Genomic DNA, 227,830 nt, shown 5'->3' with positions numbered 1-227,830 from the left:
ATCAGCAGCCGCGATTTCAGATAGGCAAGCCAGGCGGCCATGACGAGATAGTCGGCGGCAAGCTCGATGCGGATGCGGCGCGCGCTTTCGATGAAGGTCAGGTATTGCTCGGCGAGCGCCAGAACCGAGATCCGGGCAAGATCCACCTTCTGGGTGCGCGCCAGATGCAGCAACAGGTCGAGCGGGCCCTCGAACCCGCCAACATCGATCACCAGCACCGCCTCGCCCGCAGCTCGAACCTCGACAGTCGCATTCTCGGGGAAGAAGCTTTCCTGCATGGTCAGCTCCCGGCCCGTAGCAGGGCGTCGAGGCGGCGGGACAATTCGCCGAGATCGGCATCGTCAGCCGAGGGCCTGGCCGCCATCACCCGCTCGCTCCGGATCAGGGCGGCGCCGGAAAGCGCCGGGGCGGCATCGGCAACGGCGCGCATTTCATCCATCCTGCCATTGCAGTGAAGAATGATGTCGATGCCGGCCGCGGCAACCGCGCGGGCGCGTTCGCCGATATCGCCGGCAAGCGCGTTCATCGAGATATCGTCGGAAATGATCAGCCCGTCGAAGCCGATCGACCCGCGCATCACCTGCTCGACAACCTTTGCCGAGGTCGAGGCCGGGTTTTCGGCGTCGATCGCCTCGAACAGCACATGGCAGGTCATTGCCATCAGGATGCCGGTCAGCTCGCGAAACGGCCGGAAGTCGCGTTCAGCCAGCAGAGAAAGCGGCTCCTTGACCACCGGCAGGCCGATATGGGAGTCGGCAAGGCCGCGCCCGTGGCCCGGCATGTGCTTGATCACCGGCAGCACCCCGCCGGCCTTCAGCCCATCGGCCATCGCCTGGGCCAGAACCCGCACCTGCTCCGGTTCGCTGCCGAAAGCCCGGTTGGCGATGAAGCCGCTATCGGGTTCGGGCGGCATGTCGAGAACCGGCGCGCAGTCAACATCGATCCCGACCGACAGAAGGTCAGCCGCGATCAGCCGCCCGCAGGCATAGGCCGCCTCCTTCGCCTCAGAGGGCGAGCCGGCGTAAAGCCTTCCGATCACCGAGGCGGCGGGATAATCGCGCACCAGCGGCGGGCGAAGGCGGCGCACGGTTCCGCCCTCCTGATCGATCAGCACCGGCGCATCGCGGCCGACCGCCGCGCGCAGTTCGCCCGTCAGCGCCCTCATTTGCTCCATGCTTTCGACATTGCGGCCGAACAGGATGAAGCCCCACGGCTGCTCGGCGCGGAAGAAGGCTTTCTCCTCGTCGCTGAGGCGGGCGCCGGCGCAACCGAGAATCATGGCTTTCGGGGCGTTTGTCATGGGCGAATCATAAGAGATCGGGACCAAAGCACGAGTGAAGCCCGTCATTCATGCACAATTTTTTGTCGGCCTGCACGGCAAAAGCGCCGATTTCACGCGCCGCGCGGCATAAATCAGCGCGGCACGAAGCAGCTCCCGCCTTCCGCCTTGTAACGCTCGCACAGCGAAAGCGCTTCCGACAGGCTGGAAGCCGTTATGCGCACGCGATAATAGGTGCCCTTGCCCGCGATCGTCGCGGGGACGATCTCGACCGTTCGCCGCCCGAGCACGGACGGATGCTGGGCGCTGAGCCGCTGATAGGCCTGCTGCGCCTCCTCCACCGAAGGCAGCGATGCAATCTGCATGGCATAGGCCGAACTCGACTGCGTACTCGTCTGCGGCGCCGGCGCGGGGGCCGTCGACGTCGCGGCCGCCGGAGCCGGGCTGGCGGCGGCGACGCGCGCCGGTGCGCCGCCAGGGGGTCGCGGCGTCGGCAGCGGCACGTTGGCGATACCGAAATCTGGAACCGGAGCGTCCGCGGTGGCCGGCTCCGGCGTGGCGTCGTCGGTTTCAGCGGCGCCGTCTGCCGTAGGAGCAGGCTCCGTGACAGCCGGAGGCTCCGTTGCTGCCGCCGGCTCATTCGAGGGAGCGGTGAGTGGCGAGGATGCGGGCGTTGTCGCCTGATTGTTGCCGGCATCGGCATCGGCGGAGGCATTCTCGCCCGTCGAAGGCGGAACCGTGACAAGCTGACCGGTTTCGTCGGGCAGCGCCGTCTCGGTTTCGAGCCCTCTGATACCGGGTGAAGATGAAGGGCTGATCTGGGTCGCGTCCCGTTCGACAAGCGTGCCGTCCGGCCTGACGATCATGGTTCTGACCTTGCGCGGCTCAAGCCCGCCGGCATCGGCGCCGCTGCTCGCTGCGGCATTTGCCAGCGGGTTGGGAGAAACGCTTTGGACATCGGTCGGCTGCTGATCGGAGGCAATCAGGCTGCCCTGGCGCGGCGCTTCGGCCAGCGTTCCGGCAATATCGTTGAAAACGGCGTTGTCCTGATTGGGCACGACCTCGCCGCCCGGATCCTCGGGCGCTTCCTTGACGCTGGAATTATCAGCGGTGATGACCACCGGTTCGCCGCCGGTATCGCCGGTAAAATAGCGCATGCCCGCAAACACGAACAGCACGGCCAGCGCAATCCCGGCAACGCCGATCAGGAGGACGCGTCCTGTCCCGAGAAAGGTCGAAGGCAACAAGCCCGGACGGCGTTCGCGATCGTCAAACTCGTAATAGTCATCATCGGCGGGGTTTTCGAACCCTTCCGCAGCGTCGCGGTAACCGGCCTGCGGCACGGCCTGCCGGGTGGCCGCATCATAGGCTTCGTCTGGCACGGCGCGATAATAATCAAGCTCTTCGGACAGGTCCGGCTGAGCCGGCGTCTCCTGCAGCGGATCGACCAAAGCCGGCTGGCTCGCCAGCACATCGGCAAGTTCCTCGTCGAGATCGAATTCGTAAGGGTCCGCGGAGGCGCGTACGGGCACAACCTCGTCATCGCCCATATGCGGCAGGTCGAGTTCGTCCACCGGCGCGGGCGGCTCTTCGGTGGAAATCAGCGCGGCAGGGTCGAAATCCGCATCATTGGTGTCGCCCGTCGCCACATCATCCAGCGGTCCCGGTCCGCCATCGGCAAGCTCGAGTTCCGACAGTTCAAGCGCAAGCTCGTCGAGATCGAGCGCAAGCTCCTGATCCTCCTGGGCCTGCTGCGGCTCCGCCTCGTATGCCGGCAGCTCCGTCTCGTATGAAGGCACCGGATACACCGGCTCCTCCGCCGGCGGCGTCACATCGGGTTCGGCGGGCTGTTGCGGCTCGTAACCGGCAAGCGGACCACGCATCTCGAAGTGATCGAAATCATCCGGTTCAATGTCTTCGCGGTCTTCATGCGCCGGTTCTGCCGGCAGGTCATCCCAGATCGAGGGAGGCGGCTGGTCGGACGCAGCGGGCCCCTCGAAACGGTCCTCCTGCTCCGGCTGGAACGGCGGTTCGGCCTCGTGGCGCGATGGCGCATCTGACCGTTCGGAATGACCGGAAAAGGAGTCGAATTCGCGCAGCAGTTCATCCGTCAGGTCATCCGCCGTTTCCGGCGGATACGGACCATCCTGTCGGCGCGGAGGCTCTTCATCGCGTGGGCCGATCAGCCGCGCCAGTTCGGCGAAGGGATCGTCCTCGTCAAAGCCGCCATTATTGCCGCGACCCGGCTTGTTCTTGTCTGCCATTTTCAAACCACCGAGGCTGCCATCGGCCTTGAGGCCGACGGGAGAGTGCGGGTGGACCTAACGCATTTCCTGCGGCGCGTCGGTTCCCGTGAGAGCAAGTCCGGAACGCAATACGGCAGCGACAGAAGACACCAGTCCGAGCTTCGCAATCGTCGATTGTCTGTCACTCTCATTAATAAAGCGTAACTCCTGCTTTTCCTTGCCCTTGTTCCAATGGGAATGGAAATGCGACGCCAGGTCATAGAGATAAAACGCCAGCCGATGCGGCTCGCGCATCGTCGCCGCCGATTCAACCACCCGCGGATACTCCGCAAGCTTGGCTACAACTCTAAGTTCTTCCGGCTCATATGTCGCCTGCCTGACGGCATCTTCCAGTGTTTTTTGCGAAATATCCAGCCCCGGGAAGGCTTCTTCAGCCTGCCGAAGCACCGACATGCATCGCGCATGGGCATATTGCACGTAGAAAACCGGGTTGTCCTTGGATTGCTCGGTCACCTTGGCAAAGTCGAAATCGAGCGGTTCGCTGCTCTTGCGGTAAAGCATCATGAACCGCACGGAATCGCGGCCGACCTCGTCAACAACCTCGCGCAGGGTAACGAAATTGCCGGAGCGCTTGGACATCTTGTATTCCTGCCCGTCGCGCATCAGCTTGACGAGCTGGCACAGCAGCACCGTCAACTTCGTCTTGCCGCCGGACACCGCCTTGGCAACGGCCTCGAGCCGCTTCACATAGCCGCCATGATCGGCGCCGAGAATATAGACCATCTCGTCGAAGCCGCGCTCGTACTTGTCGCGGAAATAGGCGACATCGGCGGCGAAATAGGTGTAGCTCCCGTCCGATTTGATCAGCGGCCGGTCGATGTCGTCGCCCACCTCGGTGGAACGGAACAGCGTCTGCTCGCGATCCTCCCAGTCTTCCGGCGCCTGCCCCTTCGGCGGCGGCAGGGTGCCCTTGTAGACGTGGCCCTTGAAGGTGAGATCGTTGATCGCGGAACGGATCGCCGCGGCATCGTCGGCATGAAGCTGACGCTCGGAGAAGAACACCTCATGAGTGACATTGAGGGCGGCGAGATCGGAGCGGATCATCTCCATCATGGCATCGATCGCCCGGTCCTTGACGATCGGCATCCATTCGTCTTCCGGCAGATTATGCAGCGACGGCCCGAATTCCGCCTTCAGCGCTTCGCCGACGGGCACGAGATAATCGCCCGGGTAAAGCCCCTCGGGAATTTCGCCGATTTCCTCCCCCAGCGCCTCGCGGTAACGCAGGAACACGGAGCGGGCAAGCACGTCGACCTGTGCGCCGGCATCGTTGATGTAATATTCCTTGGTCACCGTGAAGCCGGCGTAATCCAGGATATTGGCGAGCGTATCGCCCACCACCGCGCCGCGGCAATGGCCGACATGCATCGGCCCCGTCGGGTTGGCGGAAACGTATTCGACGTTGATCTTTCGGCCCTTGCCTGTGCCGCTGCGGCCGAAATCCTCGCCCTCGCGGATCAGCGCAAGCAGCACGCGCTGCCAGTAGCGCGGCGAAAACCGGATATTGATGAAACCCGGACCGGCGATCGAAAGCTCGGCGATATCCTCATCGCCTTCCATTGCGGCGATGATCTTCTCGGCGAGTTCGCGCGGCTTGAGCTGAAGCGGCTTGGCCAGCACCAGCGCGGCATTGACGGCAATATCGCCATGGCTCGGATCGCGCGGCGGTTCGACCGCGATGCGGGTGAAATCCAGCATATCGCGCTTTTCCGCGATTTCGGCGATCGTCAGCAGCCGTTCGTTCAGTCTCTGTTCGAAATCGGTAAAAAGATTCATGTCAATTTCCATTTGCCGCCGCTGGGCAGGCGCAAAAAAAAGCGCGGTTTTCCGGGCTCCTACCGCAAATCAGGGGTATGGTCAAACAACTGGCGGTGCGTGTTATAGGCATAGGTATCGGTCATTCCGGCAAGGTAGTCGGCAATATGCCGGGCAATCTGCGCCGGTTCCAGCTGTTCGATACCCTCGCTCCAGGAGTGCGCGCCCATCAGCTTCGGATCGGCGACATAGGCGTCGAAAAGATCCGTCACGATCTGAGCCGCGCCCTTGCGGATCACCATGATATCGGGATTGCGGTAGATATGCTGGAACAGCAGCTTCTTGATCTGGCGGTCGATCTCGGCCATCGCCGGGGAGAAGGCGGCAAGCGTGCGGCCGGCATGGCGAACCTCATCGGCCGATTGCGGCGCGGCCAGACGCAGGTTCTCCTGGGCAACGCCGATGACATCCTCGACCATCGCGGTGATCTGGCGGCGCATGATCTCATTGGTGAACCGGCTCGATTCCAGCCCGGGATAGCGGTCGCGCACCTCGTACATCAGGCCGGCAAGGAAGGGCACCTCCTCCAGCATGTCGTAGCTCAGATAACCGGAGCGCAACCCGTCATCGATATCGTGGGTGTTGTAGGCGATGTCGTCCGCGATCGCGGCCACCTGCGCTTCCATGCTGGCATGGGTCGAAAGCCAGAGGTCGTGGCGGGCGCAGTAATCGAGGATCGGCTGCGGAACCGGTCCGTCAATGCCGTTCCCGTCCGCGTCCTGCAGCGGGCCGTTATGCTTGACGAGCCCCTCCAGCGCCTCCCATGTCAGGTTGATGCCGTCGAATTCGGCGTAGCGGCGCTCCAGCTTTGTCACGATTCTCAGCGATTGCGCATTATGGTCGAAGCCGCCATAGGCCGCCATCTTCTCGTGCAGCGCATCCTCGCCGGTATGGCCGAACGGCGTATGGCCAAAATCATGCACCAGCGCCACGCCCTCGGCGAGGTCCTCGTCAAGCCGCAGCGCGCGGGCAAGCGAGCGCGCGACCTGCGCCACCTCGATCGTATGGGTCAGGCGGGTGCGGTAATGATCGCCGTCCTGCCCGATGAAGACCTGGGTCTTGTGCTTCAGCCGGCGGAAAGCGGTGGTGTGGATGATCCGGTCGCGATCGCGCTGAAACGGCGAACGCGTGAGGCTGTCGGGCTCGGGATAAAGCCGGCCGCGGCTTTCCCACGGATTTGAGGCATAGGGCGCGAGCGCCACATCGCCGAAACCCAATGCCGATTTGTCGATTGTCATGCTGGATCCTGTTGCGGAAATTATTCCTGCGCGCGTCCGGCCGGTCATCTGGATGAAGATAGACCGTTGACGGCTGTCATCGCCGTTCTTAACTAAGATCAAAGACCATTGAAAGCGTGGATCGATCCGCGCGCCAAAACACGGGCCCGCCTGCCGGGCCCAGGAGACTGACGATGGACACCAAGAATGTGACGCTTTCAGAGGCGGCCGCCAAGAAGATCGCCGCGATCATCGCAGCCGAAAACGGCAAGAAGGCCTTGCGCGTTGCCGTCGAGGGCGGCGGCTGCTCGGGTTTTTCCTACAAGTTCGATCTCGCCGACGACCCTGAAGCCGATGATGTCGTCATCACCCGCGGCGATGCCAGGGTGCTGATCGACGAGATATCGCTGGTTTACATGGCCGGCTCCGAAATCGACTTCGTCGACAATCTGCTCGGCCAGTCCTTCCAGATCCAGAACCCCAACGCGGTCGCAAGCTGCGGCTGCGGCACCAGTTTCTCGATCTGATTGACGTTGCGGGTCCGCCGCGCTGACTGCTGCGGGTAGCGCTGTTTTCACGCAATGCCTGCCCAACCGGATTGACCGCGCCGGTTCTCCGAAGCGGCCTTGATTTGCTTTACACAGAGGCGTGGAGCACAAATGTCAGTTCACGGGGCGGCGGCTGAAATCGCGGTTTTGAAGCCTTCAGCGACAGCGGTATCCTCAGTTCCTGACCATGCGTTCATGCTGAAGCGACGATTGCAGCGCCTGCGGCTCTGATCATCTCCATCTGGCTATCCGACAATTCCTTTTCGGCAATGCAGCCCTGGTTGCAAGACAGGTATGTAAGCATGATCTCCTCGCCTCCCCCGCGCTCAACGACGCTGACGGTGCCGCCCTTGCTCGGCCGCGCCGCCCTTTCTCCCGGTCGCACGGTCACGCCCATGGCCTGACACATTCTCCCTGATCGTAGGGTTCAAACTTATTTTAATCATCTGATTGACTAAACAAATGTAAGTGATTAGGTTGGGCTTACAGCGTTTGAAGCAGCGCGACAAAGTTCATCGTGGATTGGTAAAGTCGGCCGTCTACCGTCTTTGGCCTTCCAAGGCAGCCGCGTTCGCGATGACCTCCAGGAACACCCCGGCACTTCCCTGCGCCGGGGTGTTCTTTTTTTCCAAGCCCGTAACTGTCCGAAAATCCGCTGAAAACAGATCGTCCGTGCGATCCAGCGCTGCGAAAGCAGCCGGAAGCGCGCAGACTGCGCAGCGTAACCCACAAAGCAGAACGCCCCGGACAATATTTCCGGGGCGCCAAAAAGCCGAGGGCCACAAAAGCGGCCCTCGATCGGGTTCAGGCATCGATCGTCTTGCCCGCCCGCTCCGGGATGACCAGGGAGAGCAGGATGGCCGAAATGCCGGAAAGCGTGATCGGCGTTGCGAACACCTTCTGAATGATGTCAGGCATGTGCTGCATGGACTGCGGCACAAGGGTGACCCCAAGCCCCAGACCGAACGACACCGCCATGATATAGACCTTGCGATGGTCGATCGGCTCGGACGCAAGGATACGGATGCCTGCGACCGCGATCGATCCGAACAGCACCACGGTGGCGCCGCCCAGCACCGGCTTCGGCACCAGCAGGAACGCCCCGCCGATGATCGGGAAAAAGCCGAGCACCACGAGAATGCCTGCAATATAAAGCCCGACATGGCGGCTTGCCACGCCGGTCATCTGAATGACGCCGTTGTTCTGGCTGAAGGTCGTGTTCGGAAAGGTGCAGAACAACGCCGCAATCCCGGAGTTGATGCCGTCAGCCAGCACCCCGCCCTTGATGCGGTTCATATAGAGTTCGCCCTGCACCGGCTCCCCCGAAATAACCGAGTTCGCAGTCAGGTCGCCGGTCGTCTCGATCGCGGTGATCAGATAGACGAACGCGATCGGGATGAACAGGCCGATATCGAAATCGAGGCCGAATTTCAGCGGGACGGGGACGGCAAACAAGGGCTGGGTGCCCAGTGCCGAAAAATTCACCATGCCAAAGAAGATCGAAACGATGAAGCCGACCACCAGGCCCAGCATGATCGCGGCGATCCTGACCATGGGCTGCCTCGAGAACGAGAAGAAGATGATGACAGCGACAACGAGCAGGCCAAGGAAGATATTGATCGGCGCGCCAAGCGCTTCACCGGCGCCGGCGCCGCCGGCAAAATCCGTGAAGCCCGATTTCACGAGGCTGAGGCCGATGACGGTGATGACGATGCCGGTAACCGTGGGCGTGACAACGCGGCCCATCCGGGTGATGAACTGGCTGAGCACGATCTCGACCAGGCAGCCGACGAGGCAGAGCCCGAAGATCATCGCCAGGATGTCCTCCGGCGTGCCCCCCCTGCCCTTGACGGCAAAGCCTGCAGCCAGAATGACGCCGAGAAAGGCGAAGCTGGTGCCCTGGACGCTGAGAAGGCCCGAGCCGACCGGTCCTATGCGCCGGCACTGAATGAAGGTCGCGACGCCCGAAACGAACATAGACATGGCCAGAAGATACGGCATGTGAACGCCGAGCCCCAGAGCGCCGCCGATGATGAGTGTCGGCGTGACGATGCCGATGATGCTCGCCAGAATGTGCTGGACGGCAGCCAGAAACGAGGCGCCCGGCGAAGGCACATCGTTAAGTTTATATATAATGTGATGTTGATCGGTCATAAAACCATCCCCCGCGGCCTTGGCCGCTTGTTATCGCTCGTGCTTACACGGATATCCCAAGCAACATCCGTGCCACAAATGTGTCACAAAGAGTTTCATGCGCGCAAGAAGAGAAAACACTGCTCACTACACGTTACATCTCCCGGCGGAGGCGACATCGGCCCGGAGCGGAACGCCCCGCATGTCAGGCATGAGGCACGAATTCATGCAACGGCAACGCGAACTGCTCATTTCGGTGGCAAATCACGCGAATGCGCGCAGCCGGCGCCGCCGCGCCCTGCCGCCTTACCGCTTCGCCCGCGCTGGCCCATCGACCTCGCCAAAGACATGTTGATTATCGACGATCAGGGGCTTCCGTGCCGGACATTGATCCGGCATGATCGCGCGGCTATAGACCGGGCTGCGGCGACGCAATCGTCGCGAATAACGGCTTCGCTGAAACGTCCCGGCATGGGCGAGACGGTTTCCCACCCCCAATGCGGTCGCGGACACGGATTTTTGATATGAAGATTGCCACCTGGAACATCAACGGCATAAAGGCGCGGCAGGATAATCTGGTTCGGTGGCTGGAGATAGCATCGCCCGATATCGTCTGCCTCCAGGAGATCAAGTCCGTCGATGAGGGCTTCCCGGCGGGCCCCTTTCTTGATCTCGGCTATCATTTGGAGACGCACGGTCAGAAAGGCTTCAACGGCGTCGCCTTGCTGTCGAAAAAGCCGCCGGAAGACGTTCAGCGCGGCTTTCCGGATGGCGAAGACGATGTCCAGTCACGCTATATCGAGGGGGTCTTCAGCGTGCAGGGCGGGGTGATCCGCGTCGCCTCCATCTATCTGCCGAATGGCAATCCCGTCGATACGCCGAAATATCCCTACAAACTCGAATGGATGGAGCGATTGAGAAGGCATGCCAGGCAGCGGCTCAGCCTTGAGGAGCCGCTGGTGCTGGCAGGCGACTACAATGTCATTCCCCGTCCCTGCGATTGCCACGATCCCGCTGTCTGGGCGGGCGACGCCCTGTTCCTGCCACAGACCAGAGAGGCCTTTTCACAATTGCTCGGCCTCGGGCTGCATGATGCCGTCGCCGGCGCCGACGAGGCCGGAGGTCAATATACATTCTGGGATTATCAGGCCGGAGCGTGGCAGAAGAACAATGGCATCCGTATCGACCATATGCTGCTGTCGGCCGAGGCCGCGGACAGGCTGGCGTCAACGACGATAGACAAGACAGTGCGCGGCTGGGAAAGGCCATCCGACCATGTGCCGGTCATCTGCCAATTCGATTACGCCTGGGCGTAAAGCCCTTCAGTCCAAGATGGAGTCGTTTGCGGCAAGGCGTTCGTTGCGGATCAACCCGTGTCGGCTTCAGGGGGAGCTGGCACTCATATTGTGCGCGAGCGCGATCGCACCCCGGCGATCATTCTCATCCACGACCGAAAAGCACTTTTCCTGCAGATCGCGAATCCAGCTGCAATCACCGATCTGGCAGCGATCGGCTGCCATGGTGAGATAGGCGAGGCCAAGAACCGGCTGGCCTTCATTGAAGATCAGATCCCCGAAAACCGCCATAGCGCTAACATTTCCGTTCTTCCTGGCGAGGTTCAGCCATTTCTTCGCGAGGCGGACATTCTTTGCGCCGCCCTCGCCATTCAGGATCATCTGGGCGAGGTGAAACTGCGCGTCGGGATTACCGAAAACGGAAGCAGCCTGAAAATAGAGCTGGCGGGCCTGCGCCAGATCCTTCTCCACCGGCGTATCGGGAATGCCGGACTTGTAGTAGCCGGCGAGCGCCAGAAGCGCGTTGACATAAAATCCGGTATCGGGCGAACCCGGCTCCACATCGTGATTGACGATCTCGGCATAGGCCTTGAATGCCTCATAATCGTTTTCCGGCACGCCATCCCCGAACGCATACATATTCGCGAGCGCCCAGCGCGACCCGGTATGGCCCTTCTCGGCGGCATAACGGTAGGCTTCGACCGCCTTTTGCTTGTCGCCGTTCTTGTAGGCCTTGAAGCCGAAGCGGAAGAGATCGAACCGTCCGGAATCCTTGGGTATGTCGTTGGAGATGTCAAAGGCGGATACCGGCGCGCCGGCCATGACGTACAAGCCCGCCACCACCATACATACGCCCGTCTGTCTCAAAACTGCCTTCATCATCAAACGATTTCACCACGTTATCGAGGGCGCAAAGATCTTCTCGGATAAAACCGCGATCACACGTCCGGTGGACTGATGCGCGCTCTGTCCCCTTTCACATGCCCCGTGTTTGTGGCGGGAAATAGACGCCCATGCCGAGATCGTTTGTACGAGAGAACTGAAACGATTGCTGTGACACAAGAGCCACAGTCAGCGGATTCGTTAGGAAGCGTTAATGTGTTGCGAACAGATCCCCGTCGTACTGGACGACGGCCGTCTGCCAGGTAGTTTCTGCAAGCCACGTCTCAGCAGGACCGCCAGACGAAGGCTTTGGCCACGCTCCTTTCGGCAGAAGATCGCCCCCTCGCCCGCTGCCGCCGCGCGATGCAACCGCTCCGATCACGGCCGGTCTATTGCGGAAGTTGTTTCATCATACTAAACAACGCAGGCCGCTTCGACGACATCGGGAAGCGGATGCAAGTATGCGGCTGAACTTTGCCGGAGCGTCTGCGGAAAGGGTTGACATCACTTTTCCGATCCCGCGCTTCTGCAGAGGACAAGCCAAGCCGAGCTTCGGAGAAAACTTGCTGCGGGCGTGGCGAAACTGGTAGACGCAAGGGACTTAAAATCCCTCGACCGATCGGTCATGCGGGTTCGACCCCCGCCGCCCGCACCATTTTTCACAGACAAATCGCGAGACTCCCGGCCAAGGGCGCGACAGAACCTCGATCCTGTCACGATCCGCCGGAAGCCCACACAGCAAACCCCATGTTGCACGCGCGGAGCGCGCACATCAGCCCCTCGGAGTGGATAAGCGAAACCGGCCTTTCCGACCGGCAGAGCGGCTATCGCGCCGTTCGAACCATTTTTCAGCAGACAAGAAGACCGAGCCGCAAGGTCGGACGTGTCAAACGAAAAAGCCCGACCAAAAGGCCGGGCTCTTCCTGATACAAAAGACGTCTTCTTAGAAGTCGCGCTGCAGACGGAACCAACCGCCCCAGGTATCATCGTTAAAGTAGGAGTCCGGAAGGACAGCATAGTCGAAGTTAACCTTGGCCGACAGTCCCTCTACGATCTCGTAGTCGAACAGAGCGCCGTAGGTGTAGAAGCTCTTGTTGCTTTCGCCAGGAATGACCACCGAAGACCACTGAACAGCGGGGGTGATGGTCAGTTTATCGGTTACGTCAAGAGCGTAACCTGCAGCAAGCTGCCACTCAGCGTAAACATCGGACGAAACAGACGGAGCGAAGGGATAGTCCTCGAAATCGTCATAGGTGTTGGCATATGCGTTCCAGCCGGACGCCCAGCTAGCACCGATGTCCAACGAGCCCGGGCCAACGGCCACAGTCGTCATTGCACGCAGAGCGCCTTCCTCGTTGTAGGTGTCGTAACCGCCATCGAGTTTCATGCCGAGGCCGCCGGCCTGGAAGCCAATGCGGCCGGATACGCCAAGACGTGCGAGATCGGGATCGCCGGTGTAACCAACCTGGCTGGCGGTCAGGGCGTCAAGCGAAAGACCTGCTACAAAGCCGTCACCGGTGAAAACATAACGCACCGAGTTGAATTTGGTCTGACCCGTAAGATCGTCGATTTCGCCAACGAGACCTTCATCCCAATAGCTCTGGAAATAACCGGCCTGGAAGCCGCCGAGAGCAAGGTAGGTCTGGTCAAGACCGAAGGTCGTGGCCGCACCGCCGGCGCTGTTGGCGGTTGCGTTCATCTTGATAACGCCGGTCAGAACGCCGAGTTCGGTGTCCGTCTTGCTGGAGATGTCAAGCTGAGCCTTGGTAAATACATTCCATGTACCAGGCTGGGGATTGGAACCTACCCAGTTCGGGCTGGTCTTGCTGTAACCCTGAACCTGAAAACGGACGTAACCGCCGATGTCGAGGCAGGTTTCGGTGCCCGGGATGTAGAAATAGCCGGCGCCAAAGGCATCGCAGACTTCTACATAGTTAGCTGTTACGGGTTCGATGACCACAACCGGATCGGCCGCGTGTGCACCGGATGCTGCTGCGACTGCTGCAGCGGAGCCGAGGAGAAGGCTCTTCACGTTCATAATGACCTCCAAAAGGTTTTAAAGCGGAATGAGATTTTCGCCTGAGCGATCCCTGCCCCATTCCGGGTTTCAAGAAGATTGGGCCGTCTCGCCCTCGCTTCTGAATGTGAACATACAAGACCGCCGCCCGATCGCAATCATCAATCGTCCGCATTCCCCCCACCGGCTCTTCCTTACCAGCTTGCTGTTGCTGATCGGCAACAAGTTGGGCAGACCGAAGCCTCAAATCTTTACAAAAGGTAAAGAAAACAAGCTTCAAAAGCAGGATTCCGCCCAATCTCATCGCACTGAATAGGAAGAAAACAGTGCACACATTGCCACTTAACCGGGAAAATACGTGGGTCAGCGGAGGAAATGAAACGCCACAAGGACCGCGATCGTCGTAAAACCGAATCGGAACGACGGCCGGTCACGCCGCTGAACAATGGGCTATACGAGTTCGACGTCGACCACGCCCGATACCGCCCGCATAGCGGATGCCACTTCCGGGGAGAGCCTGTATTTCCCGGGAAGTTCCACCTCCACCTCACGCAGCCCTTCGTTCTGGATGACAACGAAGGAGACAATCCCGTCGCCATTGCTGTTCAGATGCCGGGCCAGCGACGACAACGGCGAATCATCCCGTAGGAAGACCCGCATCGCGCTTTGCTGACGGACCGCCTCTTCCTCCAGCGACTGGGCCGTCTGTATCCGCATGCCGATGCCCTCGGGGCGGATGTCGGCCGCCACGGTGATGACAACGGAGGTCCCCGGCTCAAGGAGGTCGCGGTACTGATAAAGCATCTCGGAAAACAACACCGCTTCGAACTGGCCGGTCGCGTCCGAAAGCGTGATGATCCCCATCCGGTTTCCCGTCCGGGTCTTGCGCTCTTGCTTGGCCACAACCGTACCCGCCAGGCGTCCGCGGCCGGCGCCATTCTTCACGGAAAGCGAGAAATCAGCAAAGCTCTGGACCCGCATGCGCGACAGAATATCGGCATAGGCATCAAGCGGATGCGCGGTCTGATAAAAGCCCAGCATCTGGAATTCCCGCATCAGGCGCTCTGAATCCGGCATCGGCGTATAATCCGGCAATGCGATCTGAGGGAGATCCCCGGCGCTGCCAAAAATATCCGTCTGCCCGCTCGTCTTGTCGTCCTGGCTGCGTTGCGCAAGGCCGATGATGCGATCGAGGCCGGCAAGAAGCGCCGCCCGGTCCTTGCCGAAGCAATCAAAGGCGCCGGCGCAGATCAGGCTCTCGAGCACCCTGCGGTTGACGAGTTTCGGATCGATCCGCCGCGCGAAATCCTCCAGGCTGTCGAACGCATCATCTCCTCTTACCGCAACGATGTGTTCGACCGCCGCCTCGCCAACCCCCTTGATTGCCGCGAGTGCATAGAAGATCTGCCCTTCGCCGGGCTCGAAATGTCTGAAGCTCGTTTGCACCGAAGGCGCCACGACCTCGATACCGAGGCGCTGCGCATCATGGCGGAAATCGTTCAGCTTCTCGGTATTGGCCATGTCGAGGGTCATCGAGGCCGCCAGGAACTCGACCGGGTAGTGGGCTTTCAGGAAGGCGGTATGGTAGGAAACGATCGCATAGGCTGCGGCATGCGACTTGTTGAAACCGTAATTGGCGAACTTCGCCAGCAGATCGAAAATTTCATTGGCCCGCTGTTTCTTGACGCCGTTCTCCACCGCGCCATCGACAAAACGAACCCTCTGCTCGTCCATCTGCGCCTTGATCTTCTTGCCCATGGCGCGCCGCAGCAGGTCCGCTTCGCCAAGCGAATAGCCGGCCAGCACCTGGGCCACCTGCATGACCTGCTCCTGATAGATGATCACGCCCTGGGTCTCGGCAAGCAGCGGGTCGATCAGGGGATGGATCGACTCGATCTCCTCTTCGTTATGCTTGCGGGCATTATAGACCGGGATATTTTCCATCGGTCCCGGACGATAGAGCGCCACGAGCGCGATCAGGTCCTCGATGCGGTCGGGCCGCATGCCGATAAGCGCCTTGCGCATGCCGGCGCTTTCCACCTGGAACACGCCGACCGTCTCGCCGCGCGCCAGCATTTCGTAGGACTCCGTGTCATCAAGAGGCACGAGCGAGAGATCGACCGCCACCCCACGGCGGGCGATGAAATCGACGGCGGTTTTCAGCACCGTCAATGTCTTCAGTCCCAGAAAGTCGAACTTTACAAGCCCGGCCTGCTCAACCCATTTCATATTGAATTGCGTGACCGGCATGTCGGAGCGCGGATCGCGATACATCGGCACGAGCTGCGACAGCGAGCGGTCACCAATGACGATGCCGGCCGCATGGGTCGAGGCGTGGCGATAAAGCCCCTCGATCTTCTGGGCGATCGCAAGAAGCCGACCGACGATCGGCTCCTCCTCGGCTGCCTCCTGAAACTTGGGCTCGTCCTCGATCGCCTTGGCGAGCGTCACGGGGTTGGCGGGATTATTGGGAACCAGCTTGCAGATGCGGTCGACCTGGCCATAGGGCATCTCAAGCACACGGCCGACATCGCGCAGCGCCGCGCGGGCCTGCAAAGATCCGAAAGTGATGATCTGGGCGACCTGCGCGCGACCGTATTTCTCCTGCACGTAGCGGATCACTTCCTCGCGCCTGTCCTGGCAGAAATCGATATCGAAGTCCGGCATCGAGACACGCTCGGGGTTGAGGAAGCGCTCGAACAGCAGCGAGAAACGCAGCGGGTCCACATCCGTGATCGTCAGCGCGTAGGCGACCAACGACCCCGCGCCGGAGCCGCGCCCTGGCCCCACCGGGATATCGCGCTCCTTTGACCATTTGATAAAGTCCGCAACGATCAGGAAGTAGCCCGGAAACTTCATGCCTTCGATGACGCCCAGCTCATAGTCGAGGCGTTCGAAATAGTCCTCGCGGGTGTGCCCCGGGCTCAACCCCACATGGGCGATCCTCGCCTCCAGCCCTTCCCGCGCTTGGCGACGAAGCTCCGCAGCCTCCGCACGCTCCGCCTCTTCGGGATCGTCCGACGCACCGGTGAAGCGCGGCAGGATGGGCATCCGGGTATCCAGCACGAAGCTGCATCGGCGCGCGATTTCCACGGTGTTCTCGATCGCTTCGGGCAGGTCGGCAAACAGCGCCGCCATTTCGTCCTGGGATTTCAGGTAGTGATCCGGCGTCAGCCTGAAACGGCGATCGTCGGAGACGATGGCATTGTGCGCCACCGCCATCAGCGCATCATGCGCCTCGAAATCCTCGCGGGCCGGGAAGAACGCCTCGTTGGTCGCCACCAGCGGAAGATCGAGCTCGTAGGCAAGAGCGATGACCCGACGCTCGTGCTGGACATCGAAATTCCCCTGCCGCTGCACCTCTACATAGAGACGGTCACCGAAGGTGGATTTCAGGAATGCCAGCCGCTCGGCGGCCTTCGCCTCAAAGCCGGAAATCACGGCCTCGTCAACCGGCCCGGTCCGCCCGCCGGTGAGCGCGACCAGCCCGTCCGAATGCGCACTGAGCCATGACTTCGTTATATATATGCCGTCATGCCCTTCGCCGCCGAGATAGGCTTCGCTGACAAGATGCATGAGATTGGCGTAGCCGGTCGGATTGGCCGCGAGCAGAACGATCGAAGGTTTTTTCGGCGGCAGATGAGCGCCGCTGCGGCGCTCCCCTTCGCCGCTGTCTTCCATGTCGATCGATAGCTGGCAGCCGATAATGGGCTGGAGCCCCTCCCCCACGGCCTTCTGGGAAAACTCCAGCGCGCAAAAGAGATTGTTGGTATCCGTCACCGCGATTGCGGGCTGCCTGTCGGCCACGGCGAGCTTCATCACCGTTTTCAGCGGCAGGGCGCCCTCAAGCAGCGAATAGGCCGAATGAACGCGCAGATGCACGAAACGAACAACCTGCTCCCTGCTTTCGTCACCGGCCTGCATCTCGAGTTCACTCCTTCATCACCGCCAAATCAAACGCGCCGAGCGATTTTGGCAGGCGAATACATCCGGTGCAATCGCTCGTCACGCAATGCACAGAAACCTATAGCGAACTCACGATCAACGCCATGCTCGCCAGGAACAGGCTGACTGAGAAGAAAGCCGCTATGTCACGCAGAATATCGGTCATGATTGCCTCCGTTTTGCTTATATACCCCTTATGTTCTTTTTTTGTTCCAATTGCAAGTCCTTTTGTTTCTGTCGAAGGCCGTCCGGACTTGGCACAAGCGCTCCAATCCGACCAAATGATTGAAACTGCGACTTATATTCGCCTCCGCCAATCCGGAATAACCGGCGAAACGGCTGGCAAGCGCACCGGATTTCCGGCCACAATAGTCTGCCGGGTCGTTTTTTTGGCGTGTCGGCGCCGTCAGACAGCGGCGCAAGCCGAGCTGGAAAACCTGCGGCTTGCATTGGGTATATATTATACTCATAATACCCGGATGCAGAACAAAACCAAACAGGTCGTCGCCGCGATTGGCCGCTGGGCGGAAGACAGGATCGGCAAGGCATCGCCGGGCGAACGGCTTCCGACCGTTCGCCATCTGATGCGCGAATTCGGAACGGCACAGCGCACCGTGGAGGCGGCGCTGAAGCCGTTTCTCGAAGACGGTCGCCTGATAGCCCGCCCCGGCGCGGGCATCGTCGTGGCCGGCAGGGCCGAGGAAGGCGCGCCGGACTTCTATGCCGCCGACCTTCTGATTCTCTACCGCAATTCCGACAGCCGGCTTGCGCGCGTGACGCTTCAGGAAGTCGCGGCGCGGCTGAAATCCGCCGGCTTCTCGGTTCTGCAGCTCGGATTTTCGAGCGACGCCCAGGCTATCGACGTCCTGGAACGGATCGGCAGGTTCCGCGCCTGCCTCATCCAGGTGAATTTCGAAATCCTGACCGTCGCGTTTCTGGCCGCGCTCCGCAGGCAGGCCGACCATATCGTCATCGACGGCGTTTCGGCGACTGGCATCGATGTCGATGCAATCGGCACCAACTGGCGCGAGGCGCTGTCGATCGCCTTCCGCACGTTCCGGGAAAACGGCCATGAGAAGATCGCGTTCCTGACCTCGGCCCATCATGCCCGCCAGATCGCCATGGCGCGCCGTGAATTCGACCTGCTCGGCAGCTTCCTGCCCGACCCCACACAGCGCTTCCTGATCGAGCTGAACGCGCTGCCCGGCAGCTACCAGATCGACGACATCGCGGCAGCGATCGGGCGGCATGCCGATGCCGACGGGCGGCTTCCGTTTACGGGCCTGATCGCCTGGGGCGTCGTCGAAGGCTTCGTTCTGGAGCGGGCGCTCGCCGAACTCGGCCTTGAGGCGGGAAGAGACCTCAGCGTCGTCATGCTCGGCAGCACGGATTTTCAATCCGAGCATCTCGGCCGGTTCGACGTTGTCGGCAACAGCCACGACGAAAAACTTGTCGTTTTCGAACGCATCATCCGGGAGCGGATCGCCGACAGACCGGGCGAACCGCAAACCTATTACCTGCCGATAACGTATGTGCGCCACGGATCGGTGATCGATCTCCGGAGTGATTGAATACATTCAATATTGTATCCATATATATACTCAAATAGCATCCAATGCCGATAACAAAAACAAGTTCAGAGGCGTTGAATGCTCCACGAGCCGGTCCAGCAAAAAACCACGGGCGTCGCAATCATCGGCGCGGGCGAGCGCGGCATCTATTATGTCGGCTCGCGCATGGCCGAAATCGCAGCCGAGACCGGCTTTCGCATCATCGGCGTGTTCGACCGGCTTGAAGACCGCGCCGGCTATGCCGCCGACCACCTGAACGCGCTTTACGGCAAGGCGGGCGTCCGCCATGCCGTGCGCGTCTTCGACAGCCTCGCGGCCGCCATCGAAGATCCCGCCGTCGATCTCGTGATCGTCACCACCCATACCAATGCCCACAGGGCGCCGGTGGAAGCGGCAATCGCGGCCGGCAAACGCGTCTATCTCGACAAGCCGATCTCGGTGACGCTGGATGACGCTGAAGTCATTCAGACGGCGGAAAAAGCATCCGGGCAGCCGGTGCTGATGGCCTTCACCCGGCGTTATGAGAAGCCCTGGGTCGAGACGGTCAATCTTGCCCATTCGGGCCGCATCGGCGATCCGCAGATGATCCTGCTGCGCTCGGTCATTCCCTACACCCGCTATCTGCAGCTCTGGCACCGCAAGCAGGCGCTGTCGGGCGGCGCGCTCAACGACAAGTGCTCGCATCATTTCGACGTGCTGAACTGGGTGGCGCGCGCCAGACCGGTTTCCGTCACCGCCATCGGTGGCCGCAGCAATGTGTTCCCGCCCGATCCGAACGCGCCGGAACGCTGTTCGGCCTGCGACCGCGACTGTCCCTATCGCCGCCACGAGACGCTGGTCGACCGCTTCGAGGGCGCCGCCGCCGCCGCCAATCCGAGCTGGGGCGAGGCGGCGCTCCCCGAAGACCGCAACGACACCTGCGTCTACCGGCCGGGCGCCGACATCGACGACCACGCCATCGTCACCATCCGCTATGAAAACGGCGTTTCGGCCTGTCTGTTCTTCGCCATTTTCGGGCCCTGGGCCGAGGATCAGGAAACGCTCGAAATCGTCGGATCATCCGGCCGTATCCGGATGGAGCGCCACTCGGGCGAGATCGATATCGTCGAGGATTACGGCCGCAAGCACGGCACGCTGGGCTTTACCAGCCCGGACCGCGCCTCGACCCATTTCGGGGCCGATCTCGAGCTCGTGCGCACGCTGCGCCGCTTCATGGACGGGGAAAACCCGCCGGTCGGCATCGCGGACGGGCTCGCTTCGCTCAGGATCGTGCTGGCGGCGCAGAAATCGATGAAGAACGGCGGCATGCCCGTCGATCCGGAAACCCAGGAGTTTGCGAAATGACGCGCAGATTCCCCGAACGCCTCACACCGCTCGCCAACCGGCTCGGCCTTCAGCCGCTTTTCGGCGACATCCACAATCATTGCGCGCTCTCCTACGGCCATGGCCGGCTGGAGGATGCGCTGGCGCGGGCCGCGCTTCAGCTCGATTTCGTCTCGATCACCGGTCATGCCGCCTGGCCCGATATGCCGGTCGACGTGCCGGAAGTGGCCCATATCGTCGATTTCCACGTCAAGGGTTTCGCCAAGCTCAAGGCCAACTGGAAGGATCATTTCGAGGCGCTGAACGCCTTTGAAGCGCCCGGTCGCCTCGCCGTATTCCCCGGCTACGAGATTCATTCCTCCGAGCATGGCGATTACACCATCGTCTATGGCGACCTCGATGTCGCCGAGCCGGAACTCGCCGACAGCCCGGCAGACCTCAAACGGGCGCTTCGAAACGCGATGGGCGACCGCGCCCTCGCCTTCCCGCACCATATCGGCTACCGCCAGGGCGCGCGCGGCATCAACTGGGAGACGTTCGATCCGGAACTGTCGCCCTTCGTCGAGATGTTCTCGATGCATGGCTGCGCGGAAGAATCTGAATCCGAGCGCTCCTATTTGCATTCCATGGGCCCGGTGAACGGGGCCTCGACGATGCGCGCGGGCCTGAAGCGCGGCGCGGTCTTCGGCGTTGTCGGCAATACCGACCATCATTCCGCATTTCCCGGCTCCTACGGCCATGGCCGCATGGCGGTCTATGGCGAGGGCAACAGCCGGGCAGCGATCTTTGCGGCGATGCGCGCGCGCCGCAGCAATGCGCTCACCGGCGACAACATCCATCTGCTGACGGCAATCGGCGATACCGTCCAGGGCGGCATTACCGCGCCCTCGCCAGAGGCAACGCTGGAGATCGAGGCGGTCGGCGGCGGGTTCATCGACGCTATCAACATTATCCGCAACGGCGAACTGTTCGAGCGGATCTCGCCCGAGCTTCGGCCCGCGCCGATCGACGCCGGGGACGGCGCGACCACCGAAACCATTCTGTTTGTCGAACTCGGCTGGGGTGCCAGAGGCAAGAGCCATGAATGGGCAGGCGAAATCAGCCTCGAAGGCGGCGAGATCACCGGGCTTGAACCCCGGTTTCGCGGCGCGGAGATCGTCTCGCCGCTCGAGGGCGACGACGAGGCGGCGGCATTGCCGACCCTCCGGCTTGCCGATAGCCGCGTCCAGTTTTCCGTCACGGCCGCAGCCAACCCCAACAATGTCACATCGGCGACCCAGGGGTTTGCGATACGGCTGAAGGCCGGCCCCGGGGCCAGGTTGAAGGCGGCGCTTTCGGGCAAGAGGCTCGACATCCCACTCGATCAGCTTTTCGAGGGCGCGGTTTCGGGCAATCTCGGCCCGATCGACAGCCCCGCCTATCGCTTGCACGCCCTGCCCCTGCCCCATCAATGGCAATGGCACGGCAAGGTCGCGCTCGGCGCGTTGACTGAAGGCGAGAACATCTATGTGCGGCTGCGCGAGAAGACCGGGCAGATGGCCTGGACCTCGCCGATTTTCTGCAGAAAGGAGGGGTGACACGAATCAGGCAGGACCGCCGGATCGTGACACCGATCCGGCCTATTCAGGCAATGAAGGCATGGCCGCGAAACGGACGCAAGCCGGATTGCCGAAAGACAGGAAAGCGGCCCAAGGGACCGGCTTTCATACGCGGGAACTTTTTGAAACCGGACCTGACAAAGGCCGGAGGGAGAACAGGCAATGAAGCATTTTGGAAAATTCACGAGTTTGCTGCTCGCTGCAAGCGCCCTGATGTCGGTATCGGTCGGGGCCGTTGAACTCAACATCGTCCACGGCGCGATCGGCAAGGACAACGAGGTTCTGCGCAAGGAGCTCGACCGCTACCAGGAGATGACCGGCGATACGGTCAATATCGTGTCCATGCCGGAATCGACGACCGACCAGTTCGGCCAGTACAAGCTCTGGCTTTCGGCCAAATCGCCGGATATCGACGTCTACCGTATCGACGTCATCGGCGCGCCACAGCTTGCCGACCACTTCGTCGACCTGACGGAGGCGACAGCCGACATTATCGACCAGTTCGTCCCGGCTTCCGTCGAATCGCAGACCGTCGACGGCAAGCTCGTGGCGCTGCCGATGTTCCTCGGCGCGCCGGCGCTCTACTATCGCACGGATCTTCTGGAAAAATACGACCGGCCGGTTCCCGAAACCTGGGAAGAGATGACCGAAACCGCAAAGATCATCATGGATGGCGAGCGGGCCGACGGCAATGGCGACATGTGGGGCTTCGTGTTTCAGGGCGCGCCCTATGAAGGGCTGACCTGTGACGGTCAGGAGTGGATCTACTCCTATGGCGGCGGCCGGATCGTCGAGCTTGACGGCTCGATCGGCGTCAACAACCCCAAGGCCGCCGAAGCGCTGAACATGGCCAAGTCCTGGGTCGGCACGATCGCGCCGCAGGGCGTTCTCAACTACATGGAAGAGGATGCGCGCGGCGTGTTCCAGTCCGGCGATGCCGTGTTCATGCGCAACTGGAACTATGCCTATGCGCTGGCGGACGGGCCGGATTCCCCGGTCAAGGGCAAGTTCGACGTCACCACGCTGCCCGTCGGCGGCGAAGGCGACAGTTCGGCGGCGACGCTCGGCGGCTGGCATCTCGCCGTCTCCAAATATTCGCCCAACCCGGACGAGGCGATCGAACTGGTGAAGTTCCTCAACAACTTCGAAAACCAGAAGGAACGCGCGATCGAGACCTCGCGTCCGCCGACGGTAACGGCCGTCTACGACGATCCGGAAGTGGCCGAGGCGCAGCCCTTCATTCCGCGCTGGAAGCCGGTCGTGCTCAACGCGCTGCCGCGCCCGTCGGCTGCGACCAAGCGCAAGTATAACGAGGTTTCCTCGGAATTCTGGACCGCCGTCCACAACACGCTTGCCGGCGACGGCACCGCCGAGCAGAACCTTGCCAAGCTGGAAGCCAAGCTGAAGCGTCTGCGCGGCAACGGCTGGTAACATAAGGCGGCGCTGCCCGGATGTCGGTGCGGCGCCGCTTTTCTTCGAACGACAGGAAGGGAACGGAACATGGCAGAACCGGTCGAAAAATCGACCCTGTCACATCAGCGCGTCGTGTCGGCATGGGTGTTCCTGGCGCCAATGCTTGCGGTGCTGGCCGTGGTCGCGGTCTATCCGCTGGTCAGAACGATCTATTTCGGCTTTACCGACGCCTCGATCGATTTTCCCGGCCAGGCGCAATGGGTCGGCTTCCGCAACTATCTCGAATATCTCGATTATGGCGACGGGACCGGCGAATTCTACGGGCTGCTCGCCGACCCCGACTGGTGGCGGGCCGTCTGGAACACGCTGCGCTTCACCTTCTTCTCGGTGCTGTTCGAAACCATTTTCGGCATGATCATCGCACTGGTTCTGAATACGCAGTTCCCCGGCCGCTCGCTCGTGCGCGCCGCCGTGCTGATCCCATGGGCGATCCCAACCATCGTCTCGGCCAAGATGTGGGCGTGGATGATGCATGACCAGTTCGGCATTTTGAACGATATCCTGATGAAACTGCACATCATCGCCGAACCGGTGGCCTGGACCGCCAATCCCGATACCGCGCTTCTCGCGGTGCTGATCGTCGATATCTGGAAGACCACGCCGTTCATGGCGCTGCTCATTCTCGCCGGCCTGCAGATGGTGCCGAAGGACATGTACGAGGCGGCGAAGCTCGACGGCATCCATCCGGTGCGGGTGTTCCGCAAGGTCACCCTGCCGCTGATCATGCCGGCCGTGCTGGTGGCGATCGTGTTCCGCGCGCTCGATGCGCTCCGGGTGTTCGACATCGTCTATGTGCTGACGCCCAACAACCCGAATACGGCCACCATGTCGGTGTTCGCGCGCGAAAACCTGTTCGATTTCGATCAGTTCGCCTATGGCTCGGCGGCATCCACCCTGCTGTTCCTGATCATCGCGCTTTTGACGATCGGCTTCATCCGCGCCACCCGCATGAACCTTGGAGGTGAGAGATGACCATTCCCGCTCCCGTCAGGCGCATCGCGTTCTACGCGCTCGTCCTTGTCATCCTCGTCCAGGCGTTGTTTCCCTTCTACTACGCGATCCTGACCTCGCTTGAGAACGGTCAGGCGCTGTTCGAGGTCAATTATCTGCCGAAGGCGGTCACCTTCGACAATTACGAGCACATGCTGAGCGATGGCGTTTTCGGCCACCAGATCTTCAACTCGGTCTTCGTCGCCACCGTGGTCGTCATCTTCTCGCTGTTTCTGGCGGTGACGGCGGCTTTCGCGCTCAGCCGTATCCGGTTCAGGGGGCGCGGGCTGTTGCTGTTCACCATCCTCTCGGTCTCGATGTTTCCGCAGATCGCGGTGCTCTCCGGCCTGTTCGAACTGATCCGCACATTCGGGCTGTTCAATTCCCTCTGGTCGCTGGTGTTCTCCTATATGATCTTCACCCTGCCGTTCACCGTCTGGGTGCTGACCACCTTCATGCGCGACATGCCGATCGAGATCGAGGAAGCCGCGATCATGGACGGCGCCTCCTCCTTCACCATCATCCGGCGCATCTTCCTGCCGCTGATGTGGCCGGCGATGGTGACGACCGGGCTTCTCGCCTTCATCCACGCCTGGAACGAGTTCCTGTTCGCCCTCACCTTCCTGTCCACCGACAGCCAGCGCACCGTGCCGGTGGCGATCGCGATGATTTCGGGCCTTTCGGAATTCGAGGTGCCGTGGGGCAACATCATGGCGGCCTCGGTGATCGTCACCGTTCCGTTGATCGCGCTCGTCCTCGTCTTCCAGCGAAAAATCGTTTCCGGCCTGACCGCCGGCGCCGTGAAAGGATAGTCTCATGGCCTCCATCGAACTCAACAAGATCTGCAAATCCTTCGGCCATGTCGAGGTTCTGAAGGATATCGACCTCAGCCTCGAAAAGGGCGAGTTCGTCGTCTTCGTCGGCCCTTCCGGCTGCGGAAAATCCACGCTTCTGCGCCTGATCGCCGGCCTTGAGGATATTTCCGGCGGTGAGCTGATGATCGACGGCGCGCGCGTCAACAACGTGCTGCCGGCAAAGCGCGGCATCTCGATGGTGTTCCAGTCCTATGCGCTTTATCCGCATATGACGGTCTACGAGAACATGGCCTTCGGCCTCGAACAGGCGAAACTCGACAAGCAGGAGGCCGACAAGCGGATCCGCGAGGCGGCCGAGATGCTGCAGATCACGCCCTATCTCGAACGCAAGCCGCGTCAGCTTTCCGGCGGCCAGCGCCAGCGCGTCGCCATCGGTCGGGCAATCACCCGCCAGCCCCGCATCTTCCTGTTCGACGAGCCGCTTTCCAACCTCGACGCGGCGCTCAGGGTCGATACCCGCATCGAGATCGCCGCGCTCCACAAACGCATGAAAGGCGTCACCATGATCTATGTGACCCATGATCAGGTCGAGGCGATGACGCTTGCCGACCGGATCGTGGTGCTGAATGCCGGGCGGGTGGAACAGGTCGGCACGCCGATGGAGCTCTACATGAAGCCCGCCAGCCGTTTCGTCGCCGAATTCATCGGCTCGCCGCGCATGAACGTGATCGCGGGCGAGATCGCCGAGGCGTTCGGCGCGGCCGCCTGCGGCATCCGCCCGGAACACCTGACGATTTCGCGCGAGGGTGGCCGCTGGCCCGGAAAAGTTATGCTTTCAGAAGAGCTTGGAAGCGATACTTACATTCATGTGGAAACCGAAGATGCCGGCATGCTGAATGTGCGCGCGCCGGGCGCGCAGGACTTTGCCTCGGGCGAACGCGTCTTCGTAACCCCCGACGAGACGGCCCTTCACCGCTTCGACGCAGCCGGTACGGCGATTTAGGAGGCCGGCATGAACAGCAGCTTCAGACCATCCGAACCGCCCCGCCCGATCTGCGTCATCGGCAATGCCAATCTCGACCTCGTCACCGGCAGCATCGACGACTGGCCGGAATGGGGAACCGAGGTTTTTCTCGAAAGGTCCGATTTCCGCATCGGCGGATCGGCGGCCAATACCGCGCTCGTGCTGCAGCGCCTGCGCCATCCCGTTGGCCTCGTCTCGGCGACCGGCAGCGATGCGGCGGCCGCGATGATCACCCATCAGTTCGCCGGTGCGCTCGACCGGATCTCCGCCCGACCCGGCCCGACCTCGATGTCCGTCGGCATATTGCAGACGGGCGGCGAGCGCAGTTTCTTCTCGACCAATGGCCATCTCGACGGACTTGATGCGGCATTCTTTTCGCATGCGCTTGAAGACTGGCCGCTTGAGGGTGCGATCGCGCTCGTTTCAGGCGGATTCGCCCTTCCCGGCCTGATGGCGGAGCATACGGATTTTCTGGAAAGGCTGAGAGCACGCGGCGCGACCATTGCCATCGATCCCGGCTGGCCGGGCGAAGGCTGGAGCGATGCCGCCATCGACAACGCCCGCGCATGGATCGGCCTCGCCGACCATATTCTGTTGAACGACAAGGAAGCGCTCGGGCTTGCCGGCGAGAACGCCGTGCATGCCGCCTGCCGCGCGTTCGCCCCCTATATGCGCCGCGATGCCGCGCTCGTCGTCAAGCGCGGCCCGGAAGGCGCTGCCTGCTACCACACCCGCAATTACCTGGTCGAACATGCCGCGCCCCTTGACGTTATCGACACGGTCGGCGCCGGCGACGCCTTCAATGCCGGCTATCTGAGCGCTGTTGCCGAAGGCGCCTCCGAGCGCGCGGCGTTGCGGCACGGTATCGATGTCGCCACGCGAGTGATCGGCGAGTTTCCCCGCAGCGGCGACGCCATCAGCCCGGAAAGGATCGCCGAGCCATGCGCAATATCCTCCTCCTGATCGCCGACGATCTCGGCCGGATGACCGGTTGCTATGGCGAGCATGCGATTGCGACGCCCAATATCGACCGGCTTGCCGAGACCGGCACGCGCTTCGACATGGCGTTTACCTCGACAGCCTCGTGTTCGGCCAGCCGCTCGGTGATCTATACCGGTCTGCACACCCATGAAACCGGGCAATACGGCCTCAACCACAACCATCACCACTTCATGACCTTCGACCATGTGGAGACCGCGCCCGCACTTCTGAATGTGGCGGGCATGAAGACCGGCATCATCGGCAAGGTCCATGTCGGCCCCGATGCGGTCTATCCCTGGCAGGTGCGCGAGGAAAGCTGGGAACGCGATGTTCGCCACGCGGCGAACCGGGCCTCGGTCTTTTTCGAAAACGCGAAGGCGGAGCAAAAGCCGTTCTTCCTCACCATCGGCTTCATCGATCCGCATCGCGATGAAACCCGCGGCGGGTTTGGCAATGACCGCGACTATCCCGGTGTCGAGGATCGGGTATTCTCTCCGCAAGCCGTCTCCGTGCCGCCCTTCCTCACCGATCTGCCGGAGGTTCGCCAGGAGTTGGCCGAATATTACCGCTCGATCTACCGGCTCGATCAGGGCGTCGGCATGGTTCTCGATGCGCTGGAAAAGGCAGGTCTGGCCGATGACACGCTCGTCGTCTTCCTCTCCGACAACGGCTCGCCCTTCCTCAATTCCAAGACCACGCTTTACGATGCCGGCGTGCGCCTGCCGCTGATCATCCGCAAGCCCGGCGGGAGCAAAGGCGTCGAAAACCCCAATCTGGTGTCCTTCACGGATATCCTGCCGACCTTTCTCGACTGGGCGGGCCATGAAGCCCCGCCCGGTCCACGCAAAGGGCGCTCGCTGCTGCCGATCCTCGAATCCGAAACGCTTGAAGATGACTGGCAGGCGGTGTTCGGCTCGCATACCTTCCACGAGATCACCAATTACTGGCCAACGCGCTTCATGCGAACCACGCGCTACAAATATCACCGCAACGTCGCCTGGCAGCTCGATTTTCCGTTCTCCGGCGACCTCTACGGCTCGCTGACCTGGGAGGGGATCCGCAATCAAAACCCGGCGATGATCGGCAGTCGCTCGGTGAAGAACTATGTCCGCCGCCCGCCCGAGGAACTCTATGACCTTGAGGCCGACCCGCATGAGGTGAAAAACCTCGCCGACAATCCCGCCCACCGCGACCGGCTCGTCGCCATGCGGCGGGCGACCGAGACCTGGCAGCGCGAGACCCGCGATCCCTGGCTCTACCGCGACGGCGTGTCGCTGCGCGCCATCGAGAAGCACCTGGAAAACGGACTTGCCGTGCCCGATCGCTTCGATTTCGACCCGGACAATCCCGGCTCGCGCTAACGCATCTGCGACCTCCGGCCGGACCACCCGCGGAAAGCAGCCACGGCAGAGGGTCCGGACTGCTGACATAGCCTAGCTGCCCAGGAGCCGCGCGACGTGATGCGGGATCACCGTTTCGCATTCACGCCTGGCCCGCTCGGCGCGCAGGATCGAGCGTACAAGGTCGTAGGCGTCGTCCAGGTCGTCGTTGATGACGACATATTCGTAATCGCGCCAGTGTGAAATCTCGCCGGTGGCGTTCTTGAGGCGCACCTCCATCGCCGCCTTGCTGTCTTCCGCTCGCGCCAGCAACCGCGCCCTGAGCGCCTCCATCGACGGCGGCAGCACGAAGATGCCGACGACATCGCCGGGCATCGCCTGCTTCAGTTGCCGGGCGCCCTGCACATCGATATCGAACAGCACGTCGCGGCCGGCGGCAAGCGAACGTTCCACGGCGGCCCTGGGCGTGGCGTAGTAATTGCCATGCACTTCGGCCCATTCCAGAAAGGCCCCCTCATCGCGCTTCCTGATGAAGCTTTCCGGATCCATGAAGAAATAATGCACCCCCTCGCGTTCGCTCGCGCGGATCTGCCGCGTGGTGGCGCTGATCGAAAGATCGATCATCGGGTCCTCGGCCAGAAGCCGCCGCGCGATCGTCGATTTGCCGGCCCCCGAAGGGGCCGCCAGCACCAGCATCACGCCCCGCCGTTTATCCGTTCCGCTCACGTTCATGCTCACTCCAGATTCTGCAATTGTTCGCGAAACTGATCGATCACCGTTTTCAATTCAAGTCCGGCAGCCGTCACCTCCACCGAATTGGACTTGGAACAGATCGTATTGGTTTCGCGATTGAATTCCTGCGCCAGGAAATCGAGCCGGCGCCCGCAGGGCCCGGGCTCGCCGAGCAAGGCCCGCGCGGCCGTCACATGGGCGCGCAGCCGGTCAAGTTCCTCGCGGATGTCGGATTTGGTCGCCAGCAGCACCGCCTCGGCATAAAGCCGGTCGCCCTCAAGCGAGGGGGCTGCTTCCAGCAGACGCTGCACCTGTTCGCAAAGCCGCGCCGCGATCACGGCGGGCTGGCGCGAGCGGTCCGCCTCGATGACGACCGTCAAGGCCTCGATCGCGTCGACCTGCTCGCGCAATACGGCGACGATCTTCTCGCCTTCCTCTGCCCGCATGGCTGCAAGGCGACCGATTGCGAGTTCCAGATCGGACACGATCAGGGCTTCGCGCGATGCCATTGCATCACCCGGCTCGTCCGCCTCGCGCAGTTCGGCAATGCCGCGGACCGCCAGCAGCCCCTCGAGCGACAGGCGCGAATCGTCCAGTCTGGAGGCAAGCCGGTTCTTCAGATCGAGCACGGCCTCAAGCGCGGTCTCGTTGACCACCAGTTCCAGCTTGCTGTCGGCGACACTGACATTGAGCGCGATCTGCACATTGCCGCGCGTCAGCCGGGCGGCCGTGAGCTTTCTGATAGCGCTTTCCAGATGGTCAAAACCCTGCGGCAATCTGAGACGAAGATCGAGCCCCTTGCCGTTGACGGAGCGCAACTCCCATGTCCAGCGGTAGCGGCCCTTCTGGCCCTGGCTGCGGGCAAATCCTGTCATCGATTGCTGCGTCATGATCCCTCGCTGTTGCTCGCGTCGCGGCAGACTACAGGATTAAACACGCAGCCGGAACGCCGCAGACACGCCAGCGCACCGTTTTTAGTTGCCGGAGCGCTCGGCTTCAACCTTGCGCCAGCGCCGGACATTGGCGTTATGCTCATCCAGCGTCTCGGCGAATGCATGGCCGCCGCTGCCGTCGGCAACGAAATACAGGGCGTCGGTCTCGGCCGGATTGGCGACGGCCTCCAGCGCATCGCGTCCGGGATTGGCGATCGGCCCGGGCGGCAGGCCCTTGATACGATAGGTGTTGTAGGGCGTTTCCTTGTCGAGATCGGAGCGGTAGATCGGGCGATCGGACGGCTTGCCCTCGCCGCCGAATATCCCGTAGATCACAGTCGGATCGGACTGAAGCCGCATGCCGCGCTCCAGTCGATTGAGAAAGACAGCCGCCACCAGCGGCCGCTCGTCCGGCACGCCGGTCTCCTTTTCCACGATCGAGGCAAGCGTGAGGAATTCCTCCTTGGTCTCGATCGGCAGATCCTTGTCGCGCTGCAGCCAGATTTCATCGACAAGCGCTTCCTGGCCAGCCCGCATCTGCTCCACGATCCCGGTACGCGGGGTTCCGCGCGCAAACGAAAACGTCTGCGGCATCAGGCTGCCTTCCGGCGGCAGTTCCTCAGGCAGATCGCCCGAAAGATCGGGGTCGGCGGCAAGCTTGTCGAACACCTCGCGAACCGTCAGGCCCTCGGGAAACGAGATGCTGAACAGGATCGATTTTCCGGACTCGAACAGATCGGCGATTTCCTCCATCGAGGCGCCCGCCTCGATCTCGTAGTCGCCGGCCTTCAGCGTCTCGCCGTCGCGCATCCGCGCGGCCGTGACATAGCGGAAAATCCGCGAATCAGAGATGATGCCCTCGCGCTCCAGATCATGCGCGATCGTCGCAAGCCCCGCGCCGCTTCGCACCGTGAACTCCGTGTCGCCGGCAAGCGGTCCCGGGTCGCGGTAGCTCGACATGGCGTAGTAATAGATCGCGATTGCGCCGATGCAGCAGAGCACCAGCAGCGTCATCATGAAATTGAGCAGGATGACGACCGGGCTCCTTGCCTTTTTCGAGCGCGCCCTGGGTTGAGGCACGCGCTCGGGCCTCAGCGCCTGCTTGGCCGATTTCACCGCCGCTGGCCTGCGTTCCGGCGCGGAATTGCGCTCATTATCCTGATCCGAGCCGCTCACCGGACCCCCTTATCGCATGTTCCTCGACGGATTGTCACAAGACAATGGCCGCCTGACCCAAATGAATTGCCGGTTTCGATGTTGTTATCGTTTTTCCGACATTGCCGGCAGGTTGGACGGAAAACCGTCCAATCGGCGCTGTGCCCGCTGGAGCCGTCGAATCATCCCAAACGGGATACGGCGACCCATCGCTGCTCTTCATTAAAAAAACGGCTGCAAAATGTCAGCCGTTTCTTTTCAGCGTCCACAATGGCGACCGCTTCAATCCGCAAAACGCCGCAGCACCAGCGAGGCGTTGGTGCCGCCAAAGCCGAAGGAGTTCGAAAGCGCGATATCGATGTTGCGTTTGCGCGCGACTTTCGGCACCAGGTCGATCGCCGTCTCGCGCTCGGGATTGTCGAGGTTGAGCGTCGGCGGGGCGATATTGTCGCGGATCGCCAGCGTCGAGAAAATCGCCTCGATCGCGCCGGCCGCGCCCAGCAGATGGCCGGTCGCCGACTTGGTCGACGACATCGACACCTTGTCCGCCGCATCGCCCATAAGCCGCTCGACCGCGCCAAGCTCGATCGTGTCGGCCATCGTCGAGGTGCCGTGGGCGTTGATGTAATCGACATCGGACGGCGCGATCCCGGCGCGCTTCAAGGCCGACGTCATGCAGCGGAACGCGCCCTCGCCATCCTCGCTCGGCGCGGTGATGTGAAAGGCATCGCCGCTCATGCCGTAGCCAACGACCTCGGCATAAATCTTCGCGCCGCGCGCCTTGGCATGTTCCAACTCCTCGAGAACGACGATACCGGCGCCCTCGCCCATCACGAAACCGTCGCGATCAACATCATAGGGGCGCGAGGCGCGCTCGGGTTCATCGTTGAAATTGGTGGAGAGCGCCTTGCAGGCGGCAAAACCCGCGAGCGCAATGCGGCATATCGGCGATTCCGTGCCGCCGGCGACCATCACATCGGCATCGCCGAAGCCGATGATCCGGCTGGCATCCCCGATCGCATGCGCGCCCGTGGAGCAGGCCGTGACGACGGAATGGTTGGGGCCGCGCAGCTTGTGGCGGATCGACACCTGACCGGAGGCGAGGTTGATCAGCCGCCCCGGAATGAAGAACGGAGAGACGCGGCGCGGGCCGCGGTCGCGCAGCGTATAGCCGGCTTCGACAATGCCGTTGAGACCGCCGATGCCGGAGCCGATCAGAACGCCGGTCGCGATCTGGTCATCATCGCTTTCAGGGTGCCAGTCGGCATCCGAAAGCGCCATGTCGGCGGCCGCCATGGCATAGGTGATGAACGGATCGACCTTGCGCTGTTCCTTCGGTTCAAGCCACTGATCGGGATTGAAGCTGCCATCGCTGCCATCGCCGAGCGGGATAGAGCAGGCGATCCTGGCCGCAAGGTCTTCCGTTTCGAACGCGGTGACCTTGCTTGCTCCGCTGACGCCGTCAAGCAGACGCGACCAGGTTACCTCGGTCCCGCAGCCGAGCGGTGTGACCATGCCCAGACCGGTGATTACGACACGCCTCATTGGTGGATCGCCCCCATTTTTTTCAAGTTTCTTGTCATCGTGGCCGACGTTTTGAGCCCGACACGCATCAGCCTGAATCGGCCTTCGCCTGACTATAGACGCTCTCGTCACAAGCGCAAAACCGTCAGCAAAACCGTCCTTGATGCGTTTTCACCCCGGAACGCCGGACAAAAAAATGGCCCGTGTAACCGGGCCGTTCGAGGCGGGTTGCAGGTCTGACCCGAACGCCGCCCTGAATTTTCAGTCGATCAGGCCTGAGCCTTTTCGATGAACTTGATGGCATCGCCGACCGTGAGGATCGAATCGGCCGCATCGTCGGGGATTTCCACACCGAACTCTTCTTCGAAGGCCATGACCAGCTCGACAGTATCGAGCGAGTCGGCGCCGAGATCGTCGATGAAGCTTGCGCTTTCGACAACCTTGTCGGCATCCACGCCCAGGTGGTCAACTACAATTTTCTTAACGCGTTCTGCGATATCGCTCATGTCGGTTTCCTCGACCTGTCTCAAGTTCCGCGGCATGCCTGAAACATCCGCTATGTGAAAGCCGCCAGCCTTCCAACAGGGAAGGTGCCGCGGCAGATATGTGAACCAAAGCCCACTTATGACCGAAATCCCGGCCGATGGACCGGGCTTCGCTCACTGGACTGTTCTTGTCAGTCCCGGCCCGCTTACCACGCTTTGTTCTGAGCGCAAAGCCCAAAAAGCACCGTGTCGCCGGTCTCTCCAGCATTTTCAACGGCCCGCGCAAAGCGGGCCGCAAAGTCAGATCATGGCCATACCGCCATTGATATGCAAGGTCTGACCTGTGACATAGCCAGCCTCGTTGGAGGCAAGATAGGTGACCGCGGCCGCAATGTCATCACCGCTGCCCATCCGCTTCATCGGCACGGCGCCAAGGATCGCCTCTTTCTGCTTGTCGTTCAGCTTGTCGGTCATCGCGGTTTCGATGAAACCGGGGGCCACGCAATTGACGGTGACGTTGCGCGGCGCCACTTCCTGCGCCAGCGATTTCGAGAACCCGATCATCCCGGCCTTGGCCGCGCAATAATTGGCCTGGCCCGGATTGCCGGTGACGCCGACGATCGAGGTGATGTTGACGACCCGGCCGAAGCGGCGGCGCATCATCGGATGCATGATGGTGCGGGTCAGCACGAAGGCTGCGGTGAGGTTGACCTCCAGCACGCTTTCCCAATCGGCATCGCTCATCCGCACGAACAGCCCATCCTTGGTGATGCCTGCATTGTTGACCAGGATATCGACGCCCTCGAGCTCGGCCTCGGCCTTTTCGCCGAGCGCCTTGACGGCGGCGCGATCGGAAAGATCGGCGGGAAATACATGGGTGCGTTCGCCAAGCTCTCCGGCCAGCGCCTCGAGCTTTTCAGCACGCGTGCCGTGAAGCGCGACGGTCGCGCCCTGGGCGTGGAGCATACGGGCGATCGCCTCGCCTATGCCGCCGCTGGCACCGGTAACAAGCGCCTTGCGGCCAGTCAGATCCAACATGTCACAACCTCGTCAGATGGAGGCCCGCGCGAGGCGGGCCGTTTCAACACTTCAGCCCTTGATCGCTTTCAGCGCCGCGTCGATATCGCCCGGCGCGCCGATCGCGACGCCGTTGAGCGAGCGCTCGATGCGGCGCGCAAGACCGGTCAGCACCTTGCCGGCGCCGACTTCATAGAGCGTTTCGATTTCATTTGCCGCAAACCAGCTCACCGTCTCGCGCCAGCGCACCCTTCCGGTGACCTGCTCGACCAGCAGTTTCATGATTTCATCGGGATCGGAAACGGGTGCGGCGCGGACATTGGCGATCACCGGCACCACCGGTTCGCCGCGACGCACTTCCGCCAGCGCTTCCTCCATCGCGTCGGCGGCGGGCGCCATCAACGAACAATGGAAGGGTGCGGAGACCGGCAGCAGCAGCGCGCGCTTGGCGCCCTTTTCGGTGGCGAGCGCGACCGCCTTTTCGACAGCCTCTTTTTCGCCGGAGATCACGATCTGGCCGCCGCCATTATCGTTGGCGATCTGGCAGACGCCGGTGGCCGCGGCCGCCGCGCAAAGCGCCTCGACATCCTCGAATTCGAGACCGATGATCGCCGCCATCGCGCCTTTTCCGACCGGTACCGCGCGCTGCATGGCATTGCCGCGAATACGCAAAAGCCTTGCTGTATCGGCAAGCGAGAAGGTGCCGGCGGCGCAGAGCGCCGAATATTCGCCAAGCGAGTGGCCGGCGACATAGGAAATATCGGTCGCAAGATCGAGCCCTTCGGCCTCCATCACCCGCACGGTGGCAAGCGATACCGCCATCAGCGCCGGCTGGGCGTTGGCGGTGAGCTGAAGCTGGTCTTCGGGGCCTTCCCAGATGATGTTCGAGAGCTTTTCGCCGAGCGCATCATCCACTTCCTCGAAGACCAGCCGGGCGGCGGTGAATTCATCCGCCATTGCCTTGCCCATGCCGACAGTCTGGCTTCCCTGTCCGGGAAAGGTGAATGCAACGCTCATCTCGGTCTGCCCCTTCGCCTTGAAACCTCCCGCGCGTCCCTTCATGTCCGGGTCGCAGCGGTTTGCGTTCTCCAATTGACGTTTCACTCGCCCAAGTCAAGGGCGGGCCTACCGCCCCGACCGGAAACCGTGACCGAAAAATCCCCGGACGCGCTTGCGTTCAGAGCGGTTCCGGCTAAATTCCCGAAACCGTTCACGTCAGCCATTTCTTAAGGTAATTTCATGAAAATCAAAAGTTTGGGCCGCACCGGCATCGAGGTTTCGCAAATCTGTCTCGGCACCATGACCTGGGGCAGCCAGAATTCGCTGGAGGAAGCGAGCGCCCAGATGGACTATGCCGTGGAAAACGGCGTCAACTTCTTCGACACCGCCGAGATGTATCCGGTGACCCCGATCGGTCCGGAAACCTATGGCCGCACCGAGGAATTCATCGGCGAATGGCTGAAGGCGCGCGGCAAGCGCGACGATATCGTGCTCGCCAGCAAGGTCGCGGGCCCCGGAAGGCCCTGGGTCCGGAATGGCGGTCCACTGACGCCGCAGGGCATCCGCACCGCGCTGGACCAGAGCCTGAAGCGGCTGAAGACCGACTACATCGACCTCTACCAGGTGCACTGGCCCAATCGCAATCATTTCCATTTCCGCAATTCCTGGTCCTACTCCCCCTTCGGCCAGGACCGGTTCCAGGCCCGCATCGATATCGCCGAGACGCTCGACGCGCTGGATGATCTGGTGAAAGCCGGCAAGATCCGCGCGGTCGGCCTTTCCAACGAAACCTCATGGGGCACGATGAAATATCTCGAACGCGCCGAGACGATGGACCGGGCGCGTATCGCCACCGTGCAGAACGAATACAATCTTCTCTACCGCCACCACGATCTCGACATGGCCGAGCTTGCCCATCATGAAGATGTCGGACTTCTGGCGTTCTCGCCGCTCGCGACCGGGCTTTTGACCGGCAAATATCGCAATGGCAGGGTGCCGGAAGGCTCGCGCGCGACCATCTCGCCCGATCTCGGCGGCCGGATGCAGGAGCATCAGGAGCCCGCCGTCGATGCCTATTGCAAACTCGCCGAAACCCACGGGCTGGACCCGGCGCAGATGGCGCTCGCCTTCGTGCTGTCGCGCCCGTTCGTGACCGCCGCCATCATCGGCGCCACCTCGATGGAACAGCTGAAAACCAACATCGCCGCCGCCGATGTGGCCATGACCGACGACATTCTCGGCGATATCGCAAGGCTGCACCGGGCATTTCCGGCGCCGATCTGAGAAAAGCCGCATAGCCCCCACGACCCTGTCTATTGCTGGGCGTAGCGATGGCATCCGGAAAGCCGTCCTTGCTCCCAATACTCTCTCCCGCCTGCGGGAGAGATGCCCCGAAAGGGGCAGTGAGGGTGAAGCAGCATGTCGGTCCCGTGGGGGTGTCCGTGTGGATAGACTCCCCCCTCACTGTCGCTTTCGCGACATCTCTCCCCTCCGGGGCGAGAAGATTGGGGGGCTGTGCGGTGACGTCAGTGGTCGCCTTCGGGTGCGGGAGCGATCAGCCTCCTCCATAACAATCTCGCCCTCAAAGGGAGAGATTGGTGGCTGCAACGCCGCGCAAACACACTACCCCTTTGCCCGCAGCGTTCCTCACCCACCAATTTCCACCCCGACACATTGTCTCGCGCCCGCAAGCCCCCATATCCCCTCCAAACGCCGGCAACATCCGGCTAGCATGGGGACTTCTATTGGATTTTCTGTTTATCGCGCTCGGGCTGGTCGGGCTTTATTTCGGTGCGGAATGGCTGGTTTCGGGTGCGGTGGCGACGGCGCGGCGGGTGGGGATTTCCCCGCTGGTGGCGTCAATCGTGATCGTCGGCTTCGGCACCTCGCTTCCCGAACTTCTGGTCTCCGTCCGCGCAGCGCTTGCCGGCGCGCCGGGCATCGCGCTTGGCAATGTGGTCGGTTCCAACATCGCCAATATCCTGCTGATCGTCGGCGTTGCCGCGGTGATCTTTCCGATTTCCGGCTGGGACCGGAATGTGCGCCGCGATGCCGCGACCATGACTGCCTCCGCCGTGTTCCTGCTGTTTCTGGTGCAATATGATGTGATCGGACGGGTTGCGGGCCTCGTGCTGCTGGCGCTGCTGGCGCTGTTCCTGTTCAGAACCTACCGCTTCGCCGTTGCCACCGAAACCGGCCCGGAACTGCCCGCCGACGGCGCGATTCCGGTCAGGAAGATGACGGTCCTGATCATCGCGGGGCTCGCCTTGCTGGTCGTCGGCGCCGAACTGCTGATCCGCGGCGCGACCGAGCTTGCCAGCCATTTCGGCATATCCGACGCGGTGGTGGGCCTGACGGTCGTGGCGCTGGGCACCAGCCTGCCGGAACTCGCCACCGCCGTCGTCGCCGCCCTCAAGCGCCATTCCGACGTCGCGATCGGCAATGTCACCGGCTCCTGCATCTTCAACGTGCTCTGCATCATCGGCGCCACCGGGGCGATCGCGCCGCTCCCCGTGCCGCAAGGCTTTGCAAGCTTCGACGTGCCGGTGATGCTGGCGGCGACCGTGTTCTTCGCGCTGATGCTGTTCTTCGCGCCGAAATTTCACAGGGCGACGGGGGTCGTGATGATGGCGGCCTATGGGGGGTATATCTGGACCTTGGTGTAGCGACAGACGCCGGAGCCCGTTGCCGCCGGGAATATTGCAAAACCGGACAATAACAATCATATTAAAACGATGAACAAACGACCAGAACCCAAACTCTTCGAAGTCCTCTCCGCGGAGCAAGTCACCCCGAACATGCGCCGCGTCTCCATTGGCGGTCCTGCCATGGCAGCGTTTCCCGCCGGACAGGATGGCGGCTATGTGAAGCTGATGCTTCCAGGCGCCGATGAAAAGCCCTTGCTGCGGACCTATACGATCCGCAGCCAGAGCGCCGAGGCGCTCGACATCGATTTTGCATTGCACGGAATTGGCGGCGGCGGCGGCCCGGCCGTTTCCTGGGCGCAGGACGTGAACCCCGGCGAAACCATAAGGGTCGGCGGACCGGGACCGGCCAAGACGCTGCCGCCCGGCGCCGACTGGTACCTCGTGCTGGGCGACATGACCGCCCTTCCCGCCATCGCCGTCAATCTTGAGGCGCTGCCCGATGACGCGGTTGGCGATGCCGTGATCGAGATCCAGACCGAGGACGACCGGCAGGACCTTCGCCATCCCGAAGGCGTCCGCCTGCATTGGGTCATCAACCCCGAGCCCGGTCATCAGCCTGAGATGTTCGAGCAGATCGTCCGTTCCCTCGCCTGGCGCAAGGGCCGCGTCTATGCCTGGTCCGCAACGGAATTCGAGGTGATGCGGCGCGTCAGGACCTATCTGAGGGGAGAATGCGGGCTGGGGTCCGATCAACTCTATATTTCCAGCTACTGGAAACAGGGGCTCGGGGAGGATCAGCATCGGGTGGTGAAAAGGGCTGATGCAGAGACTGCGGCGGGGTGAGAGGCGGCGAAATGTGGAATGGGGCTGGCGGCATTATTCCGCTACCCTTGTGATACCGCAGTCTGCGATGTCGCCAGCTCATACACCTAAACATCTTCTGACGCGGTGACGCTGATAGTTTGTGCGGGATGTATCTACAATTTGGCGTTGGGTGCTGACCAAGATAGTATGCTACCAACAGACTTCCATCGCGTGTCACTAATCACAATAAAGAAAGTCAGTAAAGACTATCCGCTATTGCCTTAAAAGGGACTGAAGCGGTCAAACGCCGATCAGCTTTCGAGATCGTTCCTCATGCGCTTGTATGAAGCTTCATCAGAATGATGACGGCCATTCCATCTTAGATGGTTCAGTTTTTATTCAATTTAGACTACATGTAAACGAGACATCTGTGCAATTTTGAGAATAGGAAAATCTGCCCATGCTTCGTGATTTCAACAAGGATCGAGTTACTCTAGTAAAATCAAGCGGTAAGGTCGAGAAAGACGAAATTCCGGCTCTTGTTACGGGCGATCAGGTATTTACAGCCGACAAGACTTTGCCTATTGAGACGGGAGATCATTTTCTTCGAAAACTACCGAGTGGATTGGTAGAAGACTATGAGGTCGTCGATCCAAAGTTCTATAATTTGGGGCAGGATTCTCATTTTCAAATTGATGTCCGCAAGACAGGCGCACCGAAGCAGCAAGCGACTGTAATCCAAGGGATTACGAACAATTTTTCGGGCTCAAACTCACGCGTGAACATCAATTCGATTGATAATTCGATCAATATCTCGAACGACATCCCATCGGAGGCATTATTCAACTTTGTAAATCAAGTTAGACCTGTTGTATCGCAGTTGCCACCGTCGAGTCAGGAGACCATAAACGCTCAGCTCACCAGCATCGAAGAAGAGGCGAAAAAACCAAAATCTTCGAAAATATCAATACTAGTAGCCCTTCAATCGATAAAGACAGTGGCCGAGAGTGCGTCTGGAAACTTAGTAGCTGCTGGAATACTTCACTTGATTGGCAAACTCATTTAGACGTGGGGTCGCGATATGGCTCCAACTCATTCAGACGCGTTGGCTGAACTGTCATTTGAATTCAGATTCACACGATTGTTTTCTCCACCGCTGCTATGAATGGTCGTGACATCACCTAGAAAAATCTGATGAGTTAATTGAGTAACCTTTTCGGTGTCTTGTACATTCAGCTGTTCCGCCGCACCGATCTTTACCTCCGCAGCAGCGGGTATCTTCTTCTCCAATTCGATTGTGAATTCTAGAATTTTTGAGCGCACAGCGTACTGGAGCTCGACCAGGCCAGCCTTAGACAGAATTCCGGTAACACTATTGCATGCCATATTTTCGTATATTTTACCCTGCAACAATAGGATAAGATCTGAAGCGTTAATTTGTAAAACCCCACCTTCGCCTCCACTCAAGAGACTGTCGACCGCTGCGACGCTCTGGCGAATAGAGTATTCATTCCAGCCGTCTCCGCAGTACTTCTCGATCAAGAAAGGCGGAATTGGCGCATTCGTTATACCAGAGCCAAACGCACCAGAAAACGTTGCTTTGTAGGTAACAGTGAGCTTTCGGTATTCAGGTACTTCTACATCCTTTGGGTAACCCTCACCTTCATGTTTCACCCACTCTTCCAAGAGATCACTACCAAGCTTGGACGCCAAAAAGCGAAGCTTTAGGAGCACAGGACCAATTTCGCTGTTTTCTTGCATCAACGATTGCTGAATTTCTCGCAATAAACTCATTTCGACAAAACCAGTTTTCAGACAAACCTTCAGCGACGACATGACGCAACCGGGGCAACTGAGGACAGATAATTTTATCTCAATAACATTTATAGACACCTGTGAAAACAATTGCGACCAGCACACCTGCCGCACAACTCATGAACGAAGCCCCCACCCCTTGCATTCCGCCCGAAAATCCGTATAAGCCGCTCATCCAAAGGTCCGGTCTTCAGGCTGGTGGCTGAACGGAGGGCTGTTTTCGCTGTGGCGGAAATGCCTGGCGCGGTAAAAGCGCCTGCCTCCCGTGTCGCCGCTCTCGACCGTCTCGTCTAACGCTTTTCTTGCCGGGGTTTCCCCTCAGGAGCAGTCGTTGAGGCTTAGCCGCCGAATTCCGGGTCCTGGAAACGCAAGAAAGGCAAGATATCAATGACACTTTACGAACACGTGTTCCTGGCCCGCCAGGACATCACGGCCCAGCAGGTCGACGGTCTCGTCGAGCAGTACAAAGCGCTGCTCGAGGAAAACGGCGGCAAGGTCGGCCGTATCGAGAACTGGGGCCTGAAGTCCCTCACCTACCGCATCCGCAAGAACCGCAAGGCGCATTACGCGCTGATGGACATCGAAGCGCCGGCCGCCGCGATCCACGAGATGGAACGCCAGATGCGCATCAACGAAGACATCCTGCGCTACATGACCGTCAAGGTCGAAGCGCATGAGGAAGGTCCTTCGGCGATGATGCAGAAGCGCGACCGCGACGACCGTCCCCGCCGTGACGGCGGACGCGAAGGCGGCCGTGACAACCGTGGCGGCGACCGCGATCGCGGTGACCGAGGCGACCGTGGCGGTGACCGCGGCGAACGCCGCCCGCGCTTCTAAGAGCTTATGCTCTTAGACTTGTTTTTGCGCAATGTCCGGACGCAAAACCGGTTCCCACTTTTGCTGGAATTGCTCCGGTCGCGAAGTTAAAGGATTATTACAATGGTAGCCATCGCTTCTATCCCGACGCGTCGTCCGTTCAACCGCCGTCGCAAGACCTGCCCGTTCTCCGGCGCCAACGCGCCCAAGATCGATTACAAGGACGTGCGTCTCCTGCAGCGTTACATTTCCGAACGCGGCAAGATCGTGCCTTCGCGCATCACCGCCGTCAGCCAGAAGAAGCAGCGTGAACTGGCCCGCGCCATCAAACGCGCCCGCTTCCTCGGCCTTCTGCCCTACGTCGTTTCGTAAGGTTTTACGGTTTTGGCGGGCGGGGCCGCGGCAACGCCCCTCGTCCGCCGCACTCTCTGCCGTTTCGTCCGTCATGCCGGCCTTGAGCCGGCATCCAGGGCCGCTTGCAGGGAGGTTCAGTAAACTCTTAGCGCAAGGACTTGCGCTTGCTGGATCCCGGATCAAGTCCGGGATGACGGCGGTGAGGGAAGCAACGCAGCAATTGCTCGCGGGCTTTGCCGGCAATTCCCCCTCAAGGGGGGAGAATGAACGGAAGACTGGAATACGGAGGGCGACCTCCGAAACGGCTCCGGCGCGGTGGGCGCGCAGCAGCCGAAAACTTGAACCCAGGTTGGGAAACGTGATTTCCCTAACTGCTTGATTGGCAGGACAGCGAGATGAAGACACTGAACGCAAAGACATTGCTGATCGGCGTGCTTTCCGGCGTCGCGGCCTTCGCGCTGGCCTATGGCGCGGGCGTGACCGTGGTGTTTTCAACGCTGCTTGCGGCAGCTTCCGCGCTTCCCATTCTGATTGCCGGGCTCGGCTATGGCCTGGCGCCCGCGATCATCGGCATCGTCGTTGCCGGCGCGCTCGGCCTCGCGCTCGCCTCGCCGTTCTTCGCGCTCTATACGCTTGCGGTCACGCTGATCCCGGCCGGCTGGCTCAGCCATCTCGGCAACCTCGCCCGTCCGGCCTCCGAGATCGGCGGTCCGGAAGGGCAGACCGCGTGGTATCCGATCGCCGACATCATGATGCATCTGTGCACCGCCGTCACGCTGGCGTTGATCGTCGTCGGCGCGGTCGCGGGCTATGGGCCGGAAACCGCAGGCCAGCTCATCGATGCCTTCAGCGCGGCCCTGACCACCCAGAACCCCGAACTTGCCGCCGATGCGGAAACGATCGCGCAGTTCAAGGGGATGTTCGCCGTGCTGCTGCCGATGGTGCAGGGCGCGACCTCGGTGATCCTGCTGTTCGTCGCCTTTCACTTCGCAAGCCGCATCGCCATCGCATCGGGGCTTTCCACACGCCCGCGCGAGGATGTGGCCCGGTCGCTGCGCATGCACCAGAACGCGCTGTTCGTGTTTCTGGGCGCGCTGGTCGCGACCTTTTTCGGCGGCACGATCGGTCTGATCGGGGCTGCCTGCCTCGGCGCCTTCGGCGGCGGGTTCCTGCTTGCCGGTCTCGCCCGCATGCATCTTGCCGCCCGCGGCAAGAGCTGGGCCGTGCCGGTGATCATTCTCTCCTATCTCTCGCTGATCTTCACCTTCCCGGCCCTGGTGTTCGTGACCATGGGCCTTCTCGACACGCGGCGGGCGATCGCGCTTTCTCCGGGCGCGCCCACCGACGCCAACAATGATGATGATGAAAGGAATTAACCATGGACGTAATCCTGCTTGAACGCATCGCCAAGCTCGGCCAGATGGGCGAAACCGTAAAGGTTCGCGACGGCTATGCCCGTAACTACCTGCTGCCGACCGGCAAGGCGCTGCGCGCCAACGCCGCCAACAAGGCCCGTTTCGAAGCCGAACGCTCGGTCCTCGAAGCCCGCAACCTCGAGCGCAAGAACGAAGCCCAGACGGTTGCCGACGTGCTCGAAGGCAAGTCCTTCATCGCCGTGCGCGCCGCCGGCGAAACCGGCCAGCTTTACGGTTCGGTTGCCGCCCGCGACGTCGTCGAGATCCTCGGCAAGGAGGGCTTCAACGTCTCGCGCAACCAGGTCGTGCTCAACACCCCGATCAAGACCGTCGGCGTCCATCCGGTCCAGCTTCAGCTTCATGCCGAAGTCGAGATTGCGATCGAGCTGAACGTCGCCCGTACGGCAGAAGAAGCCGAGCGCCAGTCCAAGGGTGAAGACCTCACCTCCGCCGACGCGATCTACGGCATCGACGAGGACGCCCTGCGTCCGGAAGACTTCTTCAACCCGGATGCCGATTTCGATCTCGACGACGACGCCGAGGAGGCAACCGAGGCCGAAGCTTCGGAAGAAGCCGGCGAAGACGAAGACGACAAGTAAGGCTTACGCCCGACTGCGTTTTGATGCCCGGTCTTGCGAGACCGGGCATTTTTGTTTCTGACGACGTTCACCTCGAACCGTGTTGAGAAACGAGCAAAAAGCCGGCCTCCCGGCATTCAATCTCCCCCTCAAGGCAGGGCTTGTTGCATATGGCTTCGCCGCACAGCCCGCAAACCTTCTCGCCCCGGAGGGGAGAGATGTCGCGACAGCGACAGTGAGGGGTGAGTCCATCCACACGGAAGCCCTCACGAGTCAGAAATGCTGTTTCACCCTCACTGCCCCTTTCGGGGCATCTCTCCCGCAGGCGGGAGAGAATATTGGGAGCAAGCCGCAAGGCCATATGCGATTCCCCTGCACCAAGGAGGGAGATTGGTCGTGGAGAAGCTCACGCCCGCCACAGCATCCGGGGTTTGCGATAACCCGATGCATTTCGTTTCGGCGGCCGGCGCGGTATAATCCAGGGCAGCATGTCAAGGCATGAATGCGACTCACCGCGCTCTGGCAGGGGTGTTTATTTTTGCAGCCTGTGGAAAGCGGGTACACTGGGGAGCGTTCGCTGCGACCACGGGATTATCTGCGCGACTCAGTGACGATGGTCTATGCTTCGCCAATCCAATCGGGAACCTCCGGAAAGCCAATATGAACGATCTTGCGCCATCCTTCCAAGCCGCAGCACAGCAGCGCGAGGCGCCGAACAACCTGGAAGTCGAACAGGCGCTCCTTGGGGCGATCCTGGTCAATAACAGCGCCTTCTACCGGGTGTCGGACTTTCTGAAGCCGGAGCATTTCTACGAGCCGCTGCACCGCAAGATCTACGAGCTTGCCGGCGATACGATCCGCATGGACAAGATCGCCAACACGATCACGCTCAAGACCCACCTGCCCGCGGCCGTCAAGGTCGGCGACCTGACGGTGGCGCAGTATCTCGCCCGCCTTGCCGCCGAGGCCGTCACCATCATCAACGCCGAGGATTACGGCCGCACGATCTATGATCTCGCGATCCGCCGCCAGCTCATCGAGATCGGCGAGGACGTGGTCAACATCGCCTATGACGCGCCGATCGACATGCCGCCGTCCGAGCAGATCGAGGAAACCGAGCGCAAACTGTTCGCGCTCGCCGAAACCGGGCGCTACGAGGGCGGGTTCCAGAGCTTCGAGAACGCGGTGTCGATCGCCATCGACATGGCCGGCAAGGCATTCGAAAGCGACGGCCACCTCTCCGGCGTCTCCACCGGACTTGCCACGCTCGATGCCAAGATGGGCGGCCTGCAGCGCTCCGACCTGATCATCCTCGCCGGCCGTCCCGGCATGGGCAAGACCTCGCTTGCGACCAACATCGCCTGGAATGTCGCCTCCGCCTATGAGCCCGAAATCCTGCCCGATGGCACGACGGAAGCCAAGCAGGGCGGCATCGTCGCCTTCTATTCGCTGGAAATGTCCGGCGAACAGCTCGCCACCCGTATCATCTCGGAGCAGACCGAGGTGTCCTCCTCGAAAATCCGCCGCGGCGATATCACCGAGGCTGATTTCGACAAGCTGGTCGCCTGTTCGCAGACCATGCAGAAAGTGCCGCTCTATATCGACCAGACCGGCGGCATCTCGATCGCGCAGCTTTCCGCGCGCGCCCGGCGGCTGAAGCGCCAGCGCGGCCTCGATGTGCTGGTGGTCGACTATGTGCAGCTCATGACCGGCTCGAAAAAGTCCGGCGAGAACCGCGTTCAGGAGGTGACCGAGATCACCACCGGGCTGAAGGCGCTGGCCAAGGAACTCAACGTCCCCGTCATCGCGCTCTCCCAGCTCTCCCGTCAGGTCGAAAACCGCGAGGACAAGCGCCCGCAGCTATCCGACCTTCGCGAATCGGGCTCGATCGAGCAGGACGCCGACGTGGTGCTGTTCGTTTACCGCGAGGAATATTACGTCCAGAATCAGGAGCCGCGCGATCCGGACGATCCCGCCTATGACGAGTGGAAGATGAAATTCGACAAGGTGAAGGGCACCGCCGACGTGATCATCGCCAAGCAGCGTCACGGACCGACCGGCACGGCCAACCTCGCCTTCCAGGCGGCCTATACCCGGTTTGCCGATCTGGCGGACCCATCCTATTCAAGTTTTGACGAATAAATCTGTGTTGAACGCGATAATCGCGCTATGCTTGCCGTATCGATGCAACAAACGGCAGTTTCATGACTGAATATTCGAATGAATTCACCGAGGCGGAAATCGGCTTCGATGCCGCCCCTGCCCGGCTGACGGTCGACCTTGCGGCCATCGTCGGCAACTGGCAGACGATGCGCGCGCTTTCCGGCAGGGCGCGCACCGGAGCCGTGGTCAAGGCGGATGGCTACGGGCTCGGCATCGAGGATGTCGGCGAGGCGCTTTATGGCGCGGGCGCGGCCGATTTCTTCGTCGCGGTTCCGGAGGAAGGCGCGACGCTGCGCCGGTTTGCGCCCGACGCCCGCATCTTCGTGCTGTCCGGCATGTGGCCGGGCACGGAGGCGGTGTTTTTCGAAAACGGTCTCGTGCCGGTACTGGCGAGCGAGGAACAGCTCGCCTTCTTCTTTGCCGCGATCGCGGAATATGGCGACTACCCTTGCGCCCTGCAGGTCGACACCGGCTTCAACCGGCTCGGCCTTTCCCATGAGGAAGCGCTGCGTCTTGTCGCAGACGGCGCGAGGCCCGCAAGCTTTTCGCCGGTTCTGGTGCTGTCGCACCTTGCCTGCGGCGATGATCCGGCAGCGCCGATGAACCGGGAGCAGCTCGCAAGGTTCCGCACCATCGCCAATGCTTTCGAGGGGGTCGAGGCGAGCCTTTCCGCCTCCGCCGGAATTCTGCTCGGCGCGGATTATCATTTCGATCTGACGCGGCCGGGGATTGCGCTTTACGGCGGTGATTCGGCGCCGGGCGCCGCCAAACGGCTGCAGCCGGCGGCCATAGCCGAAGCCCGGATCATCCAGACCCGGTTCGCGCTGAAGGGCGACAATGTCAGTTATGGCGCGACCCAGCAACTTGCCCGCGACAGCCGGCTCGCCATTGTTTCTGCGGGCTATGCCGATGGCTATCTTCGCGCCAAATCGGGCGCCGGCGTGCCGCTGCGCGAGGCCGTTCCCTCCGGCGGCGTCGGCTTTGTCGCCGGGCACAAGGTGCCAATTCTTGGCCGCATCACCATGGATATGACAATTTTCGACATTACCGATCTGCCGGAAGACGCCGTCCGGGCGGGCGATTACGTCGAACTGTTCGGAACCAATGTCGCGCTCGACGATGCGGCGGCGGCGGCGGGGACGATCGGATATGAATTGCTGACATCCCTTGGCTTGCGCTACAACCGCCGTTATATCCAGCCGGACTGAAACCGCCGAAAAAGAGAAACCTTGGCAAAAGCGAAAACCCAGTTCATCTGCCAGAATTGCGGCTCGGTTACCCCGCGCTGGTCCGGACGCTGCGATGCCTGCGGCGCGTGGAACACGATTGTCGAGGAAAACCCGACCGCCGGTATCGGCGGCGGCCCCGCCCGCTCCCCGAAAAAGGGCCGCCCGGTGGCGCTTGTCCCGCTCGATGGCGAAAGCGAGGAAGCGCCGCGCGTCCAGAGCCTGATTTCCGAACTCGACCGGGTCACCGGCGGCGGCTTCGTGCGCGGCTCGGCGGTGCTGGTCGGCGGTGATCCCGGCATCGGCAAATCGACGCTGCTGATGCAGGCGGCCGCGGCCCTGTCGCGCCAGAACCAGCGGGTGATCTATGTCTCCGGCGAGGAAGCAATCGCCCAGGTCCGGCTCCGGGCAAAACGGCTGGGGGCCGCCGATACAAAGGTGATGCTCGCCGCCGAAACCAATGTCGAGGACATTCTGGCAACGCTTGCCGAGGGGCCTCGCCCCGATCTCGTGATCATCGATTCGATCCAGACGCTCTGGTCGGATCAGGCGGAAGCCGCGCCCGGCACGGTGACGCAGGTGCGCATCGGCGTACAGGCGATGATTCGCCACGCCAAGCAGACCGGGGCCGCGATCGTGCTTGTCGGCCACGTCACCAAGGATGGACAGATCGCGGGGCCGCGCGTGGTCGAGCACATGGTCGACGCCGTGCTCTATTTCGAGGGCGAGCGCGGCCACCATTACCGCATCCTGCGCACCGTCAAGAATCGCTTCGGCGCGACCGATGAGATCGGCGTGTTCGAAATGGGCGACAAGGGCCTGCGCGAGGTCGCCAATCCGTCCGAGCTTTTTCTCGGCGAACGCAACGAGAAGGCGCCGGGAGCCGCCGTCTTCGCCGGCATCGAGGGCACCCGCCCGGTGCTGGTGGAAATCCAGGCGCTGGTGGCGCCGACCTCGCTCGGCACGCCGCGACGCGCGGTCGTCGGCTGGGATTCGGCCCGGCTTTCGATGATCCTTGCGGTGCTCGAGGCCCATTGCGGCGTCAGGCTCGGCAATCACGACGTCTATCTCAACGTCGCCGGCGGCTACCGCGTCAGCGAACCGGCCGCCGATGTCGCGGTGGCGGCAGCGCTGATTTCGTCGCTGGCCGGTCTTGCCCTGCCCGCCGATTCTGTTTATTTCGGCGAAATCAGCCTGTCCGGCGCGATCAGACCCGTCGCCCACGCCGTACAACGGCTGAAAGAGGCCGCCAAACTCGGTTTTTCCCGCGCAGTTCTTCCAGCCGGCACGGTTGAAATTGCAACGGTCACGGGAAACGGGTTAAAAGGATTCGAGACTCTACCTGAGCTTGTGGCAGAGATAGCGGGCGGCAAACTGTTAGAGCGTACGGATGATGACGGCGACTTCTAGGGTCTCCGGCGTCGAACCAACCAGCATCCGGCCGCAGCCATGGCCGAAAGACGAGCGGAGCAATGAATGCCGGTGACCCTGTTTGATCTGATCGTCGTTTTGGTTGTCCTGTTTTCCGCGCTGCTCGCCATGGTCAGGGGATTTTCACGCGAAGTCCTGGCGCTGCTGGCCTGGGGCCTGTCCGCGCTGATCGCCTATCTCGGTTATCCCTACCTCGCACCTTCGCTTCAAAATCTGCTCAGTGATTCGCGTCTGGCGATGGCCGCCGCCTTCGCAATTATTTTTCTGGTGGCCCTTCTGCTTCTTTCGCTGGTTACAACGCGATTTGCCGACTATATTATCGACAGTCGCGCCGGCGTGCTCGACCGTTCGCTTGGTTTCGTTTTCGGAGTGCTGCGCGGAATTCTGATCCTCGCGGTCGCCGTCGCCTTCTGGAACTGGCTCGTCGGCGATGCGCAGAGCCCGGACTGGATCAAAAACGCCAAGTCCAAGCCGGTCCTGGATATCCTCGCCGACAAGCTCGAGGCCCTTCTGCCGGGCGGCGGAGAGATCGAGACCTATCTCGCGCCAGCGAACGATCGCGTGGTGGCTAAAATCGATGGTAAGACGATCGTGATCCTGCAGCCCGATGTACAGGCTTCGACCAGCACTATATAAGTCGAAACGAATTTATTGCGGACCTCCCTGCCCCGCCATATCCGGACCAGATGATGAAAACCAGTTTTGACGTGAGCGACGATTTCAGCATTGATGACGATACGCTGCATGAGGAATGCGGCGTATTCGGCATTCTGGGCCACCCCGATGCCGCGGCACTCACCGCCCTCGGCCTTCATGCGCTGCAGCACCGCGGACAGGAAGCGGCGGGCATCGTATCCTATGACGGCCAGCAGTTCCGCTCCGAACGCCATCTCGGCCTCGTCGGCGACCACTTCACCGATCCCGCCATGCTCGAAAGCCTGAGCGGTTCGATGGCGATGGGCCATGTGCGCTATTCGACCACCGGCGGAACCGTGCTGCGCAACGTCCAGCCGCTTTTCGCCGAACTCGGCGTCGGCGGCATCGCGATCGCCCATAACGGCAATTTCACCAACGGACTGTCGATGCGGCGCAAGCTGATCTCCGACGGCGCGATCTGTCAGTCGACCTCCGATACCGAAGTGGTGCTGCACCTGATTGCCCGCTCGCGCGCGAAAACCTCATCCGACCGTTTCATCGATGCGATCAGCCAGATGGAGGGCGGCTATTCGATGATCGCGATGACCCGCACCAAGCTGATCGCCGCGCGCGACCCGACCGGCATCCGCCCGCTGGTGATGGGCGAACTCGACGGCAAGCCGATATTCTGCTCGGAGACCTGCGCGCTCGACATTATCGGCGCCAAATTCGTGCGCGATATCGAAAACGGCGAAGTGGTGATCTGCGAAGTCCAGCCCGACGGCACGATCTCGATCGATTCCCGCAAGCCGGCGCTGAAGCAGCCGGAGCGGCTCTGCCTGTTCGAATATGTCTATTTCGCCCGTCCCGATTCGATCGTCGGCGGCCGCAACGTCTATCAGACCCGCAAGAATATGGGCTTCAACCTGGCCAAGGAAGCGCCGGTCGAGGCCGATGTCGTGGTGCCGGTTCCCGATGGCGGCACGCCGGCTGCGATCGGCTACGCCCAGGAAAGCGGCATTCCGTTCGAGCTCGGCATCATCCGCAATCACTATGTCGGACGCACCTTCATCGAGCCGACCCAGCAGATCCGCGCCTTCGGGGTCAAGCTGAAGCATTCGGCCAACAAGGCGGTGATTGCCGGCAGCCGCGTGGTGCTGATCGACGATTCGATCGTGCGCGGCACCACCTCGGTCAAGATTGTCCAGATGCTGCGCGAGGCGGGCGCCAAGGAAGTCCATATCCGCGTGGCCAGCCCGATGATCTACTATTCGGACTATTACGGCATCGACACGCCCGACCGCGACAAGCTGCTGGCGAACAATCACGAGACGCTTGCCGACATGTGCCGCTTCATCGGCGCGGATTCGCTTCAGTTCCTGTCGCTCGACGGGCTGTACATGGCTGTCGGCGGCCAGAAGCGCAACAATGCGCTGCCGCAATTCACTGACCATCAATTCACCGGCGATTACCCGACCCGCCTGCTCGACAAGGAGCATGAGGGCGAGTTTTCGAAAATCGAGCTTCTGGCCGGCAACGGCTGAAAACACCTCCGGAGCATATCATGTCCAAACCACTTGAAGGGCGGTTGGCCGTCGTCACCGGCGCCTCCCGCGGGATCGGCTATTTCACGGCGCTTGCGCTGGCAAGCGAAGGCGCGCATGTGATTGCCTGCGCGCGCACCGTCGGCGGACTGGAAGAACTGGACGACGCGATCCAGGCCGAAGGCAGCGGTTCGGCCACGCTGGTGCCGATGGATCTGGCCGATATGGGCGCGATCGACCGGCTCGGCGGTTCGATCTTCACGCGCTGGGGCAAGCTTGACATCATGGTGGCCAATGCCGGCGTGCTCGGCGTCGTCTCGCCGCTTGCCCATGTCGAAGCGAAGGTGTTCGAGCAGGTCATGGCCGTCAATGTGACCGCGACCTGGCGGCTGATCCGCTCGCTGGAGCCGTTGCTGAAACAATCGGATGCCGCACGCGCGGTGCTGCTTTCCTCCGGCGTCGCCCATACATGTCGCCCTTTCTGGGGCCCCTATGCCGCTTCGAAGGCGGCCGTCGAGGCCTTAGCGCGTACATGGGCCGGTGAAACCGCCCATACCACGATCAAGGTCAACAGCGTCGATCCGGGCCGCACCCGCACCGCGATGCGGGCCCAGGCCGCTCCGGGCGAAGATCCGATGACGCTGCCGCATCCAAGCGAGGTGGCGGCAAAAATCGTGGCGTTGACGCGACCGGATTTCACCGAAAGCGGCAAGCTCTATTCCGTCCGCGAGGACCGGTTCAAGGACTATCAACTGCCGCAATGAACCGGAGACAAGGCGATGCGCAAATGGCTGAACGAGCCGGCTGAGTGGACTGACGATGCCGCGTCGCTGACGCTCGTCACCGAAAAGGCCACCGATTTCTGGCGCGAGACGTTTTACGGTTTCACCCGCGACAGCGGCCATGCCTGTCTGGAACCAGTAACCGGCGATTTTTCCGCGAGCCTCACCGTTCAGGCCGATTATCAGGCGCTTTACGACCAGGCCGGGATCATGTTGCGGGTCGACGAGACCAGCTGGATCAAGGCGGGTATCGAGTTCACGGACGGACTGATGCATTTTTCGACGGTCGTCACCCGTAATGTCTCCGACTGGTCCGTGATCCCGCTTCCTGAGGCGACGCCCGAGACGCCGGTCTCGATCCGCCTCACCCGGCATGGCGATGCCGTTCGCGTCCAGTTTCATCTCGGCGACGAAAGATGGCAGATGGCCCGGCTCTGCCCCTTCCCCGTCGCTGATGCAATGGTCGGAATGACCGCATGCACGCCGGAACGCGCCGGTCTCAATGTGCGATTCAGCGCGTTTCAGATCGGACCGCCGATTTCACGGCAGCTTCACGATTGATCAGATCCGCCGGATGCGCCAGTTCAGGATAACCGCGACCGCAACCAGGATGGCGGCGGCGGCTGAGACGGCGCCGAAACCCGCAGCCGCATAAAGCGCGCCCATCAGAAGCGGACCGCAGAAGACGGCAATGTAGGTCGCGGTGATATTGAAGCCGATCAGCATGCCGCGCGCCGCGGGATTGCGCTCAGCCAACCGCAGAACGGTCAGGCTCAGTCCGAAATGATTGACGAAGCCCAGAAGCAACGTCGCCAGCAGCGCGGTCCAGTAAGCCTGCGTCGCGGCTGTCAGCATCAGGTAGATCACGCACGAACCCGCCAGGAAGTATGGAAACACGCGCCCCGGGCCGAGGCGATCCACATGCCGGGCAGCCAATCCGCCCACGCCGAAGCCGACGCCGTAGGTCAAAGCCGCCATGCTGGCCGCCGAAGCGCTGATGCCCAGCGTCTCGCGCATATGATGTCCGAGCAGCGCATAGGTGCCGTAGAAGGAGCTCATGAAGCAGAGACAGGTGACAAGCAGGCTCTTCACGCCTTCTATGTGCAACACCTCAAGTCGCGCCGGTCCCGCCGAACTGGCTACGGAGGCCGGTTGTGACGGGCGAAACATCGCAAAGGCGAGAGCCAGCAGCACAGCGACGCCGCACAGCACGGCGTAGGCAATGCGCCAGTCCAGCATATCGCTGAGCAGCGCCGAGATCGGAACGCCGCCGATGAGCGAAATGGACCAGCCCGAAAGCACGATCCCAAGAAACCGCGCGCCTTCGCCTGCCGGCGCGATCCGCACCGCTTCCGAATAGATTGCCGGCAGCAGAATACCGGTCGCAACGCCCACCAGCGCCTGCCCGGCGGCCAGCCCTTGCCAGACCGGCGTGATCGCCGATCCCAGAAAGCCGAGCGCCATCACGACAAATGCGGCCGAAAATATCAGTCGCGCATCGAAGCGATCGATCAAGCGCGAGAGAAAAAAAGCCGACAGGCCGGTCGCCCCGCCAAAGGCGGATATCGCCCAGGCTATCGGAACGGCATCGGTGTTCAGCGATTCCGCAACATCGCTCAGGATCGGGCTGAGGATGAACGAATTCGCCCCGATCAGGAATATGCCGATGACCAGCGCGGCGAGCCGCAACCGGAATGTGAGGGGGGTTGGCAAGGAAAGACCTGTCGAAAGTGATTCACGGGCTGTCATTATGGCCCGTTCAGGTCACCGCGCAAGCCGCAGCCTGGCACTGGAGACAGGCCCCGCTCGGGTGCATCCGCCGCGATCTTCCCCGCCAACATAGCATTTCGCGATCAGACGCCATCACCTGTCGCCCGCAAAGAATCCGGAAATCAGCCGTCCAGGCCTCGTTGGAGACCGGACGGCAGTCCGGTCTCCAACCGCGTCGTAGCCATCGGGCTCCGGCTAAAACTTGTAGCCGAGCCCGGCCTTCAGCAGGCTTTGGCTTGCCTTCAGGCTGAAATCCGGGTCCCAAGCGTAGCTGTGATCGACTGACGGATAATAGGAGTAGCGGTACTCCAGCCGACCGAACAGGTGATCGGTGAAAGCCTGCTCGATACCCGCCCCGGCCGTCCAGCCCAACCTGACCTTTTGACCGGTGTCGAGGGAATAGGTCAGCGCACTGCCGGTCACGCTGCCCGTGGCGACCTCGCCGCCGGCCGTCGCATAGATCAGCGTCCGGTCGAGGGCGTAGCCGAGCCTGCCCCTGAGCGAACCACCCCAGCCAAAGTCGAAGTCGCCGGTCGCGGTTTCGGGTACGCCGGCAATGATGACCTGGAGGTTCTGGCCGCTGGCGCCGGCGGCATAGTCGAACTCGCCCTCCATGCCGACAACGATATTGTTGTCAAACTGATAGTTGGCCCCGAAGAACCCGCCGGCCAGCCAGTTGTCGAGCTGGAGGTCCTTGTCCACCAGACGCCAGGTGTCGACATCGGTATCGGTCCAGTGATAGCCGGCCAGCGCACCGAGGTAGAACCCGGTCCATGTGAAGCTGGCCTGCTCGACCATAATGATGTCGTTTGCTGCAGGCGGCGGCATAAACACTATGTCCGCGGCCTGACTTGCTGCGGCCGGCAGGAACGCCGCCGCGCAGATCGTCAGTTTGTTGATCATTCTTTACCCCCGTTTGATTCGAAATCATAATTGCAGAAAAATCATAGCACGATAAAGTTTAAGTCAAATTTATATTTAAATATGAACTCATTTATACTTATAAAATATGCATGTAATTGTAATTTAAGGTAATTTAACATTATATATATTACTAAATTTAACATTACTTATTGCTTACTTTCATTCCGGCTTTCGAATCACGCTCCGGGCTTGACGCCTGCCCCGCCACCCGGCATAACGCCTCACATGAACACGGCCCCTTGCACGATTTGCATCATTATTCGCTAGCGCTTCGCTGGCCGGCCGTTCTTGTCCTGAAAATCCATCCCAGACAGACGACCCGGCTTCGGGGCGCGGCTCAGATCGGCATTACTGATTTCGGGAGACACGAAATGGGCGAAGCCCTCAGGCTCTATAATACGCTGACCCGCACGAAGGAGGATTTCCGGCCGATCGATCCGGACAATGTGAGGATGTATGTCTGCGGGCCGACGGTCTATGATTTCGCCCATATCGGCAACGCCCGACCGGTGATCGTGTTCGACGTGCTCTACCGGCTGCTGCGCCATCTCTACGGCGACGACCATGTCACCTATGTGCGCAACATCACCGACGTCGACGACAAGATCAACGCGCGCGCCAAACGCGACTATCCCGACCTGCCGCTGAACGACGCGATCCGCGCCGTCACCGAAAAGACCGCCGACCAGTTCCACAAGGATATAGCAGCCCTCGGCGTGCTGCCGCCCACGGTCGAGCCCCGCGCCACCGATCATATCGACGGCATGGTGGCGATGATCCAGACGCTGCTCGACAAGGACAATGCCTATGTCGCGCAGGGCCGTGACGGCCGCGAGGTTCTGTTCGATGTACATTCAATGCCCGATTACGGAAAACTCTCGAAACGCAATCTCGATGATCAGCAGGCGGGTGCCCGCATTGCCGTTGAAGCGCACAAGAAGAACCCCGCTGATTTTGTCCTGTGGAAGGAAAGTGACCCGAATGAACCGGGCTGGGACGGCGTTTTTGCCTATCTGGGCGAGGATGTCGCGATCCATGGCCGCCCCGGCTGGCATATCGAATGCTCGGTGATGTCGGACAAGCATCTGTGGGAAGATATTCAGGACCGATTGTCGGTGGAAGCTCAAAAAAAGCCACACCAGTTCGACATCCACGGCGGCGGCCTCGACCTGATCTTCCCCCACCACGAAAACGAGATCGCCCAGTCCTGCTCAGCCCACGGCAACCACGTGATGGCCAATGTCTGGATGCATAACGGCTTCGTGCAGGTCGAGGGGCGGAAGATGTCGAAGTCGGAGGGGAACTTCGTTACCATCCATGAGTTGCTGGAAACCGAAAAATTCGGCGGACGCAAATGGCCGGGCGAGGTGCTTCGGCTTGCAATGCTGATGACGCATTACCGCGAGCCGATCGATTTTTCGGTGAAGCGGCTGGAGGAAGCGGAAAACCGACTTCGCAAATGGAGAAAAAAGCAATCATCCGCTATATCGTTTGATCCGAACTACCCCGAATTGCCAGTCGCGTTCAAAAACGCGCTAATGAATGACCTCGATATAAATGCGGCGTTGATGGTGATTGATCAACTTTGCGCAGAACAAACCGCTGAAGGGACAGGTCTTAAGATAGCGCAATGCCTTTATTTTCTTAAAATCGCGGATCCGTTGGATGACCTATCTACTGCTGTAGAAAAGCTGGGGCACGCTGAAGAATTCAAGTACCGCTACTATTTCGCCAACCAATGTAAGACACTGGAAGAACTTGAAACTTTCAATGCAATCTGGTCGCGTGTGAACGTCAATAATTCAATCGAAATTAGGAATAAATACTTATCAGACAAAAACTGGGCCGAGGCCGACCGCATCCGCGATGAACTCGCCGCTCAGGGAATCCAGCTAAAGGATTCAAAAGACAAGGAAACCGGCGAACGGATCACCACCTGGGAGGTGAAGCGGTGAGCACTGTCGCTGGCCTCTTGCCCTCATCGATCTCGATGCACCTTATCGGCGCGTCATCCTCGGGCTTGACCCGAGGATCCATACAGCGTTTTCCGAGTGGCCTGGATGCTCGGGTCAAGCCCGAGCATGACACCTTGAGGTATGGAAGCACCTCTCCAAAAACCATACCCGTCTCGACGCTTAATCTCGGAGGCCGACCATGAGCGCCTTCTCCGGCGGATGCCAGTGCGGGGCGGTGCGCTACCGCGTCGAGGGCGCGCTTTCATCGCCGCATCTGTGCCATTGCCGCATGTGCCAGAAGGCGGCGGGGAATTATTTCATGCCGCTGGCGGGCGCGGACAACAGCGCCTTTTCGCTGACGCGCGGCGCGCCGCGCTGGTTCTTTTCGTCGGAATTCGTCAAGCGCGGCTTTTGCGGGAACTGCGGCACCCCGCTGTTCTTCATGACGGAGGGCGGCGACCACATTTCGGTGACGCTCGGCAGTCTCGATGATCCGTCTCTGATTCCCCCGGCAACGCAGGATGGCGTCGAGGGGCGCGTGAGGTTTTTCGCCGCCCTGCCCCATCTTCCCGAGCGGCTGACCGACCGTTCCGACCTACCCGGCGGAACCGAAGGCGTTGCCGGAAGCAGCCGCCAGCATCCCGATCACGACACCAACCAATGGCCGGAGACAGACCAGCATGAACGATAGCAGGGTTTTCAGCGGCGGCTGCCAGTGCGGCGCGGTCAGGTTTCGCGCCAGCCATCTCGGCCGGCCGTCGATCTGTCATTGCCGGATGTGCCAGAAGGCTTTCGGCAATTTGTTCGGCGCGCTGGTGACCGCCGATATCGCGCATCTCGAATGGACGCGGGGCAAGCCGAAAATGTTCCGATCCTCCAAAAAAGTGCTGCGCGGATTTTGCGGAGAGTGCGGTACGCCGCTGACCTATCAGTTTTCGGGTGGCATCGAGCTTGCGATCGGCGCATTTGACGAGCCGGAGCATTTCGAGCCGCAAATCCAGGTCAATCACGACCGCCGCCTGCCCTGGATCGACACGCTGTTCGAAAAGCCCGGCCGCCCGCAGACGCTGGAGGAAAGCGAGATCGTCTCGCGCCAGCACCCCGATCACGACACCGACCAATGGCCGCCAGAAGACGATGCATAAAAAGGCCGCAAAGGCCCGAAGGGATGGAGACCCGACAATGTCAGACCGCGAACGCATCTACCTGTTCGACACCACCTTGCGCGATGGCCAGCAAACGCCGGGCGTCGATTTCTCGGTCGAGGACAAGATCGCCATCGCCAATATGCTCGACCATTTCGGCATCGATTATGTCGAGGGCGGTTATCCGGGCGCCAACCCCACCGACACCGCCTTCTTTGCCAAAAGCCGCACCGGCAGGGCAAAGCTGACGGCCTTCGGCATGACCAAGCGGGCCGGCGTCTCGGCGTCCAACGATCCGGGCCTTGCAGCCCTCATCGATGCTGCGGGCGATGCGGTCTGTCTGGTCGCCAAGAGCTGGGACTACCACGTCAAGGTGGCGCTCGGCATCTCCAACGACGACAATCTCGCATGCATCGCGGACAGCATCTCCGCCGTGGCCGCGTCCGGCAAGGAGGCGCTGCTCGATTGCGAACACTTTTTCGACGGCTACAAGGCCAACCCCGCCTATGCGCTCGCCTGCGCCAGGACCGCCTACGAGGCCGGCGCGCGCTGGGTGGTGCTGTGCGACACCAATGGCGGCACCCAGCCCGACGAGATCGCCGAAATCATCGCCGATGTGATCGCAAACGGCATTCCGGGCGAAAACCTCGGCATCCATGCGCATAACGATACCGGACAGGCGGTCGCCAACTCGCTTGCCGCCGTGCGCGCCGGGGTGCGCCAGGTGCAGGGCACGCTGAACGGCATCGGCGAGCGCTGCGGCAATGCCAACATCATCACGCTCGCCGCCACGCTGGCGCTGAAGGCGCGCTACAATAGCCGTTTCGAGCTCGGCATCGACGCCGCGCGGCTGACCGAGATCTCCGCGCTTTCCCACGGCTTCGACGAGCTTTTGAACCGCGCGCCAGACCCGCAGCTTCCCTATGTCGGCGCCTCGGCCTTTGCCACCAAGGCCGGCATTCACGCCTCCGCGCTTCTGAAAGACCCGCGCACCTACGAGCATATCGATCCATCGGCCGTCGGCAACAGCCGGCGGGTGATGGTCTCGGACCAGGGCGGCAAATCGAATTTCATCAACGAACTCAACCGGCTCGGAATTTCCGTTGCCAAAGACGATCCGCGCCTCGACAAGCTGATCACGATCGTCAAGGAACGCGAGGCCATGGGCTATGCCTATGAGGCCGCCGATGCCAGTTTCGAGCTTCTGGCGCTGAGCGAGCTCGGAAGCGTGCCGCATTTCTTCCGCGTCGACAGTTTCCGGGTGATGGTCGAGCGGCGCTTCGACAGCCACGGCCGGGTGAAAACCGTGTCGGAAGCCGTGGTCAAGCTCGAAATCGACGGCCGCCGGGTGATGTCCGTCTCGGAAGGCGACGGTCCGGTCAACGCCCTCGACAAGGCGTTCCGCAAGGACCTCGGCAAGTTCCAGGGCGAAATCGCCGATCTCAAGCTTGCCGATTACAAGGTGCGTATCCTCAATGGCGGCACGGAGGCGATAACCCGCGTGCTGATCGAAAGCATCGACGATGACGGCGTCCGGTGGTGGACGGTCGGCGTTTCCGAAAACATCATCGACGCCTCGTTCCAGGCGCTGATGGATTCGATCACCTTCAAGCTGATGAAAAACCGCAAGCTCGCCGGGCGCGCGGCCGCAGAATAGGCCTCGGTTCAATTCAATTGATGACCAGATCGCAAGTTTCGTGTGGCCGCGGCCATGGCGAAGGTCTATGGCGTCATGGCAAAAGACGTTAAGGAAACACCATGTCTGCCGAAATCACTGCTGCCCATGAAGCACCGGCGCCGCAGGGCGATACCACGAAGGGCTTCGTCCTTGCCTTCATCGTCTTCATGCTGTGGGGTGTGCTGCCGCTTTACATGAAGCTCGTCACCGACCTTCCGACAGGCGAAATTCTGGCTCACCGGATCGTCTGGTCGCTGCCGTTTGCCGGCGCCATGGTCGCCTATTCCGGCCAGTCGCGCACCGTCACCGGCGTGTTGCGACGTCCGAAGATGATGGCGCTGGTGGTTCTGTGCAGCCTTTTCATCACCCTCAACTGGGGCACCTATATCTACGCGGTCAGCAGCGCCCAGACGGTGGACGCCGCCCTCGGCTATTTCATCAATCCGCTGTTTTCGATCGCGCTTGCGGCGCTGATCCTTCGGGAAAAACTCGGTCGCGGGCAGATGGTCGCGGTCGCGCTCGCCTTCGGGGCGGTGGTCCTTCTGACCGTGGAGCTTGGCCGTCTTCCGCTGGTCGCGCTGCTGCTGCCGCTCAGTTTCGGGCTCTATGCCTTCCTGCACAAGGTGATGCCGGTCGAGGGCACCACGGCGTTCACGCTGGAGGCGCTGGTGCTGAGCGGCCCGGCGCTCGGCTATATCATCTATCTGGAAGCGACAGGCGCCGGCCATTTCCTGAATTCGCCGGTGACGGCGCTGCTGCTTGTCGGCTGCGGCGCGGTCACCGCCATCCCGCTGCTGATCTATGCGAACGCGACCAAATTGCTGCGTCTGTCGACGATCGGCATCATGCAGTATATCGCGCCGAGCGTGATCTTCCTGATCGCCGTGCTTATCTTCCGCGAGCCGCTCGAGCCGGTGAAACTCGTCGCCTTCGGGCTGATCTGGGTGGCGCTCGTGATCTATACCGCGCCGATGGTCAGACGACGACGCAAGGCACCCGCGGCGGCAGAATAGCCGCGCTACATCTTGCCGATGATCCGGGGGTTGCCGTCATCGTCGTCGCCACTCTCCGCCCAGCCGGCCTCGATCGCCGGGATCATGTCGGCGACGCTTCCGATCAGTCGCGGGCGCACCTGATGGCTGGTGTGCAGGAAGCCCTCCTTCAGCATATGATCGAGCAGTTCGACCATCGGCTGCCAGAAACCGCCGATGTCGCCAAGGATCATCGGCTTGGTATGGCGGCCAAGCTGCGCCCAGGTCATGATCTCGACGATTTCCTCAAGCGTGCCGATCCCGCCGGGAAGCGCGACGAAGGCGTCCGCCTGTTCGAACATGGTATGCTTGCGCACATGCATGTCCGGCGTGATCACAAGTTCGTCGAGGGCCTCGAGCTGGTCGCGGGTGGCCTCCATGTCGACGAGGAATTCCGGGATGATGCCGAGCACATGGCCGTTGTTTTCCAGCACGCCCTCGGCGACCGCGCCCATGATGCCCTTGGTGCCGCCGCCATAGACGAGGCCGTAGCCGGCGATTGCGATGGCGGCGCCAAGCGCCTTGCCGGCGCGCATATATTCCGGCGCCACGCCCGGCCGCGAGCCGCAATAGACGCAGATTCTGCGAATCGGTTCATCTTTCTTTTTCATGCCGCCAATCAATCCCATTGGGCCCGGACAGGTCAAGTTCATTGCAAAACGAACACAATCCTGCGTTTACCCTGTTCACGCTTTGCTCGCACAGCCAATGAACTCTTGTATATATACGGCACTATGGCTAGCGTTTTCAGAAGATTGACGTCGCCGCCCCTCTGGAGCACTGAATGAAAAGCAACCGGTCCGGTATCATCATCGCCGTTATCCTGCTCATCCTCATCGCGGCGGGCCTCTATTATTTTATGCGCGACGATGGTGCCGAGACCAGCAGTACTGACGGCGGCGCATCTCAGGCCGAGCAGAGCGAGCCCGGAGATGCATCCGGGCAAAGCATGGACAGCCCGAGCATTGATGGCGACACGGGCGAGGATCGGCAGCAGGCGGGCCTGCGCATACCGACGTTCGACGTGCTGCGCGTCGAACCCGATGGCACCGCCGTCATCGCAGGCGCCGCCGAGCCGCTCGGCGTTCTCGACGTCAAGGAAGGCGAGACGGTGGTCGCTTCCTCCGAAGTGGGCAGTTCCGGCGATTTCGTCGCCATCATCGATACCCCGCTGAAACCCGGCGATCATCTGATCTATCTCGACGTCACCATGCCCGACGGCCGCACCGCCCGTTCGATGCAGACCGCGACGATCTCGATACCGGAAACCCCGGATGGCGATCTGCTCGCGCTGATCACCGAACCCGGCAAGGCTTCAGAGATCGTCGCCGCGCCCGATGGCGACGAGGACGCGCCCGAAGGCTCCGTGATAGCGCGCGTCAACAACAAGGACGCTTCCGGTCAGGACAGCGGTGGACAACCTTCTGCACAGCAGAATGCCAATGGCGACAGCTCCGGCGATACGGCCGCTGCAGACGAGCGCGCGACGGACGGGAGCTCCGCCGAGGACAATTCCGCAGGGCAAACAGCTTCAACGAAGGGCGATCGCGGAACGGCGGACGCCGGCAGGCAGGACGAGACCGAGCTTTCGCCGGTGACGGTTGAAACCGATGCCGAGAAGACAGAGCAGAACGGCGGCGGCGCGGTCACGGCCCTTGTCAGCATCAAGGCCGTCGAGATCGAAGGCAACCGCCTGTTCGTGGCCGGAGAAGGCGCACCGGAGGCCACCATTCGCGGCTATATCGACGACGCGCTCATCGGCGACGCCAAGGTCAATGTCGAAGGCAATTATGTTCTGGACGCCGAGATCGACGTTTCGGTTGGCCTGCACACCATCCGCGTCGATATGCTCGATGATCAAGGAAAGGTGATCGCCCGTGCCGTCGTGCCCTTCGACCGCCCGCCCGGCGATCAGGTCGCGGCAGTCTCCAGCACGCCGGCAACGGCGGGCGAGCAACAGGACGGCACGCAGACCTTCACCCAGCCCCAGCTTGAAAGCAGCGACAATGCCGTCATCATCCGCCGCGGCGACAATCTGTGGCGGATATCGCGGCGCGTGTATGGACGCGGCGTACGCTACACCACGATCTATCTCGCCAACGAACCCCAGATCGTCAACCCGAACCTGATCCTGCCCGGCCAGGTATTCTCCCTGCCGAAGGAACCGCTGCCGATCGGGGAAGCGGAAACCATCCACCGCCGCCTGCTGGACGGCATGCCGATCGGACCGGAATACCATCTGCCGGCGGGTGACCGCTGAGCGGCAGATGCGTTTCCGGTAACGTCAAAGCCGGGTTTCGGGGCGCTCCCGCATCGGTTTGAAACCGGCCGGACCGGCCGGTGATTTTCCGAAAACGGCGGGGCGACGGTGAAATTCGTTTCGCCCCATTGCCATTGCAATCCCCTCGCGGCGACCTTATGTCGCGATAAAACGGCACCCCACGGGGCGCCTTTCATCTTTGATACTTCTCTTATTTCGGCTCGGCCGTCCGGCTTTGAGCGCGGGGACAAGCATGGCAGATCGCGGGAAAACCGTTTCAGCGGATTCATCCAATCCGCTACATACGATCATCAACCTCTGGCCGTATATCTGGCCATCCAGCCGTCCGGACCTGAAGCGCAGGGTGGTGCTGGCCACCATCGCGCTGGTGATCGCCAAGCTCATTCTCCTGCTGGTCCCCTACACCTTCAAATGGGCGACCAACGCGCTGACCGGCGAATTGGAGATAAATACCGTGCTGCCGGCCATCCTGTTCGGAGCGGTCACGCTGGTGCTGTTCTACAATCTCGCGCGCATCGGCCAGCTCGGCTTCAACCAGTTGCGCGATGCGCTGTTTGCCAGCGTCGGCCAGTATGCGGTGCGCCGCCTCGCTCACCGGGTTTTCGTGCACATGCACCAGCTCGCCCTGCGCTTTCATCTCTCGCGCAAGACCGGCGGGCTGTCGCGCATCATCGAACGCGGCACCAAGGGCATCGAGACGATCGTACGCTTTACGATCCTCGCCACGCTGCCGACCGTGCTCGAATTCGTGCTGGTGGCGATCATCTTCTGGTGGGGTTACGGCTTCGATTATCTGGCGATCACCGCCGTCACCGTGGTGCTCTATGTCTGGTTCACGATCAAGGCCAGCGACTGGCGCATCGCCATCCGCCGCGAAATGAACGACAGCGACAACGACGCCAATACCAAGGCCGTCGATTCACTTCTGAACTACGAAACCGTCAAATATTTCGGCAACGAGAAGATGGAGGCGCGTCGCTTCGACACTTCCATGGCGGTTTACGAGAACGCGGCGACCCGCATCTGGACCTCGCTCGGCTGGCTCAATTTCGGCCAGGGCATCATCTTCGGCATCGGCATGACCATCATGATGGTGCTGTCGGCGATCGCCGTCAAGAACGGCACCCAGACCATCGGCGATTTCGTGTTCGTCAACGCGATGCTGATCCAGCTTGCTATCCCGCTCAATTTCATCGGTTCGGTCTACCGCGAAATCCGCCAGGGCCTGACCGATATCGAGCAGATGTTCGATATTCTCGAGGTCGACCTCGAAATCACCGACAAGCCCGATGCCGAGGACCTGCAGATCCGGCAGGGCGCGATCGCCTTCAAGGACGTGCATTTTTCCTATGACCCCGCCCGCCCGATCCTCAAGGGCGTATCCTTCGAGGTGCCGGCCGGCAAGACGGTCGCGATCGTCGGCCCGACCGGCGCCGGCAAGTCGACGATCTCTCGCCTGCTGTTCCGCTTCTACGACGTCAACGAAGGCGCGATCACAATCGACGGACAGGATCTGCGCGAAGTGCGCCAGGCAAGCCTGCGCGACGCGATCGGCATGGTGCCGCAGGATACGGTGCTGTTCAACGACACCATCGCCTACAACATCCGCTATGGCCGCACCTCGGCGACCGAGGAAGAGGTCAACGCCGCAGCCGAACTCGCCCAGGTCGGCGATTTCATCCGGCAATTGCCTGAGGGCTACGAAACCCAGGTCGGCGAGCGCGGCCTGAAGCTGTCGGGCGGCGAGAAGCAGCGCGTGGCGATCGCCCGCACCATCCTCAAGGCCCCGCCGATCCTGGTGCTCGACGAGGCTACCTCCGCGCTCGACACCCATACCGAGCGCGAGATCCAGGCCGCCCTCGACATCGTTTCCAAGAACCGCACCACGCTGGTCATCGCCCACCGACTTTCCACCGTGATCGGCGCCGACGAGATCATCGTGCTCAGACGCGGCGAGATCGCCGAACGCGGCACCCATGACGCCCTGATCGCCGAAAACGGGCTTTACGCCCAGATGTGGGAGCGTCAGCGCGAGGCGACCCTTGCCGAGGAGCACCTGCGCAAAGTACGCGAGAGCGACGATATGGGCGTGATCATGCGGCTCGATCCCGCCAACTGAGGTCCAGACCCGAAAAGCAGTGGACGGCCATATTTCCAAGGCCGCGCCCAGTCTGTATTGTCGCCTTTCAAAACCCGGGCAATCAAGCGAGGAACCATGACCATTATCGATTCGATCCGGCAGTCGATGGCGCCGATCCACAAGGAAGGTTACCGCTTTGTCGCGATCTTTCTGGTGGCGACCCTGATCCTTGGATGGATTGCCCAGCCGCTGTTCTGGATCGGGCTCATCGCCACGCTCTGGTGCGCCTATTTCTTCCGCGATCCCGACCGGGTCGTGCCCCAGGACGATGATATCGTCATCAGCCCGGCCGATGGCCGCGTCTCCTCGATCAGCGAGGAAATACCGCCGGCCGAAATGGGCCTCGGCGCGGAGCCGATGCTGCGCATCTGCGTGTTCATGAACGTTTTCAACTGCCATGTGAACCGCGCGCCGATGGCCGGCCGCATCACCGGCATTCACTATCGGCCCGGCAAGTTCCTCAACGCCGAACTCGACAAGGCCAGCGAAGACAATGAGCGCAATGGCCTGGTGCTCGATACCGCCCATGGCCCGATCGGCGTGGTGCAGATCGCGGGCCTCGTCGCCCGTCGGATCGTCTGCTTTTCCGAAACCGGCGACGCCATCGATGCCGGCGAGCGCTTCGGCCTGATTCGCTTCGGCTCAAGGCTCGACGTCTATCTGCCGACAACCGCCACCCCGCGCGTCGCCGTCGGGCAGATTGCGACGGCGGGCGAAACCGTGCTGGCGGCCTTCGGCGGCTTCGCGCTTCCGGTCGTCGGACGGAGCATCTGATGGCCGAGCAGAACGGCGTTCCCGCGGCGCGGCCCAAACCCGGCACGGACAAATCCGGCCGGGGGCCGCGCCTGAGAGAAATACCGCTCCGCCTGATCATTCCCAATCTGGTGACCGTGCTTGCGCTTTGCGCCGGGCTTTCCGGCGTCCGGCTCGCGATCGTCGGCCAGTTTCCCCAGGCCGTGGCGATGCTGCTGGTCGCGGCGTTCCTGGATGGCATCGACGGCCGGCTGGCACGGCTTCTGAAGGCCACCTCGAAATTCGGCGAGCAGATGGATTCGCTCGCCGACGTGGTCAATTTCGGCATCGCGCCGGCGCTCGTATCCTACATCTATTTGCTGAAGGACGGAGGCACGCTCGGCTGGATCGCCGCCCTGCTTTACGCCATTGCCGCAGCACTGCGCCTTGCCCGCTTCAACGTGATGGCGGACCGCAAGCGCAAGGCCAGCTGGCAGGGGGAATATTTCGTCGGCGTCCCTGCCCCGCTTGGCGCCATCATCATGCTTCTGCCGGTCTATCTCGGCTTTCTCGGCATGCAACGCGGTTCCAGCGTGGCGCTCGCCTCTTCCGCTTATACCGTGCTCATCGGCTTCCTGCTGATCAGCCGCCTGCCGGTATGGTCCGGCAAGAGCCTCGGCTTCACCGTCCGGCGCGATTTCGCGCTGCCGATGATGCTGCTCGCCGTCCTCTCGGTCGCGCTGCTCGTCGCCTACACCTGGCATGTCATGGTTGTCGGCTCCGCGCTTTATCTCGCGAGCCTGCCGCTCGGCGCGCGCGCCTGGCACCGCAAATACGGCACGCTGGTGATGGAGGACGATGCCGAGGAGGAGGACGACAGCCAGCCGCGCAAGAACCGGCTGGATCTGGATATCTGAGGTTTTTGCTCGCCATACCTTGATCTTGGAATGTTTTTTTTCGAAACCGAGCCGCTTCCTTCTGCGCCAATTTCACCCGAAAGCTTTCCCGCCATCAATCTCTCCCCCTGAGGGAGAGATGCCCCGACAGGGGCAGAGAGGGGTGAACCCTCTCCGAGAGCGCGGAGCAAGCGGCTTATGCCCTATACCCCTCTCTGTCGCTTTCGCGACATCTCCTCCTCAAGGGGGGGAGATTGTGGGCTGCACGTTCGACAAATTGCCGAAAGTCCGAGACTGACTTTAAGTCTGCGAGCCCCCGCCTCAAAACAAATCCATCTGCCCCGGCCCATCATCCTCCGGCGCTGCCTCCAGTGCCGGGCCGACCGGTTCGATCAGGTCCGCGCCGAGATTGCGAGCGTTGCTGACGGCTTTTGAGACCGGCAGCGCCTCGAAGAAATCGGCGGCTGGCGGTCTCAGCAGATCGGCGACGTCGCGCGGTTCGTTATGTCGGCAATCGAGCCAGCGTTCAAAATCCTCCGGCGCGATCACAACCGGCGAGCGCTCGTGGATCCTGGCGATAACCCCGCTTGAAGCTGTCGTCAGGATCGCGCCGGTATCGATCTCCGTGCCGTCGGCGCCCAGCCATGGCGACATCAGGCCGGCAAAGGCGATCAGCCCGCCATGACGCGGCCGGATCCAGTATGGCTGCGCGCCGCCTTTTTCTCCGGTCCTGCGCCATTCGAAAAAGCCGGAGGCCGGGACCAGCGTACGGAAATGGCGCATCGAGCCGCGAAAGGCCGGTTTTTCCGCGGCCGTTTCGCTGCGCGCATTGAACAACAGGGAAAACGCGCCGGCGTCCTTCACCCAGGCGGGGATCAGCCCCCAGCGCACCAGCAGCGCATTGCGCCCTTCCCCGCCGCCGGTCAGTTCGGAAGCGCTCACGACCATGAGGATCGGTTGCGACGGCGCGATATTGTAGCGCGGCGGGAACGGGTCGATCGCCGATATGTCGAAAGCCTCGCCCACCTGCCCGGGGGTTGCTATAAGGCCGAAACGTCCACACATTGCAGCTTGAAACTCATCCTGAAAACGGAAGGCGCACCTTCCTCAATACATCCATTCGGTATCACCGCCCGTATATAGCATGACAGAAACGCCAAAACCCGCCTCCTCGGTGATCATCCGCCGGAAAGACACGTTCCTGCTGGTGCGCCGCGCCAATCCTCCGGCCAGGGCCATGTATGCCTTTCCCGGCGGCAAGGCGGAAGCTGGTGAAACGGCCGAACAGGCGGCAATTCGGGAACTACAGGAAGAAACAGGCCTAACCGCAGAAAATATCAGTCTTTTTTCTGTTTACGATCTTATCGACAGGAATAAAACAGGCGCGGTGTCGAGCTTTTACCGGCTCAGCGTGTTTGTGGCCGAGGTCGATGACCGCGCCATTGCGGCGGCCGCTGATGATGCCGACGATCTCGGCTGGTTCACGCTTTCCGATATCGCCCGGCTGAACGTTCCCGCCAGTGTACGCGAATGCGCCGAAGCGCTCGACCGGGAGCGCCGCGACGGTGTGGCGAAAGAATCACATTAGCGCCGGGAAATAGGCGTCAACGCGCTGCAATTAACCGGAAATTCACTTTTTCGAACGGCCGCGCTGACACAAGGCCGAAAAAATTGATAGCATGAACAACGAAGAAGAAGCCTACAAGGATATGCGATGAAGCCGAACGCCAACGAGATCGACGACATGATCGTGCGCGAGAAGATGCAGGTGGCTCTCGAATATCAGAACGAAGCCTGGGCCGATGGCGTCGCCGACGGCATCGAGCCGGAGATCATCGCGGACGCCGCGCTCGCGCTTGCCATGCGCGAAACCGTTCGGATGATCGGTGAGGAAGGCGCCGAGGCCATGCTCGAATCGCTGCGTGAACGCATGCTTGCCGGCGAGTTTTCACCCGAACGAATCCTGCAGTAATTTCCCCTTTTCCTTCGACCCGTACCTTCGGCCCGCATATTCGGCCCGCACCTTCGGCATTGACGAATCCGCTGTAGCGCGTGACAACACGGGAATTGCCCGGTTGACCGGAGCGTTTCGAGGTCGCGACGACCTTGCGGCTCGCTCGCTGGGCCCGACATCTTGAAATGGCCCCGGCCCAAAGCCGCCGGTACGCCAGAGGAAACGATCATGGCTGAGATCCACCTTCCGGAACGGGCCGTCATCACGCTTGGCGGCGATGACGCCGAACATTTCCTGCAAAACCTGATCACCACCGATCTCGACCGCATCGGGCCCGCCGAGGCCTGGCCGGGCGCGCTCTTGACCCCGCAGGGCAAGGTGATGTTCGAGTTTCTGATAAGCCGGACCGAAGCGGGTTTTGCGATCGAAACCCACGCCGAGGATGCCGCAAACCTGACGCAGCGGCTGACGCTCTACAAATTGCGGGCCAAGGTCACAATCGCGACCGAAGAAACCGACGGCGTGACGGTTTATACCGGCGATGCGCCCGAAGCCGCCGTGACCGACATGCGTTTCGCGCCGGCCGGCCTGGCCGTGAAGCGCCTGCCCGGCCGCCATGGCGAGGCCGATGCCGGAGCCTATATCGCGCTCCGGATCGAGGCCGGCGTGCCGGAGATGCATGCCGACTACGCCGCGCAGGATGCGTTTCCGCATGATCTGCTGTTCGACAGGAACGGCGCCATCTCCTTCAAGAAGGGCTGCTATGTCGGCCAGGAGGTGGTCTCGCGGATGCAGCATCGCGGCACGGCGCGACGCAGGCTGGTCGCGGTTCATGGCGCGGCAGCATTGCCAGGCGCCGGCACGACAGTCCATGCGGATGGAAAACCCGCTGGCGAACTCGGCTCGGTTGCCGGCGACACGGCCATGGCGATCCTGAGGATCGACCGGGCGGCATCGGCCGAAAGCCTCACCGCCGGCGATGTCGCGCTCACCGTCGCCCCTTATGCCTGGAGCGGCATCACGCTTGCGGGCGCGGAGGCGGAATAGGTCATGCCGCCGAAAGCCGACAGCCGCGCCTGGCAGCGCATGCTTTCGGGCCGCAGGCTCGATCTGCTGGACCCCTCGCCGCTCGATGTCGAGATTTCCGATATCGCCCACGGACTTGCGCGGGTCGCGCGCTGGAACGGCCAGACGCTTGGCGAACACGCCTATTCGGTCGCCCAGCATTCGCTGGTGGTCGAGGTCGTGTTTACGCATCTCAACCGCGCAAACCCGGATGATTGTCAGGCGGCGCTGCTCCATGACGCGCCCGAATATGTGATCGGCGACATGATCTCGCCCTTCAAAGCCGTGGTCGGCGGCGGCTACAAGGCGGTGGAAAAGCGGCTGGAGGCGGCCGTGCACCTCCGGTTCGGCCTGCCGTCCCACCCCCGCCCGGCGCTGAAGGCGAAGATCAAGGCGGCCGACCGGATCGCCGCCTATTTCGAATCGGTAAGCCTTGCCGGCTTTTCGATCGACGAGGCCAGACGCTTCTTCGGCGAGCCGAACGGCGTCTCCATCGACATGCTGCCGATCGAGCCGATGCCGACGGCGCTTGCCCAGCAGCGCTTTCTCGACCGGTTCGGCGAGATCGAGGCGACGCGCGCCGCGCCGCGCCCAAAAGGAAAGAAAACGGGGACATGAGCGCCGCGATCATCGTATCGCCGCTGGAGCGTATCGGCGAGATGGCGGCGCGTCACGGCTGCCGGCAGATGATCTCGCTGATGGCCGAAAACCATGATTTCGCCCGCCCCGGGATGATCGACCGTCATCTCGTATTGCGCATGAACGATATCGCGTTTGCCGGCGCGGGCGATCTGGTGGCGCCGGGACGGGACCATGTCGATCAGATTATCGATTTTTCCCGGCGCTGGGCGGCTGACGGTCCGCTGCTGGTCCATTGCTGGATGGGCGTCTCCCGTTCGCCCGCAGCAGCCATGATTGCAGCTCTTGCTGTGGCGCCCGAGATCGATGACGGACGGCTTGCCGAGGCACTGAGGGCTGCCTCGCCCTCCGCCACGCCGAACAGGCGGCTGGTGGCGCTTGGCGATGCGGCGCTTGCGCGCGGCGGCCGGTTTGCGGCGGCCGTCAGGACCATCGGCCGCGGTCGCGATTGCCGGCTCAACGCGCCTTTCAGACTTGATCTCGATGGTCTTGCCATGGCCCCGTTGCGTGATAGGTAAAGGAACCGTAACATTGGCCCCGCCTCTCTCCGAAATGACAGAAGGACCAATTGATGGATTCCATAGAGAAACAAGCCGCCGATCTGCTGAACGCGTCGAGTGATTTTGCCGAAGCGATGATGGCTCTGGTCGTCACCTACGCATTCTCGGTGCTCGGCGCCATCATATTGCTGATCGTCGGCTGGATCTGCGCGGCAATCGCCCAGCGTTCGGTCAAAACGGCATTCATGAAATTCGACAATGTCGACAAGACCTTGGCCGGTTTCTTTGGCGCGATCGCGCGCTACGGCGTTCTCACCATCGTCATCGTCATGGCGCTCGGCCAGTTCGGTGTGCAGACCGCATCGATCCTCGCCGCTCTCGGCGCCGCCGGCCTCGCCATCGGTCTGGCCTTGCAGGGCACGCTGCAGAACATCGCCGCCGGAATCATGCTTCTGGTGCTGCGTCCGTTCAAGGTCGGCGAATATATCTCCACCGGCTCGATCGACGGCACGGTGGAGGAAGTCGGGCTGTTCGCGACCGAGCTCAAGACCTTCGACGGGCTGTATCGGCTCGCGCCGAACTCGACGCTCTGGAACGTCTCGATCACCAATTATTCCCGCGTCACCCAGCGCATGCACGAACTCGCCATCGGCATCGGCTATGAGGACGATCTCCGGCAGGCGATCGACATCATGCTCGATCTGGCGAAGAACAACGAGAATGTGCTCTCCGATCCCGAACCCTACGCCTTCGTCAAGGAACTCGGTGATAGCGCCGTGGTCGTGGCCATGCGCTACTGGGTCCCCGGCCCGCTGTGGTGGAAGACCACCCATGTGATGACCCGCGACGCCAAGCTTGCCTTCGACGATGCCGGCATCTCGATACCGTTCCCGCAGGTCACCCTGTCGACGCTTGACGATGACGGTCTCCCGGTAAAGCCGGAAAAGCCCGACACGGCGGAAAAATCAGATAAGGCAACCAAGGCCGGCGCGAAGAAGCAGGCCGAATGATCGGAGACCGGCGTTGAAAGTCGCGGAACTCAACATCTACCCCATGAAAAGCGCGCGCGGCATCGCCCTCGATGCCGCGCGTTGCGGTGCGTCGGGCCTTGAAGGCGATCGCATCGCGCTGCTTGTCGATCCGGCCGGCCGCTTCATCACCCAGCGCGATCTGCCGGTGCTGGCGCGGCTGACAGTGCGTCCGGGTACGAGTGGGCTTCTGCTCTCGATGGAGGACAAGGGCGAGATCGAAACCGGGGCTTCTCCCGACCGGCGGCTCGAGGTCGCCGTCTGGAGAGATAGCGTCAATGCGGCGGCAAGTACCGGCGATGCCGATGCCGTGCTTTCGGACTGGTTCGAACGTCCGGTCCGCCTCGCTTTCTTCGACGAAGCATCGCATCGGATCGCGAGCCGCGACTGGGTCGGCGATGAAACGCCGATGTCCTTCGCCGATGGATTTCAGGTGCTGGTCACCACCACCGGCTCGCTTGCCGCGCTCAACGCCGATCTGAAGGCCCATGGCGCGGAAGAAGTCGGCATGGAGCGGTTCCGGCCCAATATCGTGATCGAGAACGACGAGGCCTGGGCCGAGGACGGCTGGGCGGGCATCGAGATCGGCGGCATCGCCTTCGACTTCGTCAAACCCTGCACCCGCTGCATCATGACGACCCAGGACCAGACCACCGGCTCACGCGAAGGCGCCAACCCGCTGCCGGCACTCGGTCGCCTGCGCATGTCCGCCGACCGCCGTGTGCCGGGCCCGCTGTTCGGCTGGAATGCCGTGCCGCGCGGCGAAGGCCTGCTGCGTGTCGGTGATCCGGTCACGATAACCCGCAGCGCCACGGAGCGCTGGCCGCTGAAGAAGCGGGCGTGAACACGACGTCAGGCTGAGCCGCCTGACGTCAGTCAGTATGCCACAGTGCGTTCAGGCCTTTCCGCCGAGGAAGAACAGCTTTTCGAAAGCGAACATGTTTTCGAAGCGGCAATATTCGGGGACGCCCAGTTCGAACGTCTTCGGCATCCGCTCAAGCGCCTCGGCAAGCAGCGCCATCAGTTGCGCCTTGTCCGCGGCATCCGGGCGGCGCATCAGATAGCCGATGCTGAGGTGGAATTCGTAGCTGTCATGCTGAGGCGCCCTGATCTTCAGCAGATCGGAAAGGCGATCCCTGAGGTCCCGAAGCCTTGCGTTTTCCGTAGGCGTTGCCGGCTCCAGACTGAGCGCTATCCCTTCGTTCAGCGGCTGCCAGCCGGCGACCGTGATCCTGAGCGGCGGATCGATCCGCGGGTCGAACCCGGCCAGCTTGCTTTCAAAGAGCGCATGGCAATCGGCAAGCCCGGCGGCGGCGGAAAGATCGGATGGCCACCGGCCGGGCGCCCTGATCTCGTCGCACACGCCTTCGAAAACCGTCATATGCCAGCTCGAAGCCGGCAACAGCGAATAGAGCGGCTCGAGCGGTGAACTGTCCAGCGTCTGCCACAGCGCGGCAAGCGGACCGCGCAACGCGCTGTCTGTCGGAAGATGGCAGAGGATGGTATTGCCGGGAAAGCGCCGGACCGTGCCGTCGGCATGGAACTTGCTGCCGACGCCGGCCGGCAGCGAAGCGTCAGCCGGCGGCTGACGCTCCTCGTTGTTGCTGGTTTCATTCATGAATATGCACTCTTTGCATTACTGGCCGAGAACGACCTTTTCCAGAAACTGTCTGGTGATGTCGTCGGTGGTGGCCGCACTCAGCCAGTCACGCGAATAGGCGCGCTGCTCCGGCGGCACACCGCCCGGGACGCCCTTGGCCGAGGCATTGACGGGCGAAGATCCCATTTCGGCGGCGAACATGTCCTGAGTTTCTGCCGAGGTCAGCCAGTCGACGAAGACGAGGCCAGCCGCCTTGTGCGGCGCATTTGCCGGAACGCCGACCGCGTTGCCGCCGCCAAGCATGCCGAATTCGGGAATGTAGAACTGCATCCGCTTGTCGATCTCGCCCTTCTTCTGCAGGCCGGCGAGATGATCTTCCCATGCGGGAACGAGATGAAACTCGCCGCCATTGAGCCGCGTCAGGCTGTCGGCATTGGAGGCGGTGTAGCCGTAGTCGCCGTTTACGGACGCAAACCAGGCCCACGCCCCGTCGAAATTGCCGGCCTCGATCTCCGCGTCGCTCACGGTGGAACGGACCGCCATCTGAATGAAGGCCTTGCCGGCGCCGCCGCCCTGCGGATCGTTGAAGGCGAACGCCATCGGGTGGTCCTTGATCCAGGCGGTCACCTCCTCGAACGACTGCGGCAATGTCGCCTCGTCGACAGCGGTCGGATCATAGGCGAACCCCGTCTGGTTGCCCCAGAAGGCAACGGCATGGTCCTGGCCGTCGCCATTGTTGATCTCGGTGCGCAGGTTTGCGAAATCGGGCAGGATGTCGAGCGGCCCGACGAAATAGGCGGTGGGATCGAACTTCGCGAGCGCATCGCCCGGAACGGACATCACATCGATATCGCCTGTCTTTCGGTTGTGCTCGGCCAGGAACTTGTTGAAGTTGCCGTCATTGGTGCCGTCCGGGATCGTGACCTTGATGCCGTATTCATCCTCGAAGCCCTTCATGAGCTCGCGGAATTTCGGCTGCAGGAACCAGTTGTACCAGACAACCTCGCCCTCCTGCTTCGCCTGGGCGACGATCTCGTCCCAGGGCTTGGACGTCAGATCGTCGGCTGCGGCGCCTGTGGCCACGAGCATGGTTGAAAGCACCAAGGGTGCGATGAATTTCCTGAGCATGATAACCTCCGTTTCCTCTGTTATGGAGCTTTATGATCATCCCTTGCCGCCAAGCGTCACCGCGCCCTCGCTCTTGAGGAGGCGTTCGAAGACCAGCAGCAGGATGACATTGGGGACGACCAGGATCAGCGACACGACGGCCGCGTTCGATCGAATGAAGTTTTCACCGAGATAGGAGTAGAGAATGGTCGGAATAGTCGTGAAATCGGGCGAGCCGATCACGAAGGACATCGCGAATTCCTCGATACTCTGGATGAATACGATGATGAGCGCAGCCAGAATGCCGGGTTTGAGCACCGGCAGATAGGCCACCGAAAACCGCGACCAGCGGCTCGCGCCGAGATCGCGCGCGGCATCGATCAGATCCTTGCGCACCTGGGCGAAGGACACCGTGAGGATCCGGATCGCATAGGGCAGGAACAACACCACATGACCCAGCACGATCGCGGGGAACTTGGCGTAGATGCCGAGGCTGTAGAGCAGCGACGTGAAGAACAGCGCCGTCACGAATTCGGGCACGGCGAGCGGCAGCAGCGACAGCATCTGCGCCGCGGTCTTGCCCCGGAACTCCAGCCGGGCAAAGGCAAAGGCGGTCGGCGCGGCCATCGCCAGCGTCGCGACGGCAACGACCGGCGCGAGCGTATAGCTGTGACGCATGGCAAGCGAGAGGCTGGTCGTCTCCCAGATTTCGCTCCAGCGCCTGAAGGACAGCTTTTGCGGGAAGAGATCCGGATAGCTCCAGGCCTTGTCGGGATCAACCAGCGACCACAGCACGGCCATGGCAAAGGGCATGGCCAGCCAGAACACCAGCACCACCGACAGGATCACGACCAGGACGCGATTGAGGTTCGTGTTGCGCATCACGCCCTCCTGCCCGAAACGACAAGCTGGGTAATGCCAGCGAGCAGCACCGCGCCGACAAGCGACATCGCCATCAGGATCACGGCAACCACCGCCGCCTCGTTCCATTGCCCGAACAGCCGCTGCACTGTGTACATATACTGCGCCAGCGAATTGACCTGACGTGGCCCGACCACGACCTGGAAGGAAAAGTCGCCGGCGGCCCGGATGAAGATCAGGATCAGCGCGGCCTGAAGCGCCTTGACCGTCAGCGGCAGCACGATCTTGCGAAACCGGGTCCAGGCGCCGGCGCCGAGATCGCGCGCGGCATCGAATATCTCCTCGTGGATGGACTGGACCGGCGCGGTCAGGATCAACAGCGCGAACGGCATCTGTTTCCACACCTGCAGGAAGATCACCGCCGCGCCGAAACGGTCATTCTGCATTCTGAGCGGCTTGTCGATGATGCCGAGGCCAAGCAGCGCCTCGTTGATGAAGCCGTGATAGGCGATGACGTTGAGCAGCAGGAAGGCGGCGACCAGTCCGGGCACCATCATCGGCGCCTTCAACAGCCCGCCAAGGGTTGCCGAACCCGTGAACGGCTTGCGGAACCAGAGCGCGAAGACATAGGCGATCGCCACCGAGATCAGCGCCGAAAGAAGCGCGATCTTCGCCGAATAGAACACCGAACGGCGCAACAGCGGCGAGGCAAGCTGGTTCTGCCAGAACTCCAGCGAAAAGCCGCTTGCCCCGGAAAAGTTGAAATAGCCAACCGATTGCGCCACCGCCATCGACACCACCGTGCCGATCAGCGCGACAATGAGACCGAGGCCGGGCAGAAGGCAGACCGCAACCAGAATGCCGTTCCCGAGGCGTGGCGAGACCGTCATTCGGCAGCCTCCAGAAGCGAAAAGGCCTCAGGGGCGAGACGGACCGCGATCCGCGCGCCGACGGGCAGAGGCCGGCGGGTCTGGATATTGACGGTGTCGGCGGCCCGGTCCGGACGAATGACGACATCGGTGACATTGCCCTGATAGGCCTGGGTAACGACCTCACCCATGAAAATATTGCCGTCGAGACGCTCTTCGTCCGAGCCGATCACCGCGCTTTCGGGACGCCAGCAGATGTAATGCCAAGCCGCCGAAGGCGCGCGTTCAGAGGCGATCGTGAAATTGCCAAGTTCGGTTTCGACCCGCCATTGTCCGGGGCCGGCGGGCCCCTCGATCTTCGCCTTGACGATATTGGCGGCGCCGATGAAATCGGCCACGAAGCGGTTGACCGGATGATCGTAGATTTCCGCCGGCGGCGCGATCTGCTCGACCCGCCCGCCGTGCATCACCGCCACCCGGTCCGACATCGCCAGCGCCTCGGCCTGATCGTGGGTCACGTAAATCGCCGTGAAACCGTGTTCGGCCTGCAACGCCCGCATCTCGAAGCGCACCTGATGGCGCAGCTTGGCATCGAGATTGGAAAGCGGCTCATCGAACAGAATGATGCCGGGCCGCATCGCCATCGCACGGGCAAGTGCCACGCGCTGCTGCTGGCCGCCGGAAAGCGCCGAGGGCAGTTTTTCGGCATGGGCCGCAAGATCGACCTGACGCAGAGAATCGGCAAGGCGCGCCGCGCATTCGTCCCTGCCGAGGCGGTTCTGCCGGGGACCGAACAGGATATTCTCGGCAACGCTCATATGGGGAAACAGCGCATAGGACTGAAAACACATCGCGGTGTCGCGCCGCTCCGGCGGCTTTCCGGTCACGTCCACCCCATCGATCAGAAACGAACCGGCGGAGATCGGGTGAAACCCCGCGATCGCCTTGAGCAAGGTGGTCTTGCCGCAACCGGAAGGCCCCAGAAGCGTGAGGAACTCTCCCGAGCGCACATCAAGGGAAATTTCCCGCAACACCTGAAAACCAATGGGGAAGGTCTTCGAGACCTCCCTCACCTCGAGCCGTGCCATAGTGCCTCCCTAGCCAGTCTTCTGTTTTTTAGTTCATGGCATGTACTTATGTTAAGTGCATGACATGAACATGACAACCCGATAATTTGCGAGTCACAAATTATCCGGAGCAGCCATTTGAAACAGGAATTGAATCTCACCGAGGTCGAAAAGTCGGTATTGCGCTTCATCCGCCTCAATCCCGGCCGCAGCCGCGTCGAAATCGCGGCCCGTCTCGGCCTGTCCAAATCGATGCTGTCGAAGGCTGTCGGTACTTTCGAACAAACGAATCTGGTGGCCGCCGAGCGCAGCAGGCCCGGTGAAGGCGACCGGGGGCAGCCGCCGATCAAGCTCTCGCTCAACGACAGCGCCTTTCACAGCATCGGGGTCTACGTCACCCGTCGACACTGCGTCACGGTGCTGTCTGATCTCGGCGGGAGGAGCAAGCGCTGCATTGCCAGCGAAGGCCCTTTCGAGGGGATCGTCGAACGGGTCGTCAGCGATATCGGCGAACTCCTGGCCGCGTCAGAAGCGCCGGTCATCGGCATCGGCCAGTCCGTTCCGGCGATCGTTCGCGACGATGGCAGCCTGTTCGAGATCGTGCCGAGCCAGGCTGGCCTGCCGCTGATGGAGATCGCCTCGGCCATCCGCACGACGTTCGGTCTCCCGCATTTCTGGGAGAACGCAGCCTATTGCGCCGCCGGCTACGAGGCGCACAAGCCGGACGGCAACCGCCGCTGCGTGTTCCACCTCACGCTCGATTACGGCGTCGGCGGCGGGCTGGTGATGGACGGCCGGATATTTCGCGGCGCCTATAATCAGGCCGCCAATATCGGCGCCCTCATTCCCGAAACCGGGCCGCGCCCAAATCTCACCGATCTCGCGCGCCATCTCGCCGTCCCGGTCGAACGGCTGGACGAGCGCTTCATCGCAAACCTGCACGCCGGCGGCGATCCGGCGCTTCTGGAATGGATCGGCGATCGCGGGCACCGCCTTTCCGAGCCGCTGTCGAGCGTGGTCCAGCTGTTCAATCCGGACACGATCGTGATCGGCGGCTTCCTGCCTCGCTCGGTTCTTGAGGCGCTGCTTGGCGCGGTCACCCTCGACGCCCACGATATCGCAAACCGCCGGCCGGTGCTCAAACCCGCGCTCTGCGTTTCCGAACTTCTGGGCCCGCAAGGCTTCGCCCAGGCCGCGGCGCTGCTGCCGATCGGCGCGCAACTGATGGGTCTGCGCGTCTCCGCGCCGCCTGCTGCGTCAAAATGACAGGCCGAGGCTTGCAAACCACCCCTTTGCCCTGTCATCGCCGCCGAGACGCGCCCGGTACTGCACATTGAGGTCGATATGCGACATCGGCGCCTGGTATTCGGTTTCGCGGAACCAGTAGCTGAGTTTGAGGCCGGGGCCGGCGCCGAGCGCGAATTCATTGGCATCGGTGCTGTTGTAGTCGGCGGCGATCCCGAGATACGGCGTGAGGACGAACTTTCCGTCGTCGCCGCCGAGCTTGAAGCTGCGCCCCAGTTGCGCATAGCCGTCGGCGAAGTTCTGGTTGCTTTCAAGATAGCGCCCGACCTCGCCGAAATACTGCCCGGTCCACCACGAAGTCCGCGCGGGCATCAGGTCGGTGTTGAACCCGCCCGAGATTGCCGCCCGCAGCAGATAGTCATCCCGGCTGTCGCGCCCGATCTTGAAGTAGCGCGCGCCCTCGACAATGAAATTGTAATCGGAGAACGGCTTGATCCGGATACCCGCCGCCCCCTGCGTGGTTGAAGCACCCACCGGACCGTCGAGCGAATCGTAGAGCGTCGTGAACTGGCGCAGGAACAGATCGACCGTGCGCCCGTCACGATAGCCGAACATCGGCGGACGCCAGTATATCTCGGTCCCCACCTGCATGACCTCACCGGCGGAGGCTGCCGGCGACAGATAGCCATCCGAGATGCCGCTGGTGCCATAGATCAAACTCGCATAGGCGCCCCATTGGCGCGAGACGTCGCCGATCTGGCGGCGAAGATTGAAGCGCTGCACCTCGTCAAGCGCGAATATGCCGGCATCGGCCTGGTCGATCGCCTCCTTGAACAGCGCCACCGCCTGCGTGTTGTGATAATCCCCGACGGCGGCATAACCGGCGTCGATCAGTTGCGCGCCCTTCAGCTGGCCCTGATCATAGGCATCCTTGAAAGCCTGATAGGCGATGTCGCTGTTGCCGACGTTTGCGGCGAGATAGGCGATATCGGCGGAGCCGAGCGGCGCGAGCGTGCCATCTTCGGAGGCCTGCGAGAATATCGCCCTCGCCTGCCGCTTGCCGTCCTGAGCGGATGCAAGCCTGATTTCGGCTGCAGCAACGCCCGCCCGCTCGATATCGGTCCCTGCCAGCGCGCCTGCCTGCGCGAACGCGCTGTCGGCGGCGTCATAATCCGCCATCGCGGTCAACGCATTGCCGCGTTGCAGCCAGACGCTGTAGCCGGCATCGTCGCCCAAAGGCTGCAACGTCCGATAGGCCAGCAAAGGGTCCGAGGTCGCCATCGCGGCGGCGGCGAGATCCAGCCTGAGCTGGCGCTCCGCGCCCGCCGGGCCGGGAAACTCCAGCGCGCGGGAAAGATCGGAAAGCGCCGCGGCCTGATCGCCGCTCATCTGCTCCAGCACGCCGCGCCGGCGCAGGAGTTCGCGGTTTTCGCCGAGCGCCGCGATCGCCTGATCCGTTGCCGTCAGTGCGGCGGCGCTGTCGCCATTACCGTTCAGCAGATCGATCAGCAGCAGGCGGAAGGACAGATTGCCGGGCGCAAGGCGGACGGCCTTGCGGGCATGGCCAATGGCACCTGCCAGATCGCCCTTGCGCTGGGCGGCGTAGGCCGCATCTGCCTGTATGGCGGCCGGGTTCGCCTTGGCGACGGGCGGCCGGTTGACCGCGGCCTCTGCGTTGTCCAGAAGCTTGCGGTAGTCCGCATTGTCCGGCGCAAGCGCTACGGCCTTCCTGGCCTCATCCAGCGCTTTCCGGTACTGGCCCGCGGAATAGGCCCGGTAGGCAGCATCGGCGGCTTCATAACCGGGACTGATCTCGGAAACGGCCTCTCCCTCGCCCGTGTCACTCTCCTGTTTTTCAAGGTCGCGCGCCGCATCGGCATTCTTCAGCAGGGTCTTGTAGGCATCATGATCCGGCGCAAGCTGAACGGCCTTCTCCGCCTCCTCCACCGCCTTGTCATAATCGCCCGCGCTATAAGCCCGATAAGCCGCATCGGCGGCCTGATAGGCTGGGCTGCTCTGCGAGATCGGCGGCGATGCCTGATCATCAGTTGCAGCGGAAGGCGAGGCCATGGAAAGGGCGATCGCCGCAATCGCTGCCGCAAGCGCGACCCGGGACACGGCATTGCGGTAGGTGCGTATCGTGTTTATCGCGGCCATGTTCATATCGCCTTTCCGGCAACAGGGTGAAGTGGCGAGGCCTTCTGGTTCTCGCGCAGGCGCTCGATCCTGCGGCGCTGCTCTGCCAGCGCATTCTCGATCGCGTGGTTGAAGACCGCATCCCGGGCGGCGAGATAGGCGCCGATCAGCCCGTCGCGCTGGGGAGAATAATCGGCCAGGGCCGCCTGCAGCGCCTCCATGGAGATATCGCCTCTTTCAACGAGGATATCGCCGAGACGCGGCAGTTCGTCGTTGAGAAAACGCGAAACGGGTCTGCCGTCCGCGGCATCCCGTTCGCAAAGAAGGTCGAGACCGGCGGTGATCTGGCTGTCGCGGACGATACAGAATTGCGGAATTTCGCCGCACGCCGCAACGATCTCGGCCTGCGCCTTCGGCTCCAGCGGCACCGCTGTTGCCAGCATCAAATGCCCGTCGCCGGCGTCCTGCAACGGAACGACGCGCAAGCGAAGACAGAGATCGGTGGAGAGCCGGCCACGCGCGTTCAACACGTCGTCCTCGGAGATCACCCGCATTTCAAGCCTCGCCTGAAAGGCCACGGCTTCGGCCAGCACCTCCTCCTGAAGCCAACCCTCATCGAGCAGGATACGACCGAGCGGGCGGCGCTGCTGACGTTGTTTCACCAGCGCCTCATCAAGCTGGGCGTCGTCGATCGCCTGCCAGGTGACGAGAAGATCGCCGAGCTTGGCGCTGCGCTCCACCAGCCCGTCGCCCGACGGAAAGTCGTGCATGGTCTTGTCCCAGACCAGCCGCTTGCCGGTCACAAGGTGAGCGACATACTGCTTGAGCGCGCGCGCCATCGCCATGAAATTCACGAAATTGCCGACGACCATGCGCGGGATCGACAGCAATCCGTGCTCCCAGCCGAAAGACCGCGATGTGAAATAGAAGCGCTGCACGACCCGCAGGACCAGCGCGATGGCGTTGAGAATCAGCACCACGCCGACCCAGCCATGGACCGAAAGCAGCGGCGGATATGTGGTGGTAAACAGACCGAGGCTGATGGCGAGCTGGAACGCGATATACTGGATCGCCAGCAGATAGGCGAAAACGGTGACGAAACTGGTCACGATCGCCTTTCTGTCCCTGAGCAGGAAATAGCGGTCGACCAGCGAGCCGTACCAGCCGAAATAGGCCCAGCCCTGAAAGCAGATCCCGAGCGACCACCGCGCCTTCTGGCGATAGGAGGTGCGGAACTTGTTGGGAAAATATTCCTGTACGCAAAGCGGCATGCGCACGGTCTTCTCGCGCTCCGGCCCGAAGCCGAACCAGCTCTTGCGCCGGATTTTGTAATCGACGCTGAACCGCGCGAGAATCGAGCGCATGCCGTGCCCGGCAAGGCGCACGCCGATATCGTAATCCTCGGTGAGCGTCTGGGTGTTGAACGGCTGATTGTCGGTTTCGGCCGAAAGGGTCAGGAGCGCCTTGCGCGAGAAGCATGTTCCCACGCCGGCAGACGGCACCATCCCCGACAGGACCTCGCGCACGACGATATCCTTCCCGTGCCATTCGGCGAACTCATCCATGTATACGCCGGCGACGAGCTCGTACCAGTTGCGTTCCAGCGAGTTCACAGGAATCTGGATCAGATCGATTCTCGGCAGAAGATAGTTGAAGAAACGCAGTTCCAGAGGATGCAGGACATCCTCGCTGTCGTGAAGAATGGTGCCGGCGAAGGTGATGCCGTGTTTCTTCTCATGGGCGAAAATCGCCTGAACCGCCCAGTTGAGGCAATCCGCCTTGCAGGTCGGACCGTCATGGGGAACCTCGACGCGGACGAGCTGACGGTACCGCTTGCGCATCCGCTCGACCTCGTCGATCGTGGCGCTGTCATTGCGGTAGGTGCCGACGAAAATCGTGTAATTGCGATAGTCGAGCGTGCGCACCATGCCCTCGATCATGGCCGCGATCACGTCGTGTTCCAGCCATGCCGGAACCATGATCGCCATGTGCTGCTCCGGGCGGTTATAGAGTTGTTCCGGCTGAAGCGGCTGGTATTGGTGCCGCTTTGCCGCGAACCGCCGCTTGATCGCCCGCGCATAGAACACCGCGTCGATGAAAAGGTCGTCGAGGCACGACAGCAGGATGATCACCGCGACGATCGCGGTGAAATCCTCGAGCAGCCGATAATAATCGGCGAACAGGAATGGCCAGTAAAGCTGCATGATGTTCGGCCTAGTCCTGCTTGTCCCGATTCCTGCGGCGCGCGATCCCGGCCAGCAAAACAAGAAGGATGAAGCCGCCGATGATCAGCGTGGTGAGCGCCCATGGCGCCTGTTCCACCCAGAATTTCGGGCTCGTGATCAAGCGCAGCGTCGAGCCGTCGCTTTCGTCGCGCTGCGCCCCGGACGCGGCGTAGATCGTGTTGCCGCCGGCGTTCAGCGCCGTCAGAACGCCGCTTTCGCCGATAATGGCCACATCGCCCTGCCCGAAGCTGAACGGCTTGCTGAGGTCGGCCCCGGCGCCGACCGTCCGGTAATAAAGCCCCGGCTGGTTCTGGTCGAGCACGGCCTCGGCAACGGAAACGTCGGAGAGCCCCGTGGCATCGAAAAGCCGCTCGCCGCGCGCGGAATCTATCCGGATATTGTCACCCGTCACGGTGATGCGGTGCGAGCCCTGTTCCGGCGCGATATCGAAGAACAGGAAGGGCTTGTCCGGCACCGCGGCGGTGGCCGTATCGACAACCGCGAGTTCGGCGCGCGCCGGCGAAACGCCCGCCGCGTCGGCCACGCTCATCACTGTCGGCAATGTCCTGAGCGCATCGTCGAGCCATGAAGCCGGCACGGCGACCTCGCTATCGCCGGCAAGCCTTGCCACAAGCGACGTGAAATTATCGGCGGCGGGCGCGTCCTTGAACAGGACGCGGCTGTCCGGCAATACCGCGGCGGGATAGGCCTGCGGGACTTCGCGACACTGGTCGCTCGCGGGCTGGCGCTGGAACTCGACATTGACGACATTGCGCGGCAGCAGGGTATAGGCGGGTATGTCGACCGAGATCCGCTCGGGCGTGCCGTCGGCCCTCAGCTGTTTGGCTCCCAGCAGATAGCCGTTGATCGAAACCGAAGCGACGGGCAGCGTCGCGGTGGCACCGGGGGCCGCCGAGACGTTGATATCGAGCCGGCTCGGCACCTTTCCGGGTGCAGCCGCGCCGAGGTCGAATTTCGTGGACCAGTCGCCCTTTGCCACAACGTCAAGCCGGCTTGGCGCTTTGCCCAGCGCACCAAGCGGAATGGCGTTGCCCTCCCCCGATGGCATCGCCGCAGCGGCAAGCGTGAGGTCTCCCGACACCGCCGACTGGCGCCACAACGTATTGAACAGGCCGACGGCCGCATTGGCCGCATCCGGCGAGATCGCGATCACCGGCCGGCCCGAAAGCGTGCGAAGCCCGACGGTATCCGAACCGACGGTCTGGCCAAGCGAGTTGAGATCCTGTCGGGCGGTTGCGACCGCGGCGACGGCTGCGCCATCGGCCGCAACGAGTTCCGCGGAAACCGCATCGAGCGCGGATTTCAGCGCCTGCGCCATCGCGTCGTCAGCGACGGCGATATCGGCGCTGAATTGCGGAGCGTCCAGCAGCATCAGCGCGCCGATCTCGGCTTCATTGGCGATTTGGACCTCGCCGCCACCAGAAAAGGCCTTGAAGGCCGGAACGCCCGCAAGCGATGGCGGCACCGTCAGCGCCGCGGTATAGACCCGGTCGCCGACCTTCGGCAAGGCGATGGTCCTGACGGTCTTGCCGTCGCGCTGGAGCGCGGTCCCGATGCGCCATGCGGCATCATAGCTGCCCTTGTCGAGACGGTTTCCCGACACCAGCAGCGTGACTTCCGCGGGAAGCGCCGACCATGCCGTGCTGATATCCTTCACCGCGGCGGCGGCATAGCCGTATTCCAGATAGGTGTCGGGCTCGATCTCGAGCAAATTGCCGATCGAACGCGCATCGTCGCAATAGTACTGCCCGGTGGAGGAAGACCAGTTCACCTTGAGATGAACGAAACCATTGTCGCGCGCCGCGCCGTCAATGCCGACCTTGATATCGGCCGTGCCGCCATCATCCGTCGGCGAGCGGGCAAGGAGCATCCGATTGTCGGCCGACAGGGTGTAGGTGGTCTGCCCGCCATCCGCACGCAGATACCGGCCTTCGAAATAAAGCGTGGGGTCGATCAGTTCGACGCCCGCAGGAACGGGGATATAGATATCGTGTTCGGCCCCGATTGATCCAAGCGTCACCGGCGTGCCGATGCCGAGTTCCTCCAGCGTGACCTTGCGGGTAATCACGCGATCCTCGGCCCTTGCCGCAAGCGTATCCGCGATGGCGCCGGCATGGCTCACCTGCGGGACCAGCAGGACTGGCGCCACAGTGCTCGCAAGCAGGGTGGCGATCATGGCGTTCCTGGACAGGACGGATTTATTGTTCTTCATTTCGTGGCAGTCCTCAGTGCAGCAGCCTGCATTGCATACGGGCGGGCATGCGGGGCGGCGCCCGCAGCGAAGGGAATGACGGTTCTTCCGGCCAGCGTATCGACGATGCGCTGCGCGGCCTTGCCGTCGCCATAGGGGTTGATGGCGGCGGATTGGAGTGCATGGGCGCGGGGATCGTCCAAAAGCCGGGCGACCTCGCGCATGATCTTGTCCGTGTCGGTTCCGACCAGTTTCACCGTTCCGGCCGCAAGCGCTTCCGGTCGCTCGGTGACGTCGCGCATCACCAGGACAGGTTTTCCAAGCGAGGGCGCCTCTTCCTGCACGCCGCCCGAATCGGTCAGGATGATATGGGAGCGCTCCATCAGATACACGAATTCGAGATAGGCCTGCGGCTCGATCAGATGCACATTGTTCAGGCCGCCCAGCATATCCTTGACCGGCCCCGCGACATTCGGGTTCAAATGCACGGGATAGACGATCTGCAGGTCTTCGCGCCGGGCGAGTTCACGCAGCGCCTTGCAGATATTGATGAATCCGCCGCCGAAACTCTCGCGGCGATGCCCGGTGACAAGCAGGGTCTTCAACTCGGAATCCAGAAACGGAAAACGGGCGTCCAGCCGGGCCCGCAGGGCGGCGTCGCGGCGGATGCGGGCCGCAATCTCCGTCAGCGCATCGATCACCGTATTGCCGGTAACGACAACCGTGCCCTGAAGATGCTCGCCCGCGAGATTGCGCGCGCTCGATAGGGTCGGAGCGAAATGATAGGCCGACATGACATCGACAACGCGCCGGTTCATTTCTTCGGGCCAGGGCTTTGAAAGATCGTAGGTTCTGAGGCCCGCCTCGACATGGCCGATGGCAATGCCGCGGTGAAAGGCGGCAATGCCCGCCGCCATTGCCGTGGTCGTATCGCCATGGACAAGGACGAAATCGGGCCGCGATTGCTCGAACACCTGGTCGAGACCCGCGATCATCTTCGCGCAGAGCGCATTCAGCCCCTGATTGGGGGCCATAACCGAAAGGTCGAAATCCGGTTTGATTTCGAACAGCGACAGCACCTGATCGAGCATGCTCCGATGCTGGCCGGTGACACAAACTTCGGTTGTGATAGCGCTATCAAGTCTCAGCTCATTAACCACAGGAGCCATTTTTATGGCCTCCGGGCGGGTGCCGAAAACACAGAGAATCTTGGCCAATGAGAATTCCGATCCATAACAGAGGAATCCGGTGGTCCCGGATTGGGAAACACCAAATATTGGCAGAACGTGTCTTTTGTACGGATTACGTTTCGTTAACCTTCCGTTTTTCCATGGCGCGTGTGGCGACCAGAGCCGGTCAATGCTCGCGCCGACGACGCTGGCCTCGCAGGCGAAAGAGCGCTGTGGCGTCAGGGACGGAAATCGGGCAAGGTGAGCCATGACCAACCAAACAAGACCAACCAAACCGGCTTTGAAACGCATGCCGGTGTCATCAGGCAGCAGGTCCCCATGGCGAATTTTCTTCGAGAGTCGATCACCTTCATCGAACCCTATCTCCACCATTATGGTCTGTTTGCGCTGTTCGTGATCATCTATCTCGAATCGCTCGGCGCGCCGCTGCCGGGCGAAAGCGCATTGATCGGCGCTTCGTTGCTGGCAGCCGACGGACAATTGTCAATCGGAGGCATATTTTTCGTCGTTGTCTGCGCTGCCGTGTTGGGTGACAGCACGGGCTATCTGATCGGCCGGTTTGGCGGCCGGGCGTTGATCCTGCGCTATGGACGTTTCATCGGAATGACGGAAGACCGCCAGAAATGGATCGAGGGACTTTATGAAAGACGCGGCGCATGGGTCGTGGTCGGCGCCCGCTTCGTCGTCATCCTCAGGCAGTTGAACGGGATTGCGGCGGGCTCCATGGGGATGCGCTGGCCGCCGTTTTTCGCCGCCAATCTCGTCGGCGGCCTGTTGTGGGCCACGGTCTGGACCATCGGACCCTATATGTTCGGGGATGTTATCGCCGAGCGCCTGCACCTCACCTTGCACTGACCGCCGATATAAGCGCCTGAACGGCCACATTGGCATGCGTGCAAGTGGCGTTCGCAATGCGTAGAGAGCGAACCCTTGCTCGGGAGCGCGCTGTGGCTTCAAAAAGGTTGACGGCACGGTCATTCGGCCGGCGATGCCGCCCTCAAGACGATTGTCCGATGCCTGAAGGAAGAGGCTTGTCGGCAGGCCTTGATCATTTCGCTGCCGGGCGATTGCTCCTGAAGGCGCAGAACCCTGACAACAGCCATTTCAGTTGATTCCAGAACATAGTTTTAGCCGCTTCCCATTTTCGCCATATGCGCAACTGCAAGTTCGCGCTTAACGGTGACGGTGATCTCCGTTACAGCTGTCGCATTATCCTGAAAGTGGAATGTTTTTGATATGTCTTCGGTTCTTGGGCTTCTTGTTATCCTCCTCCTGGCGCTGGCGATTTCGAACGCAAGGGTGAAAAGCCGTCTCAAGAGTCTGGAGGATGAGCAGCGGAAAACCCGTGACCGGCTGGAAATGCTGGAGCGCCGGACCCAGGGCGATGCGGAAAAGGATGTTGCTGCCGCAACAGACGGCACCGCGAAAACGCAAACTGGTATGCCCGCCGGCAGTTTGGGACCGTCCGCAGCCGAAACCATCGTGCCGCCGGAACATGCAAAGCCGGAAGACGCCGGAAAGACATCCGCCGCCGTCAAGGGACCTCCGCGGGCCTTTGTGTTTACCGCAACACTCATGCGGCAGTTCGGACAATGGCTTCGTCAGAACTGGACGATCGCTCTTGCGGCGCTTTCGCTGGCGCTGGGCGGCATCTTCATGGTTCAGTACGGGGTTGAAAACGGGCTTCTGACGCCGTTCTGGCGTGTCGCCGGGGCACTGTTGCTGGGAGCGCTGCTGGTCGGCGCCGGCGAGGCGCTCCGCCGCCGCTACGGTGACGACACAACCGCATCGACACGCTCCCTGCCCTCGGTCTTTGCCGGGGCGGGGCTGGTGACGCTTTTTTCCGCCGTGCTCGCCGCCCGTCTTCTCTATGGGCTGGTTTCCCCCGAGACGACGCTTGCCGGGCTGGTTCTGGTCAGCATTCTGGCGGTGGCGCTCGGCTGGCTATACGGCTCGGTGCTGAGCGCCGTCGGCATTATCGGCGCCACGGCTGCGCCCTTTCTCGTCGGCGGCGAAGCGGAGAGCGGCTGGCTGTTCTTCTACTATTTCGCATTCATCGCCATTGCCGGCCTTGCCGTCGACAGCGTGAAGCGCTGGGCATGGGTATCCGCCATCGTGCTGATCGCAACCGCGACGGCCGCCACCCTGCTTTACGTCACGACAGGCGGCCTGATCCATTATGCGGCCTTCCTTGCGCTTTCCTGGTTGGTGGCCGTCATCATTCCGGTTCAGAGCTTCGTGCCATCGCATGCAGGCCAGACGGTTCTGGCAACCCTTTCGGGTCTCCGGCCGCGCGCCGATTTCCCGACCCGGATCGTCGCCGCGATGACGCTGTTCGTCAGCGGCGCAGGCGTTCTCCTGTCTCTTAATGCATCGTCGGTGACGGAGGCGAACGTGGCCGTCACGCTCATCACCCTGGTTCTCGGCGCCTCGCTGATATGGATGTACCGGGCGGAGGCGCTGAAGGATATCCCGCTTCTCCCCGCTGCCGCCTTTCTGGCTGTGCCCGTCCTGCAGGCTGTTGAATACGGACCGCTTTTCAGCCATTTCGCCGCCGCCCGGCAGTCCACGACAGTGACGACCTCCGCGACATCCTTCATCACACTGGCGCTCGTCCTGTCGGCAATCGCCTCTGTCATGGCCTTCTGGCGGATGACCCGATCCGGCGGCGACGCCCGTGCGGCTTTCGGATTCGCGCTGGGTGCGGCGACGTTTGCGCCGGCAAGCGCTTTCATCTTCCAGTTCCTGTGGTCGCCGACCGCGGCATTCGGGGACTATCTCTGGAGCCTCCATATTCTCGCGGTCTCGGCGATCATGGCTGTTCTGGCGGATCGGAGCTTGCGGAGCGCAGATAGCGCCGGGCGTCAGCTGCGCGCGGCGCTTTTTGCCATTGCCGCGCTCTCGATGCTGGCGCTGGCGCTGTTCGTTGTGCTTACCCAGACGGCGCTTACACTGGCGCTCGGCATTGTGGTTATCCTCACGATCTGGCTCGACCGGCGTTTCGATCTTGCCCTTATCGGCGTCTTCACCAAGGTGGCGCTTGCGATCATCGCCTTCCGGCTGGTGGCCAGTCCCGGGTTTTTCTGGGCGGTGGCCAGCGGCACCTCATGGCTGGCATTCGTCGAGGCCTATGGCGGCACGCTGGCGCTGCTCTATATCGGCTGGCGACTTACGGTTTTGCGCCCGCGCCAATCCGTGCAGGTCGCAATCGAGACCACCACATGGACAATTGCCGCCGTCTTTGCCTGTGCGCTGCTGCAACGGCTGGTGCCGGATGAGCCGGGGCTGCTTGCCGCCGTGATGGCGATCGCCATGCTCGCCCAGATCAACCGTCTGCCGACGACCGGCAGGTGGCTTCGGCATTTCAGGGTGGCGCTTGCGGTGCTGTTCGGGCTGATCGCCACCGCCCTGATCGCCGTGCCGCTGACGATCACAAATCCGGTGCTGTTCCGCTTCAACCTGGTTACGGGGCCGGCGATTTTCGACAGTCTGGCGCTCAGCTACCTGCCGCTCGCCGCCGTGCTGGCGATCGGCGCCTGGAAGATCGGCAATCTCGGACGGAGGCTGCGGATCGGCTTCATCTGCGTCTCGAGCCTGCTTGCCGGCTTTTATGTCGGATGCGAGATAAGGCGGTTCTGGCGCGGCAATGATCTTTCGGTTCCGGGCGTCACCCAGCCCGAGCTCTACAGCTACACGATCGCGCTGGTGGTCGTCTGCGCAGCCCTGCTTCTGGTCAGTTTTTCCCGCCGCTCCCATGTCCTGCGCAAGGTCGCCATGGCCGCCGCCGGCCTGACAATCGCAAAGGTCTTCCTCGTGGATATTTCCGGCCTCGAAGGCCTCCTGCGCGTGGTTTCCTTCATCGGACTCGGGCTCGCGCTCGCCGGTCTCGGCTGGCTCGACCGCGCCATGAACCTGCGCTGGAACAGGAGTTCGGGTCAGCCCGACACGCCGGGCGCAGATGGAGTGTCATAAGCGACGAGTTCGGATGCTTCGTGTCCGATCCGCGCGACACGCCGATCGGCCGAGCAATGATGCTTCGCCTGGCTGAATGTTGTTTGACAGATGAGACTGCAATATTCGGGAAAAGGCGAAAACAGGCGGGAAGCCGTGCGAATGCCTTGTTTCTCAAGCGATCTGCAAGTATTCCGGTCGGCAGCGGCGGGCATCGCCTTTGACAGCTGAGGTTTTGAGACTGCCACCGTCAGCGCGATCATGGCCCGGCCCCAGTCAACCCTTTTCAAAAGGCGTGAAAGCAGAAGCGTCCGTCACGCGCACCATAAGCTTGCTTATGGAACTGAACCGGCCCGTCCCCCGCCGAGCGCCTGCGATATAAGGCTTCAGGGGCTGCAGGGGCGTTTTCACGGACCGGCTTCAAATGCCCTTCAAAGGGCTTCAAAAAATATCCGCCCAGCCGGCTTCCGGCGGCCAGGTCGGGCAAAAATCCAAACCGAACATGCAAGACGCTTGCATGTTTAAAAAAATATCAAAGAAATCAAAGCGATTGCCGAAAATTTCAGGTTTTCGAACCTGCAAGTGTCCGTCGCGTGGGATTAATTTTCGGTCTCAGGTCAGGGGTGCTAGAATTGCATTGGGTACTCTTAATAACATACATTGTTTAATATCCTATCTGAGGTCCATGAGTCGTGATTCGGGGTATTAGCAATGGCGGAAACAGTAAACCGGGCGCAAATGGCGGAAGATCTTGCAAGCAAGATTTTTGCAGAGTTTTTGTGGCAGACAACTGGCCCGATGAATGAAAATTGGCCTTGCGAACAACAAGAAATTCACGGGACGAAATCCCATCCAACAGATGTTGTCTTTTACTATGATGAGCCATATTCAAATGTTCGGCGGTATATTCAGTGCGATCTGAAAAGCTATAGCAAGGACAGCATCAAAAGTGCATCTATAAAGAGCGCGCTGTTCAGCCTTGCTGAGCAGGTTTCCTGCGCCGATATTAGCGAAACTTGGCAGAACCGTTACGCACATCCGAGTACCTCGTTCGAGGTTTCGGGGCTCCTTTTTGTCTATAATCATGACAGGGACTTTCATAAGCCATTCGATAGTTTGATCTCGGACATTCGGGCTGAGGATATTAGACTGCGGCAAAAGTTACGCCTCTATGTTCTCGGACCAGAGGAGATCAATTGGCTGCAAAGAGTTGCTCGCGAGATACAGCAAATGCGGGGCGACGACGATGACGACAAACGCCTGCCGGCGAGGCAGTACTGTGCTTTTTTTTATCCTCAGCTCGTCCGAAATGCAGTTGTACGAAGCGAGCATGCCCGTGCTGCAACAATGGAAATGTTGAAGTCGCCCTGGATCATTATGGAGTATTTTAACGAAGACGGAGCACGTCAGGGTTTCGTGATTTTTCACCGCCGCAAAACAACCTTGGAAGGTTTAATGTACTTGCTTGATTATATGCGGCAACATGAGTTGATCGCAAACAAGACGAGAATTGACATTAAAGTTCAGCCGGATGACGGTGAAGCACGACAAAATCTTCAGAAAGCGATTCAGGAATACCTTGCTTTTATTCCCGGTGAGAACCACCATACCGATCTTGCAAAGCGGCTCTCGAAAATAAAAATTTCACACGTCCCAGAAATTTTGACCTCTTATTCTACGGTGGAAATGGGAATGAATTATGCAGGGTAAGCATCTGCGACTCTTTGCAAGCGACAAAGAGCTTTACGATTTAATGTTTTCGTCGAAGAAAAGGATCACGTATCGTGTCCTTCATCAGCTTTCACGAGAACGTGGCGTCTTCTTCGGCCCAGACACGAGTCGCGCTGATCTGGCCAACTATATTTCGACAACCATTCATGATCTGGAAGACGTTATTGACTTGGTAAAAGACGCCGAGCCAGGCACGCGGCGGGAACGCACGAGCTCAATCACTGTCAAAATGCAGCTCTCGCCATCGGAGATCCAAGACGTCATTCAGGAATACGCTAACACCGAGGGGGAAAGCGAAGAGGTCAAGATACCTCTGAAAAGGAAGGATGCGATAGTCGCCTCCGTCGCCTACAGTGAGTTTGACCTTTCCCGAACCACCCTTGCGCAAAGACAAGACAAGGTGGCTACACTAGACTTCAAAATCGGCGATGACGGAGTTGTAATACGGTTCCCAGGAAGTGACAAAGGGCGGGAGCTTGTAGAAAGTTTGATTGAGAAGCTTGAAAGAAAAAAGAAAACGGCGATTCCTCAAGAGCACATATCGGTAGAAGACCTCACCCCCAGAGAGAGAACTCGTTTTTTTGTCAAGATCGTTGGAAACATGGCCGGTTATAAAGTAGATACGGTCACAAGGCTTAAGGTTTCTTCCAAAATGCTTGATTCAGAAGATATCGATGTAGACGAGAACGAAGAAGAGGAAAGTGTCGAGAAAGAAGAGGTTGAGAAAGCTTTAGCCCACCTCGTTGAGAACGTAGCGCTCACTGGTAGCGATTTGTTGGTATCTAAACAATATAGGCAGATGGAGGAAGATGGCTTTTTCATTACGGCCATCAAGTGGACGGCTACCCAAACTGAGCATCCTTTCGACAAAGTTGAGTTCGAAGCTCTATTTGAAGGTGCTCAGCAAGGCACTGGCTTCCAATATAGGGCGAGGCACTCAAGGGTTTCAGTCAGAACTGGCACCCACCCGCAGAATTTCAAATTGCCTGACGACGCCACTCGAAAGGCCCTTTTTTCTCGGCTTGAGACAACAGCAAAAAATGTGCTCGCGGAGATACGTAGGGAGCGGTCTCCCTCGAAAGGTAATGGCTAATGCGGATTCGCTGGTATGGCTTACATACGGAACTTGATGCTGGCGCGATTGCCACACTCCTCAGGAAGAGGCCTTACGAAAGTGGTGCACCTGATGGGTTTGTAGTTGAACAGCTACGCTCCAATTATGTTGAGGCCTGCCTTATTCAAAGGCAGCAGATAACACATGAGGCAGTCGATCCTTTCGGAAATCAAGAATCATATGAGATAGTTGAATACCTACGCACTAAATTCCGGATCACACCAGAAACTAATAGTTTAGAAATGCACGACCCCAAGAGGGGCAACTCTCGACTGATCGGTCGGCTTGCGGAAGCATTGGATCAACGGTTTTCGATAGAAGAGGCCTACATCGATCCGTTGGCATGGGCAAATGGCTTCCGAAACCTTGTGGGCCTGTTCGGTGTGATCGAAAGAATACAAATTGGGTCTATCGCGGTAGCTGATGGTGTTGTTGGTCAAGTCCTGGTCAAAGGTAGCGGCGAAGTTGCTGATGCAGCGATCAAATTTGTTGCCCCGGCATCATATTCGTTGGAGAAAGTACAGTTAAGATTTAGCTCTGCTAGAGGAGCGATTTCCTTTCAGCGAAATTCGAGTGTCGTATTGTCTTCGGGGTATGATGACCAATGGCTTGATGCGCTTCGCGAAAGCCTTTACCAGCTACAAACGCCGCGTCGGAGGGCACGGTAGCTGCTGTCAAATCAAACCAGGTGGTGTTGGGCGAGAATTGAAGCAGCCTCTTCTATTGTTGGCATCGTTGTGTTCGGTGGCAGGTGATCACTTAACGCTGTCCAGGCTAAAGCGTAATTGCCATTCGCCGGACCACGCAGTACTCGCCAGTAGGTCAATAACCAAACAGGCGTGACGTTACTGTGGGCGTTGGAGAGATTGATTGGAGCTGGCTTTGTCATGAGGTCGGTCACCGTTAGCTTTCATTGTTCTCATACGGTGACGTAATTTTGCTCGGCTGATAACTCCAAAAATGAACGCCCAGTTTTGACAATAAAGGAACGCGAAATTGTCCCGCGTCCCCCTGCTTCTTGTTTGTTTGCGTACCTAAGCCTTACGAACCACTTCCTTCGACGTAAGACGGCGAGTGATGCTATCAAGGGAATTGGGCTCTTCGGCACTCTGAGCGACTGCCTCGCGAATTTGCCCTTCAGCCCAAGGCAAAAGGGCTCCAGCCTCTAGCAAATCACTCTTATCTTCTAACCTGGACATGATCCTGCTGCAAATAGCGCTTGCAATGTCGGTGACGGCAAGTGTGCAGGCGGGATCACTTTCATCAAATTCACGGCCGGTCTCTCGCCAAACCGAAGCAGTGAGTGTGATCAACCGCATCATCAGAAGAAAGCCGGTTTTGTCGGGGTGCCCTTGGTCCGCTCTGGAATCTGCGCTTAGTTCCAATTTCTTTGCGAATGTGTGTACATCTTTAACCGTCTCTTCCAACCGGTCCTCTATTAGGCCGTAAACCCATAAATGGGGTTCACATGGGTGCGATGACTTGATTCAATGGTTTCTGGAAAGGAGACCATTGATGCGCCGACGTTTTGACCTGACGGATTTCGAGTGGGCGGTGATCGAGCCGCTTCTGCCCAATAACAGCCGCGGCGTACCGCGGGTCGATGACCGCCGTGTGATCAACGGCATACTCTGGCGCTTTCGTACCGGCAGCCCATGGGCCGATGTTCCGGAACGCTATGGCCCTCACACCACCTGTTATAATCGCTTTGTCCGCTGGCGGCGGGCTGGTGTCTGGGATCACCTTCTCACGGCGATTTCTTCCGCCTTCGACGGCGATATTCAGATGATCGACTCGTCTTGTGTTCGCGTGCATCAGCATGGCGCCACCGGTAAAAAGGGGGCGCCAATCGAAGCATGGGACGTTCCAGAGGCGGCCTGACAACGAAGATCCACGCTCTCGTCGATGCCGATGGGCTGCCGATTGATCTTCGCCTCTCAGAAGGTCAGCATGCTGATTGTCGCTACGCCGAAGATCTGCTCACCAGACTTCATGCCGGAACGACGCTTTTGGCAGATCGTGGCTATGACACCAACGCCATCCGCGCCACGGCAACTCAGGCGAAGGCATTCGCCAACATCCCGGCGAAGCGAAACCGAAAAAAGACCTTCGCTTTCAGTTCGTTCCTCTATCGCTATCGAAACCTCGTCGAGCGGTTCTTCAACCGCATCAAAGAAGCGCGTGGAATTGCAACGCGTTACGACAAACGCGCCGACAACTATCTCGCGGCAATCAAGCTCTTCTCTGTGCGACTATGGTTAAAGCGTTACGAGTCTACGGCCTAGATCGTGAAGCCGGTGAACGCCGTAGCTGATGCCTGAATGATCCGTTCCCGTGAAAAGAATAGCGTTGTTCATGGCATTGAAGGCTTCCAGCATACAACGAATATCATCGAAACTGTCGGCGATGTGAGAAGGTATACTGATTTCGCCGGACTGCTGACGTTCCGGCGTCGGGCTGCTATAGCTTTGCGCAGCTGCGGGCATGGGGACTCTCCTTTGCCTGTGGTTAGGCCTGACGCGGGAGCTTCCACCTTCCTCGTCGGGCCGCTTGCTTGCTTGATGCATTTGTAGTTATATGTAGCGCAGTGATTTGCGTCAACTACGGATAACTACAAATAATGCAAAAAAGCTTGCCGATCTCCTTCAGATTGCCGCCGGAGACAAAAGCCGCTCTTGAGAAAGCGGCGAAGGACGACACGCGTTCGACGTCATCCCTTCTTGAGAAGGTCGTAACCGACTGGCTGAAGGAAAGGGGATACCTGGATATATGACTGATCGGCGGCTCTCGATCCCTGTCGACAAAATCCATGTGCCAGAAGACTACCTTCGGCCGATCAGCGAAGCGGCCGCCCATGGCTTGGCGCAGCTTATCAAGAGCGAAGGGCAGAAAAGCCCCATCGCGGTTTATGCTAGCAGCGCCAGAGCAAACGGGAAGCCTTACACCCTCATCTACGGAGCCCGTCGCTTGCGGGCGATGCAACTCCTCGGCCGTGACGAAATCGAGGCTGTCTTGCGCAGCAAGGCGGACGCGCCTATGCTATCGATATCGGACAATCTGGCGATGCCTACGCTCGACGCGTTGGAAGAGGCAGAGTATGTCGTGGCTTTTCGCGAGCTATGGGAAGCGGAAAACGGTCCTGTCAGACGCGGTGGTGATCGAAAATCAAAGCGACAGAATGGCGCTTTGATAGATGAAGCTAACAATCAAGAAATTCCAAATTTATTCAATGACTTAAATGATATTTTTGGGATATCGAAAAGAACGGCTCATCGCCTATTTAAGTATGGATCGATCCATAAAACCCTTCGCGAAGCGCTTCGGGGCAGTGAGTATGTTCGGGATCGGACATATCTGGCAAAACTCGCGAAGCTGAATTCCGCTCAACAGGCGGCGATTGCCGGAGCCCTGAGTTTCAACCCCGACCTTGCAGCGGTATTGCGTGCTGCCGATCCAGCTACGGAACGAAAGTCGATTGGTCGAATGGAGCACCTGGATTGGCAGGAGCTTCATGTGCAAGCGCTTCTCAATCAATTGCCGGCTGAACGAAGAGAGGCGATGCTTGATCGATATGGCTATCTGAAAAAGCCAATCGATCCCTGGCCGGAAGAGCTGCCGCGATTTGAGGTCATCCCGCATGAGCGGTCCAGATCTCCCTTATGGCAGCTCCTGGATGAGCCATTTGCAAACCTCTCCGTAAACCTCACCTACAAGCAAATTCAAAAAATCAAGGCGGAATATGCTGAGGAGGACGAGCGAGACCGACAACGTTTCATTGAACGTTTGGTACGGTCCCTTCAGGCCAATGAGGATGCGCATCGCGAAGAATACATTTCCGGGCGAGATGCGGAAAAGCTTAAGAAAGAGAGACGACGCCAGCGTGAGAAGCGCGCGCGCAAGAAGGAACTGAAGGACCGGGCACGAATACACCAGCTTCAGGCATGGTTTCCGCCGAAACTTGCCGATGCACTTTTCGCCACAGGTTTGCCGCTGGACGACGCTATCATCAAGTTCTGCCGGGGGCTAAATCCCAAAGAGCTCGATTGGGTTTACTATCACCTGGAGAACGGCCACCATTGGAGCGATATTCCTTGGCGTGTGGAAACTTCGCGGGGATATGAAACGTCAAAGAGCATCCACCAGTGACAGAATGCAATTCAAGGCCTTCTCAAAGACGCTGGAAGGGTTTCGCGGCTCCGGGCGGCATGGTACCGCCGCAATGTAGGTGAAGGCCGTCTGTGCAGCCCTCTGCCGCATTTTGCGCAACGAGCACAGCGACCCTGCCCGCACGTTGAGCGCACCGTGCCTCTTACGACCAATACCGCCGTGCCCCATTCACAAGCATCTTGTGAATAGAAGGACGCTTGCGACTGTTTCATGCTGTGGTCATGAAACTGACCTTTCCCGACAAGAACGGAAACCCCATTCAGTGGCGGATACCGATAGAACTGCATCCATTTATCGACGCCATCGGTATGGATGCCGCAGCGAAGTTGTTCCTTGTGCATGGCGGGGCACCAGCTTTCTTTTCCAAAAATCCTTCCGAGCGATCGAGCGTCGTCAAAACTGTCGGGCGTGAGAATGTGATTAAGCTGACCGAAATCTACCACGGCCAGTGCTATCGCGTTCCGCTAGTGGATTGATCGGATCAAAGGAGTCCGTTGGTTGATTCCCAACCGCTTTGAGATGTGCGAGTCTGCGGCATGCGCAGCAACATTTCCTTTACGGTATCTCCCGACGACCGGCAGCGATTGAGCGCCATCGTCGCGGCCCCGAACAGCCCACAGAAGCACGTCTGGCGGGCACGTATCATCCTTCTGAGCGACGATGGTCTGGGCACCTCGGCGATCATGGCCGAGACCGGCAAGTCGAAAACCTGTGTGTGGCGCTGGCAGGAGCGGTTCATGCATGAGGGCGTCGACGGCCTGCTTCATGACCGGTCCCGGCCACCCGGCAAGGCGCCGGTCCCGCCGGAGCGTGTTGCCGAGATCGTCCGCTTGACGCAGGAACCGCCGCCGCACGAGGCAACACACTGGACGCTGCGCGCCATGGCCAGGGTCGCCGGCATCGCGGCCTCGACGGTTCAGGCGATCTGGAAGGCTCACGGTCTCAGCCCGCATCGCTGGAGGCAGTTCAAACTCTCCAACGATCCAGCCTTCGCCGAAAAGCTCACCGACATCGTTGGTCTTTATGTCGACCCGCCGGCCCATGCCGTGGTGCTGTCGGTTGACGAGAAATCACAGATACAGGCTCTCGACAGAACCCAGCCCGGACTGCCGATGAAGAAGGGCCGTGCCGGCACCATGACCCACGATTACAAGCGCCACGGCACCACCACTCTGTTTGCCGCGCTCAACGTGCTGGATGGCACGGTCATCGGCCAGAACATGCAGCGCCACCGCCATCAGGAGTTCATCCGCTTCCTCAACCGCATCGAGCGCGAGGTGCCGCAAGACAAGGCCATCCACGTCATCCTCGACAATTACGCCGTACACAAAAAGGACAAGGTCCGCGCCTGGCTCGCCCGCCATCCGCGCTGGACCTTCCACTTCACCCCGACATCCTGCTCCTGGCTCAACGCCGTCGAGGGCTTCTTCGCCAAACTCACACGGCGAAGGCTCAAATACGGGGTCTTCCATTCCGTCGTCGATCTGCAGGCCGCAATCAACCGTTTCGTGCGCGAATACAATGCTGACTGTCCCAAGCCATTTGTCTGGAAAGCCGATCCCGAGGACATCATCACCGCACGAAACCGAGGGTTCCAAACGTTGGAATCAAACCACTAGCAACAGATTTTCTCGTGCGTTACCTGCGTGCAAAAGGCGAGAGTATTTGCCAAATCGCCCGCACTCTACGAATGGCAGACGTTACGGTTCGGTCAAAACTGGTGGGTGAAGAAACAATTGAACGGCGACGGCATAAGTCCATGAAAGAATGGAAAAAGAGCGTCGACTTCTACTTTGAACACGCCGGGGATGACGTTTGATGGCAACGCTCGCCTCTTCCGTTTCCACGGGCTTCGGTATCAAAAAACGCCGATCACTTAGAACACCCCGCCCAGGGTTCTAGATCACATCGCCAAACCTCAATCAGGAAAACGCCCCATGCCTTTGAACGCCACCAGTGCCCGCGTCGCCGACCCTGTTCTCACCAATCATGTGCGCGGTTACAAGCATCCGGGCCGCGTGGGCCATCTACTTTTTCCGCACGTCGAAGTGACTGAAACGGCTGGCAAGGTCATCGAGTTCGGCAAGGAAGATTTCATGCTCTACAACGCTCGCCGTGCAGCGGGCGCTGCGACGAAGCGGATCGAGTTCGGGTATGAAGGAAAGCCCTATTCGCTCGTCCAAGACAGCCTGGAGAGCAAAATCCCCCGAGAATATGCCCGCGCCGCTTTGCAGGTCTCCGAAATCGACCTTGCCATGCGTGCGACAACAAAAGTGATGAACGCGCTCACGCTGACGCTCGAAGACGACCAAGCCAAGTTGGCAACCAATCCGGACAACTATGGCGAGAACAACAAGGAAGAGCTTAGCGGTGCAGACAAGTGGACGAGCCCGACGAGCAAACCCACGGTCGCTATCGATGAAGCCCGGAGACTTATCCGCAATTCCTGCGGTCTCTATCCGAATACGTTGATCTGCGGCCCTGTCGCCTTCAGCGCGCTGAAGAACAACGAACATATCACGAGCCGTTTTCGCAATGTGGACCTGGTTACCGCAGACCTTCTGGCGAAGCTGCTGGAGCTCGACCAAGTCGTCGAGGGGCAGGCCATGACCGCCGACCAAAATGGCGTATTCTCGGACGTCTGGGGAAATTACGCCGTCTTGGCCTATGCGCCCCGCAATCCTTCTGGCGTCGAGGAGCCGAGCTTCGGGTACACTTACACGATGAAGGCGAACCCGTTCGTGGAAGAGCCCTATTACGACAACAATACGAAGAGCAACATCTACGGCGTCACATATGAAAGAGCGCCCGTCTTGGCTGGAATGTCAGCCGGATATCTGTTCATTGATCCCGCCGCCGTCGATGATGGAGACGCCTGAAATGCAGAGCATCCATTTCTTCAAAGCGGGAAAGCATTTGTCCCGCAGTGGACATTCCGTTGAGTTTACCGAGCGTGATCTCTCGGAGATCGCGCAAGCCTATGACGCTAAGCTTCACGAAGCTCCTATCGTCGTTGGCCACCCGAAAACAAACGCGCCGGCCTTTGGCTGGGTCGACAAGGTGGTTGCAAAACCCGACGGGCTTCATGCGGTCCCCCGCCAGGTCAACGCCGAATTCGAGGAGATGGTGAAGCAAGGCGCATACAAGAAGGTTTCAGCCGCCTTCTATCCGAAACACGCGCAAAACAATCCGACGCCGGGTCTTCCCTATCTCCGGCACATCGGTTTTTTGGGTGCCCAGCCTCCGGCGGTTAAAGGACTCTCTCCGATAGAGTTTTCGGAGGACGACGACCTCTTCTTCGCGGAGGAAAGTTTAATGGCTTTGCGGGAGCACAGCTTGATGGCTCGTGAACGCGCGCTTCGGCGAGCGGAGGTCGAAAGAACGATCAGAAATGTGCTGCAAGAAGGGCGCTTGCCTATTGGCTTGTTGGAGGGGACGCTTGCTTTCGCGGAAAGCTTGGACGAGCAAGCCGAGTTCGAGTTCTCTGACGGCGATGAAGTTTCCAAGGAGACCCAAGTTAAATGGTTCCTTGAGTTCCTTGAGAAGCTTCCTGTTCCTCTCATCAAAGGTGAGCTGGCCGTGGGCGAGATCCCTGATGATGATGAGTTTTTCGAAGCGCCGGAAGGCTACACCGTCAGTCCATATTCCGCCGAGCTCGACCGTTTGGCGCGACAGCATATGAAACACAATGGCGGTAGTTACGCCGATGCCGTCCGTATAGCGGAAAAGCGCTATCCGAATCCAGGAAGGGGAATGCGCTAATGGGCATGCAGAGCATTGCGACACTCACTTTGACCTTTACGCCGGTCGGAAGCGTTTCACGCGGCCGAGCGGTGGGTTTCGACGGCGCGCAAGCTACCGTCCAAGGGCAGAAGGTTTTGGGCATTTCACCACGGCAAGCGGATAGCGGCATCGACAGCGATGTTCACGTCTCGGGGACTGCCGTCATGGAAAGCGGGGGAATATTCGAGGCGGGTGACAGTCTTATCGTCGACGCCCAGGGGCGCGGGATTGCCTCTACAGGCAATCTGGGCATTGTCGACGGCGGGACTGCGGTAACCTCCGCCGCTGCGAATGGCGACCTTGTCTTGTCGGGTGCCGACCTGCCGGAATTCGTTTTCGCCGACGCATTGGAGCCATCGATCGCAGTCGGAAAATACGTCGAAGTGCTGCTGAGACGATAGACGAAGTTTGCCGTTGCCTCGCCCGGACATCGAGGCCATGGCAATCGCGGCGCGACGGAGGCTCACGACTCCGTCGCGCTCGCATTCTTCCCGATATTCGAGAACGCGAGAGAAGAGCGAATCAAAGTCGAAATGAAAGGCCTTCAAACGCCCTTTGAAGGGTCTTCAAAGGCTCCTTGAATGCTTCAAAAAACAAGCGTTTCAAAAACTGGTTACTGCAAAACCAGCTGTCAAAATTGCAAAACCGCGCGTCACGCTACACTGAACAAAGCCGCTGATCGCATGGACAACAAGCCGCAGCCAGCCCAAATGCGGGTCCCGGCGAGGCGACAAAATTTTGGTGCGCGTGGAGAGCACTCCCATAAGTCATTGTAGATTGATTTTCCATCGTAATTTTAAGCCTCCCGACAAGATGTAACACTTTCTGTTACACATTTAGTGACACGCGTGGCTTAGGTGACGCTGGTATCCGAAGCAGCGATCGGGCGAAAGTTGCGGCCTCGACCGCTTTGCGCCGCCAACACGGTCGTTCGGTGTGTCGTGGTGCAACCTGCAAAGCTACAGTTCAAAGCAGGCCAGTCAGATGCTTCTAGAGCGTACAGCACAGGAGCCGCGAATCACCGATCATGTTCGGCATTCTGGACAAAATGCGCTCCCATCTGAGCCTTCAATTCGGCAAGCCGGTCATCACCATCGATGACATGGTGATAATAGTCATGATTTCCCGGAAACACATAAATACGTACGGTTTGACATAGCTGGCAAGATGCCGAAGCATTCGTGGCCATCAAACCTTCGGCTCGCGGCCCAGCAGAAGAGGTTGCGGCCCGCTGCCGACGTCGGCAAAGCTTCCTCCTCAAACAGCTTCTGAATGCCGGTGCAAGCTCCCTTGATGCGCACCTTCGGCGCCGCGGCCACCACCGGCCGGTGATTTCGATGCGTCGTATCGGAAGCAAAGCCTGCCATTCTGTGAATTTTATAGGTGCTTTTGCAGCTCTATTTCAGCGACGGTAGCCAAAGGCTGATCTGCGGGAAGAACAAGATCAGAAGAAGGCCGACGATGATTGTGACGATGAACGGCATAACCCGTCGCGACACCTGCTCGATGGATTGACCTGAAATGCCGCAGGCGACGAACAGATTGACGCCAAGCGGCGGCGTCAGAAAGCCGATTTCGCTGGTCACCACCAGCAATATCCCGAAGTGGACAGGATCGATGCCGAGCTGCTTGATCAGCGGCAAAAGGATCGGGGTCAGGATAATGACCGTTGAAAGCGTCTCCATGAAAGTGCCGAGCACGATCAGGATCGTGGCAATCAGTAGAAGCATTAGTATCGGGTTATCGGTGAGGTCGAGCAGCGATGCCGCGATCTTCTGAGGGATGAGGTTGAGGGTAAGAAACTCACCGAAGAACACCGCCGTACCCATGATCACGATTAGCCCACCGCACACGATACTGGCTTCGCTGAGCGCCTCCCAGAGATTGGCAAAGCCGAGTGAGCGCTTGACGAGAAGACCGACGGCAAGAGCATAGACAACGGCGATTACCGAAGCCTCCACCGGGGTGAATATGCCGCCATAGATGCCGCCGAGCACGACAAACGGGGTTGCGAGCGAGAATTTCGCCCGCCACAGCGAGGCCAAAAAACGACGCCAGTCGAAAGCGGCCGGCGTACCGCGATAGCCATTGCGTCTTGCGAGCACATAGGTGGTGAAGATGAGCAGCGAGCCCATCAGGATGCCCGGCAAAAGGCCGGCCAGAAAAAGGTCGCTGATCGAGACCGAGGCGAGCACGCCGTAAACGATCATTGGGTTGGATGGAGGCAGCAGGATGCCAAGCGTGCCGCCCGATGACGTCACGGCCGCCGCAAAATCCACGGGATAGCCGTCGTCGCGCATGGCCGGAATTAGCAGTGTGCCGATTGCAGCGACCGTGCCCGGCCCCGAGCCTGAGATTGCCGCGAAGAACATGCAGGACAGAATGGTGACCATAGCCAGCCCGCCATAGGCCTGTCCCACGACGGCGCGCATCACGTCGATGATATCGCGTGTAATCCCGGCTCTTGCCATGATCGCACCGGCAAGAACGAAATTGGGGATGGCAAGAAGAGCGAATTTGTCGACCCCGTCAAACAAGCTGTGAGCCATGGAGGAAAGGGGAATTGGCGAGGTCAGAAGTTCGTAAAGCGAGGGAACCCCGAGCGTGACGAAGACCGGCACGCCGACGATCAGGCCCGCAAGGAATAGAAGGACAAAGATCATGGTTTGTCGCTCTCCGCTGTCGCTTCAAGTCCCAATTGCTGCTCGCCGGCAATCACCGAGCCGCCTTGACGGAAAGCCATCCACTGGCGTTCGATAATGCGCACGATCATTAGCGCGTGAGACAGCGGAATGACTGTGTAGATCCAGGCCATCGGCAAAAACAGTGCCGTTGAATAGCTTGGGTATTTCAGCATGCGGCTGATCAACATCACGCCGGCGGCGACGACGAAAACGTTGAACACCACCCAGATCAGGTCGGCAATCAGGAGCGCATAGCGCGGCCCGCCCGGAAACCAGCGTATGAATAGAGTTATTCGGATATGCGTTCCGCGCTGAGTCGCAAGGCTCGCCGAAATGTAGACGAACCAGATGAAGACGAAACGCGAGACCTCCTCGCTCCACGTCAGCCCCGTGTGCAGGACATAACGGAAGAATACCTGCATAGCCAGTATGGTAACCAGCGCCAGAAGCGAGAGGTTGCATATCACGAGCTCAAGCCTACCAAAGGCCGCTGTCAATTTCCTGATCATAGCATTCTTCCTGGATAGCGGGTGGTTTTCACAACCACCCGCAAGACCATGCCTCCGCTACTTCATGCTGCCGGTGTCGCGGTATTTCACGGTCATCTCGACCCAGTCCTCGCCGCCGCCCACCAGCGTGAACAACTCCGGCCAGGCACCCTGCGCGCGCGCGGCCCACACCTCGGGGTCTTCCAGTTCACAAAAGGTCACGCCGTGATCTTCGACCAGTGCCTTGCGGACCCGTTTGCCGTTGTTCTTCACATATTCCGCATGGGCGACATCGGTTTCGTCGGCAGCCTTGAGAATGATCGCGCGATCTTCATCAGAAAGGCTTTCGAAGAAGGGCTCGTTGATGACGACGACCGCGGAAAGCGGCAAGTAGGTCGCCTCGGTAATATACTTGATATGCTCGTGGAAACCGAGGTCAAGCACAACGTCGGTCGGGCTGTCGAAAGCATCGATCACACCAGTGGCCACGGCGCCGAAGGTCTCACCCCAGTCGATCGGGTAGGTCGAAACGCCCCAGCTTTCCCACATCGTCGTCATGACTGGATTTTTCGGCGCGCGGATCTTCAGACCCTGCAGATCCTCGATGTTGGATATGCAGGCATCCGTGGCCAGCAGTGATCGAAACGCGTTGGTAAATCCGCCGATCACCCGCAAACTGCCGCTTTCGGCAAGGACCCGGCGGTTGAGCTCATCGCGATAGGGGCCTGCCCGTAGCAACCCATGCTCGCCCGTCAGGTCGTCCTGACTGGAGTTGAGATAGGGAAGGTTGAGAACGTTGAGCGCCGGCGCGAGCTGGGCAACGTTGTTGGATGTGATACCGGCCATCTGCACCGTGCCGAGCGCTACCTTTTGAGCGATCGCCTGTTCAGGTCCCATCACGCCGCCATCTAGCACCTCGATCTTGATCTCGCCGCCGGACAGTTCGGCGACACGATCGGCCAGTTCGTGTGCGTAGACCCCATATGTGTGTTCGGGCGCGCAGCAATGAGCATAGGTAATGGTAACGCGCGGTGCAGCCTCGGCGACGACGGCCGTCATGGCAAGCGTGGCCAGCGAAAAGATGGCAGTTCCGAGTTTCATCATCATGGTCTCCTCCTCATGATACATTTGGTTGCGGCCACCCTCCCAGATGACCGTTATTGTGCCTTTCCAACTTTGAAAGTTGGCTCGGCAATACCGCAAACGCCAAGCCCGGAAATGGCGAAAAGCGCACCGGGTGCACTTTCGGCCGCGATTTCTTCCTCCGACATCAGGAATGTCGCCGAGGTAACGAAAAGGATATCGAGATTGCTGCCGCCAAAGGAACACATCGTCGGATACCGGGTCGGCACGGCAATCTTGCGCAGCAGCCGCCCATCCGGGTCGAAACAGCCAATGGCGGCGCCCTCGAACAGCGCGCCCCAGTAATGGCCGTCTGCATCGACGGTTGCTCCGTCAATGCGCCCCTCATAGGCCGACGTTTCCACGAACCGGCGACGCCGGGACAGAGCGCCGCTTGCAGTGTCCAGGTCGTACTGAAACGACCGGTCCAGGCGGCTGTCCGAAAAATAGAGCCTCGTCGTGTCGGGGCTGAAAGCGATGCCGTTGGAAACGGTGATGCCGGTCTCGACCCGGGTCCAGGTGAGGTCGTAATCGAGGCGGTAGAGTGAGCCGACCGGCCGGGACAGATCGACGCTCATGCTGCCGCACCAATACCGACCCATCGGGTCGACCTTGCCGTCATTCAGCCGCGTCTCGGCCATATCGGCCTCGGGGTCGCAGATCGGTTCGATCACCGCATCCGGCCCGGAAATATCGATGAAGGCGAAGCCGTTTTCAAGACCGGCAATGAACCTGCCAGGTCCGGCAAGACCGATGGAGCCGACAATGACGGGTAGCGTCCAGAGCTGACGGTCGGTGCCATCCTGGCGCAAGCTTATGATGTGGCGGGAAAGGCTATCGATGTAATAAAGGCGCTGCCCGTCAGCATCCCAGAGCGGACATTCTCCAAGACGCGTGGAACTTGCATCAATCACCGTTACCTGCGGCTCTGCTAGCTGCGCAACGCGCATGCTCGCCTGAGCCATCGCTGGATTACCCGCTGACATGGTTCCTCTCTCCCTGTTGATTGAGACGGTACCAGCGGCTAAAAGATATGAAAAACGTATTTTATGGGGAAGCAAAATTTAAAAAATGAAGATAACACTTCGCCAGCTTGAATATGTCGTGGCGGCGTCGCAGGTCGGCTCGATTGCCGGTGCCGCCGACAAAATGGGCATTTCCACGTCTTCGATCCTTGCCGCGATCGAAGGGTTCGAGCAGGAGTTCGCCATGCAGGTTTTCGTGCGGCAGCGGTCCAAGGGGCTGGTCACAACCGAAATGGGCGCCCACGCCATTGCCCGCACGATCCGGCTCCTCGATGAAGCTCGTATCTTCACCGAGGATCTGCGGGGCAGCGACACCACGCTGTCGGGCGATCTGCGCGTCGGCGCCTTCACATCGATATCGCCCAATATTGCGCCAAGTGTGATCCGCGATCTCTCGATCCGTCATCCTGATCTGATCGTTCATCTGACGGAGGGCGATATCCTCTCGATCCAGCGCAGTCTGCGCAACGGCGTTGTCGACATTCTGCTGACCTACGATGCGGGCCTTTCGGATAACTTCGACCGGGAGACGCTCGTGCAGGCCCCGCCCCATGTCGTGCTGTCTGAGGGACATCCCATGGCGGACAGACTGCGGCTGTGCCTGCCCGACCTTTCCGGTCACCCGTTGCTTCTGCTGAACCTTCCCCATTCGAGCCGCTACGTGATGTCGCTATTTGATAGGGAAGGCGTGCAGCCCGGCCGCATTCAGCGGCTGGAATCGTTCGAGATGGTCCGAAGCGCCGCCGCCGCAGGACTTGGCGCGGCCATTCTCAACGTCCGCCCACCCGATAACAACACCTATAGCGGCATGCGCGTTGTCTGCCGTCCCCTTGATTGCGCTTCCCGGAGCCCGGCCATAGTCCTCGTCACCCGCCGGGGCGGACGCATCAGCCAGCGCGCCGAAGCCTTTGCGGCCGGCTGCCGGCGATTCTTCAAGACGCCGGCAGCCGAGGCGCTTTTCCTCACGTAACTGTAGGCGTGAGGCTATGTTGCAAAGAACCGTTCATGCCCGGGAGCACGATTTTAAGGTACATGATGGAAAACAATATCTTGCAAACACCTAGTCATGACCCTGATGCTGGCGATGGTGAACCATGCGGTGGCGCTTGCGATGGACCTTTCCCAATCCTCTATCAGCCGATGGCAGTGAACTGCGCACGGTTTGCCCAATCTGGTTTACAGCTTCATCAAGCAGGTGCTGCCAACGTCCCGTGATGTGCACATGGCCACCTTCCTCTGCGAAGAGTTTTGCTGTTGCCAAGCCAATCGAACGTCCGCTTCGGTGGAGCTAAAAGACAGGGGCCGGCCAGTCCGCTCGGGCCATTTCCAGTCAGTCCGCAACGCGCCTCCATTTAGGTCGTTCGTCGATGATGACCAGCTACCGCAAAGCAGCCAACAGCATAGCTTCCTCCGTCTCCGCCACATTGCTTCATAACTTTTTGATTTGAAGCAGTGTTATTGAGGAGGGGCGCGCTGTCCCACAACCCGCCCCACAAGCCGGAGCCGATAGGATTGGCAATTTTCGACGTGATTCACGTCGCTTCGTTGATTGTGGCAACAAGCGCGTCATGCTATCGCACGACAAAGGGGGGGATTTAATGCAGAACAATCGTCGCCAGTTCTATATCTACGACCTTGAAATCGCCGCGCGTAAAGAAGGCGCGACGGTACCTACGATGGACGACGTTGTTCCGGCCTTCCAAAGGATGAAGGATACGGCAAGGACGTATCCCATTCGTGCCGACACTGGCACTATGCTGATTGGCGACATTCACATTGATGCTGCACAGCAGTTCGTCACTTTGCTTGTTCGACTTTCGGACAAGACTGCACCGAACGCGGTCTATTCCGACCCTGCCGCCGGACAGTTCGACGTGCTTGTGAAACAAGGAAACCAAGGGTCGGACTTCGGTTGCCACGTCATAGTTTCGACCGCGCAAGAGCAAGGTTTTCCGAACATCTACACGTGTGCGATTGAACGTATCCCCGGCCTTTCATCAAGCCTTGTGCAGCGGGTTTTGTCGAAACTGCTGAACTACGAGTTCAAGGACAACGCTACCTCGTTCAGCTATCCTCACCCGGCAGGCGGTCTGACGCGACAGGGCCAACCACGCATGGATCGATGCTGCCCACATATCGAACTTCGCGGTCGGCCGTCCGACACGCTGATAAACGATATAAACAACGGACAGATTACCGGCATATCGCTTGTCAAAGCTGAAGCTGTAACGCCAATCGCTGGTTCGGCATACCTTCGAAAGAAAGAAACGGAACTTCGACTTCAAATCGACCAAAACAACCTGCCCGCCAATATGTGGCAATCGCTCGTTCAATCGTTCCAAGCAAATTCTGGAACTTACGGCGTAGCAAAGGTAAGTTACAAAGTTCCGGGCAACAATAAGACTGTCACTGTTCAGATTGATACTAACACAGGAAACCCTCTTGAAGAACTATACGTGAAGTTCTTCGAATTGACGAATATCCATCCTTTTCTGGACCAATCGGCTGTGCAGGTCGTTGACCGCTTGCGGGATTTAGCGGTGCCGCAGTTTTTAACCCATCGGACGATTTGAAATGTTTGGGCAGCTTATATACGAACTAGGTCGCGGGTTTGCCTACCGTCGCATTTCGCACAAGGAAATGCGGACCTATACGACGTGGCTTCCGCTGGCACTTACTCTCGCGGCGGTCGCAATCTATATCGTGCTACCGGTCAAGCCCGCTCTTGTGGGTTCAACGGGGCTGGCGTCTAGTCTGCTGACGCTCGTTTCGACGCTGCCCGGCTTCTATTTCGCTGGCCTTGCGGCGGTTGCTACGTTCGGCAACAAGACCATGGATACGGAAATGCCAGCGCCAGCGCCGACCATTGACCTGTTGGTCAACGGAAAGATTGTGAAGGATAATCCGCTTACGCGACGGCTGTTTCTATCCTACCTGTTTTCCTACCTTGTCATCCTGTCGTTCGGGTTGTGCTTCGCCCTTGTGACCATCAACGCGCTATCGGGTTCGATTGACGCCCTTCACGCCGCCGTCGTTCGTGGCAATGGCGCGACTTGGCCGTGGTTCGCGGTCAAAGCGTTGGTAGGTGTCCCGTTGACGTTCGCGTTCGCTTCGATGGTCGTTTCAACGTTGCACGGCGTTTTCTTCCTCACTGAGAAGATACACCAGCCGTAAGGCGGATACACAGTCCGCCAAACTTGTATCTTTGATACGACAGATTTGTCCTCAACCTAAACGCAATCTGCTAGTCCGCAATTGGCCCCACATACGACAGACCGGTGTTAGAATAAGCTGCCGTGCGGTAATGCGCCCCTAAGTCGGTCGTTCGCGTTCGGTATTATACACCCGCATAGCGGTCTTGAGGTGCAGTCCAGTCGGAAGCCGAGGAAGGGCTGGAAGCAATTATTCGGCACAATCCGAATTACTGAATCCTTTAGGGTTGCGTCTCGCTGGTTGTTGTCGCCTCAACTTTGATATTTGCTAACCATTCTTTGTAGTGCTGACCTACATTGATCTTCACGAATGGTTCCAACGTAAGAATCAGGTCAGCGATGTCGGCAAGTTTGTTTCCCCCTCGTTTTTCGAACTCTAAGAGCGCACCCTGTGCTAGTTGCGGCGAAGATATCTGGAAAGCCTGATCTACAACTGCTGATTGCCACTGATGAAGCATCCACTCTTTGCCTTTGGCAATTGTAGGGGGCTCACAATATTCGTTCTTCATCAGTTCAAGCAGGCGAATGCAGATCAGCAACAGATCCGCCACCGCAATCGGCTTGTTGTCGCTTTGCGATTTGACGGCACAGCCGACCGTAGCTGAAAGAGCAATTTCATCGTTTTCGGCAACTGGAGTGCCATCTAGAAACGCAGTTAGCATAGGCTCGGTGACAAGTGGACGCTCAAGCGCTTGCGCTTTTCTAATGAATTCAATGGCGGCCTCCGGTGAACGAAGAAAGGACAGGCGAACGGCGAAAGACAGAGCATTTTGAGTGTAGCCACGACGTAGTTGGGAGAATTTGTCCGACCGCAGTTTCGGCATCCTCTTTCGTGATGAATCCGCAAGACTCCGTTCCCCATATCCCTCCCCCTCTTTTTGAACGAAAGCGTGGGAGTCAATCGCTCGGGGCAAATATGCAAGGTAGTCGTCCGTAGAAAGTCGGCGCTGAGCGGACTGCGCTATGCGAACGTAAAAGGTAGCTTCACTTATAAGAACGGCTCTTTTGCTCCAGCCGTTGGAGAGCAGTTTGTCGATGACACCCCCATCAGCATCTAGAGCTGCCTCGGTGGTGGCGAGGACGTACCAAACGTAATCGAGCGAAAGTTCCGGCGCTCCTTCAAGTTCCTCGTGTGGCGTCGGGTTACTGTTAGCACCCGAGATCATGATATGCTCACCAAACGGGTTTGTTTCTCCCTCTACCTGTAGGGAAAGCCAGACCACCGAATGGGCAATCAATCGTATGGCTGCCGCACTTTGGAGCCCATCTTCGGGATTGAGGGTATCCGCCGCTTCCAATGCCTGAGCAAACAGTTTTACCGCTTCCGCACTGTTACCCGTCCAATGGGCTTCCACAGCCGCATCGGCTAGCAGCCCGGCAGCCATGGGAGTAATTCCCTTTGCGGGATCGTCGACGATTTGCCTATTAGCTTTTTCAAATAGCTCCTTGGCTGCCTCGTGCTTGCCAAGCCTAGAGGCACCTATGGCAAGTTCCCGCAGGAAAAAGGAAGCCTCTGTGGAGCCGGCAATAAACTCTTCCGAAAGCGGCATGCCGACCGCGAGCTGACGTTCGTAGTCATGTTTATGAAATAGGATACGTGACAGAGCTCTGGTCGCCGCCTGGTTTTCGCCGAGCTGGCTTTTCGCTTCTTCAAGACACGAAATCGCTCTTTCTGGATTTTGTATATATTCATCCCAGATCACGGCCGCGGATTCGAACGCGGCCATTGCAAATCCAGTTTCATCAGCGTTCGCGAGTTCTCTCGCGAGATTCAGGTACTGTTCGGCATCGCTTTCGCTGACGGTTTCCGCACCTTGAAATGACTTGGCCCAGACAGTTTTAACAATGAGAGACTTATCAAAATAAGTAGAATCGAACGCTTCAAGAAGAAACTCGCGCTGTTTTTTGTTTTTCTTGATCAGGCGTCTCATTACTCGCTTCAGTGTCTCGAAATCCGAGATTTGGCCAAGCTGAAAAGCGAACATGAAATGTAGATATCCTTCGACCGATGAGATCGGCCCCGATGTCCATGTTTGAGTCTCGCTGGGTGAAATTTCGAGCTTTTCGGCGTATTTGACAGCGTTCAACGCAAACTTCGGCAGATCATCAACCACTTCGACCAGTCCGGGTTGCGACATGGCTTTGATGTAGACCATCCCGAAAGTTCTGGCGCTTGCAGCGACGCTGCTGGTGCCAGCGCTTTCCCGCTCAACCGCATCAAGAGCCTCCTGGAATTTCTTGGGGCGTTTGCTGGAAACTAACAGAAGGACTTGCGCAATGCGCAGGTACAATGAGACGGTCGGGTTTTCGGGATAGAGCGGTTGATCGGTGCGGAATGCAGCCGCGTTGGAATTAATTCTGGCGATTTGTTCGACATCATCCGCGCTGGCGGAAATGACGGCCAAACTTGCCGCAGTCAAAGCTTTCTCGTTCTTCCCAATCAGCCCATGTAAGATAATGTCATCGAATCTTGCTGCATCCAATCGCCAATCGCGAGTGTAATAGTCTGCAAGAGAGTGATGCAGTTTTTCGCTGGCTTTAGATCCCAACGCGTGTTGTCCGGCGTTGGACATAAGCGATGACAGTCGATACCGATCTTCAGCTTCTACTTCGATCCATGGCCCTACAAGGCCTTCCAGTGCCCTTCCCGGCATTGCGATCGCCGGGTCAAGTTCACCGATATACATCGCCAAATTGCGATCAAATGTACCAAGCACAAGGCTCAATCGAACGATAAGCGTGCTCGCATCGGGCGTTAACTCGTCAAAGAGCCTTTTTCTAGCTTCCGATTTTACCCGTTCAATGTCTTCGTCGGCTCCCAGTATACCGCTGAGTTGTTGTAGCTCTTGAACCGGCCAACTTTTAACTGACAATCCACGTATCATTGCGTCTACGAGCAAAGGATGACCACCCCCAGTCGCTAGATATACATAACGTGCCCATTCTTTGGAATTGCCACCTTTCGCAGTAATGAACGCTGCAACTTCGTCTTCTGTGAGATTACCAACGTTGATCGATTCGAAGATGATCGGTGTCGATCCTGTAAGGCTGAAATTGGGCACCTCAAGATTCGAGGTTACGAGAACTGATACGGTAGCCTTTCGGGCTGACGCGATCAAATGGGCGAATGCCTCTTTTGAGAGCCCGGATGCCAGCGACCCAAGATCGTCGAGCACCACCCCTGTCGGTTTATCGATAGCGATTTGCGACGTTGCTCTGTAGAGAGCTTCGGTTGTATCTCGAGCACCTAGCGATCGCAATTGCAGCGTACGCCAATCGCCGCCACTATTTGATGCCGCCAATTTTGCAAGGCTCGATTTCCCGGTCCCGGTGGCACCATGAAGCCAAGCGATCTTCTGTTGCGCTATGGCCAATTGAATTTTGTCGCTAAGAACATGCCGGCCGGCCAGATTACTGGGATCGATTGCGGCGACCGGGCGAAGAATAGCAACGGATGAGACAAATCCATGAGGTGATGTTGTCACCGGGTTAAGAAATTGCTCGACGGCTGCGATTGGAAGACTTACACGGCTTCTCTCGTCAAAAAACCGCACGAAGTCGGCGCGTTCCAACCTACGCGATCCCTTAGAAATGGCGGCCGTTAGCACCTTCGACAAAAGCGGGTCCACCATATCGTCGCAGAGCGAACTCGGCACGTTTTTCGCCTCGCCCAAATAGACAAGCCGATTGCCGAGTTCACTGCGCAAGGTCTCAATATCCTCAGATCCACCCAGCCATTCTACGCGGTTGAGGAAATCGGCTCTTATCCGTTCTGGTGTGGCAGATTTTAGAAACGCCGCCGCATCCTCGGAAAGATCAAGCATAGAAATTCGCTTGATTAGAGGTCCCGCATCAGCACCCGCCTGGACAGACTTCCAGTACAGAAGCCCCGATTGCCCGTTGATACGATCCGATGTCGCTTTCTCCATTCCGATATTGGCCGTAGTTAGATGTTTTATGGAGATGGACTTATCTGGGTTTAATTTTGAAAGCTGGAAGAATGAATTGATTGTATCAATTACCTCTTTTGAATTGAGAGTGATGGCTTTCGCCACATCTTTGACTTGAACCGCTTGAAGGGAATTTGAGGAAGCAAACGCATAATCCTCAGCAACCTCCAAAAACAGGAACTCATCCTTGGCTAGAGTCGTCCATGCCAATGCGGATTCGTAAAGTTGGTAGGCATAGCCTTTGAGGCTCGAGACCGCTTGGCGCGCGACGTCTCCTTGGATTTCAACTTCTTGCAGCATGATTCGTTATAAAACATGCAGCTGCACAGTTCATCTCAAAACAGGAAGAATGCACATTTATCAGATTGACCGTCCTTATCAGTGGTATCTTGCTCCTGCGCGTGAAGCGACCATGATGTTGTGTGCGGACAACGAGCATCCACCGAGCGTAACTTCGAGATACTGGACAGGCTGCCCCGTACGTCCGGTTTCTTCGCACTAGAACTTAAGCTGCCAGTCCGTTTCCGGCCCCTTTGCTGCCGTTCACAGCAAACTCATCTGAGGCTCTTTTAACCCATCAGAGCTTCCCCCCAATGAGGAAAGTGTAATCCCGAGTAGGCGGATCCCCTTCTGAACTGGAAACAGCTCAGCCAGCATCTTCCCGGCAATCTCGCCGATCTCGTCTGCACTTCGCATATTCTGTCCAACCGTCCGGCTCCGCGTGATCTGCTGGAAGTCTGCGTATTTCACCTTCAATGTGACGGTTCGCCCACTGATCCGCTTGTTCTCCGCATGGTGCCAGACCTTGCTTGCGAGCGGGAGCAACTCCGCCTTCGCTGCCTCCAGATCGAAAATATCTTCAGCAAACGTATCTTCAGCCCCGAATGATTTGCGCGGCCGATCGGGCTGAACCGGCCGCTCGTCGATCCCGCGGGAGATCCGATAATACCACCCGCCCGACTTACCGAAATTATCACGCAGGAATGTAAGCGATTTTTCGCGCAGATCAGCTCCAGTCACGATCCCGAGCCGTTGCATCTTTTCGGCCGTCGCCGGTCCGACACCATGGAACTTCTTGACCGCCAGCTCTGCGACGAACGCCGGCCCCATCTTCGGCGTGATCACGGCCTGACCGTTCGGCTTGTTGAGATCACTCGCCATCTTCGCGAGGAACTTGCAGTAGGAGATACCGGCAGAGGCATTCAGGCCAGTCACCTCCTTGATCCGGGCGCGAATGATCGTCGCGATCTCGGTTGCAAACGCGATACCCTGCTTGTTCTCGGTCACATCAAGATAGGCCTCGTCAAGCGAAAGTGGCTCGATCAGTTCGGTATGCTCGGCGAATATCTGATGGATCTGCGCCGAGACCGACCGGTAGACGTCGAAACGCGGCTTCAGGAACACCAGGTCGGGACAGCGTCGCTTCGCTGTCACTGACGGCAAGGCGGATCGCACGCCAAACGCCCGCGCCTCATAGCTGGCCGCGGCAACCACTCCTCTGGCCGCCGATCCGCCGACGGCGACAGGCTTACCCCTCAGGTCGGGATTGTCGCGCTGCTCAACGGAGGCATAAAAGGCGTCCATGTCGACATGGATAATCTTGCGGATGGCCGGGACAGCCTCATCCGTTTCCACCTCGTGGTCTCTTTCCAAAACTGTCAGTTCATCCAGGGCGGCCATGACCATCTCAAGAGCGTGATCCGTGACGACGTTAATCGTCTTCGGGGTTTTCAGGCGGTTCGACCACGACCAGCATGTTGCCGGGCAGCGGCCGCTGAAGGTGTTTCACATCGGCCCACTCGCCAGTGAGCCAGAGGTCGACTTCCTCCGGCGTCGTCAGGATCGCCGGCATCGCCTTCTCATGAATGGGTTTGACGATTTCATTCGGCGTTGTCGTCAAAAACCCGAACAGTTCATATTCCTGTTCGCCATCACGGACCTTCCGCACGCCCTTCCAGGGCGTCCAGAAACCGGCAAAGAACATCAGCGGCCGCTCCGGGTTCTGCGCAAACCAGGCATTCGGCACGCGTCCACCTTCTACCTTGCTGGCAGGATCGGGTTCCGCAAATGAGGTGAACGGGACAACACATCGGCTTGTCGGCCCAAGCCAGCGCCGCCAATGCGGAGATCCGACGTTGCGGATATTGGTGACCCCGCGATCGGCCTTGCCTTTGACGAAAGCCGGCGGCGTCGGCATGCCCCAGGTGGCACTGACGATCTCCCGATTGCCATCGCCATCGACGCGAACGATCGGCGCCAGCGTGTTGGGATAGATATTGAGCGACGGCTCGTTCCATCCGGCCTTGTCGCTCATGGCCTTTGTAAACTGGACGACGGCATCCCGTGTCGTCGTCAGATTATAGAGATTGCACAAATCCTCGCCCCTCCTCAGCGCCACATGCCGCGCATCCGCGCACCGACATCAAGACGCACCTGCCGCGGGCCCGCATTGCTCTGTTGGCCCGGTTTCACCACCGGCCATGTCCTGTTCTCAAAATGCTGCAACAACATAGTGGGAATGAACCGGGTTCGCGAGGCATAGACATGCCTGTCGCCGGTCGAAGACTGTCCATGGGTGAAGAAGCGCTGTGGAACGACAAGGTTCAGGCTGTCGCGTGCCCGCGTCATCGCCACGTAAAGCAGGCGTCGTTCTTCTTCAATATCGTCGGTCGTGCCGACGCCGAGATCGGAGGGAATACAGCCGTCGACGGCGTTGAGGAGGAAGACCGAGCGCCATTCCTGCCCTTTGGCCGAATGAATGGTTGAAAGGATCAGATAATCCTCGTCGAGCAGCGGCACGCCAGCCTGGCCGGAGGTAGCGTCCGGCGGGTCGAGCGTAAGCTCGGTCAGGAACCGTTCCCGTGACGGATAGCCGGCGGCAATGTCCTCAAGCTGAAGCAGATCAGCGCGGCGCATCTCGAAGTCTTCATGGATGCGCTCCAGATACGGCTCATACCATGCCCGGATCCGGCCGATCTCGGCGGGCCAGCCCATGTTTGATTGGCGAAGGTCCGTGACCAAAGACACAAGACCCGGCCAATCGGCCACCGCACGCGAGGGGGCCGGCAGTGCCGCCAGTGCCTCGACCGGATCGGCGGTTTCCGCAATCGCGTCCAGCGCGTTTTGTGCCGAGGCTGGGCCGACACCGGGCAAGAGCTGCATCAGCCTGAAGCCCGCCACACGATCGCGCATATTCTGGGCAAACCGGAGTGCTGCCAGCAGGTCTTTCACATGCGCGGAATCGAGGAACTTCAGACCGCCGAACTTCACGAAGGGAATGTTGCGACGCGTGAGCTCTACCTCCAGCGGCCCGCTGTGATGGCTCGCCCGAAACAGCACGGCCTGATCCTTCAGCCGCATGCCTCCCTCGCGGTTGTCGAGAACCTCGTCGGCAATGAACCGAGCCTGATCGCCTTCGTCGCGAACCGTCACCAGCCGCGGCTTTTCGGTTGAGACACGGTCGGTCCAGAGATCCTTGGTGTAGCGCTCCTGGGCGAGACCGATGACGCCATTGGCAGCCGCGAGGATCGGCTGTGTCGACCGGTAATTGCGGTCGAGCGTGATCACGTCGGCCTTCGGCGAGAATTCATTCGGGAAATCGAGGATGTTGCGAACCGTGGCAGCCCGGAACGAATAGATCGACTGTGCGTCGTCACCGACGACCGTCAGACCCCGCCCTCCGAGCTTGAGCGCCATCAGGATCGAGGATTGCAGGCGGTTGGTGTCCTGATATTCATCGACCAGGACATGATCCCAGCGTCCGCCGATCTCGGCGGCAAGCACCGGATCGCCCATGGTCTGCGCCCAGTAGAGCAGCAGATCATCATAATCGAGGACGTTCTGGACCTGCTTGGCCTCGACATAGGCCGAGAACAATTCCCTCAGTTCCTTTTCCCAGGCCGCACACCATGGAAAGTTCGCTCGCAGGATTTCCGCAAGTGGCGCCTCGGCATTGACGGTGCGCGAATAGATCGAAAGGCAGGTGCCCTTCGCCGGAAACCGGTTCTCCGTCTTCGAGAAGCAGAGATCATGCCGGGCGAGGTTCATCAGGTCGGCCGAGTCCTCGCGATCATGAATGGTGAACTGCGGATCGAGACCAAGCTCGATTGCATATTCACGCAACAGACGGGCGCCGATCCCATGGAAGGTGCCGGACCAGGCAAGCCCGTCGGCCATGATCCCGGCCTTGTCGCCAAGCGCCTTCGCGGATATCCGCTCGACGCGCCTTCCCATTTCGGCGGCGGCACGACGCGAAAAGGTCATCAGCAGGATCCGGCGAGGATCGGCGCCGGAGATGACGAGTTGGGCCACGCGATGGGCAAGCGTATTGGTCTTGCCGGATCCGGCGCCGGCGATGATCAGCAGCGGTCCGCCAATCGATCCATCTGGCAAATCCATGCCGTGCAGAACCGCGGCCCGCTGATTGTCGTTCAATTTTTCGAGATGCGCCGCGCTCATACCGTCCTACCCTAAACCTCTTGTGATTCAACGATGCACGCCTTGCGCATCGGTGTTCTTCCCGGTCGCCGTCCACAGGGCCCGCCAATGAGGTCGATTGACTCGAAACCGGGAAAAGAACAAATAAGGAACATATCGGAGAATTCCGCCGTTGCAAAGTCCTGAAGGAGACCGTCCAACATCATGCCGAGGAACGCCGCCAGTCCCGCCATCGCAGAGCTTCGGGAGCGCATCGCGCATCTCGAAGGTCCTGGAGGACGCGCCCGATCGGCTCTGCCGTTCGGCCTGAAGGAAATCGATCGCAGGCTGCCGGGCGGTGGTCTGGCGCTAGGCTGTCTGCATGAGGTAGCGGGTGGAGGCAATGGCGCTGTCGATGGAGCAGCGGCGGCACTGTTTGTCGCGGGCATTGCCGCGCGCACGAGGGGCAAGGTGCTTTGGGTGGTCACACGGCCCGATCTCTTTGCACCGGCAATCGCCCAGGCCGGGCTTCAGCCCGACCGGGTAATCCATGTCGAGGCCGGCGACGAGAAGGCGCTGCTCGCCTGTTTCGAGGAAGGGCTTCGCCATGGCGGGCTTGGGGCGGTTGTCGCCGAGACCGCGCGTCTCTCAATGACGACCTCCCGGCGCCTGCAGCTGGCGGCCGAGAACTCCAACACGATCGGGCTGGCGCTGCGCCGATGGCGACGGCAGACCGAGGCCGGGGACTTCGGGCAGCCGACGGCGAGCGTCACCCGCTGGCGGGTTTCCGTCCTGCCCTCGCGCCCCTTGCCCGTTCCCGGCCTTGGCCGCGCGCGCTGGCTGGTCGAACTCATCCGATGTCGTGCCGGAGAAAGTGCCGATTTTGAACTGGAGGCGTGTGATGACACGGGTCGTCTCGCTCTTCCTTCCGAGGTGGCCGACGGATCGCCTCAGAAGGAAGTCGGGCGACGCATCGCCTCCCGCTGATGCGCCGCTCGTCATGGCCGGCCGCAACGGCCGCCGCCGGCTGATTACCGCTCTCGATGCCAATGCCGAACGGCTTGGTATTCGGATCGGCATGGCCGTCACCAAGGCACAGGCCCTTGTGCCGGGCCTTGTAATTGCCGATTCCGACCCTGCCGCCGAAACCGAGGGATTGAATAAGCTGGCGCTCTGGGCGCTTCAGCGAATTTCGCCGGTGGCGATGGCCGATCCGCCGGATGGTCTGGTGATCGATACGACCGGCGCCGATCACCTGCATGGCGGGGAGGAAGCCATGCTTGCCGACATGATCAGGCGCTTTGCCGCCGCCGCCGTCGAAGCCCGCGCGGCGGTCGCGGACACTTGGGGCGCCGCGCATGCTGCCGCCCGGTTTCTGGCACGGCCTTCAATCGTCATTCCAACGGGAGAAAGCGAGGTGATGCTGCGAACCATGCCGCTCTCAGCGCTCCGGCTCGATCCCGGAACAGTATCCGACCTGCACACACTCGGTTTCGAGAATGTCAGTGAGCTGCTGGATCAGCCGCGCGCGCCGCTGACCCTGCGCTTCGGCCCGGAAACCGTCCGGCGGCTCGACCAGGCCCTTGGCCGGATTGCCGAACCGGTCGATCCGATCCGCTCGCCGGAGCTGGTTGAGGTGCGCAGGGCCTTTGCCGAGCCGATCGGCGCGCCTGAAACCATTGCCCGCTGTATTGGCAAGCTCGCCGACGCGCTCTGTCTTGAACTCGAAAGGCGCGGCCTTGGTGCTCGGCGGCTGGATCTTCTGTTCCACCGCGTCGATAGCACCATGCAGTTCATCCGCGTCGGCACTGCCCAGCCAGTTCGTGACCCTCGACGCCTTGTCCGCCTGTTCCGCGACAGGCTGGAGACCGTCGATCCGGGTTTCGGGATCGAGATCATGGTGCTAGTCGCCATCCATACCGAACCCTTGCGGGAGAAGCAGACGATCTCCTCCCTGGTCGAGGAGCCGGAAGCCGATGTTTCCGACCTCGTTGATGTCCTTGCCAACCGCGTCGGCGAACATCGGCTCTGTCGTTTCGCGCCGATTCAAAGCGATGTGCCCGAACGCTCGGTCGCCCGCATTGCACCGCTTGCGCCTGAGACGGGCCTTACCTGGGACGGCGACTGGCCGCGACCGCCGCGGTTATTGTCCCGCCCGGAACCAATCGAGACCATGGCGCTTCTGCCAGACCACCCGCCCGTATGGTTCACGTGGCGCGGCGTGCGTCGCCGCATCCGTCGTGCCGATGGACCGGAGAGGGTTCGCGGCGAATGGTGGAAGCGGGATGCCGAACTCACCGCTGTCCGGGACTATTTCCGGGTCGAGGACGATGCCGGCGAGCGCTATTGGCTGTTCCGCTCCGGCGACGGCGAGCATGAGGATAGCGGTTCGCAACGCTGGTTCATCCATGGGATCTTCGGATGACCGGGCCGCGCTACGCCGAACTGCAGGTGACCACGCATTTCTCGTTTCTGCGCGGGGCGAGCAGTTGTGACGAGCTGTTCGCCCGCGCCGCAGACCTCGGCATCGAGGCCATCGGTGTCGTTGACCGCAATTCGCTGGCTGGTGTCGTGCGGGCGTTCGAAGCCTCACGACAGAGTGGTATCCGGTTGGTGATCGGCTGCCGCCTCGACCTTGCCGACGGCCTGCCGGTCCTCGTCTATCCAACCGACCGGGCGGCCTATGCCCGGCTTTGCCGCCTGCTGTCGCTCGGCAAGAAGCGGGCCGGCAAAGGAAAGTGCCACCTCGAATGGGCCGATCTCGTGACCTATGGCGAAGGACTGATCGCCGTCCTGATACCGGATCGCGCCGATGATGACTGCGCCATGCATCTGCGACGTCTGCGGGAGGCTTTCGGGGATCGCGCCTATCTGGCGCTGACACTGCGACGGCGGCCGAACGATCAGCTCCGCCTCTGGCAGCTGTCGAACCTCGCTGCCGCAGCCCGGGTTCCGACGGTCGTCACCAATGACGTTCTGTTCCACGCGGTAGACCGGCAGATGATGCAGGATCTCGTCACCGCCATCCGGCACAATGTCACCATCGATGAACTCGGTCATCGCCGCGAGCGTTTCGCCGATCGGTATCTGAAGCCTCCCGAAGAGATGCACCGCCTGTTCGACCGCTACCCGGAAGCGCTCGCCCGCACGGCCGAGATCATGGACCGCTGCAGGTTCTCGCTCACGGAACTCGCCTATCAATATCCGGAGGAAAAGCTCTTTCCGGATCTCACCCCGCAGCAGGCACTGGAAAAACTCACCTGGGAAGGTGCAGCCGAGCGCTATCCCGAAGGCCTGCCCGACAAGGTGCGCTCCAACCTCAATCATGAGCTGGCGCTGATCGAGAAGCTGGACTATGCGCCCTATTTCCTGACGGTGAATGCGATCGTCCGCTTTGCCCGTTCGAGGGACATTCTCTGTCAGGGTCGTGGATCGGCCGCCAATTCCGCCGTCTGCTATGTTCTCGGCGTGACCTCCGTCGATCCGGATCGCAATGATCTCCTGTTCGAGCGCTTCGTGTCAGAGGAACGGCGCGAGCCCCCTGACATCGATGTCGATTTCGAGCACGAACGCCGAGAGGAAGTCATACAGTGGGTCTATAAGACCTATGGCCGCGATTGTTCCGCGCTCTGTTCCACCGTCATCCGCTATCGCGCCAAAGGAGCGCTCCGCGACGTCGGCAAGGCGCTCGGCCTGACCGAGGACCTGACCAAGACGCTGTCGTCCCAGGTCTGGGGCTGGTCCGAGGGCGTCGAGGAAAAGCACGCCCAGGAACTGAACCTCAATATGGGCGACAGACGGCTGCGGCTTGCTCTGGAGCTTGCGCGGCAACTCGTCGGCACACCGCGCCATCTCTCCCAGCATCCGGGCGGCTTTGTCCTGACCCGTGACCGGCTCGACGAACTGGTGCCGATAGAGCCGGCGGCCATGGAAGACCGGCAGGTCATCGAATGGGACAAGGACGATATCGACGTTCTCAAATTCATGAAAGTCGATGTGCTGGCGCTCGGCATGCTTTCCTGTATGCGCCGCGCCTTCGATCTGTTGGCGGAACACAAGGATATCCGGCTGGATCTCGCCACCATTCCCGCCGAGGACCCGCGCACCTATGCGATGATCCGCAAGGCAGACACGCTCGGCACCTTCCAGATCGAAAGCCGCGCGCAGATGGCGATGTTGCCGCGCATCAAGCCACGTACCTTCTATGATCTCGTCATCGAGGTCGCGATCGTCCGGCCCGGGCCGATCCAGGGCGATATGGTCCATCCCTATCTGCGCCGACGCGAGGGCAAGGAAGATGTGACGTATCCGAAACCCGAGCTGGAAGCGGTACTGGGCAAGACGCTCGGCGTGCCGCTGTTTCAGGAACAGGCCATGCGGGTCGCCATCGAATGCGCCGGCTTCACCGCCGGAGAAGCCGACGAGCTTCGACGCGCCATGGCAACATTCAAACACACTGGTGGGGTTTCGAAGTTCGGCACCAAGCTGATCGAGGGCATGGTCGCCAATGGCTATGAGCGCGAATTCGCCGAACGCACCTTCCGACAGCTTGAAGGCTTCGGCTCCTACGGTTTTCCGGAGAGCCATGCGGCGAGCTTTGCGCTGATTGCCTATGCCTCGTCCTGGATGAAGTGCTGGCACCCCGATGCCTTTTGCTGTGCACTGCTCAATGCCCAACCGATGGGCTTCTATGCCCCAGACCAGATCGTGCGCGATGCCCGCGACCACGGCGTCGAGATCCGTCCGGTGTGCCTCAACGCTAGCCGGTGGGATTGCACGCTGGAACCCACCGATCGCGACGACGGGCGTTTTGCCGTCCGCCTTGGGCTCCGGCTGGTGAAGGGCCTTGCCAATGCCGAGGCCGCCCGTCTGGTCTCCTGCCGGGAAGACATGCCGTTTGCCTCGGTCGATGATCTCTGGCGTCGCGCCGGTATTGCCGCCGCCGCCCTGGTCGAACTCGCCGAGGCCGATGCGTTCAGGCCTTCGCTCGGGCTTGCCCGCCGCGAGGCGCTCTGGGCGATCAAAGCCTTGCGGGATGAACCGCTGCCGCTCTTTGACGCAGCTGCAAGGCGCGAGGCCGGCATTGTTCCCGAGCAGGCCGAGCCGGAGACCCTGCTGAAACCCATGGAGGCCGGCCGGGAAGTGGTAGAGGACTATGGCCATCTGGGCCTAACCCTCAGGAGACACCCGGTTTCGTTTCTCCGATCGGAACTGACCCGACAGAGTTTCAGGTCCTGCGCCGAATCCGTCTCCCTGCGCGACGGTCGCAGGGTCAACGTCGCTGGACTTGTTCTTGTGCGCCAACGTCCCGGTTCCGCCAAAGGCGTCATGTTCATCACGCTTGAGGACGAAACCGCCGTCGCCAATCTCGTGGTCTGGGCAAAGGTGTTCGAGCAATACCGCCGCACCGTCCTCGGGTCTGGCATGCTCGGCGTCAAAGGAAGGGTCCAGCGGGAGGGAGAGGTTGTCCATATCGTTGCCCGGGAGCTGATCGATCTGTCCACCGAACTTGCAAGCGTGGGAAGCCAGGATGCCGCCTTCCCGTTTCCCCATGGGCGGGGTGACGAGTTTCATCATGGATCGCCGGCGCCCGACCCGAGAGGACTGCCGAAGCCGCGCGACGCGTTCGATCCCTATGGGTATATCGACGAGATCAAGGTGAAGACGCGGGACTTTCGATAACGGTTCAGCATTGACGAAAAAAGGCCATCTATTCAAGCCTTTGTATTATGCGCCGTTTTCCCAGCCGGCAGAGGCAGCGCGTTCAGGTCCCGCAGCACCTGCCGCCAGCCTGGCAGTGCCTGATCCAGCACCGCGATAAAGCGATCATCATGTCGGTCGGAGACAAGATGCGCGAGTTCGTGGATGATGACATAGTCAATCATCCGCTCAGATTTCCTTGCCAGTTCGGCGTTCATCCTGATTGACGCTCATTCTCACCTTGTTTGTCGCGCTGCATGCAACCGTCGTTCATCGAGAACACGCCCGGCGCACAGTTCATCAAGCGGGCGTACGAGGACGTTCCCTTTGTAAAGACCTACATTGTGCCCTTAAGCGGATTTGTCGGCGTAGAATACGGCATGGACCTCACCGAACGGGGCTGGCGTCATCTCGACTACCAGGGCTATGGTCCTGGCAATCTCGGCGACGATGATTATGCGCGTCTCTACCACGAGCGGCATCGCAGCAAGGTCGTGACGCGCGAGATGGTGGAGCGCGCTGCACGTGCGCAGGTATCGGCTGCGGCCGAGGATGAGGCGGAAAGCACCGATCCCATTGGAGCCGCGCCTCAGGCATAGCCTCCACAATGACCGTTTTCGTCGCGGTGGTCGGCGCTTCGAAGCCGAGCCCGATATTGCAGGGGGAACGACCGCTATCCAACTTTCAAGATTTGAATCGATCAGCCGACGCGTCGGCTGCTGATTGGCGCCTATGCATCAATCGCAACCGAGACAAGACGGACCGCTTCCGGCCCCCTAATGGTCGGATTCGGCGGCGAGCTTCCAAGCGCCATCGCCCGCCATTTGTTCGGACAGCCGCTGAACCACGCAGATCGATTCGACGAGGCGTACGCCATCGATTCGGCGCATGTGCATTGTAGGACGCCGGACCGCGATTAACTTCTGCATATCATGGTCGAACCCGGTCTTCTCGACGAACACATCGCCGAACACGTCATCCCAGTTCTTTGTGTTCTGGATGATGCCCGACAGCTCGCCCAGTTCGGTGAAATGGACAAGGGAGGCAAAGGCTTCACCACGCGCCATCGCGGCCTTGCGGATCTCCTTTGCCTTGCCGATCAGGTTCGATGCACGCAGCTTGAACCAGTCGGAACCGAAGCGCGTTTCGAGCTTGCGATGGACATAGGCGCGCAGCTCCTGCTCGAACCGTCCGATCAACGCATAGGCATCCTTGCTTGTGCCGCGCGACCGCACGGTCATCGATATTTCGCCAAGCGTCACCACCGCTACGGTGTTAGCCTCGGAGCGAAGCCCTGCAGTCAGACCGCTCTCGACCATGATCTCGAGCGCCATCCCGGGCTGGGCGACGATCAGACCTTCGTCGACCTCCGCCTCACGGTACATGCGCTTGCGCGAGCGCGCGTCGCGCCAGAAATTTTCCGGCAGATCGACGCGCGTGCGCCATTTGCCGAACAGCGAATGATAGGCGTCGAGCTGGAAACGACTGCGCCGGTCGAACGCTTCTCCGATTCCGGCGAGCGCCGACATTTTCAGCTGGGTTGCTGCGAAATCTGCCTCGAACCGCGCGGTCAGGCCAAGCATCGCGCTCATCTTGGCCTGATCGAGCGCGGCCGAGCCGAAGAAGTTCTTGGCGATCATGCCGCGCATGTCATCGACCGCCGTGCCAAGTCCGCGACCCAACAGTTTGGTGATATCGAGGGTGTCGATCCGGGCGAGCGTGCTCACCCACTGCGAGGTTTTGGCGATGTCACCGAACGGCCCGGCAAGCGACGCCAGCATTGATTTCTGCATGACGCGCTGCTGTTCTTCGGATTGCTTGATCGCTGATCCTATGCCGCCGAGCGGGCGCATCGCGTCTTCGAGCGTCCGCTGCGCTTGGCTGACGGCGTTAGCCAAGGACGGATCGATCTTGAGCGGCTGTACGCCCTGGATCGACGCAATCACCTTCGGATCGATAGAGGGCAGGATCGCCCCCATCGAGGCGAGCTTACCATGGTCAATTGCTAATGGCTGGATCGCGTTCAGTTTCGCCGCCAGTGCGGTGGACGGTTCGAGCATCTTCCGCATCGCTTCCATGCGCGCGGTCTCGGGGGTGCCGAAGGCTGGGCCAAGCCCGAGCGCGACCTGCTTGGCGAGCTGCTGGGCAGGCGAATTGGCGAAATCGCGGGCGAGCTTCGCCGCCGGGGACTCGTAGATCTCCCGCGCCATTTTGACCGCCGGCGATTCCAGGTACTCGCGTCCGGCGCGTGCGATCTCTTCGGCAGCCGTCAGCGGCTTGCCGCGCGCGGTTTTCGAGAGCTTGCCACTCGCATTGTCGTCGTCATCCATCGCTACCGCCTCGCTCGCACTTTGGTCTCCGGTTGCGCGCCACCCATTCGCACGTCGCCGCCACCAAAAAGCATCCCCCAAATCTACGGCACTAATAGGATTGGGCTCGACCGAGCGGTTGCGGCTCACCGTGCCCATGTGATTGGCCCCATACCAAATCGCTACTCCCAACCATAACCGCAGCCGCAATCTAGTCTGAACTCGAGCCCACCCTTCATGGCGTCCCTTAAGCGGTAGATCGATCATTCGATTAGCAGAAAACTGCTCGATGCGAAAGAACGGCAGCTTTCGGCGATCCGATTCCAACAGCCGCCAGTCCGCTCACAGCCCCGTTTCAGCCGGTCGGCTAGGCGCCGCCATTTCAGTCTTCCGAGGTTTCATCAGCGGTTCCTTCAAGCAGACGTCACTCACGGCGAGATCCCGTCGGCTGTGCGCAGAAAGTGGACGGTCAGCATGCCGCCGGAATGGGCGCAGACATAGTCGTGCCCGTATCGGTTAGTTCGCGTTCAAACCGTGTGCTCGCGCGCCAAGCTTTTCCTTCCATGTGCCTTCTCGCGCAATAATGTCGGCAGCAGACATTTCAGGCGAGGCGATCTCAAGAATAGACACCTGATAGTCGCGCTGCTCAACAGCAAGCAGCATTAACTCCCGGTTTCCCCCATGCCCATTCGCAGCATATTGACGCCACCGCCCAATAAACCCGTCTGCACCGTAGGCTAAACCGACGTATTGGCGACCATCCGCTGTCACCAGCAGATAAACGCCCCGGGCGCTGCCGAGCGCGGCTCGCCAACTCTGAGGCAATCCCTCCAAGGAACTGACGCGCTAACGAAATCCGCCGAAGCCAGGGAAAGACGCCTCACGCACATCGAGACGCAGTTCCAAAATTTCCTTGTACCTTCGGTCAGCCCACTGCGACCAAGATCGTGTGCCCCCGCCCCAGTCAATCAAGATCCGCTCGACGTATCCGCTGCATGCCGCCGACCATGACAGGTCGAAAAGATCTAACGCTTCAGTGCTTGCTCGTTCCTGTGCGATCACTTCTGCATCCTGAACTAGTGGCAGTTCCACACGGTCCCATGGTCGACCGTTTTCGACCAAAGTCGTCCCAACAAAGAGTGTCGTCGCTCGTCCTGCGAGCGTAGGCCCTCCGATAAAATGGCACGCGTGAGATGGAGCCCCATTATAGGGCGAATTTGCTTGGGTCTGGAACGAGGCAAAGCAGAGAAAGGCGTCTGGCCCGCGCCTCCAACTCACCGCACCACGAACATCGTGGCGTAGAAGGCGTGTGCGCCGCGGATCGTAGCCACATCGTTCGAGAAATTCTTGAAAATGAAACACTGGATGCCTCCTCCAACGCAAGAGCTGGCGCATCTAAGAGAGCGGGTCAATTCGACATTTGAACCGAGACGCACGGGGTCAGCCGCCAAACTGAGGGTCGAGGCTATTCGGGCCGCCACCCAGGAAAGGCCGGACGGCGCAGATAGCGGACGGCCCTCGCGCCGCCCTGAGCGTCAGGACAGCGCGGATTGCGGCTACGCCTCCCGGACGATCCGATTACGCGTGCCTACCGCTTCCGGTCCTTAGCTTCTGTTAGGAATGGCGCGGATATTGCGCGGCAGCAGTTGTAATACCCCATTCGAGTATCCGTTCCAAAACTGGAAGACCTCCTATTAATATCCGAAATGGCCTCTGATTTCCGTGAAGAGCGGACCTGTCAGCACTCCTCGCTCAGGGTGTGGTACCTTCTCGCTTCATCATCCGATATCGAGCACCCGCACCTCCTTGATGTGCGAGCCCACTTGATATTCTACTTCGTCACCCACCTGCGCGTCGAGCAGGGCCTGTCCGAGCGGAGTGTGAACGCCGATCTTACCCTGGTCCGGCGCATTCTCACCCTCGACAAGTGTGAAGGCGAGCTTCTTGCCGTCAGTGATGTTCTCGACCTTCAATTTAGAGCCCAGCGCAACGGTCGGCTCCGCCGCGACCCGGCTTGCCGCCGTGAAGAGGTCGCTGCTCGCCGGTGGCTCGAACGGCAAGCTCGCCTGCTGGGGCTTCGGTGGCGCTGCCGGTGCGATCAGCGTAGCAGACGCAGGCCTTGGCTCGGGCCTGGTTTGTGCCGGCACCTCTTCTACGCCTGAGGTCGTTTCCTCAACCAAGCGGGTCAGTAGTGCCATCGCATCGAGACGCTCGGAGTGCTTCACACCCCGCGCCTTGGCATCGGCGAGCGCGTCGTCGATCTCCTCCTTCAGGACCTCGATCTCGGCGCGCGGGTTGCGGAACCAGTCGGTCGACCAGATCCGGTGCAGTCGCCAGCCGAGCCCCTCTAGCACCTCCTGGCGAAGCCGGTCGCGGTCGCGGCTCGACTTCGAGCTGTGGTAGGCCGCGCCGTCGCATTCGACACCCAGAATGTAGCCGTAGGGCCAGTTCGGGTGCCGGACGCCGAGGTCGATGCGGAAGCCTGCGACGCCCACCTGCGGGACCACCTCGCAGCCGAGGCGCTCGATCTGGGCCGCGACGTAGTCCTCGAATGGGCTCTCCGTGCCGCCCAGCGGGCCGGCCGCATCCGGGATGTGTCCGGTCTTCGAGTATTCGAGCCAGGCCCGGAACATCCGCACGCCGAGCGCTTTGTTGCCGTCAACGAGGATGTCGGTCGGCTTCATCGAGGTGAAGGTCATGATCTTCCGCTTGGCGCGGGTGAAGAGGACGTTCAGTCGGCGGTGGCCATGGGCCGAGTTGATCGGGCCGAACCGTTGAAGCACCTTGGCACCGGGAGATTCCGGTCCGTAGAGCGTAGAGATCATCATCACGTCGCGTTCGTCGCCCTGGATCGTCTCAATGTTCTTGACGAAGAACTCCTCAAGCGCGTCGTTCTCCTCTTCCCACTTCTCGACGAAAGCCTGGACCTTGGGGTTGCGGTCGCGCTCCCGCTCGAACTCCTCGAGGATCAGGTCCTTCTGATCGGAGTTCATCGTGCAAATGCCGAGCGAGAGCTCGGGGCGATGGTTCATGTGGTGGACCGCAGCGACAACGATGGCGCGGGCCTCGATCTCGTTGCGGCGCCCCTTGTAAATACCGGGCACCTCGACGAGCTCGACGCCGAGATCTGGGTGGTCTTCCTGCGCCGAGGGGAAGATCGTCAGCTCTCCCTTGTACATCCACTGGTTGGAGAACTGGATCAGTGCAGAGTGCCGCGAGCGGTAGTGCCAGCGGAGCTGGCGCACCGGCATGAAGGCGACGTTGGCCATGTCGAGGATGCTCTCGCTGTCCTCGCGCAGGTCCTCGTCGGTATCGCTGTTGTCGAGCACCTTCTGGAAGAAGCTCGTCGGTGGCAGTTGCTTGGTGTCGCCGACGACTACCGACTGGTCGGCCCGGCTGATCGCGCCGATGGCGTTTTCGGGCGTCATCTGCGAAGCCTCGTCGATGACCACGAGATCGAAGCGCATGCCCTGGCGGAGGTATTGCGCGACCGCGAGTGGCGACATCATCCAGCAGGGCTTCAACTCGACGAGGGCGCGGCCGGCGCGGCTTGTCAGTTCGCGAATGCTGATGCGGCGCTTCTTCTTGTAGAGCTCGTTGTAGATCAGGCTCATTTCGGTGAAGGTCGACTTTCGGCCGACGTTGTTGCCGGCCGGCGGCTGGGCCGATTCCAGGAGCTCTTGCATCACCGCGGCGCGGGAGAGCTGGATCATCTCGCGATCCTTGGAGCGGATCTCGCCCCGGATGCGGTCGAACTCCTGTCCGTCGTAGCCTTGTAGAGCTGGGCCCCACTCCTTGTAGGCGAGGTCTGTCATCGAGCGCGCGATCAGCGCGCGGACGATCGGTGCGAGACGTGCCGGATCGAAGGCTTCGCCCTCGGCCACCGCCCAGTCGATCAGTTCGCCGAGCCCCTGTCCGCGCAGGCTGTCCTCGGCGCGCTTCAGCTGCGACCTGTCGAGCAGCGATTGCGGATCGGCCGCCGCCTCCCGCAGGTCGGCCGTGCGCCGGGCCAGCGCCATCGGCGTCGAAAGATCCTCGGGAAGCCCGAGATCGGCAATAAAGCTGCCGACCTGGGTCTCGAGCCTGGCGCGACGGGCGGCAAAGGTCTCAAATTCCTTCGCCATATCGGCCGCCCGGCCTGACCGCATTGCCGCGAGCACCATATCCGCGTCATCGGTGGCGGCGATCGCCTCGGCCAAGTCGCACTGGACGCCGATCAGGTCTGTCCGTGTCGCCAGGCCGGCGAAGCGCGATCCGAGCGCTTCGCGAGCCGGGCTCTCCTCGATCTTGCGAGCGAGGTCTACCTCCGCCGTCTTCCGGACCAGGATCTCCTCGATCTCCGGGAGAGGGAGGCTCGTTCTGTCGCGGAACAGCTCGAGGTGGCTGTCCGCCTCGGTGATGTAGCGTCGCTCCTTCTCGGCGATCTCCTCGAGCTCGCGCAATTTCGCCTCGGCCTCAGAGAGGGGCAATGGAGGCACGTCCTCAAACTCCGCGAAGGTGAGGACGGGATCGAGTTCCCCGGTTTCGAGGTAGGCTTTGAGGTCCACGCTGGAGCCGGCGATTTCCTTGCAGATCCCGTGAAAGGTCACCACACGGCCGATCGCCGCCATCTCGGTGTTGAAGCCTCGAAAGTGTGGACCTAGGCGCTCTGCGTAGCGTCCGCCGTTGTCGAATTCCTGGCGGCTGTCGAGCCAGTCGGCGTATTCGTGCAGCCTACGTGCCATCTCGGCTGGGCTGTCCTCGCGCCGCCCTCCGAGTATGTTCGTGTATGTATTGCGCGCTGCCTTGTAGGTGGACCCCATGCGCCCGAAGAAGCCAGCGCGGTCGATCGCGGCCGCCGCGTTCCTGAGTTCACCCGCGTTGTGGGCGCCGCCGGCGGAGGGCATCGCCTGCCGGATACGGCCGATCTCGGTGGAAAGGCGAGAGATCCGGGTATCGATCTCCATGGCCAGGGCATCGACGGAAGCCATCGGGTCGCCGCATCGTAGGGAGAGGACATCCGGGGACTGCGCCGCGATGCGCTTCGCCCCATCGCGGATCTCCGTCAGGGTCCGGCCGGACGATGTCCAGCTCTGCGGAAGCCGGGACGCGGCGCCGAGCACAACCCGGGCCTCGGCGATCGCACCTTCGATCTCGGCGAGCCTCGCGCGATGCTGCTCGGGGTCGAGCCGTCTGCCCCGTGCCTTGGCGAACTCGGCGGCAGCCGCAAGGCGCTTGGAGACGTTCCAGCCCTCGGCATCCCGCAGGCTGTGACCGAGTTGGGCCATGAGTGTCCGTCTTTCGCTGATCTGGCCGCAGAGATCCCGGGCCGCCCGGCGGGCGGCAGGATCAGTGAGTCTGTCGAGCAGGTCTGGGGTGACCCGGCCTTCGTCACACGCGGCGGCCGAAAGCAGGTCGCCGATCTTCTTCATGTCGATCACGAAGGGGTTTGCAGTCATGAAGACGGTGATCGACGAGCCCGCTATGTCCCTCTCGAAGACCTCGAGCTCCTCCGCGATGCTGCGCGCCGCCTCGGCGTGGTCTTCGGCGATATCGTGCGATGTGATCGGCGCAGTCGAGGCGCGCCAGACGGCGGGCATACGCGCGATCCGTCCGAGCCGGGTGCCGAAGGCTTCCGCCTCTGAGACCAGGGCCTCGACCTCGATCGCGCCCATTTCCCTGGCGTTCGGAATCGGCAGACGGCGGATTTCCCGCGGCAAGGCCTCACGGGTCTCGGCCGTGGCGATGGCATGGCCGATGATCTGGTGCACCGTGAGCCCGGTCGAGCCGAGCATCGCGCCCAGCGCATCGAGGTAGCCCTGGAGTATGGCGCGGTCCCGTTCCAGGGCGCGCTGGCGCGAGTTGAAGCTGTGCCGGCCGGGGCCGGGCGTCCGGTTCATTTCGAGGCGGGCCTCGATGCTCTCGTAGGCGGTCTCGGCCGTGCCGCGTCCGGCCTGGAGCGGCAGGATGAAGTTGCCGAGACCGGCGGCATCAAGGCGGTTGCGCACGACGTCGAGCGCGGTCAGCTTTTCGGCCACGAAGAGCACCTTCTTGCCGTCGGCGAGCGCCGAGGCGATCAGGTTGACGATGGTCTGCGACTTGCCCGAGCCCGGCGGGCCTTCGATCGCCAGGTTCTTCTGATCGGCGACATCGACGAGGGCGGAATACTGCGAGGCATCCGCATCCATCACCACGTAAGGCACCTTGCTGGCGACCTCAGGATCGTCGGTGCCGTAGGTCTCCGCATAGGCGCCATCGCCAACGCCGGTCGTGGCGAGAAGGCGCACCACTGTCTCTTCCTCGGCCAGCGGGCGTTTTTCCGGATCGAGGTCGTGGTACATCGCAATCTTGGAGGACGGGAAAATTCCAATGCATGCCTCGCGGCGTACTTTCCAGTGCCAGCCCCGGGGTGCGGCTTCCTCGACCGAATCGAAGTAGTCCTCGACGCTTCCGCCCTCGTAGTCCGGCAGAGAGAGCTTATTCTCGTTCAGGAGCTTCAGCGCCAGGTTGGTATTGACCATGACCTGGTCGACGCCGCCCAGGTAGAACTCGGCGCCATGCGGGGACTGCTTCCGCTCGATCCGGATCTCGAGCAGTAGCAGCGGCGAAACGAAGCGATCGTTCTCGTCAGGGCTTTTCCACTCGAGGATGCCGAAGGCGGCATGGAGCACGTTGACCCCGGTCTCGCGCTCGAAGGACCGGCCCTTCTCAAGAATGGACTTCGCCGATCGTTGTAGCCGGTCCGGCAGCAGGAGGGTCTGGATATCGTCGTCGCCGTGCCGCCCGTCGTGGTGCTCGTCCCCGGGGAGCGGCAGGATGTAGCTTGGCTCGATGCCGTGAATCCGGGCATGTTGGGCGAGCGAGGGCGCGTCCTTGGTCTGGCGCGGCGACAGGCCAAGGTCTTCGCGCAGGCGATCCTTCAGGGATCGCTCGGCCTTCATCAGCTTTTCTTCCGCCTTCGCGTCGTCGGGATCGATCTTGGCGATCTCGGCGAGATAGGCCTCGTCTTCCTGCCGGGCGATGAAGAGCGCATCCCGGAAATCGTCCGTTTGCTCGTCCGGGAGTTCGTCTTCGAGGGCTGGCAACGCCGCCAGCCGCATCTGGCGGCCCTGAGAGAGGTGGTAGCGCAGGATGTCGGGAAGTTCGTCTACAACGCGGATGAACGAAGTCGAAGCCGGGGTAAATCGGATATTGATCAGCGGGTTCCGACGGGTCGAATCGAGAAGCCGAAGCCGGAGTTCCTGAAGTTTGGCGGAGACAAGTTCGATGTTCTCGTCGGTCAACAAGCGACTCGACGCCTCGTGGTCATCTTGTGAAGGGCTCATGGTTTCTCCCAATTGGCGGCCGCTTGAAAATCACGCCCGGCGCTACCACGGTTGAGCCTAAGGTATCGATTGGCAGGCGACAACAATAGCAAAGCGAGGAAGAATGACAACAATAGCAAAACGAGGAAGAATGCGGAGATAAGCGTGATCCCGTGTGATCAAGCAGCCCACAAAAATTCATTTCAATTTCCAGAAAACCGCTGGATCGAACAGCGTGGCCTTCCCCCCATCACCGAACCCTTAGCCTACTTTGAGCGTGAAATCGAAGCGCGCAAAATGCGGGAAAGCTCGTCCGCGCGGGTTGGAAAGCGATTTGCAGCGTAAAGGTCGAGAATTTCCTCCCCCGTAGAAGCTACCACTGGTTGTCTTGACACACATCGGATCAGAGCTGCGATTTACGACAAAAACTCAAGTATATTCCAAATTATCAGAATTATATGTATCTTCGGCCAAGAAAGTCACATGCGGCATTTATTGGCGTTTTATAATACTGCCGGCGACAATGATCCCTCCAACCGCTAGGTATCCCTATGAACGAACGCATTGTTCCCGCCAACGACAGTTTGTTGGCGCAAATCGAAACCTGGCTTGATGCCGAAGAGGCCGAGTATAAAAAAGCTCATGAGGCATGGGAGGAAAATCACTACGAGGGCCGTCCGCCGGTTCGTGGTTTCCGTTGCAACTGGAACATCGCGAAAAGGTGGTGGCAAGAAGCCTCGCAGCCGATCTGGGTCCTCATCGCAGATAACGAGGCTGTCGGATTCCTCGTAGGTGATCAGATCTTGGAGGTGCGGCCTGACCTGAGACGACATGAGCGTCGATATGGACGCAGCCTAGCCGATCACCTGGCGCGTTCTTTCTATGATGAGGGCCGGTCATTGGCAGCGATCGAAATCACACCTTCTTCGGCAATCCCTTTTTGGCATCGCATGGGATTTACGACCGTTCCGGGTCGCGAAAGTCCCAATGGCCTGTTCGCCTATAAGATCCTGCGCAGGACCTTCGAGCTTGGAGCGGGCCAGCGTGTAGCCTACTCCATCGAATTTCTGACTCCCGACGGTCGTTACCTCGACAATCCGGAGCCGTTTTCGAGATTTGTTGGGGAGGGGGAACGGCTTTCTGACGGTGCCATCCAGCTTTCAGAGAGGGCTTTCTGTTTTCGACCGCAGGACGATCAGCATGTAGATTATTTCGTCCGGATCGAACTCGAAGGCCGTGTGGTCCATTTCGACAAAGCAAAACGCGAGAAAAGCGCGCGGCTCGGGCTCGCCCTCGACAAGGGCTACATCTACTTCATCGATCGGATTTTGCCGATTGCAGGACAGAGTTGATGCCGTCTTCTATGCGGAGTTGAGCTGCGCCACCGTTTCATGTTTAGCCTCGGGAATTTATGTCAGAGCGATCATATGAAGGCAGCAACCAAGGATTTTTTCATTGCACTGTCCACGGAGTTGTCGAGGCTCTATGGCTTTGCGCGCCAGATGAACGAGCTGGATTTTGCCGGTTCTCTCGGTGGTGAATTTCGGGGTATGCAGGATGCTGGCTGGGCTACAACGATTACCGCACAGCAGGTCTTCGACGAACTCCAATCATACACGGGGCGCACCGAACCCTACTCAGTCCCAGAAATGCGCATAGCATTGATGCTCTATTGCCAGCTGTCAGAAGCAGGAGGTGTCTATGAATCGCTGAAGAACATCATGGGCGTGGTTACCAGTCAGCCTTACAATCTCTGGCCGTTCAAAGACATTGTGCGTGTTCGTAAGGCCGACAATCGCATCATAGCTCCAAACGCGAACGCCACCTTTAGGGAACTGGCCACGAAGGCGTCGGAGATCGGAATGACAAAGCTGGCGGGCCTCTTGGCGTCCGCCTTTAACGATGAAATCCGCAACGGTATTTCCCATGCAGACTACGTGATCTGGGCCGACGGTCTCCGTTTGCGAAAGCGCAATGGTGGGTACGCGAACCGTTTGAGCTTTGAGGAGGTCGGCGCAGCTATTAATGCCGGCGTCGGATTCTTCGAGATCCTTCAGCACCATAACCGTGCTGCGATGGCATCCTTCAATCCCGCAAGAGAAATAATCGGGAAGTTCAGCCAAAACTTCCCGATGAAGTATACGGTTTTTGCTGATCCAGAGCGGGGCACCTTCTCAATCAGTAGCTCATCGCCGGGCCCGGAAACGACGCCCGAATACCTTCGCCACGTCGAGATTACGGCCCGCCTCGGCGGGAAGGTCTTAGCGGTGTTTCCAAGACACGGTGACACGACAGACGAAGCGGTGATCAAGCAGATTGAGGATGCTGGCTACGAACCGCATATTGTTCCGATGGATGCGGCCGCGCGCGACACCCTGCTGGCCGAAATCAATACAAAGGCCATGCACGACGTCCGTGGTGCATGCACGGACGGCCTGCTGTTGGCAAGCCCATTTGGATTCCGGAGCGTGGCCGACACGGACGAGCTTGACGAGGTTTTCCCGCCTCCTATCGTTGAACTAAATTTCGGCGATGATTTCGCAGAGGCAGTCTCGGCTAGTATTTAGTGCTAAAGGGAAGAACCGGCCAGTTTGCTCCCGGTCCCATTTCTGCCATTCAGAAAGCTCTTAGCGTTTGGTCGGCAAGTCCCGTCCATTGCCTCGATTTCCTTGGACGCGCCACACCACTTTGCCCCCTGCCCTAAACTTTAGCCCCTGACTTTAGGCTTTGAATTTAGTCTCAGACTGGGCAACCCGCGCGGTGCCAAATACCCGCATGGCCAAGGGTGCCAGGAAGGACCCGCCGTTTTCCTCGGGAGGGCCTATAGCCCTTTGCGGAAAGGGCGGATCGCCGAAGCAACCCGCCCTCGCGCACCCTGCCCGCCGTGACGGGATTCAGCCTTTCGGATCATGCTCTGCTGATACAGGCCAGCGGCACGACCATCGGCGTCATACGCCCGAACAGGTCGACCTCGATGACGACATCACCCCTGCCCGTGGTGTTGGGTGTCACCACTGTTCCGACCTGCCCGGCGAAGATCCCGTCTTCGATCTTTACCCGGTCTCCGGCAGCGACCCGGACATCGCTCTGCCGGTCATAGTCGAAGGCGCCGTTGTCGGCTTTGCGCATCAGCGCTGCGACGGCATCGGCCGGGATGGCATAGGGCGCCTCCCAGCCGCCGAGGATCGCCGTCACATGTTCCTGCCGCAACAGCCCCCGCAGAGCCTTCGCCGTGCTGACGAAGCGGACGAGGACATAACCGGTCATCAGCACCTCGTCCTGCGGCGGCAGCATCCTGCCGCGCCGCCTGCGTCGCTTGCCCCGGCGCATCGGCGCCAGTGCCTCGGCTCCGATCGCCCTCAGCGCAGCCTCGGTTGCCTGCTCGTGCCCGGGATGAACCGCGGCCACATACCAGCATGCCGTGTCGCTTGCTGTGTTGGCGGCAAGCGCGCCATCTTCGTCCTGCCGGATGCGCCGGATATTATCATCGCGGTGCATCCTGCGCAGACTGCGTTCGCCCAGTTCCGCTTCGAGCCTGTTGCCTTCCACCGTTGCTGCGTCTGTTACCATCCTTGCCACCATCATCGTGCCGCTGCCTCGTTGTGCCGGATCCGCTGTATTGTCTCGAAGAAGGCTGTCAGTGCCGCCGCCGGCGTTTCGCCCGGTGGGAAGTAGACCCATTGCGCCCGCCCCGGATCCGGAAGCCAGGGAAAGCACCGGGCGTCATGTTCGGCCTGCCAGGCGAGCCAGAGATCGCTGCCGACACGCACCTGCTCGAAGTCCGCACCGGCAAGCACCGTCTCCGCCGTCACCCGCACGCCCCTGCCCGGATGGTGCAGCGCCTGCTCGTGCATCGCGTTCACGGACGGCCAGCCCATCTTCTGCATCCGCTCATGCTGGAGTGAGCTGCGGTCCGTCCGGCCTGCGGCAATCTCATGCTCCTGGAACCGCGTCAGCGGCGGCAGCTTCATGGCAGGCTCGCCAAGCCGGATGAAGCGTTCGGCCATCCACGCCTTGCCGAAGGTCGCGGCAATGGCCGGGCCGGTTGCCGGGGCTTCCATGCCGTCCGGCACATCCTGCCAGCGCTTGTCCCTCAGATAGGTGCTGGCGGCAAACTTCACCGCCCTGCCCTTCAGCGCAGCAAGGGTGAGGAAAGCCGGCAGCAGGGTGGATGCCCTCTCCCGGTCTTCCGTGGTCATCGCCTGCCATTCGGCAAAGGCCCGCTCGTCGCTGTCATCGCCGAAGGTCGGCCATTGCCGGTAGAACTTCAGGAAGGACTTTCGCACCGTCCTGCGGTCTTCGCTCTCAGTGGTCATCGCGCTCTCCCGTGGTTGGCATTGCCCGCTTTGCGGCGGCTTCCTCCATCAATGCCCTGACGGCTGCGACCTTCTCCCGGCGGCGCTGCCGTTCTTCCGGCGAGATGGGTCTCGAAAGCCGGCGGCGCTCTTCGATGCCCTTCAGCCGATCGCGCTCGATCCGCAGCATCTCCCGGTCATGGCGGGCGGCATCATCGATCAGGGCGGAGAGTTCGGCCGGCTTCGGCAGGAACGAGCGGAAGCGCTCATAGCGGCCAAGCCTGAGGTTTGTGAACACCCGACGCATGGCCGCAACCGGCTTGTCGCGCAGCACGCTGGCATAAAGCTCCGCGGCCATCTCCGGGTCGATGCTGTCGGGCACCGTGAAGCCGCACTGCATCAGCGAGGACAGCATCAGATCCGAGCGATGCTCGCCTGCCGGTTCAAGGGCCGCTTCGTGGGCTGCCATGCGCCGTCCAGTCCGATCTGCCGATGTCGATGATGTCTGTCTCCCGGTTACCAATGTCGTCACTGTTGCCATTGTCGTGCCTCATGCGCTTGTGGAGGGTTTCCTGCACCCGCCTGTTGTGTTCCCGGATCTGTTCGGAGCGAGATGTGCCTGAAGGCCATGGCGGCGATCTGGCCTGCGATGGTGGGGACGCGGCCGGCCTGTCGGTCCAGCGGTCCTGGTTGAGCCATGTCGAGAGATTGCACCATGGCCGGTCGTCACGCTTGGCGACGTAGCGCCTCAGCCCGGCCATGATCGTGTCAAAGTCCGCCCGCTGCCTAGCAGAGGCCCAGGCCTTCAGCGCCGTCTTGCGGGCCACCTTCTGCGGGTAGAGCGGCCAGACATGGGCGTCGAACTCCGCCGTCAGCCCGGTGATGTCCCCGCCGCGTCGACGCGCTCCGGTGCTGGCTGTGCTGACTGAGCCGGCGGCTACCCCGTTCCCGGCGGATGACGGTCTGTCGGTCCCCGGCTCCCGTCCCGGTTCTGCTCCGAGGTTTGCTCTGATGTCTGCGCCCTGGTCTGCCCCAGAGCCTGTGCTCGGACCGGTATCGGGTTCTGCTGCAAACAGACCCGTCTCTGCCGTGGCGGGGGGATCTTTCTTTTGGGCCCCTTTAGGGGCCTTTTCTTTAAGGGGGGATTTTTTCTCTTGGGGGGTTTGGGGGGTATTCTCTTTTTCCGCCGCACCGTAACGCGTTACGTCACCCGTAACGCCGCGTGACGCTTTGTTATGGTCGAAGGCGACGGCAATATCGGCCTGATCTGCGGTTTCGCCCGCATTGTCAGGGCCTTGGCCATTTTCCTCTGCATCGTGCTCCCCGTCACGCGTTACGTAACGCGTTACGTCACGCGTTATGCCTGCGTTACGCCCTGAAGCAGGTTTTGCCGCCCGTCTTGCCCGATAGCGCGCCTGCCGTCTGGCCGCAGCGGAACGACCGCCATGGCCTTCATTCGCCATGTCGTCATCCGCCTCGCCGGTGACCGGCACGAACACGGGTTCGCGCGCGGAAAGCGCCGCAGCCGTCCGTCCGATCAGATCGGCGTCGACGCCTGCCCGCACCATATCGGCTATCAGGGCGGCAACCTCACACATCAGCCGAGTTCCCGCTCGATCCGCTTGCCGATCCGGGCGATGTCGTCGGCCTTGCGCGACAGGTCCATGGCCATCTTCAGCAGGCGGTCATGCTCTTCGCAATGTGCCTTGCGGGCCGCCATGAAGCCGGAGTGCAACCGATCGAAGCCTTCCTTCTCGGCCGTATATTCGTCGAGCAGCGGATTGCTGCCTTCCGGACCGAAGAAGGCCTCGCGGACCTCGCTCACCCATGCCCGGGGCACATTCAGATCCCGGGCAAGCGTCGTATCCGTCCAGGATCCGCGATAGCCGCGATCGCCATAGACGTCGTCCAGCTTCTCGGTGATGATCCGCCGGTCCTCACGGTCCATCGCCGGCGGCGGATCGGCCTGCGGTACTGGCTGAGACGCGGGCTCGGAGGTTGCTCCTGCGGCTGCCGTCGTCCTGACGGCAAGTGCCTTTGCTGTCGCCGCTGCCTTTCGCGGCTTTGCTGCTGCCATGATCTGTCCTTTCATGCGGTTTCGGGTGGAAGTGTTTCGCCGGCAGGCCGGGCACCTGTCGTCGGCCGGTGTGGCGCCGACGGACCAGCCGCCGGCGCGGAAGTGATCCGTGACGACCTCTGCTGGCCCCTGCCGGAGCGCGGCGCTGAGGATCGCGTAGCCGCTCGCCTCGCAGCAGCCGCAGACGATCCGCAGTGCCGCAGCCATGCCGGTAGCGTGCGCGACGGTCGCGCGTTCGAAGTGGCGAACGGGTGATTGTGCTGCCGTGGTGCTCATGCTGTGGTCTCCCGCAGAATTTCCTCGGCATATCCGCCCCATTGCGCGGCCATGGCGCTCGCAATCCCCGGATATGTCCGGGAGCGCAGCCGCCAGCGGTCCACTCCGGGCGGGGCCCGATGAACGATCGACCAGCGCCTGTGTTCATCCGTGCCGGGTTTCGGCGGGATCAGCCTGTCGGTCGGCGTCAGTTTCGGCAGGGAGCGCAGATAGAGCGCGGTCGCCTTGAAGGCCCTGTCGCCGAACCACCACGGCTGCACCGTCTGTGCCGGGGGCGCATAGCCTTCAATCCGGGCCCTGGCATGCCGGTGCATCACCGGGTTCTCGACCGCGATCCGCTCCACCGGCGCATTCCAGCAGGCCGCAAACAGTGCCGCACCCTCATCCAGAAGCCGCCACATGATCACGCGGCGGGCATCGGTATCGAGCGACGGCCATGCCTGTTTCTCTTCCACCGTTGCCTCATTCGGCGGATTGGTCGGCGGGCCGGAGAGCCAGCGAACCCCGCTGTTGCAAAGCCGCGTGCACGGCGGATGCATCACCACCAGCAGGTCCCAGCCGTCATTCAGAATCTCACGGATATCGCAGATCATGTGGCGGTTGCTGCCGTCTTCTGCCGGCAGCAGATCGCAGGACCAGACATCATGACCGAGTGCGGCAAAGGCCCGTCGCACCACGCCCGAGGTCTCGCAGCCGATCAGGATCCGCATTGGAGATGAGGAACGCAGCGCCATCACCATGCCGGCGTCCTCTTGATGTAGGGCCGGTACATCAGCTTCTGATGCTCCGGGCAGTAGGCGGATCCTTCTGCCACCGGTCTGCCGCAACACGGCGTGTCCGGACCGAGCCGCTCACCGCCCGGCGTCAGCACCAGCCGGCAGCGGAATTCGCCGCAGTCGATGAACGCCACGGTCGGGGCCCCGGGGAGCTGCATGTGCTGGGTGTCATAGGCCTCGACCGGGATCAGCCTGGGTTTGTCCACCGTCCCGGTCCCGGCTGCCTTTTTCCGCTTTGCCAGAAGCTTTGCCGCCTTCGTCTTTCGCTCGGCGGCTTTATCCGCTGCGGTCTTCTTTTCCCTCACGGGAAACAGATCCGGATTGCGGCGGGCAATGCCGGCAACCACCATGCGCGACACGCCCCACGCCTCGGCGATCGCCGTCAGCGCCTTGCCATCCCGGCGCATCGCGGCCATCGCCTCTATCTCCTGACGGTCCCAGTGCTTCATGCCGCACCGCCGTTCAGTCCGGACGTCAATTCGGATCCGCAAGCCGAAAACTGCTCGCGCCACCGCCAGTCGGTTCCGCTTTCGATGAGTTCGCGAACATGCGCGTCCACGGCCTCTTCATGCGCCTCGCGGCATGGGTGCTCGCTCAACGGATGGTCGCTCCAGCCGCAGCGGCAAAAGCAAAAGCCCGCCACCGAAACGAGGTGGCAGGCGGCGCGCGGCGAAAGGTCTGTGCTGATATCTGTCATCGTCAGGCCCGCGTCATGATTTCGAGGAGAGCTCGCGCCAGCCTGTCACCACAGCGCTGGATGATCCGGCGTTCGCTCTCATCCACCGAGCCGTCATCGGCCAGTGCCTCATGCAGCGCTCGCTGCAGATCGGAAAACGACATGCCCAGCGCCGAGATATCGCAGAACTCCAGCCGGTGTTCCGCATCCTCCCGTTCGGCGCGCACGAGGCGAAACCCCTGTGCCTGTGCCATCGCCGTTGTTATGATCGGCGAGCCGGCCTCAAGATCGGCATCAAGCGCCACATCGACAGGAATGAAGGTTTCGGCATGATCTTCGGAGGCCAGACCGTATTTGGAGAGCTGCGCCTCGGCAACGCGGGTGACATGCTGGAAGCTGTCTCCGCCGCCTGCTGCCCTGATGGCGCGACGTGTTGCGGCCTTGAGCCTGGCGCGGTTATCTTCGGAAGTTGGACGCACGAAATCGCCTCCCCGGAAATGCAAGGAAAGTGTTCTGAAAAAGTCTTTGATGCGCGGCGTCAGGCCCGCCGCTAGGTTTCAGGAATCAGCGGTTCGCCTCAGGGCGGGCGGATATGGTAAAGGGAGCAGGACGATGCTGAAGAATGAACGCGCCGGAGCGGAGGGAGGGGGAACCCGCCCCGGCGCTTCATCCCGACTGCAAGGAGACGACAGCCGGGTGTTGCAGATGCACCGAACCGGGCAAGGTCCCCTGCCCGACTGGCGCTGCCAGAAAGAAAGCGCGACCATGCGTGCCGCGCGAAACGTGCCGCAGGCATGGTCGCAGTCGGCCGCGCATGGAAAATACCCAAAACCCACGCAACAGGGGAAGCGGAAGGCAGAATCATTGAGCGCACCCCGCCGGTACAAGTTTTCTTCTGCCTCGACTGGCCTTACGTCCGGCATTTTGGCGGATGAAGGCTCTGATCCTATGTTCGGTGGAAGGCATAACCTGTCCACCAGAACAAAGCCGTTCAACCAGCCGGCAATTATTGACAGCCGCTTTGCCAAAATAGCTCGCAGACATTCCTGTGGCTGCAAGGAACGCGTTGATGTCATGCAGCAGCTGTTCGGAAAACTCGTTCATAGGGCCCGAATATCGACGCTATAGCGTCAATGTCAAGCGCACTTTTTAAAAGACGTGATTTTCATTATCAAATCTAGGATAGTTCGTGCCATGACAAGAACAGGATGGAGAGAGCGGCTCGACGCTGCAATTGAAACTAGTGGCCGCTCTCGGCGCTCCATCTCGCTGGCCGCAGGGCTTGGCCCCTCTTATGTTTCAGGGATTCTCAACGAAGGCAAAGACCCGACGATCGATAACTTGATCGCCATTTGCCAGCAACTAAACGTCGGCCTGTCCCAAATCGTCTATGGCATAGAGGTCAGCGCCGAAGCCGAAGAAATCCTTTCGCTTCTTGAGACTTATCCGGAAGCCCGCGCGGGTATTCTTCAGATTCTAAAAGCGCGATCAGATTCCCACAATCATTAAGCACTTCCAGAAAGTCCTCATTTTTCAATGCATTAAGCAACCCCACCAACTCCCCAACCTCCATTTCACCGACCTGCTCGTATTGGCTTGACCTAACTCTCTTCATTTCCGTCACACTTTACTTATTGCCTGAGTCCCACTTTTCCACCTTTCCGCGAAACGGGATTCTCGACAACCCTTATATAAAATTTTGTACTCTATAGCGTCTATCTAATTGACATGTACGCTATAGCGTCTATTTTCTTTCTGTCAAACACGGAGAGAAAGTAGCGATGAATCGCCCAGATGCAGAACAATGGCTCGTAACCATCGTCGCCGACGCAAAGGCCGCTCGCGGCGATCTCAGGGGAGTCCCGGAGGTCGGCGCGCCTTCCTACCTCCTCGACAGCATCACCCGCGATGACGCTGCCACCGCGCGCGCCTGACTGTTCCGCTCCGGTGTCCTGTCCTCTTACGGACAGGCATCCCGAACGGAACGGAGGATGCAATGAGCGTCTACCTTGTAAGGTCACCACAAACTAAACACCTGCACGGCATCGTCTGGGGCAATCTCAATCAGATCTGGGATGTCGTCGACGAAGTCACCGAGCCCGAAGACTCCGAATTTATCAGGCTCGGACCGGGCGGCATGTTCTCGGGAACAGGGAGAGCACCACGCGTTGTCGACGAGTCCGGCAGTCTCATTGCGACAGCTCTGAAAAACGGCGGCTTCTTGCCGGCGTATCTTGAGCCAACTGGACTGACCTTCCACGTCCTCACCGAACCCGATAGCCTGCGTTTGCGCCGCTTCGATGACAGACTCGGCAAGCATGGCCTCGCCTCCCGGATCTGCGCTGTCGTAGACGCGCAGAAAGGCGGTGACGCATGATCGTCCGCCTCGCCGCTCACCGGCACCCCCTCACCATAGCCGATTGCATCGTACTGCGCCGCGTTGCCATGCCCGCGACCATCCTCGGCAGCGGATTTCTTCTCCTTCTCATCATTCGCGCGCTCGCCGCCTTCGAAGCGGCACTTGCAGCGGCTTCGGGGGTCTGAACTATGACGAAGCACGAAACCGTCACCAGCGGTCCCCACGGCCCGGCAGGCGAGGACATGGACGCATCAGATACCCATCCCCTCGCATGCACCTTCAACGCGAAATGGCTGTGGCCGATGAAGGCCGTGATCGACTATGCCCGCTCGCAGGATCCGGCACGCTTTCCCCTCGGACATATCGGTGTAGAACCGGCGCCGGAGGGCGGCGTGTTCATCAGCGTCTTCAGCGGCCACGCTATGGCCGTGATCCACGATCCTGATGGAAGGGCATCCGAAGCCCTCACGCTCGACCTTCCCGACGACGCCTTCGATCTCTGCCGGCAGCAGGACCCGGTCAGGATGTTCTCCTGCGGCTGGGAACATGTCTTCAACCTGCCGGAATGGACACAACCCGGAGAAGCCTTCTTCCACGAAGCCGGAATGATGATCTTTCCGAAGATGGCACCGCCCAGTTGGCATGCCGATACCGGAGAGGGTGAGGATTTTCTGCCCGCGCTGTTTCAACAGTCTGCCTCCAGATGCAACCGCCTGATGCCCGGCCATGACTACCGCATCAGCCGCGGCATTCCCCATGACTGGAGACGGTTGATCGCAAACTGGATGGCAGGTTCGTTCGGGGCCGACGAGATCCGGTTCAATCCGCAGATACCGGCTCTGTTCTCCAGCTTCCTCGATGTCATGAGCCCTCAGCAGACACTCAGCACAAAGCACTGGCTGCGCAAGACTGGACCGAATGTGATGACCGTGGCGGGTCATCCGGAGTTCATCGGCTTCTGGATGCCGATGCGGGAGGCAAGGCCAGGCGATGAACCGGCAGAGTTCGAGCACATTCCGGCAAGGTTTCTGAATGAAGTATCCAGCCATGGCTAGTCGTCTACCCGCACGCGAGCGGCTGGCTGGCAACCGGGCGCTGATCTCCAGAGCTGTCCCGCTGGCAGATATTCTGGCCGATACCGCCGGCATGCATCTTGAGGTCACCGGCCCGAGCGAACCGGAAATCATCTGCTCGCTTCCGGTCACATGCCCTGCCGACAACCGCGAACTGATCCGAAGGCATATCGAAATCCCCGCCGACCTGATCGGCATGCTGGATGCCGCGGCCAGACGTGATGCCGAACGGCGGCGCGAGATCGAGCGGCTGAGGCAGGCACTTGAGGCGAAAGACGGCAAGCCCGCGAAGGACTATGCCGCCGAATGCGCCATGAAGTGCGCCGAACCAGCCTTCATGCGGTTTCTGATCGAAAGGCACGACCTGCCGCCTCCGGCAACCGACAAGACGGCTGCGACACGCGTGCGGTCCGTGCTGGCGGTCTCAAGCCGCAGCCAATTGAACACAGACCCCGCTGCGGCAGCACGCTGGCGGGGCATGGTGCAGGAATTCGATGCGTGGAGGCGGAGAGGATGACGTCACAGCCGTCCGATATCCCGCTCCATGTTCCACTCGCCCAAATCGAAAAGGGGCGAGACCGCCTCGCACAGGAGATCGTCGCCCGGGGCGACGACGCCACACCACTCCTAGAGCTATATGCATGGGTGGAGGGTCAGATTGAAAAACGCCTTCAGAACCGATCGATCTTCGAAGCGGCGCGGACGCGAGTAGCACAGATGCAGACGGCAAGGGAAACAGCTGAACGTGCTGAAATCGAAGGGAGTGGTGGAATTTGAAGCCACGCCCCCTTGAGCCTATATCAATCGCGCTAGCCAGACTGCGCACCACTATGTTGAACAGCAACGCCGTCCGATCGAGATAGATTCACGCAAAGCCGGTCGTAACCTGAAAGCTTTTGCTCACACAATCGCCTCATCAAAATCCAGTTTGATCTTCTCCAGCGCATCCCGTTTCCAGGATAGCGAGCCGCCCGCGCCATATTGCGGACGGTCGATGGTGTGCCCCATTATCATCATGCGAAGTTCTGTGTCGACGCCAGCCTCCTTCATCCGGTCCTCGAAGGAATGCCGGAATGAATAGATCTTGTGGCGTGATGACGGGAATAGCTTATTCTCCCGGAAATATTTGTTGAGCGTCGCCGAGAGCCCGTTTTCCTTGTTCTTGTAGCGTGGAAAGCCGCCCGGATGCGCATGCATGGCGGCAAGCGCCACCCCTACCAGCGGCACGGCGCGAATCGAAGACGCCGTCTTGATCTCGCGCCGGTCATCAGGATCAGAACGAGGCTCGATCAGGATATGCGGCACATCAGCGTTAAGATCGATCATGTCCCGGGTAAGATTACAGATCTCTGACGGCCGCGCGCCGGTCTCAATCAGCGCAAGCAAGATCGCCCTTGCCTCGGCATTAAGCCCGGCAAGGGCGCCGGGTTTCAGTATCCGCTTGGCGATCCATTCGGTCGGGAAAGGTGGACGGGATGTCTTCACCTTTTGAGAAAAAGAAAGTCCGGCAAAGGGGTTCTTCGCATCATCAATGCCGCGATAACGATGGTAGTCAGTGAAAAGCTTCCGCAGGTTCCCGACATCACGGTTGCCAGACGAAGCTGTATGGGTCGCACGACCGTCCTTAGGCGCAATGCGTGCCAGCCAGAAATTGTAGAATTTCGTGGCGTCCTGACGGGTAATCTGGTCGATCGGCCTGTCTCCCACCACTTCGATGAAATTGTTAAGTGCCCTGCGTTTCACCTTCAACCAGGAGGATTTCTGAAAATCGCTCTTACCGGTCAGCTCCGGCGCCGCGATCTCATCGGTATAAACTGTGAAGGCCTCCGATATCGGTACGCGGGGATGCTTCTCGAGTCCGACAACGGCCGAGGCCTCGTGCCCGCCCACGGGCAGCCGGGAGAGCGCCATCAGCCGGTCATGGATCATTGATCCCGATTCGCTGGCGAGGATTTCGATAGCAGTTCGGTACGAGAAGCCAAGCGCATGCGCCCTAGCGACGGCCGCCTTGTAGCGAGCATTGGACTGAACACGATCACCACCGGCCAGCATCGAGGCCCAAAGCGCGTTGTCGGCCTCCTCATGGATATCTCGCTTAACCCGGGCTTCGGAAAGATCGCGAGTACCCAGTGAAATCCTGATCGCAGGAGCACGTTCATCGAGACCTGCGAGCTTCGTCGGGACCCTTCGCACATAGGCGTATATGCCTGAACGGAGATACAGAAAACGGTCCGGATTCTCTCGCCCGCTAAAAGCCATTTCAGCACCCTGTAGCACGTTCCGATACACAATCTGCTACACAAATAGTGCAGAACGTACAAGGACAAAGAAATTGCGTTAAATTTTACCGATTATTTTCAATAACTTAGACCGATCGACGCCGTCAAATTTTGGTGCGCGTGGAGGGACTCGAACCCCCACACCTTGCGGCGGCAGGACCTAAACCTGCTGCGTCTACCAATTCCGCCACACGCGCAACGCAATTCCATGGTCGCGGTTTACGCAACCGGAGGAATGACTTCGCGAAAGCCTCTTATGCGAAGCAGGCTGGCGATGCAAGCCGATATCGTGAGGCACCCGCCCAGCGCGACGGATGTCGAACTGTCGGGATAGCAGAAGACGACAAAGCCATCACCTGCCCCAGAATTTCTACCTAAGGTAGTTTTTTTTCGAAAGTACGGCCTTCTCCAGGAGGGACGCGAAGGCCGTGACCGGCCTTCTCCGTGTCAGACGCTTCTTTCCTGATCATAACGGGCTTTGACGTCTTCGATGATCATCATCAGAGCCTCCCGCTTGGATTGGCATTCCTTGTCGCGGCCATAACGTTCAATGAATTCAGAATGTTCCGTGGTGATGACCGTCGAGAGACTCGTCAATCCGCGCTTTCTGAAGCCGCGCCGAAAATTGCGCATGTAGCGATTCCACGCCGCCCTCTCCTCCTCGGATCTGCTGTTTTTCTGCTCTTGGTTTTCTACTTCATTTCGCCCCATAGCCAACCTCTCCTGTCTGCTGACGCTTACAACATCTCAGAACATTCAGACGAACCATAATTATAGCCACAGATATTAATAAGTAAAGATTCCTAATTTAGGAAATATTTACATGTATAAAATGTAGATATTGACGATAAATCGAGTTCACTTGTAATTATATATATAATTACTATTAAAAAAAATGATGATATAAACGATATGTATATATCACATGCTATCAAGCGGAAATTTTCCTCACAACAAGTTTCAGAAATACATTAGTCAAATCCAAACTCCCCGCGCAGCCTGATCACACTCAACCATCATAGGTTGTATTGGTACATATAGGATAATATTCCTATTTGGCAAGTATTTTATGAAATTTGGCGATCGGAATCGCGCCCCACCGTCAAAACGGTCGAGATTCCAGAAATCGGGAGGGATATGGACGCTACGTTTGCTCAGACCATCCGAGGCACGACCTGCCCGTCGCTGAGCGTCACCTGACGATCCATGCGGGCGGCAAGGTCGAGGTTGTGGGTGGCAATCAGCGCAGACAGACCCGATTGCCGCACCAGGGCTTCGAGCGCCTCGAAAACGTAGGAGGCCGTCTGCGGGTCGAGATTACCGGTCGGCTCGTCGGCAAGCAGCAGCCGGGGGGCGTTGGCAACCGCGCGGGCAATTGCCACGCGCTGCTGCTCGCCGCCGGAAAGCTCGGTCGGTCGATGCTCGGCGCGGTGGCCAATCCTCATATATTCCAGCATCTCGTCGGCGCGGACGCCCGCCTCCTGGGAGGACAGACCGGCAATCAGCTGCGGCAACATGATGTTTTCGCGCGCCGAAAACTCCGGCAGCAGGTGATGGAACTGGTAGACGAAGCCGATATCGTTGCGGCGCAATGCGGTGCGCTCGTCGTCGGAAAGCGCCGTCGCCTCGCGCCCGCCGAGCATAACCTCCCCGGACGTCGGCTTTTCCAGGAGGCCCGCGATCTGCAGCAATGTCGATTTTCCGGTACCCGAAGGGGCGACCAGCGCCACCATCTCGCCGGGCATCAGCGTCAACGATGCGCCCTTGAGCACCTGCAGGACTGAATCGCCCTGCCCGTATTCCCGCGCGATCGCGCGCAACTGAAGTGCCGGGGTGGTCAAGAAAGGCTCCTATTCATAACGCAGCGCCTGCACCGGATCGAGCTTGGAGGCCCGCCAGGCAGGAAAAATGGTGGCGATGAAGGAGAGCGTCAGCGCCATGATCACGACCGTCAGCGTCTCACTGAGGCTCATTTCCGCAGGCAGCGTGCTCAGGAAATAAAGCTGCGGATCGAACAGTACCGTTCCGGTGATCCACGAAAAGAACTGCCGGATCGATTCGATATTGAGGCAGACGACCACGCCGAGAAAGACCCCGGCAAACGTGCCGACCACGCCGATCGCCGCTCCCGTCATAAAGAAAATCCGCATGATCGACCCGGAGGTCGCGCCCATGGTTCTGAGGATCGCGATATCCTGCCCCTTGTCCTTCACCAGCATGATCAGGCCGGAAATGATGTTGAGGGCGGCGACGATCACGATCAGCGTCAGGATCATGAACATCACGTTGCGTTCCACCTCGAGCGCCGAGAAGAAGGTGCGGTTGTTCTGCCGCCAGTCGGAGATCACGATATCCTCGCCCGCCGCCGCGCGGATTTTCGGGATCACCGCGTCGACATCGTCGGGATGGTCCAGAAACACCTCGATGCTCTGCACCTTGTCGCCGGCATTGAAATAGGCCTGCGCCTGCTCAAGCGGCATGAAGATGATCGAGGCATCGTATTCCGACATGCCGATCTCGAAAATGCCGGAGACCGGATAGGCCTTGACGCGCGGATTGACGCCGAACGGGGTCACGTCGCCTTCCGGCGAGATCATCGTGATCTTGTCGCCGACGAAAAGCCCGAGCGAGGTCGCCATGCGCGAACCGATCAGCACGCTGTCGCCGCTCGCATAGCCCACCATGTCGCCCTCGACGATGTTGTCGGAGACAGTCTTCAGCTTCAGCATGTCGTCCGGCCGCACGCCGCGCACCAGCGCGCCGCTGCCGGCCCCCTGCGCGCCGGAGACCAGCGCCTGGCCTTCGACCAGCGGAAAGGCGAGACGAACGCCCTCGACGCCTTCCAGCTTTTGCGTCAGATCGGCATAATCGCTGAACGGCTCGCCCGCGGGCAGCACCACGACATGGCCGTTGATGCCGAGAATCCGGCTCACCAGTTCGCTGCGGAACCCGTTCATCACCGCCATCACGATGATCAGCGTCGCAACGCCGAGCATGATGCCGACGAAGGAAAACCCGGCGATCACCGAGATGAACGCCTCCTTGCGCCGCGAACGCAGATAGCGCCAGGCGACCATGCGCTCGAACACCGAAAACGGCTTGGCTACCCTCAAACCTTCGACTGTCTCTCCGGCCGCAGCCATCAATCCGTTCTCCTCAGCGTGCGTTGGTGAGCTTCGCGATCGCGGCTTCCACCGTCATGGCTTCGCGCGCGCCGGTCCTGCGGTCCTTGAGTTCGACCTCGCCATTGGCGACGCCGCGCGGACCGACGACGACCTGGCTCGGAACGCCGATCAGGTCGGCGGTCGCGAACTTCGCCCCGGCGCGCTCGTCGGTATCGTCGTAAAGCACGTCCAGGCCGGCATTCTGCAATGCCTCGTAAAACTGCTCGCAGACCCCGTCGCAGGCCGTATCCCCCGACTTCATGTTGATGATCACCGCGTTGAACGGCGCCACCGAATCCGGCCAGATGATGCCGTGTTCGTCATGGGAGGCTTCGATGATGGCGGGAACAAGGCGGGTCGGACCAATACCGTAGGAGCCCATGTGGACAGGGTGTTCCTTACCGTCCGGCCCCTGCACCTTCGCGCCCATCGGCTCGGAATATTTGGTGCCGAAATAGAAGATATGGCCGACCTCGATGCCGCGCGCGGACAGGCGCTCGCCTTCCGGCAGCGCGCCGAAGGCGGCCTCGTCATGCATTTCGTCGGTTGCCGCATAAACCGATGTCCACTGTTCGAAAATGCCCTTTAGCGCCTCGACGCTGTCGAAATCGAGATCGGCGGGCGGGATGTCGAAATTGACGAAGTCGCGATGGCAGAACACCTCCGATTCGCCGGTCTCGGCCAGAATGATGAATTCATGGCTGAGATTGCCGCCGATCGGACCGGTGTCGGCGCGCATCGGAATGGCGCGCAGGCCGAGCCGGTGGAAGGTCCTGAGATAGGCCGCAAACATCTTGCGGTAGGAATGCTCGGCGCCTTCCAGGGTCAGATCGAACGAATAGGCGTCCTTCATCATGAACTCGCGCGAGCGCATCGTGCCGAAGCGGGGGCGGATCTCGTCGCGGAACTTCCACTGGATGTGATAGAGATTGAGCGGCAGGTGCTTGTAGGACTTGATGTAGGAACGGAAAATCTCCGTGATCATCTCCTCATTCGTGGGTCCGAACAGCATCGCCCGGTCCTGGCGGTCGGTGATCCGCAGCATTTCCTTGCCATAGGCCTCGTAGCGGCCGCTTTCGATCCACAGGTCGGCGGACTGCATGGTCGGCATCAAAAGCTCCACGGCGCCGGAGCGGTCCTGCTCCTCGCGGATGATGCGGTTGACCTTGTCGAGAACGCGCTTTCCAAGCGGCAGCCAGGAATAGATCCCCTGCGAATGCTGACGCACCATGCCGGCCCGCAGCATCAGCCGGTGAGAGACAATCTCCGCCTCCTTGGGATTCTCCTTCAGGATCGGCAGAAAATAACGGGAAAGACGCATAGGTATCTGCTTTCTGGCTTATCCCGTTCAGTCGGGAATCATGGGGCAAATCAGGTTTGTTCCGGCCCCTTTTAACGGGTTGCGAACGAGAATCAAAGCGGCGATACGCGGTCTGAAACGGATGATTTGGTGGCCGCCATGGGGAAAGCCCGGGGGATGTCAACCACTTGAAACGTTGCAGAACGCACAAACCTGTTTGTCAAACGTAAAAACTTCTCGCACTGTCGCAAAAATGCAAAATAAGGGATGACAAAGCCCAATCCTTGGGCTAGGTTGAGCCCATAAAACAGGCAGGGAGCTTAAATTCTTGCCGTTTATTCGCGGTAAAGTCTTGGGAGGATCGATCTTGGCGCGCTTTGCGCAGCCCCGGCAACGGAACGGATCACGCGATACTTGAAAAACAGGGCCTCTGGCCTTGTTTTTTTTTGACTTTCCGAAACATCCACGATCTTAAGGCTTTGTTGACCACCGCAACGGGAAGTTGCGCTGTCGCATTGACCCCACACGTCGCCTGCCGGACAAGTGCGTTTCCGATCATCTTGTCGAGGCTCCGTCTTGAAGCGCCTGATCCCTACAGCCCTGCTCGCCTTCGCCGCAGCCTCGCCCGCTGGCGCGGCGGGTCTTTCCGACCTGTTCTATATCGACATCTCGGGCGGACCGGCCGCGCTGATGATGCACATGAACGACGATGCGATGGACGACCTGATCGCCAATACCTATTGGGGCATTGACGGCCGGCTGGGCATTTGCAGCGAGGGCATGTTCGGCGTCTGCGCCGGGATCACCGGGTTTTCGAGCCTCGGAAGCACCTCGCAAAGCCTTTCGCAGGGTTACGGGACCGGCACCAGCGAGACCCGGTTTTCCTCGATTGGCGGCTATGTCCAGGGCAAGGCCAATCTCGGCGTTCTGGCCATCTCGCCCTTTGCCGGCTACCGGCAGCTCTATGGCGAGGTCGAGACCAGTTCGTCGCGCTTCGGCTACCAGAGCGAGGATATCGATACCGGCGCGTTTTTCGGCGGGCTTGAAACCAGCATCAGGTTCATACCGACCGGTCTGGAACTCGGCGCGCGTATCGAATACGGCGCATCCACCGACGACGCGGCGGCGGACGATTTCAACTACGGCCTCGGCAGCGCCTTTCTGCGGTTCAAGTTCTAGGGTCTGTGGGGATTCACCTTGAGTTGATCACAGCCGCTGCCAGATAGATCATGGCCTCAAAGCTCTGGTCCGTTTTACAGGCTCTCATAGCGATGCGCTTGAATTCTTTGAGTTTACAGAAGAAGTTTTCGATCAGGTGTCGCCATTTGTAAATCTCAGTGTCGATTTGGAGAGGCACTGATCGACGCGGATGTTGCGAGATTACTATTTTCGCGCCGCGCTTGTTGAGATCGGCTACAATGTTGTTGCTATCGAAAGCCTTGTCGGCGAGTAGCGCACCGAATTCAATGCCATTGATGAGCGGCGCGACGCCGACCGTGTCGAAGCGATGGCCCGGCAACAATTCGAACCGGACCAGATTGCCTAAAGCATCGGTGAGTGCCAGGATTTTGGTTGTCATCCCGCCTTTTGAGCGACCAATGGCCTGGCTCTGAGTCCCCCTTTTGCGCCCTGACCGTGTCGGTGGACCTTGACGATGGTGGCATCCACCATGGCGTATTCCATGTCCGGTTCTTCAGAGAGGGCATCGAATATGCGTTTGAAAATGTCGGCTTCACGCCAGTCGCGAAACCGGCGGAATGCCGTGCTCCAGTTGCCAAACGCAGCGGGCAGGTCACGCCATGGGCTGCCCGTGCGTACAATCCAAAGCACGGCTTCAATAAACAGCCGGTTGTTTCTTCCGCTGCGACCGGGATCCATAGGCTTCCCCAGACAATGCGGCTCTATCTTCGCCCATTGGGCATCTGTCAGTACAAAACGATCCATCCAAAGCGTGAATCACATTCGCGCTGATTTGTGAATCCCCACAGACCCTAGGCCGTAGACTCGTAACGCTTTAACCATAGTCGCACAGAGAAGAGCTTGATTGCCGCGAGATAGTTGTCGGCGCGTTTGTCGTAACGCGTTGCAATTCCACGCGCTTCTTTGATGCGGTTGAAGAACCGCTCGACGAGGTTTCGATAGCGATAGAGGAACGAACTGAAAGCGAAGGTCTTTTTTCGGTTTCGCTTCGCCGGGATGTTGGCGAATGCCTTCGCCTGAGTTGCCGTGGCGCGGATGGCGTTGGTGTCATAGCCACGATCTGCCAAAAGCGTCGTTCCGGCATGAAGTCTGGTGAGCAGATCTTCGGCGTAGCGACAATCAGCATGCTGACCTTCTGAGAGGCGAAGATCAATCGGCAGCCCATCGGCATCGACGAGAGCGTGGATCTTCGTTGTCAGGCCGCCTCTGGAACGTCCCATGCTTCGATTGGCGCCCCCTTTTTACCGGTGGCGCCATGCTGATGCACGCGAACACAAGACGAGTCGATCATCTGAATATCGCCGTCGAAGGCGGAAGAAATCGCCGTGAGAAGGTGATCCCAGACACCAGCCCGCCGCCAGCGGACAAAGCGATTATAACAGGTGGTGTGAGGGCCATAGCGTTCCGGAACATCGGCCCATGGGCTGCCGGTACGAAAGCGCCAGAGTATGCCGTTGATCACACGGCGGTCATCGACCCGCGGTACGCCGCGGCTGTTATTGGGCAGAAGCGGCTCGATCACCGCCCACTCGAAATCCGTCAGGTCAAAACGTCGGCGCATCAATGGTCTCCTTTCCAGAAACCATTGAATCAAGTCATCGCACCCATGTGAACCCCATTTATGGGTTTACGGCCTAGAGCATTTCGCAGTCAGGTGGAATCACCTGACGTCCGCGAAAATGCGTCAAAACAAATAGATGGAGCATTTCTGGTGATCCCGTTTTCACCGGAAATGCTCTAGGCTGCACGCCCTTTCGTCACGCCGGGCCGATAAGGCGGGCAAGATCTTCCAGCGTAAAGCCGATCTCCTTCACCACCAGCCACCACAGCGCGAACACCACAGCCGAAACCAGCGAGGTCCACATCACCACCCGCCAGGGGCGGAAACGGTGAGGGGCGCTTTCCGTGGTGCCGGGCACGACATCGCCTGCCTCATCCTGCGTGCGCAAGCCGAACGGCAGCACCGCGAACAGGGTGATCCACCAGATCACGAAATAGACGGCAAACGCGGAAAACAGTGACAAGCGAGGGTTCCTCCAGCAGGGCTGCCCCTGCCTAGATCATCGGGCGATTAATTGGCATCGCCCGACGCTCTAGATTCTTTATTTTGACGCGTCGGGTTAACGAAAAACCGGTAACCACTTTTTCGCCCGACGCTCTAACCCGTTTTGCCATTCCGGCGCAACAACGCAAAAACGATACGGGCGAATCCCGAGTTCCGCCCGCATCAAACTATCCTGGTTCCTCAGAAGCAATCGGCAAGCAGCGCCCTGGTATTCTCCAGCGTCATCTCGACCGGGTTGCCGCCGGTGCTCGGATCTTCCATGGCCATTGCGGCCAGTTCATCGATCCGGTCCGGCCTGATCCCCATCGCCGACAGCGTGTCCGGCACATCAAGGGCCGCGCGGAACTCGATAATGAAGTTGTAGAACCCCTCATAACCACCTGAAATCTGAAGATAATCGGCGGCCATCTTAAGTCGACCCTCGATTTTCTCGCGATTGAACCGCAGGACCGGCGGCATTACCACGGCGTTGGTCATGCCGTGATGAGTGTTGTAGACCGCGCCGATCGGATGCGAGATCGCATGGATCGCGCCAAGCCCCTTCTGGAAGGCGACCGCGCCCATGGCGGCCGCGCTCATCATCTCGGCGCGCGCGTCGATGTCGGAACCATCGGCATAGACGCGCGGCAGATTGTCCTTGACCAGCCGCATACCCTCAAGCGCGATGCCCTGCGACATCGGGTGGTAATGCGGCGAGCAATAGGCCTCCAGGCAATGCGCCAGCGCGTCGAGCCCGGTGCCCGCGGTGATCACCTTCGGCATGCCGACCGTCAGCTCCGGGTCGCAGATCACCACGCCCGGCAGCAGTTTCGGGTGGAAGATGATCTTCTTCACATGGGTCTCGGAATTGGTCAGCACCCCTGCCCGGCCGACTTCCGAACCGGTGCCCGCCGTGGTCGGCACGGCGATGATCGGCGCTATCTTCCCGGCGTCGGCGCGCGTCCACCAGTCGCCGATATCCTCGAAGTCCCAGACCGGGCGCGTCTGGCCCGCCATCATCGCCACCAGCTTGCCGAGGTCGAGGCCCGAGCCGCCGCCGAACGCGATCACGCCATCATGCCCGCCATCGACATAGGCCTTCACGCCGGATGCAAGATTGTTCTCGTTCGGGTTCGGGTCGACATCGGCGAACAGCCCGGGCTCAAGCCCGCCATCGGCGAGGATCGCCAGCGCTTGTTTCGTGATCGGCAGACCTGCGAGCCCCTTGTCGGTGACCAGCAGCGGGCGCTTGATGCCGAGGCTCTTGCAGGCATCGGCGAGTTCAACGATCCGCCCTGCGCCGAATTTGACGGCTGTCGGATAGCTCCAATTGGCTCTCGGGCTCATTTCGTCACTTTCTTCAAATGATAGGATTTCGGCCGGGTGAGATTGTGGAAACCGATGACGGAGAGCGATCCGCCGCGCCCGGTATTCTTGCAGCCGGTCCAGCACAGCGCCGGGTCGAGATAATCGGCGCGGTTCATGAAGATCGTGCCGGTCTCGATCCGAGCGCCCAATGCCGCCGCGCGGTCGACGTCCTGTGTCCAGAGCGAAGCTGTCAGTCCGTACTGGCAGTCGTTCATCAGCGCAAGCGCCTCCTCGTCGGACGCGACCTTCATGATGCCGACCACAGGGCCGAAGCTCTCCTCGCGCATCACGCTCATCGAATGATCGACATCGACCAGCACCTGCGGCGCGAGATAGGCGCCGCCGTCATCTTCCGGAAACAGCGCCGGATCGATCAGCGCCTTGGCGCCGGCGGCAACCGCGTCGGCGATCTGCTGGCGGACCACGGCGGCAAAGCGCTTGTGCGCCATCGGGCCGAGCGTGGTTTCGGTGTCGAGCGGATTGCCGAGCCTGTAGGCGGAGACGAAGGCCACCGCCTTTTCCACGAAGGCGTCATAAAGGCTGTCGATCACATAGATGCGCTCGATGCCGCAGCAGCACTGGCCGGTATTGTACATCGCCGCGTCCATCAGCGTGTTGACGGCGGCGTCGAGGTCGGCATCGTCCATGACGTAGCCCGGATCCTTGCCGCCAAGCTCCAGGCCGAGCGGCGTGAAGGTGCCGGCGGCGGCCCGCTCCATCTGACGTCCGCCTTCAACCGACCCCGTGAAGTTTATGAAATCAAATGATTTTGCCGCGATCAGATCGCTGGTCGTCGCGTGATCGAGAAACATGTTCTGGAACAGGTCTTCCGGAATGCCGGCCGAGACGAAAGCCTTCACGATCCGCTCGCCGACCAGCAGCGTCTGGCTGGCATGCTTGATGATCACGGCATTGCCGGCGATCAGCGCCGGCACGATGGTGTTGATCGACGTCAGATAGGGATAGTTCCAGGGCGCGATGACGAGGACGACGCCATGCGGCTCACGGGCGACATAGCGGTGGAAATTGCCGCTGTCTTCCACCTCGATCGGCGCCAGCGCCTCTTCCGCAATCTTCGCCATGTAGTCCGTGCGCTCGTTGACGCCGCCGAACTCGCCGCCATAGCGCACCGGCCGGCCCATCATCCAGGCAAGCTCGGGCACCACCTCCTCGCTCATGGCGTTGAGCGCCTTCACACCGGCCTGAACCAGCGTGATCCGCTCGGGAAGCGGCAACGCCGCCCATTCCTTCTGGGCCGCACGGGCGCGCTCAACCGCAGCGCTCGCCGCCTCCGCCGAAAGCGCCTCGCGCTCGGCATAAACCGATCCGTCGACCGGTGAGATACATTGGATCATTGTCATGGCTTTCGCCCTTTCTAGCATGCAAGTGTCTTGACATGACCGGCGGCCCCGTAGGCGAGGATGGCGCGGTCACGCGTAATGAGCGTCAGCCCGTAAGCGCGGGCCGTGGCAATCAGTATGCGGTCGGCCGGATCATTATGAACCGGCTGCGGAAGGAATGAGGCCGCGATCAGTATGTCGATCGTCGGGTTCAAAAGCTCCGCGCCGCTGAGTTCCAGGAACTGCTCGAACCACTGCCGGGCGGTCACCGTCGCCGGAATTCGGCCCTTGCTGATAAGCAGACCCAGTTCCCAGGCCGACATTGCGGAGACGTAGAGATCCTCTCTCCCGGCCTCAAACAGTTTCTGCATCTCACCGGAAAGCCTTTTGCCCTCCGCAATCCAGATCATCGCGCAGGTATCGAGCAGAAAACCTTCAGTCGTCATACACGCGGCCCCACTCGGGATCGGCAGGCTCTGTCAGATCAACACCCTCGGCAATCGTGAGCGTACCCTTCATGCAGCCGAAGATCGGATGGGGTCGGCGCGGTTTCTTGTCTTCATTGTCGCGTGGCGTGTTGCCTTTGCCGGGACCGGCCTCGTAAGGCGCGGCCTTTTCCTCGGCAAAGCCCGCGACGCCGCGGCGATGGGCTGCAACTTCCGCAAGCGGTCTGCCTAAAAACTCTGCGATACCGTCCTGCTCGTCAGCACTCATCTTCCGCAGCCCCCGCAGCATGCGTGAAACCGCCGCTTTATCGATACCCAGCGCCTCGCCCAGATCGCCGATCGTTCGGCCTTGCGCTTCCAACTGCCGATAAAACCACTCGCTATCGATCATCGAAGCCTCCTGCGTCGTTGCGAAAATAACATCGCATTGCGATTTTCGCAAATCACGCCCGTTCGAACCCGCGCGCCACCTCCCAGTCGGTGACGCGACGGTCGTATTCCTCCTGCTCCCAGTCCGCCGCCCGGCAGTAATGGTCGATCACGTCGTCGCCGAGGGCGGAGCGCAGCATGTCCGAGCCGTTCATGGCGTCGCGCGCCGCGCGTAATGTCTTCGGGATTTCGCGGATATGGGCGGCGCTGCCATAGGCATCGCCGACATAGGGCTCCTCCAGCGTCATTTCCTTCTCGATCCCGTCGATACCCGCCGCCAGAAGCGCCGCGAAGGCGAGATAGGGATTGAGGTCTGCGCCGCCGACCCGGCATTCGATGCGGATGCCCTTGGAATGATCGCCGCAAAGCCGGAACCCGGCCGTGCGGTTGTCCTTCGACCAGATCGCCTTGGTGGGCGCGAAGGTGCCGGCCATGAAGCGCTTGTAGGAATTGATATAGGGCGCCAGGAAACATGTGATCTCGGCGGAATGGGCGAGCAGGCCCGCGACATAATGCTCCATCAGCTTCGACATGCCGAAGCGCCCGTCGGGATCATAAAACAGCGGGGTCTTGCCGTCTGCGCTCCACAGCGACTGGTGGACATGCGAGGAATTGCCGGCGGCCTCGTAGTTCCATTTGGCCATGAAGGTGACGGCCTTGCCCTTCTGCCAGGCGATTTCCTTGCAGGCATTCTTGGCGATCACGTGGCGGTCGGCCATCGCCAGCGCATCGGCATAGCGGACATTGAGCTCCACCTGCCCGGCATCCGCCTCGCCCTTGGTATTTTCGACCGGGATGCCCGCGCCCTGCAAGCCGTTGCGGATCGCGCGCATCACATCCTCCTCCTTGGTGGTCTGGAGAATGTGGTAGTCCTCGTTATAGGCGCTGGAGCGGGTCAGCCCGCGATAACCGGATTGCTGCGCGCTCTCGAAAGTCTGGTTGAACAGGAAGAATTCGAGTTCCGTCGCCATGAAGGCGCGGTAGCCCAGCGCTTCCAGCCGGGCGATCTGCTTCTTCAGCACCGCGCGCGGCGAATGGGCGACGTCCGAATGCGTCGCATGATCGGAAACATCGCAGAGCACCAGCGCCGTGCCTTCCAGCCACGGAACACGGCGCAGCGTCGAAAGATCCGGCGTCATGGTGTAGTCGCCGTAACCCGACGCCCAGCTCGTCGAGGCATAGCCCTCGACGGTGTGCATCTCCATGTCGGTCGCCTGGACGTAATTGCAGCTATGGGTCTCCTTGTGGGCGCTGTCGACGAAATACGCCCCCGTGAAACGCTTGCCCATCAGGCGGCCCTGCATATCGATCTGGCAGGCGAGAACGGTGTCGATCGCGCCGTCCGCCACGTCCTTTTTCAGTTGGTTGAATGTGTATTCCGTACGCATCGGGCTCATCCTGTGGTTCATGCAATCGTCCGGAGCAGGAACACTCCGGACGACAGGTGTCAATGGTGTCGCTGCCGGCGGCAGCGGCGCTTGTCAGCCGGCGCGATAGGGCGGACCGGCGGCGTTCATGTCCGCCTGATACTGCTTCAGGATCTTGACCACTTCCGCGGTCCGGTCGGTTTCGGCGGCGATCTCGTCCCAGAAGGCATCGGCGGCGTCTTCGACCGTCTTCCACTCCGATTCCGGAATGGTCGTCAGCTCCAGCTTGTCGCCATGGGCGCGCAGCCGCGCCTCGCCGCCCCAGTACCAGTGCAGGCGGTGGAGATGCGAACTATCCGTGCACATGCGGAACAGCACCTTCAGGTGTTCCGGTACTTCCGCCCACTTGTCGGAATTGACGAAGAACGAGCCGCACCAGCCGCCGGAGATGTTGTTGGTCAGGAAGTAGTTGGTCACATCCGCCCAGCCGACGGTGTAGTCCTCGGTAATGCCCGACCACGCAAGGCCGTCGAGCTCGCCGGTCTGCATGGCGACCTGCACGTCTTCCCACGGCAGCGTGACCGGCACGACGCCGAACTGCGACAGGAACTTTCCGGCCGTCGGGAAGGTGAAGATGCGCAGGCCCTTGAGATCGGCAAGGCTTTTCACCGGATTGACGGTGGCGAAGTTGCACGGGTCCCAGGCGCCGGCGGAAATCCACTGCACGCCGACTTCCGAATAGGCCTTCTCCCAGATATCGGCGAGACCGTATTCGTAAAACAGCGTCGGCACGTCGAGGCTGAATTTCGAGGCGAACGGGAAATAGCCGCCGAATACCTTGATATCGAGCGGCGAGTTCATCGAATCGTCGTCGGACTGGACGGCGTCGATCGTGCCGGCCTGCATGGCGCGGAACAGTTCGCCGGTGGGAACAAGCTGGTCGGCGGTGAACAGCTGGATTTCCATCTCGCCGTTTGCCGCCTTGTTGAAATTGTCGATGCAGTCCTTCACCACATGTTCGGCCAGCGCCGGACCGGCATAGGTCTGGAGGCGCCAGGTGATCTTGCTCTGGGCGCGCACGACGGCAGGTGCGGCCAGCGCGGATGCGCCGGCAGCGGTCGCAAGGCCCGCATTCCTGAGAAAACTACGTCTGCTGTTCATGTCCGTTTCCCTCTGTTTTGTCGAAATCCGGCCTCATGCCGCATTCCGCATTACCCCCGGCAATGGGGCGGTTGTCGCGCGCCGTCCGCTCCCTCAGCGCGCATAGACAAGGTTCGGCAGCCACAGGGCAATCTGCGGGAATGCCGTGACGATCGCCAGGCCGATGATCATGATGATCACGAACGGCCAGACGGAGCGGTAGATATCGGCAAGCGATATTTCGGGCGGGGCCATGGCCCGCATGAGAAAGAGATTGTAGCCGAACGGCGGCGTCATGTAGGCGATCTGGCAGGTGATGGTGTAGAGTACGCCATACCAGACGAGATCGAAGCCGAGATGACCGACCAGCGGCACGTAGAGCGGCGCTACGATCACCAGCATCGCCGTATCATCCAGAAACGTGCCCATGATGATGTAGGAAATCTGCATCAGGATCAGGATTTCCCAAGGGCCGAGGTCCCACTTCTCCAGCAGCAGATGTTCCAGCGCGCGCACAGCGCCAAGACCGTCGAACACCGCGCCGAAGCAGAGTGCTGCAACGATGATCCACATGAACATGCAGGAAATGCCGAGCGTCTGCTCCATGGTCCTGTTGAGCAGCTTCCATGTCAGCCGGCGCTTGACGAGGGCTGCGACCAGCGACGAGAGCGCGCCGATCGCTGCACTTTCCGTCAGGCTGGTAATGCCCATCAGGAACAGGCCCATCATCAGGAAGAAGATCAGGAACGGAATGATGCCCGCGCGCAGGAGTTTCAGCTTCTCAGCCAGCGGCATGTCGCGCTCTTCCCTCGGCAGCGCGGGGCCGAGCGCCGGGTTCATGCGGCAGCGGATGACAATGTAGATGATGAACAGGGCGGCAAGCAGCAGGCCGGGCAGCGCGCCGGCGAGCCAGAGCTTGCCGACCGGCTGGCGCGCGATCATGCCGTAAAGCACCAGCACCACGCTCGGCGGCACCAGAATGCCGAGCGAGGAACCGGCCTGAATGACGCCCGAGACCATGATCTTGTCATAGCCGCGCCTCAAAAGCTCGGGCAGCGCGATGGTCGCACCGATTGCCATGCCGGCGACCGACAGCCCGTTCATGGCCGAAATCACCACCATCAGCAGGACCGTGCCGACGGCCAGCCCGCCCGGCAGACCGCCCATCCAGACGTGAAACGCCTTGTAGAGATCCTCGGCGATTCCCGATTCCGACAGCATGTAACCCATGAAGATGAACAGCGGCAGCGTCAGCATCGGATACCACTTCATCAGCTTCATGCTGGCCGAGAAGCCGAGCTCATAGCCGCCGGTGCCCCAGAGCGCTGCCGCCGCCACGACGCCGACGAAACCGATCGCCGCGAACACCCGCTGTCCGGTCAGCATCGTCATCATCATCGAGAAGAACAGCAGCAGCGCGATCATTTCATAGGAGAGGTTCATGCAATCGGCCTCCCCAGCGCCTTCGCCAGATCCTTGAAGAAGATCGAGGTTGTCTGCAGGAACATCAGGACAATGCCAAAAACCATGACGATCTTGATCGGCGCCATATAGGGCGACCAGCTCGAATAGGAGGTCTCGCCGTATTTCAGCGCGTATTGGGTCGACGACACGCCGCCGATCAGCAGAAAGATCAGATAGGTGAACAGCATGATCACGGTGACCGCGTCGACCGCCGCCTTCTGGCGCGGCGTCCAGCGGCCATAGATCAGGTCCATGCGCACATGGCTGTCGAGCTGAAGCGAATAGGCGCCGCCGAGAATGTAATAGGCGGTCATCACGAACTGGGCCATTTCCAGGGTCCAGAGCGATGGGTTGAACATGGTCTTCGACACCGACGACCACAGCAGGATGCCCATCATCACGAAGATCAGCCACATCGCGATGCGGCCCACCACGCGGTTGAAGCCGTCGACATAGCGCACATAGGTCCTGATCGCCTGAGGCATCACAGCGCCTCCCCTTCAAGGCATTCGCCGAGAAGCCCGGCGATGTAGCCCGCGGCGGCGGCCTGCCCGATCGCGTCGGCGATGAGATCATTGCGGATCTCGATCATCACATTCGCAAGCTTGCGCGTCAGCGCATGACGGCGCAGCGTGTGGGTGACGCCATCGACCGGCGCATAGGGTTGGTTGCGCCGAACGTCGTAGCCGTCCGAAGCCCTGGCCAGCATGCAATCGGCAAGCCGGCTGTCGCTGTCATGCAGAATGCCGATCTCGACATCGCGCACGACGCCCTTGTAGACCGGCGTGAAGGAATGGATGGTGACGATGACGGGTGAACGCCCCGCGTCCTGGCGCGCGACCAGCAGATCGTCGATCGCCTGATGAAACGGCAGGTAGAGCGCCTCAGCCCGGGCGGCGCGCTCGACCGGACCCAATCCGCGATTGCCCGGAATTTCGAAGACCTCGCTGATTTCGGGAATGGCGTCGCTGGCCTCCGGCGGCCGGTTGCAGTCATAGGCAAGCCGCGAGAAACGCTGGTGGACAAGGGTGGCGTCGAGCGCCTCGCTGAGCAGCATGGACACGGCGAGCGCGCCCGGATCCCAGGCAATATGGCTTTTGCGAAGGTCCTCGCTCAGCCCCATATCGCCCAGGCTTTCGGGAACACGCCGGCTGGCATGTTCGCAGATCAGCACGATATCGCTTTTCGCTTCCGCACGTTCGATGGCAACAGGCGCACCATCGCGGGCGCTGAGAAGCCCCGACATTTCCAGCATCCGATCCCCTGAAATTCGCGTTTCTTTTTGTAAATAGTTCTTCAGAATGCCCACGATGTCAATCGCACTCTGAAAACTTCTCTTCATTTTTACCATTGACGGAAAAGTCGCCGCGTTTCTTAATGACGGTGAATTCGAGGAGTTGCCCTTGCAAGACACAATCCGGACCGTCGCCGACATTATCGCCGCGAGCTATGAGGGCCTGACGCGCTCGGAGAAGCGGCTTGCCGACACCATTCGGGAGAACTATCCGGTCTCCGGTCTCGGCAGCATCACGACGCTCGCCGAAAATGCCGATGTCTCGACGCCCACGGTTGCCCGCATGGTGCAGAAGCTCGGCTTCAAGGGCTATGGTGAATTTCAGGGGCGGCTTCATCAGGAGCTGGAAGCAACGCTTTCAAATCCGATCGCGAAACACGACCGCCTCGCCCGCAACGTTCCCGAAACCCATATCCTGAACCGCTTCGGCGAGGCCGCGATCGACAATATGCGCCGCACGCTGACGCAGCTTGATCAGGCGACATTCGCCGGCGCCGCCGATCTTCTGTCCGATCTGGAGCGCGGGGTCTATTTCGTCGGTGGGCGCATCACCGGGTCGCTTGCCAGCTATTTCTTCACCCACATGCAGGTGATCCGTCCCAAGACGACGCTGATGTCGTCGAACTCCTCGTCATGGCCGCAGCACATGCTGAACATGGCCGAGGGCGATGTGCTGGTGATCTTCGATATCCGCCGCTACGAGCAGGACATGGCGGTGCTGGCGCGGGTGGCGAAGGAGAACGGGCTCGAGATCATCCTGTTCACCGACCAGTGGGCCTCCCCCGTCGCCAAATTCGCCCGCCACACCTTCCGCGTCCACATCGAGGTTCCCTCCGCCTGGGATTCCTCGATCGTGACGCTGTTCGTGGTGGAGGCGCTGATCGAGGCCGTGCAATCGAAAAGCTGGGACAAGACCCGCGAACGCATCAGCGTTCTGGAAGGCCTGTTCGAGCAGAGCCGGTTGTTCCGGCGGCCGGGGTGACGGAAGGTCGCTTGGGCTTCGGGCTGCGAGTTAAACTTCAACGTTGCCGCCCACAATCTCTCCCCTTGAGGGAGAGATGCCCCGACAGGGGCAGAGAGGGGTGAACCCTCTCCGAGAGCACCGAGATTGCGGCTCAAGCCTATACCCCTCTCTGTCGCTTTCGCGACATCTCCCCCTCAAGGGGGAGATTGGAGCTGTAAAGCCGTTAATGAAACCATGGCATGCGCGTAGCTGGAACGGATTCGCGTAGAAAATCAAATCCTTGGGAGAAAGTCTTCGAACCTGCTTGATAAACCCTCACCCAAGCTTGTTCACAAACACCGTCACCACCGGCTTCTTGCCCCAGCACTCGTTGGCGGCGGCGCGGACGGAGCGGCGGATGGCCTCCCTGACCATGCCGAGATCCTTGCGGCGCGAGCGCGGAATGCTCTCGACGGCGCCGAGCACGGCGTCGAACAGCACGTCCTCCATCTTCTCGTCGTCATCGTCAAAGCCCGGAAGGCCGATCGGCACGACATCCGGGTCGCCGGAAAACTCGAACTTGGAATTCAGCAGGACATTGATCGAAACATGGCCGACGAAGGACAGCTTGCGACGATCGCCGATGCCCATTTCATCGATACTGCCGATCAGCTTGCCGTCCTTGAACACGCGGCCCGCCGCGACATGGCCGATCACTTCGGCCGGGCCGGGCGCAAGGCGCAGCAGGTCGCCATTCCTGACGCGCGGCACCTGGGCGATGCCGCTCTGCTCGGCAAGTTCCTTCTGCGCGGTCAGATGAGCGGCCTCGCCGTGGACCGGCACCAGGATCTCGGGGCGGATCCACTCATACATCTGCTTCAGTTCGTTGCGGCGGGGATGGCCGGACACATGCACCAGCGCCTCGCCATCGGTGAGGATATGGACGCCCTGCTCGACCAGCCCGTTCTTGATATCCTGGATTGCCTTTTCATTGCCGGGAATGGCGCGCGAGGAAAACACCACCAGATCGCCGGCGGCAAGCGCCACATTGCGCATTTCGTCGCGTGAAAGCTTGGCCAGCGCCGCGCGGCTTTCGCCCTGCGAACCCGTCAGGATCGCCACCACCTTGTCGCGCGGAATATAGCCGAACTCGTCCTCGTCGACGAACGGCTTCACGCCCTCCATCATGCCGAGATCGCGGGCGACCGCGACCGCGCGCTTGAGCGAGGAGCCGAGCAGCAGCACCTGGCGTCCCGCCTCGTCCGCCGCCTTCGCGATCGACCGGATCCGGCCGATATTGGAGGAAAACGTGGTCAGCGCCACCCGCCCCTCGGCGTTTTCGATCACCTTGCGCAGGCTTGCCGAAACCTCCTCCTCGGAGGGCGAAACGCCATCGCGCATGGCATTGGTGGAATCGCACATCAGCGCCAGCACGCCCTCGTCGCCGACGGCGCGCAAGCGGGCTTCGTCGGTTTTCGGACCGAGCGTCGGCGCGTGGTCGATCTTCCAGTCGCCGGTATGGACGATGTTGCCGAGCGGCGTACGGATCGCGAGCGCCATCGGCTCCGGGATCGAATGGTTGACGGCTATGCCCTCGATCGTGAACGGCCCGACATTGATGGTGTCGCCGGCCTTAAAGAGCGTCACCGGAATTTCGCGCATCCAGCTTTCATATGCGCGCTTGGCCTCAAGCAGGCCAGCGGTGAAGGCGGACGCATAGATCGGCACATTGAGACCCGGCCACAGCGTCGCGATCGCGCCGTAGTGATCCTCATGCGCATGGGTGATGATCATCGCCTTCAGATTGTCGCGCTGCTCGCGCACGAATTCGATATCGGGCAGGACCAGATCGACGCCGGGAAGATCCGGGCCGGGAAAGGTGACGCCGCAATCGACCATGATCCATTGGCGTTTCTTCGCCGGTCCATAGCCGTAAAGCGCCAGGTTCATGCCGATTTCGCCAAGCCCCCCCAAAGGAAGAAAGACCAGTTCCGCGTTATTGTCCGCCATCAAGCGTTATCCATTTTGATTGTCGAAGAAGACGTCACCCGCTGCAAAGGTGCGCAGGCCGTCCTTCGTTTCCAGTTTCAGCATGCCGGCATCATCGATGCCGACGAAAATCCCCGAGACCTGCTCGCGGGTAAGGTTCACAGTTATACGTTCATTGATGCCGCAGGCGGCTCTGCGCCAGCGCGCCACCGTTTCGGCGAGGCCCCTGCCCCGGTCCCAGATCGCAAGCTCCCGCGCCATGGTTTCGAACAGATGCGCAAACAGCGTGGCGGGATCGGCGCCGGCGACGTAATCGGAAATCCGCGCAACCGGGTACGGCGCGTCATCAGGGCCGGTCGCAACATTGACGCCCATGCCCATGACGACCGCAAGTCTGCCGTCGGCAAGCCGTTCCGCCTCCAGCAGGATACCACAGACCTTGCGGCGGTCGATCAGGATATCGTTCGGCCACTTGATCGCGACCTCATCGTCATGGCCCGCCATGATCCGTGAGATCGCGCCATGAACGCCGAGCGCGGCCACCAGCGGCAGCGATGCGGTCATCGCCTCGGGCGCCGGGTCCACAAGCAGAAGCGAGGCATAGAGATTGCCCCGCTCCGATACCCAGTTGCGCCCGCGTCGCCCGCGGCCGGTCATCTGACGTTCGGCGGTCAGCCACAAAAAGCCAGGATCGCCCGCGCGCGCAAGAACCATCGCCTCGCTGTTTGTCGAGCCGACGGTATCGAGCGCTTCGTGGCGATAGGCGTCTACGGCGAAATGTGCTGCCGCCATCCTAGAAGAGCGCCGCAGCGGCAGCCGCCGCCGCATCGTTCAGCGCGCCGCCGAACAGCAGATAACCGATCGCGAAAAGACCGCTCAGCCCGAAGACGAAGCGAAGCTCGCCCGCAACGCGGGAAAATTCGACAGTCGGCTCATCGAACCACATCACCTTGATGACCCGCAGATAGTAGAAGCAGGCAATCACCGAAGAGACCACGCCGATGATCGCCAGCGTATAAAGCTTGGCGTCGATCGCGGCCAGGAACACGAAATACTTGCCGAAAAAGCCGGCCAGCGGCGGCACGCCGGCAAGCGAGAACATCAGCGCCGTGAGCACGACGGCCATCACCGGCTTGGTGGTCGAAAGCCCGGCGAGATCATCGATATTCTCGACATTGCCGCCTTCCTTGAGCCGCATCGCCATGATGATCGCGAAAACGCCGAGCGTGGTGAACAGGTAGATCGCCATATAAAGCGCAACGCCCTTGACGCCCGCCTCGCTGTCGGCGGCGAGACCAACGAGCGCATAGCCCATATGGGTGATCGAGGAATAGGCCATCAGCCGCTTGATATTGCGCTGGCCGATCGCCGCGAACGCGCCGAGCGCCATCGAGGCGATCGCGATGAAGACGACGACCTGACGCCACTCATCGGCGGCCGGGCCGAAAGCCTCGATCAACAGCCGGACGATGATCGCCATGGCCGCGACCTTGGGCGCGGAGGCGAAGAAGGCTGTTACCGGCGTCGGCGCGCCCTCGTAGACGTCGGGCGTCCACATGTGGAACGGGACGGCGGAGATCTTGAAGGTGATGCCGGCGAGCACGAAAACCATGCCGAAGATGAAGCCGAGACCGGTTTCCCCGGCCGAAATCACGGCGGCGATCTGACTGAAACCGATATTGCCGGTAAAGCCATAGACCAGCGAAATACCATAGAGCAGCATGCCGGAGGACAGCGAACCGAGCACGAAATACTTCAGCCCCGCCTCCGTGGAGCGCAGGCTGTCGCGGTTGATGGCGGCGATCACGTAGAGCGGCAGCGACATCAGCTCGAGGCCCATGTAGAAGGCCAGCATGTCATTGGCGGAGGTCATCAGCAGCATGCCGGTGGTCGACAGCAGCATCAGCACCGGAAACTCGAAACGATCGAGATATTCCGGCTCCTCATGGCCGACCGACAGGATCATCGACAGCGCCGCGCCAATCAGCACCAGCACCTGCATGAACAGCGTGAAGTCGTTGAACACCAGCGAGCCGCCGAAGGCGGTTCCCTCTCCGGCGAAGAACAATGCAGCGAAGGCCGCGATCAGCAGGAACACGGCAAGGCCCACGATCGTCTGGCCGCTCCTGCGCCCGGCAAACGCGCCAATCATCAGCAGAACCATCGCGCCGACCGAGAGGATCAGCTCCGGCATGATCAGCGTCAGACTTGAAAGTAAGAGTTCCGATGTCATGTCCAAAAGATCCTGTCTCAGTATACCGGCAGCGCGATGTTCTTGGTCTGCTCAAGCACCGCATCATAATGTTGAACGATCTGCGCCACCGGGCCATGGATCGCCGCGAAGATCGGCTCGGGATAGACGCCGAAGAAGATCGTCAGAAAGATCATGGGATAAAGCACGAACTTTTCGCGTGTGCTCAGATCCAGCAACGCCTTCAGACTGTCCTTCTCCAGCGCGCCGAAGATCACCCGCCGATAGAGCCACAGCGCGTAGGCCGCCGACAGGATAACGCCGGTGGCGGCGAACACGGCGACCCAGGTATTGACCTGGAACACCCCGACAACAGTCAGGAACTCGCCGATGAAGCCGGAGGTGCCGGGCAGGCCGACATTGGCCATGGTGAAGATCATGAACGCCACGGCGAATTTCGGCATGTTGTTCACAAGACCGCCAAAGGCCGCGATTTCACGCGTATGCATCCGGTCGTAGACGATACCGACGCAGAAGAACAGGGCACCCGAGACGATACCATGGGAGAGCATCAGGAAGATCGCGCCCTCGACGCCCTCGGTGGTGGCCGAGAACATGCCCATGGTGACGAAGCCCATGTGCGCCACCGACGAATAGGCGATCAGCTTCTTCATGTCGGTCTGCATCAGCGCCACCAGCGAGGCATAGATGATCGCGATGATCGACAGCGCGAAGATCGCCGGCGCGAAGTAATAGGAGGCGTCGGGGAACATCGGCATCGAGTACCGCAGCACGCCGAAACCGCCGAGCTTCAGAAGAACGCCCGCCAGCACGCCGGACGCGGCCGTCGGCGCTTCCACATGCGCGTCCGGTAGCCAGGTATGCACCGGCCACATCGGCATCTTCACCGCGAACGAGGCGAAGAAGCCGAGGAACAGCCAGTATTGCATATTGACCGGGAAATCATACTCCAGCAGCACCGGCACGCTGGTCGTGCCCGTCACCCAGTACATCGCCATGATGGCGAGCAGCATGAACACCGAGCCGGCGAAGGTGTAGAGGAAGAATTTCAGCGATGCATAGACGCGCCGCTCATGCCCCCAGATGCCGATGATCAGGTACATCGGGATCAGGCCCGCCTCGAAGAACACGTAGAACATCACGATATCGAGCGACACGAACACGCCGATGATCAGCGTCTCGAGGATCAGGAAGGCGATCATGTAGGCCTTCACGCGATAGGTGATGGCTTCCCAGGAGGCCAGTATGCAGAGCGGCATCAGCACCGTCGTCAGCAGGATGAACAGCAGCGAGATGCCGTCAATGCCGAGATGGTAGGAAACGCCCGTGCCGAGCCAGGCATGGTTCTCGATCATCTGGAAGTTCGGGTTGGAGGGATCGAACTTCATCCACACGAACAGCGATACGATGAAGGTGAACAGCGTCGTCAACAGCGCGACGTTGCGGATGTTCCTCAGCCCGGTCTCGTTGTCGTCGCGGGTGAACAGGATCAGCACCACGCCGACGAGCGGCAGGAAGGTGACTGTTGAGAGAATTGGCCAGTCGCTCATTACCGAGCCCCTCCGAGCATCATCCAGGTTACAAGCGCGGCCACGCCGATCAGCATTGCGAACGCATAGTGGTAAAGATATCCGGACTGCAGCTTGACGACGCGGTTGGTCACGTCGTTGACGCGCGCCGCAATCCCGTCCGGCCCGTAGCGGTCGATCACGCCGATATCGCCCTTCTGCCACAGGAAGTAGCCGAGCGCCTTGGTCGGCCTTACGAACAGGAAGTCGTAAAGCTCATCGAAGTACCATTTGTTGAGCAGGAAGGCGTAGAGGCGCGGAAATGCCCTGGCAAGAGCCGGCGCGGACGACGGCTTGATCAGGTACATGTAGATCGCGACCACCGTGCCGAGCGCCATCGCCACGAACGGCGACAGCACCACCCATAGCGGCACATGGTGATGCTCGTCGAGCACCTCGTTGTGCGGCCCGGTGAACAGCGCGCCCTTCCAGAACTCGGCGTAATCGTGGCCGAAGAAATAGGGCAGGAAAACGACGCCGGCAAACAGCGCGCCGATCGACAGCACGACCAGCGGCAGCAGCATGACCCAGGGGCTTTCATGCACGTGGTGCATCACATCGGACGACGCGCGCGGCTTGCCGTAGAAGGTCATGAAGATCAGACGCCAGGAGTAGAAGGCGGTGAAGGCCGCGGCGATCACCAGCATCCAGAACGAGAAGTTGCCGAGCGGGCTTGCCGAGACATAGGCCGATTCGATGATCGCATCCTTGGAGAAGAAACCGGCTGCGCCGATCGGCGTGCCGGGAATACCGGCGCCGGTGATGGCGAGCGTGCCGATGATCATCGCCCAGAAGGTGACCGGGATGTGCTTTCTCAGGCCGCCCATGTGGCGCATGTCCTGCTCGCCGGAGACGGCATGGATGACCGAGCCGGCGCACAGGAACAGAAGCGCCTTGAAGAAGGCATGGGTGAACAGGTGGAACACGCCCGCGCCGAAAGCCCCTGCCCCGAGCGCTGCGAACATGTAGCCGAGCTGAGAGCAGGTGGAATAGGCGATCACGCGCTTGATGTCGTTCTGCACCAGGCCGATGGTGGCGGCGAAGAACGCGGTGATCGAGCCGATCAGCGTGACGAAGGTCAGCGCCGTCGGCGACAGTTCGAACAGCGGCGACATGCGGGCGACCAGGAAGACGCCGGCGGTCACCATGGTTGCCGCGTGGATGAGGGCCGAAACCGGGGTCGGGCCTTCCATCGCGTCCGGCAGCCAGGTGTGCAGCAGGAACTGCGCCGACTTGCCCATCGCGCCCATGAACAAGAGCAGGCAGACGGCGGTGATGGCGGTCGACACGTCCATGTTCATGCCGAGCAAATGCAGCACGGCAACCTTGCCCTCGGCGGTCGCAAGCGTAACCTCGCCATTGGCGAGCCGCTCCGCGGCCGAAAAGATCGGGTCGAAATTGATGGTGTGGGCGAGAAAGAACAGGCCGGCAATGCCAAGCAGGAAGCCGAAGTCGCCGACGCGGTTGACGATGAAGGCCTTCATCGCGGCGGCACTTGCCGACGGCTTCTTGTACCAGAAGCCGATCAGCAGATAGGAGGCAAGGCCAACGCCTTCCCAGCCGAAGAACATCTGCAGCAAGTTGTCGGAGGTGACCAGCGCCAGCATGGCGAAGGTGAACAGCGAGAGGTAGGCGAAGAAGCGCGGGCGATGCGGATCGTCATGCATGTAGCCCACCGAATAAAGGTGGACGAGACAGGACACCGTGTTGACCACGACCAGCATCACCGCCGTCAGCGTATCGATGCGAAGCTGCCAGAGAACGTCGATATCGCCGGAGGTGATCCAGCGCATCACCGGCACCTTTATGACGAAATCCTCCGCATGGGTCAGGAAGCCGACGGAAATGAACACATACCAGGACAGAACGGCCGCGACCGCCATGAAGGCGATCGTCACCCATTCGGTCGCCTTGGCGCCGAGGCGGGTCCCGAAGAGGCCGGCGATGAGGAAGCCGAGGAGCGGCAGGAAGACGATGAGTTTGTAGATCATCTGGAATTCAGCCCTTCATCATGTTGACGTCTTCGACCGCGATCGAGCCGCGGTTGCGATAGAACACCACCAGGATCGCCAGTCCGATGGCAGCCTCCGCCGCCGCCACCGTGAGAATGAACAGGGCGAACACCTGGCCGACCATGTCGTTCAGGAACGAGGAGAACGCGACCATGTTGAGGTTGACCGACAGCAGGATCAGCTCGATGGACATGAGAATGATGATGACGTTCTTCCGGTTCAGAAAGATGCCGAAAACACCAATCGTGAAGAGTATGGCACTGACCGTCAGGTAGTGGGAAAGTCCGATTTCCATTGCGTTGTCCTTAGATCCCGTATCCCTGCAAATTCTCGTTCTATATGCCCTGGCCAGGCTTGACCTTGACAGTCTCGTGCGCGCTTTCAGGCGTGCGCGCAACCTGTTTGGCGATATTCTGGCGCTTGACGTCCGGGCGATGCTTCAGCGTCAGCACGATCGCGCCGATCATGGCGACGAGCAGGATGAGGCCGGCAACCTGGAAGAAATAGGCATAATGCGTATAGATCACGTCGCCGATCGCCTTCACGCTCGACGTATCGGCCGGCATAGGCATCGCGGTGTTGGCGACGATATCGGCCGAAATGAAGGTGCCGCCCACGACCACGATCAGTTCCGCCAGAAGCACGAGCCCGATCAGAGCGCCGACAGGGGCGTAGCGCAGGATGCCGGATCTGAGTTCGGTGAAATCGATGTCGAGCATCATCACCACGAACAGGAACAACACCGCCACCGCGCCGACATAGACCACCAGCAGCAGAATGCCGAGATACTCCGCGCCCGCCAGGATGAACAGCGCAGCCGCGTTCACGAACACGACAATCAGGAACAGCACCGAGTGAACGGGGTTCTTCGCCGAAATCACCATGAACGCAGACGCCACGGCGATGAACGCGAAAAAATAGAAAAAAAGAGCATGGAGACCCATTTTGGTGCCTTCTCTTCGTGGTCGCAGCGGCTCCCGCCACTTTCACATTTGCGAAAGTCCCGCCGCCGGATGCGGCAGGCCTTTCATTTCAGGTTTATCGAACCGGCGGACGACATGCCCCGCCCGGCCATTCCTTACCGATAAGGCGAATCCATCGCGATGTTCTTCGCGATCTCGCGTTCCCAGCGGTCGCCGTTGGCGAGCAGACGGTCCTTGTCGTAGTACAGTTCCTCGCGGGTCTCGGTGGCGAACTCGAAGTTCGGTCCCTCGACGATCGCGTCCACCGGACATGCCTCCTGGCAGAAGCCGCAATAGATGCACTTCACCATATCGATATCGTAACGCACCGTGCGCCGGGTGCCGTCATTGCGGCGCGGCCCGGCCTCGATGGTGATCGCCTGCGCGGGACAGATCGCCTCGCACAGTTTGCAGGCGATGCAGCGTTCCTCGCCGTTGGGATAGCGGCGCAACGCGTGCTCGCCGCGAAAACGCGGGCTCACCGGCCCCTTTTCGAACGGATAGTTGACCGTCGACTTCGGGCTGAAGAAGTAGCGCATCGTCAGAAAGAACGCACCGACGAACTCCTTCAGAAAGAGCGCGTTGAATGCCTGAGCGACAGAACCCATTTCACAATCTCCAATCCGGTGTTGCGACCAACACCTGCATCAGCCGACCCAGCCGGTCAGCTTGACGACGAAAGCGACGATCACGACCATGGCGAGCGACAGCGGAAGGAAGACCTTCCAGCCGAGACGCATCAACTGGTCGTAGCGGTAGCGCGGCACGAACGCCTTGACCATGGCAAACATGAAGAAACACAGGCACACCTTGATCAGGAACCAGATGACGCCGGGGATCCAGTTGAGCACCGCGACATCCAGGATCGGCAGCCAGCCGCCGAGGAACAGCGTGGTCGTCAGCGCGCACATCAGCACGATCGCGGCATATTCGCCGAGCATGAACATCATGTATGGCGTGGAGCCATATTCGACCATGAAGCCCGCGACCAGCTCCGATTCCGCTTCCGGAAGATCGAAGGGCGGACGGTTGGTCTCGGCCAGCGCCGAGATGAAGAACACGATGAACATCGGGAACAGCGCCAGCCAGTTCCAGTCGAGGAATGACGGCGGCAGGCCGATCATGGTGCCAAGCCCGGTCTGCTGCGCGAACACGATATCCGAAAGGTTCAGCGAACCGGCCGTCAAAAGCACGGTGACGATAACGAGGCCGATCGAGACTTCGTAGGACACCATCTGCGCTGCGGAACGGAGCGAGCCGAGGAAGGCGTATTTCGAGTTGGACGCCCAGCCGCCCATGATCACGCCGTAAACCTCAAGCGAGGAAATGGCGAAGATATAGAGGATGCCGATATTGATATTCGCGATCACCCAGCCGTCGGCAAAGGGGATGACGGCCCAGGTCGCCAGCGCCAGCGTCACCGAAATCAGCGGCGCCAGCAGGAACACCACCTTGTCCGAGCTCGCCGGAATGACCGGCTCCTTGAACACGAATTTCAAAAGGTCGGCAAAGGACTGCATCAGGCCGAAGGGACCGACGACGTTCGGGCCGCGACGCATCTGCACCGCCGCCCAGATCTTGCGGTCGGCAAGCAAGATGAAGGCGATGCCGATGAGCAGCAGAACCAGAAGCAGCAGCGACTGGCCGATCATGATCAGCGCGGGCCAGAGATACGTCCAGAAAAAAGAATCCATTGCTCTGTCCTTACTCCGCTGCCGCCTGGAAATTGTTGCGCGCCAGCGCCGAACATTCCGCCATGACGGCGGACGCCCGGGCAATCGGGTTGGTCAGGTAGAAATCGACGACCGGCGAAACGAAACCGGAATCACCAAGGTCCCCACCTCTGCCGGCCAGCGTTTCGATGGCGTTGATATCAGCGTCAGCGATCTCGTCAAGCGCGGCGAGGTGCGGAAACTCGCCGTAGAGTGCTGCGCGCAGCGCGCCAAGCGAGTCGTAGGGCAGCGCCTTGCCGAAAATGCCCGACAGCGCGCGGATGATCGCCCAGTCCTCGCGGGCATCGCCGGGGGCGAAGCCTGCGCGGTTGGTCATCTGCACCCTGCCCTCGACATTCACATAGGTCCCCGATTTTTCCGTGTAGGTCGCAGCCGGCAGCACGACATCGGCACTCATCGCGCCGGCATCGCCGTGGCTGCCGATATAGACGGTGAAGCCGGCCTTCCTGGCCGAAAAATCGAGTTCGTCCGCGCCGAGCAGGAACAGCACATCCATATCGGCAAGCATCGATGCGGTGTCGGCAGCGCCCTCGCCCGGCACGAAGCCGATATCGAGGCCGCCGACGCGCGAGGCCGCGGTGTGCAGAACCGCAAAACCGTTCCACTCCGCGCTGATCGCGCCGATATCCTTCGCGATGGCAGCAGCCTTCGACAGCACCGCGGCGCCATCCTCGCGGGCCAGCGCGCCGGGGCCGACCAGCACGATCGGCCGTTCGGCCTTCTTCAGCACCTCGAGGAAATCGAGCGAACCGGAGGCCAGATCGGCAAGCGATGACGGGCCGGCGCCGAGATAGCTCACGGGATAACGCAGATCGGCATTCTCGCCGATCACGCCGACCGGGAAGCCGCCCTTGCGCGAGCGCTTGCGGATGCGGGCGTTGAGCACGGACGCCTCGAAGCGCGGATTGGCGCCGATGATCAGCAGCGCATCGGCATTCTCGATGCCTTCGATCGTCGGGTTGAAGACATAACTTGCCCGGCCGAGCGAAGGGTCGAGCGCCGCGCCATCCTGGCGACAATCGATATTGGCAGAGCCGAGCGAGGCCATCAGCCCCTTCAGCGCGTACATTTCTTCAACGGTGGCCAGATCGCCCGCAATCGCGCCGATCTTTTCGCCCTTGGCGGCGTCAACCTTCGCCTTGATCGCGGCAAAAGCGTCGCCCCAGCTTGCGGGCTGCAACCGGCCATTGGCGCGGATATAGGGCTTGTCGATGCGCTGGGTGCGAAGACCGTCCCAGATGAACCGGGTCTTGTCGGAGATCCACTCCTCGTTCACCTGCTCGTTGATGCGCGGCATAATGCGCATCACTTCGCGGCCACGGGTATCGACGCGGATCGCCGAACCGACGGCGTCCATCACGTCGATGGATTCGGTCTTGTTCAGCTCCCACGGACGGGCGGTGAAGGCGAACGGCTTGGAGGTCAGCGCGCCGACCGGGCAGAGATCGACGACATTGCCCTGAAGCTCAGACGTCATCGCGCGTTCGAGATAGGTGGTGATCTCGGCATCCTCGCCGCGGCCGATCAGGCCGAGTTCGGAAATGCCGGCGACTTCGGTGGTGAAGCGGACGCAGCGGGTGCAGTGAATGCAGCGGTTCATCACCGTCTTGACCAGCGGGCCGATATACTTGTCCTCGACAGCGCGCTTGTCCTCGCGGTAGCGCGAACTGTCGATGCCGAAAGCCATGGCCTGGTCCTGCAGGTCGCATTCGCCGCCCTGGTCGCAGATCGGGCAATCGAGCGGATGGTTGATGAGCAGGAACTCCATCACCCCTTCGCGGGCCTTCTTGACCATCGGCGTCTTGGTATAGATTTCCGGCAGCGAGCCGTCCGGTCCGCCGCGCACATCCTTGACGCCCATGGCGCAGGATGCCGCCGGCTTCGGCGGTCCGCCCTTCACCTGAATGAGGCACATGCGGCAATTGCCGGCAATCGACAGCCGCTCGTGAAAGCAGAAGCGCGGGATTTCAGCGCCCGCCGCCTCCGCCGCCTGCAGCAGCGTGTAATGGTCGGGAACCTCGATTTCCTTGCCGTCTACAATCAGATTTACCATATCCGTTTTTCCCGCTTCGCCGATGATCCGAAAGAGACCGCCGGCAGTCCATTCTCGATTGCGTTTGCCCGCTCTGGGCCTCGCCTCAAGCCTTGTGTTCTTTCCACAGCGCGAGCAACGCGCCGACATCGACGCCTTCGATCGTCATGCCGTCGAAACGGCAGTCACTGATCGAAACGCCGGAGAGATTGGCGTCCGTCACCACAGTGCCCGAGAGGTTGGCGTTGTTCACGCTCCATCCCGACATGTTCACATTCTCAAACCCGCAACCCGACATGTTCACATCGTCGAATTTGGAGCCCGAGAGCGTGACCCTGTGATAGCCGCCGCCGGAAAAATTGACATTCTCGTAGGAAACCCCGGACAGGTTGACATCGTCAAACGCCGATCCGGAAAGATCGCTCTTCCTGGCGTCGATGCGACTGGCCTGCCCGTGGATATCCATCACTTCACTCCGCCGCTTCCATCACCGCGCCATGCGACGTGGCGTTGGCCGTGTACTGGTCGATCCGCTTTTCGATTTCCGGACGGAAATTGCGGATCAGGCCCTGGATCGGCCACGCGGCCGCGTCGCCGAGCGCGCAGATCGTGTGGCCTTCCACCTGCTTGGTGACCTCGAGCAGCATGTCGATCTCGCGCTTCTGCGCATTACCGGTCACCATGCGCTCCATCACCCGCCACATCCAGCCGGTGCCTTCGCGGCACGGCGTGCACTGGCCGCAGCTTTCATGCTTGAAGAAGGCCGAAAGCCGGGCGATCGCCTTGATGATGTCGGTCGATTTGTCCATCACGATCGCGCCGCCGGTCCCGAAGGACGACTTCACGCCGCGCAACCCGTCGAAGTCGAGCTGAACGTCGATCATGTCCTCGGCCTTGACCACCGGGCAGGACGCGCCGCCGGGGATGACCGCCAGCAGATTGTCCCAGCCGCCGCGAATGCCGCCGCAGTGCTTTTCGATCAGCTCACGGAAGGTGATGCCCATCGATTCCTCGACCACGCAAGGCCGGTTCACATGGCCGGAGACCATGAACAGCTTGGTGCCGACATTGTTGGGACGGCCGAAGGACGAGAACCAGCTTGCGCCGCGACGCAGGATGGTCGGCGCCACCGCGATCGACTCGACATTGTTGACCGTCGTCGGCTGGCCATAAAGGCCCATATTGGCCGGGAAAGGCGGCTTCAGGCGCGGCTGACCCTTCTTGCCTTCCAGGCTTTCGAGCAGCGCGGTTTCCTCGCCGCAGATATAAGCGCCGGCACCGTGATGGACGATCACGTCCATGTCCCAGCCGCACTTGTTATCCTTGCCGAGAAGGCCGGCATCGTAGCATTCGTCGATCGCCGTCTGCAGCGCCTCGCGCTCGCGGATGAATTCGCCGCGCACGTAGATATAGGCGGTGTGCGCGCCCATGGCGCAGCCGGCGATCAGGCAACCCTCGACCAGATGATGCGGGTCGTTGCGCAGGATCTCGCGGTCCTTGCAGGTGCCGGGTTCGGATTCATCCGCGTTTACAACGAGGTAATGCACCCGGTCGTCCTTCGGCATGAACGACCATTTGAGACCGGTCGGAAAGCCCGCGCCGCCACGGCCGCGCAGGCCTGAATCCTTCATCTCCTGAATGATCCAGTCACGGCCCTTGTCTATGATCGACTTCGTGTCATCCCAGAGCCCGCGCGACATCGCGCCCTTCAGGGACGTGTCCCTGTGGCCGTAGAGATTGGTGAAGATGCGATCCTTGTCTTTTAACATGCTTCACTCCTACCGCGCTGTTCTGCCGAATACTTTTTCGTACTCCTCAATGCCGCCCTTGGCCAGCACGCCGGCCTGTCGCACCCACTCGTCACGCGCGATGCGGCCGCCCAGCCTCAGCGAATCATTGACCCAGGCGCATTCGCCGGGCGTCCATGCCGCGATCTGCTCGAACTTGTAAATGCCGATCTCGTTGAGAAGGCCGGCGATCTTCGGACCCACGCCGTTCATCAGCGTCAGGTCGTCGGCATCATCCGGCTTCAGGTCGGCAGCCGGCGGACGATCGCCGGCAGCGCCGTTGATCGCCTCCTCGGAGCCCGCGCCCTCGTCGGTGGCATCGGTATCGTCGGATTCGAGCGCCCCCTCGCCTTCCTCGGTCAGCGAGGTAAAGCCGCCTTCGGGCGCCGAGAGCCAGCGATCGATCTGCGGCCCGGGCTTGATCTCCGCCCCGCGGCCGGCCTCGAACGCCTCGATGATCTCTTCCATCCGCTCCGGCGTCAGGTCCTCGTAAACGTCCTTGAAGATCATAACCATCGGGGCGTTGGCGCAGGCGCCGAGGCATTCGACCTCTTCCCACGACATCGTGCCGTCGGCATTGGTCTCGAACGGCGCGGCATTGATCTTGTTCTTGCAGACATTGATCAGGTCGCCGGCACCCCGCAGCATGCAGGGCGTGGTGCCGCAGACCTGGATATGGGCGTGCTTGCCGACCGGCTTCAGCTGGAACTGGGTATAGAATGTCGCCACTTCCAATACGCGGATCAGCGGCATGGCCAGCATGTCGGCGACCTTTTCGATCGCGGCACGGGTGACCCAGCCTTCCTGGTCCTGCGCCCGCATCAGAAGCGGGATCACGGCCGACTGCTGGCGGCCTTCCGGATATTTCCGGATCGTGGCTTCAGCCCAGGCCGCGTTCTCGTCTGAAAACGCGAAAGCTGGGGGCTGGATATTCTCATCGGCTAAACGACGAACGGACATGCTTTCTTACACCTCTTCGGAGGTTGTCATCACGGCTTCCGCATATCCCATGCCATGCGGCCGGCCTGCAACCGGCGCGGGACAGTCGGAAACGATTTCTGCACTCTTTACGGCCGCAAGGCTCACCGGTCCACCTCGCCGAACACGATGTCGAGCGTACCGATAATGGCGGTGACGTCGGCAAGCTGATGGCCCCTGGACATGAAATCCATGGCCGACAGGTGGGCGAAGCCCGGCGCGCGGATCTTGCAGCGGTAGGGCCTGTTGGTGCCGTCGGAGACGAGATAGACGCCGAATTCACCCTTGGGGGCCTCGACGGCTGCATAAACCTCGCCCTCGGGCACGTGGTAGCCCTCGGTATAGAGCTTGAAGTGATGGATCAGCGCTTCCATCGAGCGCTTCATCTGGCCGCGCTTGGGCGGCACCACCTTGCCATCCATCGAGTTGAACGGACCGGACTTGGCATCGCCGAGCAGCCGTTCGACGCACTGCTTCATGATCTTCACCGATTCGCGCATCTCGTTGATGCGCACCACCCAGCGGTCATAGCAGTCGCCGTTCTTGCCGATCACGACGTCGAAATCCATATCGCTGTAGCATTCATAGGGCTGCGCGCGCCGCAGATCCCAGGCAGCGCCCGAGCCGCGCACCATCGGGCCGGAAAAGCCCCAGGCGAAGGCATCTTCCAGCGTCACAACCGCGATATCGACATTGCGCTGCTTGAAAATGCGGTTACCCGCCAGAAGCGCCTCGATATCATTCAGCCTTGCGGGAAACTGCTCGCACCACTTGCCGATATCCTCGACCAGTTCGGGCGGCAGATCCTGATGTACGCCGCCGGGCCGGAAATAGGCGGCATGCATGCGCGCGCCGCAGGCCCGCTCGTAAAACACCATCAGCTTTTCGCGCTCTTCAAAGCCCCACAATGGCGGCGTCAGCGCGCCGACGTCCATGGCGGCGGTGGTGCAGTTCAACAGATGGTTGAGAACACGGCCGATCTCGGAAAACAGCACGCGAATGAGCTGGCCCCTGATCGGGATCTCGACCTCGAGCAGTTTCTCGACGGCAAGCGCGAAGGCGTGTTCCTGGTTCATCGGCGCGACATAATCGAGCCGGTCGAAATAGGGCACGGCCTGAAGATAGGTCTTGGTCTCGATCAGCTTTTCGGTTCCGCGGTGAAGCAGGCCGATATGCGGATCGACGCGCTCGACAATCTCGCCGTCAAGCTCCAGCACCAGTCGCAACACACCGTGGGCCGAGGGATGCTCGGGCCCGAAGTTGATCGTGAAGTTGCGGACATTATGTTCAGTCATGGTCAAGGCGCTCCGCGCTCATGGAATTGGGTTTCGGCTCAGCCGTTTGCCTTTTCATCTCCGGGCAGCACGTATTCCGGCCCCTCCCACGGGGACAGGAAGTCGAAGCTGCGGTATTCCTGACGGAGTTCGACGGGTTCGTAGATCACGCGCTTGGCTTCCTCGTCATAGCGCAGTTCGACGAAACCGGTGGTCGGGAAATCCTTGCGCAGCGGATGCCCCTCGAAGCCGTAATCGGTGAGGATCCGGCGCAGGTCCGGATGGCCGCTGAAGGGAATGCCGTACATGTCCCAGGTTTCGCGCTCGAACCAGTCGGCACCCGGGAAGATCGGCGTGATCGAGGGCACGACCTCGTCCTCGCCGACTTCAAGCTTGATGCGCACACGCAGGTTCTGCGTCGGCGACAGCAGGTGGTAGACGACATCGAAACGCTTCTCACGCGTCGGCCAGTCGACACCGCAGACATCGATGATGCAGACAAAGGCGCACTGGCCGTCATCGCGCAGGAACTTGGCGACATCGGCGATGCCTTCCGGCGTGGTGTGGACGGTGAGTTCGCCATGCGCGAGCGCGATATCGGCAACGCCCTCGCAGGCTTCGCGGATATGGGCGCCCAGTTCGTTCAAGACTTCGCTCATGTCGGCCCCTATCGCTCGATCGTTCCGGTGCGCCGGATCTTCTTCTGCAGAAGAAGCACGCCGTAAAGCAGGGCTTCGGCAGTGGGCGGACAGCCCGGCACGTAGATATCGACCGGAACGACGCGATCGCAGCCGCGCACGACCGAGTATGAATAATGATAATAGCCGCCGCCATTGGCGCACGAGCCCATCGAAATCACGTAGCGCGGCTCCGGCATCTGGTCGTAGACCTTGCGCAGCGCCGGTGCCATCTTGTTGGTCAGCGTGCCGGCGACGATCATCACGTCGGACTGGCGCGGCGAGGCGCGCGGGGCGAAGCCGAAGCGCTCGCAGTCATAACGCGGCATCGACATCTGCATCATCTCGACGGCGCAGCAGGCCAGGCCGAACTGCATCCACATCAGCGAGCCGGTGCGCGCCCAGGTGATGAGCTGCGCCGACGAGGTAACCAGAAAGCCCTTGTCGGCGAGTTCATTGTTGATCTCGCCGAAGAAACGGTCATCCGCGCCGACCGGCTTGCTGGTGCGCGGGTCGACGACGCCCTGGGGCACGGGGGCAACCAGGGTTTCGTTGGTGCTCATTCCCATTCCAGCGCTCCTTTCTTCCATTCATAGACGAAGCCGATGGTCAGCACGGCCAGAAACACCATCATCGACCAGAAACCGAACCAGCCGATATCGCCGAACGATGCCGCCCACGGAAACAGGAAGGCGACCTCGAGGTCGAAGATGATGAACAGGATTGCCACGAGATAGAAGCGGATGTCGAACTTCATGCGCGCATCATCGAAAGCATTGAAGCCGCACTCATAGGCGGACAGCTTTTCCGCATCGGGCGCCTTGAAGGCCAGCGCGAACGGCGCGACCATCAGGGCCAGCCCGATGATGAGACAGATAGCGATAAAGATGACGATCGGAATATAGGAACTGAGGACTTCAGCCATATAAAACACCCTTGCCGTTTTGAGGCGCCCGGGTCAGCGCACCCGCAGGATAAACCGCGAGACCGAAAATTGATAGATGTCGGGTCGTGACTAGCGCAGCCAGCGCGCTCGCGCAAGACATTGAAATCCATTTCGTCGCGCTGCAACAAAGTTTCATCCGCCCGCCATGATACGCGCCGGGGCAGGCAGGCAGGGGCTGCGGCAAATTGTTGCGGTTGTCATCTATCGCGCAAAGCAGCGTGGGCTGCGGAAAACGCATCCGGTATCAGCGCCGGCGGAGCCAGACGCAGCGCAATATCTCCGGTATCGCGGGAGACATAAACACACTATGAATGAAAGAGAAAATGGCGCGAGTGACGGGGCTCGAACCCGCGACCTCCGGCGTGACAGGCCGGCACTCTAACCAGCTGAGCTACACCCGCGCTTTATGCCGTTTCAGTTTCGAACCGCTTGTTTTCGAAGCGCTTCGTCTGTCGGCGTGAGCGGCTGTTTAAGGGGGCCGCCTTTCACTGTCAAGCAGCTTGTCACGCATTTCCGATTTTTTTGTGAAGCCCGGCTCCTGACCTCCCGGAACCACGAAAATGCCACCTGCCGGCACGACCGCCGGACGAACCGGAGTAACGGGCGACGCCGCAGCGGCGAAAGCGAAGCCGCGATGCCTCAAGCAATCCATCTGCGATCGATAGCTGCCGCAATTTCGGCTTTGCGGACAACGCCGGCGGGATCAGGAAGCTGCTTTCGGCCTGCGCTTGAGGATCAGCAGATCCGTCACATCCTTCAACTCATCGGCCGAGGACACGCCGATCTTGAGCCATTTGCCGTCACGATAGGTTTCCGTCGCGTCGTAGGGCGCCATCAGCCTGGGGCTGAACGTTTCACGCCGGGCCTCCACCTTTTCGCGTTCCGCCCCTCCCAATACAATGACCACGGAAAAGACACGGTATTCCGGCAGAAAAGTGCAGAACGCCCTGCTTTTCTTGTAACGCAGCGACCAGCCGTGCTTCTTGCCGCCATATATCCAGTCTGGCGCGAATATCCCCGGATACCCTGCGGCGATCCAGTCGCGCAGCGCGGACCATTGCGCATAGGCATCCGGCCCGATCCAGTTACGGACGGCGACATCATCCGGTGGTGCCGTTTGGTCGGTGAGACGGTCGCCGATATCGGTAGACTGATTCATGAAGCCATACCCCTCCACAATCATGCCGTTATCGCAGATGTGCAAAAGGCGCGAAAGAGCCCTCCCCTTCGCCGGCCCAAAGGCGAGCGGCGATGCAGCGGACGAGCCTCCGGCGCGATTTCACGCGGCCTGTCGCGAGACCTGCGGGCGCGGATGCGAAAAAAATATCAAAAACCGCTCATTCCCCTCTTGCGGTTTTGCCGCGATCCGCATATTTCACGCACCACCAACACGGGCGGGCGATTAGCTCAGTTGGTAGAGCGCCTCGTTTACACCGAGGATGTCGGGAGTTCGAGTCTCTCATCGCCCACCATTCTTCTTCCTTCAAAAGCAATAAGTTAGTGTTTTCCTTAGCCTTCCTTGGACCGGACTGCTACGAAAGGCATCTACGTGTTGATACGACGAAGGTGGATCATGAGCGGCCCGTGGCGACACCCGAGATTTGGAATTTTCTATTTCAGAAGGGATACGCCTTCGGACCTGAAGCGGGGAAAGACCCGACTCAAAGCCCTCGGCATCAAATACAGGGGTGAGGTTCACCGCTCCCTTCAAACCCGAGACCCCAAAGAGGCCCAGCGCCGCTACCCTAAATCCGCGATGCGGTCGACTCAGTTTGGGAGAGCTGGCGGCAAACGCTCGCAGGCGCACCTCCCGCTCTCACCCATACTGACATGGCCGCGATGGTTGGCGAGGTTAGCCTTGTGCCTGCCCGTGTGGTTGGCGTCGGGGTGGCCTTGCGGTTAACCGCGCAAACATCAGCTTGGCGCTGCTCAAACGTAGGAGCATTTCCACCGTTGTTCGTCATCGTTCTCGACCAATCCAACATTCTATTGCGCGCATCGGAATTGGCACGATCATCCGAAGCCGCCGCCATTGGGGAAAAGCGCCCAGCCTGCCATACAGCCAAACATCGTCGACGCTACCGAAATCGCCTTTAGCGAACCAGATTTCCCCTGCCGGCAAACGACCCCGCTACTGCCTTCGTTCAAACGGTTCAGCAGCAGGGTGGAAAATTTACTGGCGGGTCTATAGCCCATTAGCGGCGAATGGTCCAACTCAGGCCTTTGCCCTCAAAAAATGCAAATTCGTGTGTCATACAACCTGGCCTTCAGCCCGAAGTATCTGAATTTTCAGCCTTGGGAGCATCCCAATAACCAATAAGAATGCCCGGAGGCTCGCCGATGTCGGTCAGTTTTTCAATTCGAGCCTTTGAGATGGTAATCCTGTTGTGGTGGGTTCGCGACCATCGATCCATTTCCTGCCGGAGGCGCTCTCGCGTTTGTTCATGTTCAGCAACTGCGCCCAGATCGACTACCTCGCCCGGATCGGTCTCCAGATCGAAGAGCATGGGCCGGAAACCTTCGCAATGAATATATTTCCAGCGACCATCAAACACCATGATCAGACGCGCGTCGGCTTCATCTACGTCAAGGGCGCGCCGGGGTGAGCGTGTGGAATAATCATACTCCGAAATCGCATATTTTCGCCAGGACCCGACGCGGTCCTCGATAATCGGCATCAAACTGCGGCCTTCGAGAATGTGCGGCTTGGCATTGCCGCCAAAACACTCCACGAACGTTGCCGCAAGGTCGATGCCTTCAGCCAGGAGATCAGTCGAGGTGCCGCGCGTGCTGTCGGCTTCAGGCCGTGGATCGTAAATGATGAGCGGGATACGTGCCGAGCAGTCGTAAAACAGATCCTTCTCGCCCAGCCAGTGATCGCCCATATTGTCGCCATGGTCCGAGGTAAATACAATCATTGTATCCTCAAGCCGGCCCGATTTTTCCAGATAATCCAGCAGGCGGCCCATCTCGTCGTCAAGCTGTTTGATCAAACCCATATAGACCGGCGCCACCCTGTCACGCACATCATCGCGGGAAAAACATTCGCTTACCCGCGTTTCCTGCCATGATTTAAGGAAGGGATGATCGGTGCGCAATTCCTCATCGGTACGGACCACAGGTGGCAAATCCTTGGCACTATACATGTCGTTGTAGGGGGCGGGTGCCATGTAGGGCCAATGCGGTTTGATAAAGGAGAGATGACACAGCCAGGGGCCCTCGGCCTCTTCCATGAAATCAATTCCGCGGTTCATCATATAAGTGGTTTCTGAATGCTCCGCCGGAACGCGCGCCGGCAGGTGGGCATTTTGCATGTACCAGCCCGACAAAATTTCGCCATCCGGGCCCTCTGCGGAGTTGGCCCAATCTTCCCAGGGATTCTCGCCACCCATTCCATGAGCGCGCAGATACTCGTTATAGGCAAGGTTGGAATGATGGGACAGCGCGGTGGGATGCAGCCCGTCATCCCTTTCATAGGGCTCAAACCCGCATTCCCGCACAAAATTGCCGATGACGGATTCCGGCTCAATACCCAGCCGTTTCATGCCCTCGGCGTCCGGCACCATGTGGGTCTTGCCAACCAGCGAACACCGCACACCAAGTTCGCGCAAATGATCGCCAAGCGTTGGCTCACCAACACGGAGAGGAAAGCCGTTCCATGTCGAACCGTGTGAGCGCACATAACGGCCAGTATAAAAACTCATGCGGCTTGGTCCGCAAATCGGGCTTTGGACATAAGTACGATTGAACTTCACTCCCATCGCGGCAAGCCGGTCGATGTTTGGCGTGTGCAATGTTTTGTGCCCGTAGCAACTGAGATAATCGTAGCGGAGCTGATCCGCCATTATCCACAGCACGTTTTTGAGTTTTGCCATCAGGTCACCTCATAAAGTCAGGGAGAAAAGTTGCGACGCCAGGCACGGCAAAGATAACCGCACACGCAATAAGCATCGCCAGGATGAAAGGGGTGACACCGATGAAAATGTCCGCGAGGGCCAGCTCTCGGGCTACCGATTTTACAATGAAAACGTTCATTCCGATCGGCGGGGATATAAGGCCAAGCTCGGTCACAAGAACGATGAGAATGCCAAACCAGATCATATCGACACCGGAGGCGTAGAGTGCTGGAAGAAACACCGGCACAAGCAGCAGTAGAATGCCGATCGATTCGAAGATCATTCCCATAACAATAGCGATGGCGAGAATAAACAACACCAGCCCGGTCGGCGTGAGATCGAGCGCCTGCACAAAGTCCAGCAGATCGTAAGGCATGCCCGACAAATTGATAAATTGTGCAAAGATCAAGGCGCCAAAAACGACGATAAACAGCTTGGCGGTAGTCGACGTGGTTTCGACAAGCGCCGAACGCCATTCGCCCAGCGTCCGCAAACGCCCGCGCGTCACTGCAATTGCGGCTGCGCCAATCGCGCCGATACCCGCAGCCTCCGTGGGTGTGAAAACCGCACCGTAAATGCCACCCAGAATGAGGGTGAATAGGGCCAGTACCGGCCAGACACTGCGCATTGCCTTACGCTTCCGCTCTTCGCTCAATGGGGGACCGACCGGGCCGGCTTCCGGATCATGCAAGACAGTTGCTCCAACAACCCCCATAAACAATCCGACCAAAAGAAGTCCGGGCAATATGCCGGCCATGAATAGGCGGCCGATATCCTGCTCCGCCACAATGCCGTAGATGACCAGCGGAACCGAAGGCGGGATCATAATGCCCAGGGTGCCACCAGCCGCAATTGTCCCGGCGGCGAGCCGATCACTGTATTTGAATTCGCGCATCGGAGGCATGGCGACTTTGGTCATGGTCGCCGCAGTCGCAAGGCTCGAACCGCAAACTGCGGAAAACCCCGCGCAAGCCAGCACCGTTGATAGTGCCAAGCCTCCCCGGAACCGGCCAAGCCCGGCATAAGCCGCATCATAGAGATCACGGCTTAGTTCCGCACGATATATGAATACGCCCATGAGGATGAAGAGCGGGATAACAGACAGATTGTAATTCGTGGCCTCGTCGAAAATCTGCTGGCCCATCAGTGTAAGCGCGGCTGAAAATCCTCGCTCCAGCGAGATTCCAGCGATGCCCACGAGCATCGAAGCGAAGCCTACACGCACCCCGGCAAAGCACATGACGAGCAATACCGCAAAACCTGCAAGGGCGATCATCATGATACGTGATCCACATCGTGACGGGGCAACTGGCGCCCTGCAAACAGACCGATGATCTGAACGACAAAACTGATAGCCGCAAAGCACGCGGTTGCGCCGGAGGCGATCCACATAGGCCATTCCAGCACGATTGTTGTTGTCCCCAGTTCATAGGTATGCACGGCAATCCGCGCCATCTGCCAGACCATGAGCCCCATAATCAGAATTGAGACCCCTTGCACCAGAACCTTGGATAAAATCGGAAATGCATCCCGCACCATTACATCGAACAGCTCAACCGTGACGTGATCGTCCTCGGCATTGATGACGGCAAGGCCCGAAAAGATCGTCAGGGCCAGCAGAAACTGGATCATCTCGGCTGCGCCGAAGATAGGTTTGTGCACTATGTAACGCGCCAGAACATCCGCGAAGGTGAGGATCATCATCAAAAAAAGCAGTACTGCCGAGATCGACGCCATAACATGCAGCACGTATTCCATACCTGCGCGCCAGGCCGAACGAGGTGCATCCCCTCCCCGGCGTGCCGGAGAGGATAGTTTCGAACCGTTGTCGCGTGTCATTGTCCTGCGGTACCAGCCTCGGTGAGTTCCCTGGCCCGGCGCGTGTAGAACTCCAGCGCCGCCTCTGCATCAATCCCCTTGGCCTTGGCAGCGTCTATCCATATCTGGTTGATGGAAGGCGCATACTCCATCAATGCCGCTTCAAACTCAGGGCTCGCCTCGATCACGCGAATTCCGGCGTCCGCCATCTCTTTTTCAGCGGCGATGCGTGCATCGTCCCATTCTCCGGCGACCATAAGGCCTAACTTCAAGCCGGAGACCTCACGAATGGCTTCCTGATCTTGCTCGGAGATTTCCGCCCACCTATCTTTGTTCATAAACAAGGAAAACGAGGGTCCATAAAGGCCGGCGTTAGTTAGCGTCATCGATTTGACATATGGCGTGAGCTGCGCGCTGACCACACCATCAGCCGAGAAACCGAGGAAAGCATCGACAACACCACGGGAAATAAGCTCATTGGCCTGTACCGCTGGCCCGGAAACCACGCCCGAACCCATTGCCTTGAGCAGATCGGCCGTGTTTCCCGGCACCGTCCAGACTCTACGATCCACCAAGTCGCTGATTTGATCCACGGGATCATCGGTCAGGCTATAAATTGGAGTTGTCGGAATCGTCCACATCGACAAAAGCTCAACCCCCTCATATTCATCTGGAAAATAAGTCTGGTAGGTTTCCCAGAGGGCCTGGGTCATAGCGACGTTGTCGTTCGTCGCCGTAAACAGATTATGTGATACCAGCGAACCCTGCACACGGTTGCCAATAAAGCCCGAGAACATCACGGCGACGTCCATCACACCAGCTTCCACGGCATTCCATTGCTCGGGCGGTGCTGCCAGAGATTTAGGAGGGACGATAGCTGAAACGCGTCCTTCCGTTGCTTCTTCTACCCATTCAATCCACGTCGGCAGAACCTTGGTGCACATCAGGTGTTGGGGTGGCCAAAAGCAGTTTGTGAGCAGGCGGGTCTGCGCCAGGGCAGTTCCGCTTGCATTCAGCAAGGCGAAAACCGCAGCTAAAGCGACTATAGCCAATTTCATCATGAGTTCCTCCCAGGTTGACAGCCCTGTTCATTGATCATACGGCCATAGCGCCTATTCAGATCTTATAGCGATTGATCCATTGCCGGCTGAAGCATCCACTGGTAGCCTTATTACGCTTAATAGATGATTATATCAACTACTAATGCACCATTGCAACTGGAGGCAATGCATGAATCTGTCACTGAATGACCTTTCCGAGCGTGTGCGCAAGCTTGAGCTGTTGAATGAAAATCTCGGTTACCGGATTTCAAGGTTGAGTAAACTCGTCGAGGTAGAAGCCGTCATGCGTCTTCAGTCGGTCGGCGTCAGTTTGTATGAATTTCGAATCATTATAATTCTTGGAATTTTCGAAGAAGCGACCGCGCGTGACCTGAGTGAGCTCATGGTCATCGACAAGGGGCAGATATCTCGGGTCGTCAGCCAGCTCGTCCGGCGGGGTTACATCAGGTCCCGCCAGGATGCCGAGAACCGGCTCTTCAAGTTACTCTCGTTGACGCCGGAAGGAATGAAGGTGCACGGAAAGCTTGAAGTGCTTTTCGAGGACCGCAACAGGGCTTTCGTCGCCAATGTCTCGCAAGACGACATGGAGACTTTTCAAAGGGTACTTGCGCAACTATCGGAAACGGTTGAGCAAAGGTTGAAAACTGAGCGAGCACGCTAAAGCAACCGGGGGCTGGGAAAGCAGAAGCTGAGCACTACCCCAAACGAACTTCTCTTCACAAAAAATAGCGCCCGTCCCGCCCGGAGACCCTCCGATGTTACTGCATTGTGGACGGTAGCCACAACGCGATCACGGGGAACGCAATCAATAGCGCAATTTTGAAGACGTCGGCCAGCACGAGCGGCATAACTCCCTGATAAATCTGGCCAGCGGGCACATCAGGCGCGATAGACTTCAGCATAAACAGGTTGAGGCCGAAAGGCGGCGTGACCACACCAAGCTCCACGATGACAATCATCATGACGCCCCACCTCTTTCCTCCTCTTCTTGGGCCGCGCGTCGCTTGGCGGACGGCGCGCCTCGCTGGCTTGAGGCCATCTCATCTGACGCTTCATGCCCGCGAACGTTTCAGTTTGTCGCCTCCGCCAGCCCCCTGCTCTCCCGCTTGGTTGCATAACTGGAGTGGGTTCCAAAATGCCGGTCGACGTAAATTAGCGGCGGCATTTCGGACATCCAGCAATCAACCACCCGTGCAAATATCGCAGCATGATCACCACCGCGAACATCACTTTCGATCTCGCATTCCAAATATCTTGCCACCCCTGCAAGTCGCGGAAGATCGTTTTGGAATGACCAGTCGACGCCTTTGAACCGGTCTTCCACAGAGGACGCAAACTGCATTGCCAAGCTGGCTTGATTATATGCCAACAGGTTGATGGCAAAACGTCCGTTATCACGCAGATGCCTCAACAGGTTGCTGCTTTCCATAAGCGCAATCGATACGAGCGGCGGTTCGAGCGACAGTGAAGCAAGCGACGACACCGTTGTCCCCTTTGGCTGGCCTCGGTGCAATGTGCTTACAACAGTCACCGGAGCAGGCACGCCGGCCATCAGGGCCTTGAAAGTTTCCTGGTCCATGATTGTCCTCTATTGTCCCCCACGCACGCCCGGGAGTATTCATGGGAGTGCGTGGCTGACGCAAAGATTTAGATAAAAGGCATAATGCCCGGCTCAATCCCCACGGCGCTGTTGCCGTACGCCTCGTAGTTGCTGGCGAGATTGATGAAGGGATGCATGGTGCCGACCTTGACGTCCTGCCACACTCTGTTCATCTCATTCCCGTTCCATGCCCAGGAGCCACCGGCTGCGCTGGCCATGAGATCAACCGCCTCCCATACAAGGCTGTTTGCATAAGCAGAGTCGCGGGTAATGGCTGCCCGCTCGATCTTAGGCATGGGCTCGTTGCGTTCCGCGTAGTTTTCAAGCTTGTGGCAGGCGTCTTCAAGTATCAACCTTGCAGCGTTGATCTTTGCGGATACCTCACCGATTTGCAGATGAGTGACCGGCGCTTCATGTTGTTTGGTATAGCTCGTCAGCTTGATATCGCGCTTGGCGACAGTCTCAAGGAAGCTTTCAAGCATATGCATACCGGCGCCAAGCACCGGGAATGCCAGGATCAAGACCATGACGGGACCAAACGCCACTTTGTAGACAGTATGCTCGTCGGTCGTGACCGGCTGAAGCCCCTGAACACATGCACCCATATTTATGATGCGTTCCTGCGGGATAAATACATCTTCCATAGCGACATTGGTGCTGCCGCTACCGCGTAGTCCTGATGGGTCCCAATCGTTGAGAAGCTGCACGTCTTTCATCGGTACGAGCGCGACACCAGGCGCAATCCAGTTGCCAGCGTCGTCTAGTATGGGCACGCCGAGCAGGTTCCAGTCCGCCTGATAAACGCCCGAGTTGAAGAACCAGCGCCCCTTGTCGATGTGAAGCCCGCCTTCAACACGATGAGCCTTGACGGCACGGTCGGAAAAAACCCCTGCAAGTCGGGCTTTTGGGTCCGCAAAAACTTCTTCGATCACCTGTCTGGGATAGTTCGCACTCAGCATCCAGGCACAGGAGCTATTAAGGGTGACGCCCCAGGCTACACCCGCATCGCCGCGCCCTAGTTCCGTTACCACGCGCATCCAAGTTGAAAGGCGTGCGCCCATTCCACCATAGGCCTGCGGCACCAGCATCTTCCAGATGCCAGCATCTTCCATCACTGCGGCAATACGCTCTGGCGTACGCGCCGCCGCATTGATTTCTTTTTGGGCTGCATGCAGTTCCGGCGCAAAATCATGCGCCCACTCTACAAGGCTCTCCTCGGTAGAGAGCACGTCTCGTTTCAGTGGCTTGTCCATAAATCCATCCTCCCGCCAGATTTTTCCCTGCACTGGCATACCAACGCCCTAATTAGGCGTCAAGTACAAAATGTACTATTTGTATACTTTGTATTCAGAGGCGCCAGCCGTAACGAGGACACTGCAATCCGGACCGCAAATACCTGTTTTTCAGCCTCGGGGATCGGCGGGCCGGGATGAATGCAAGAGGCGAGGCAAAGTCAGATAAATCATACTTTTTGTTTATTATTAAAATCAGGTGTCCCGCTGTTTGAGCAAGGGACGCATTTATGAAACGGCGGCGGCGAGAGGGTAGGAAAGCTATGTTGAGCTTCCGTCTGTGGCGCGTCGCAAGTTGCGCGCTTTGACAGATGGCGGTAAGCAACTCAGAGTCAGGCGAGTTCACTGATCTTGAAAGTGATACTTTTCCCACTCGAGCGGTTGAATATGGTCGCGCATGCCAAGCGTGCCAATTCAGGGCCAGCGTGAGATCGATTTGAAAGTAGTAGAGCATGACAGTCGAGCAAGATGTCACTTCGGACGAGACCGATCATCGTGTGCGGGTCGCGCGCAAGCGACGGCAGCGTATGCGCCAGCGGCTCCTGAGCTCGGTTTTAGCGATCTGCAACGAAACGTCGATCGGCGGCCGTCCATCGGTTGAGGCAGTGATCGCCCATGCCCAGGTCTCCAAAGCGACATTCTACAAGTACTTTACATCGGTGGACGAGGCGATTGGCACACTTGGCGCTGAAATGGTCGCTGAAATGGTCCGCAGCCTTGTTGAGCTTCTCGCCGACAGTTCAGAGCCACCTCTATTTCAGATGACGACTTCGATTCAATTGTTCCTTATGCGCAGTGTAAATGAGCCATTATGGGCTGATTTTGTTGCGCGCAGGGACGCTTTGGGCGGTGACTCGGACGCGCGCCGCGGCTTGGAAAGGCATATCAGCGAGTCCTTCAAGGTGGGTCTCATCAACATCGTCAACTACGAATCCGCCGTGGCGCTGGCTATCGGCGCGCTGATGGAGGGCATGCGGCATATTGCAAGGCAACCCAATCGAGCTGAGCGCAGCTTTGTCGAAGGCCTGCTGACGCAGATCCTGAGGGGTCTCGGCGTTGAGGACGCGGCAGCCCGCGACCTGGTACGCGACAGTGCAATATTTATTCGCGGCGCGGCCCCAGACAGGCTGCAATGGTGGAGCGACCCCTGGACCACATGAATTTGCCGACCAGACTAAGCCTCGGCGTGCGCCGGACTCGCTCAAAGAGTGCCTTATGAATGAGCGTCAATCGCCCGTTAGAGCAACGTGCGGCCAAGTGACTGAGAACGTGCAGCCAAGCGACCCAGGCAGAGACCGATTTATCCCGCCGCAAAACCCAAAACGCTGTCGAATATCTGCTCTGCCCCATTTGCATCCGGCGCTTCTCCCCGCCACGCGACAATCTGGTCGGGCCGAATAAGTGCCAGCGGAGTCTCATAGAGATCAAGGGCAACGGGATCGTTCAGCTCCAAAATCTTCAGGGACACTCCGCGTCGTTCAGCATCCATGACGAACGCCGAAGCCTTGGCGCGGTCGCCTGACATATTCAAAAGCGTCCAGTTGAACCCAAATTCATCGTACAAAGATGTCTCGTTTTCCAGCCAGACATGTGGCGCGCGTCCTCCAGGTTTACCTGTGGGAACATAAACACTTGGCATGTCCGGGGGAGGCAGCGTGTCATCGTGCCAGATCACCGGCGATGTATTATATCGTGCTCCTAATGAGAAGCCGGGAATGTGGAACTCATTACTCGCGTGACGCGCCAGGTATGCGCCCGCACGTTTGCGGGCAGCATCGCCAGCAATGCCCTCTTCTTCTATGGCTGGCGTCGGACGATACAAACCCACAGAATCAGCAAAACCAATGGCAAAACGGGTGTTGCGATGTGCGCAGGGTTTGCGCTCAGCTTCGTAGCTAAGAAGTAACTGTGGCGATGCCTGCCCCTTCAACACAGCCGCAAGTTTCCAACCCGCGTTGACGGCATCCTCGATAGCAGTGTTGTACCCCATCCCACCGGTAGGGGTGAACAAATGCACAGCGTCCCCAGCCATCAACACGCGGCCTTCTGCAAAGCGCTCAGCAACCAATGCACGACCGGCAAGCCAGGTTGCAAAACCTGTGATCCTGAAGGGAATCTCAGCACCCACAGCCTGCAAAAATAGATCTCCTGCGACGCTCTCGGTGATAGATTCGATATTCTCACCTGGACGCAACTGGGTCTGCAGTACAAATTTTCCCTTGCCATCAACCGCCGCCAACAATGCACGCCGCCTGCAGCTAAACGACCAATACATCCAAGCCTTTTGGGTCTTGCAAAACTTGTAGAATTCGGGGCTGTCGAGATAAACGGACAACATCTGTCCGCCCATGAAATCGCGCGCACCTGCGTCACCGCCTTCGTAACGAACACCCATTGCTTTTCGTACAGTGCTTTGGGGGCCATCGGCCGCGAAGAGATACCTTGCACGCACCTCTCTCAGTTCGCCGGAACCAACAGCTTCAACATGATCTGTAACGCCTTCATCGTTCTGTTCGTACCCGACCACACGCGAGTTGAATTCGATTGCGACTGATTCATTTTTTTGGGCATGCTTGAAGATGATGCTCTCTACGACAGATTGAGGCACCCGATGCGGCATCTCTGGGCCATTCCAGATATGATACAAGCTTTTGACCCGCGCAACAGCGTCTTGCGCACTCGGCATTTCAAATCGCGCGAGTTCATGCCCGCAAAATGTGGTGAAATAGGCAACGTCGGTGGGATAGTCGCGGGGCAACCCGGCAGCGCGCACCTCATCTGCAAATCCAAGTCGGCGATAATGCTCCATCGTGCGCGCCTGAGTGGCGTTCGCCTGGGGGGCGGCAGCGACACCCTCGTCTTTGTCAACGACAAGAGTTGAAACACCTCGCTTTCCCAACTCGGTTGCGATCATCAGTCCACACGGACCCGCGCCGACGACCAGAACGTCAACTTCAGTGGACTTCACGCGATTTCCTCGCAAAATGGAAGCAGCAACAAAAAATTGAGGGCGGTGGCCGGCATGTGCGCCGAAACCAACGCGCTAATCGTCAACTTCGTAGTTATGCACGAAGTCTTTCGGCATCTCGGGCCCCCAAAGATATATAGAGTCCTCGGGTGGATAATCTCCCGAGTCCCAATCATGGGTGGACGGAATATAGTCGATATCGGCGGAATATTCTGAATAGCTTCCCCACGGATCCCTGACATAGTGGAAATAGTTCGAACCCAACACATGACGCCCAAGGCCCCAGCCCTTCTGGAAACCCCTGTCTGCCATTTGCGCTGCGCCCCGCCCAATGTCATCTATACTCCCGACATCCCAACTGCAGTGGTGCAAGCCGGGTGCGGATGACTTGGCAAAAGCCACAAGATGGTGGTCAGAGCCGTGGATGCCATGCATAAAACAAATTCCATCGCCCGATCGATCCGACAGGCGCAAGCCGAGTACGCGACTATAAAAGCTGATGGCTTGGGGAACATCGGCGGTGAATATCAGCACATGCGCCAGACGCCGAGGCTGAACTTTTGCTGCCTTTGAGCGCTGTGGTGCGGCTGCCACTCCACCAGGACTTGAAATCATCTGGAAGTTTGTTTTTTCGTCCGGAGAGGATTTTTCGGCCACCTTGATCTCAATCAGAACACCGTTGTGGTCATGAAACCAGACACCGTTACTGTCGAAACCGCGCGGGGCATCCATCAAATTAATCCCCTCGGCCTCAACCCGCTGTTTGATCGGCTCAAAGTCTTCTTCGAACACTGCAAACGAGAGAAAATTCAACTTTTTGCTCACGCCTTCTCCAACACTGGCCCAACGATGGTTCGAACCAAACGTATAAAGGCCAAGGTTGTTGCCCTCCTCGCGCACATCAAGCCCGAAGGATTTGTAAAAGTCTTCGGCAACCTTCAAGTCAGGCACCATCATATTGAACGTGTCCATGGAATGGATGCCCAATTCGCCGGGCCGCTTGGTAATGGCAACTTTTCCTGTGATCGCTGTCATGATACCTCCCAACGGGTATTATTTGTGATCGTGAACTGGATTCGACAAAATGCCGATCCCTTCGATTTCCACTTCGCAGACGTCCCCATCCTTCATCCATAGCGGTGGTTTGCGCGCCAGACCCACGCCGGAAGGCGTGCCAGCGACGATAATGTCACCTGGCTTCAGCGTGAGGAAAGCAGACAGGATTGCGATCAGTTTAGCGACTGAAAACACCATATCGTTTATTGATGCCTCCTGTACCACCTGACCGTTCAGACGGGTCTGCAGACGGAGCCCTTCACATCCGGGTGGGAGTTCATCGGCAGTAACAAACCACGGACCGAAAGCGCCGGTATCGTCGAAATTCTTGCCGGGCGTCCACTGCGGCGCCTTGAACTGGTAATCGCGAATGGAGGCGTCGTTGAAGATCGAATAGCCTGCGACATATTCCAGCGCATCCGCTTCAGCGACGTTGCGTCCAGCCTTGCCGATGATTGCCACCAACTCCCCCTCATAATCGAGCTGCTCCGACACTGGCGGACGCAATATCGGATCACCATGAGCAATAAGGCTGGAATTGAAACGTCCGAAAATTGTCGGATATTCGGGCTGAGTGAACCCGCTTTCAGCAGAGTGATCCTTGAAATTCAACCCAATGCAGATGATCTTTTCCGGGTCAGAGACCGGGGGCAGAAAACGCACCTTTTCCAAGTCGATCGCGGGGGCCTCTTCCAGTGAGGCACCGGCCCTGCGGAGGTCACCGCTCCGCAACAAAGTCAACAGGTCACCGGGATATCCCACCTCACTTTCGTTCAACCCCCGCCACTCGCCAGAAACTTCGACGGCCAGACCTTTTTTCTCGCCATTCGCGTATGAAACAAACCGCACCATAATCTCCTTAATATACTCTTTTCAGGGTACGCTGAGACCATTGGCTCGTCAATTAAAAATATATTATATGTTCTTTCATATTTTGTTTGATGGGAGAATTTCACAAATCAATGATAAGAATGCATTGAATGGCTTAGCTATATTTTCTATGCCAGCAGGGCTCAAAGGAGAATTGAATGGCGCAGGTAAAGAACGGAAGTCTGACGGCAGACGCCTACTATCAGGTGCGAGCCGAGATTCTGGCTTGTCGAATTCCTCCCGGACAAAAACTGGTAATCTCCGATCTTTGCGAGCAATTCGGGTGCTCTCTGGGAGCGATGCGTGAGGCTCTGTCGCGCCTGACATCGGAAGATCTTGTGGAAGTCGAACCGCACAAGGGCTTCCGCGTATCCCCGATCACTGAAGATGAGCTGCAGGACATAACCAAAGCCCGCGCCACAATCGAATGCCTCTGCCTTGAGAGTGCGATCAAACACGGTGACTTGAAATGGGAAGCAAACATCGTGTCAACGTTGTTTGAGCTGTCGAAGCTTAAGGTTCGACATCCAGATGATCCTGAACGCATTTCCGAAGAGTGGGTGGAAACGCATCAGCGCTTTCACGAAGCCCTGGTTGCGGCTTGTGACAGCCCTTGGATGCTGCGGTTGCGCGCCATCCTTTACACGCAATCCGAACGCTATCGTCGCATGTCAATACCGCTGGATCCCTCCGTTCGTGATCTCAATGCAGAACACTCAGAAATTGCCGAGGCTGCAGTTGCCAGAGATCCCAAACGTGCAATTGCTGCGCTCCGCAAACATTTGCGCAAGACAACGCAAATTTTGATAAAAGCCGATGTGGTGAAAACGCACGCTATCTAGTTGTTCAGTCCCGGCATGTGATGGCTCGTTCCAGCGCACCGCCCGTTTCCGCGGACCCGATCTCGACAGCGCGGTCCATGCCGAACTGGTCGCGGTCGCTGGACGCCTCAACAACGCCTTCCGCCGCCTTGGCTCCGGTTGGGCGATCTTCGTCGAGGCCAGGCCAAGGCGGGCGTCGCGGGCTGGATCACCTTCTACAACCATCAGCGGCCCCACGCCGCCCATGGCGGACAGCCGCCCGCTGTGGTCTACTTCAACCAGATCGAGACAGACCAGCAGGGGCAGAGAGTAGCTTAAATCACCCCGGAAATTGTCCAACGATCGGGGAGTAGCTCAAAGTGTGGGTCCTGCGCCATGACCGGTCGGCACTGGATTTAGCTCCACGGCCGGCAAACCAGATCGCCTTGAAGGGCAAGACGTCGTCCTTGCCTGCCAAGGGTCGCAACACCAGATTCGGGAGGCTCACGTGTGACCACGCCGCTGTCGTGACCGTCAGTCCGTGACCGAGACTGACAAGATTCATCAGCGTCTCGAATCCCACGCACCGGGCCTCGATATCGACATGAGTGGAAAGACTTCCGAGACGCCGCAGCAGGCAGTCATGAAACTCCGGACCCGGCGCCATCTTGCTCGTGATAAACTGCTCTTCGTAAAGATCTATCCATTCCAGTTGGCTTTTGTTGGCAAACCTGAAGGCGATGATGAACGCCGGCATGCTCATGCCCAGTTTCTTCATAAGCAGCCCCAGGATGCCGAAGGCCGTCATGACATACATGTCGAAGATCTCGTTCTCGGTTGCATAAACCGCGACGTAGCAGGTGAAGAAGATCACCGGGTAGATGACCCGCTCCGGTATCTTTGCGATGAGGAGACCCAAGTGGGCGGCACCCCAGTAACCCACCACAAAATAGGTTGCGATGCACAACAGACCGGCGGCGAAGACGCCATAGATGAGTTCATAGGAGTTGGTGAAAATTCTGGGGCCAATCTCAACCCCATGGATCAGCATCACCCCAGACAGAAGCGCCGCAGCGGTGCTGCCAGGTATGCCCAGGGTCAAAAGCGGAATGAGATTGGCACCTGATGTCGCGTTGTTGGCCGCTTCCGCGGCAGCAATGCCCTTGATCTCGCCTTGCCCCCAGGGTTCGCCCGGCCTGGCCCGGCGCTTCGCCTCCGAGTAAGCGGCAAAACTGGCCACGACGGAGCCAAGACCCGGCAGGATGCCCACGACCGTCCCGATGATCTGCGAACGGGTGATGGTGGGGAAAATACGCTTGTAGTCCGTCCAGGTCAGGCGGCTGTCGTCCGGTGAGCCCGGCATGGCCGCAATGGCCTTGTCCGCCTTGGCGCTGACCCGCCGAAATCGGACGCCTTGCTGACGGCATAGATCATCGCAAGTGCCGGCAAGGCGCCCATGTAGTAGGTTACCGGTATCAACAGCGCGATCATGGCGCCAGAGGACAGTCCGGGAACCGCGCCGCCGATCAGACCGATAAGCGTTCCAAGAATCGTGAAGAGCACGGCTTCCCAGGACATGAATAGGGCGGCAAATCCGTCGACAATACCCATTGGGGCTCTCCGGCTAATCTTTTGTGGTTCAGAGTCCGATCATCCTGCGGACATGCAGCGAGAAGCTGTAGCTGTCGTAAGACAACAGCTTGCCCGGGGGCTCGAACAGGCCGAGCAGAATGAAGAAAGTGAAGTAGTAGACACAGATTGCCACGAGAGGGACGACAATGAGTCTCACTATGCCGCGGCTGCCGAAGAGTGCCAGTAGCGCACTCATCGCAAAAAGCGTGGGCAGGACATATTGAAACAACGTGATCGCCCAGACATAGGCAAACGATAGAATAATCAGGAACCCGAGCTTGAGAACCGGCACACGATTGACCAAGGGCTGCGCACCCGTCATCGTCCGCACGGCTTCGGGCAGGTTCATTGCGAGAAGGATCAGCGCCAGTCCTGCCGCCAGTCCGGTTGCGGCGCCCGGCAATCCCCGCGCGCCGAGTCCGGCGGCGCCGGGCTCGGTATAGATTTTGGGGATCTGGCTGCCGAACACGCCGCAGACCGCCAGGATCAACAGAGCGACAAAACAAGCCTTAAAGGACTCCCATCGCCCTGTTTCGTCCAGAACCTGCTGCGGCGTGCCGGTCATCGCTTACTGACCCAATTGTGTGCGAACCTCGGCCACAGTCGGCGCCCAGGATTCGGCCAGCATCTGGAGATATTCCAGCGTCTCGTCGGCATCGCGGTAGACCACGGCCTGCTGGGACTTGTGCCTAGCGCCTTCTACAACTCATCGATCGCTGTCCGATCCGGCGAACGCGCCATATTTCAGACCTCCCGGTTTGCCGATAAGAGGTCTCTCGGGCGCGATTCGCCCCCCCGGCTGTTTACATCGGCAATACGATGCCGCCTTTCGATCTGAATCCAATGACCCCGGTCGTTGCTTGCTTATCATTCCGGAAAGCCATCTTCCGGCGGCCGCTCCGAGCTGCGCCGGCACCGCGTTTCCGAGTTGACGCATGCTCTCCGTCCAAGAGCGAGGAAACTCATACTCGTCCGGCAAGCCGACCAGACGCGCCGCCTCACGGGTGGTGAAGTAGCGAACCGAGCCGTCATCGCGAACCATCATGTTCTCACCGCCAGGCACGCCATGGTCACCAGCCTTCAACGCCTTCGCCGGAAGATCCAAGGGACTCCCCGTATATCCGGGATAGACCTTCGCCCCCGGCTGAAACACATGGTTTCCAACACCATTCGGATCGCCCAAGTCCGAAAAGGCGTCGCGAACCGTTACCCATGGTAGGCCCTCGGGCTCCCGGCCGTCGCACCTCAAGGCCGCCACCTTCGTCTGATCCTGCCGCAGTTGCGGCTCGGCTCGAACCTTAAGGCCGTGACGCGCCCAGTATTCACCCGTCACATATTGATCCCAAAGCAATTTGTCCCGGGAGGGGGTCGGGCCCATTGGCAGCGGGGCCATCCCGATGTCGGCGCGGATGCCAAAAATGAGCACGCGATGCCTGATTTGCGGCGCGCCGAAGTCCGCCGCGTTCACAAGCTGCCATACCACACGGTATTCTGGCTTCGTTCGTGACGCCAGCAACCGCTCGCGATGCTCATCATGCGCCTCGGCATTCTTTCGCTGTATCGAGGGTCGCTCAAGATGCGCGAGAATCCAATCGAGATATGACCGGAAACGTGGCCCGGAAATATTTCTCACGTTCTCGAACAAGAAGGATCGCGGCTGGGCTTCCCGCACCGTGCGAATCGCCTCCGGCCACATATCACGGCCATCCTCCTGGCCCAGCTTCTTTCCGCCAACCCCAAACGGTTGACAGGGTGGACCGCCACTTTGCCTCAAGTGCCTTGAAATGGCAAAATAACAAACAATAGTGAACAAATAAAGAACATCTTAAGCGCGAGGAAATCACGAAGGGTTCGAAGGGCCTGCGAGCAGCGGCCCGACGCATTCAATAGGCATATCATCCGGCATCGCCGGAAGCCTCTCACATTGCTCCTCATGTCCACAGGGATTCGAACAGCCCGCGCCCCCACCCCGGAGCAACAGTCACGCAGTCCCGACTTTACGTGAATCCGATTTTGCGGTGCGCGTTTCCGCTGATCGTCCATGAGGGGGAAGCCTTCCCCCTGCGGCCAAGGCTGCAGTCTCGGCCGACCCCTTCGAGCGGGAGATTCCCCCGCCCCCCTTTGAGAGATCCTATGGGGCGAGTCGCGCCACCTGCTAAGGTTCGACTTTTGGACATGACAGGAGAAAGGCCGATGCCCCAGGAGAGTAAAGCAGCAATACCGACGCAGGATCAGAAGAATGCCGGCGACATCTTCATTTCGGTGGAGATGAGCCGATCGAAGTGGGTGATTGGTGTCCACACGCCGCTGGCGGAGAAGATCGCGTTGCACACGTTGACCTGCGGTGACGTGGATGCGCTTCTGACGCTGATCGATCGGGCGCATGGGAATGCTGCGCGCCGAATGTCGCTTTATCCCTGCCGAATTCAGGAGTGATCCATGACCGACGTGCTCACCCTCCTTGCTGTCATGGCCGTTGCGCTGCTTGTCGTTTGGGAGCAGCAAAGCCCCTATTTTGCGGGCGACCTACTGCCCTGGCGAAAAGACTCCGACCGCGACGACGAGCCAAAGCCGTGGGAGCGGCTGATCGTGTTTAAAAGGAACCAGGCATCCGCCCCGGAACCCGACCCGAATATCGGCAAGGCCGCCATGAAGCATGGCCGATCTGGGCGAAGACTACTTGGCGATGACGCGTGAACAATACGGCGTTGCCAAGGCGAGCACCGCAGATATCAAGAAAGCGCCATCTGTCGCGCCCGCCGACGCCGCTCTCGGGGCCGGTGCCGTCACGGCGGCACTTTCGCAGGCGCAGGACCAACTCGCGCCGTTCGCATCAATCGATGCGATCAACAGAGTTTCCGCCGCGCTGGCCGCCCTTGGCGTCGCCGTGATGCTCGGCGCGCTTGTCTATCGGCTCTGGGCGAAGCGCCGGGCGACGGCCAACGAGGATGCGCTGGAGATCGCCTGATGTTCGACAAGATCGAAAGCATGGTCATCGCCCTTGCCTCTGCCGCTGTCGGCGCGGCGGTCATCATCATACTGGGCGTGCTGATTTTCATACCGAAGGCGCATCACCAGGGCCTCCTCGATGAACGCGCCGCCGTTGCGCGAAAAGCCCTTGAGGCCTGGCAGGACAGGACGAAAGACGATGCCAAATTACAAGCCATGTCTCCTTATGATCTTTGCGTGTCTTACGTTGGCAGGGCGCCAGAGTGCGACGAGCTGCGTGCCCTTCCGCAAAAATAACCTGTCCCCCGGAGGAGCTGCAGCACTCATTCAAGTGGACCCTCAGGGCGCAACCAACGTCATCGGCAATGACCGCGCCGGCCAGAGAATGGGGTGCTGAGAATGACAACGCCAAAGCTCAACATGCGCATTTCGCTCGGAAATATTCTGACGGCGCTCGTCTTCATCGTCACGATTGTCGGCGGATATTACGCCGTGAAAAACAATGGCGAGGCCAATCAGGAAGACATTCGGGAAATTAAGGTCTCGATCCGGGAGCTTCAGCAAGACAGCTCGACAAAAGCCGAGACCCAGGCGCTTCAGTCCCGCGTCTCGCGAATGGAAGAGTATCGCGACGACACCGTTGACCGCCTCGCCCGCATCGAAGAGCAGATGAAGGGCTTCAAAGACCAGACGCAGGAACTGAACGCGAGCATCCGGCAACTCATAAGCACGCTTCAACCCTCAAGATGAGGCGTTTTGCCGTTAGGATCAAAATTAGGATCGAAAAATCAAAATCGAAATAAATTCAATAAAACCATACACATAAAGGTGATGCCTGGCGGAGAGCATAAAGGTGATGCCTGGCGGAGAGGAAGGGATTCGAACCCTCGATACCATCACTGGTATACTCCCTTAGCAGGGGAGCGCCTTCGACCACTCGGCCACCTCTCCAATGAGGCTCGTGTATGGTCAAACGCCATTGAGATCAAGACATTTTTTCGAAATCTTGACCTCTCCACAAAAACAGACGACATGCAGAAGTTTGCAGAATAAAGCAAGAACGAGAGCGGAACCTGTCACGCTTCTCGTACAAAATTCGTACAGCCTGTTCGAGTTTCGTTCATGCCTTTCGCGCTTCCATTTCCTCAACGGGCAAACTGTAGATTTGGGAACCTTAGGCATAAGTTCCAAAGACACATTGAGTTGCCGCTGAGATCGGCGTTAATTCGCCGGTTAGGAAGGCTGAAGGCAGGCATCCTCTAACGGGCCTTGTTCCAAGCCTAAACACACGCTGGCATCCCGACCTGCAAATGGCCGAGTTTATAGGAGGTCACGGACCTATAGGCAGAGGCTATATGTGATCATAAAAACAAAAGCTTGCCTATATCACTGTCTCCTCGCAGTTTGGCGTCGAAGCGCGAGGAGACGATTATGAACAGCACAAGGGTATTCATTGACGGCCACTGGGCGAGCCCGACCAGTGGCGAAATACTGGATATGGTCGCGCCCTCGACCGGCGAAAAGATCGGTACCATCGCCCGCGGCGCGGCGGCCGACATCGACATGGCGGTCAAGGCCGCGCGACGGGCGTTCGAGGGGCCATGGGGCCAGATGGCGGCAGTTGACCGCGGTCGCCTGCTCAGCAGACTCGGCCAGAAAATCCTCGAGCACGAAGATGAACTGACAGCGCTTGAGGCCTTGGATACCGGAAAGGCCCTGAAGCTGGCGCGCAACGATATCAAGGCGGTCGCCCGCTATTTCGAGTTCTATGGCGGCGCGGCGGACAAGCTGCACGGGGAAACCATCCCCTTCCTCAATGGCTATCAGGTGATGATCCTGCGGGAACCGCGCGGCGTGACCGGCCATATCATTCCCTGGAACTACCCGGCGCAGATGTTCGGCCGAACGCTGGGACCGGCGCTGGCCGCCGGCAATGCCGCCGTGCTCAAGCCGGCCGAGGAGGCCTGCCTCTCCTGTATCCGCCTGACGGAACTGGCCGCCGAAGTGGGCTTTCCCGACGGCGCCATCAATCTGGTGCCGGGGCTTGGCGAAGAGGCCGGCGCCGCCTTGAGCAGCCACCCCGATATCGACTTGATTTCCTTTACCGGTTCACCCGAAGTCGGCGTTCTGATCCAGAAAGCCGCCGCGGAAAACCACGTCCCCTGCGTACTCGAACTGGGCGGAAAATCCCCCCAGATCGTGTTTGCCGACGCCGATCACGGCAAAGCCATTGAAACGATCGTGGCTGCACTGGTCCAGAACACGGGGCAGACCTGCTCGGCTGGCAGCCGCGTCCTCATTGAGCGGTCGATCTACGACCAATTCATGACGCAGCTATCGCGCCGTTTCAAGAATCTGCGCGCCGGCCCGCACCAGATGGACCTCGACTGTGGCCCCGTGATTTCGAAAGTCCAGCAGGAGCGCGTTCTCGGTTTTCTGGAACGCGCGAGGGCCGACAATATCGAGATAGCCGCGCAAGGCGAGGTGCATGCCGGGGCCAGCGATGGCGGATATTTCGTGCCGCCGACACTCTTCCGGCTGGTGCCGCGCGACCATGAGCTGGCGCGCGAGGAAGTGTTCGGGCCGGTGCTGGCAGCCATACCCTTCGATGACGAAGCCGACGCCATCCGATTGGCCAACGGCACTGATTTCGGTCTGATCGCGGGTGTCTGGACCGATTCCGGCGCGCGACAGATGCGTATGGCCAAGGCCATCCGCGCAGGCCAGGTCTACATCAACGGCTACGGCGCCGGCGGCGGCATCGAGCTGCCTTTTGGAGGCTTCAAGAAAAGCGGCCATGGTCGCGAAAAGGGCTTTGAGGCCCTGCGTGAATTCACAGTCGCCAAGACCGTGGTCTTCAATCACGGCTGATTTCACATCAAACCGCATCTCTGGGAGGAGAAACATGAGAGTACTATCGACAACGGCTTCGCTTATCGTGCTGGGCACATTGATGGCTGCCCAGCCAACCATGGCGCAGGACATGCGCGCCCGCCTTGGTCATGTCTTCGCGACCAATAGTCCAGTGGATCAGGCCAGCAGGGCCTTCGCGCAATGCGTGGCCGACGGGACGAATGACGCGATCTCCATCACCGTGTTTCCCGACAGCCAGTTGGGCGGCGACGAAGCGATCGCCCGCGACCTGTCGCGCGGCGGCATTGACTTCGCCTTTCTCAATCCCGGCTCCCTGACCGGTCTCGATCCGCTTCTCGATATTCACTACCTGCCCTATATCGTGAGCAACAACGAAGAAGCCGATGCCGTTTTCTACAATCCCGACGGCATCCTGCAGACTACGATTCGCGACACACTGGCCAAGCATGGCATGAAGGCGCTCGATTTCTTCGAGCTGGAATTCCGCGCCGTGACCAATTCAAAGCATCCGGTCGAGAGCGTCGCCGACATGGAAGGCCTGCGCCTGCGTGTGCCCGGCTCTGCCGCAATCCGCGGATTCTTCGAAGCGACCGGCGCGCAGGCCGTGACCCTGCCCTTCCCCGAACTGTTCGTCGCCCTTCAGCAGGGCACGGTGGATGGTCAAGATAACGGCGCCAGCATCACCTACAATTCCCGGCTCTTCGAGGCCCAGAAATATATGACGCGGCTCAACCACGTCTATGCAATGGGCACTATCACTGTCAGCGAGCCGGTCTGGGGACGCCTTTCGCCAGATCAGCAGAACATCGTGACCGAATGCGCCCACAGCGCCGCCACGGACCAGATCGCCGCCAATCGTGCCGCTCAGGCCGAGTTCATTCAGGGCATCGAGGACGGCGGCGTCGAGGTGACCGAACTGTCACCCGAGGCCATGCAGGAATTCGTCGAGATCGGCCGTTCGCTGTGGCAACAGCTTGAAGACGTCTATGGCGCCGACCGCATCGCCGCCCTGCGCGCCGAGGTCGGAGCCGATGGCAACTGATCAGGCACAAAATGCAGCCCCGAATTCGGGGCTGCTCCGTCTACTAGACGGTGTCGAGGGACGGCTGGGCGCGTTCGAAAAGGGTATTTCGGCCCTTTCGATGCTCGTCATCCTTCTCGGCATTGTGGTGACCGTTGTCGCGCGGGCAGGTAACCTGCCCCTGCCCGCAACAGGCGAACTGGCGATCGTCGCGATGGCGCCACTGACCTTCATCGGCGGCGCCTTTTGCACCTATATGCACCGGCATATCACCATTGATGCAGTCGATGCATTCGGGTCGCCCGCCATCAAGCGTTTCGTGCGCGTTCTTGCAAGCATGGCCATGGCGGTCTTTGCCGGCCTCTACGGCTGGCTAGCCTTTTCATTTTTACAGTATGTATGGTCGTCCGGCGAACGCCTGATTGACATGGGCACGCCGGTTTGGATCCCGGTGGGCTGCATCGTTCTCGGCTCTGCACTGATGACGGTTCACGCGACGCTGGACGTTGTCCGGCTGACGCTTGGCCTGCCGCGTACCGGGGCCGTCTCATGACGGTCACCTTAGTCCTGCTGCTGTTTCTGCTCGTCGTTGGCACACCGATCGCCGCAGCTTTTGCGCTGAGCGTGTTTCTGAACGCAGATCAACTCAACATCTGGCTCGATTCCGTCGCCAGCATTCCCTATGACGGCATCTCCGGCTTCGCGCTGCTGGCGATCCCGCTTTTCATTCTCGTCGGCGAAATCATGAACCGCGGCGGGCTGGCAACGTCGCTTGCAGCCCTTGCGGACCGCGCGATTGGGCGCATTCGCGCTGCCTTCGGCTATGTGATGATCGTGGCGAGCGCCTTTCTGGGCGCCATTACCGGCTCGTCGGTCGCTACCGTCGCCGCCATCGGCGCCACTCTGGGCCCGGAAATGGTGGCCAGGGGCTATCCGCGCGGCTACGTCGCCGCGCTTAACGCGGCGGCGGGCCTGCTTGGCGTACTCATTCCACCGTCGATCCCGTTGATCATCTATGGCTCCACGGTCGGCGTGTCGATCACCCAGCTCTTCCTGGCCACGATCGTGCCGGGGATCGTGATGGGACTGTCATTGGCTGTGGTGCACTGGTTCCGGTCGCGCAGACTGCTGAAGGACGGCGTCGAAAGCCGTGACGACGATCAGGGCATCGCCCGTATGGCGGGCAATTCGCGCGGCCGCGCTGTTGCGGCCCTGTTCATGCCTGTCCTGGTTCTCGGGGGTATCTATGGCGGCTTTTTTACGCCCACCGAAGCCGCGGCAGCCGCCTGTCTTTACGGCATCATAGTGGTGTTGCTGCAAAAGAGCCTCAAACCATCCGGCCTGGTCGAGACATTCTATGTCGCCGTTCTGCCGTCCGCCGCGATCTTGTTGATCATAGCCATGACGGGCATTCTGAATCGAGCCCTGGTCATCAATCAGGTTCCTCAGGAACTTGCTGTCTACATGTCGGGTCTGTTTTCCGATCCGCTGCTTTTCCTGCTTGCAGTAAACCTGCTGCTGTTCGTGGTCGGCATGTTCATGGAGACCAACGCGGCGGTGCTGCTCATGGGACCCTTGCTGGCGCCGTCGGCGGTCGCTTTCGGCATCGATCCGGTGCATTTCGCCATTGTCGTGGTCACCAATATCGAGATCGGTCTGCTGACGCCTCCGCTTGCAGCGAACCTTTACGTCGCGGCCCGCGCCAACAATGTCCATCTGCTTGAAATGCTGCGGCATTTCGGCTGGTTTCTCGGCGCAGCGGTGTTTGCGCTTGCGCTTATCACCTACGTGCCTGCGTTTTCGCTCTGGTATCGCATTTTTTAGAAAGGGCAGCTGTTAATGACATTCATTCCCAAGACTTCCAGAGCGGCGGTGCTCCGCTACTTTGGCAAACCTCTGCAGATCGAGGATGTGCCGGTTCCCGAAAAACTCGAGCCCGGCGCGCTTCTGGTCAAGACTACAGCCTGCTCGGTATGCGGCACGGATGTGCATCTCTCTGGCGGCGGCTTGGCGCTCAAGGTCGACCTGCCTGTGATCATCGGACATGAAATGACCGGAAGGATCGTAGCCATGGGCGAAAATGCCTCCAGGGACAGCGTCGGCCATGACCTGAAGATCGGCGATCGCATTTTGTGGACGCACACGTCCTGCGGCTCCTGCTACTACTGCACGGTCGCCAAGCAGCCGACTCTTTGCGAAAACCGCCGCGCCTATATGTACGAGACCATGGCGCGCTATCCCTATCTTCTGGGAGGGTTCTCGGAATACGGATATGTGCTGCCGCAGTCCGGGCGCATCAAGGTTCCCGACGCTGTGCCCGACGATCTCGCCAGTCTTTGCTCCTGCGCGTTCCGTTCCGTCATGAACGCGATGAACAATCTGGGCGAAATCGAAGCGCATGAGCACGTGCTGATCCAGGGCGTCGGCCCGCTCGGCCTGCTGGCCACGGCCGTCGCCAGGGCGCGCGGCGCGCGAAGCGTCACCGCGATCGGCTCTCCCCAGACCCGTCTCGAACTGGCAGCGGAACTCGGCGCGGAAAATACACTGTCGATCGACAACTCAACCCATGCCGAGCGACTGGAGACGGTGCGCAGCCTTACTGGCGGACGCGGCGCAGATATCGTCCTGGAATTCACCGGACATCCCGGGGCATTCGGCGAAGGCCTCGAACTGGTGCGCAAGGGCGGACGCTATGTCGTGGTCGGCCAGCTCGGCGACAAGGAAACGGTGATCAAGCCCTCGACCATCGTCAAGAACAACATTCGCGTCATCGGCTCGTTTTCAGGCGATGCGCGCAGCTACTGGCAGGCGCTGGAATTCGCCGCGCAGCATCAGGATCAGATCCCGATCCATAAGATACTGACCGGTCGATACAGGTTGGACGAGGTCAACACGGCCCTCGACCGCATGCGTCGCTATGAGGAAGTCAAACCCGTCATCGAGTTTACATAAGAAGCACAGCAATGTACGCATTTGATCCTAATGCGCGTGGCCCCCTGAATGGCGTCCGCGTGATCGACATGTCACGCCTTGTGGCAGGCAATATGAGCACCCACGTGCTCGCCGACTATGGCGCGGACGTCATCAAGATCGAGCGGCCGGGAAAAGGCGACGACCTTCGCAACTGGCGTTGCAAGGACCAGGAAATCTACTGGAAGGTCTATTCGCGCAACAAGCGCAGCTTCGTTTGCGATCTCAAGACCGAAAGCGGACGCCACGACCTTATCGACCTCGTCGCCACGGCACAGGTCCTCGTTGAAAACTTCGTGCCGGGCACGATGGAAAAATGGAAGCTCGGACCGGAGGATCTCTGGGAAATCAATCCCGATCTGATTATCCTGCGCATCTCGGGTTGGGGTCAGACTGGCCCCTATGCCGACAAGCCGGGTTTCGGCACACTGGTGGAAGCCATGTCCGGCTGGGCCTATCTCAACGGTCACCCTGACAAGCCCCCCACACTGCCCCCGCTGGCAATGGCCGACATGATCGCCGGCCTCTATGGCGTATCTGCGGTGCTAACCGCGCTGCGCAATGTCGAAATGTGCCAGGGCAAGGGCCAGGTTATCGATCTGTCGTTGTTCGAACCCATTCTCTCGATCATAGCCTCGGAGGCGGCTCAGTGCCAACTGACGGGCGTACCCACCATGCGGGCCGGCAACCAGTCGAGCCACACCTCGCCGCGCAATGTCTATCTCTGCTCGGACGGCAAATACGTGGCACTGTCAGGCTCCATGCAATCGATGGCGATGCGCATTTTCGACACCATCGGCCGGCCAGAGCTCAAGGACGATCCGCGCTTCGCCACCAATGACGCGCGAGTCGACAACCGGGACGAGGTCGACGCCGTCATCGGCGCATTTATCGCGCGACGGACACAGGCGGAAAATCTCGCCCTGTTCGAGGCTGCCGATGTGACTGTGGGGCCGGTCTGCTCGATGGGCGATCTTATCGACCATCCTTATGTACGCGGGCGCGAGGTCCTTGTGGATCTCCCCGACGCAGATATGGGATCCGTCCCCATGCACAATATCGTGCCGCGCATGTCCGCAACGCCGGGTCGCTTCCGTCGCCCAGCACCGAAACTGGGCGAGCATAATCAAGAAATCAGCACTGAACTGGAACAGTACCGGTCCCGACAGGGAGTATCCCGACATGACTGACCGCAATTTGCCCGACTGGCGCTCCATCCTCTTTGTGCCGGTTCTCAACGAGCGCTTCATCGGCGGCGCGGCCGCACGCGGCGCCGACTGCATCCAGCTTGACCTGGAGGATGCGATTCCCCCCGAGCAGAAACAGCTTGCTCGTGAGCACGTGGCGAGCGTAGCCGACCGGCTGTCGTCCGAAGGATGCGACATCGTCGTGCGGATCAACCGGCCATGGCCGATGGCCGTGGCCGACATTCAAGCCTCGGTGCGTCCCTCCGTGCGAGCCCTGACGCTGCCAAAGGTGCCGCATGCGGGCCATATCGGCTCCATCTGCGAGATTCTTGACGAGGTCGAGCGGGAAAAGGGGGTGGCGGCCGGCCATACCGGCCTGATCGTGATGATCGAGACGGCCGAGGCGCTGTTCCGGATGGACAAAATCGCCCGCGCGAGCAAGCGCATCATAGGACTGATCGTCGGCGCCGAGGATCTGGCCGTGTCGATGGGCATGCGTCCCACGCACCAATCTCTTCTCGCGCCGAATGTTCAAGCCGTCGCTGCCGCGCGGGCAGCCGGTTGCATGCCGCTTGGCTTTGTTGGCTCAGTCGCAGGCTATTCCGACCTTGAAGGTTACCGTGCCTTGATCAGGGAGGCCCGGGAACTCGGTTTCACCGGGGCCTTTGCCATTCATCCCAACCAGGTCCCGATCCTGAACGCCGAATTCGCTCCATCATCTGAAGAGGTCAAAGCCGCCCGTGATCTGATTGCCACTTTCGACCAAGGCATGAAGGAAGGGCGTGGCGCCATCAGTTACCAGGGTAAAATGGTCGATCTGCCGGTGGTCGAACAGGCCCGCGCAATCGTCGCCGCGCATGCACGCTTCTCATCCGAATGAAGCCGCTCTAAGTTGACGTCAAACGTTGGGAGGAAACGTGGACATCAAAGATCTTCGATCCGTGGTAGCCATCGCGGAGAGCGGCTCGTTTGTCGCCGCTTCGGAAAAACTGCATATGTCACAGCCGTCCGTTAGCGCCCGCATCCGTGCGCTTGAAGCCAAGCTGGGCGCTGCGCTTTTCATTCGCGGCGCGCGTGGCGTGACACCGACGCAATACGGTGAGGAACTGTTGCGACACGCCCGCTCAATCCTACGCCAGATGCACGATGCCGAGGCCGACATGCTGGCGTTTCGTGCCTCGCCTGTCGGCCTGGTTCGCGTCGGCCTGCCAACCTCGCTAACAGCGGCGCTGACCATGCCCCTGCTCGACCTGTGCTTGGCGGATATGCCCAATGTCAGATTGCGCATTGTCGAAAGCATGTCAGGCTATATCGGCAACTGGCTGCAAGACGGCACGCTGGATCTTGGCGTAACCTTTGGCACCTCGCCGCCTTCCGATCTCGATCTGCAGCCCTTGGCACGCGAAGACCTGCTCCTTGTCGGCAAAGATCGCCAGGCGATGGCGCCCCTTCTGGACAGCGACGGAAACGTTCCATTCGCCAGGCTCTCCGAAATTCCACTTACCCTGCCCGGTCCGGAGCACGGTCTGCGGGCGCTCGTGGAAGAGGTTGCGCGCCAGCAGGCGGTCCGGCTGAATATCGTGGTGGAACTCGACGCGTTCGGAGAAATGCAGCGACTGGTCGGGCGGGGACTGGGGTTTACTGTCATGTCCTCGGCCGCATTCAACTATGACTTTCGGCCTGAACTCGCATCTGCCCTGATCAAGCGCCCCACCGTTTCCCGCGTCATAAACCTTGCGACCCGCAGTGGCCGCCTTCCCAGCCGCGCAGTCAGCGAAGTGACCCAACGCCTGCGCCAGGTGGTGCAGATGCGTGTCAGCGACGACACATGGTTGGCCCATTCCATCTAATCCCCAAGCCAAGCAGAGGGAACCATGTCCGAATCTGCCCCACTCAATGTTGTGTTTCTTGATAGCGGTACGTTTCCCCCGAAAACCGTATTGCGCGGCCTGAAGGTGCCTCACGCGCTGACAAGATTTGATCGAACGGCGCCGACGGAGGTGGCCCAACGCATTGCGAGCGCTGATGTCGTAATCACCAACAAGGTGCCAGTCCGGCGCGAGGCGCTTGCGCAGGCGTCCCGCCTTAAGCTGATTGCCGTTGCGGCAACCGGATATGACGTCATCGACGTAGCAGCCTGCGCAGAGCGGAATATTGCGGTATGCAATGTGCGCAACTATGCGCGCCACACCGTGCCCGAACACACATTCGCACTGATCCTTGCCTTACGTCGCAGCCTCATGCCCTACCACCGCTCCGTTGCGGCGGGCCGCTGGGAGGAGCATGGACAGTTCTGCTATTTCGACTATCCGATCCGGGATCTCGCGGAGTCCACGCTCGGCATTTTCGGCGCCGGCGCAATCGGTCAGTCTGTCGCCCGCATCGCACGTGCATTCGGCATGAACGTGCTCTTTGCCTCACGTCGCGATGCGGCAGCAAAAGGCATCTACACGCCGTTCGACGACGTGCTGGAACGGTCCGATATCTTGACTTTCCATATGCCGCTGAAGCCGGAGACACGCAATTTGATCGGCGTTGACGAATTCGCCCGAATGAAGCGCAAACCCCTTGTCATCAACACCGCCCGAGGGGGGCTCATCGATGAACAGGCACTTGTCGGCGCACTGGTTTCAGGACAGATTTCTGGAGCGGGTTTCGATGTTGCAACAGAAGAGCCGATGCCCGAACGCCATCCACTTCAGGCGATACTGGATCGGCATGATTTTATTCTTACGCCCCACATAGCCTGGGCCAGCGAAGAAGCAACTCAGACGGTGGCCGACCGGGTCTTCGATAACATTGACAGCTTTTTCGCTGGGAGCCCAACCAATCTGATTTCCTGTTGAGCTGAACCCAGTGTTGAGACCCAAACAATATTCCGGGAGGTGAAGATGACGAGAAGCCTGAGCGGCGACCTTCGTGGTCGGGTGATAGCGGCTATCGTGAGACTGGCGAGACTGAGGCTCGCAAGCAGGGCCAACAGAGCACGGGATGCAAAGTTCAGATCTACAACGGCGGTTGCCGCGCTGCATGAAAATGCAAGGGCCGTATTCACCGACTTGGCCAAGACAGACGAGGGAGGTGAATTGTTCCTGTTCCTTTTGGCAGAGCGGTTTCTGCGCATTCCCGGCGGTTGATGTTGTGAAAAAACACGACCGAGTTAAAGCTGCCGCGCAACGCGGCGACAGCGCTTTCTGATTTCATGCGTGATGCGCTCCAGGATCCTGCTCGGATATCCGGCCATTTCCGACACCCGGCCTGCGACTTCCCCGCAGACCCCTTCAACCAACTCTGCCAGTTCTTCCACACGCCTGACCGTGGAAGCACCGCTAAGACCGACATCAGCAGCAAACGCCTTCCAGTCGCTAGCATGCAGTTCAGTCGCCGCGAACTTGCCCGCAATGCTTTGGGGAAGACTTTGGTCGACCTGCGGGTAAACCGTCGCACACATCAGATCGTAAAGCGGGGCCATTTTCGCCGTTCCACCGGCGCCGATCAGGACGGAATAATCCTTTGCGTGCGAATCCGAGTTGCAGATCAGAACGTTGAATATGACGGCGTCCAGCAGCGCGATGCGCTCTGCCGGTGAGACAAGCCTTCCGACCGCATTGAAGAGCATCTGCAGGGAGATACCGCCGCCGGCAACAGAGCGCTCGTATTTTTGCGACGGAAAGCCTCCAGAAAGCTGGCAGAGATCCTCCTGGTGCAGTCTACGGACTTTTCCTTCAGCATCTTCGAAACGGTCGTAGCGCTTGACCAGAAGATAGCGGCGGCCACCCGCCTGCCCGATGCTCGCTTCCGCGGCATCAAGCCCGCAGGCCCGGGCAAGGCTGAGGCAGAACGCCTCGTTTTCGACGCTCCCCGCCAGACGCTCGGTGTCCGGTTTGATGATGTGGGTCGATGGCGTGCCGTCGACGGGAATGGAGAAGCGTCCGGCCGCATCGACGAAAACAGGCAGCTTTTCCTGGACGCCCGCAAGAGACATGGAAACGCCCCGTTCTCCGACAAGAAAAGGTCTCGCCGGGAGTTCGTTCAAGATACGCTCCAGCGCCGCCTCGTTCGGAACGGGCTGAAGATGGATGCCTGCTTTCCTTGGTTCGCCGATCGACAGAGCGCCGGCTGTATCGCGTCCAATATGGCTCAGCAGCCCGACGATATCCTGCGGCGACACCTTGAGACGCTGACCGATCTCGGCGAGATGCGTTTCCGGAAGCAGATTTGCAAGCCACGGCAGCAGCCGTTCCGGACCGATCGTTCCGCTCCGAAGTGGCATGGTCAGCGAGACCGGAAAGGCCGAATGGCGGGCTTCCCACGAAGGATCGTAGTCGAGCCGCCATGCATCCGTGAACGAGAGAGCGCCGACGGGAAAGGTCTCATAGTAAATTGCTGTCATCGCCCGTCACCGAAAGTCGGCAGGAACCCAAGTTCGTCCTTCTCCGCCTCCGGGGAAGAGGCTGGAACGGTCTTCAGGTCGCCGATTTCGAGCCCTACCGTTCGCGCGACGACCAGAGCCTTTTCAAGCTGGCAGCTCGGCTTGCCGGCCTCCAGTTCCACAATGAAGCGCTCACCCGTACCCGCCCGGCGTGCAAGCTCAGTCTGTGTCCAGCCAAGCCTTTTGCGCCGGTCCCTGATCAACGCTCCGAAGTCGTTTGCTGTTTTGATCATCTTGCCCCTAACGAAGCTTACCGTACAGGAAGCCATTCACGTCCTCAAGCATATTCTTCCCGATCGGTATTGCCGACATCTTTGCCTACGATCTGATCAACCAAAGAAACCTCCTCAAAACGAAGGGCATATATCCAGCAAGTTCAGCATCTATCCGGCGGGGAACCGATCCGCAGCCATGGAAATCCCTCAGAACAATCTCTCAGCCGCCTATCCGGCGGGGAACACTGTCGTGACGGACAGCGCATCTATCAGCCATCTCTCAGCCGCCTATCCGGCGGGGAACTGCCGGGATCGTCTATTTACGCCGGGTCTGATTCTCTCAGCCGCCTATCCGGCGGGGAACATCATGGTAGCCTCACTTTCTGGTTCCCCGGTTCTCTCAGCCGCCTATCCGGCGGGGAACGTTAACGGCATCAGAACCACGGCGCTGCCCGGTCTCTCAGCCGCCTATCCGGCGGGGAACCGTCTGAGGTCTCTGGTGCTGTATCAACAGCGTCTCTCAGCCGCCTATCCGGCGGGGAACTTCTATCGCCCGGACGGCCTGCCGGACAGCATTCTCTCAGCCGCCTATCCGGCGGGGAACGTTAACGGCATCAGAACCACGGCGCTGCCCGGTCTCTCAGCCGCCTATCCGGCGGGGAACCGTCTGAGGTCTCTGGTGCTGTATCAACAGCGTCTCTCAGCCGCCTATCCGGCGGGGAACTTCTATCGCCCGGACGGCCTGCCGGACAGCATTCTCTCAGCCGCCTATCCGGCGGGGAACTCTCATCGCGGGTATACTACGCTTCCGTCCGCTCTCTCAGCCGCCTATCCGGCGGGGAACAAAAGCCGATTACCAAAGACCCCCGGATGAGTTCTCTCAGCCGCCTATCCGGCGGGGAACGCCACAGGCTGGACTAGTAGCGGCTCCCCAGCTCTCTCAGCCGCCTATCCGGCGGGGAACCATCTGAAATGCAAAGCCTTGCCGCTGCATCATCTCTCAGCCGCCTATCCGGCGGGGAACCAGTCCCTACCCGGGTTTCAAAGCCTATCCGGTCTCTCAGCCGCCTATCCGGCGGGGAACATGCATCAGTCGGCATACTGGCTCGACAAGCTTCTCTCAGCCGCCTATCCGGCGGGGAACGACACGGCGTCTGCGGAAGTCTCTTTTGATGTTCTCTCAGCCGCCTATCCGGCGGGGAACGCCGCCGTCCAGTCGATCCGTCCGGAATACCCTCTCTCAGCCGCCTATCCGGCGGGGAACTTCAAGTCCTACCCAGGGCAGGTTATGCATCATCTCTCAGCCGCCTATCCGGCGGGGAACGCACCGCGCTTCTCGGCAGCCGTGTCCATGTTTCTCTCAGCCGCCTATCCGGCGGGGAACAAATAACCGCTTTCGTTCGACATTGCGATTTTTCTCTCAGCCGCCTATCCGGCGGGGAACGCAACGCCGGCCCAGGCGCATGCCTTCATCGATCTCTCAGCCGCCTATCCGGCGGGGAACATCCTTCCTCGAGCGCGTGTCGGAATATTCAATCTCTCAGCCGCCTATCCGGCGGGGAACGGTTTTCGCTAAACGAGATGACAACCTTCAAATCTCTCAGCCGCCTATCCGGCGGGGAACGCCATGCTTGCAGCGCTCAAAGAGCTTCATGATCTCTCAGCCGCCTATCCGGCGGGGAACATCGCCTCGGCGGCGGATTGCTCTAGCCCAAATCTCTCAGCCGCCTATCCGGCGGGGAACGCGCAAGGCAGTCGCAGCGGCAGTGATCGAAGTCTCTCAGCCGCCTATCCGGCGGGGAACCCGTATCAGGATGCAATGGCCGGTATCGTCAATCTCTCAGCCGCCTATCCGGCGGGGAACGATGAAATCTTGCCGGAGCAGTCATGCTTGATTCTCTCAGCCGCCTATCCGGCGGGGAACGGTTTTCGCTAAACGAGATGACAACCTTCAAATCTCTCAGCCGCCTATCCGGCGGGGAACGCCATGCTTGCAGCGCTCAAAGAGCTTCATGATCTCTCAGCCGCCTATCCGGCGGGGAACGCGCAAGGCAGTCGCAGCGGCAGTGATCGAAGTCTCTCAGCCGCCTATCCGGCGGGGAACCCGTATCAGGATGCAATGGCCGGTATCGTCAATCTCTCAGCCGCCTATCCGGCGGGGAACGGTCGCCTCAATCCCGTAACCCACTTTCGTAATCTCTCAGCCGCCTATCCGGCGGGGAACGTCTGTCGCGAAAACAATCGCTCGTTTTCCATTCTCTCAGCCGCCTATCCGGCGGGGAACCTTTGCCGTCCTGTTTGGCTGGCCTCTGTAATTCTCTCAGCCGCCTATCCGGCGGGGAACATCGGCGCGCCGGATCCAGACCGCATCTACCATCTCTCAGCCGCCTATCCGGCGGGGAACTCTGGACCTGCCCGACCGCGTTTCGCAAACAGTCTCTCAGCCGCCTATCCGGCGGGGAACGATTACGCATCGAGAGTTACAGAAACAATCCGTCTCTCAGCCGCCTATCCGGCGGGGAACAATACGACCTCGCCGCCACCAAGAGAATTATCTCTCTCAGCCGCCTATCCGGCGGGGAACCCTCTGAATTTAACCCTACCGGTCGCGCCATCTCTCTCAGCCGCCTATCCGGCGGGGAACACATTGTCGCGCCGAATGTCAGCGTCCCGCCATCTCTCAGCCGCCTATCCGGCGGGGAACGAGAATGCCCTGCGCGCCGCCAACGTCTACCTTCTCTCAGCCGCCTATCCGGCGGGGAACGCCGCACTGTCGCCGGCGTGAAGGTCCATGCCTCTCTCAGCCGCCTATCCGGCGGGGAACCCAGACCGGGCGATATGCTGCAGCTCTACACTTCTCTCAGCCGCCTATCCGGCGGGGAACAGGCCGGACGGAAGTGCCAGACCATCCGAAAATCTCTCAGCCGCCTATCCGGCGGGGAACATGCGGATCAGCTCCTTGCGGAAATCGGCAGATCTCTCAGCCGCCTATCCGGCGGGGAACAGCGTGATGCCGTCCTCGTCGATCCTGCAATATCTCTCAGCCGCCTATCCGGCGGGGAACGGAACATCCAGCGGGCAGTATTTCCGTGTCGATCTCTCAGCCGCCTATCCGGCGGGGAACGCGTTCAGAATCGAAGGGATCGCGGTCGACGCTCTCACAGCCGCCTATCCGGCGGGGAACATAAAAACATACATCTCACAAGCGACGGGACATCTCTCAGCCGCCTATCCGGCGGGGAACACCGATCCAGCCGACCGGCCGGAGACGGCAAATCTCTCAGCCGCCTATCCGGCGGGGAACCGACCGATGTCAATATTGCCGGATTGATACAATCTCTCAGCCGCCTATCCGGCGGGGAACGACTTGAGTGCCTTACGTTCCTCCGGCGTAAATCTCTCAGCCGCCTATCCGGCGGGGAACGGAAGGCAGCCGAAATCAAAAGGGCCATTCTTTCTCTCAGCCGCCTATCCGGCGGGGAACAGTTCGAGCGCGGCGCGGGAGAATTGTTCGGGTCTCTCAGCCGCCTATCCGGCGGGGAACTTTCGGGCGTGGCGCAGGACAGATCTGGACAGTCTCTCAGCCGCCTATCCGGCGGGGAACACCTGATCCGGTTTTGCAGCTTCCGCGATTATTCTCTCAGCCGCCTATCCGGCGGGGAACGCTCTGCATGCTCCGACAATTCGCGCCGGCATTCTCTCAGCCGCCTATCCGGCGGGGAACTGTCGATTGTCCTTTTGAAAGAAGACGCTAGCTCTCTCAGCCGCCTATCCGGCGGGGAACCTTCGCCGCATACCAGCCGGGATATCGTGATCTCTCTCAGCCGCCTATCCGGCGGGGAACACCTGGATAAGGCCGGTCAGGGCAATGCCACCTCTCTCAGCCGCCTATCCGGCGGGGAACGCATTGATCTGCTTCTCCAGTGCTTCGATCTTTCTCTCAGCCGCCTATCCGGCGGGGAACGGCCGATGCAGCGCGACTGCATCGCCGTCTACTCTCTCAGCCGCCTATCCGGCGGGGAACATCAACGTGTAGATGATGACCCTGCGTCGAATTCTCTCAGCCGCCTATCCGGCGGGGAACGCGTTTCGCGCCAGCCCGAACGAGACCGTGTCTCTCTCAGCCGCCTATCCGGCGGGGAACGATCTTGGCTTCGGAAGCCTTCAGGTTTCCGATCTCTCAGCCGCCTATCCGGCGGGGAACATGAATACCATCCGCGCGGCTTGCTGTTCTCTTCTCTCAGCCGCCTATCCGGCGGGGAACGTGGATGTCGCGGCCACCGCGCCGGCCAATGCTCTCTCAGCCGCCTATCCGGCGGGGAACAGACGCGGAAAGTAGTGTCGACTGGTCCCGGTTCTCTCAGCCGCCTATCCGGCGGGGAACTATGGCGCGCGTCCTTTGTCTACACTTTGCAGTCTCTCAGCCGCCTATCCGGCGGGGAACTCTCTTTTTTTATGAAAGAAAAGAGTTTTCAAAACGTTAGCTGTTTATCTTCAGGCAAACCATCTTTCCATGATGAAATTTCAAACTATTGATTTCATTATGCTTTCCCAAAGGCCTTAAAAAGATCCTCCGGCGTTCCCCGGGTGAACCCTGTAAACTCAGTATAGGTCATCACCGTTTTCAGATCATCGCCGTAGGTCGGAATGCTGACCTTGATCAGATTTCGGATATCCGCACCGTCCATCTCTGACAGACCGCCTGAAAGCTCAAGCCAGCCTCGCATTGTCATATCCTCGAACAGACGACAGACGACAGGGAGATCGCAGATATGAAGCGTATCAGCCACCCGTAGCCGCGACTCGCTGGTCCCGGGAGCAAGATCGAGATGCCAGACCGCATCTTCCAGATGATCTCCGTTCATCACAAACAGCATTTCGCGGGTTTCGGACCGGCGAAACCTGCGCGTCTGGGTCATTTTCAGGTTCAAACGGGCGTTCAGGCGCGACAGATAGCTCCCGAGCGGCGACCGTTCGTCTGTCGAGATCATCTGTCGGCGCAGCCATGCTTCCGCCTCACGAAGCGGAAAAACAATATCGTCCGAAAGCAGGGGTTCAGCGGTGATGATGCTGAAATCAGCCTGGCCGGCAAGATCGATGAAATGCCGGCCCTCGAAATTCTTGAGATGCTCGACCCGCGAAACAAGCGTTTCCGTGGCAGAAGGGGTTTCCACCCCGGGCTTAGAGAGTTCACCGCTCTGCATCGCAACCGGGCTGCGCCCCAGGATCAGAATATTGGGACGATCCCCCGTCGCAGGGCGGTGGCGTCGTACACGACCGGCCGACTGAATGATCGATCGGGTCGAGATCGGATCTATGAGCGCCCAGTCGAAATCCACATCATTCCCGGTCTCGATAACGGGTGTCGCAACGACGACAATCTCGATTTCCCGCGCGCCGATATCCGAGGCTCTTTCGAAAACCCCTTCGGTGCGACACAGATCGCGTACACCCGTGTCGGGGTCTGTGCCTTTACGTGTCAGGGCGCGTTTCAGGCGGGCTTCGATATAGCCCCGGTGAAGACGGGGCAGTTGGGAATGCAGGCAGACCAGAACCCGAAGCCGCCCCCCGAGATTTCCTGATCGTATCTGAACGGCCAAAGCAGCGCTATGGGCTATGCGGGTCATCCGGACCAGACCGAAGGAGACCCGAAATCCGTCGATTTCAACCGCATTGAGGTCATGCAGTCGGGAACAGCCATGGTCGATTTGTTCGACCAGTTCCTCCCATCCGCTACAGTGCGGAAGAATTTCGCCGCGGCGCAGCGCGGGCGCTGTGCGAATTCCGTCAAGAATCGACGCACGGCAGCGCGCGAGAATATCCGCAAGGGCCTCATCATCCGCGTTGGTGAAGATGGAATCCGTGGTATCCCCGCACAGAAGAAGGTTGACATGGTCAGCTGTCCCGCTCGCACGGGCGTGATCCGCCCAGCCACGGCTATAGGCCTGATGCAGGGCCTCGGCGATATCCGGGGTCAGGGTGGCGGACATGATGATCACCCGCCGCCCTGTGGCCCCAGCCTGAAACACCAGACGGGCGATCGCGGCCAGATCCTCGCCGTCAAACTGGTCGATCTCGTCGAGGATCAGATCCGAGGTCATCACGCGAAGCGACTGAAGCAGAAACCGGGAACTGACCGGAGCGGCCACCCCCATCAGATGGTCGATCGTGCCCACCATGATCGGGGCCTGAAGAAGGCGTTGACCTGCCTCGGCCCGCTTGTCCATTGCCTCGAGAACAAGATCCAGAAAGGCGGGAAGGCCCCGGTCCGTATCGAGGGAAAGTCCCTTCAGCCAGCGGCCTTCTCGTGGATCTCCCTCCAAAGGAACCGGTCCCTCCACATTCTCGACCCGGAGCCACTCGGGTAGCTTCACCAGGCTTTCAGATCCGTATACGGCTTCATCAGATATCTCCTCACTTGGAGGTTCCCCGAATTCCAGCGGCGGATCACCAACCAGCACCGAGATATCCTCGGGCGCAAAGCCAAGGTCAGCCACATATTCTTTTGCGGATTGCGTCGCGAGGACCCTGAGGCCGAGGCCGAGGCTCATGCGCAGATAGCGGCGTTGCGGGATCGTGTCGCCCATCGCGGCGGCGGCCAGGATCTTCGGCGCCCCGCGGGACTTTCCGGTTCCGGTTCCCGCAAGGATCGCGGCGAAGAAGCCCCCCTCACGTTTCTCGCACATTGCCCGCGCGGCGCGCGCGGCCTGGTTTTGCCAGGCAAAGCGTGATTGGGGAGCGGGTGGCGGAAAGGCGATGTCGGTGGGAAGATCAGATTGATCCAGCGCCGGAAAACGGTCCCGCAGCGCATGCGTCATTTCATGCGCGAACCGCGAATAGCGATATACCCGCTTGACATGCCGGGACAGGCTATCGGCGGGCCCGGTATCTCCTTTCTCGGTCTTGGTGTTGGCCAGGTGGTCCGCAACGGCATTGCTTCGGGCGCTCTTTGCGGATCCCAAGTGATCCGCGAACATCAGCGAGGCGCGCAGCGCGATGTCCCCGCTTGCCGGCTGATCACCCGGCTGAAGTCGCTCAGCCTCCGCGCGGATCGCCGCCCCCCACCACGCTTCATGCCAAAAGGGGATGCCGGGAGCGATCGCGAGGTCCTGATCGCGGTTCAGGGGGCTTTCAGCCCGCACGTGGCGTTCCCCGAGAATGGTGACATGGTCACTGTCTGCGGACGGAAGCCGGTGGTGGGTGAGGATCAGCATCCCGATCAGATGGGAAAGACTGCCCTCCCTCTGAATGAATCGGAAGCCAAACGCGTCTTTGGGATGGGCGTGAGCCAGCTTGAGTAACTCGCGAACGCGCTGGCAAGATTTGTCGATCGCCGCCGGTTGCATATCCGCCAGGGCGTCGGCAAGATCGGCATCAGGAGTTTCTCCAAAAAGGTCGTCCCAGACCGCCGCGGAAAAGAGTTCATGGCGGACCGCATCCGCCTCGGGCCGCCCGCCCTTCAGGGCGCGGCGCAACTTGTTCTGCTCGGGCTGCCCGCCCTTCAGGGCACGGCGCAACTTGTTCTGAAAAAGAACCGTCGCCTTCCCCAGGTCATGAAAGAGCGCCGCGATCGCTACCGATGCGGCGCCGGACCGCGTGGCGTCCCGGACGGAAGCGCCCCGTCTGAAATCTGCGGGGTGAGAGGAAACCGGAACCACGCCCTCATCCGAAAATGCGTGTCGTGCGCCGATCCTGATGATCGGCTTCCTACTTTCGGATGCGCTGCGGATCTCGTGCAGCACGACGGCGGTATTGCGGGTCGCGCGCTTGCGGAGTTCCTTGGCGACCCGGTCCAGGCAGGCATTGGTAGCCTTGCCACGCCATGTCCGGTCCCCGATCCGCCAGAAATACCGATCCAGAACGCGGGCAACACGATCGCGGGACTGTTTCTCGGATCGGCATACCGCAATGATCTCACGCATCGACCGCCCCCGGGCCGGGTGTCGCCGCGGCGATCATTCTCTCAACTGTCCCGATCGCTTCCTTAAGGATTTCCCGATCATCAAAGGCGTTGATCAACCGACCACGGAAGGTCTTTTCGGCTTCCTTTGCATCTTTCTCTTTTGCTAAGGAGAAGGCAATTGGCAAAACCATTGCGTCCTTGAAGCTGTCAGCCAAATCGAAAACCAATCCACCGGCGCGCGTTTTTCCATGGAAGACCGACATATGCGGGGGAATGCCGAGAGCCCAAAGGGCTGCCCCGGCCATGCCATAACAAAGGTAATTCCCGTGATCGATCAGACGGTTGACCAGTCTGACCGGGTCCGGGTTAGTTTCATCCGGCTCGCCGACGCCGGCCTCGCGACGGAAGGTGTGCCCCTTTGAAAGACCAGAAATTCCGGAAAATTCCGCATAGCAGGCCTTGGAAAATTGCCCCTCAAACCCGAGCAGTTGGGTTATATCTTCGCAGGTATCCAGACTGGTCTCGTATCTCGAGCAAAGCTTGTTCAGGGCACCGGTTTCGCGGGCCCGAAGCCATTTCTGCGCACCGGTCCCGCCGATACGACGCATGCGCGTCGTCCGGTCACGCATCACTGCCTTGGCGGCGAGAAGGGACTTGGCGGGTTCAAGGTAGATCGGGAGCATTTCCCTGAAATGCCGGGTTGAACTGTAGGTGGTGAGGCCACCCATATGCAGCGGCGTTCCTCCGCTCCCGGTCACCGCCAGATGCACCCCCTCCTCCCCTAGCAACCGCATGGCGCTCTGAGAGATCGACGTTCCCTGGCCGATAAACAGCACCGCAAGGTTCACATGCGGGATATTGTATTCCCGACGATGTTCGTCATCTGTGATATGATAGACGATCCGGTCGCCCTCTACATGGATGCGGGCGCGCTCAAGATAGAGCGCGCCCTCCCTATCGGTAACTAGCAGGCGCGGGCCGCCCTTATGCTGCATCATCCGCCTCACGCGCCAGTTCAGGAAACACCGGAAGAATTGCCGGTGCGGACGCAGCCGAGAGACCATAGGTCGAGACCATCAGTGGAGCATCTTGGAACTCTCCGATGATCTGCCGGACATGCAAAACAGTATCCCCCTGCTTCACGACGAGGGCCTTGAGGTCATGATCGCGGGACTTGACCGTTTTCCCGAGAGGCCTTCCACGCCGCGCGGCACGGGCCTCGCTACGCCGGATCCACCCCGGAGTATGCTTCTCGCAGGCTCGATCACGGACATAGGCCGCGCCGGTCATACCCGGTTGCGTGAAGACCTCGCCGATCTCTGCAGCTTCGATCATTCCGCGACGCTTCAATGTGATGAAGCCCTCCAACCCCATAAAGGCATCCAGGGAGGTTTCCGATCCGATCAGCTCGAGGTCATTGCCGGGAAGCATGGTTATCCGTCCCATCGCCATAAGCGGAAAGGCGACAGCGATGAAATCTTCCGGCGATCCGTGACGGTTTGCGTGATGCACCGCCCCGAGAGCAGCACTCCGGACATCGCCAGCCGCGCCCAGTTCGATTGCCGCCCGCACAGGACGGATCAGAAGGCGAGCAGTGCCGAGGCAGCGTCCTTGTCCAATATTCAAGTCACTCATCCGTTCGCCTCCGCTTTCTTGCCGCTGGCACCGAAAACGCCGCCCCGGATCAGGTTGGCCATGACGAAATGGGCATCTCCGGAAATTTCATCTGGGCCGTTTGCTGTCTCAATCCCGGTGATGAGCGCCTCTGCCTTTGCGCGAAGATGGTAGAAGCTCTTCTTGGTTTCAGGCTTGCGGAGAACATTGCCTGTTTCCTGAACTCCGCCAAAGGGATTGACCGCGATCGGACCTTCATGTTCCTCACTGCCATGCCAGATATCGATATGACGCAGCGCAGCGCCGATTTTCTGGGAATGCATCGAGGCCTGCATCAGCTCACGGCCGGCATACAAGGTCGGGAGTTTAGCAAGGACCCGACTCGGTTTTTCGTCCTTATTGCTTTCGCGGACGTACTCTTGCGAGGGAAAAATCTCCTGCCCGGGCTCCATCGTCGCGTGCCATTCGACCATTAGGACAAAGGCATTCTGGTCTCCGTTTGACAATCCGTGCGCAACGCCCGTGATCAGTTCGTCGAGTCTTTCCGGTTCACCCTCGGTCAAGGCTGCGGCCAGTTCATCGAAAGATGCAGGGATATCCAGACTCAGCAGGAACGGGTCGAAGACCAGTACGGTCCCGTCACCGGTTTCGACCCGGACCGACATTGCATCTGACTGGAAACGGTTGCGCCATGCGAAACGGGCATTCGCGATGTTCCACAGATAGAGAAGCGCAAGCGTCCGATAACCGCCGGCAGTGCGGTAGGCGGAGGCCAAGCGTTCGTAGGCCGCGCCGACGCCTGTGTTATTGCAGGCATGTGGGCGCAACGACAGCGGCATGAACCGAACAGAAAAGGACAGAAGCACCCGGTCGTGCCTCTGCGGGACAATCGCATATTCAACTGATTGAGGGTTACTGAGGCCGGCTTTGTCTTTGGCGTTATCCTGAGAGGTCTGGCCACGCACTCCTTTTTCAAGGACCTCGACCGGGGTCAACGTCTCGGGATTGCCCGAGACCGTTGCATAAAACAGGCCTTCGGTGATCTGAACTGAGCGGGCGAAGGCGAGCATGCCTGTCTCAAGCGACAGGGCAGTTGGGGACTTAGCCATGGGTGGTAACCTCCTTGGGCTGCGCGGCATTGGATGGGGTGGGGTGATAATCCGGGTGACCGAGAACAAGATTTCCCCGCGCCTCCCAGGACCAGAACAGGGCGTCCAGGCCGGACATTGTCAGGCCTGTCAAGCGGGCGTTCCGGACAGAAATCAGTTCGGCAATACCGAGTACCGGTTCCGCATAAACATGTGGGATGTCCTTGCTCCGGGTACGGATCCGCTGCGGGACCGTTTCCGGATCTTCGAGCAGGCGGTAACCCACCGCTGAAGGTATGACCCGGCCGAAACCCGGCGGGCGATCCGCAGGGAAAAGAAGCTCCGCGATCCGCGCAAGGCCGGGTTGCTCCGGTGTCAGATCCCCTGAGGTGATGAAGCGTCGCTCCGCAATCTCGGGCCTGATCATCGCATATCCGCGGCGCAGGCTTTCGAAGGCCGAGCCGTCCGGGGTGACGGAATGAACCTCGATTTTTTCGTTCTGTATCAGCCCTCCGGCGATCCGGCGGCCGGCCAGTTGAGCGCGCAGCTTGCTCTCGCTCTCGCATCCGGGCAGGTGGAGGAGCAGGGAAACCTCGACGGTTCCGGTCAGGTCCTCCATCGTCTCGACGGGCTCGAAACTGCCTGACTTGTTTTCCATTTCTGGTTTTGTCCGTCCCTCCGAGACATCAACCCGATGCAAGACCGGAATGACCCGGGCACTCCAGGGGGTAAGCTCCAGGCGCCTGGCCAGAAGATCCCCAAGGCCAAGAAACGACAGCGGGCTAGGCAGGCCGGCCGCATAATCGTTCATGATGAGGTTGACGCGGCTGGCCCTGATATTCCTGATCAAGTAGAGGTCATGAATATGGGTCATGCGTGGACCTCCTCCGCGAGCCGGCTCTTGCGAAGCCGGTCCTCGAAATGCGGACTGGTCAGAGCCATGCGGGCCCGGTCATAGTTAGGGTCCTTGCCCCAGTAACGCCTGATCAACAACTCCGGAATCGCCGGTGGTTCGGGAAGTTGCTCACGGACAATTCCGTCTTCATCGGCACGTCTTCTCGCATCTGCAAGTGTGTCGAGCAGGAACTCCGCAGCATCCCCGATCAGCCTGTCTGCAGTGCGGTCAAGAGCTGCACGGGTGTTCGCATTGTTGTAGGTCGCGTCGAGCATATCCGCGTAGCGCAGAACCCAAACCGAAACCTCCTGATCGTGCCACCGGGGGAAGCGGCCGCCGTGAACATATCGATAGAGTTCCGCCTCGCTCTGGTGCATGGCGGCGGGCATCGTCGCCAGAAACCGAACCCGTGGGCCGCCGATAGCCCCGGAGATGTTCTGCGGTTTTGAACTGACTGCCAGGTCAATCCATTTCCCCCGATTGATCCGTGGACCTTCCGGATCTCTCTTCTGGAACCGGCGCCTGCCCAATTCCCTCATGCCGGTGAATGTCAGAGCGGGCGATACAGGCGTAACCTGCAAATCTCCACCGCCCGGACGCGGGATGAAGATGATGGGGAACTCGCCCGCACCGAGCTTAGACGGGCTACTCGGTTCGGAAAGAAGCGATTCTTGCATTGCCAAGAGAACATCTGCTCCAAACACTTCCGCGAATGCCTCCAGCACGGCGTCGGACATATCTGACGGATTCAGGATATGATCGACCACCGACATGGTAGGGTGACCAATCACTTCGAGAGGACGGAAAACCACCTTGCAAAAGGGAATATCCGGAGCATTCACCGATGGAAGAATTGAAGATATTCTATTCGTTCCGGTCTCGTCAAAACGAAGAACAGCATGATCGCCGTCAACGCGCGGGCTGACGAGCTTTATCATATGACTCCCACTCTTCTGGCAGATCCGGAAAGCAATCTCTGCGGAAAATGACTTCTTGAGAAAGCCGAGCATAAGGCGGAACTCTGCGACAAGGCCGTCGGAGTGAAGGGGGCGACCGGTGACCTTAAATGAAAGAACGTCTGATTTCTTGGCTTGAGAAGCCGGTGGGGCATCGGCGTTTTCTTGATTTTTATTCATGGATATATCCCCTTTCTGGTTGCAACCAGCATGATCCCGTGAAAAACTTCCAGCAGGTCCTAAATCTTTCGAAATGAAAGAATATCTATAATGGATAACAAGAAGGACTTATTCTTTGGCTGGATTGAAGCTTGCCTTCGTTATGCAGGTGAATTCGGCGCTGCAGAAAAAATGGTCTACGGCGAGGTGTTCGGTCTGTCCGAGCCGACCGTTTCGCGTCATCAGAGCGAGTTTGCCAGGGTTTTCGAGGAACAGGTCGGCGAGGCCTTCGTTCGTGACA

General features: G+C 60.2%; 207 protein-coding genes, 5 tRNA genes, 2 pseudogenes and 1 CRISPR repeat array (2 of these 215 cut by a window edge). Of the genes and pseudogenes, 97 read left to right on the top strand and 117 right to left on the bottom strand.

Translation table 11 applies throughout. The features are described 5' to 3' along the window. The 5 genes from HQ843_RS16900 to HQ843_RS16880 all read right to left on the bottom strand — a co-directional run. On the bottom strand, positions 1 to 278 hold the 5' end (the start) of the coding sequence (locus HQ843_RS16900; protein WP_180897225.1) for a segregation and condensation protein A. Its footprint begins 538 nt before the window's first position; the window shows 278 of its 816 coding nt (coding positions 1–278); its start codon is at positions 276 to 278; its stop codon lies off the left edge, out of view. Positions 279 to 280: 2 nt separating this feature from the next. Beyond that, positions 281 to 1,300, bottom strand: coding sequence for a beta-N-acetylhexosaminidase (gene nagZ, locus HQ843_RS16895; RefSeq protein ID WP_246710125.1), 1,020 nt, complete (start codon positions 1,298 to 1,300; stop codon positions 281 to 283). A 113-nt stretch (positions 1,301 to 1,413) separates the two neighbouring features. Further along, positions 1,414 to 3,543, bottom strand: a complete 2,130-nt coding sequence (locus HQ843_RS16890; RefSeq protein ID WP_180897226.1) for an SPOR domain-containing protein — start codon at positions 3,541 to 3,543, stop codon at positions 1,414 to 1,416. A 57-nt stretch (positions 3,544 to 3,600) separates the two neighbouring features. After that, on the bottom strand, positions 3,601 to 5,361 hold the full coding sequence (argS, locus tag HQ843_RS16885) for an arginine--tRNA ligase (RefSeq protein WP_180897227.1): 1,761 nt from the start codon (positions 5,359 to 5,361) through the stop codon (positions 3,601 to 3,603). Positions 5,362 to 5,420: 59 nt separating this feature from the next. Then, entirely contained in the window at positions 5,421 to 6,638 is a 1,218-nt protein-coding gene (locus tag HQ843_RS16880; RefSeq protein ID WP_180897228.1) for a deoxyguanosinetriphosphate triphosphohydrolase, read from the bottom strand. 173 nt (positions 6,639 to 6,811) lie between these two features. Here HQ843_RS16880 and erpA point away from each other — a divergent pair, with 173 nt between their 5' ends. Next, complete coding sequence (gene erpA / locus HQ843_RS16875; RefSeq protein WP_180897229.1) at positions 6,812 to 7,144, top strand: iron-sulfur cluster insertion protein ErpA; 333 nt, start codon at positions 6,812 to 6,814, stop codon at positions 7,142 to 7,144. A 214-nt stretch (positions 7,145 to 7,358) separates the two neighbouring features. Here the strand turns inward: erpA and HQ843_RS16870 are convergent, their stop codons facing one another. Both HQ843_RS16870 and HQ843_RS16865 read right to left on the bottom strand, forming a co-directional pair. After that, positions 7,359 to 7,562, bottom strand: coding sequence for a hypothetical protein (locus HQ843_RS16870; protein WP_180897230.1), 204 nt, complete (start codon positions 7,560 to 7,562; stop codon positions 7,359 to 7,361). Between the two features lie 407 nt (positions 7,563 to 7,969). Then, on the bottom strand, positions 7,970 to 9,319 hold the full coding sequence (locus HQ843_RS16865; protein WP_180897231.1) for a uracil-xanthine permease family protein: 1,350 nt from the start codon (positions 9,317 to 9,319) through the stop codon (positions 7,970 to 7,972). A 503-nt stretch (positions 9,320 to 9,822) separates the two neighbouring features. Between HQ843_RS16865 and xth the strand changes: the two genes are divergently transcribed. Beyond that, a complete protein-coding gene (xth, locus tag HQ843_RS16860) occupies positions 9,823 to 10,614 on the top strand; it encodes an exodeoxyribonuclease III (protein WP_180897232.1) in 792 nt (263 codons plus the stop codon). Between the two features lie 66 nt (positions 10,615 to 10,680). On the opposite strand, the gene HQ843_RS16855 is transcribed toward xth, so the two are convergent. Next, a complete protein-coding gene (locus HQ843_RS16855; RefSeq protein ID WP_371822166.1) occupies positions 10,681 to 11,439 on the bottom strand; it encodes a tetratricopeptide repeat protein in 759 nt (252 codons plus the stop codon). A gap of 604 nt (positions 11,440 to 12,043) precedes the next feature. On the opposite strand from HQ843_RS16855, the gene HQ843_RS16850 reads away from it, so the two are divergent. Then, positions 12,044 to 12,130, top strand: a tRNA-Leu gene (locus HQ843_RS16850). A 288-nt stretch (positions 12,131 to 12,418) separates the two neighbouring features. Here the strand turns inward: HQ843_RS16850 and HQ843_RS16845 are convergent. Both HQ843_RS16845 and dnaE read right to left on the bottom strand, forming a co-directional pair. Further along, complete coding sequence (locus HQ843_RS16845) at positions 12,419 to 13,513, bottom strand: porin (protein WP_180897234.1); 1,095 nt, start codon at positions 13,511 to 13,513, stop codon at positions 12,419 to 12,421. A 429-nt stretch (positions 13,514 to 13,942) separates the two neighbouring features. Next, positions 13,943 to 17,416: a DNA polymerase III subunit alpha gene (dnaE, locus tag HQ843_RS16840; protein ID WP_180897235.1), complete on the bottom strand. Its 3,474-nt coding sequence runs from the start codon at positions 17,414 to 17,416 to the stop codon at positions 13,943 to 13,945. A 500-nt stretch (positions 17,417 to 17,916) separates the two neighbouring features. Here dnaE and HQ843_RS16835 point away from each other — a divergent pair, with 500 nt between their 5' ends. From HQ843_RS16835 to HQ843_RS16795, 9 genes are all read left to right on the top strand, one after another. Further along, positions 17,917 to 19,008 (top strand): GntR family transcriptional regulator, encoded by a 1,092-nt coding sequence (locus HQ843_RS16835; protein WP_180897236.1) that lies wholly within the window; start codon positions 17,917 to 17,919, stop codon positions 19,006 to 19,008. A 78-nt stretch (positions 19,009 to 19,086) separates the two neighbouring features. Continuing rightward, positions 19,087 to 20,352 (top strand): Gfo/Idh/MocA family protein, encoded by a 1,266-nt coding sequence (locus tag HQ843_RS16830; protein ID WP_180897237.1) that lies wholly within the window; start codon positions 19,087 to 19,089, stop codon positions 20,350 to 20,352. Further along, entirely contained in the window at positions 20,349 to 21,908 is a 1,560-nt protein-coding gene (locus HQ843_RS16825; RefSeq protein ID WP_180897238.1) for a hypothetical protein, read from the top strand. The genes HQ843_RS16830 and HQ843_RS16825 overlap by 4 nt, the downstream gene beginning before the upstream one ends. A 183-nt stretch (positions 21,909 to 22,091) precedes the next feature. Next, complete coding sequence (locus HQ843_RS16820) at positions 22,092 to 23,360, top strand: ABC transporter substrate-binding protein (protein ID WP_180897239.1); 1,269 nt, start codon at positions 22,092 to 22,094, stop codon at positions 23,358 to 23,360. Positions 23,361 to 23,429: 69 nt separating this feature from the next. After that, on the top strand, positions 23,430 to 24,374 hold the full coding sequence (locus HQ843_RS16815; protein WP_180897240.1) for a carbohydrate ABC transporter permease: 945 nt from the start codon (positions 23,430 to 23,432) through the stop codon (positions 24,372 to 24,374). Beyond that, positions 24,371 to 25,204, top strand: a complete 834-nt coding sequence (locus tag HQ843_RS16810; RefSeq protein ID WP_180897241.1) for a carbohydrate ABC transporter permease — start codon at positions 24,371 to 24,373, stop codon at positions 25,202 to 25,204. The genes HQ843_RS16815 and HQ843_RS16810 overlap by 4 nt, the downstream gene beginning before the upstream one ends. Before the next feature lie 4 nt (positions 25,205 to 25,208). Beyond that, a complete protein-coding gene (locus HQ843_RS16805; RefSeq protein WP_180897242.1) occupies positions 25,209 to 26,210 on the top strand; it encodes an ABC transporter ATP-binding protein in 1,002 nt (333 codons plus the stop codon). Between the two features lie 9 nt (positions 26,211 to 26,219). Further along, positions 26,220 to 27,194 carry a carbohydrate kinase family protein gene (locus HQ843_RS16800; RefSeq protein ID WP_180897243.1) on the top strand — a complete coding sequence of 325 codons (975 nt, stop codon included), beginning with the start codon at positions 26,220 to 26,222 and terminating at the stop codon, positions 27,192 to 27,194. Next, positions 27,173 to 28,573, top strand: coding sequence for a sulfatase family protein (locus HQ843_RS16795; protein WP_180897244.1), 1,401 nt, complete (start codon positions 27,173 to 27,175; stop codon positions 28,571 to 28,573). Before HQ843_RS16800 ends, HQ843_RS16795 begins: the two co-directional genes overlap by 22 nt. Before the next feature lie 72 nt (positions 28,574 to 28,645). Here HQ843_RS16795 and gmk read toward each other — a convergent pair whose 3' ends face one another. The 7 genes from gmk to fabD all read right to left on the bottom strand — a co-directional run bounded on the left by gmk (position 28,646) and on the right by fabD (position 35,414). Continuing rightward, a complete protein-coding gene (gene gmk / locus HQ843_RS16790; RefSeq protein WP_180897245.1) occupies positions 28,646 to 29,284 on the bottom strand; it encodes a guanylate kinase in 639 nt (212 codons plus the stop codon). A gap of 2 nt (positions 29,285 to 29,286) precedes the next feature. Next, on the bottom strand, positions 29,287 to 30,174 hold the full coding sequence (locus HQ843_RS16785) for a YicC/YloC family endoribonuclease (protein ID WP_180897246.1): 888 nt from the start codon (positions 30,172 to 30,174) through the stop codon (positions 29,287 to 29,289). Positions 30,175 to 30,258: 84 nt separating this feature from the next. Continuing rightward, complete coding sequence (gene mltG, locus HQ843_RS16780) at positions 30,259 to 31,392, bottom strand: endolytic transglycosylase MltG (protein ID WP_180897247.1); 1,134 nt, start codon at positions 31,390 to 31,392, stop codon at positions 30,259 to 30,261. Between the two features lie 261 nt (positions 31,393 to 31,653). Further along, the gene (fabF, locus tag HQ843_RS16775) at positions 31,654 to 32,916 is read right to left on the bottom strand and encodes a beta-ketoacyl-ACP synthase II (RefSeq protein WP_180897248.1); all 1,263 of its coding nucleotides are present in this window, start codon (positions 32,914 to 32,916) and stop codon (positions 31,654 to 31,656) included. A 248-nt stretch (positions 32,917 to 33,164) separates the two neighbouring features. Then, on the bottom strand, positions 33,165 to 33,401 hold the full coding sequence (locus tag HQ843_RS16770) for an acyl carrier protein (protein WP_018062986.1): 237 nt from the start codon (positions 33,399 to 33,401) through the stop codon (positions 33,165 to 33,167). Between the two features lie 279 nt (positions 33,402 to 33,680). Next, on the bottom strand, positions 33,681 to 34,418 hold the full coding sequence (fabG, locus tag HQ843_RS16765) for a 3-oxoacyl-[acyl-carrier-protein] reductase (RefSeq protein WP_180897249.1): 738 nt from the start codon (positions 34,416 to 34,418) through the stop codon (positions 33,681 to 33,683). A gap of 51 nt (positions 34,419 to 34,469) precedes the next feature. Beyond that, positions 34,470 to 35,414, bottom strand: coding sequence for an ACP S-malonyltransferase (fabD, locus tag HQ843_RS16760; RefSeq protein WP_180897250.1), 945 nt, complete (start codon positions 35,412 to 35,414; stop codon positions 34,470 to 34,472). Between the two features lie 222 nt (positions 35,415 to 35,636). On the opposite strand from fabD, the gene HQ843_RS16755 reads away from it, so the two are divergent. From HQ843_RS16755 to HQ843_RS16740, 4 genes are all read left to right on the top strand, one after another. Continuing rightward, entirely contained in the window at positions 35,637 to 36,680 is a 1,044-nt protein-coding gene (locus HQ843_RS16755; protein ID WP_180897251.1) for an aldo/keto reductase, read from the top strand. 461 nt (positions 36,681 to 37,141) lie between these two features. Then, the gene (locus HQ843_RS16750; protein ID WP_180897252.1) at positions 37,142 to 38,062 is read left to right on the top strand and encodes a calcium/sodium antiporter; all 921 of its coding nucleotides are present in this window, start codon (positions 37,142 to 37,144) and stop codon (positions 38,060 to 38,062) included. A gap of 69 nt (positions 38,063 to 38,131) precedes the next feature. Continuing rightward, positions 38,132 to 38,887 (top strand): siderophore-interacting protein, encoded by a 756-nt coding sequence (locus HQ843_RS16745; protein WP_180897253.1) that lies wholly within the window; start codon positions 38,132 to 38,134, stop codon positions 38,885 to 38,887. Between the two features lie 421 nt (positions 38,888 to 39,308). Beyond that, positions 39,309 to 39,914 carry a hypothetical protein gene (locus tag HQ843_RS16740; protein ID WP_180897254.1) on the top strand — a complete coding sequence of 202 codons (606 nt, stop codon included), beginning with the start codon at positions 39,309 to 39,311 and terminating at the stop codon, positions 39,912 to 39,914. Between the two features lie 26 nt (positions 39,915 to 39,940). Here the strand turns inward: HQ843_RS16740 and HQ843_RS16735 are convergent, their stop codons facing one another. Next, positions 39,941 to 40,684, bottom strand: a complete 744-nt coding sequence (locus tag HQ843_RS16735) for an AbiTii domain-containing protein (protein WP_180897255.1) — start codon at positions 40,682 to 40,684, stop codon at positions 39,941 to 39,943. A gap of 366 nt (positions 40,685 to 41,050) precedes the next feature. On the opposite strand from HQ843_RS16735, the gene rpsF reads away from it, so the two are divergent. From rpsF to HQ843_RS16680, 11 genes are all read left to right on the top strand, one after another. Further along, entirely contained in the window at positions 41,051 to 41,500 is a 450-nt protein-coding gene (gene rpsF / locus HQ843_RS16730) for a 30S ribosomal protein S6 (RefSeq protein ID WP_180897256.1), read from the top strand. Between the two features lie 102 nt (positions 41,501 to 41,602). Next, positions 41,603 to 41,851, top strand: coding sequence for a 30S ribosomal protein S18 (rpsR, locus tag HQ843_RS16725; RefSeq protein ID WP_018062978.1), 249 nt, complete (start codon positions 41,603 to 41,605; stop codon positions 41,849 to 41,851). Between the two features lie 377 nt (positions 41,852 to 42,228). Beyond that, entirely contained in the window at positions 42,229 to 43,209 is a 981-nt protein-coding gene (locus tag HQ843_RS16720) for a YybS family protein (protein WP_180897257.1), read from the top strand. 2 nt (positions 43,210 to 43,211) lie between these two features. Continuing rightward, positions 43,212 to 43,847 carry a 50S ribosomal protein L9 gene (gene rplI, locus HQ843_RS16715; protein WP_180897258.1) on the top strand — a complete coding sequence of 212 codons (636 nt, stop codon included), beginning with the start codon at positions 43,212 to 43,214 and terminating at the stop codon, positions 43,845 to 43,847. Between the two features lie 639 nt (positions 43,848 to 44,486). After that, positions 44,487 to 45,968 carry a replicative DNA helicase gene (locus HQ843_RS16710; protein WP_180897259.1) on the top strand — a complete coding sequence of 494 codons (1,482 nt, stop codon included), beginning with the start codon at positions 44,487 to 44,489 and terminating at the stop codon, positions 45,966 to 45,968. A gap of 62 nt (positions 45,969 to 46,030) precedes the next feature. Then, positions 46,031 to 47,197, top strand: a complete 1,167-nt coding sequence (alr, locus tag HQ843_RS16705; RefSeq protein ID WP_180897260.1) for an alanine racemase — start codon at positions 46,031 to 46,033, stop codon at positions 47,195 to 47,197. A 21-nt stretch (positions 47,198 to 47,218) separates the two neighbouring features. Then, positions 47,219 to 48,625: a DNA repair protein RadA gene (gene radA, locus HQ843_RS16700; protein WP_180897261.1), complete on the top strand. Its 1,407-nt coding sequence runs from the start codon at positions 47,219 to 47,221 to the stop codon at positions 48,623 to 48,625. A gap of 66 nt (positions 48,626 to 48,691) precedes the next feature. Beyond that, on the top strand, positions 48,692 to 49,282 hold the full coding sequence (locus HQ843_RS16695; protein WP_180897262.1) for a CvpA family protein: 591 nt from the start codon (positions 48,692 to 48,694) through the stop codon (positions 49,280 to 49,282). A gap of 53 nt (positions 49,283 to 49,335) precedes the next feature. Further along, positions 49,336 to 50,826 (top strand): amidophosphoribosyltransferase, encoded by a 1,491-nt coding sequence (purF, locus tag HQ843_RS16690; protein WP_180897263.1) that lies wholly within the window; start codon positions 49,336 to 49,338, stop codon positions 50,824 to 50,826. A 20-nt stretch (positions 50,827 to 50,846) separates the two neighbouring features. Then, positions 50,847 to 51,590, top strand: a complete 744-nt coding sequence (locus tag HQ843_RS16685) for an SDR family NAD(P)-dependent oxidoreductase (RefSeq protein WP_180897264.1) — start codon at positions 50,847 to 50,849, stop codon at positions 51,588 to 51,590. Between the two features lie 15 nt (positions 51,591 to 51,605). Continuing rightward, entirely contained in the window at positions 51,606 to 52,169 is a 564-nt protein-coding gene (locus HQ843_RS16680) for a DUF1349 domain-containing protein (RefSeq protein WP_180897265.1), read from the top strand. Here the strand turns inward: HQ843_RS16680 and HQ843_RS16675 are convergent, their stop codons facing one another. Continuing rightward, positions 52,170 to 53,357: an MFS transporter gene (locus HQ843_RS16675; RefSeq protein WP_180897266.1), complete on the bottom strand. Its 1,188-nt coding sequence runs from the start codon at positions 53,355 to 53,357 to the stop codon at positions 52,170 to 52,172. Between the two features lie 216 nt (positions 53,358 to 53,573). After that, positions 53,574 to 54,281, bottom strand: coding sequence for an outer membrane protein (locus HQ843_RS16670; RefSeq protein ID WP_180897267.1), 708 nt, complete (start codon positions 54,279 to 54,281; stop codon positions 53,574 to 53,576). Positions 54,282 to 54,673: 392 nt separating this feature from the next. Between HQ843_RS16670 and cysS the strand changes: the two genes are divergently transcribed. From cysS to rarD, 5 genes are all read left to right on the top strand, one after another. Beyond that, positions 54,674 to 56,257, top strand: a complete 1,584-nt coding sequence (gene cysS / locus HQ843_RS16665; protein WP_180897268.1) for a cysteine--tRNA ligase — start codon at positions 54,674 to 54,676, stop codon at positions 56,255 to 56,257. Positions 56,258 to 56,456: 199 nt separating this feature from the next. Further along, on the top strand, positions 56,457 to 56,948 hold the full coding sequence (locus HQ843_RS16660; protein WP_180897269.1) for a GFA family protein: 492 nt from the start codon (positions 56,457 to 56,459) through the stop codon (positions 56,946 to 56,948). After that, positions 56,938 to 57,402 (top strand): GFA family protein, encoded by a 465-nt coding sequence (locus HQ843_RS16655; RefSeq protein ID WP_180897270.1) that lies wholly within the window; start codon positions 56,938 to 56,940, stop codon positions 57,400 to 57,402. The genes HQ843_RS16660 and HQ843_RS16655 overlap by 11 nt, the downstream gene beginning before the upstream one ends. A 37-nt stretch (positions 57,403 to 57,439) precedes the next feature. Beyond that, positions 57,440 to 59,059 carry a citramalate synthase gene (gene cimA, locus HQ843_RS16650; protein WP_180897271.1) on the top strand — a complete coding sequence of 540 codons (1,620 nt, stop codon included), beginning with the start codon at positions 57,440 to 57,442 and terminating at the stop codon, positions 59,057 to 59,059. 101 nt (positions 59,060 to 59,160) lie between these two features. After that, the gene (rarD, locus tag HQ843_RS16645) at positions 59,161 to 60,093 is read left to right on the top strand and encodes an EamA family transporter RarD (protein WP_180897272.1); all 933 of its coding nucleotides are present in this window, start codon (positions 59,161 to 59,163) and stop codon (positions 60,091 to 60,093) included. 5 nt (positions 60,094 to 60,098) lie between these two features. Here rarD and HQ843_RS16640 read toward each other — a convergent pair whose 3' ends face one another. After that, positions 60,099 to 60,722, bottom strand: a complete 624-nt coding sequence (locus HQ843_RS16640) for an LOG family protein (protein ID WP_180897273.1) — start codon at positions 60,720 to 60,722, stop codon at positions 60,099 to 60,101. Positions 60,723 to 60,895: 173 nt separating this feature from the next. Between HQ843_RS16640 and HQ843_RS16635 the strand changes: the two genes are divergently transcribed. The 4 genes from HQ843_RS16635 (at position 60,896) to HQ843_RS16620 (ending at position 66,181) form a co-directional block, all read left to right on the top strand. Then, positions 60,896 to 62,371 carry a LysM peptidoglycan-binding domain-containing protein gene (locus HQ843_RS16635; protein ID WP_180897274.1) on the top strand — a complete coding sequence of 492 codons (1,476 nt, stop codon included), beginning with the start codon at positions 60,896 to 60,898 and terminating at the stop codon, positions 62,369 to 62,371. A 253-nt stretch (positions 62,372 to 62,624) separates the two neighbouring features. Beyond that, complete coding sequence (locus HQ843_RS16630) at positions 62,625 to 64,511, top strand: ABCB family ABC transporter ATP-binding protein/permease (RefSeq protein ID WP_180897275.1); 1,887 nt, start codon at positions 62,625 to 62,627, stop codon at positions 64,509 to 64,511. Between the two features lie 81 nt (positions 64,512 to 64,592). Beyond that, positions 64,593 to 65,306 (top strand): phosphatidylserine decarboxylase, encoded by a 714-nt coding sequence (locus tag HQ843_RS16625; protein WP_256432954.1) that lies wholly within the window; start codon positions 64,593 to 64,595, stop codon positions 65,304 to 65,306. Then, on the top strand, positions 65,306 to 66,181 hold the full coding sequence (locus HQ843_RS16620; RefSeq protein ID WP_180897277.1) for a CDP-alcohol phosphatidyltransferase family protein: 876 nt from the start codon (positions 65,306 to 65,308) through the stop codon (positions 66,179 to 66,181). Before HQ843_RS16625 ends, HQ843_RS16620 begins: the two co-directional genes overlap by 1 nt. A 300-nt stretch (positions 66,182 to 66,481) precedes the next feature. Here HQ843_RS16620 and HQ843_RS16615 read toward each other — a convergent pair whose 3' ends face one another. Then, on the bottom strand, positions 66,482 to 67,225 hold the full coding sequence (locus tag HQ843_RS16615) for an SOS response-associated peptidase (protein WP_180897278.1): 744 nt from the start codon (positions 67,223 to 67,225) through the stop codon (positions 66,482 to 66,484). Between the two features lie 79 nt (positions 67,226 to 67,304). On the opposite strand from HQ843_RS16615, the gene HQ843_RS16610 reads away from it, so the two are divergent. From HQ843_RS16610 to HQ843_RS16580, 7 genes are all read left to right on the top strand, one after another. Next, entirely contained in the window at positions 67,305 to 67,748 is a 444-nt protein-coding gene (locus tag HQ843_RS16610) for an NUDIX hydrolase (protein WP_180897279.1), read from the top strand. A 126-nt stretch (positions 67,749 to 67,874) separates the two neighbouring features. Beyond that, complete coding sequence (locus HQ843_RS16605) at positions 67,875 to 68,132, top strand: hypothetical protein (protein WP_018066457.1); 258 nt, start codon at positions 67,875 to 67,877, stop codon at positions 68,130 to 68,132. Positions 68,133 to 68,342: 210 nt separating this feature from the next. Then, entirely contained in the window at positions 68,343 to 69,161 is an 819-nt protein-coding gene (ygfZ, locus tag HQ843_RS16600) for a CAF17-like 4Fe-4S cluster assembly/insertion protein YgfZ (RefSeq protein WP_180897280.1), read from the top strand. Between the two features lie 3 nt (positions 69,162 to 69,164). Continuing rightward, positions 69,165 to 69,797: a YfbR-like 5'-deoxynucleotidase gene (locus HQ843_RS16595; protein ID WP_180897281.1), complete on the top strand. Its 633-nt coding sequence runs from the start codon at positions 69,165 to 69,167 to the stop codon at positions 69,795 to 69,797. Then, positions 69,794 to 70,336, top strand: a complete 543-nt coding sequence (locus HQ843_RS16590) for a tyrosine phosphatase family protein (RefSeq protein WP_180897282.1) — start codon at positions 69,794 to 69,796, stop codon at positions 70,334 to 70,336. Before HQ843_RS16595 ends, HQ843_RS16590 begins: the two co-directional genes overlap by 4 nt. Before the next feature lie 62 nt (positions 70,337 to 70,398). Then, positions 70,399 to 71,328: a mechanosensitive ion channel family protein gene (locus tag HQ843_RS16585; RefSeq protein ID WP_371822167.1), complete on the top strand. Its 930-nt coding sequence runs from the start codon at positions 70,399 to 70,401 to the stop codon at positions 71,326 to 71,328. A gap of 13 nt (positions 71,329 to 71,341) precedes the next feature. Next, entirely contained in the window at positions 71,342 to 72,190 is an 849-nt protein-coding gene (locus HQ843_RS16580) for an MOSC domain-containing protein (RefSeq protein ID WP_180897283.1), read from the top strand. A gap of 51 nt (positions 72,191 to 72,241) precedes the next feature. Here HQ843_RS16580 and HQ843_RS16575 read toward each other — a convergent pair whose 3' ends face one another. From HQ843_RS16575 to HQ843_RS16555, 5 genes are read right to left on the bottom strand one after another with little or no spacing between them, the layout of a single operon-like run. Next, the gene (locus HQ843_RS16575) at positions 72,242 to 72,964 is read right to left on the bottom strand and encodes a DUF1868 domain-containing protein (RefSeq protein ID WP_180897284.1); all 723 of its coding nucleotides are present in this window, start codon (positions 72,962 to 72,964) and stop codon (positions 72,242 to 72,244) included. 18 nt (positions 72,965 to 72,982) lie between these two features. Then, positions 72,983 to 74,074: an ABC transporter substrate-binding protein gene (locus HQ843_RS16570; protein ID WP_180897285.1), complete on the bottom strand. Its 1,092-nt coding sequence runs from the start codon at positions 74,072 to 74,074 to the stop codon at positions 72,983 to 72,985. 36 nt (positions 74,075 to 74,110) lie between these two features. Next, complete coding sequence (locus HQ843_RS16565) at positions 74,111 to 74,935, bottom strand: ABC transporter permease (RefSeq protein WP_180897286.1); 825 nt, start codon at positions 74,933 to 74,935, stop codon at positions 74,111 to 74,113. Next, complete coding sequence (locus tag HQ843_RS16560) at positions 74,935 to 75,804, bottom strand: ABC transporter permease (protein ID WP_180897287.1); 870 nt, start codon at positions 75,802 to 75,804, stop codon at positions 74,935 to 74,937. Before HQ843_RS16560 ends, HQ843_RS16565 begins: the two co-directional genes overlap by 1 nt. Continuing rightward, the gene (locus HQ843_RS16555; protein ID WP_180897288.1) at positions 75,801 to 76,871 is read right to left on the bottom strand and encodes an ABC transporter ATP-binding protein; all 1,071 of its coding nucleotides are present in this window, start codon (positions 76,869 to 76,871) and stop codon (positions 75,801 to 75,803) included. Before HQ843_RS16555 ends, HQ843_RS16560 begins: the two co-directional genes overlap by 4 nt. A 117-nt stretch (positions 76,872 to 76,988) precedes the next feature. Here HQ843_RS16555 and HQ843_RS16550 point away from each other — a divergent pair, with 117 nt between their 5' ends. Continuing rightward, positions 76,989 to 78,116 carry an ROK family transcriptional regulator gene (locus tag HQ843_RS16550; RefSeq protein WP_180903255.1) on the top strand — a complete coding sequence of 376 codons (1,128 nt, stop codon included), beginning with the start codon at positions 76,989 to 76,991 and terminating at the stop codon, positions 78,114 to 78,116. Here HQ843_RS16550 and HQ843_RS16545 read toward each other — a convergent pair. From HQ843_RS16545 to wecB, 4 genes are read right to left on the bottom strand one after another with little or no spacing between them, the layout of a single operon-like run. Next, positions 78,108 to 80,252 (bottom strand): NfrA family protein, encoded by a 2,145-nt coding sequence (locus tag HQ843_RS16545; RefSeq protein ID WP_180897291.1) that lies wholly within the window; start codon positions 80,250 to 80,252, stop codon positions 78,108 to 78,110. The genes HQ843_RS16550 and HQ843_RS16545 overlap by 9 nt on opposite strands. Before the next feature lie 2 nt (positions 80,253 to 80,254). Next, on the bottom strand, positions 80,255 to 82,435 hold the full coding sequence (locus HQ843_RS16540) for a glycosyl transferase family protein (RefSeq protein WP_180897292.1): 2,181 nt from the start codon (positions 82,433 to 82,435) through the stop codon (positions 80,255 to 80,257). Between the two features lie 10 nt (positions 82,436 to 82,445). Then, positions 82,446 to 84,689 carry a cellulose biosynthesis cyclic di-GMP-binding regulatory protein BcsB gene (locus HQ843_RS16535; RefSeq protein WP_180897293.1) on the bottom strand — a complete coding sequence of 748 codons (2,244 nt, stop codon included), beginning with the start codon at positions 84,687 to 84,689 and terminating at the stop codon, positions 82,446 to 82,448. Further along, positions 84,686 to 85,885, bottom strand: a complete 1,200-nt coding sequence (wecB, locus tag HQ843_RS16530) for a non-hydrolyzing UDP-N-acetylglucosamine 2-epimerase (protein WP_180897294.1) — start codon at positions 85,883 to 85,885, stop codon at positions 84,686 to 84,688. Before wecB ends, HQ843_RS16535 begins: the two co-directional genes overlap by 4 nt. A gap of 315 nt (positions 85,886 to 86,200) precedes the next feature. Between wecB and HQ843_RS16525 the strand changes: the two genes are divergently transcribed. Next, positions 86,201 to 86,713: a DedA family protein gene (locus HQ843_RS16525; RefSeq protein ID WP_180902163.1), complete on the top strand. Its 513-nt coding sequence runs from the start codon at positions 86,201 to 86,203 to the stop codon at positions 86,711 to 86,713. A 381-nt stretch (positions 86,714 to 87,094) separates the two neighbouring features. Beyond that, the gene (locus HQ843_RS16520) at positions 87,095 to 89,830 is read left to right on the top strand and encodes a DUF2339 domain-containing protein (RefSeq protein ID WP_180897295.1); all 2,736 of its coding nucleotides are present in this window, start codon (positions 87,095 to 87,097) and stop codon (positions 89,828 to 89,830) included. Here the strand turns inward: HQ843_RS16520 and HQ843_RS16515 are convergent. After that, on the bottom strand, positions 89,794 to 90,072 hold the full coding sequence (locus tag HQ843_RS16515) for a hypothetical protein (protein WP_180897296.1): 279 nt from the start codon (positions 90,070 to 90,072) through the stop codon (positions 89,794 to 89,796). The two genes, HQ843_RS16520 and HQ843_RS16515, sit on opposite strands and share 37 nt — an antisense overlap. Positions 90,073 to 90,520: 448 nt before the next feature. Here HQ843_RS16515 and HQ843_RS16510 point away from each other — a divergent pair, with 448 nt between their 5' ends. Genes HQ843_RS16510 through HQ843_RS16500 form a run of 3 tightly spaced genes read left to right on the top strand, consistent with a single transcriptional unit; the run spans position 90,521 to position 93,322 of the window. Next, positions 90,521 to 91,519: a hypothetical protein gene (locus tag HQ843_RS16510; protein ID WP_180897297.1), complete on the top strand. Its 999-nt coding sequence runs from the start codon at positions 90,521 to 90,523 to the stop codon at positions 91,517 to 91,519. Beyond that, positions 91,509 to 92,633 (top strand): hypothetical protein, encoded by a 1,125-nt coding sequence (locus HQ843_RS16505; RefSeq protein ID WP_180897298.1) that lies wholly within the window; start codon positions 91,509 to 91,511, stop codon positions 92,631 to 92,633. Before HQ843_RS16510 ends, HQ843_RS16505 begins: the two co-directional genes overlap by 11 nt. Further along, positions 92,633 to 93,322 carry a hypothetical protein gene (locus HQ843_RS16500; protein WP_180897299.1) on the top strand — a complete coding sequence of 230 codons (690 nt, stop codon included), beginning with the start codon at positions 92,633 to 92,635 and terminating at the stop codon, positions 93,320 to 93,322. The genes HQ843_RS16505 and HQ843_RS16500 overlap by 1 nt, the downstream gene beginning before the upstream one ends. A 366-nt stretch (positions 93,323 to 93,688) precedes the next feature. Here HQ843_RS16500 and HQ843_RS16495 read toward each other — a convergent pair whose 3' ends face one another. Further along, a complete protein-coding gene (locus HQ843_RS16495; protein ID WP_180897300.1) occupies positions 93,689 to 94,081 on the bottom strand; it encodes a hypothetical protein in 393 nt (130 codons plus the stop codon). A gap of 85 nt (positions 94,082 to 94,166) precedes the next feature. On the opposite strand from HQ843_RS16495, the gene HQ843_RS16490 reads away from it, so the two are divergent. Next, a protein-coding gene (locus HQ843_RS16490; protein WP_246710122.1) for an IS5 family transposase occupies positions 94,167 to 94,939 on the top strand; the annotation gives its coding sequence in 2 pieces (ribosomal slippage) (positions 94,167 to 94,497 and positions 94,497 to 94,939; 774 coding nt in all). On the opposite strand, the gene HQ843_RS16485 is transcribed toward HQ843_RS16490, so the two are convergent. Then, the gene (locus HQ843_RS16485; protein WP_180897301.1) at positions 94,913 to 95,140 is read right to left on the bottom strand and encodes a hypothetical protein; all 228 of its coding nucleotides are present in this window, start codon (positions 95,138 to 95,140) and stop codon (positions 94,913 to 94,915) included. The two genes, HQ843_RS16490 and HQ843_RS16485, sit on opposite strands and share 27 nt — an antisense overlap. A gap of 134 nt (positions 95,141 to 95,274) precedes the next feature. On the opposite strand from HQ843_RS16485, the gene HQ843_RS29785 reads away from it, so the two are divergent. From HQ843_RS29785 to HQ843_RS16455, 7 genes are all read left to right on the top strand, one after another. Next, the gene (locus HQ843_RS29785; RefSeq protein ID WP_246716329.1) at positions 95,275 to 95,427 is read left to right on the top strand and encodes a ribbon-helix-helix protein, CopG family; all 153 of its coding nucleotides are present in this window, start codon (positions 95,275 to 95,277) and stop codon (positions 95,425 to 95,427) included. Beyond that, the gene (locus HQ843_RS16480; RefSeq protein ID WP_180897302.1) at positions 95,424 to 96,800 is read left to right on the top strand and encodes a ParB/RepB/Spo0J family partition protein; all 1,377 of its coding nucleotides are present in this window, start codon (positions 95,424 to 95,426) and stop codon (positions 96,798 to 96,800) included. The genes HQ843_RS29785 and HQ843_RS16480 overlap by 4 nt, the downstream gene beginning before the upstream one ends. Before the next feature lie 242 nt (positions 96,801 to 97,042). Then, positions 97,043 to 97,297, top strand: coding sequence for a hypothetical protein (locus tag HQ843_RS16475; protein WP_180897303.1), 255 nt, complete (start codon positions 97,043 to 97,045; stop codon positions 97,295 to 97,297). A 60-nt stretch (positions 97,298 to 97,357) separates the two neighbouring features. Next, the gene (locus HQ843_RS16470; RefSeq protein ID WP_180899062.1) at positions 97,358 to 98,440 is read left to right on the top strand and encodes an IS630 family transposase; all 1,083 of its coding nucleotides are present in this window, start codon (positions 97,358 to 97,360) and stop codon (positions 98,438 to 98,440) included. 318 nt (positions 98,441 to 98,758) lie between these two features. Next, positions 98,759 to 99,700 carry a major capsid protein gene (locus HQ843_RS16465; RefSeq protein WP_180903253.1) on the top strand — a complete coding sequence of 314 codons (942 nt, stop codon included), beginning with the start codon at positions 98,759 to 98,761 and terminating at the stop codon, positions 99,698 to 99,700. Position 99,701: 1 nt separating this feature from the next. Further along, positions 99,702 to 100,583 carry a hypothetical protein gene (locus HQ843_RS16460; protein WP_180897306.1) on the top strand — a complete coding sequence of 294 codons (882 nt, stop codon included), beginning with the start codon at positions 99,702 to 99,704 and terminating at the stop codon, positions 100,581 to 100,583. Next, entirely contained in the window at positions 100,583 to 101,005 is a 423-nt protein-coding gene (locus HQ843_RS16455) for a DUF2190 family protein (RefSeq protein ID WP_180897307.1), read from the top strand. Before HQ843_RS16460 ends, HQ843_RS16455 begins: the two co-directional genes overlap by 1 nt. A 714-nt stretch (positions 101,006 to 101,719) precedes the next feature. Here the strand turns inward: HQ843_RS16455 and HQ843_RS16450 are convergent. The 5 genes from HQ843_RS16450 to HQ843_RS16430 are packed head-to-tail and all read right to left on the bottom strand — an operon-like array spanning position 101,720 to position 105,884. Continuing rightward, a complete protein-coding gene (locus HQ843_RS16450; RefSeq protein WP_180897308.1) occupies positions 101,720 to 101,971 on the bottom strand; it encodes a DUF1403 family protein in 252 nt (83 codons plus the stop codon). 30 nt (positions 101,972 to 102,001) lie between these two features. Beyond that, positions 102,002 to 103,267 (bottom strand): TRAP transporter large permease, encoded by a 1,266-nt coding sequence (locus tag HQ843_RS16445; protein ID WP_180897309.1) that lies wholly within the window; start codon positions 103,265 to 103,267, stop codon positions 102,002 to 102,004. Then, a complete protein-coding gene (locus HQ843_RS16440) occupies positions 103,264 to 103,797 on the bottom strand; it encodes a TRAP transporter small permease (protein WP_180897310.1) in 534 nt (177 codons plus the stop codon). Before HQ843_RS16440 ends, HQ843_RS16445 begins: the two co-directional genes overlap by 4 nt. 57 nt (positions 103,798 to 103,854) lie before the next feature. Further along, positions 103,855 to 104,883: a TRAP transporter substrate-binding protein gene (locus HQ843_RS16435; RefSeq protein WP_180897311.1), complete on the bottom strand. Its 1,029-nt coding sequence runs from the start codon at positions 104,881 to 104,883 to the stop codon at positions 103,855 to 103,857. Between the two features lie 50 nt (positions 104,884 to 104,933). After that, the gene (locus tag HQ843_RS16430) at positions 104,934 to 105,884 is read right to left on the bottom strand and encodes an SMP-30/gluconolactonase/LRE family protein (RefSeq protein ID WP_180897312.1); all 951 of its coding nucleotides are present in this window, start codon (positions 105,882 to 105,884) and stop codon (positions 104,934 to 104,936) included. 85 nt (positions 105,885 to 105,969) lie between these two features. Between HQ843_RS16430 and HQ843_RS16425 the strand changes: the two genes are divergently transcribed. Beyond that, positions 105,970 to 106,893 (top strand): LysR family transcriptional regulator, encoded by a 924-nt coding sequence (locus HQ843_RS16425; protein WP_180897313.1) that lies wholly within the window; start codon positions 105,970 to 105,972, stop codon positions 106,891 to 106,893. 53 nt (positions 106,894 to 106,946) lie between these two features. Here HQ843_RS16425 and HQ843_RS29465 read toward each other — a convergent pair. Then, a pseudogene (locus HQ843_RS29465) lies at positions 106,947 to 107,069 on the bottom strand (IS5/IS1182 family transposase); the annotation flags it as partial. A 452-nt stretch (positions 107,070 to 107,521) separates the two neighbouring features. On the opposite strand from HQ843_RS29465, the gene HQ843_RS16420 reads away from it, so the two are divergent. Together HQ843_RS16420 and HQ843_RS16415 are read left to right on the top strand one after the other, a co-directional pair. Continuing rightward, positions 107,522 to 108,496, top strand: a complete 975-nt coding sequence (locus tag HQ843_RS16420; RefSeq protein WP_180897314.1) for a hypothetical protein — start codon at positions 107,522 to 107,524, stop codon at positions 108,494 to 108,496. A 67-nt stretch (positions 108,497 to 108,563) separates the two neighbouring features. Further along, positions 108,564 to 109,097 carry a hypothetical protein gene (locus HQ843_RS16415; RefSeq protein ID WP_210280274.1) on the top strand — a complete coding sequence of 178 codons (534 nt, stop codon included), beginning with the start codon at positions 108,564 to 108,566 and terminating at the stop codon, positions 109,095 to 109,097. Positions 109,098 to 109,356: 259 nt separating this feature from the next. Here HQ843_RS16415 and HQ843_RS16410 read toward each other — a convergent pair whose 3' ends face one another. From HQ843_RS16410 to HQ843_RS16395, 4 genes are all read right to left on the bottom strand, one after another. Beyond that, on the bottom strand, positions 109,357 to 113,385 hold the full coding sequence (locus HQ843_RS16410; RefSeq protein WP_180903251.1) for a tetratricopeptide repeat protein: 4,029 nt from the start codon (positions 113,383 to 113,385) through the stop codon (positions 109,357 to 109,359). Positions 113,386 to 113,628: 243 nt separating this feature from the next. Further along, a complete protein-coding gene (gene dinB, locus HQ843_RS16405; RefSeq protein WP_180897318.1) occupies positions 113,629 to 114,765 on the bottom strand; it encodes a DNA polymerase IV in 1,137 nt (378 codons plus the stop codon). Positions 114,766 to 114,796: 31 nt separating this feature from the next. Then, positions 114,797 to 115,459, bottom strand: a complete 663-nt coding sequence (locus HQ843_RS16400) for an SOS response-associated peptidase (protein ID WP_180902164.1) — start codon at positions 115,457 to 115,459, stop codon at positions 114,797 to 114,799. A 14-nt stretch (positions 115,460 to 115,473) separates the two neighbouring features. Then, complete coding sequence (locus tag HQ843_RS16395; protein ID WP_180897319.1) at positions 115,474 to 117,543, bottom strand: ATP-dependent helicase; 2,070 nt, start codon at positions 117,541 to 117,543, stop codon at positions 115,474 to 115,476. A 183-nt stretch (positions 117,544 to 117,726) separates the two neighbouring features. On the opposite strand from HQ843_RS16395, the gene HQ843_RS16390 reads away from it, so the two are divergent. From HQ843_RS16390 to HQ843_RS16380, 3 genes are read left to right on the top strand one after another with little or no spacing between them, the layout of a single operon-like run. Next, positions 117,727 to 118,488, top strand: coding sequence for an ImuA family protein (locus HQ843_RS16390; protein WP_180897320.1), 762 nt, complete (start codon positions 117,727 to 117,729; stop codon positions 118,486 to 118,488). Continuing rightward, positions 118,403 to 119,926 carry a Y-family DNA polymerase gene (locus HQ843_RS16385; protein WP_180897321.1) on the top strand — a complete coding sequence of 508 codons (1,524 nt, stop codon included), beginning with the start codon at positions 118,403 to 118,405 and terminating at the stop codon, positions 119,924 to 119,926. The genes HQ843_RS16390 and HQ843_RS16385 overlap by 86 nt, the downstream gene beginning before the upstream one ends. Beyond that, on the top strand, positions 119,923 to 123,183 hold the full coding sequence (locus HQ843_RS16380) for an error-prone DNA polymerase (protein ID WP_180897322.1): 3,261 nt from the start codon (positions 119,923 to 119,925) through the stop codon (positions 123,181 to 123,183). Before HQ843_RS16385 ends, HQ843_RS16380 begins: the two co-directional genes overlap by 4 nt. A 32-nt stretch (positions 123,184 to 123,215) precedes the next feature. Here HQ843_RS16380 and HQ843_RS16375 read toward each other — a convergent pair whose 3' ends face one another. Next, positions 123,216 to 123,419: a M48 metallopeptidase family protein gene (locus HQ843_RS16375; RefSeq protein WP_180897323.1), complete on the bottom strand. Its 204-nt coding sequence runs from the start codon at positions 123,417 to 123,419 to the stop codon at positions 123,216 to 123,218. Between the two features lie 39 nt (positions 123,420 to 123,458). Between HQ843_RS16375 and HQ843_RS16370 the strand changes: the two genes are divergently transcribed. Further along, positions 123,459 to 123,800, top strand: coding sequence for a hypothetical protein (locus tag HQ843_RS16370; protein ID WP_180897324.1), 342 nt, complete (start codon positions 123,459 to 123,461; stop codon positions 123,798 to 123,800). 177 nt (positions 123,801 to 123,977) lie between these two features. On the opposite strand, the gene HQ843_RS16365 is transcribed toward HQ843_RS16370, so the two are convergent. The 3 genes from HQ843_RS16365 to HQ843_RS16355 form a co-directional block, all read right to left on the bottom strand. Next, positions 123,978 to 125,531: a hypothetical protein gene (locus HQ843_RS16365; protein WP_180897325.1), complete on the bottom strand. Its 1,554-nt coding sequence runs from the start codon at positions 125,529 to 125,531 to the stop codon at positions 123,978 to 123,980. A gap of 495 nt (positions 125,532 to 126,026) precedes the next feature. Further along, on the bottom strand, positions 126,027 to 126,173 hold the full coding sequence (locus HQ843_RS16360) for a GIY-YIG nuclease family protein (RefSeq protein ID WP_180897326.1): 147 nt from the start codon (positions 126,171 to 126,173) through the stop codon (positions 126,027 to 126,029). Between the two features lie 1,115 nt (positions 126,174 to 127,288). Continuing rightward, on the bottom strand, positions 127,289 to 132,814 hold the full coding sequence (locus tag HQ843_RS16355; protein ID WP_180897327.1) for a DUF4011 domain-containing protein: 5,526 nt from the start codon (positions 132,812 to 132,814) through the stop codon (positions 127,289 to 127,291). A 530-nt stretch (positions 132,815 to 133,344) separates the two neighbouring features. Here HQ843_RS16355 and HQ843_RS16350 point away from each other — a divergent pair. Both HQ843_RS16350 and HQ843_RS16345 read left to right on the top strand, forming a co-directional pair. Beyond that, entirely contained in the window at positions 133,345 to 134,145 is an 801-nt protein-coding gene (locus tag HQ843_RS16350) for a GNAT family N-acetyltransferase (RefSeq protein ID WP_180897328.1), read from the top strand. 75 nt (positions 134,146 to 134,220) lie between these two features. After that, the gene (locus HQ843_RS16345; protein WP_180897329.1) at positions 134,221 to 135,360 is read left to right on the top strand and encodes a hypothetical protein; all 1,140 of its coding nucleotides are present in this window, start codon (positions 134,221 to 134,223) and stop codon (positions 135,358 to 135,360) included. 340 nt (positions 135,361 to 135,700) lie between these two features. On the opposite strand, the gene nusG is transcribed toward HQ843_RS16345, so the two are convergent. The 9 genes from nusG to HQ843_RS16300 are packed head-to-tail and all read right to left on the bottom strand — an operon-like array spanning position 135,701 to position 141,372. Further along, a complete protein-coding gene (nusG, locus tag HQ843_RS16340) occupies positions 135,701 to 136,363 on the bottom strand; it encodes a transcription termination/antitermination protein NusG (protein WP_180897330.1) in 663 nt (220 codons plus the stop codon). An 11-nt stretch (positions 136,364 to 136,374) separates the two neighbouring features. Next, positions 136,375 to 137,109 carry a hypothetical protein gene (locus HQ843_RS16335; protein ID WP_180897331.1) on the bottom strand — a complete coding sequence of 245 codons (735 nt, stop codon included), beginning with the start codon at positions 137,107 to 137,109 and terminating at the stop codon, positions 136,375 to 136,377. Next, a complete protein-coding gene (locus tag HQ843_RS16330; RefSeq protein WP_180897332.1) occupies positions 137,099 to 137,557 on the bottom strand; it encodes a hypothetical protein in 459 nt (152 codons plus the stop codon). The genes HQ843_RS16335 and HQ843_RS16330 overlap by 11 nt, the downstream gene beginning before the upstream one ends. Then, positions 137,532 to 138,686 (bottom strand): hypothetical protein, encoded by a 1,155-nt coding sequence (locus HQ843_RS16325; RefSeq protein ID WP_180903249.1) that lies wholly within the window; start codon positions 138,684 to 138,686, stop codon positions 137,532 to 137,534. The genes HQ843_RS16330 and HQ843_RS16325 overlap by 26 nt, the downstream gene beginning before the upstream one ends. Next, on the bottom strand, positions 138,686 to 139,441 hold the full coding sequence (locus HQ843_RS16320) for a hypothetical protein (protein ID WP_180897335.1): 756 nt from the start codon (positions 139,439 to 139,441) through the stop codon (positions 138,686 to 138,688). The genes HQ843_RS16325 and HQ843_RS16320 overlap by 1 nt, the downstream gene beginning before the upstream one ends. Further along, positions 139,438 to 140,181: a hypothetical protein gene (locus tag HQ843_RS16315; protein ID WP_246710123.1), complete on the bottom strand. Its 744-nt coding sequence runs from the start codon at positions 140,179 to 140,181 to the stop codon at positions 139,438 to 139,440. Before HQ843_RS16315 ends, HQ843_RS16320 begins: the two co-directional genes overlap by 4 nt. Beyond that, complete coding sequence (locus HQ843_RS16310; RefSeq protein ID WP_180897336.1) at positions 140,175 to 140,666, bottom strand: GcrA family cell cycle regulator; 492 nt, start codon at positions 140,664 to 140,666, stop codon at positions 140,175 to 140,177. The genes HQ843_RS16315 and HQ843_RS16310 overlap by 7 nt, the downstream gene beginning before the upstream one ends. Further along, positions 140,663 to 140,914 carry a hypothetical protein gene (locus HQ843_RS16305; protein ID WP_180897337.1) on the bottom strand — a complete coding sequence of 84 codons (252 nt, stop codon included), beginning with the start codon at positions 140,912 to 140,914 and terminating at the stop codon, positions 140,663 to 140,665. The genes HQ843_RS16310 and HQ843_RS16305 overlap by 4 nt, the downstream gene beginning before the upstream one ends. 2 nt (positions 140,915 to 140,916) lie before the next feature. Beyond that, positions 140,917 to 141,372: a hypothetical protein gene (locus HQ843_RS16300; protein ID WP_180897338.1), complete on the bottom strand. Its 456-nt coding sequence runs from the start codon at positions 141,370 to 141,372 to the stop codon at positions 140,917 to 140,919. A 133-nt stretch (positions 141,373 to 141,505) separates the two neighbouring features. Between HQ843_RS16300 and HQ843_RS16295 the strand changes: the two genes are divergently transcribed. The 8 genes from HQ843_RS16295 to HQ843_RS16260 all read left to right on the top strand — a co-directional run bounded on the left by HQ843_RS16295 (position 141,506) and on the right by HQ843_RS16260 (position 145,102). After that, the gene (locus tag HQ843_RS16295) at positions 141,506 to 142,021 is read left to right on the top strand and encodes a hypothetical protein (protein WP_180897339.1); all 516 of its coding nucleotides are present in this window, start codon (positions 141,506 to 141,508) and stop codon (positions 142,019 to 142,021) included. Positions 142,022 to 142,087: 66 nt separating this feature from the next. After that, complete coding sequence (locus HQ843_RS16290) at positions 142,088 to 142,402, top strand: helix-turn-helix domain-containing protein (RefSeq protein ID WP_180897340.1); 315 nt, start codon at positions 142,088 to 142,090, stop codon at positions 142,400 to 142,402. A gap of 272 nt (positions 142,403 to 142,674) precedes the next feature. Beyond that, entirely contained in the window at positions 142,675 to 142,827 is a 153-nt protein-coding gene (locus HQ843_RS16285) for a hypothetical protein (RefSeq protein WP_180897341.1), read from the top strand. Positions 142,828 to 142,889: 62 nt separating this feature from the next. Further along, positions 142,890 to 143,270 carry a hypothetical protein gene (locus HQ843_RS16280; RefSeq protein ID WP_180897342.1) on the top strand — a complete coding sequence of 127 codons (381 nt, stop codon included), beginning with the start codon at positions 142,890 to 142,892 and terminating at the stop codon, positions 143,268 to 143,270. Next, entirely contained in the window at positions 143,267 to 143,437 is a 171-nt protein-coding gene (locus HQ843_RS16275) for a hypothetical protein (RefSeq protein ID WP_180897343.1), read from the top strand. Before HQ843_RS16280 ends, HQ843_RS16275 begins: the two co-directional genes overlap by 4 nt. Before the next feature lie 3 nt (positions 143,438 to 143,440). Continuing rightward, entirely contained in the window at positions 143,441 to 144,307 is an 867-nt protein-coding gene (locus HQ843_RS16270; RefSeq protein WP_180897344.1) for a hypothetical protein, read from the top strand. Then, positions 144,300 to 144,842, top strand: coding sequence for a hypothetical protein (locus HQ843_RS16265; RefSeq protein ID WP_180897345.1), 543 nt, complete (start codon positions 144,300 to 144,302; stop codon positions 144,840 to 144,842). Before HQ843_RS16270 ends, HQ843_RS16265 begins: the two co-directional genes overlap by 8 nt. Next, entirely contained in the window at positions 144,839 to 145,102 is a 264-nt protein-coding gene (locus HQ843_RS16260) for a hypothetical protein (protein WP_180897346.1), read from the top strand. Before HQ843_RS16265 ends, HQ843_RS16260 begins: the two co-directional genes overlap by 4 nt. A 123-nt stretch (positions 145,103 to 145,225) precedes the next feature. Here HQ843_RS16260 and HQ843_RS16255 read toward each other — a convergent pair whose 3' ends face one another. The 6 genes from HQ843_RS16255 to proS form a co-directional block, all read right to left on the bottom strand. After that, positions 145,226 to 146,584, bottom strand: coding sequence for a tyrosine-type recombinase/integrase (locus HQ843_RS16255; protein WP_180897347.1), 1,359 nt, complete (start codon positions 146,582 to 146,584; stop codon positions 145,226 to 145,228). A gap of 132 nt (positions 146,585 to 146,716) precedes the next feature. Then, a tRNA-Leu gene (locus tag HQ843_RS16250) sits at positions 146,717 to 146,801 on the bottom strand. Positions 146,802 to 147,051: 250 nt separating this feature from the next. After that, positions 147,052 to 147,315 carry a hypothetical protein gene (locus HQ843_RS16245; RefSeq protein WP_180897348.1) on the bottom strand — a complete coding sequence of 88 codons (264 nt, stop codon included), beginning with the start codon at positions 147,313 to 147,315 and terminating at the stop codon, positions 147,052 to 147,054. Positions 147,316 to 147,758: 443 nt separating this feature from the next. Beyond that, positions 147,759 to 148,445, bottom strand: coding sequence for an ABC transporter ATP-binding protein (locus tag HQ843_RS16240; protein WP_180897349.1), 687 nt, complete (start codon positions 148,443 to 148,445; stop codon positions 147,759 to 147,761). A 9-nt stretch (positions 148,446 to 148,454) separates the two neighbouring features. Further along, positions 148,455 to 149,747, bottom strand: coding sequence for a lipoprotein-releasing ABC transporter permease subunit (locus HQ843_RS16235; protein ID WP_180903247.1), 1,293 nt, complete (start codon positions 149,745 to 149,747; stop codon positions 148,455 to 148,457). A gap of 13 nt (positions 149,748 to 149,760) precedes the next feature. Beyond that, a complete protein-coding gene (proS, locus tag HQ843_RS16230; protein WP_180897350.1) occupies positions 149,761 to 151,089 on the bottom strand; it encodes a proline--tRNA ligase in 1,329 nt (442 codons plus the stop codon). A 555-nt stretch (positions 151,090 to 151,644) separates the two neighbouring features. Here proS and HQ843_RS16225 point away from each other — a divergent pair. Then, positions 151,645 to 152,247, top strand: coding sequence for a hypothetical protein (locus tag HQ843_RS16225; RefSeq protein ID WP_180897351.1), 603 nt, complete (start codon positions 151,645 to 151,647; stop codon positions 152,245 to 152,247). Positions 152,248 to 152,260: 13 nt separating this feature from the next. Here HQ843_RS16225 and HQ843_RS16220 read toward each other — a convergent pair. The 12 genes and pseudogenes from HQ843_RS16220 to HQ843_RS16165 all read right to left on the bottom strand — a co-directional run bounded on the left by HQ843_RS16220 (position 152,261) and on the right by HQ843_RS16165 (position 163,112). Continuing rightward, positions 152,261 to 152,946, bottom strand: a pseudogene (locus tag HQ843_RS16220) (IS5 family transposase). A gap of 113 nt (positions 152,947 to 153,059) precedes the next feature. Then, positions 153,060 to 153,832, bottom strand: a protein-coding gene (locus tag HQ843_RS16215; RefSeq protein ID WP_246710122.1) for an IS5 family transposase whose coding sequence is annotated in 2 segments (ribosomal slippage) — positions 153,060 to 153,502 and positions 153,502 to 153,832 — 774 coding nt in all. Because the reading frame shifts where the segments join, the coding sequence is not laid out codon by codon here. A gap of 193 nt (positions 153,833 to 154,025) precedes the next feature. Then, positions 154,026 to 154,292 (bottom strand): DUF1467 family protein, encoded by a 267-nt coding sequence (locus HQ843_RS16210; RefSeq protein WP_180897353.1) that lies wholly within the window; start codon positions 154,290 to 154,292, stop codon positions 154,026 to 154,028. A 221-nt stretch (positions 154,293 to 154,513) separates the two neighbouring features. After that, entirely contained in the window at positions 154,514 to 155,659 is a 1,146-nt protein-coding gene (locus HQ843_RS16205; protein ID WP_180897354.1) for an iron-containing alcohol dehydrogenase, read from the bottom strand. Beyond that, complete coding sequence (locus tag HQ843_RS16200) at positions 155,656 to 157,041, bottom strand: aldehyde dehydrogenase family protein (protein ID WP_180897355.1); 1,386 nt, start codon at positions 157,039 to 157,041, stop codon at positions 155,656 to 155,658. The genes HQ843_RS16205 and HQ843_RS16200 overlap by 4 nt, the downstream gene beginning before the upstream one ends. Positions 157,042 to 157,055: 14 nt before the next feature. Next, positions 157,056 to 157,466 (bottom strand): type II toxin-antitoxin system VapC family toxin, encoded by a 411-nt coding sequence (locus tag HQ843_RS16195; RefSeq protein WP_180897356.1) that lies wholly within the window; start codon positions 157,464 to 157,466, stop codon positions 157,056 to 157,058. Next, positions 157,456 to 157,857: a helix-turn-helix domain-containing protein gene (locus HQ843_RS16190; RefSeq protein WP_180897357.1), complete on the bottom strand. Its 402-nt coding sequence runs from the start codon at positions 157,855 to 157,857 to the stop codon at positions 157,456 to 157,458. Before HQ843_RS16190 ends, HQ843_RS16195 begins: the two co-directional genes overlap by 11 nt. 52 nt (positions 157,858 to 157,909) lie before the next feature. Continuing rightward, positions 157,910 to 159,283, bottom strand: coding sequence for a glutamine synthetase family protein (locus HQ843_RS16185; protein WP_180897358.1), 1,374 nt, complete (start codon positions 159,281 to 159,283; stop codon positions 157,910 to 157,912). Positions 159,284 to 159,376: 93 nt separating this feature from the next. Then, positions 159,377 to 160,423, bottom strand: a complete 1,047-nt coding sequence (locus HQ843_RS16180) for a TRAP transporter substrate-binding protein (protein WP_180897359.1) — start codon at positions 160,421 to 160,423, stop codon at positions 159,377 to 159,379. Positions 160,424 to 160,516: 93 nt separating this feature from the next. Continuing rightward, positions 160,517 to 161,845: a TRAP transporter large permease gene (locus HQ843_RS16175; RefSeq protein ID WP_180897360.1), complete on the bottom strand. Its 1,329-nt coding sequence runs from the start codon at positions 161,843 to 161,845 to the stop codon at positions 160,517 to 160,519. Beyond that, positions 161,842 to 162,351, bottom strand: a complete 510-nt coding sequence (locus HQ843_RS16170) for a TRAP transporter small permease subunit (protein WP_180897361.1) — start codon at positions 162,349 to 162,351, stop codon at positions 161,842 to 161,844. The genes HQ843_RS16175 and HQ843_RS16170 overlap by 4 nt, the downstream gene beginning before the upstream one ends. After that, positions 162,351 to 163,112: an N-formylglutamate amidohydrolase gene (locus HQ843_RS16165; protein WP_180902166.1), complete on the bottom strand. Its 762-nt coding sequence runs from the start codon at positions 163,110 to 163,112 to the stop codon at positions 162,351 to 162,353. Before HQ843_RS16165 ends, HQ843_RS16170 begins: the two co-directional genes overlap by 1 nt. A 157-nt stretch (positions 163,113 to 163,269) precedes the next feature. On the opposite strand from HQ843_RS16165, the gene HQ843_RS16160 reads away from it, so the two are divergent. Next, a complete protein-coding gene (locus HQ843_RS16160) occupies positions 163,270 to 164,142 on the top strand; it encodes a MurR/RpiR family transcriptional regulator (protein WP_180897362.1) in 873 nt (290 codons plus the stop codon). 297 nt (positions 164,143 to 164,439) lie between these two features. Here the strand turns inward: HQ843_RS16160 and HQ843_RS16155 are convergent, their stop codons facing one another. The 19 genes from HQ843_RS16155 to HQ843_RS16065 all read right to left on the bottom strand — a co-directional run bounded on the left by HQ843_RS16155 (position 164,440) and on the right by HQ843_RS16065 (position 183,432). Further along, positions 164,440 to 166,113, bottom strand: coding sequence for a ribonuclease J (locus HQ843_RS16155; RefSeq protein WP_180897363.1), 1,674 nt, complete (start codon positions 166,111 to 166,113; stop codon positions 164,440 to 164,442). A 6-nt stretch (positions 166,114 to 166,119) separates the two neighbouring features. Beyond that, entirely contained in the window at positions 166,120 to 166,884 is a 765-nt protein-coding gene (locus HQ843_RS16150; protein ID WP_180897364.1) for a biotin--[acetyl-CoA-carboxylase] ligase, read from the bottom strand. A gap of 1 nt (position 166,885) precedes the next feature. Next, positions 166,886 to 168,325 carry an NADH-quinone oxidoreductase subunit NuoN gene (gene nuoN, locus HQ843_RS16145; protein WP_180897365.1) on the bottom strand — a complete coding sequence of 480 codons (1,440 nt, stop codon included), beginning with the start codon at positions 168,323 to 168,325 and terminating at the stop codon, positions 166,886 to 166,888. 17 nt (positions 168,326 to 168,342) lie between these two features. Further along, positions 168,343 to 169,854 (bottom strand): NADH-quinone oxidoreductase subunit M, encoded by a 1,512-nt coding sequence (locus tag HQ843_RS16140; RefSeq protein WP_180897366.1) that lies wholly within the window; start codon positions 169,852 to 169,854, stop codon positions 168,343 to 168,345. Beyond that, positions 169,854 to 171,863 carry an NADH-quinone oxidoreductase subunit L gene (gene nuoL, locus HQ843_RS16135; RefSeq protein WP_180897367.1) on the bottom strand — a complete coding sequence of 670 codons (2,010 nt, stop codon included), beginning with the start codon at positions 171,861 to 171,863 and terminating at the stop codon, positions 169,854 to 169,856. Before nuoL ends, HQ843_RS16140 begins: the two co-directional genes overlap by 1 nt. A gap of 7 nt (positions 171,864 to 171,870) precedes the next feature. Next, positions 171,871 to 172,179, bottom strand: a complete 309-nt coding sequence (gene nuoK, locus HQ843_RS16130) for an NADH-quinone oxidoreductase subunit NuoK (RefSeq protein ID WP_045681979.1) — start codon at positions 172,177 to 172,179, stop codon at positions 171,871 to 171,873. Positions 172,180 to 172,219: 40 nt separating this feature from the next. Beyond that, positions 172,220 to 172,828, bottom strand: coding sequence for an NADH-quinone oxidoreductase subunit J (locus HQ843_RS16125; protein WP_180897368.1), 609 nt, complete (start codon positions 172,826 to 172,828; stop codon positions 172,220 to 172,222). A 134-nt stretch (positions 172,829 to 172,962) separates the two neighbouring features. Further along, positions 172,963 to 173,454 carry an NADH-quinone oxidoreductase subunit NuoI gene (gene nuoI / locus HQ843_RS16120; protein WP_180897369.1) on the bottom strand — a complete coding sequence of 164 codons (492 nt, stop codon included), beginning with the start codon at positions 173,452 to 173,454 and terminating at the stop codon, positions 172,963 to 172,965. 39 nt (positions 173,455 to 173,493) lie between these two features. Next, positions 173,494 to 174,540, bottom strand: coding sequence for an NADH-quinone oxidoreductase subunit NuoH (gene nuoH / locus HQ843_RS16115; protein ID WP_180897370.1), 1,047 nt, complete (start codon positions 174,538 to 174,540; stop codon positions 173,494 to 173,496). A gap of 10 nt (positions 174,541 to 174,550) precedes the next feature. After that, on the bottom strand, positions 174,551 to 176,632 hold the full coding sequence (gene nuoG, locus HQ843_RS16110) for an NADH-quinone oxidoreductase subunit NuoG (RefSeq protein WP_180897371.1): 2,082 nt from the start codon (positions 176,630 to 176,632) through the stop codon (positions 174,551 to 174,553). A gap of 85 nt (positions 176,633 to 176,717) precedes the next feature. Then, positions 176,718 to 177,077, bottom strand: coding sequence for a pentapeptide repeat-containing protein (locus HQ843_RS16105; protein ID WP_180897372.1), 360 nt, complete (start codon positions 177,075 to 177,077; stop codon positions 176,718 to 176,720). Between the two features lie 4 nt (positions 177,078 to 177,081). Next, the gene (nuoF, locus tag HQ843_RS16100; RefSeq protein ID WP_180897373.1) at positions 177,082 to 178,380 is read right to left on the bottom strand and encodes an NADH-quinone oxidoreductase subunit NuoF; all 1,299 of its coding nucleotides are present in this window, start codon (positions 178,378 to 178,380) and stop codon (positions 177,082 to 177,084) included. A gap of 9 nt (positions 178,381 to 178,389) precedes the next feature. Beyond that, a complete protein-coding gene (gene nuoE, locus HQ843_RS16095) occupies positions 178,390 to 179,358 on the bottom strand; it encodes an NADH-quinone oxidoreductase subunit NuoE (RefSeq protein WP_180897374.1) in 969 nt (322 codons plus the stop codon). A gap of 122 nt (positions 179,359 to 179,480) precedes the next feature. After that, positions 179,481 to 180,671, bottom strand: coding sequence for an NADH-quinone oxidoreductase subunit D (locus HQ843_RS16090; protein ID WP_180897375.1), 1,191 nt, complete (start codon positions 180,669 to 180,671; stop codon positions 179,481 to 179,483). Between the two features lie 38 nt (positions 180,672 to 180,709). Continuing rightward, entirely contained in the window at positions 180,710 to 181,309 is a 600-nt protein-coding gene (locus tag HQ843_RS16085; protein ID WP_180897376.1) for an NADH-quinone oxidoreductase subunit C, read from the bottom strand. 8 nt (positions 181,310 to 181,317) lie between these two features. Beyond that, a complete protein-coding gene (locus tag HQ843_RS16080) occupies positions 181,318 to 181,896 on the bottom strand; it encodes a NuoB/complex I 20 kDa subunit family protein (RefSeq protein ID WP_180897377.1) in 579 nt (192 codons plus the stop codon). Then, positions 181,887 to 182,252: an NADH-quinone oxidoreductase subunit A gene (locus tag HQ843_RS16075; protein WP_018064321.1), complete on the bottom strand. Its 366-nt coding sequence runs from the start codon at positions 182,250 to 182,252 to the stop codon at positions 181,887 to 181,889. The genes HQ843_RS16080 and HQ843_RS16075 overlap by 10 nt, the downstream gene beginning before the upstream one ends. A 345-nt stretch (positions 182,253 to 182,597) precedes the next feature. Further along, positions 182,598 to 182,674, bottom strand: a tRNA-Asp gene (locus HQ843_RS16070). A 302-nt stretch (positions 182,675 to 182,976) separates the two neighbouring features. Then, entirely contained in the window at positions 182,977 to 183,432 is a 456-nt protein-coding gene (locus tag HQ843_RS16065) for a DUF3788 domain-containing protein (protein ID WP_180897378.1), read from the bottom strand. 237 nt (positions 183,433 to 183,669) lie between these two features. On the opposite strand from HQ843_RS16065, the gene HQ843_RS16060 reads away from it, so the two are divergent. Together HQ843_RS16060 and HQ843_RS30050 are read left to right on the top strand one after the other, a co-directional pair. Continuing rightward, a tRNA-Val gene (locus HQ843_RS16060) sits at positions 183,670 to 183,745 on the top strand. A 101-nt stretch (positions 183,746 to 183,846) separates the two neighbouring features. Then, complete coding sequence (locus tag HQ843_RS30050; RefSeq protein ID WP_371822018.1) at positions 183,847 to 184,176, top strand: DUF6538 domain-containing protein; 330 nt, start codon at positions 183,847 to 183,849, stop codon at positions 184,174 to 184,176. A gap of 364 nt (positions 184,177 to 184,540) precedes the next feature. Here HQ843_RS30050 and HQ843_RS16055 read toward each other — a convergent pair whose 3' ends face one another. From HQ843_RS16055 to HQ843_RS16040, 4 genes are read right to left on the bottom strand one after another with little or no spacing between them, the layout of a single operon-like run. After that, the gene (locus HQ843_RS16055; protein WP_180897379.1) at positions 184,541 to 186,148 is read right to left on the bottom strand and encodes an alkaline phosphatase family protein; all 1,608 of its coding nucleotides are present in this window, start codon (positions 186,146 to 186,148) and stop codon (positions 184,541 to 184,543) included. Between the two features lie 4 nt (positions 186,149 to 186,152). Continuing rightward, positions 186,153 to 187,448: a TRAP transporter large permease gene (locus tag HQ843_RS16050; RefSeq protein ID WP_180897380.1), complete on the bottom strand. Its 1,296-nt coding sequence runs from the start codon at positions 187,446 to 187,448 to the stop codon at positions 186,153 to 186,155. Next, positions 187,445 to 188,008, bottom strand: a complete 564-nt coding sequence (locus HQ843_RS16045) for a TRAP transporter small permease (protein ID WP_180903245.1) — start codon at positions 188,006 to 188,008, stop codon at positions 187,445 to 187,447. The genes HQ843_RS16050 and HQ843_RS16045 overlap by 4 nt, the downstream gene beginning before the upstream one ends. Next, complete coding sequence (locus HQ843_RS16040) at positions 188,005 to 189,048, bottom strand: type 2 periplasmic-binding domain-containing protein (protein ID WP_180897382.1); 1,044 nt, start codon at positions 189,046 to 189,048, stop codon at positions 188,005 to 188,007. Before HQ843_RS16040 ends, HQ843_RS16045 begins: the two co-directional genes overlap by 4 nt. A 169-nt stretch (positions 189,049 to 189,217) precedes the next feature. On the opposite strand from HQ843_RS16040, the gene HQ843_RS16035 reads away from it, so the two are divergent. Beyond that, on the top strand, positions 189,218 to 189,709 hold the full coding sequence (locus HQ843_RS16035) for a MarR family winged helix-turn-helix transcriptional regulator (protein ID WP_180897383.1): 492 nt from the start codon (positions 189,218 to 189,220) through the stop codon (positions 189,707 to 189,709). A gap of 97 nt (positions 189,710 to 189,806) precedes the next feature. Here HQ843_RS16035 and HQ843_RS16030 read toward each other — a convergent pair whose 3' ends face one another. From HQ843_RS16030 to HQ843_RS16020, 3 genes are all read right to left on the bottom strand, one after another. After that, positions 189,807 to 190,010, bottom strand: a complete 204-nt coding sequence (locus tag HQ843_RS16030) for a TRAP transporter large permease subunit (protein WP_180897384.1) — start codon at positions 190,008 to 190,010, stop codon at positions 189,807 to 189,809. 107 nt (positions 190,011 to 190,117) lie between these two features. Then, positions 190,118 to 190,627 (bottom strand): flavin reductase family protein, encoded by a 510-nt coding sequence (locus HQ843_RS16025; protein ID WP_180897385.1) that lies wholly within the window; start codon positions 190,625 to 190,627, stop codon positions 190,118 to 190,120. A gap of 68 nt (positions 190,628 to 190,695) precedes the next feature. Beyond that, on the bottom strand, positions 190,696 to 191,901 hold the full coding sequence (locus tag HQ843_RS16020) for an acyl-CoA dehydrogenase family protein (RefSeq protein WP_180897386.1): 1,206 nt from the start codon (positions 191,899 to 191,901) through the stop codon (positions 190,696 to 190,698). A 491-nt stretch (positions 191,902 to 192,392) separates the two neighbouring features. Between HQ843_RS16020 and HQ843_RS16015 the strand changes: the two genes are divergently transcribed. After that, positions 192,393 to 193,100 (top strand): TetR/AcrR family transcriptional regulator, encoded by a 708-nt coding sequence (locus tag HQ843_RS16015; protein ID WP_180897387.1) that lies wholly within the window; start codon positions 192,393 to 192,395, stop codon positions 193,098 to 193,100. A 140-nt stretch (positions 193,101 to 193,240) separates the two neighbouring features. Here the strand turns inward: HQ843_RS16015 and HQ843_RS16010 are convergent, their stop codons facing one another. The 3 genes from HQ843_RS16010 to HQ843_RS16000 form a co-directional block, all read right to left on the bottom strand. Beyond that, on the bottom strand, positions 193,241 to 194,908 hold the full coding sequence (locus HQ843_RS16010) for an FAD-dependent oxidoreductase (RefSeq protein WP_180903243.1): 1,668 nt from the start codon (positions 194,906 to 194,908) through the stop codon (positions 193,241 to 193,243). A gap of 75 nt (positions 194,909 to 194,983) precedes the next feature. Beyond that, positions 194,984 to 195,943, bottom strand: coding sequence for a VOC family protein (locus HQ843_RS16005; RefSeq protein WP_180897388.1), 960 nt, complete (start codon positions 195,941 to 195,943; stop codon positions 194,984 to 194,986). Between the two features lie 18 nt (positions 195,944 to 195,961). Further along, positions 195,962 to 196,816: a fumarylacetoacetate hydrolase family protein gene (locus HQ843_RS16000; RefSeq protein ID WP_180897389.1), complete on the bottom strand. Its 855-nt coding sequence runs from the start codon at positions 196,814 to 196,816 to the stop codon at positions 195,962 to 195,964. A 176-nt stretch (positions 196,817 to 196,992) separates the two neighbouring features. Between HQ843_RS16000 and HQ843_RS15995 the strand changes: the two genes are divergently transcribed. Then, entirely contained in the window at positions 196,993 to 197,676 is a 684-nt protein-coding gene (locus tag HQ843_RS15995) for a GntR family transcriptional regulator (RefSeq protein WP_180897390.1), read from the top strand. A gap of 138 nt (positions 197,677 to 197,814) precedes the next feature. Further along, a complete protein-coding gene (locus HQ843_RS30045; protein WP_180897391.1) occupies positions 197,815 to 197,973 on the top strand; it encodes an integrase core domain-containing protein in 159 nt (52 codons plus the stop codon). A gap of 1 nt (position 197,974) precedes the next feature. Here the strand turns inward: HQ843_RS30045 and HQ843_RS15985 are convergent, their stop codons facing one another. The 4 genes from HQ843_RS15985 to HQ843_RS15970 all read right to left on the bottom strand — a co-directional run bounded on the left by HQ843_RS15985 (position 197,975) and on the right by HQ843_RS15970 (position 201,040). After that, positions 197,975 to 198,997, bottom strand: a complete 1,023-nt coding sequence (locus tag HQ843_RS15985) for a tripartite tricarboxylate transporter permease (RefSeq protein ID WP_180897392.1) — start codon at positions 198,995 to 198,997, stop codon at positions 197,975 to 197,977. Next, positions 198,967 to 199,245 (bottom strand): tripartite tricarboxylate transporter permease, encoded by a 279-nt coding sequence (locus HQ843_RS15980; protein ID WP_180897393.1) that lies wholly within the window; start codon positions 199,243 to 199,245, stop codon positions 198,967 to 198,969. Before HQ843_RS15980 ends, HQ843_RS15985 begins: the two co-directional genes overlap by 31 nt. A gap of 28 nt (positions 199,246 to 199,273) precedes the next feature. Beyond that, the gene (locus HQ843_RS15975) at positions 199,274 to 199,831 is read right to left on the bottom strand and encodes a hypothetical protein (protein WP_180897394.1); all 558 of its coding nucleotides are present in this window, start codon (positions 199,829 to 199,831) and stop codon (positions 199,274 to 199,276) included. 141 nt (positions 199,832 to 199,972) lie between these two features. Then, positions 199,973 to 201,040 (bottom strand): DNA cytosine methyltransferase, encoded by a 1,068-nt coding sequence (locus tag HQ843_RS15970; protein ID WP_246710430.1) that lies wholly within the window; start codon positions 201,038 to 201,040, stop codon positions 199,973 to 199,975. 419 nt (positions 201,041 to 201,459) lie between these two features. Between HQ843_RS15970 and HQ843_RS15965 the strand changes: the two genes are divergently transcribed. From HQ843_RS15965 to HQ843_RS15945, 5 genes are all read left to right on the top strand, one after another. After that, complete coding sequence (locus HQ843_RS15965) at positions 201,460 to 201,702, top strand: hypothetical protein (RefSeq protein WP_180897395.1); 243 nt, start codon at positions 201,460 to 201,462, stop codon at positions 201,700 to 201,702. A gap of 3 nt (positions 201,703 to 201,705) precedes the next feature. Further along, positions 201,706 to 201,963, top strand: a complete 258-nt coding sequence (locus HQ843_RS15960; RefSeq protein ID WP_180897396.1) for a hypothetical protein — start codon at positions 201,706 to 201,708, stop codon at positions 201,961 to 201,963. Next, the gene (locus HQ843_RS15955) at positions 201,953 to 202,234 is read left to right on the top strand and encodes a hypothetical protein (protein ID WP_180897397.1); all 282 of its coding nucleotides are present in this window, start codon (positions 201,953 to 201,955) and stop codon (positions 202,232 to 202,234) included. Before HQ843_RS15960 ends, HQ843_RS15955 begins: the two co-directional genes overlap by 11 nt. Further along, on the top strand, positions 202,234 to 202,512 hold the full coding sequence (locus HQ843_RS15950) for a hypothetical protein (protein ID WP_180897398.1): 279 nt from the start codon (positions 202,234 to 202,236) through the stop codon (positions 202,510 to 202,512). The genes HQ843_RS15955 and HQ843_RS15950 overlap by 1 nt, the downstream gene beginning before the upstream one ends. A 102-nt stretch (positions 202,513 to 202,614) precedes the next feature. Then, positions 202,615 to 202,965 carry a hypothetical protein gene (locus HQ843_RS15945; RefSeq protein WP_180897399.1) on the top strand — a complete coding sequence of 117 codons (351 nt, stop codon included), beginning with the start codon at positions 202,615 to 202,617 and terminating at the stop codon, positions 202,963 to 202,965. Positions 202,966 to 203,076: 111 nt separating this feature from the next. Here the strand turns inward: HQ843_RS15945 and HQ843_RS15940 are convergent. After that, positions 203,077 to 203,166 (bottom strand) — tRNA-Ser (locus tag HQ843_RS15940). 480 nt (positions 203,167 to 203,646) lie between these two features. On the opposite strand from HQ843_RS15940, the gene HQ843_RS15935 reads away from it, so the two are divergent. The 9 genes from HQ843_RS15935 to HQ843_RS15895 are packed head-to-tail and all read left to right on the top strand — an operon-like array spanning position 203,647 to position 213,113. Then, complete coding sequence (locus HQ843_RS15935) at positions 203,647 to 205,086, top strand: aldehyde dehydrogenase family protein (protein ID WP_180897400.1); 1,440 nt, start codon at positions 203,647 to 203,649, stop codon at positions 205,084 to 205,086. A gap of 34 nt (positions 205,087 to 205,120) precedes the next feature. Further along, positions 205,121 to 206,131 (top strand): TRAP transporter substrate-binding protein, encoded by a 1,011-nt coding sequence (locus HQ843_RS15930; protein WP_180897401.1) that lies wholly within the window; start codon positions 205,121 to 205,123, stop codon positions 206,129 to 206,131. Continuing rightward, positions 206,121 to 206,663 (top strand): TRAP transporter small permease, encoded by a 543-nt coding sequence (locus tag HQ843_RS15925; RefSeq protein WP_180897402.1) that lies wholly within the window; start codon positions 206,121 to 206,123, stop codon positions 206,661 to 206,663. Before HQ843_RS15930 ends, HQ843_RS15925 begins: the two co-directional genes overlap by 11 nt. Then, positions 206,660 to 207,934: a TRAP transporter large permease gene (locus HQ843_RS15920; RefSeq protein WP_180897403.1), complete on the top strand. Its 1,275-nt coding sequence runs from the start codon at positions 206,660 to 206,662 to the stop codon at positions 207,932 to 207,934. The genes HQ843_RS15925 and HQ843_RS15920 overlap by 4 nt, the downstream gene beginning before the upstream one ends. Before the next feature lie 15 nt (positions 207,935 to 207,949). Continuing rightward, positions 207,950 to 209,062: a zinc-binding dehydrogenase gene (locus tag HQ843_RS15915; protein ID WP_246710121.1), complete on the top strand. Its 1,113-nt coding sequence runs from the start codon at positions 207,950 to 207,952 to the stop codon at positions 209,060 to 209,062. Between the two features lie 11 nt (positions 209,063 to 209,073). Beyond that, positions 209,074 to 210,270, top strand: coding sequence for a CaiB/BaiF CoA transferase family protein (locus HQ843_RS15910; RefSeq protein WP_180897404.1), 1,197 nt, complete (start codon positions 209,074 to 209,076; stop codon positions 210,268 to 210,270). After that, entirely contained in the window at positions 210,263 to 211,147 is an 885-nt protein-coding gene (locus HQ843_RS15905) for an HpcH/HpaI aldolase/citrate lyase family protein (RefSeq protein ID WP_180897405.1), read from the top strand. The genes HQ843_RS15910 and HQ843_RS15905 overlap by 8 nt, the downstream gene beginning before the upstream one ends. Before the next feature lie 37 nt (positions 211,148 to 211,184). Beyond that, positions 211,185 to 212,117 carry a LysR family transcriptional regulator gene (locus tag HQ843_RS15900; protein ID WP_180897406.1) on the top strand — a complete coding sequence of 311 codons (933 nt, stop codon included), beginning with the start codon at positions 211,185 to 211,187 and terminating at the stop codon, positions 212,115 to 212,117. A gap of 24 nt (positions 212,118 to 212,141) precedes the next feature. Continuing rightward, positions 212,142 to 213,113 carry a D-2-hydroxyacid dehydrogenase gene (locus HQ843_RS15895; RefSeq protein WP_180903241.1) on the top strand — a complete coding sequence of 324 codons (972 nt, stop codon included), beginning with the start codon at positions 212,142 to 212,144 and terminating at the stop codon, positions 213,111 to 213,113. Positions 213,114 to 213,427: 314 nt separating this feature from the next. Here the strand turns inward: HQ843_RS15895 and HQ843_RS15890 are convergent, their stop codons facing one another. The 8 genes from HQ843_RS15890 to HQ843_RS15855 form a co-directional block, all read right to left on the bottom strand. Further along, the gene (locus HQ843_RS15890) at positions 213,428 to 214,660 is read right to left on the bottom strand and encodes a type II toxin-antitoxin system HipA family toxin (RefSeq protein ID WP_180897407.1); all 1,233 of its coding nucleotides are present in this window, start codon (positions 214,658 to 214,660) and stop codon (positions 213,428 to 213,430) included. Further along, on the bottom strand, positions 214,657 to 214,932 hold the full coding sequence (locus tag HQ843_RS15885) for a helix-turn-helix transcriptional regulator (protein ID WP_180897408.1): 276 nt from the start codon (positions 214,930 to 214,932) through the stop codon (positions 214,657 to 214,659). The genes HQ843_RS15890 and HQ843_RS15885 overlap by 4 nt, the downstream gene beginning before the upstream one ends. A gap of 198 nt (positions 214,933 to 215,130) precedes the next feature. Continuing rightward, positions 215,131 to 219,358: direct repeats of the CRISPR family, unit length 28 nt; unit sequence TCTCTCAGCCGCCTATCCGGCGGGGAAC. Positions 219,359 to 219,455: 97 nt separating this feature from the next. Next, complete coding sequence (locus HQ843_RS15880; RefSeq protein WP_371822019.1) at positions 219,456 to 222,836, bottom strand: HD domain-containing protein; 3,381 nt, start codon at positions 222,834 to 222,836, stop codon at positions 219,456 to 219,458. Further along, the gene (gene cas1f, locus HQ843_RS15875) at positions 222,829 to 223,815 is read right to left on the bottom strand and encodes a type I-F CRISPR-associated endonuclease Cas1f (protein ID WP_180897410.1); all 987 of its coding nucleotides are present in this window, start codon (positions 223,813 to 223,815) and stop codon (positions 222,829 to 222,831) included. The genes HQ843_RS15880 and cas1f overlap by 8 nt, the downstream gene beginning before the upstream one ends. Next, positions 223,802 to 224,452: a hypothetical protein gene (locus tag HQ843_RS15870; RefSeq protein ID WP_180897411.1), complete on the bottom strand. Its 651-nt coding sequence runs from the start codon at positions 224,450 to 224,452 to the stop codon at positions 223,802 to 223,804. Before HQ843_RS15870 ends, cas1f begins: the two co-directional genes overlap by 14 nt. Further along, entirely contained in the window at positions 224,449 to 225,540 is a 1,092-nt protein-coding gene (gene csy3 / locus HQ843_RS15865) for a type I-F CRISPR-associated protein Csy3 (protein WP_180897412.1), read from the bottom strand. The genes HQ843_RS15870 and csy3 overlap by 4 nt, the downstream gene beginning before the upstream one ends. Continuing rightward, positions 225,533 to 226,393, bottom strand: coding sequence for a hypothetical protein (locus HQ843_RS15860; protein WP_180897413.1), 861 nt, complete (start codon positions 226,391 to 226,393; stop codon positions 225,533 to 225,535). Before HQ843_RS15860 ends, csy3 begins: the two co-directional genes overlap by 8 nt. Then, a complete protein-coding gene (locus HQ843_RS15855) occupies positions 226,390 to 227,550 on the bottom strand; it encodes a hypothetical protein (RefSeq protein WP_180897414.1) in 1,161 nt (386 codons plus the stop codon). Before HQ843_RS15855 ends, HQ843_RS15860 begins: the two co-directional genes overlap by 4 nt. A gap of 90 nt (positions 227,551 to 227,640) precedes the next feature. On the opposite strand from HQ843_RS15855, the gene HQ843_RS15850 reads away from it, so the two are divergent. Then, positions 227,641 to 227,830, top strand: partial view of a WYL domain-containing protein gene (locus HQ843_RS15850; RefSeq protein ID WP_180897415.1) — the start only. 638 nt of this gene lie beyond the right edge of the window; 190 of the gene's 828 nt are visible here — the first part of the coding sequence; its start codon is at positions 227,641 to 227,643; the stop codon falls past the right edge of the window.

Origin of the sequence: Martelella sp. NC20, assembly GCF_013459645.1 — a bacterium.
In the GTDB taxonomy this organism is placed as follows: Bacteria; Pseudomonadota; Alphaproteobacteria; order Rhizobiales; family Rhizobiaceae; genus Martelella.
Note: the sequence above shows the minus strand (reverse complement) of the source record. Positions and strands in the feature narration are given on the sequence as shown.

What these genes read in the sequence shown, in the direction of transcription:
- nagZ (WP_246710125.1), bottom strand. Translation starts at nt 1,300, where the DNA reads ATGACAAACGCCCCGAAAGCCATGATTCTCGGTTGCGCCGGCGCCCGC.
- HQ843_RS16890 (WP_180897226.1), bottom strand. Translation starts at nt 3,543, where the DNA reads ATGGCAGACAAGAACAAGCCGGGTCGCGGCAATAATGGCGGCTTTGAC.
- argS (WP_180897227.1), bottom strand. Translation starts at nt 5,361, where the DNA reads ATGAATCTTTTTACCGATTTCGAACAGAGACTGAACGAACGGCTGCTG.
- HQ843_RS16880 (WP_180897228.1), bottom strand. Translation starts at nt 6,638, where the DNA reads ATGACAATCGACAAATCGGCATTGGGTTTCGGCGATGTGGCGCTCGCG.
- erpA (WP_180897229.1), top strand. Translation starts at nt 6,812, where the DNA reads ATGGACACCAAGAATGTGACGCTTTCAGAGGCGGCCGCCAAGAAGATC.
- HQ843_RS16870 (WP_180897230.1), bottom strand. Translation starts at nt 7,562, where the DNA reads ATGGGCGTGACCGTGCGACCGGGAGAAAGGGCGGCGCGGCCGAGCAAG.
- HQ843_RS16865 (WP_180897231.1), bottom strand. Translation starts at nt 9,319, where the DNA reads ATGACCGATCAACATCACATTATATATAAACTTAACGATGTGCCTTCG.
- xth (WP_180897232.1), top strand. Translation starts at nt 9,823, where the DNA reads ATGAAGATTGCCACCTGGAACATCAACGGCATAAAGGCGCGGCAGGAT.
- HQ843_RS16855 (WP_371822166.1), bottom strand. Translation starts at nt 11,439, where the DNA reads ATGGTGGTGGCGGGCTTGTACGTCATGGCCGGCGCGCCGGTATCCGCC.
- HQ843_RS16845 (WP_180897234.1), bottom strand. Translation starts at nt 13,513, where the DNA reads ATGAACGTGAAGAGCCTTCTCCTCGGCTCCGCTGCAGCAGTCGCAGCA.
- dnaE (WP_180897235.1), bottom strand. Translation starts at nt 17,416, where the DNA reads ATGCAGGCCGGTGACGAAAGCAGGGAGCAGGTTGTTCGTTTCGTGCAT.
- HQ843_RS16835 (WP_180897236.1), top strand. Translation starts at nt 17,917, where the DNA reads ATGCAGAACAAAACCAAACAGGTCGTCGCCGCGATTGGCCGCTGGGCG.
- HQ843_RS16830 (WP_180897237.1), top strand. Translation starts at nt 19,087, where the DNA reads ATGCTCCACGAGCCGGTCCAGCAAAAAACCACGGGCGTCGCAATCATC.
- HQ843_RS16825 (WP_180897238.1), top strand. Translation starts at nt 20,349, where the DNA reads ATGACGCGCAGATTCCCCGAACGCCTCACACCGCTCGCCAACCGGCTC.
- HQ843_RS16820 (WP_180897239.1), top strand. Translation starts at nt 22,092, where the DNA reads ATGAAGCATTTTGGAAAATTCACGAGTTTGCTGCTCGCTGCAAGCGCC.
- HQ843_RS16815 (WP_180897240.1), top strand. Translation starts at nt 23,430, where the DNA reads ATGGCAGAACCGGTCGAAAAATCGACCCTGTCACATCAGCGCGTCGTG.
- HQ843_RS16810 (WP_180897241.1), top strand. Translation starts at nt 24,371, where the DNA reads ATGACCATTCCCGCTCCCGTCAGGCGCATCGCGTTCTACGCGCTCGTC.
- HQ843_RS16805 (WP_180897242.1), top strand. Translation starts at nt 25,209, where the DNA reads ATGGCCTCCATCGAACTCAACAAGATCTGCAAATCCTTCGGCCATGTC.
- HQ843_RS16800 (WP_180897243.1), top strand. Translation starts at nt 26,220, where the DNA reads ATGAACAGCAGCTTCAGACCATCCGAACCGCCCCGCCCGATCTGCGTC.
- HQ843_RS16795 (WP_180897244.1), top strand. Translation starts at nt 27,173, where the DNA reads ATGCGCAATATCCTCCTCCTGATCGCCGACGATCTCGGCCGGATGACC.
- gmk (WP_180897245.1), bottom strand. Translation starts at nt 29,284, where the DNA reads ATGAACGTGAGCGGAACGGATAAACGGCGGGGCGTGATGCTGGTGCTG.
- HQ843_RS16785 (WP_180897246.1), bottom strand. Translation starts at nt 30,174, where the DNA reads ATGACGCAGCAATCGATGACAGGATTTGCCCGCAGCCAGGGCCAGAAG.
- fabF (WP_180897248.1), bottom strand. Translation starts at nt 32,916, where the DNA reads ATGAGGCGTGTCGTAATCACCGGTCTGGGCATGGTCACACCGCTCGGC.
- HQ843_RS16770 (WP_018062986.1), bottom strand. Translation starts at nt 33,401, where the DNA reads ATGAGCGATATCGCAGAACGCGTTAAGAAAATTGTAGTTGACCACCTG.
- fabG (WP_180897249.1), bottom strand. Translation starts at nt 34,418, where the DNA reads ATGTTGGATCTGACTGGCCGCAAGGCGCTTGTTACCGGTGCCAGCGGC.
- fabD (WP_180897250.1), bottom strand. Translation starts at nt 35,414, where the DNA reads ATGAGCGTTGCATTCACCTTTCCCGGACAGGGAAGCCAGACTGTCGGC.
- HQ843_RS16755 (WP_180897251.1), top strand. Translation starts at nt 35,637, where the DNA reads ATGAAAATCAAAAGTTTGGGCCGCACCGGCATCGAGGTTTCGCAAATC.
- HQ843_RS16745 (WP_180897253.1), top strand. Translation starts at nt 38,132, where the DNA reads ATGAACAAACGACCAGAACCCAAACTCTTCGAAGTCCTCTCCGCGGAG.
- HQ843_RS16740 (WP_180897254.1), top strand. Translation starts at nt 39,309, where the DNA reads ATGCTTCGTGATTTCAACAAGGATCGAGTTACTCTAGTAAAATCAAGC.
- HQ843_RS16735 (WP_180897255.1), bottom strand. Translation starts at nt 40,684, where the DNA reads ATGTCGTCGCTGAAGGTTTGTCTGAAAACTGGTTTTGTCGAAATGAGT.
- rpsF (WP_180897256.1), top strand. Translation starts at nt 41,051, where the DNA reads ATGACACTTTACGAACACGTGTTCCTGGCCCGCCAGGACATCACGGCC.
- rpsR (WP_018062978.1), top strand. Translation starts at nt 41,603, where the DNA reads ATGGTAGCCATCGCTTCTATCCCGACGCGTCGTCCGTTCAACCGCCGT.
- HQ843_RS16720 (WP_180897257.1), top strand. Translation starts at nt 42,229, where the DNA reads ATGAAGACACTGAACGCAAAGACATTGCTGATCGGCGTGCTTTCCGGC.
- rplI (WP_180897258.1), top strand. Translation starts at nt 43,212, where the DNA reads ATGGACGTAATCCTGCTTGAACGCATCGCCAAGCTCGGCCAGATGGGC.
- HQ843_RS16710 (WP_180897259.1), top strand. Translation starts at nt 44,487, where the DNA reads ATGAACGATCTTGCGCCATCCTTCCAAGCCGCAGCACAGCAGCGCGAG.
- alr (WP_180897260.1), top strand. Translation starts at nt 46,031, where the DNA reads ATGACTGAATATTCGAATGAATTCACCGAGGCGGAAATCGGCTTCGAT.
- HQ843_RS16695 (WP_180897262.1), top strand. Translation starts at nt 48,692, where the DNA reads ATGCCGGTGACCCTGTTTGATCTGATCGTCGTTTTGGTTGTCCTGTTT.
- purF (WP_180897263.1), top strand. Translation starts at nt 49,336, where the DNA reads ATGAAAACCAGTTTTGACGTGAGCGACGATTTCAGCATTGATGACGAT.
- HQ843_RS16685 (WP_180897264.1), top strand. Translation starts at nt 50,847, where the DNA reads ATGTCCAAACCACTTGAAGGGCGGTTGGCCGTCGTCACCGGCGCCTCC.
- HQ843_RS16680 (WP_180897265.1), top strand. Translation starts at nt 51,606, where the DNA reads ATGCGCAAATGGCTGAACGAGCCGGCTGAGTGGACTGACGATGCCGCG.
- HQ843_RS16675 (WP_180897266.1), bottom strand. Translation starts at nt 53,357, where the DNA reads ATGACAGCCCGTGAATCACTTTCGACAGGTCTTTCCTTGCCAACCCCC.
- HQ843_RS16670 (WP_180897267.1), bottom strand. Translation starts at nt 54,281, where the DNA reads ATGATCAACAAACTGACGATCTGCGCGGCGGCGTTCCTGCCGGCCGCA.
- cysS (WP_180897268.1), top strand. Translation starts at nt 54,674, where the DNA reads ATGGGCGAAGCCCTCAGGCTCTATAATACGCTGACCCGCACGAAGGAG.
- HQ843_RS16660 (WP_180897269.1), top strand. Translation starts at nt 56,457, where the DNA reads ATGAGCGCCTTCTCCGGCGGATGCCAGTGCGGGGCGGTGCGCTACCGC.
- HQ843_RS16655 (WP_180897270.1), top strand. Translation starts at nt 56,938, where the DNA reads ATGAACGATAGCAGGGTTTTCAGCGGCGGCTGCCAGTGCGGCGCGGTC.
- cimA (WP_180897271.1), top strand. Translation starts at nt 57,440, where the DNA reads ATGTCAGACCGCGAACGCATCTACCTGTTCGACACCACCTTGCGCGAT.
- rarD (WP_180897272.1), top strand. Translation starts at nt 59,161, where the DNA reads ATGTCTGCCGAAATCACTGCTGCCCATGAAGCACCGGCGCCGCAGGGC.
- HQ843_RS16640 (WP_180897273.1), bottom strand. Translation starts at nt 60,722, where the DNA reads ATGAAAAAGAAAGATGAACCGATTCGCAGAATCTGCGTCTATTGCGGC.
- HQ843_RS16635 (WP_180897274.1), top strand. Translation starts at nt 60,896, where the DNA reads ATGAAAAGCAACCGGTCCGGTATCATCATCGCCGTTATCCTGCTCATC.
- HQ843_RS16630 (WP_180897275.1), top strand. Translation starts at nt 62,625, where the DNA reads ATGGCAGATCGCGGGAAAACCGTTTCAGCGGATTCATCCAATCCGCTA.
- HQ843_RS16620 (WP_180897277.1), top strand. Translation starts at nt 65,306, where the DNA reads ATGGCCGAGCAGAACGGCGTTCCCGCGGCGCGGCCCAAACCCGGCACG.
- HQ843_RS16615 (WP_180897278.1), bottom strand. Translation starts at nt 67,225, where the DNA reads ATGTGTGGACGTTTCGGCCTTATAGCAACCCCCGGGCAGGTGGGCGAG.
- HQ843_RS16610 (WP_180897279.1), top strand. Translation starts at nt 67,305, where the DNA reads ATGACAGAAACGCCAAAACCCGCCTCCTCGGTGATCATCCGCCGGAAA.
- HQ843_RS16605 (WP_018066457.1), top strand. Translation starts at nt 67,875, where the DNA reads ATGAAGCCGAACGCCAACGAGATCGACGACATGATCGTGCGCGAGAAG.
- ygfZ (WP_180897280.1), top strand. Translation starts at nt 68,343, where the DNA reads ATGGCTGAGATCCACCTTCCGGAACGGGCCGTCATCACGCTTGGCGGC.
- HQ843_RS16595 (WP_180897281.1), top strand. Translation starts at nt 69,165, where the DNA reads ATGCCGCCGAAAGCCGACAGCCGCGCCTGGCAGCGCATGCTTTCGGGC.
- HQ843_RS16590 (WP_180897282.1), top strand. Translation starts at nt 69,794, where the DNA reads ATGAGCGCCGCGATCATCGTATCGCCGCTGGAGCGTATCGGCGAGATG.
- HQ843_RS16575 (WP_180897284.1), bottom strand. Translation starts at nt 72,964, where the DNA reads ATGAATGAAACCAGCAACAACGAGGAGCGTCAGCCGCCGGCTGACGCT.
- HQ843_RS16570 (WP_180897285.1), bottom strand. Translation starts at nt 74,074, where the DNA reads ATGCTCAGGAAATTCATCGCACCCTTGGTGCTTTCAACCATGCTCGTG.
- HQ843_RS16565 (WP_180897286.1), bottom strand. Translation starts at nt 74,935, where the DNA reads ATGCGCAACACGAACCTCAATCGCGTCCTGGTCGTGATCCTGTCGGTG.
- HQ843_RS16560 (WP_180897287.1), bottom strand. Translation starts at nt 75,804, where the DNA reads ATGACGGTCTCGCCACGCCTCGGGAACGGCATTCTGGTTGCGGTCTGC.
- HQ843_RS16555 (WP_180897288.1), bottom strand. Translation starts at nt 76,871, where the DNA reads ATGGCACGGCTCGAGGTGAGGGAGGTCTCGAAGACCTTCCCCATTGGT.
- HQ843_RS16545 (WP_180897291.1), bottom strand. Translation starts at nt 80,252, where the DNA reads ATGGCCGCGATAAACACGATACGCACCTACCGCAATGCCGTGTCCCGG.
- HQ843_RS16540 (WP_180897292.1), bottom strand. Translation starts at nt 82,435, where the DNA reads ATGCAGCTTTACTGGCCATTCCTGTTCGCCGATTATTATCGGCTGCTC.
- HQ843_RS16535 (WP_180897293.1), bottom strand. Translation starts at nt 84,689, where the DNA reads ATGAAGAACAATAAATCCGTCCTGTCCAGGAACGCCATGATCGCCACC.
- HQ843_RS16520 (WP_180897295.1), top strand. Translation starts at nt 87,095, where the DNA reads ATGTCTTCGGTTCTTGGGCTTCTTGTTATCCTCCTCCTGGCGCTGGCG.
- HQ843_RS16515 (WP_180897296.1), bottom strand. Translation starts at nt 90,072, where the DNA reads ATGATCGCGCTGACGGTGGCAGTCTCAAAACCTCAGCTGTCAAAGGCG.
- HQ843_RS16510 (WP_180897297.1), top strand. Translation starts at nt 90,521, where the DNA reads ATGGCGGAAACAGTAAACCGGGCGCAAATGGCGGAAGATCTTGCAAGC.
- HQ843_RS16505 (WP_180897298.1), top strand. Translation starts at nt 91,509, where the DNA reads ATGCAGGGTAAGCATCTGCGACTCTTTGCAAGCGACAAAGAGCTTTAC.
- HQ843_RS16500 (WP_180897299.1), top strand. Translation starts at nt 92,633, where the DNA reads ATGCGGATTCGCTGGTATGGCTTACATACGGAACTTGATGCTGGCGCG.
- HQ843_RS16485 (WP_180897301.1), bottom strand. Translation starts at nt 95,140, where the DNA reads ATGCCCGCAGCTGCGCAAAGCTATAGCAGCCCGACGCCGGAACGTCAG.
- HQ843_RS29785 (WP_246716329.1), top strand. Translation starts at nt 95,275, where the DNA reads ATGCAAAAAAGCTTGCCGATCTCCTTCAGATTGCCGCCGGAGACAAAA.
- HQ843_RS16480 (WP_180897302.1), top strand. Translation starts at nt 95,424, where the DNA reads ATGACTGATCGGCGGCTCTCGATCCCTGTCGACAAAATCCATGTGCCA.
- HQ843_RS16475 (WP_180897303.1), top strand. Translation starts at nt 97,043, where the DNA reads ATGAAACTGACCTTTCCCGACAAGAACGGAAACCCCATTCAGTGGCGG.
- HQ843_RS16470 (WP_180899062.1), top strand. Translation starts at nt 97,358, where the DNA reads ATGCGCAGCAACATTTCCTTTACGGTATCTCCCGACGACCGGCAGCGA.
- HQ843_RS16465 (WP_180903253.1), top strand. Translation starts at nt 98,759, where the DNA reads ATGCCTTTGAACGCCACCAGTGCCCGCGTCGCCGACCCTGTTCTCACC.
- HQ843_RS16460 (WP_180897306.1), top strand. Translation starts at nt 99,702, where the DNA reads ATGCAGAGCATCCATTTCTTCAAAGCGGGAAAGCATTTGTCCCGCAGT.
- HQ843_RS16455 (WP_180897307.1), top strand. Translation starts at nt 100,583, where the DNA reads ATGGGCATGCAGAGCATTGCGACACTCACTTTGACCTTTACGCCGGTC.
- HQ843_RS16450 (WP_180897308.1), bottom strand. Translation starts at nt 101,971, where the DNA reads ATGGCAGGCTTTGCTTCCGATACGACGCATCGAAATCACCGGCCGGTG.
- HQ843_RS16445 (WP_180897309.1), bottom strand. Translation starts at nt 103,267, where the DNA reads ATGATCTTTGTCCTTCTATTCCTTGCGGGCCTGATCGTCGGCGTGCCG.
- HQ843_RS16440 (WP_180897310.1), bottom strand. Translation starts at nt 103,797, where the DNA reads ATGATCAGGAAATTGACAGCGGCCTTTGGTAGGCTTGAGCTCGTGATA.
- HQ843_RS16435 (WP_180897311.1), bottom strand. Translation starts at nt 104,883, where the DNA reads ATGATGATGAAACTCGGAACTGCCATCTTTTCGCTGGCCACGCTTGCC.
- HQ843_RS16430 (WP_180897312.1), bottom strand. Translation starts at nt 105,884, where the DNA reads ATGTCAGCGGGTAATCCAGCGATGGCTCAGGCGAGCATGCGCGTTGCG.
- HQ843_RS16425 (WP_180897313.1), top strand. Translation starts at nt 105,970, where the DNA reads ATGAAGATAACACTTCGCCAGCTTGAATATGTCGTGGCGGCGTCGCAG.
- HQ843_RS16420 (WP_180897314.1), top strand. Translation starts at nt 107,522, where the DNA reads ATGCAGAACAATCGTCGCCAGTTCTATATCTACGACCTTGAAATCGCC.
- HQ843_RS16415 (WP_210280274.1), top strand. Translation starts at nt 108,564, where the DNA reads ATGCGGACCTATACGACGTGGCTTCCGCTGGCACTTACTCTCGCGGCG.
- HQ843_RS16410 (WP_180903251.1), bottom strand. Translation starts at nt 113,385, where the DNA reads ATGCTGCAAGAAGTTGAAATCCAAGGAGACGTCGCGCGCCAAGCGGTC.
- dinB (WP_180897318.1), bottom strand. Translation starts at nt 114,765, where the DNA reads ATGGCCGCCCTGGATGAACTGACAGTTTTGGAAAGAGACCACGAGGTG.
- HQ843_RS16395 (WP_180897319.1), bottom strand. Translation starts at nt 117,543, where the DNA reads ATGAGCGCGGCGCATCTCGAAAAATTGAACGACAATCAGCGGGCCGCG.
- HQ843_RS16390 (WP_180897320.1), top strand. Translation starts at nt 117,727, where the DNA reads ATGCCGAGGAACGCCGCCAGTCCCGCCATCGCAGAGCTTCGGGAGCGC.
- HQ843_RS16385 (WP_180897321.1), top strand. Translation starts at nt 118,403, where the DNA reads ATGACACGGGTCGTCTCGCTCTTCCTTCCGAGGTGGCCGACGGATCGC.
- HQ843_RS16380 (WP_180897322.1), top strand. Translation starts at nt 119,923, where the DNA reads ATGACCGGGCCGCGCTACGCCGAACTGCAGGTGACCACGCATTTCTCG.
- HQ843_RS16375 (WP_180897323.1), bottom strand. Translation starts at nt 123,419, where the DNA reads ATGAACGCCGAACTGGCAAGGAAATCTGAGCGGATGATTGACTATGTC.
- HQ843_RS16370 (WP_180897324.1), top strand. Translation starts at nt 123,459, where the DNA reads ATGCAACCGTCGTTCATCGAGAACACGCCCGGCGCACAGTTCATCAAG.
- HQ843_RS16365 (WP_180897325.1), bottom strand. Translation starts at nt 125,531, where the DNA reads ATGGATGACGACGACAATGCGAGTGGCAAGCTCTCGAAAACCGCGCGC.
- HQ843_RS16360 (WP_180897326.1), bottom strand. Translation starts at nt 126,173, where the DNA reads ATGCTGCTTGCTGTTGAGCAGCGCGACTATCAGGTGTCTATTCTTGAG.
- HQ843_RS16355 (WP_180897327.1), bottom strand. Translation starts at nt 132,814, where the DNA reads ATGAGCCCTTCACAAGATGACCACGAGGCGTCGAGTCGCTTGTTGACC.
- HQ843_RS16350 (WP_180897328.1), top strand. Translation starts at nt 133,345, where the DNA reads ATGAACGAACGCATTGTTCCCGCCAACGACAGTTTGTTGGCGCAAATC.
- HQ843_RS16345 (WP_180897329.1), top strand. Translation starts at nt 134,221, where the DNA reads ATGAAGGCAGCAACCAAGGATTTTTTCATTGCACTGTCCACGGAGTTG.
- nusG (WP_180897330.1), bottom strand. Translation starts at nt 136,363, where the DNA reads ATGGTAACAGACGCAGCAACGGTGGAAGGCAACAGGCTCGAAGCGGAA.
- HQ843_RS16335 (WP_180897331.1), bottom strand. Translation starts at nt 137,109, where the DNA reads ATGACCACTGAGAGCGAAGACCGCAGGACGGTGCGAAAGTCCTTCCTG.
- HQ843_RS16330 (WP_180897332.1), bottom strand. Translation starts at nt 137,557, where the DNA reads ATGGCAGCCCACGAAGCGGCCCTTGAACCGGCAGGCGAGCATCGCTCG.
- HQ843_RS16325 (WP_180903249.1), bottom strand. Translation starts at nt 138,686, where the DNA reads ATGTGTGAGGTTGCCGCCCTGATAGCCGATATGGTGCGGGCAGGCGTC.
- HQ843_RS16320 (WP_180897335.1), bottom strand. Translation starts at nt 139,441, where the DNA reads ATGAGCACCACGGCAGCACAATCACCCGTTCGCCACTTCGAACGCGCG.
- HQ843_RS16315 (WP_246710123.1), bottom strand. Translation starts at nt 140,181, where the DNA reads ATGGTGATGGCGCTGCGTTCCTCATCTCCAATGCGGATCCTGATCGGC.
- HQ843_RS16310 (WP_180897336.1), bottom strand. Translation starts at nt 140,666, where the DNA reads ATGAAGCACTGGGACCGTCAGGAGATAGAGGCGATGGCCGCGATGCGC.
- HQ843_RS16305 (WP_180897337.1), bottom strand. Translation starts at nt 140,914, where the DNA reads ATGACAGATATCAGCACAGACCTTTCGCCGCGCGCCGCCTGCCACCTC.
- HQ843_RS16295 (WP_180897339.1), top strand. Translation starts at nt 141,506, where the DNA reads ATGCTGAAGAATGAACGCGCCGGAGCGGAGGGAGGGGGAACCCGCCCC.
- HQ843_RS16290 (WP_180897340.1), top strand. Translation starts at nt 142,088, where the DNA reads ATGACAAGAACAGGATGGAGAGAGCGGCTCGACGCTGCAATTGAAACT.
- HQ843_RS16285 (WP_180897341.1), top strand. Translation starts at nt 142,675, where the DNA reads ATGAATCGCCCAGATGCAGAACAATGGCTCGTAACCATCGTCGCCGAC.
- HQ843_RS16280 (WP_180897342.1), top strand. Translation starts at nt 142,890, where the DNA reads ATGAGCGTCTACCTTGTAAGGTCACCACAAACTAAACACCTGCACGGC.
- HQ843_RS16275 (WP_180897343.1), top strand. Translation starts at nt 143,267, where the DNA reads ATGATCGTCCGCCTCGCCGCTCACCGGCACCCCCTCACCATAGCCGAT.
- HQ843_RS16270 (WP_180897344.1), top strand. Translation starts at nt 143,441, where the DNA reads ATGACGAAGCACGAAACCGTCACCAGCGGTCCCCACGGCCCGGCAGGC.
- HQ843_RS16265 (WP_180897345.1), top strand. Translation starts at nt 144,300, where the DNA reads ATGGCTAGTCGTCTACCCGCACGCGAGCGGCTGGCTGGCAACCGGGCG.
- HQ843_RS16260 (WP_180897346.1), top strand. Translation starts at nt 144,839, where the DNA reads ATGACGTCACAGCCGTCCGATATCCCGCTCCATGTTCCACTCGCCCAA.
- HQ843_RS16255 (WP_180897347.1), bottom strand. Translation starts at nt 146,584, where the DNA reads ATGGCTTTTAGCGGGCGAGAGAATCCGGACCGTTTTCTGTATCTCCGT.
- HQ843_RS16245 (WP_180897348.1), bottom strand. Translation starts at nt 147,315, where the DNA reads ATGGGGCGAAATGAAGTAGAAAACCAAGAGCAGAAAAACAGCAGATCC.
- HQ843_RS16235 (WP_180903247.1), bottom strand. Translation starts at nt 149,747, where the DNA reads ATGGCTGCGGCCGGAGAGACAGTCGAAGGTTTGAGGGTAGCCAAGCCG.
- proS (WP_180897350.1), bottom strand. Translation starts at nt 151,089, where the DNA reads ATGCGTCTTTCCCGTTATTTTCTGCCGATCCTGAAGGAGAATCCCAAG.
- HQ843_RS16205 (WP_180897354.1), bottom strand. Translation starts at nt 155,659, where the DNA reads ATGAGCCCGAGAGCCAATTGGAGCTATCCGACAGCCGTCAAATTCGGC.
- HQ843_RS16200 (WP_180897355.1), bottom strand. Translation starts at nt 157,041, where the DNA reads ATGACAATGATCCAATGTATCTCACCGGTCGACGGATCGGTTTATGCC.
- HQ843_RS16195 (WP_180897356.1), bottom strand. Translation starts at nt 157,466, where the DNA reads ATGACGACTGAAGGTTTTCTGCTCGATACCTGCGCGATGATCTGGATT.
- HQ843_RS16190 (WP_180897357.1), bottom strand. Translation starts at nt 157,857, where the DNA reads ATGATCGATAGCGAGTGGTTTTATCGGCAGTTGGAAGCGCAAGGCCGA.
- HQ843_RS16185 (WP_180897358.1), bottom strand. Translation starts at nt 159,283, where the DNA reads ATGCGTACGGAATACACATTCAACCAACTGAAAAAGGACGTGGCGGAC.
- HQ843_RS16180 (WP_180897359.1), bottom strand. Translation starts at nt 160,423, where the DNA reads ATGAACAGCAGACGTAGTTTTCTCAGGAATGCGGGCCTTGCGACCGCT.
- HQ843_RS16175 (WP_180897360.1), bottom strand. Translation starts at nt 161,845, where the DNA reads ATGAACCTCTCCTATGAAATGATCGCGCTGCTGCTGTTCTTCTCGATG.
- HQ843_RS16170 (WP_180897361.1), bottom strand. Translation starts at nt 162,351, where the DNA reads ATGCCTCAGGCGATCAGGACCTATGTGCGCTATGTCGACGGCTTCAAC.
- HQ843_RS16165 (WP_180902166.1), bottom strand. Translation starts at nt 163,112, where the DNA reads ATGTCGGGGCTTCTCAGCGCCCGCGATGGTGCGCCTGTTGCCATCGAA.
- HQ843_RS16155 (WP_180897363.1), bottom strand. Translation starts at nt 166,113, where the DNA reads ATGGCGGACAATAACGCGGAACTGGTCTTTCTTCCTTTGGGGGGGCTT.
- HQ843_RS16150 (WP_180897364.1), bottom strand. Translation starts at nt 166,884, where the DNA reads ATGGCGGCAGCACATTTCGCCGTAGACGCCTATCGCCACGAAGCGCTC.
- nuoN (WP_180897365.1), bottom strand. Translation starts at nt 168,325, where the DNA reads ATGACATCGGAACTCTTACTTTCAAGTCTGACGCTGATCATGCCGGAG.
- HQ843_RS16140 (WP_180897366.1), bottom strand. Translation starts at nt 169,854, where the DNA reads ATGAGCGACTGGCCAATTCTCTCAACAGTCACCTTCCTGCCGCTCGTC.
- nuoL (WP_180897367.1), bottom strand. Translation starts at nt 171,863, where the DNA reads ATGATCTACAAACTCATCGTCTTCCTGCCGCTCCTCGGCTTCCTCATC.
- nuoK (WP_045681979.1), bottom strand. Translation starts at nt 172,179, where the DNA reads ATGGAAATCGGACTTTCCCACTACCTGACGGTCAGTGCCATACTCTTC.
- HQ843_RS16125 (WP_180897368.1), bottom strand. Translation starts at nt 172,828, where the DNA reads ATGGGTCTCCATGCTCTTTTTTTCTATTTTTTCGCGTTCATCGCCGTG.
- nuoI (WP_180897369.1), bottom strand. Translation starts at nt 173,454, where the DNA reads ATGGGTTCTGTCGCTCAGGCATTCAACGCGCTCTTTCTGAAGGAGTTC.
- nuoH (WP_180897370.1), bottom strand. Translation starts at nt 174,540, where the DNA reads ATGGATTCTTTTTTCTGGACGTATCTCTGGCCCGCGCTGATCATGATC.
- nuoG (WP_180897371.1), bottom strand. Translation starts at nt 176,632, where the DNA reads ATGGTAAATCTGATTGTAGACGGCAAGGAAATCGAGGTTCCCGACCAT.
- HQ843_RS16105 (WP_180897372.1), bottom strand. Translation starts at nt 177,077, where the DNA reads ATGGATATCCACGGGCAGGCCAGTCGCATCGACGCCAGGAAGAGCGAT.
- nuoF (WP_180897373.1), bottom strand. Translation starts at nt 178,380, where the DNA reads ATGTTAAAAGACAAGGATCGCATCTTCACCAATCTCTACGGCCACAGG.
- nuoE (WP_180897374.1), bottom strand. Translation starts at nt 179,358, where the DNA reads ATGTCCGTTCGTCGTTTAGCCGATGAGAATATCCAGCCCCCAGCTTTC.
- HQ843_RS16090 (WP_180897375.1), bottom strand. Translation starts at nt 180,671, where the DNA reads ATGACTGAACATAATGTCCGCAACTTCACGATCAACTTCGGGCCCGAG.
- HQ843_RS16085 (WP_180897376.1), bottom strand. Translation starts at nt 181,309, where the DNA reads ATGAGCGAAGTCTTGAACGAACTGGGCGCCCATATCCGCGAAGCCTGC.
- HQ843_RS16080 (WP_180897377.1), bottom strand. Translation starts at nt 181,896, where the DNA reads ATGGGAATGAGCACCAACGAAACCCTGGTTGCCCCCGTGCCCCAGGGC.
- HQ843_RS16075 (WP_018064321.1), bottom strand. Translation starts at nt 182,252, where the DNA reads ATGGCTGAAGTCCTCAGTTCCTATATTCCGATCGTCATCTTTATCGCT.
- HQ843_RS16065 (WP_180897378.1), bottom strand. Translation starts at nt 183,432, where the DNA reads ATGAATCAGTCTACCGATATCGGCGACCGTCTCACCGACCAAACGGCA.
- HQ843_RS30050 (WP_371822018.1), top strand. Translation starts at nt 183,847, where the DNA reads ATGAGCGGCCCGTGGCGACACCCGAGATTTGGAATTTTCTATTTCAGA.
- HQ843_RS16055 (WP_180897379.1), bottom strand. Translation starts at nt 186,148, where the DNA reads ATGGCAAAACTCAAAAACGTGCTGTGGATAATGGCGGATCAGCTCCGC.
- HQ843_RS16050 (WP_180897380.1), bottom strand. Translation starts at nt 187,448, where the DNA reads ATGATGATCGCCCTTGCAGGTTTTGCGGTATTGCTCGTCATGTGCTTT.
- HQ843_RS16045 (WP_180903245.1), bottom strand. Translation starts at nt 188,008, where the DNA reads ATGACACGCGACAACGGTTCGAAACTATCCTCTCCGGCACGCCGGGGA.
- HQ843_RS16040 (WP_180897382.1), bottom strand. Translation starts at nt 189,048, where the DNA reads ATGATGAAATTGGCTATAGTCGCTTTAGCTGCGGTTTTCGCCTTGCTG.
- HQ843_RS16035 (WP_180897383.1), top strand. Translation starts at nt 189,218, where the DNA reads ATGAATCTGTCACTGAATGACCTTTCCGAGCGTGTGCGCAAGCTTGAG.
- HQ843_RS16030 (WP_180897384.1), bottom strand. Translation starts at nt 190,010, where the DNA reads ATGATGATTGTCATCGTGGAGCTTGGTGTGGTCACGCCGCCTTTCGGC.
- HQ843_RS16025 (WP_180897385.1), bottom strand. Translation starts at nt 190,627, where the DNA reads ATGGACCAGGAAACTTTCAAGGCCCTGATGGCCGGCGTGCCTGCTCCG.
- HQ843_RS16020 (WP_180897386.1), bottom strand. Translation starts at nt 191,901, where the DNA reads ATGGACAAGCCACTGAAACGAGACGTGCTCTCTACCGAGGAGAGCCTT.
- HQ843_RS16015 (WP_180897387.1), top strand. Translation starts at nt 192,393, where the DNA reads ATGACAGTCGAGCAAGATGTCACTTCGGACGAGACCGATCATCGTGTG.
- HQ843_RS16005 (WP_180897388.1), bottom strand. Translation starts at nt 195,943, where the DNA reads ATGACAGCGATCACAGGAAAAGTTGCCATTACCAAGCGGCCCGGCGAA.
- HQ843_RS16000 (WP_180897389.1), bottom strand. Translation starts at nt 196,816, where the DNA reads ATGGTGCGGTTTGTTTCATACGCGAATGGCGAGAAAAAAGGTCTGGCC.
- HQ843_RS15995 (WP_180897390.1), top strand. Translation starts at nt 196,993, where the DNA reads ATGGCGCAGGTAAAGAACGGAAGTCTGACGGCAGACGCCTACTATCAG.
- HQ843_RS15985 (WP_180897392.1), bottom strand. Translation starts at nt 198,997, where the DNA reads ATGCCGGGCTCACCGGACGACAGCCGCCTGACCTGGACGGACTACAAG.
- HQ843_RS15980 (WP_180897393.1), bottom strand. Translation starts at nt 199,245, where the DNA reads ATGGGTATTGTCGACGGATTTGCCGCCCTATTCATGTCCTGGGAAGCC.
- HQ843_RS15975 (WP_180897394.1), bottom strand. Translation starts at nt 199,831, where the DNA reads ATGACCGGCACGCCGCAGCAGGTTCTGGACGAAACAGGGCGATGGGAG.
- HQ843_RS15965 (WP_180897395.1), top strand. Translation starts at nt 201,460, where the DNA reads ATGCCCCAGGAGAGTAAAGCAGCAATACCGACGCAGGATCAGAAGAAT.
- HQ843_RS15960 (WP_180897396.1), top strand. Translation starts at nt 201,706, where the DNA reads ATGACCGACGTGCTCACCCTCCTTGCTGTCATGGCCGTTGCGCTGCTT.
- HQ843_RS15955 (WP_180897397.1), top strand. Translation starts at nt 201,953, where the DNA reads ATGACGCGTGAACAATACGGCGTTGCCAAGGCGAGCACCGCAGATATC.
- HQ843_RS15950 (WP_180897398.1), top strand. Translation starts at nt 202,234, where the DNA reads ATGTTCGACAAGATCGAAAGCATGGTCATCGCCCTTGCCTCTGCCGCT.
- HQ843_RS15945 (WP_180897399.1), top strand. Translation starts at nt 202,615, where the DNA reads ATGACAACGCCAAAGCTCAACATGCGCATTTCGCTCGGAAATATTCTG.
- HQ843_RS15935 (WP_180897400.1), top strand. Translation starts at nt 203,647, where the DNA reads ATGAACAGCACAAGGGTATTCATTGACGGCCACTGGGCGAGCCCGACC.
- HQ843_RS15930 (WP_180897401.1), top strand. Translation starts at nt 205,121, where the DNA reads ATGAGAGTACTATCGACAACGGCTTCGCTTATCGTGCTGGGCACATTG.
- HQ843_RS15925 (WP_180897402.1), top strand. Translation starts at nt 206,121, where the DNA reads ATGGCAACTGATCAGGCACAAAATGCAGCCCCGAATTCGGGGCTGCTC.
- HQ843_RS15920 (WP_180897403.1), top strand. Translation starts at nt 206,660, where the DNA reads ATGACGGTCACCTTAGTCCTGCTGCTGTTTCTGCTCGTCGTTGGCACA.
- HQ843_RS15915 (WP_246710121.1), top strand. Translation starts at nt 207,950, where the DNA reads ATGACATTCATTCCCAAGACTTCCAGAGCGGCGGTGCTCCGCTACTTT.
- HQ843_RS15910 (WP_180897404.1), top strand. Translation starts at nt 209,074, where the DNA reads ATGTACGCATTTGATCCTAATGCGCGTGGCCCCCTGAATGGCGTCCGC.
- HQ843_RS15905 (WP_180897405.1), top strand. Translation starts at nt 210,263, where the DNA reads ATGACTGACCGCAATTTGCCCGACTGGCGCTCCATCCTCTTTGTGCCG.
- HQ843_RS15895 (WP_180903241.1), top strand. Translation starts at nt 212,142, where the DNA reads ATGTCCGAATCTGCCCCACTCAATGTTGTGTTTCTTGATAGCGGTACG.
- HQ843_RS15890 (WP_180897407.1), bottom strand. Translation starts at nt 214,660, where the DNA reads ATGACAGCAATTTACTATGAGACCTTTCCCGTCGGCGCTCTCTCGTTC.
- HQ843_RS15885 (WP_180897408.1), bottom strand. Translation starts at nt 214,932, where the DNA reads ATGATCAAAACAGCAAACGACTTCGGAGCGTTGATCAGGGACCGGCGC.
- HQ843_RS15880 (WP_371822019.1), bottom strand. Translation starts at nt 222,836, where the DNA reads ATGCGTGAGATCATTGCGGTATGCCGATCCGAGAAACAGTCCCGCGAT.
- cas1f (WP_180897410.1), bottom strand. Translation starts at nt 223,815, where the DNA reads ATGATGCAGCATAAGGGCGGCCCGCGCCTGCTAGTTACCGATAGGGAG.
- HQ843_RS15870 (WP_180897411.1), bottom strand. Translation starts at nt 224,452, where the DNA reads ATGAGTGACTTGAATATTGGACAAGGACGCTGCCTCGGCACTGCTCGC.
- csy3 (WP_180897412.1), bottom strand. Translation starts at nt 225,540, where the DNA reads ATGGCTAAGTCCCCAACTGCCCTGTCGCTTGAGACAGGCATGCTCGCC.
- HQ843_RS15860 (WP_180897413.1), bottom strand. Translation starts at nt 226,393, where the DNA reads ATGACCCATATTCATGACCTCTACTTGATCAGGAATATCAGGGCCAGC.
- HQ843_RS15855 (WP_180897414.1), bottom strand. Translation starts at nt 227,550, where the DNA reads ATGAATAAAAATCAAGAAAACGCCGATGCCCCACCGGCTTCTCAAGCC.